Source organism: Corynebacterium capitovis DSM 44611 (assembly GCF_030440535.1).
Taxonomy (GTDB): domain Bacteria; phylum Actinomycetota; class Actinomycetes; order Mycobacteriales; family Mycobacteriaceae; genus Corynebacterium; species Corynebacterium capitovis.
This window is the reverse complement of record NZ_CP047117.1, coordinates 1,596,860-1,826,333: the sequence shown is the minus strand read 5'-3', so window position 1 is coordinate 1,826,333 and position 229,474 is coordinate 1,596,860. Positions and strand designations below refer to the sequence as shown.

Sequence of the window (229,474 nt, the reverse complement as noted above, 5' to 3'; positions counted from 1 at the left end):
TGCCCAGCACGTATTCCCCCAGGTTGTCGCGGGGGTCGTTCGAGTGGGGGGCGTTCGGCATGGGTAACAGCTTAACGTCTCACAAACCGAGCCACGAAAGGTCGAGGAGCTGGTAGCCGAGGTACGCGGTGGCGTCGATAAGAAAGTGCGCGAGGATCAGTGGCCATATCCGCCCGGTCTTATGAAACGCCCAGCCGAAGAGGATGCCCATAGCCACGTTGCCAATACCCGCCGATATCCCCTGGTAAAGATGGTACGTCCCGCGCAGCACCGCGGACGCGACGATGGAGGCGTTCCTGCTCCACCCCAGCTGGCTCAGGCGGCGGGTGAGCCAGAGGACGACCACGACCTCCTCACCGAAGGCGTTGGCCGCGGACCACAGCAAGAGGGTGGGTAGCTGCGCCGTATCGGTGGCGACGACAACCTCCTTCGTCCACCCGGCGTGCAACGCGGTGACGTAGAGGGCAAGCCCGGGAATGCCGATGAGGAGGGCCAGCCCCGCACCTTGCACCCAGTCTGTGGTGCCGGGCCGGGGAAGGCGGGCACCGAGCAAGTAGAGCGCTAGTGCTCCCCAACCGAACAGCGAAGCGGCGGATGCAACCTGGAGGGCGAGGTCGAGCCACGACACGCTGGACTCGGCGGAATTAAGGGTGACGCTTTGCTGGTTGAGGGGCGCGGGGGACGCCAGCGCGTCGAGTAGCCGCAGTACCGCTCGGATGCCGCTTGTGCCGAAGGTGACCGTCAAGACGATGAGAATTTCGGCCCTGAGGCGGGTCTGCTCTGTTGACGGCATGGGATAACTTTAAGGCATGACTCGCGTTGCCTACCTGGGACCAGCCGGAACGTTTACCGAGGAGGCTCTGTGGGCTTTCAACATCGCCGGGGCCGAGCCGGTGCCGGTGGGATCACCGGCGGAGGCGCTGAGCTCGATGCGCTCGGGGGAGGCGGACTTCGCGGTCGTGGCCGTGGAGAACTCCGTGGACGGTTCTGTGACGTCCACGTCCGATGCGCTCATCGAGGCTCCCGGGGTGCAAATCTATGCGGAACATGAACTCGAGATTGCGTTCGCGATCATGACCCGCCCCGGTGAATCGCTCGACGCGGCGACGCGTTTTGCCAGCCACCCCGTCGCGTATCGGCAGGTCAAAGGGTGGCTTGCTGTGAACGCTCCGCGCGCCACCTACGTCCCTGCCGCCTCGAACGCGGCGGGGGCTCAGATGGTCGCGGAAGGGGCGGCAGACGCTGCGGCCGCCCCGCGCCGGGCGGCGGGCCTCTTCGGACTCGAGGTGCACGCCGAGGGCGTGGCAGACGTCGCCGCGGCGCGAACGAGGTTCGTTCTCGCAGGGCCCGTCGGTGCACCGCCGGCGCCAACCGGCAACGACCGCACCTCTGTCGTGTTCCAGCTGCCCAACAAGCCGGGCACGCTGGTTGCCACACTGCACGAGTTTGCCAGCCGCGGAGTCGACCTGTGCCGGATCGAATCGCGCCCCACCCGCGAAACACACAACACCTACAATTTCTTTGTAGATCTCGTGGGACATATCGAGGACGAACCGCTTGCCGACGCTCTGCGGGCGGTGCACCGCAGGGCGTCGACACTCGTGTTTCTTGGCTCGTGGCCGCGCCACTCTGGCGAGCCGTACTCGGTCGACCACGCCCGTTTCGCCGCCGCCGCCGAGTGGGTGGCGCGAGCGCAGAAAGGACTGTAGATGCTCATTCTGCTCCGCCACGGACAGACTACGTCGAACGTGGCGCGTAAACTGGATACCGCGCTGCCGGGGGCGGAACTTACCGAGCTCGGCCGTGAGCAGGGCGTGGGGGCGGGGCGGGAGATTATGCGTTCCTACGACGTCACCCGCGTGGTTAGCTCCGAGGCATTACGCGCCCGGCAGACCGCGGAGGTTGCCTTCGGCGGGTCGTTTCCCGATATTCCTGCAGTGCCTGGTCTCCAGGAGTTGCACGCCGGGCGCTGGGAAATGATGAACTCGCTGGAAGCCCACGAGGCGTACTTCGCGGCGGTCAGCGGATTCTATCGACGCGATCTTTCGTCGATGATCGACGGCGGCGATTCCCTGGATACCTTTCTCACCCGCTACCGCGCGGCCATCGAGCCTTTCACCGAGCCAGGATCCAACACGGTCGTGGTGAGCCACGGGGGTGCGATTCGCGCTTTCGCGGCGAACGCCGCTGACGTTGACCCGTCTTTTGCGGAGCAGGCGTACTTACCCAACTGCACCTACGTCGTGCTTGATCCGGTCGGTGACTTCGGGTCCTGGCGGGTGGAAAAGTGGGGTGACTATGCGGTGCCGTGACGTCTCATTCGCGACAACCCTAACCCCACCCGAGCTCATGCAGCTCATCTTCCTCAAAACCGAAGTAGTGGCCAACTTCGTGGAAGACCGTGACTCGTATTTGCTCGCGTAACTCCTCGACGTCCGCGCTCGCCTCTTCGTGTGCCGCTTTGTAGACGAAGATGGTATCTGGGAGGTAACCGGTGTGGTTGGCCTGCTTTTCGGGCAGTGGGACTCCCTCAAACAGGCCGAGCAGCTCAGGATTGTCCTCAGCGCGGTCGCGCGCCAGAACGACGACGGTACTCAGCTGTCGTGCGAAAGCATCGGGGAGCTCATCGAGGGCATCATCGATGAACCCCTCGAATTCCTCGTCCGTGACGCTGACCACGAGCGTGCTCGCCTAGGGGGTCGGTGCCGGAACCGGCGTGGCGGTGGCGGACGCTGTGGCAGCCTGATCGCGCAAGGGTCGGCGCTCGGGTCGCTCCGGGGGCGGGTTGCCGTCGATACGCAGCACGTCCCGTCCGCTCGTAGCGGACCCGGTCAGCGTGGCAAAGGAGCCACCGTCGGAGTAAACGAGCGCGCAGTTGACACTGCGGGAGCCACCGTCCCAGCGGGCGGCGGGAAGCGTGGTCCAAAAAGGCTGGAGGGCAACAAGGTAGAGGTTGTTCTCGCCGCCGAGATAGTCCTGCGCCGCGGTGGTGCATATGTCGCCGAGGTACTTGTCCTGTTCTTCAACGGACGGGGTGTGGTCGGCGAAGACGGGTGCGAGGTTGACCGTGCTGGTGATCTCAAGCTGGTGTGGCTGCGCGCAGTCGACAGCGGCCACGGTGTTTGCCGCATCCGCCGTCGCGCACTGCCCGGGGTTGAGTACGCGGGCTTGGTCCTGGCTCGCCACCGTCCCGGTGGTCAGCGTGGGCGAACCGGAGGAATCTGTCACCTGAAGCCCGCATAGCATCGTGCGATCTCCGCGCGCCCACGCGTCCGCGGGAGGCAGGATGGAAGCGATGGAGTAGCGCCCGGCCTGGTCGTAGACCCCGTTGAGGTAGCGCAGTGTGGCGGCGCCACACAGTTCCTCCCGCAGTTGCGCTTGACGGGTTGAGTTCGGTGCTTCGGCGTCCGGCCCAAACTCGGATGAGGGGAAGGTTGCCAGATCCTCGCGGGCCGACACCTCGAAGCGGTGCTCGCTGTCGCAGCCGGCTTGCTCGAATCCGAAGATGGACCCATCACCACCCACCTGCCACGTCAGACATGAACCTTGATCGGCGGTGGTAAACGGCGCGGCTGGTTGGACACCATGCGCTGCGGTTGCCCCCGAGCTTGCCACTGTCGCCCCGTCACCGTGCTGAGCGCCCGAAAAAGCTGAGAAGGACGCAGTCCCCACGGCTCCAGCCAAGGCAGCGAGGAGGACGGAGCGAATGCCAGTCGTGGGTGAAACCATGTGATTTATTGTGCCCTACTCATGGCTGGCTACGCTCAACCCGGGTGGTGAGGCGGTAGCGATCGGTGCGGTACAACGAGGAGCACAATTCGACGTTGTGGTCGCCACTGCGGGCGTAGCGCAGGATGTGTAAGAGGGCAGCGCCCGCGGGGACGTCGAGAAGCGAGGCGTTCGTTTCCGACGCTTGAACTGCGGTAACGGTTTGATCAGCGGTGGTGATGCCAAGCCCGTAGTTGTGCTCGAGGAGGGTGTAGACCGAGTTGTAGACGTCGTGCTCAAGCAGATCCGGGACCAGAGTTGCGTTGTACCACGCGTCGTCGATCGCGTAGGGTTCGCCGTCGCCGCGACGGAGGCGTCGGAGGTGGATGTGGGGGACGGGGGAGTCCGTACCGCTTTCGTCTACGTCGTGGGTGCCGAAGAACTCCGCGACCTCGCGCGGTGGGACGGACCAGCCGGACAGCAAGATTTTCGACGACGCCGTGACCCGTTGGGCACGCATCTCATCCGAGAAGCTGGCGAGTTGCAAGTGGCTGATGAGGGGACTTGGTGCCACGTACGTTCCCTTGCCACGGATTCTCCGCAACCGACCCGCGGCGACGAGGTCGCCAATCGCGCGGCGCACGGTAATGCGGCTGACGCCGTAGGCTTCCTCGAGGGCGCGCTCCCCGGGCAGGAGGTCGCCGGGGGAGAGCTCCGTGTCACACATGTTTTCCAGGATGCGGCGCAGCTGCTCATGCTTGGGGGCGGGGCCGTCGGAGATGTGCATGTCCCCATTCTAACCCGCTGGTTATGACCAGCGAGTCCCCACGCCAGACCGAGCGCACGGGCTAGAGTGGGTAGGCGTGATTGATCTGAAATACCTCCGCGAGAACCCGGATGCGGTCCGGGAATCCCAGCGGGCTCGAGGCCATGACCCCAAGCTCGTAGACAGCCTCCTCGCCGCCGACGAGGTGCGGCGCAGCGCGATTCAGGCTGCCGATGACCTCCGGTCTGAGCAGAAGGCCTTTGGCAAGAGGATCGGCCACGCCACGCCCGAGGAGCGCCCCGCGTTGTTGGAAGGTTCCAATGAGCTCAAAGCGCGGGTGAGGGCGGCGGATGCCGCGCGAGCCGAGGCTGAAGCGGAGGTCGCGCGCCTCCTCAGCAGCATCCCCAACGTGATCCAGGGTGCGCCCGCCGGCGGGGAAGAGGATTTTGAGGTCATCGAGCACGTGGGAGAGATCCCCACCTTCGACTTCGAGGTCAAGGACCACCTCGAGCTCGGAGAGTCGCTTGGGCTGATCGACGTCAAACGTGGCACCAAGGTCGGTGGGGCCCGGTTCTACTACCTCGTCGGTGACGGTGCGTGGATGCAGCTCGGCATGCTCATGCTCGCCGCGCACAAAGCACGGGAGGCCGGTTTTACTGTGGTGATCCCCCCAGTGCTCGTGCGTCCCGAAATCATGCAGGGCACCGGCTTCCTCGACGAGCACGACGAGGAGATTTACTACCTCGAGCGCGACGAGCTCTACTTGGTGGGCACCTCCGAGGTCGCGCTCGCCGGGTACCACCGTGATGAGATTATCGATCTGTCAGAAGGCCCCTTGCTCTACGCCGGGTGGTCGTCGTGTTTCCGTCGGGAAGCGGGTTCCTACGGCAAGGACACGCGCGGGATTTTGCGCGTCCACCAGTTCGACAAGTTGGAAATGTTCGTCTACTGCCGCCCCGAGGAGGCCGAGGACATGCACCGACGCCTCCTCGCGCTGGAGAAGGAGATGCTCGCTGCGGTCGAGGTGCCCTACCGGGTCATCGACATTGCGGCCGGCGACCTGGGCACGCCGGCGGCGCGCAAGTTCGACACCGAGGCGTGGGTTCCCTCCCAAAACACGTACCGCGAGCTGACGTCGACATCGAACTGTACGACGTTCCAGGGGCGTCGATTAGCGACGCGCTACCGCGACGCCGAGGGAAAGACACACACCGTAGCCACATTAAACGGCACCCTGGCCACCACGCGTTGGCTCGTTGCCATCCTGGAAAACAACCAGCGGGCTGACGGGTCCGTCGTCGTCCCCGCCGCATTACGCCCCTGGGTGGGCAAGGAGGTCCTCGTCCCATGACCGGTGCCCGTGACCGCTCCCCGGAAAAAACTTTGGAGAACCTCTTTGTCGTCGAGCCTGGCTATCGCGCTGAAGCAGATCATGCACAGGAAATCGACGACCGTTTTTACCAACGCATGGTGGCGTTCATCAAACGAGTCTTCCGGGCGCAGGGTACGAAGGCAATCGTGCTCGGCCTTGAGAACCTGCCTCGCGAGGGCGGCGCTGTTATAGCGATCAACCACACCGGCTGGTTCGACTTCATTTTCGCTGGAATGGGCCCGCACTTGACGGGGAAGCGGCTGGTCCGCTTCATGGCGAAGAAAGAGGTCTTTCACGTGCCCGTCATTGGTTGGTTGATGCGTAGCATGCGTCACGTCCCGGTCGATCGCGCGGCTGGGGCGGACAGCATCGACAGTGCCGTGGAGTGGATCGACAACGGCAGCCTCGTGGGAATCTTCCCCGAGGGAACAATCTCCCGTGCTTTCGAACTTTCTGACTTTAAGACCGGCGCCGCCCGCATCGCGCAGCGCTCCAACGGCCTGCTCATCCCGTGTGCGATCTGGGGGTCGCAGCGGATCTGGACCAAGGACCTGCCGCGCCGCCTGGGCCGGACCCACACCCCAGTCATCGTCAGCTACGGTCCACCCGTTGATCAAAGCGGCACCCCGGAGGAGGTCACGGCGCGTTTGAAAGAAGCGATGGGCTCGCTCCTCAGTGCCGCCCAAACGGAGTACGCGGAGCGCTTCGGGCCTTTCCCCGCCGGGGAGCGGTGGATGCCCGCGTCCTTGGGCGGGTCTGCCCCTACTACGGAGGAAGCTCAGAAGATGTACGAGCAAGAGAAAGCGGCGCGGGCAGCGAAGAGGGTCGGGAAGGCCGGAAAGGCTTAACAACAATGGCACCGCGGCTCATCGTGAGTGATATCGACGGGACCTTTCTCAATTCACATGGCCGTGTCACGCCGCGCCTGCGGGACACGGTCATGCGCGCCGTGCGCCAGGGTGCCCACTTCGGTTTGGCCACCGGCCGCCCTCACCGATGGCTGATGCCCGTGCTGGACCAGCTTCCCATCTCGCCGGTCTGCGTGTGCGCGAATGGGGCGGTGGTCTATGACCCGTCTGCGGACGTTGTTCTGCAGGCTTTCGAGCTGGGTGCGACGCCGATGGCGGAAATCGTCGAGATCGTGGACGACACGCTGCGGTCACTACACGTCCCCTTCGGCTACGGGGTGGAGCGCGTGGGGCAGTCAGCCTTAGACCCCGAGAACGAGGTTTTCTTGGTCACGCCCGCGTACAACCCGGACGCTTGGGATTCTCGCTTTGGCATCGTTCCCATCGACGAGTTGCTTGCAGAGCCCGCGGCGAAACTCCTCGTGCGATGCCCGGCCCTCAATTCCGCCGAGATGTTCGATCTCATCGCCCCATCCATCGACCCAGACGTTGCCCACGTGACGTACTCAATGGACGAGGGCCTGCTTGAGTTCTCCAGCCCGGGGGTGAATAAAGCGACCGGGGTTTCCATCTTGGCGGCGCGCTACGGTCTGGATAGCGCCGACGTTCTCACGTTCGGTGACATGCCTAACGACGCCGAGATGCTCGCCTGGTCGGGCCTCGGGGTGGCAATGGGTAACGCGGCACCCGTCGTGCAAGATGCTGCGGATTTCGTCACGCACACTAACGACGAGCACGGCGTGGCCGCCGTGCTCGAGCGCTGGTTCTAGCGAAGTCGTAGACAGATCTGTCTATCGTCGAAAAGCGGTGAGCCTTGGGGCCGCCGAGTCGTCCTGAGTAATCACCGTTGTCGCTGCCCTGAGACTATTCGCGGAATATTCGCGCGCGGGTGGTGCGCCCGGGCATTATCGAAACAACGGTGATGGGTGCGGCCTCGGCGGCAGGGATCGGGGCCTCGCTTATCGACGCCCCCGTCGATCTCGGCGCCCGCATCACCTGGAAAAGCAAGGCGGACCCGGCCGAGCGCGGGCGCCTCATATCCGGCTGGTCGAGCGCGGTGGAGCGCTCGTACAACCAGAGCCAGCTGCTACTTGACGTCGACTGAGACTTCCCCGGAGTTCTCGTTGAACGTGACGGTGCCGCCTTCGAAATCGACGGACGTGTGTCCGCCTTCCGCCGAGTAGGGCTGCGAGGTGGGCAAACCGAGCGGGCCCGCGTCGAGACCCTGCTGCAACCACGCATCCGCGATGCGACCCGCCAGGCTAAAGACCTCTCCGTTCGCGTCACGCACGCCGATGCCGTTGTTGTAAAACGCGTACTGCGCGGTGCCGACTGTGCCGGTCGTAGCAACCAGCTTTCCCAGCAGGGGTTGGAGCTCACTCCACGCGTTGGTGGCTTCGGAGTTGCCCAGGAACTGCAGGATTGGGTTGATGTACGGGGTGATCGTGGCCAGGCTCAGTCCGGGAATGAGCTGCAACCCAGCTACGTCCGAGGAGATGCCGTCGATGACCCCGTACTCCTTGGCGAGGAGGATGAGCGTGCCCGCGATGGTTCCGGCGGCGGCCGCAATGGCTTGAGGGTCACCCTTGGCCAGACCGTCGAGGGACACGGTATTGCTGTTGATCAGTTTGTTCAGATCGCTCACCGTGACTTTGGTGGTACCGCTGGGCGCGGATACCGTGCCCGACTGCGTATTGGTATTCGCGTTAGTAGCGGGGGCGGAAGAAGTCGTCCCTCCGTTTTTGCCACTGCGCAGTGCGTCATACTTCGCCTTGGCGATGGTGCGGATGTCACCCATCCGGTTGTAGAGGTAATCGCCCGGGCAGGTGTTGTAGTGGAAGTCGCGGTGCGCGTTGATGTTCGGGAAGACCGCACCCTGTCCTGCGGAATAACGGCTCCCGGGGTACGTGAAGTCGGCGTAGTGGTAGCTGGACCCGGTCGGGTCGAAACCGGAGACGGCGGCCTTCCAGCCAATGATGTTGCCCATCGCCTGGATCGCGGCGTTGGTGGGAGCAGCGGACTGGTAGTCACCCAACATGGACACGCCCCAGGTGTTTTCGTTGAAGCCACCAACGTGCGCCCCCTCGACGGCCTTGTCCAGACCACCGTAGCGTCCCTCGTAGATGTTTCCGTACTTGTCCACAAGCGCGTTGTACCCGATGTCGCCCCAGCCGAGGGTATTGGCGTGGTATGCCCAGATGGCGCGGACGATACCGGGGGCTTCGGCAGCGGTGTAGTTGTTGGAACCAGCAGTGTGGTGCACCGTCGCCGCCGTGACGGAATCGTCGTACGTCGGGCTGTCGTTGTACCCGGCGCCCCACTGCGCGCGGGAAATAACGTTGGGCATCCCCTGGGCATAGGTGTCAGCGACGGGGGCGATGTCACCCTGAGCGGTTCCCTCTCCACCGTCGATAAACACGGCTTCGATATCGCTGGCCGTGGTGGCTGCCGTGGAGTCGGTACGGCCGCCGGCAAGCAGGTCGATATTGCCGGTCGACACCTGGACCTTCGTCGTCGGTTCCACGTAGATCGGCTCGGTGCCGGCCTTCGCGCCCAGGGTGGTGTTATTGGCCGCGTCCATGGGGAACCATTCGGACCACGTGCCGTCTGCGCTCTGGGAGCGAACGTAAGCCACGACGTCTCGGTCCCCCGTCCACGTCAGGGCGAAGACCGAGAAGGGCTCGCTGCGGGTGAACTCCTTGACTACGTGCTCGGTGCTGCCGTCTCCCTGAGTGGCCACGGCGGCATCGGCAACGGTGACGTCAGCACCGGCGGCGAGGGACTCGCTGGAGCTGGTAACCCGCATGTCACCCGCGCCAATCGACTCGCCAATCGACTGGGTCTGGAGGATGTGCTGGCCGCCGAACGCCGCAGCGGCGACGAGAGTGAGCGAGGTGACCGTCGCCGTGATGGCGGATCGGACCGGGTGGCTCCCGCCAACTGGCCGGGAGAGTCGTCTACGTTGGTGCACAGTGGGGCTCCTGTTGCGTATGTGGTAATAGCTAGCCACTGGGCAGTCTAGAGCAAGATGGGACGTCAGGGAAGAAATGGGGCCAATGGTGCGCCGGGCGGGTCGCAGGGTGCGGGTGTGTCGAGCGCGGGGGCGTCGATAAGCGAATGTGCCAAGATAGGCCCTATGGATTACGACCTCATCGTTGTGGGCTCCGGGTTTTTTGGACTCACCGTTGCCGAACAGACCGCGTGCGAACTGGGCAAACGCGTGCTGGTGGTGGAAAAGCGCGAGCACATCGGCGGCAACGCTTACTCGGAGAAAGAACCGACCACGGGCATTGAGGTGCACAAGTATGGCGCGCACCTGTTCCATACTTCTAACGAGCGCGTCTGGAACTACGTCAACCGCTTCACCAGCTTCACCGGGTACCAACACCGCGTTTTCGCGATGCACAACGGCACCGCCTACCAATTCCCCATGGGCCTGGGCTTGATCAACCAGTTCTTCGGCCGCTACTACTCGCCGGACGAGGCACAGGCCCTCATCGAGGAGCAGCGCGAGGGCCGCGACCCGGCGGAGGCGACGAACCTAGAGGAGCGTGGCATCGCGCTCATCGGCAAGCCGCTCTACGAGGCCTTCGTCAAGCACTACACCGCCAAGCAGTGGCAGACCGACCCCACCGATCTCCCCCCGGAGATCATTTCGCGCTTGCCCGTGCGCTACACCTTCAACAACCGCTACTTCAACGACACCTATGAGGGCCTACCCGTTGACGGCTACGCGGCGTGGTTGGGGAACATGGCGGCGCACGAGCTCATCGACGTCCAGCTCAACACGGACTGGTTCGACGTGCGTGACAATTACAAAGGAATCCCCGTCGTCTACACCGGTCCCCTCGACCGCTACTTCAACTACTCCGAGGGGCGCCTCGGCTGGCGGACCCTCGACTTCCAACAGGAAGTCCTGGACACCGGCGACTTTCAGGGCACCCCCGTGATGAACTACAACGACGCCGACGTGCCCTACACCCGCATCCACGAGTTCCGCCACTTCCACCCGGAGCGCAGCGAGTACCCGGAGGACAAGACGGTCATCGTCAAGGAGTACTCCCGCTTCGCCGGCGAGGACGACGAGGTCTACTACCCGATCAACACGCCCGAGGACCGCGAGAAGCTGCTCGCTTATCGACGCCTCGCCGCCGCCGAATCCCGCGACAAGGGCGTCCTGTTCGGCGGGCGCCTGGGCACCTACCAGTACCTGGACATGCACATGGCCATCGGCGCTGCGCTGTCACTGTTCGACAACCACCTGCGCCCCCACTTCGTCGACGGCAAGCCGATCAACCAGGAGCGCGGGCACTAGGGCAGGTCTCATACTGGGGGAGGTGAGCGGGTCGTATGTCGCGCTTCCAGACGCTCACCGATTCCTAAATCGACTCGATTGCTGACCTGTTACCCAAAAACCCACCGGAAGGCCAATACAGCGACTATAGGTGGTAGATGCGAGACAAACGGTGATCGTGCCAGAGGCTGCCGTTGTTCCACGTGGTGCCACGTGGTGCCACGTGGTGCATTGTCATGGCGAGGTACAACTAGGGCCTTCGGCCTACCTATCTTTGGCGGCTGAGCCCTGTTCGAGGGCGTGCAGCGTATCGAGCAGGGCGCGGCTGTAAAAGGAGCGGGGAAACTCGTCTTCATCTCTGCAAGCAGCATGTCTTCCCAGAGGCGCGAGACGGCGGCGTCGGGGAAAAGGCGGCTCGCTTACGGGGAAAGAACTGTGGTGTAGCTGTACAGGTGCGGCTCATCTGGGTCCTATGCGTCCCCGCGCTGAGCCCGCAGGTCGGAGAGCAGATTCTCACGGGCGATGCTATGGCCGTCTCCGCGGAACGCCTGTTCCGAGCCCAGGTGGACCGTGGTGACGGACTTCACCCGATCAACGCGCTCCAAGTAGCGTTCGTAGCGCCGGGGGAGGTCCGCCTCCCGTGTTGCGGCGCGGGCCGTCCAGGCCCCGGTCGCTCGGGCGCTGGTAGCCGGGGTCGGTGAGCGGGTCGTCGTAAAGCTCGGGCTTGGGCGCCCCGCCCTGCGTGCCCATGATGAGCAGGACCGCGCCGCCCACGGCCGCCGCGATGCCCGCGAAGACCGCGGTGGGGCCGTCGAGGAACGCGAAACAGGCGACGGCCACGACGACGAGCGCGCCTCCGGCGACGAAATTCGGTGCGGGGTCTCTCATGCCACCCAGGGTAGGCGCCGCAAAGCCGCGTCGAGGTGAAGGTTCACGGCCGGCGCGCACTACTGTCTAAAAACGTAGGAAGGTACGCGAACCCGAAAGAGAGATCTGTGAACGCCGAATCAGCAGTCGAGGTGCTGCAGCGCATTCTCATGCCCCGCAAGGGCGAACCGCACGACGTCCGGATGCTCTACCTGATCGAGGCGGAGCAGAACAAGCAGCGCTTGAGCTGGCCGGACCGCACCCGGCTGAGCATCCCGGCCGGCGCCGAGGTGTCCTTCCAGACCTACTTCAACGCCTTCCCGGCTGCGTACTGGCGCCGCTGGTCCCAGCTCGACCGGGTCATCCTCTCCCTCGACGTCGAGGGGGAGGCCACCATTTCGGTCTACCGCTCCAAGCACGACGGCGTGCGCATCTCCGTGGTCAACGTCGAGGCGCGTGACGAGCACGTGGAGATCCCCCTCGAGCTGCGCAACTTCGAGGACGGCGGGTGGCTGTGGTTCGACATCGCCGCGGAGACGGAGGTTGCTATCACCAACGCCGCGTGGTGCGCGGCCCAGCCCCCGCAGGCGCAGACGCTTCCCGACGGTACCCAGGTCGGGCCCTTCCCCAAGAAGGTCGCGGTGGGCATTCCCACCTTCAACCGCCCGCGCGACGCCGTCAACGCGCTTCGCGCCCTTGCAGAAGACGCTACTGTCCTCGAGGCGATTACCGACGTGCTTATGCCCGATCAGGGCACCCAGCACCCGGCGGACGAGCCCGACTTCGAGGAGGCGGAGCGCCAACTCGACGGGCGGCTCCGAATCTACCCGCAGGGCAACCTCGGCGGCTCCGGCGGGTACGCCCGCATCATGTACGAAGCGCTGGAATCCACCGAGGCGCCGTACATCCTGTACATGGACGACGACATCGCCATTGAGCCCGACTCGATCCTGCGCGCCGTCCAGGCTGCCCGCTACGCAACGTCCCCGGTTCTGATCGGCGGACAGATGCTCAACCTGCAGGATCGCGCCCAGCTGCGAACCACGGGCGAGGCGGTCGACCGGCGCACGTTCATGTGGGGTGCGGCGGAACACGCTGTCTACGACCACGACTTTGCGCGCTACCCCCTCGGGTACACCGGCACCGACAAGGAGGAGCTCGATCCGAGCGCAACCACCTCGCGGGCCCTGCACCGCCGCGTCGACGTGGACTACAACGGCTGGTGGATGAACTTGTTCCCCCGCGTCGTCGCCGAGCAGTGCGGCCTGCCCCTGCCCTTGTTCATTAAGTGGGACGACACCGAATACGCGCTGCGCGCTAAGGCTGCGGGCTTCCCGACGGTCACCTGGCCCGGCATCGCCATCTGGCACATGGCCTGGGCCGACAAGGACGACGCGATCGACTGGCAGGCCTACTTCCACACCCGCAACCGACTCATCGTCGCCGCCCTCTACCACGAGGGGCACGGGCCCGAGGCCATCCTGAACAACATGCTGAAATCGACCTACAAGCACCTCGCGTGCATGGAGTATTCGACGATGGCCGTTCAAATCGAAGCCTTCAAAGACTTCCTGTCCGGGCCTGACCAGCTCTTCGACGTTCTCGAAACAAGCCTGCCACGCATCCAGGAGATCCGGAGGAACTACTCGGACGCCGTCATCGTGGGATCCGCGGCGGAGCTACCCCCCGCGACGGGTGCGCCGGGGGTGCCGACGAAAAAAGTGGGCGGCAGGCTGGCAAAGGTGAGGAAGATCCCCTGGGCCCTCAAAGCCCTGCGCCACCAACTCAGCACCGAGGACCGCTCGCATTGGGGGGCGCCGCAACTCAACCTCACCGCCGACGAGGCGCGCTGGTACACTCTTGCACGCCTCGACTCCGCCACCGTCTCCACCGCCGGTGGCACGGGGGTGGCGTTCCGCAAACGCAACAAGCAGCTTGGCGGCGACCTCGTCGACGAAACAAAGGATCTTCACGACGCCATCCGCCACCGCTGGCCGGAGCTCACCCGCGCCTACCGCGCCGCGGTTCCGGAGCTGACCAGCCGCACCAACTGGGGAAAGGTATTCGATGAGCAAGCGTGAAGTTGAGATTCTGCTTGCGGTCCAGAATGCGCTCTACACCCCCGCGGTCGTCACAACGGCGCGGACGCTGAGCCATTTTGGGGAGCACGACCTAGGTTGGCTGGCGGTGGCGGGTGTCGGCGGGATCGTCGATAAGACAAGGCGGCGCGAGTGGGCGACCCTTGGGGTGGCCACGTTTAGCGCTCACGCTGCCTCGGTGGTGATCAAGCGCATAGTGCGGCGTGCGCGCCCACACGACAAGCGCCTGCACATCGGCGTGAAAACGCCCTCCCAGCTGTCGTTTCCCTCCTCCCACGCGACGAACACGGCGGCCGCGTCCGTCATCATCTCGCGCATGACCGGCTCGCCGTGGCCGCTGCTCGGAGTTCCGATCATGATGGTTTCGCGTATGGTGCTTGGCGTGCATTACCCGACGGATACCCTCGCGGGTGCTGCCCTCGGCGCCGGAGTTGCCGGTGTCGCTAGCTACGTGGAGAAGGAGACCCGGTGAGCCACCCGCACCATTCAGCGCAGGAACCGCTCCTCAAATCCGAGCCCCACACAGAGGGCGTCGACGTCCCCCGCACGAAGACGCCGCCGAAGAACCTGCCCGACGCAATGATCAAGGGTCTGCGGCCGAAGCAGTGGGTCAAGAACGTCCTCGTCCTCGCCGCACCCCTCGCTGCGGGTATGGATGCGCTTAACGGGCGCACGCTTGCCGACGTCGCGCTCGCCTTCGTCGTGTTCTGTTTCGGCGCGTCTGCGATCTACCTTGTCAACGACGCCCGGGACATCGAGTCGGACCGGCAGCACCCGACGAAGCGGTTCCGCCCCATCGCCTCCGGCATGCTCCCGCTGAACCTGGCCTACGGCATGGCGGCGGTCCTGATCGTCGCCGCCATTGCCCTCTCCCTGCTGGCCACGGATGGCGTGGCGTTGGCCAGCGTCATAGGCATCTATATTGCGCTGCAGCTGGGCTACTGCTTCGGGTGGAAGCACATCCCGGTCATCGATATTGCTCTGGTGTCCTCCGGGTTCATGCTCCGCACGATGGCCGGTGGCGTCGCCGCCGACATCCAGCTGTCCCAGTGGTTCCTCCTCGTAGCAGCATTTGGGTCGCTCTTCATGGCCTCCGGGAAGCGCTATGCCGAGCTCAAGCTGGCGGAGGAAACCGGAGCGAAAATCCGCAAGGCCCTGGAAGGCTACACGGCCACCTACCTGCGCTTCGTGTGGACCCTTTCGGCCACGGCCGTGGTCATGTCTTACGCGCTGTGGGGGTTCCAGCTCTCCTCGGCCGTCGCTGGGCCGGCTGCGATATGGTACCAGGTTTCGATGGTCCCCTTCGTCATCGCGATTCTCCGCTACGCGGCTAAGGTCGACGGCGGCCACGGTGGCGCGCCCGACGAGATCGCCCTGGAAGACCGCGTGCTCCAACTCCTCGCGCTGGCGTGGATGTTCTGCATTGCCATGGCGGTCTACGTGATGCCCTCGTTGTCCGGTTAAGCTAACCGAGTGACTAAAAACGCCCGCTTCTCGCTGTACGCCTCCGCAGCCGTGGCGGGCGTTTTCGCACTTTGGGGAGGATGGCAGCGTCGCTGGATGAGCGACGATGGCCTGATCGTGCTGCGCACGGTGCGCAACGTGCTGGCGGGCGACGGCCCGGTCTTCAACGCGGGCGAGCGCGTGGAAGCGAATACGTCCACCCTGTGGCAGTACCTAATCACTGTTGTCGGATGGGTCTCGGGCGCGCGCCTAGAGTACGTCGCCCTCGCCCTCGCGCTCTTCTTGACCGTGGCGGCGGTTGTCCTATCGACGCTGAGCGCGGGACGCTTCTGGGGAGGCGCCGTCCTTCCCTTCGGTGCCATTATTTACCTCGCGCTCCCACCGGCGCGCGACTTCGCCACGTCCGGCCTTGAATGGGGGCTTTCGCTCTTTTGGCTTGCCGCGTGGTGGGCGCTCCTCGTCGCATGGTCGCGGCCGTTCGAGGACCGCCCCGTCACCGCGCGTCGCAGGCACGGCCGACCCTCACGTGAGGTCGCCTACCTGCTTGCTTTCTGGTCTGGCCTCTCCTGGCTCGTTCGCCCAGAGCTCGCCCTGTACGGCGCGGCAACGATCGTTGTGCTGCTCACCTCGAGCCTCCTCGCGCCCCGAGACCTGCGGAAAGCCGGCCTCATCCTTCTGTCGGGCCTGCCGCTGCCCGCTGCTTATGAAGTTTTCCGCATGGGGTACTACGGTCTGCTTACCCCGCACACGGCGGTGGCGAAGTCGGCCGCGGAGGCTGAGTGGGGCCGTGGGTTTGCGTACGCGTGGAATTTCCTGAGCCCGTATGCCCTGTGGGCGCCCTTGCTTGTCGCCGCGGTTCTGGGTGTGCGGTTCTTTGCCCAGGCCAATGGGCGAGAGCTGGGGCGTCCGCTTGTTGTTGTGCTCCTCGCGGTGGGCTGCGCGCTGGCGCACACCTTGTATGTCATTCGGGTCGGTGGTGACTTTATGCATGGGCGGATGTTGCTCCTGCCGCTTTTTGCTCTCCTATTGCCTGTGGCCGCCGTTCCCGCCCGGCGGATCACCGCCGTGGCTGTGATTGCCCTCGCATTGTGGGCGGCAGTCGTGATTGAACGCGGGCACCCCTTGCCCGGTAATACTCGAGAGCTCACCGCGGAGGAGCTCAACATCGTGGACGAGCGCGAGTTCTGGACTATGGCAACTAACCGCACACCGGGGCACCCGCCGCTCGTGGCGCAGGATTTCCTGGGCTCCAAACTGATGGATAACTGGGTGGATAAGGAGGCGGACGCCCGCGCCAGCAATGCCGGACAGATGATGCTAGCCCGCATCTCTGAGGACCCGGAGACGTACGGGTGGTTCACCGTCCCGCGGAAGTCGGATGGCTCGGACCTGAGCCAGCTGGCTGCCACCGCGTACCTTATCAACCTCGGGATGACGGGGGAGAACGCTTCGCTTGAAACGCGCGTGCTTGACACGGTAGGCCTGGCCACGCCTCTGGCGGCACGCATGCCACGTGAAGAGGGGGGGCGCGTGGGCCACGACAAGTCGCTGGCGGTGGAGTGGCAGGTAGCGGACAGCGCCACCGACCTGAGCCAGCTCCCGTCGTGGGTTGACCGCGAGAAAGCGATGCAGGCCCGCGCGGCGCTGCGCAGCCCCGACATCGCCGCGCTCATCTCCACGTACCGCGATCCTCTGACGTTGAAACGTTTCGGCGAGAACATGCGATACGCACTTACAGAAGGCCGCACGCTAACGCTTGACGACGACCCCGCGACCTACCTCGACGCCTCCACGCTGGAGCGCATTGAGGCGGGAGAAGACGTGGGGTGGAGCGCCGGCAGGTAGCGGTTTGTGCAACAATTTGATAACTTCTGGTTAATTCTCGCCTGGTAAAAGACTTTAGGGGGACTTGTGAACACACGATCTTCGATGCGACGCGCCCTTGTGGCGCTGTTTGTCATGCTCGCCACGGCCCTTGGTTTGCTCGCGGCTCCGCAGCAGGCAATAGCGGCGAACCGGGATGTGCTGCGTCCTGATAACAGCGGCACATGCGAGTGGGATGCAGCTGGCTACTGGGTGCAGCGCTGCGACGTATGGTCGGAAGCGACGGGGCGCAACATCCCGGTGCAGATCGTTGCGGCCACCAACGGCGGTAACGCTGGCCTGTACATGCTCGACGGGTTGCGCGCCACCGAGCAGAGCAACGCATGGTTGGTCGACGTCAACGCCGCTCAGATTTACGAAGACTCCAACATCACCCTCGTGATGCCGGTGGGTGGCGCCTCGTCCTTCTACGCCGACTGGGAAGCGCCCGCGACCTACGACTTCAACAACCCGGTCGTTTACAAGTGGGAGACCTTCCTCACTTCGGAGCTGCCCGCCTACCTCGAGCAGAACTTCGGTGTGTCGCGTAGCAACAACTCCATCCTCGGCCTGTCGATGGGCGGCACCGCGGCGATGAACCTCGCGGCGAAGCACCCGGACCAGTTCCGCCAGGTGATGTCCTTCTCCGGTTACCTAGCCACGACGCTTCCCGGCTCCCAGACCGCCTTCCGCGCGGCGCTTCTCGACGGTGGCATGTACAATCTGAACGCGATGTACGGCCCCCTCCTGAGCCCGCGGCGCTTTGAGAACGACCCATTCCTCAACATGGATGGCCTGCGCAACAGCGACGTCTACATCTCGGCGGGTGCAGCGGTGCCGGGCCCACAGGACGCGGACTACCTGCCTGAGCACGTCGCATCCGGTGTGGCGCTTGAGAGCTACGCTAACTTCATCACCCGCCTGTGGGGCCTGAAGGCTCGCGCCTCGGGGATCAACTTCACCGAGGTCTACACTCCGACCGGGATTCACAACTGGGAGCAGTTCGGCAGCCAGCTCGAAGAGACCAAAGGCCGCGTTCTTGATGTCATGGGCGCCTGGTAACGGGGGCAGCCGGGTGACAGGTGCGAAAGCTCCGCTCGCGGTCGTCTCCGGCGCTACGTCGGGGATCGGCGCGGCGACGGCGCGCGCGCTGGCCACGAGCTTTCGCGTGATCGGAACGACCCGAGACCCGGCGACTGTTACCGATCCTATTCCGGGGGTCGACTACGTCGCGCTGGATCTGGGGGATCCGGTATCAATCCGCCGATGCGCCGAGGAAATCCTGTGCCGTGGAGTGCCCGAGGTTGTGATCAATAACGCGGGTGAGTCGCAGTCCGGCCCGTTTGAAGAGCTGCCGCGCGACGCTATCGAGCGCCTCTTCCAGGTCAATGTCATCGGCCACGTGGATCTCACGCAACGACTCCTTCCAGCAATGCGCCAAGCCGGGCGGGGGCGAATCGTCATGGTCGGTTCGATGCTGGGCAGCTTCCCGCTGGCGTACCGCTCGAGCTACGTGGCGTCCAAGGCGGCGATCAAGGGGTTCGCGCTGGCGGCTCGCCGCGAGCTGAAACCCTTTAACATCGGGGTCTCCGTTGTTGAGCCGGGGGCCATCGCCACCGGTTTATCGGCTCGCCGCACTAAATACGTCGATAAGAGAGGGCCCTACGCCCGCGAGTTCGACCGCATGCTGACCAAACTTGACGCGAATGAGCGTAACGGAATCAGCGCCGAGCGCGTCGCGCGGGAGATTGTGAAGCCGGTGCAGGCGAAGTGGCCGAAGCCGCACTACGCCTGCGGTTCACTAGCTGGGGTGGCCTTCCCTCTGTCTCGCCTCGTCCCGCTGCAGGTCATGCTGGACGTGATTGCCCGTAAACACGATCTCTAGATTTACGGCGTGGCTCCCAGTAAAGTCTAAAGCGAAACTTAACCTTTAGGAATCGTAACGTTACGCATGTGACCGTCGATACGGCTACCGTACGTGTGTTTAGAAGCGCACCACAGCATTCCGCACCGACCGATTCATCATCAGGAGAAGGCAGAAACCAATGCGAGTTCCCCGTCTCGGACACCCGACCGCCCGCCGTGCCTGGATCGCGGCCGCCGCTATCCCCACGGCCTTTGTCGCTGGCCTGACGTCAGTCCCCGCTGTAGCGCAAAGCAGCTTTGGCGGGTTTTCTGATAACATCCGCCCCTCGGACCCGCCGGTGCGCACGCCAGTGGAGACAGAGTCGAACCCGCAGATTGCCGGCCTTCCCGAGGGCGTGTCCGTGGAGCGCGTCGATTGGTTGAGCAGCCGCCGCGTCGCGGTGTTCATCCGCTCCGCTGCCATGCCCGAGCAGTTGATGCAGGTGCAGATTCTCCTCGCGCGGGATTGGCACTCCAAGCCGACAGCGACCTTCCCCGAGGTGTGGGCCCTCGACGGCCTGCGTGCGCGCGACGACGAAAACGGCTGGACGATTGAGACGAACATCGAGCAGTTCTACGCGGACAAGAATGTCAACGTCATCCTCCCGGTGGGCGGGGAGTCCTCCTTCTACTCCGACTGGCAGCGCCCTGACAACGGGAAGAACTACAAGTGGGAGACCTTCCTCACCCGCGAGCTCATCCCGGTGCTGCAGAACAAATTCCGCTCTAACAACACCCGCGCGGTGGTCGGCCTGTCCATGGGCGGCACCGCCGCCGTGAACCTGGCGGAGCGCAACCCCGGGCTGTTCACCTTCGTCGGATCCCTCTCTGGTTACCTGGACACGACGACTCCCGGTATGCCGCAGGCAATTCAGGCGGCACAGTTGGACGCCGGCGGATACCACTCCGAGGCGATGTGGGGACAGCCGGGCTCGCAGGATTGGATCGACCACGATCCGAAGTATGGCGTAGAGAGCCTGAAGAACATGACGGTCTACGTCTCCTCCGGTTCTGGGCGTGACGACTTCGGCTCGCCGGACTCCGTCGCCCAGGCGGCGGCGAGCCCGGCCGGTGTGGGCTTGGAGGTCATTTCGCGTATGTCCACGCAGACCTTCGTCGATTATGCCAACCGCGCGGGTGTTAATCCCATCGTTCAATTCCGCCCTTCCGGCGTCCACGCATGGCCGTACTGGCAGTTCGAGATGACGCAGGCGTGGCCGTACATTGCCAACGCGTTCAAGCTCTCCGGTGCCGACCGTGGCAGCGACTGCTTGCCCATCGGTGCGATTGCCGACGTGACCAAGGGCGGCATCATCGGCACCTGCGTTAATAACGAGTACGACGTGGCCGGTGGCAAGGCCGAGGACTTCCGTGGTGGCCAGGCCTACTGGTCCCCGTCCACCGGAGCGCACGCGCTCTTTGGTGCGATTTTGGCGAAGTACAATGCGCTGGGCAGTGCGGGCGGATGGCTCGGCTTCCCCCGCACCGGGGAGACGGCAACTCCTGATGGGATCGGCCGTTTCGTTCACTTCGAACGCGGTTCGATCTACTGGACGCCGGGCACGGGTGCGATCGCTATCCCGGCGGACATGGTCACCAAGTGGGGCACCAACGGTTGGGAGGCGGGCCACCTGAAGTACCCCGTGGCCGAAGCTGAGGCGATCGGCCAGGGCCTCGTACAGAAGTTCCAGGGCGGGTACCTGACGCGCAACCCGAACGGCACCAATAACTACGTGCACGGCGCCATCGCCGCGAAGTACGGCGAGTTGGGTACGGCGAAATCCGCCCTTGGCTACCCGAGGGGCGAGGAGATCGCAATTAACGGCGGGTTCTTCCAAGAGTTCGAGCACGGCAACATTTACTTCTCTCCGGCCACGGGCGCGCACGTGATCTACTACGGCGGAATCTTCAACAAGTGGGGCGAGGACCGATGGGAGCAGGGCCACCTCGGTTGGCCCACCTCGGACCAGACGGCCGCTACGGGCAACGCGCAGATCACCTTCCAGAACGGCACGATCCGGTCGGTCAACGGAAAGGCTGAGGAGGTTCGTTAAGTATGAAGCGAGCAGCATGCGCCGCGGCGCTCGTGGTCGCGGCTGCCGGTCTTGCGGCCTGTGGCGGAGAGACAGTCGACAGCTCCGATGTCACGTCCACGTCCTCCGCACCATCCGCGGTGACGTCCTCGGTGACGTCCTCGGTGACGTCGACAAGCTCGGTGCCGACGACGACGGCGACGCACACGGCCACCGCAACCGCTGCGACGTCGTCCCCTGCTGCGGACGCGCCGGCCCGAGAAGTGACCTCGGCTCCTAACGAGCTGTCGTACCTCTCAGACAAGGAGCGGGCCTACCTCACGGAGGTCAGGGATAAAGGAGTCAACGTCGACGGAATTGAAGACCAGCTCACAGCAACGGGTTATAGCATCTGCGGGGGTACGACCGTCACACGCGACGCAGTAGCGGGACAGCTGGGAGAGCAGGGTCGCACCACCATGGACGCGGCCGCAGCAGCCTCGCTTATCGACGCCACTGCGCGCGCCCACCTGTGCTAAGGAGATAGATGCGCAAGTCGCTTCTGGTAGGCGCAGTCATCGTCATCATCGCTGTCATCGGCGTCGGTATCGCCCAGTGGCAGCGGGGGCAGGCCCCTTTGCCGGGTGGTGAACCGCCCATCTCGCTGCCGTCGGAAATTCTGCCTCCGAGCGAACCGGACTGGTGCCCGGCCGTCGAGGTCGTCTCCATTCCCGGGACGTGGGAGTCGGCGGCCAACGATGACCCGTTTAACCCGCAGGCGAACCCGTTGTCTTTCATGCTCTCGATCACGGGCCCGCTACAGCAGCAGTACCCGATCGACCGCGTGCGGGTCTGGACGACCCCGTACACGGCCCAATTCCGCAACATCCAGACCAAAGCCGGCCGCGCTGAGATGACCTATGACGATTCGCGCGCCGAGGGTCTGGCTCGCGCGAATGCCGAGCTGAAGTACGTGGCAGACACCTGCAAGAGCACGAAGTTCATTGTCGCGGGATTCTCGCAGGGTGCTGTGATCGCAGGCGACATCGCGAACCAGATCGGCACCCGCCAGAACGCGGTGACACCGGAGCGCCTGCTCGGGGCTGTCATCATTGCCGACGGCCGCCGTGAGACCGGCGTGGGCATCAACCCCGGGGTGGCGGTCGCGGGCGTGGGCGCGGAAATCGCGTTGCAGCCCCTCAACGGCGTTGTTCAGGCCGTCACGCCGGGTGCGACGATGACGGGTGCTCGGCCGGGTGGGTTCGGAGAGGTGGCGGACCGCGCGTACGAGATCTGTGCGCCGAACGATTCCGTCTGCGATGCCCCCCAGGATGTCGGTACCCTCGTGGCGCGTGCCGGTGACCTCCTCCTGGCCAACGGAAACCATGCCCAGTACGCAACAAATCCGGGTGTCATTGAGGGGACAACTGCCAGCGACTGGACAGTGCAATGGGCGCGCAGCGTCATCGAGGCCCGATAGGCCCCTGGTAGAATTTTCCACTCACAAAGTTTCTCTACTTAAGGAGTTCTATGGATCTCAACGTCATTATCCAGCGCTTCATCGACGACGACGGCAACATCGCGCTGCCCCACAACTTCACCATTCCGGCACTCGCCGAAATGCTGCACTTCATGGGCGCCCAGATGGGACAGCTGGATGAGACGAACATCCGCTACTGGGACTACTCTTCCAGCGCAGAGGGTGAGCAGGTCGTCTACACGCGCAGGGAGGTCAACACGCGCGTTAAGGCAGTCGCGGCCCGCTTGATGCAGGTCGGGCAGCCGGGCGACCGCGTGGCCGTCCTCGCCCCGAACTCTCCCGAGTACCTGTTTTCCTTCATGGGTGCAATGTATGCCGGCCAGGTGCCCATCCCGTTGTACGACCCGAATGAGCCGGGCCACGGAGACCACCTCCGTGCCGTCATGGGGGACTCCGGCGCGACGACCGTCCTGACCAATAAGGCCGGGGCGCCCGCGGTGCGGAGTTTCTTCGCCGACCTGCCATCATCCCAGCGGCCCCGCATCATCGCCGTGGACTCCCTGCCGGATTCTCTCGCCGATTCCTGGGTCCCCCTGGAAACCCCGGAGGGCACGGATACGGCAAACGAAACCGCGTTCCTGCAATACACCTCGGGTTCGACGCGCATGCCGGCTGGCGTGGTGCTGACCAACGAATCCGTCGTGACAAACGTCATCCAGATATACACCGCGGCGCAGCTGGAGTACCCGCTGCGAGGTGCGCTGTGGCTGCCGCTGCACCACGACATGGGCATCATCGTAGCGATGCTGTTGGTGGTCATCGGCAACGAGATTGAATTGATGGCGCCGCGCGACTTCGTCCAGCAGCCGAAGCGGTACGTCAAGCAATTGTCCCGTCGCGCCGACGACCCAGACGACATCCACGTCTACTCCGTGATGCCGAACTTCGCGCTGGATCTAGCGGCCCGCTACGCCAACATCACGGACGAGGACAACATCGACCTCTCCGCCGTCGAGGGACTTATCATCGGCTCGGAGTCGGTGACGAAGACCGGCGTGGACACCTTTGTTGAGGTCTTAGGCCCTTACGGTTTCCGCCGCGAGGCCATCCGCCCCGGTTACGGTCTCGCCGAGGCCACCCTCATCGTGGCGCTGGAGCAATCCCCCGAGCGCCCCAAGTTCACGGCATTCGACCGCGAGGAGCTGGCGCAGGGGCGCGCCGTCGAGTCCGAGAACGGCCTCCCCGTGGCGGCTGTCGGCCAGCCGGTCCGATGGATGGACTTTGCGGTGGTGGACCCAGAGACCAAAAACGAGGTTCCGGACGGGGTAGTCGGCGAGCTGTGGGTTCACGGTGCCAACGTCGCCAGGGGTTACCTCGACCGGGAGGAAGAAACGCGCGAGTCCTTCGCGAACACGATCGGGCAGACGATTCAGGAGGGCTTGCCCAAGGACAACTGGCTGGCCACCGGTGACCTGGGGGCGTACGTCAACGGGCACGTGTACATCACCGGAAGGGTGAAAGACCTCGTCGTCGTCGCCGGGCGCAACCACTACCCGCAGGACATCGAGGCCACGGTGCAGGATGCGACAGCTCACGTCCGCCCCGATTCCGTGGCGGCCTTCGCTGTCCCCGGGGAGGACGTGGAGCGGCTCATCATCTTCGCCGAGCGCGCTGACGGGATGCCGGAGGACGGGGACAAGGCCGCGGAGGACGCGATCCGCGCAGCCGTCACCAACACCCACGGCGTGGCGCCGCACGTCATCGAGTTCTACCCGCATGGCGGCGTTGCGCGGTCCTCCTCGGGCAAGATCGCCCGCCGCGTGAACATGAAGAACTTCCTCGAACGCGACAACCGCTAACGCCGAGCCGGCCGGGAACGATACTTTGGATTGCTATGAATGAAAACGAGCTAAGCGAATGGCTGAGGAAATGGGTGGCCGACACGACCGGTGTGGAAATCGGCGAGGTCGACCCGGCGAAGCCGCTCGAATTGTTCGGCTTGTCTTCCCGCGACGCAGTCGTCCTCTCCGGCGAGCTGGAGAGCCTCCTCGGACGTCGCATCGACCCGTCCGTTGCCTACCAATACCCCACGATTGAGGCCATTGCGTCTGCGCTGACGGCCCCGGAGCCCGGGCCGAGGGCGGTGTGGCGTCGACACGCATCTGCGTCCCCTGCAACTCATGACATCGCAATCATCGGTTCTGCCGGCCGCTTTCCTGGGGCGAAGAACAACGATGAATTTTGGCAATTGCTTATCGACGGCACCGTGGCCATCGGCCCCCTGCCCCCCGGTCGCTGGTCCGAATACGACGGTGACGACGTAATCCGGGAGCGACTGTCTCGGACCAACGTCGACGGCGGGTACCTCGCCGACATCGAGTCTTTCGATAACGAGTTTTTCGGTCTGTCGCCGCTTGAAGCGGTTAATATGGACCCGCAGCAGCGCATCATGCTGGAGCTGGCGTGGGAGGCGCTGGAAAACGCGCACATTCCCGCTAACTCGCTGCGCGGGGAGTCGGTGGGCGTGTTCGTCGGCTCCTCGAACAACGACTACGGCATGCTGCTGGCGGGCGACCCCTCGCAGGCCCACCCCTACGCATTAACGGGGGCGGCCAGCTCGATTATCCCGAACCGCATCTCCTATGCGTTCGACTTCCGCGGCCCCTCGCTGAGCGTCGACACCGCCTGCTCTGCGTCGCTCGTATCCGTACACCACGCCGTGCGTGCCCTGCGCGACGGTGAAGCTGACGTTGCCCTCGCCGGCGGTGTGAACGTCATGGCCAGCCCCTTTGGCTCGCTCATGTTCGCGGAGCTGGGGGTCATTTCGCCCACGAGCAAGATCCACGCGTTCTCGAACGACGCCGATGGCATTGTGCGCTCCGAAGCCGCCGGTCTCCTCGTACTGAAGCGGGTGGAAGATGCGATGGCGGATGGGGACACCATTCTTGCCGTTATCAAGGGGTCCGCGACCAACTCGGACGGCCATTCCAATGGCCTCACCGCGCCGAACCCGGATGCGCAGATTGATGTGCTGGAGCGGGCCTACGCCGACGCCGACGTTGACCCGACGCAGGTCGACCTCGTCGAAGCCCACGGCACGGGCACGCTGCTGGGCGACCCGATTGAGGCCAACGCCCTCGGAGCGGTGCTCGGGGCGGGACGAGACAATGCCACCCCGCTGTTGCTCGGCTCGGCGAAGTCCACCGTGGGGCACTCTGAATCCGCGGCGGGCGTGGTCGGGGTGATCAAGGTGCTCGAGGCGCTCAAGCACGACACGATCCCCGCCTCCGCAAACTACGTCGCGCCAAACGAGCACGTTGACTTCGACGCCGCCCACGTCGAGGTTGTGGACGATCCCCGCGAATGGCCGCGTTATTCGGGCCGTCGCATCGCGGGCGTGTCCGGGTTCGGCTTCGGCGGAACAAACGCGCACCTCGTCCTAGCGGATTTCGACGCATCCGAATACGACGCCGCGCCGGCCCCTACTCCCGGGGAGTTGACGGGCGGCTCCGCCGTTGCGCTGCCGGTATCGGGCCACGTGCCCTCCCGCCGGCGTGCCGCGGCCGAAACGCTCGCCTCCTTCCTCCGTGGCCGTCCCGATTCCGATCTCGTGCCGGTTGCCCGCTCGCTGGCTAAGCACAACCACGGCCGCTCCACCGCCGTGGTCCTAGCGGAGAACGTCGAACAGGCGGTCGCTCGCTTGGAACGCGTCGCCGAGGGCAAGGTGGCCCCCGGCATCGCTGTGGCTGATGCGCCCGACGCCCGCGGGCCGGTGTTCGTCTACTCCGGTTTTGGCTCCCAACACCGCCTCATGGCGAAGGAGCTCCTCCGCGTTTCCCCACTCTTCGCCAGCCGGATGGAAGAGCTCGACCAGTACGTCCAGTTCGAGGCCGGGTGGTCGATGCTCGACCTCATCCGCGACGACGAGCAAACGTACGACACCCAGACGGGGCAGGTCACCATCACCGCGATCCAGATCGCGCAGACGGACCTTCTTGCATCGCTGGGCATCACGCCCGCCGCCACGATGGGAATGTCGATGGGGGAGATGGGCGCGGCCTACGGCGCCGGCGGGATCAGCGCACGCGATGCGATCATGATCGCCTGCCACCGTGCCCGCCTGATGAGCGAGGGGGAAGAGTTCGTCGCCGGCACTGACGCTGAGGGTGCGATGGCGGTTGTGGAGCTGGGCCGAGAGGAGCTCGCTGACTTCATCGCCGAGCATCCGGAGGCGCAGGGTGCGGAGCCGGCCGTCTATTCAGGCCCGGGAATGACCACCATCGGCGGCCCCGCCGCGGCGGTCGACATCATCGTGGCCGAGCTGGAAAAGCAGGAAAAGTTTGCCCGCAAGCTCAACGTTCGCGGGGCGGGTCACACGAGCATGCTCGACCCGATCATGGGCGAACTCGGTGCGGAACTCGCTGGCCTCGAACCGCAGCCATTGCGCGTCCCCCTGTTCAGCTCGGTCGACCGGGGGGTGGTCTACCAGCCGGGGCAGATCGTCCATAACGCCGACTACTTCCTGCGCATGACCCGCCAGCCCGTCTACTTCCAAGACGCCACCGAAGCGGCGTTCGCCACGGGGCACACCACCATGGTGGAGATCACCCCGAACCCGGTCGCGCTGATGGGGGTGATGAACACGGCGTTCGCCCTGGGCAAGCCCGACGCGCAGCTCCTCTTCACCACGAAGCGCAAGGTTGACGAGGTCGAGTCACTGGTGGACCTCGCCGCCAAGCTGTACGTCCGTGGCACGCAGGTCGATTTCACCGGCTTCTACGGGCCCGGGAAGGTCATCGAAGCTCCGTCCACCCCGTTCAAGCGCTCGAGATTGTGGACGGACGCGCGCCCGTCGTCGGCGCCCACTGCTTTGCTGGGCTCGAAGGTGTCGCTGCCCGACGGTACCGTCGCCTACTCGGCACGCGCGGACCAGGTTTTCAGCCCGCACCAAGTGCTGGAGGCCGTGGCCTCGGATGTCGCGCCGGGCTCCCGGGTCGTCGCAACGCAGGAACACGCAAGCCTGCCCGCCGACGGTGAGATCACGGTCGTTGCTGCGACCTCGCTCGGCGGCGCATCCATCACGGTGTATGCGGGCCGCGAACTCCTCGTCGAAGGCTTTGCTACCGCGCTCGAGCTGGACGGGCCGAGCCAGGCTGAGCGGGAAGAGCAGGATGAGAAAGACTCCCCAGCTCCGCTTCTCGCCGGTGCCCTCGATGAGCAGGACAAGGCCTCACGCTGGGACCCCGAGACCGAGACCGTGGAGCAGCGCCTCCGCGCGATCGTCTCCGATTCGATGGGCTACGACGTCGCGGACCTGCCCGATGAGCTGCCGCTTCTCGACCTCGGCCTCGATTCTCTGATGGGGATGCGGATTAAAAACCGCGTGGAGAACGACTTCCAGATCCCCCCGCTTCAGGTCCAGGCAATTCGCGACGCCTCTGTGGCCGAGGTCATCCGCATCGTCGAGGATGCCGTCGCCGGACGCGAGGATGCGCCGCAGCCGCTGCCCTACAATTCGGAGACGAGGGACCCGGCTGCCGCTGCGACACCGTCACGTGGTGTGGGCGTTGCCCCCCGCGACGCGGCGGAGCGGGTGGTGTTTGGCACGTGGGCCAAATACGCCGGCGCCGCTGCTGCGGGTGTGACCTCTCCGCTTGACAGCATCACGCCGGAACAGGCGGAGGGCATCGCCACCCACCTGCAGGAACGCTCTGGCGTCGATATCTCCGCGCAGGACGTGTTAAACGCCGAGACGCTGGAACCCCTGGCCAATCTGGTCCGCGAGGGGCTGGAGACGCCCGTTGATGGCAACATTCGCGTGTTCCGGGAGCGGCAAGAGGGCGTCGACAAGCCGAGTGTCTTTGTCTTCCACCCTGCTGGCGGGTCGAGCTCCGTCTACCAGCCGCTCGCGCGGCGCTTGGCGGACGACGTGCCTGTGTACGGTGTCGAGCGACTCGAGGGGAGCCTGGAGGAGAGGGCGCGCGCGTACGTCGATGACATCGAGCGGTTGTCTGCCGGACGCCCCGTTGTTCTTGCCGGTTGGTCCTTTGGCGGCGCGTTGGCCTACGAAGTCGCGCGGTTGCTCGGTGATGGCAAGGTGGCGTTCATCGCCCTGCTGGACACCACTCGGCCGTCCCATCCTGCCCCCGACACGCCGGAGGAGACGAGGCGGCGGTGGGAGCGCTACGAGGCGTTTGCGAAGGACACGTACGGGCTCGACTTCCCGGTGCCCTACGACCTGCTGGAATCTGCGGGTGAGGACGCCGTCTTGAGTGTGCTCGCGGAGTTCCTCGCCACCACTGACGCCTCCGAGCACGGCCTGGCCGCGGGTGTGCTTGAGCACCAGCGCGCGTCGTTTGTGGACAACCGGATCCTGAACAATCTGGATTTCGCGCGGTGGGTGGACGTCCATGCGCCCGTGCTGCTCTTCCGTTCCGAGCGGATGCATGACGGCGCCATCATCCTCGAGCCCGCGTACGCGGACATTGACGAGGACGGCGGCTGGGGCGCTATCGTGGACGATTTGGAGATCGTTCACCTGCCGGGGGATCACCTCGCGGTGGTGGACGAGCCTGCGGTGGGGATCGTGGGTACTCGGATGAACGAATGGATTGACAATGTCGACAGCCTCTAAGCTCGCTGATCTGCGCGCCCGGCTGGAAAAGGCTCAGGACCCGGGGTCGGAGCGCGCCCGCAAGCGCCGCGACGACGCCGGCCAGACCACCCCGCGCGAGCGCATCAACGCCCTCCTCGACGAAGGGACCTTCGTAGAGATTGGCGCCCTGGCCCGCACGCCGGGCGACCCGGATGCGGTCTATTCCGACGGAGTGGTCACCGGGTACGGGCGCATAGACGGCCGACCCGTGGCCATCTATGCCCACGACAAGACCGTCTACGGCGGTTCCGTGGGTGTCACGTTCGGACGCAAGGTGACCGAGGTGATGGACATGGCGATCAAGATCGGGTGCCCCGTCATCGGTATCCAGGACTCCGGCGGCGCCCGCATCCAGGACGCAGTGACCTCGCTGGCGATGTACTCGGAGATCGCGCGCCGCCAGCTGCCCATTTCGGGCCGCTCTCCGCAGATTTCCATCATGCTGGGCAAGTCCGCGGGTGGCGCGGTGTACGCGCCGGTGACCACCGACTTCGTTGTGGCCGTTGACGGCCAGAGCGAGATGTACGTGACTGGTCCGAACGTGATCCGCGAGGTGACGGGCGAGGACATCTCCTCCGCAGAGCTCGGGGGCGCGCGGATCCAGGAGCAGTCGGGCAACGTCCAAGCGGTAGTGGCGACGGAGGAGGAGGCGTTTGAGTACGTGCGCGATCTCCTCGCCCACCTGCCTATCTCGACGTTCGACGAGGCCCCCGTTGCGTGGGCACCTGCGGACGAGGACTTGGACGATACCGAGCTCGATGCGTTCATGCCCGATGACACCAATGCGGGTTACGACATGCGTGATCTTCTCTCCCAGCTCGGCGACGACGACGAGCTCATCGAGATCCAGGCCAACTACGCCGAGAACTTGATCTGCGCGTTTGGGCGCATCGACGGCAAGACGGTCGGGTTCGTAGCCAATAACCCGATGCACTACGCGGGGTGTATTGACGCCGATGCCGCCGACAAGGGCGCCCGCTTCATCCGAACCTGCGACGCTTACAACATCCCGCTTGTCTTCGTCGTGGACACGCCCGGCTACCTTCCGGGCGTCGAACAGGAGCGCCAGGGCTTAATCCACCGCGGCGCGAAGTTCGCCTTCGCGGTGGTGGAGGCCACCGTGCCGAAGGTCTCCCTCATCGTCCGCAAGGCCTATGGCGGTGCGTACGCCGTGATGGGTTCGAAGAACCTCTCCGGGGATATCAACCTGGCCTGGCCGACGGCCCAGATCGCCGTGATGGGCTCGGCCGCGGCCGTGGTGATGATCCAGGGCAAGCAGCTCGCCGCGATCGAGGACCCGGTTCAGCGCGAGGCGATGAAGAAGATGTTTATGGACTTCTACGACGAGAACATGACCTCGCCGTATGTTGCGGCTGAGCGGGGTTACATCGACGCGCTCATCGAGCCATCGCGCACCCGCATCGCTTTACGACGTGCCCTGCGCCAGCTGTCCACCAAGAGCGAGCAGGAGATTCCGAAGAAGCACAGCATCGCGCCGTTGTAACGCGCGGGCGGGTGCCCACCGATGTAGTGGAGAGTACTAGCTTCACCCGCCTTGACCAGAAAGGTTTTTGCGTATGCTTTCCAGCGTCCTCGATATCACCGGCGAAATCTTCAACTACATCGTGTGGTTCTTCGGCGGCCTGTTTTCCCGGGATCCGCTCTACAGCTGGGGATCGAGCTTCCCGCGCTAAGTTAGCGGCCCGCCGCTGGGGCGAATCCCTCACTGGGGTTCGCCCCTTTTTCCTGCCCCGAACCGGGTTCGCTCTTAGCGACGGGAAAGCGCCACCCGAGCTACTCCGCGCCACCCGAGCATGAGCAGCGCTGACATTGACGACGCCACGACAATGAAGGACCAGTGGGGCAGCTTGTCGCGGTACAAGCTCCAAATGACCAAGCCGACGACGAGGGTGATGAGCCAGGTGAGCCAGCCGCGGTCGCGCCGGAAGACGAGCCAGGCGAGGGCGACGCCCGCGGCGAAGGGGAGGAAGGTCTCAACCCAACCCGAGAGGCTGAAGGGCAGCTCCTCGGAGCGGTGCGCGGCGCGGGCGAGGAGGGCGAAGGCAGCCATCGCCGTGAAGTCGGCGGCGATGGCGTAACTTTTCTTGATCATGCCTCGACCTTAGAACACGAGCTGGACATGGGGCCCTAACTGTCGCCCTAACTGTCGCCCTAACTGTCGTAGGAGGGCCGCCCTAGAAGAAATCCCTGCCCTGCGTAGCGCACCCCGTAGACGACCCAGCCGCAGGTTGTAATCAGCGCGAAGGACACAAGGCGGTAGATGAGGGCGGCGGCGGTGGCGTCGACAAGCGTCATGCCCGCGGCGACGAGCGTGCCCGCTGCTGCGGCCTCGACCGTTCCGAGCCCTCCCGGGGTGACCTGAGCAGTGCCGGCGAGCTTGGTCATGAGGTAGGCCAGGGTGACCCCCGCCACCGTTGTGTGGTCGGGCGCGGGGGACAAGCCGGGCGGGCTGCTCGTAACTGCCCACACCGCGAGATAGAGTGTGACAACGTCAATGAGAAGGTTCAGCAGCGAACCTGTCGCGGCTAGGACGTAGGTGTACGCGGGCGGGCGGATGGCCGCTACTTGGTCGACGAGCTTAAGCAGGCTGCCGCGGAAGCGCGCGGGGGCGCGGGAAGCCAGCGAGCGCAGCGGGCCCGGGTGAAGGGCTGCCCACAGCACTGCCCCTGCGGAGCCAAGGGCGATGGCCAGCGAGGTAAGGAGGGACCACACGGACAGGTGGGCGCCCAAGAACACGATCGACGCTACCCCGACTACCACGAGCCACACCGTCGACAGCGCACCGGAGATGACGATGAACCAGCCGCATAGGCCGGGGGAGGCTCCCCACGACCTGTGGACGCGGAAGGTGAGCCACGCGGCGATCGCGGGACCACCAGGGATCGTCGTCGACCAGGCATTCGAGGACAGCGTCAGGGCCAGGCACGGCCCGATCCCGACGATCCGCCCCTCTGCGTTCATCAGCACCTGCATGACACTGGCCATGGCTAGGATCGCCAACAGCGCCGTCGCCACAGACGCGAGAACCGGGCCGGGCGCGGCCGAAAGCAGGGCGCGCCAGGCTCCCCCGAGGAAAGGCAGCTTCTCCCGAAAAAGGAGCAGAGCCACGCACAGGGCGATTAGCGGGGCGAGCCACCTCACCCAGGAGCGCCCTTGCTGCTTAATCAAACTCACTCAATCTCGCGGGGTTTCTGCCGCTGAAGGCGCCTCATGAGCTCGTCAAAGGGGATGAGCTCCGAGTCCTCGGCGACGGTGATGCCGGAGCGAATGTGCCGCGCGTCGGGGACGGCGTCGGCGATTGAGATCTCTCCCGTCCGCGGGTGGGTCTCCGGCGGGGGAGCCACGCTGGGCTCGGAGGTGTCTCCGAGGTGGCGCGAGATCCGCGTCACCCAGCGAGGCGCCCACCAGTTGTCCTCGCGGAGCAGGTGCATGACCGCGGGGACGAGGAGGAGACGGATGATCGTGGCGTCGAGGGCGAGCGAGAAAATCATGCCGAAGGCGATGTACTTCATCATCACGATGTCGCTCATGGCAAACGCAGCTGCGACGACGATCATGATGGCCGCGGCGGCTGTGATGATCCCGCCGGTGTGCGCCGTGCCGTACTTAATTGCCTCGTCGGTTGTCGCGTTCTTCTCCCGCGCCTCGACCATCCGGGAGACGAGGAAGACCTCGTAATCCGTGGAAAGGCCGTACAAAATGGCGACGATGAGCACGAGCACGGGGCTCATGAGTGGCCCGGGCGTGAAGTTGAGCGCCCCGGCCCCCAGCCCGTCGACGAACATGGCGGTGAGGAATCCCAGCGTCGCGCCGATGCCCAGCACGTTCATGATGACCGCCTTGGCCGGCAGAATCAGCGAGCCAAACAGCAAGGCCATGAGGATGAAGGTGGCGACCACCATGTAGAGCGCCATCCACGGCAGCTTTGCCAGCAGGGCCTCGATCGATTCGACCTCCATCGCGGGGGTGCCGGAGACGTAGAGTTCGACGCCCTCGGGGGCTGTGATCGCGCGCATTTGCTTGACGACGTCAGCCCCGCCGTCGCGGTCCGCCAGCGGCGCCGAAAGGATTGTCGTGCCGTTGTGCGTCGGGTGGGACGGGGCGAGAGGCGAGGCGAGGCCCTGGATCTGGCGCGCCTGCACGACGACGTCGACAAGCTGGCTGTTGTCGGCCCCCGTGACGACGAGCTTGACTGGATCGGTGCGGAAAGCGGGGAACGTCTCGTTGAACTCGTCTTGGGCTTGGCGGGTTGCTTGGGTCGGCGGGAGGTAAGACTCGTTGATACCGCCAAAGGTAATGCCGATGATCGGTACAGTCAGCCCGATGAGCAGCACAGACATGCCGGTGACGACGAGACGGGAGTGCGTGATGGACCACTGCGGGATCTTGTACCACGTGCTGGTGGAGGTATCAGCGGTGCCCGGGCGGCGCCGGCGGACCGACCACCTGTCGATGTTGCGGCCCAGCAGGCCGAACAACGACGGGAGCATGGACACCGAGATCAGCGCGGCGAGGACGACGGCGCTGATGGCGCCGTACGCGACCGACTTGAGGAATGCCTGGGGGAACATGAGCAGGCCGGAGAGGGCGACGCCCACCATAAGCGCGGAGAAAAACACCGTCTTGCCGGCCGTGGCGGTGGTTGTGGCCACGGCCTGCTCCACGTCGCGGCCCTTAGCTAGCTCCTCGCGGAAGCGCGAGACCATGAACAGGCCGTAGTCGATGGCCAGCCCGAGGCCGAGCAGCGTGACCACCGATTGTGAAAAGACGTTGACCTGCTGGAACAGAGCCAAAACGGAGAGCGCGGACAGGGAACCGAGGACGGAGAGGAGGCCGACGATGATCGGCATGCCCGCGGCGATCACCCCTCCGAAGACGAAAAGCAAGATCACGGCTACGAAGACCAGGCCAATGCGCTCGGCCCGCGTGATGTCGTTGGCCATTCCGTCGTCTAGGGCATCGGCGACGGCGGTGGAGCCCGCGATCTGGACGGTGGCGCCGTCGGCAAGCGAAAGCTCGTTCAGGGCGGGCTCGATGACGCGGTAGTCCTTCAGGGTTTGCTCGCCGTCGCCCTTTAAGCTGATGGCCGCAAAAGCGCGGGTGCCGTCCTCGCTCACCAGTTGTTTGTTGGGGTTGGCGAAGTAACTGGTGATGTGGTCGATCTGCGCGGGGAAGCGCTGCTGCAGCGCGGAGATCTGCCGGTTCGCCTCGTCGAAGACCGGGCCTTGGGTAACCCCGTCTGGGTCGCTGACTAGGACGATGACGTCGCCTGAGTCGTCTCGTCCAAAGGTCTCCTCCTCGATCCTCGAGGCGGTAGTCGAGTCCGCGCCCGGGTCCTCCCATCCCTCCTGGGACAAGCGGTCCGCCAGCTTGGAACCGAACAGGACCTCCGCCAGGAGGATGACGGCCACAACGACCAAGGGGATGATCCTGCGGAACCGGTAGGCAAAGCGCCCCCACTTGTAGAACAACGGGGCCTCCTAGCGGCTGTCGCGGGTGTTGTGCAGAAGCGCGGAGAGCGGGCGGAACGGCTGGAGCCACGCTCCTTCCTCCGGCAGCTGATCCAGGTTGACCCGCGGGAGAGGCTCGCGGAACACGCCGGGGATGTCCTCGAGGTCGACGAACGTGATGTCCTTCGCCGTCACAGCCCAGGAGGCGTGTTCGTGGAAACCGAGCACGGTGACGGGAACGCCCGCCGCGACAAGCTCCTGAATAGGCTCGAGGAAGTTCTGTCCGTCGGCGGAGGCGACGACGACGCCGCGCAGGACGCCCTCGCTGAAGCGACGGTCGATGTGGGCGAGCATGTCCTTATCGACGTCCGAGTCCTCGTCTGTCTTCGGCTTGGCGAACACGGCAAAACCGACGTTGCGCAGAGCCTCGACCCAGGGGCGGACGACGTCAGCGCCCTGGGCGGAGATGTTGGTGAAAACGGTCGCCTCGGGTTCGACGCGCACACCCAGCTGCGCGGACCGCTCAGCGGCGCGCTCGATGAGCCATCGCCCGATGGCGTCGAATCGCGGGCGATAGACAGCGGTGGGCCGCCCGCCCAGGATGGCGCCAAGACCCATATCAAGGTTGGGCGCGTCCCACACAAGGAGAACACTTTCGGGCCCCGGCGCCGCGCCGGGCGAGTAGGGGTGAGTCATCTCGTGTAAGTCATTCATGGCTACTTCTTTTCCCAGAGGTATTCGCGGATAACATGGTCTTTGTCTAGGCCCTTGCCCTCAAACTTCGTAATGACCTGGCGGTCTGTCAACATGGGAGCCTCGGGCCAAGGCCATCCTTTGTACTCGAGGTGAGGCTCGGCGGTGACGAGCTCGTCGATCCACGCGGCGTAGTCGGAGTGGTCCGTGGCCACGTGGAGGACGCCACCGCGCTTCAGGCGGGAGGCGATGAGGTTGAGCGTGCCCGTCTGAATGATGCGGCGCTTGTGGTGGCGGGCTTTGGGCCACGGGTCGGGGAAGAAGATGCGCACCCCGTCGAGAGAGTCGGGCGCGATCATGCGGGCTAGGACCTCCACGCCGTCGCCGCGTACCATCCGAATATTGTTGATATCCTGGCGAACCACCGCGCCCAGCAGCTTGGCCAGGCCGGGCTTGTACAGCTCAACGGCGATAATGTTCGTGTCCTTCTCGAGCGGTGCCATCGCCGCGGTGGACGTGCCCGTACCGGAACCGATTTCCACGATGGTGGGGTGGCCAGAGCGCCCGAACCAGCTATTCACGTCGATGCACTCGTCGCCGAGCACGCGCCCGAGGCGGGGCCAGTGCTCGTTGAACAGCGCCTCTTGGTTGTCGGTGAGGGTGCCGCGGCGAAATGACACCGAGCCGAGGCGCGGGTAATCCAACCCGGTATCGAAGGTGGTGTGTGGGGGCCGGCCCGCCGGGAGCTCCCCTATCCCCGCTCGCGCATGTTCAGAAAAATCAGGACTATTCATTACGTCAATTGTCCACATGACGTGGGTGAACGCAAGTTTCTTGGGGGAAACTCCGGCCGGTGCACGGCCCCCGAGGCGCGCACCCCTATCTGGGGGTGGCAATCGGTCACGAGCCGCATCCTCCTTGTTGACTTACATTCCCTCGGTCGTCGTCGCAGCGTACGGGGTGAATGGCGCGGGCGTACGCAGGGTGTATCACCCCCTCTAGGGGGTGCGTGACGGCGGGGCGGAGGCGCGAAAACCGTGCCTTTCGTCACTTGATATAACCGAAGGGGGTCTGCCGTTTTCCCTCTTCGTCCAGATAGGATACGTATTCGATAATCTAAAAGGCGACAGATTTTATCTTTCACGAGCCTGCTGGAAATAACCGGTTGGGGACGAACGGGTACAGGAGAGACATGACCACCGCAGTCAAGGGTATGGCGCAGGCCGCGCCGACAGACAATGAACAGCTCATTGCATGGATTAACGAGGCTGTCGAGTTGTTCCAACCCGATCGCGTGGTTTTCGCCGACGGATCCCAGGAGGAGTGGGACCGGCTAGCCGCTGATCTGGTGGCAAAGGGCACGCTGATTAAGCTCAACGAGGAAAAGCGCCCCAACTCCTACCTCGCGCACTCCAACCCCTCAGACGTGGCGCGGGTGGAGTCTCGCACTTTCATCTCCACGCAGCGCCAAGAGGACGCCGGCCCGACGAACAACTGGGTCGCCCCCGATGAGCTGAAGGCCGAGATGCGTAAGCACTTCGAGGGCGCGATGAAGGGTCGCACGATGTACGTCGTGCCGTTTTGCATGGGCCCCATCTCGGACCCGGACCCGAAACTCGGCGTGCAGCTGACCGACTCGGAATACGTGGTGATGTCCATGCGCATCATGACGCGCATGGGTTCCGAGGCCCTGGCGAAGATCACCGGCGACAACTTCGTGCGCTGCATGCACTCGGTGGGTGCGCCGCTTGAGGCGGGCCAGGAAGACGTCGCCTGGCCGTGCAACGACACGAAGTACATCTCTCAGTTCCCCGAAACGAAGGAGATTTGGTCCTACGGTTCCGGGTACGGCGGGAACGCCATCTTGGCCAAGAAGTGCTACGCGCTGCGCATTGCCTCGGTGATGGCTCGCGAAGAGGGCTGGATGGCGGAGCACATGCTCATCCTCAAACTGATCTCGCCGGAGGGCAAGGCCTACCACATCGCCGGGGCGTTCCCATCCGCATGCGGCAAGACGAACCTGGCCATGATTACCCCCACGCTTCCCGGTTGGACCGCCGAGGTCGTGGGCGACGACATCGCGTGGATGCATCTTCACGACGACGGCCTGTACGCCGTCAACCCCGAAAACGGCTTCTTCGGTGTGGCGCCGGGGACGAACTACGCGTCCAACCCCATCGCAATGCGGACGATGGAGCCCGGTAACGCCCTGTTCACCAACGTCGCCCTCACCGACGATGGCGACGTGTGGTGGGAGGGTATGGACGGCGACACGCCGGCCCACCTCATCGACTGGCAGGGCGAGGACTGGGCGCCGGAGTCGGGACGCAAGGCCGCGCACCCGAACTCGCGCTACTGCGTGCCGATCGAGCAGTGCCCGACCGCGGCACCTGAGTTCAACGACCCGAAGGGTGTGAAGATCGACGCGATCCTCTTCGGCGGTCGCCGGCCGGACACTGTTCCGCTGGTCACCCAGGCTTTCGACTGGGAGCACGGCACGATGATTGGCGCGATGCTTTCCTCGGGCCAGACCGCGGCATCGCACGAAGCAACCGTCGGCGCGCTGCGTCATGACCCGATGGCCATGTTGCCGTTCATGGGTTACGCGGTGGGCGATTACTTCCGCCACTGGATCGACATGGGCATCAAGGGCGGCGACCGCATGCCTTCGATCTTCCTGGTCAACTGGTTCCGTCGCGGTGAGGACGGGCGCTTCCTGTGGCCGGGCTTCGGGGAGAACTCCCGCGTCTTGAAGTGGATCGTCGACCGGATCGAGGGTCGCGTGGGTGCGCACGACACCGTCGCCGGGCACACTGCGCGCCCCGAGGACCTTGACCTCACCGGTTTGGACACGCCTGCCGAAGACGTGCGCGAGGCACTCAGCGCAGATCCGGAGCTGTGGTCCCGCGATCTCGCGGACGCCCGCGCGTACTTGAACAGCTTGGGGGAGCGCATCCCCGAGGAAATCTTTGCGCAGCTCGACCGCCTGGGTGAACGTATCGAGGCAGCGCGCAGCTAGCTCTCACGCGCGGAGGACGACCACCAGGTTCGAAACCGCGAACTCCCGCAGGACCGGCACCCGCGTGAGCCACCAGGCCCACGCGGGGTGGTAACGGGGAAACGCGGTGACCATCAGCCCGGTTTCCTTGGCCCACGCGAGGCCGTCGGACGCGGAGACGTCGAAAAGCGAGGTGCCCCAGACGTTTTTCGGCTCGCGTCCGTGCTTCCTCGCGTATCGACGCCGCGCGAACTCCCCGCCCACGTAGTGAGGCCACAGGCCGGTTTCATGCCCTCCGAACGGGCCCAGCCACACGGTGTAGGACACCACGACAAGCCCGCCCGGTTTGGCCACGCGGATCATTTCGGCCCCCATCTTTCGCCAATCGGGGATGTGTTCTGCGACGTTAGAGGAGTAGACCACGTCGAAGGAGTCGTTAGCGAAGGGCAATGCGGTGCCATCTCCGCGGACCGCGCCATAGCCACTCAGCCCGGCTACCGACAGTTCCGAGACGCTGGGTTCAAGCCCGACGTACCACGCGCCGTGACGGGCGAACTCGTCAGCGAAGTAGCCGGGCCCGCCCCCGACATCGAGAACGCGCGCTCCCCGCAGGGAGGCTGGGGTGAGGTCGCGCGAGAGGGCGTCGAGAAGAGATGCCGTGTCTGCGGCAAGACCCCCGTAGAACACCGCCGGGCGGTACTGCTCGTAGGGGAAAGAGCGCAGCAGGCGCAGCGAGCGGCGGAGCGTGGCCATGCGGCGGGTACGGTACATGATCTATGAAGATACTTTTGCTCTGCTGGCGCGATACGACCCACCCGCAGGGCGGGGGCTCCGAACGCTACCTGGAGCGCGTGGGGGAGTATGTGGCGGCGCAGGGCCACGAGGTGGTGTACCGCAGCGCATCGCACACGGATGCGCCGCGCCGGACCAAGCGGGCGGGGATGGTGTGCGAGCGCGCTGGGGGAAAGTATGGTGTGTACCTTCTCGCGCCGCTGGCGGTGCTGCGCCACAGGCCGGACGTGATCGTTGATACCCAGAACGGGGTGCCTTTTTTTGCGCGCCTCTACGCGGGGCTGGTGGGGGCGAGAACAATTCTTCTGACGCACCACTGTCACAAGGAGCAATGGCCGGTCGCGGGCCCAATCATCGGCCGGCTGGGTTGGTTCCTCGAGTCGCGCGTGGCGCCGCGGGTGTACCGCGGCGCACCGTACGTCACCGTGTCGGAGGCGTCGAAGGCGGACCTAGTAGCGCTTGGTGTCCGCCCGGACGACATCACCATCATTGAAAATGGGGTCGATCCGGTCCCCGATGCGCTGCCTGAGTTGCCGCCCGACGATTTCACGCACGTTGCCACCCTCTCGCGCTTGGTGCCCCACAAACGCATTGAGCAGGCGATCGACGCGGTCGCTGATCTAGACGGCGTCGTCCTCGACGTCCTCGGCGGGGGGTGGTGGGAGGACAAGCTCCGGGAATACGCTGCCCCGCTGGGGGACAAGGTCATTTTCCACGGCCACGTCAACGACGCGTACAAGCACGCCGTCCTCGCCCGCGCCTGTCTGCACCTCATGCCCAGCCAGAAGGAGGGGTGGGGTATTGCGGTGATCGAGGCCGCCCAGCACGCGGTTCCAACCATCGGCTACGCCAGCGCCGGAGGCCTGCGCGATTCTATTGAGGACGGCGTTACCGGCAGGCTCGTTCGAGACGAAGCCGAATTCCGAGAGGCGACGAGGGCACTGCTTGCCGACGCCACCGCGCGCTCCATCCTCGGAGCGGAGGCGCAACGGCGTGCGTCCCGTTTCTCCTGGGAAGAAACGGGACGACGGTTTAGCGAGCAGCTGTCCTAGGCGCGAGCCTTAGAGAGAGCCCCCCCGTAGGCGGTTGAGCATCGCGGCCTCGACGAGGATGGGAACGAAGTCGTCCACCGCCGCCCGCCTGCGGTGCGTGGCCAGCTCGTTGTGGAACGTGTCGCTGATCTTCTTGGCGCTGTAGCGGTCCGACCAGTTACTGATGAGGTCCTCGCGGATGTTGCGCAGGGCACGTTCGCGAATGATGCTGAAATCGATCTTGTTCTTGTTCTTGGTGTTTGTCATTGTGTTCTCCAGTCTCAGCGGGCGAGCCGCTCGTTGGTTTCCGCCTCTGCGAGCACCGGAATGAAGTCGGTGACGGTGGCGGCCTTGACGTGCCGGGCGACGACCTCGTTGAAGATCGTTTCCACCTCGTCGGCGGGATAGGTTCCGCGCCACTTGGAGACGAGGTCGCGACGCACGTTGTCCAAAGCGTGGTCAGTAATTGCGTGTGTCATGGTTGCGCACCTCCTTAGGTAACCTCGTGTTCATCTGGCGTTAACTTTAGAGGCTAAGGGGCGTTCCGCACAAGCTCCCTTAAGGTGGGAACGGGCCATTAATTGATAATCGCCAACTAAATCGCTTAAACGCGCAGCTTAGAGCGTCTATAACAATTCGATAACGATGCGAATATGGGCGTGAAAAGCCACAAAGCCAGGAGGGATACACCGACTACCGGCAGGCCGCGAGCAGGCGCGCCGGTCTCCCATACGGTTAAATCAGGGTAAACGACAACCCCAACGCCCACACCGCGAAGCGCCTCCACGTCGCGATCATGAACGGCCCGCGACGCCGCCTCCCACCGGGGTGACGGGGGGTCGACGACGGTGGCGTCGACACGCAGCTGCCCGGACTCGACGACGTTCATGACCTTGGGGGCGGGGTCCACAACGACGACCCCGTCCGTGCGGCGGGCGAGGGAGGGGCGGTCAACGAAGAAGACGTCGCGACCCGCGTCGTCGACCGCTGGGACCTGCACAGAAACGGGGCGCAGGGCGGAGACGGCGAGCGGGGCGTCGGGGACCTGGAGCAGCGCGCAGGCCAGCGCGGCGCCAGCCACCCGCGAGGACAGCGCCCCTGCCGCGGACACCATCGCCGGGATGGCCAGCATGACCCACTTGTGCCCATCGCGCAGCAACCCCCCGCCAGGAAGGCCCTGCACCGCCCACGCCAACGCGCCGGACCAAGAGAGGATGGCCAGCGCGAAACCGAGAGCGGCGAGGGCGTGGAGGCGACGCGGAACTGCCCGCCACCCGAGGGCGAGCAGGGCGAACAAAACGACTCCGAACAGGGCGAATCCCGCTGCGCGAGAGGGCGGGACGGCGTCGGCATTCCAGATCCCGCCGAGGCCGAGCAGCGCCCCCAATGTCCCCACGCTCACCTCGGCGCGGGGGCCAAAGGCCGCTGCGGATGCCTCCGAGGCGGTGCCACCGCCCGCTAGAGCGCCCGCGACCACCCAGGGCAGACACAGTAGCGCGGCCACGATCACCTGTGCCCACGACCGCGAGAACAGCAGCGAAGCTATCGCCCCAGTCGGCGTGAGCGACGCTGCCCACCGGGCAGCCCACGAACCCGATACAGCGATCCAGGGGAGCAACCACGCTGCGATAACGAGAGACCATTGGCCCTGCAGTAGGCGCTCCACGACGAAGGGGTTCCACACCGCCACCGTCATCGCGGCGGCGCGACCAAACGCCGACTCTGACGCGCGCCACCCCGCCCACGCTGCGCACGCAGCGGCGGACACCACGAGAAGGCGCACCGCAAGAACCGGAAAGGGGACCAACCCCAGCAGAGCATCCTGGGGGACATTACGCGCCGGGAGGTCCCCGAAACCGAGCGCGGCGCGGGTGAGAGCCATGTCCGGCAGCACCATCATGTCGCGCAGCGCGAACGCCTCGCCCGGCAGAAAGAAGGGCCACGTCAGCGCCAGGACGACAACGAGCCCCCAGGCTCTAGCGGCGCGCAAAGGCGACCGCCAAGCCAACAAGCGTCAGGACCGCGACAAAGCGCGTCCCCCAGGCCAGCACCTGCAGGACGCGAAGGATGGCAACCTCGTCCCGCGCCGCGTCGAGGGCCTCTACCCGCGATTGCTCGGACAGGCGGAAAAAGCCCTCTGCGAGGCCACCGGCGACCGTCCACGTCTCGTCGAGGACACGCCCGGTGCGCCGCTCAAGGTCGAAGATGCGCTCGGCGTGGTAATCGCCGTCGTCGATAACCGCGCGGTACTTGTACGTCTCCAACCCCCCAACGCTTCCCATCCCGGCGTAATCCAGCGGGACCGCCGACAAGGAGAACGGGTCGGAATACGGGTAGCTGCGCCGTTCCGGGCGGTAGGGGAAGAAGTAGGTCAACCCTCCGCGGTCGCGAACCGGGAACGCGCTGGAACGGTTCGCGGTGTAGGAATCGCGGTACTCGTTGCCGTCGAGAAGAATGCGCGTGTCCACGGTGACCTCTTTGCGGCTTTGGCCCGGCCCGAGGATAGTCTCGCGGGTGAGCTCGACGGGCCCGTCGTAGGTTACGGACTCGGTGCCAGACGTGGGGAGTGTGCGCTGGGCTGCGATGATGAAGGGCGCGGGAAGGTTGAGGAGGAAGCAGAGCAGGAGGACCGCACCTGCCCGCTTGACTCCTACAATGAACACATCAGAAACAATAACGTACTGCCGGAACTCGAGGGCCTGCGCGCTGTCGCGGCGCTGGGCATCCTTGTCACGCACGTTTCTTTCCAGACGGGCACGTACTCGCCCATCCTCGAGCGCTTCGACTACTTCGTCGCCGTGTTCTACGCCCTCTCGGCGTTTCTGCTCGCGCGCGGCACGCCCCGGCCGGGCTACTACTCGCGCCGCTTAGCGCGTATCGCCCCCGCGTACGCCGTGTGCGTGTGCGTTGTGGCCCTTACGCTGCCAGAGCTTTCGCTTCTCGACGCCCCCACGTTCCTGGCGAACCTCTTCCTCCTTCAGATTTACGTCCCAGACGGGCTCATCGCCGGCCTAACGCAGATGTGGTCTTTGTGCGTTGAGGTGGCGTTTTACCTGGTTCTCCCGCTCTACCTCAGAGTGCCCGCGCGGTCGCGGTGGGTCCTCCTGGCGGTGCTGGTGCCGCTGTCGTGCGCGTGGCCCTGGCTGGTCGATTCCGTCACCTGGGTCAATATGCAGATCTGGCCCCCCACGTACGTCCCCTGGTTTGCCGTTGGCCTTGCCGCGGCGGAGTTGGAGCGCCGCGGCGCGGTGTGGCGCTGGCCACGATGGCCCGTCGCGGCGCTGTTCGTGCCACTGGCCTGGCTGGGTGGCGTGGCCGGACCCGTCGGACTTACGCACCCCAGCCCCCTCGAGCTCAACGTGCGCGTCCTCATCGGATCGGCGTTTGCGGCCGTGCTGGTGGTGCCGTTCGCGCTGGGCCCGCGCGCTGACGGGGTGCTGGCGTCCCGTGCGATGACGCACCTCGGCCGGTGGTCCTACTCGATCTTCCTGTGGCACGTGGCGGTGCTGTCCTTCGCCTTCCCGGTACTGGGCATCCCCGTCTTCTCGGGGGGATTTTTCGCGGTGCTGGTCTTTACGGCCGCGGCGAGCATCGCCGTCGCGTACGTGTCCTACGAGTTTGTCGAGGTCCCCGGCGCGCGGCTGCTCCGCCGCCTGCTGGATCGGGGCACGGCCTACTCGTCTGGGAACGCGAGCGCCGCCACCGCCGCGCACCCCGCGACCAGCATGAGCGCGGACCCGCCGGCGTAGTTCTCCCCGGGCCAGGGCGCGCGGGCGAGCCACAGCCCCATGAAGACGGCGAGGCCCCCGGACAAAGCCCAGCTGGGGATCAGTGTGTACCGGCGTACCGCCCACACCGCGGTGGCCGCCAGTGCTCCGGGGGCCAGTGCGGGGGCTAGTGCGGGGGTCAGGCCCACCGCTACCGCCGCGACGATGGGCGAGGCCATCACGCGGGAAGCACCCGCGAGCTCGGGGGAATGTGGAGGTGCGGGGGGCTGACGCCGCCACGCAGCCCACACGCACACCGCCAGCGCCAACGCGGAGACCGCGCCGCCGCACGCTAAGCTGAGCCGGTACGGGCGGTCGCCGGCAAAGGTCATCGTGAACGTTCCGCTGAGGCCGGCGGGGACGCGGAATGCCTGGGCGCCGGCGTCGATAAGCTCGGGCTCGAGCTCGACGCCTCCGATGTGTGCGCGGAGGCCCTCGTTGTAGGCGCGGGTGGTCACGATCGTGCGCTCCTCGTCCCGCGCCTCCAGGGTGCCGCCGAAGCTTTTCCAGCGCGCGTCGGGCACGTCGGTGCTGGATATGAGGAGGGTCTCGGCGTCGGTGAGGATCTCGTGGGTGCCCGCCTGAAGGGACACCGAGCCCTCGACCCGTTCGCCGTCGACGGTGGCGGGGTGGCTGAAACGCCAGGTGGCCGCCTCCGCCGTGGTGAAGCGGCGCTGAAGAATGTCCGTGGCCGGGAACATCCGCTGGAAGAAGTACGTGTCGGCGGTGCCGGGCACCTCGACGATGCGGTGCGCCCCCGTCTCCAGGTCCGTGATTCCCACGCGCTGCGTGAGGGTGATGCGCACTGTCGGCCCGCCCACCGAAATGGTGCGCGGCTCGCCCCCGACGAGGGAGACATCCTCCACGGAATCGCCCGAGCTCACGCTCATCGTCGTGTCCTCTGTAGCGGTGATCGTCACCCGTCCGTCGGTGACGCTGGATTCGATCCACCCCCGGGTATCGCCGGGTGCGGGCCACCACGCGGTGTCGGCGAGCCCGTCGAAAGCGGCGGTGAGCGACGCCGCAGGATGTGCGCCGCCGAAGGCGGTCGCATCGGCGGCGGAGCTCGATGCCCGCGTGGACCCGTCCTGCGTCACGCCGACGCGGGTGCCAGCCGAGGGGTAATCCTTCAGGCGGTTGCGTACGTCGGCGCCCTCGGTTTCATCGTGCAGCTGGGCGGAAAGCGGGGAGTCGAGCGTGCCGTAGTTGCGGGCGGCCAGCGCTGGGGTGTCGGTGACGATGTCCGCATCACCGGAGCCAACGCGCGCCGGGAAGTAGCCCAACTCCCGGTAGAGCAGGGGCAGCACCTCGCCTCCACCGTCGACACGCACTGGCTCGTCGCTGGTGATCATCATGCCGCGGTTCACGTCGCGGGCGTAGATATCAACGTCGCCGAAATTGACGGTCGGCTCGCCGAGGTCGGGGGTGGTGGGGTCGGACGCCAGGTCGTGTCGCACCACCACGACGCCGACCCCGATAGAGCGCAACGCCTCCCAATCCAGCGCCGCGACCTGGCCGTCGAGGCCGCGGATCGCCTCCGGGTTCACAAGCGGAACCGCGTCGCGCACCGCGAAGGGCACGTGGCTGACGGCCTGGATCGGCTCGTCCCGGGTCCACCCCCACGTCTGACGGGCGAACGACGCCGCCGGGACGACCAGCGTGCGCGTCTGCGCGGCGTTGGCGTCGAGCCACTGACCTGCGGCGATCCAGTCGGGAGAAACCTCGGTCCACGTCCCCTCCGGCAGCAGGCGTAATGACCACGCCGGGGCGAGGGAGACAACGACCACGAGCAGCGCGCCAACAAGGGCGGGGGTGCGTCCGCGCCTTCGCAGCTTCTCGACGGCCCAGCCAGCGCCCAGGCACAGGGGAAGCCGGACCGCCGGATCCAATTTGTGCAGGTTGCGAAAGGGGGCGAGGGGGCCGTCGAGAAGCGAGGTGGCAAAGTGCGCCCCGCAGAGGACGAGGAACCCGGTGCTGAGCAGAACCACGCAGAAGGTGCGCCCCGGCATGTCGCGGCGCGCGAGGCCGGCGAACCCGAGGGCGGCAACGAAGGAGGTGGCCAGGATGAAGACGGGTTCAGAAACGAGCACGAAGCCGGCGGCGCGTTCCGTGTCAACGAAGGGCGACCAACTCGTCGTGCCGCGCAGCACCTCGGCGGGGTTGAGCCAGTGGGTGGTAACGAAGGCGGACTCGATGAACTCCGTGAACGGGGGCGAATACCGGCCCACGACGAGCAGCGGTCCGATCCACCACGCGCTGACCAGGACAGTCCCGCCGCACCACGCGGCGAGGCGCGCCCAGGAACGGCGCGTGAGCAGGAGGACAAACGCGGGGACGCAGGCCAAGATCGTCGCCGTGGCGTTGACGGCGCCCATCAGCGCGATGGGGATGAGCGAGGCCGCGACCTGCGGCGTGCGCTGCATCAACGGGATGAGCGTCCACGGGACGAGCGCCACCGGCCACGCCTCGGAGGAGATGGCGGTGAGCGTGGTCAGGATGCGGGGGCTGAGGGCGTAGAGCGCCGCTGCGGTCATCGCGGGGCCGCCGGGGCCGATGCCCATGCGGCGCGCGAGGATGAGCATGCCGGAAAAGGCCAGGCCCATGAGCAGGGTCCACCACAGCCGCTGCGTGACCCAGTCCGGGAGCGGGAGCAGGAAGAACGGGCCCTGGGGGAAGAAATAACCGTAGGCCTGGTTTTGAATTTGACCCAGCGTGAAGCGGTCGGTGTACGCGCTTGCCGCCTGGGCCAGGAAGCCAGCCGGGTTCTGCGTCAGGTCAAACTTGGTGTCGGCGCTGACACGCCCCGGGGATTGGAGGAACGCAAGCGTGGCAAGCACCACCCACCCGACCCAGTGGGCGGCCGACCCGCTGGCAGCCCAGCGGCGGGCGGGCACGGGCGGTACAGGCACGAGCGGTTACTGGCGGGAACCGTACTCCGGGCCGCCCAGCACGGCCTGGTCGGCGGGTACGGCGTTGCCGGAGGGCACGGTGTTCTGCCCCGAGAACGACGCCACGCCCAAGATCCCCACAGTACCCAGCACGATACCCACGACAATGCTGGCCAGCAGCGGGGACACCGCGCGGCGCAGCTGCGCCCGGCTTTCGATTGGCATGGGCAAAAGTGTAGCAGCGAGCAATCCGCGCGGCCTCTATCTGGGCAGTTGGGGCGTTGTCCACTACCTTTAGATGAGTGACTACCCTCAAGTCTTCTTCCTCCTCCACGGGCGGCCGCGGCATGAGCGCCGGAAAGGTCGTCGCGGGTGCGGTGCTGGGCCTGCTCGCGGTCGTCCTCGCGATCTACCTCGCGGACGTGGCCTTGAACCGCGGAAGCGTGCCGCGGGGGACGTCGGTAGGCGGGGTGTCGATTGGCGGGATGGTCCCGGATGAGGCAGTGAGCACGCTCGAGCGCGAGCTGGGTAGCACCGCCAGCTCACCCGTAACCGTCACAGCGGGGACGAAGACCGCGACGGTCGTGCCCGCCCAGGCAGGCTTGGGCATTGACTGGCGCGCGACCGTCGACAAGGCGGGCGAGGAATCGCTCAACCCCTTCACCCGCCTCGCAGGGCTCCTGCGCTCCCACGAGGTAGATATCGTCTCCACCGTCGATGAGACTGCGCTTAGCCCCCAGCTTGAGCGGCTGCAGGCTGAGCTTTTCAGCTCGCCTATCGACGGCTCCGTGACCATCGCCAACGGCTCCCCCCAGGTGACCGACCCGGTGCTCGGGCAGCAGGTGTCCGTGGCCTCGCTGAAAGATGAGCTGACGGCGGGCTGGCTCAACCCCAGCGGGGTGAAGGTGGAACCGGAGGACGTCGAACCGGCAATCAATAAGGACGCCATGGACGCCGCGTTGAGCGGGCCGGTGAAGGCTGCGCTGTCCGGGCCGCTGACGTTGCGGGGGCGGGGCGCGGAGGCCGTCATCGCGAAGGAGCAGATTGGTGATGTGGTTCAGTTCCCCAACGTAGACGGCCACATCACGCCACGCGTGGACCACGCGCGGGCCCAGGAGCTCTTCGCGGAGCAGCTGAGCGGCACCGAGACACAGATGCAGAATGCTCGTGTGCTCTCCGGTGGCGGGGTTCAGCCGAGCGTGGATGGGTCCGTCGTCGACTGGGATAAGGCGTTGGCCGACCTCGATGCGCGTGTCCTCGGCACCGCCGAGCGGGCGTGGGACGCCGAGTACAAGGCCGTTCCCGCTGCCTATACAACGGAGCAGGCGCGAAGCGCCACCTTCAACGACGTCGTCGGCACGTTCACCACCGGCGGCTTCAGCTCCGCGTCGGGCACCAACATCCGGCTGGTTGCCAACACGGTCAACGGCGCGATCGTCAACCCTGGTGAGACCTTCTCCCTGAACGGCTACACCGGGCCCCGCGGCACCGCGCAAGGTTACATCGAATCCGGCATCATCCTGGACGGCCATTCCGATACCGCGGTGGGCGGCGGCATTTCGCAGTTTGCCACCACGCTTTACAACGCTTCGTACTTCGCCGGCATGATCGACGTGGCGCACACCGCGCATTCCTATTACATCTCCCGCTACCCGGCCGGGCGCGAAGCCACGGTGTACGAAGGTGCCATCGACCTACAGTTCCGCAACGATTCTCCTTACCCGGTCAGGATTGTCGCCAGCGCGGACAGCTCACAGGTCACCGTCAATCTCATGGGCGTGAAGACGTACAGCGTCGAGTCCATCAACGGGGGCCGCTGGGCCCAAACCGAGCCGCGCTCGCAGACCCTGTCGGGTTCAACCTGCTCGCCCTCCGGTGGGGCACCAGGCTTCACGACGTCCGATACCCGCGTCATCTCCGACCTCGCGGGCAACGTCATCTCCCGGGAAACTCAGACGACCGTCTACGACCCGCAGCCGATCATTCGCTGCAGCTAGCCTGGGGCCATGAATGCACCCGACACCCTCCAAGACCTCGCTGCGCGAGTCCGCTTCTCCCTCGCTGAGCTTCCCCATCTGACGGGCAAGCGCCTCGCCGCCCACCCTGGTGATCACCCCAACTCGGTGGCGTGGCTGCTGTGGCACACCGGCCGCGAACTCGACATCCAGCTCGCGGTGCTTTCCGGCGGGCAGGAGGTATGGGTTTCGCAGGGTTTCAGGAATCAAGTCGCGCTTGGCGAGCTCGGTGACAGCATGGGCTACGGGCACACCCCCGAGCAGGCCCACGCGGTGCACGTCTGCGACGCGGACGTCCTGCTTAACTACGTGTCAGCCTCTTTGGACGCCGTCTCCTCCTACATCGGCGCGGTGGGCGAAGACGCCTGGGACGACACCGTGGATATCTTCGACGGAGAACCCGTCTCACGCCAGGTGCGGGTGACCTCGACCCTCCTCGACGCCCTGGAGCACCTCGCGCAGGTGCACTACGTGGCGGGTATGCCGGCGGTTTAGGTGCCCGTGGGCCGCAACCGCGATTCTGGATACCCCGCGGGAACGCGCCGCGAACGGTTCGGAAGAGGACTGGGCGCCTGCTGACGTGCTGAGCACCGACGGCACCGCGATACCCGCAGCCGAGGGCCAGCTGGTGATCTACAACCGCGCGCCGAACAGGATGGGGGACACAGTGGAGTACAACGAACGCTGGGGCATGCTGCGCGGACCGGAAGATGAGAGCCAGGTAGCGGTCATCGCCGAGGAAGAAGTCCACGTCATCCCTGCCGTGTGGGCCTCGCTATTCGACGCCAAGGCTTTCGCTCCTGGGCTTTCACGTCCCGCACGCGCTTGTGGTCGAATAGGCCCGCCTCGGCACGAAACCGGGGAGCGGCAAAGCAAAAAGCCCTGCACAAGCGGAACACTGTTCCAACCGTACAGGGCCATCTGGCACACATGCCGCGACTGATGACATTGGAGCCGGCGACGAGAATCGAACTCGCACTCTCAGCTTGGGAAGCTGATGTTCTACCACTAAACTACGCCGGCAGCGCGTTTTACTGTAGCACTCGGCTGCCGAGAGATAAAAAACGCACCTCCCGTACACTGATCGACGTGCTTCTCTCTGATCATGACATCCGCGATGCAGTCGATTCCGCCCGGCTCGGTATTGATCCGTACGATGCGGGGTTGGTGCAGCCGTCGTCAGTTGATGTGCGCATGGATAAGTTCTTCCGGGTTTTCAACAACTCGAAGTACACCCACATCGATCCGAAGCTCGAGATGGAGGACCTCACTACTCTCGTTGAGGTCCCCGAGGGAGAGGCGTTTGTCCTGCACCCGGGCGAGTTCGTGCTCGGATCAACGCTGGAGAAGTTCACCCTGCCCGCAGATCTGGCGGGCCGGTTGGAGGGGAAGAGCTCGCTGGGCAGGCTTGGGCTTTTGACCCACTCCACGGCGGGGTTCATCGACCCCGGGTTTTCGGGTTACATCACGTTGGAGCTGTCGAACGTCGCGAACCTGCCGATCACCCTGTGGCCGGGGATGAAGGTGGGGCAGTTGGCGCTGTTCCGCATGACCTCGCCCGCCGAGGTGCCGTACGGTTCCGGAGCGCTCGGATCGAAATACCAGGGGCAGAGGGGACCGACGCCGTCTAAGGCGTATTTGAACTTTCGTTAGCCGCCGCTGAGCACCTGCACTCCCGGCGTGTCATGATGGAGCGCATGCGTATGACGGTTATCGGCACCGGTTACCTCGGTGCAACGCACGCCGCCTGCATGGCCGAGCTTGGCCATGAGGTGCTGGGTGTGGACGTGGACGAAAGCAAGATCTCCCGCCTGTCTAGCGGGGAGGTGCCGTTTTTCGAGCCGGGGTTGCCCGAGGTCCTCGAGCGCAATATCCAGGCCGGCCGGCTCGATTTTACGACGGATTACGCACGCGCAGCCGACTTCGCCACGGTTCATTTCATCGGGGTGGGCACCCCCCAGCAGCGCGGGTCTTACGCGGCTGACACGCGCTATGTCGAGGCCGTCATCGACGATCTGGTGCCCCAGCTCACCGGCGATCACGTCATCTTCGGCAAGTCGACGGTCCCTGTTGGCACTGCCGCGGCCCTCCAGGAGCGTGCCGACGCTTTGTCTAAACCGGACACGACCGTCGAGATTGCCTGGAACCCCGAGTTCCTGCGCGAGGGTTACGCGGTAAAGGACACCATCGAGCCGGACCGCATCGTCCTGGGCACGTGCGGGGTGGATTCCCGTGCGGAAGCGATCGCCCGCGAAATCTATGCCATCCCGCTGGCGCGTGAAACACCCTTCCTCGTGACGAATCTCCAGACCGCCGAGCTGGTCAAGGTGTCGGCCAACGCGTTCTTGGCCACGAAGATCTCCTTCATCAACGCCGTCAGCGAGGTCTGCGAGATCGTCGGCGCGGACGTCACCCAACTTGCCGACGCCATCGGCCACGACGACCGCATCGGCCGCAAGTTCCTGGGCGCAGGCCTCGGCTTCGGCGGCGGTTGCCTGCCCAAGGACATCCGGGCGTTTATGGCGCGCGCCGGTGAGCTCGGCGCCGACCAGGCCCTGGCCTTCCTCCGTGAGGTCGACGCGATCAACATGCGCCGCCGCCAGCGCGTCGTCGACCTTGCGCGCGAAGAACTCGGCTCTCTCATCGGCCGCCGCATCACCGTCCTGGGCGCCGCGTTCAAGCCCAATTCCGACGACGTCCGCGATTCGCCTGCCCTTGCCGTTGCAGGCCAGCTCTCCCTCGCGGGTGCCGCCGTGCGCGTCTACGACCCCGAGGCCATGGACAACGCCCGCCGCGTCTTCCCGACCCTCGACTACGCCACCTCCCTCGACGACGCCCTCACCGGCGCTGAACTCGTCATCCTCGCCACCGAGTGGCAACAGTTCCGTGAGATGGATCCCGCCCATGCCGGCGAGCTCGTGCAGGATCGCTTGCTTATCGACGGCCGCAACGTGCTCACCACCGAGGCGTGGCAGGCCGCGGGGTGGAGGCTCCGCGCCCTGGGCCGGGGATAATCCCCTTTGCGTTCCCTGCGTTCTTACCCGTTAATGCGCCCCGCGCCCGGCCCTCGCCGCCGTGGGTGTCTCCGTGCGCAGTCCCGCAATTTCTATGATTGTGGGTTTCCCCTGCGGGCGTCGTGGCAAAACGGTGGGCGCGCGCCACAGCCGTGCTGTTATCCACAGTCTACGTCCTCTGAGCTCTCACGCCTTGACACGTCGGGGTTGAGGCCGACGGCGCGGAGGCCAGCGGCCACCTGCGTATAGCTCGGACCAAGCCGCGACCTCTCAAGGTTGCGCAGCAAAGGGCGGAAGGCTTGCGACGGGGCGGTGGTGCGACTTCAAAGCTGAGTCTAGAACTCCTTGCGGGCTCACATTCTTCCCGACGATGAAGGGGGTTCCCCGCGCTAGCGGGGAGGAGCCCCCTGTTGCTTCGGTGCAGGGGAACCTGTGGGTATTGGCGCGGGAAACAGCTCGAATATCGGTCACGGAGGCTACCACGGCGTACCGGATGAGGTTGGCCCAAGCGGGTGAGGTAGCGCCGTGACGAGAAAACGGCCGGGGAGAAAGCCGCGAACCCAAAGTGAGGGGCCGAAAAGACGTGCCCTACTTCCCAGGATCGACCGGCGGGTACTTCTTCTTCGCGGCCTCGGACAGCCCAGTGGGGTTGCCATTTTCGTCGTAGACATAGAAACCTTGGCCGGACTCTTTTCCGATGTTGCCCTTGTCGATGAATTCTTGCTTCAGGCGTCGGCTGAACTCGGCGGCAAGCGGGTCGCCCGTTGCTGCGCGATTCTTCGTGATCTCGTAGGCCACGCCCAATCCGGTGTTGTCCTGCGCGAGGAACGGACTGAGCTGTTCGGACCCCGCGATCATGGCGGCGACCTCATCCAGCGTTTCAATATCAGCGACTCCCTTGACCCACATGTCGCGCGCTTGGTCGACCCAGGTGGAGTAGAAGGAGTTGATGATGTACTTCGCGTGCTCGCGGTGCAGCCGGATGGGGCGCATGCCCATCGTCTGCGCAAACTCGATCACCTGTTCTACGATTTCCGGGTTCGTATCTCGAGTCGGCATAACCTCGACGACGTTGGCGATGTGGATATTGTTCGCAAAGTGGTAGGCCAAGAACTTCTCGGGCCGCCCGGTTGCGTCCTTGAAGTCGCTGGGCAGCAGAGTCGAGGTGTTTGTGAGAAGGACGGTCTTCTCCGGCAAGAACCTGGCCAGGCGTGTGTAGGTGTCCCGCTTGATCTCTAGGTTCTCGGGCACGGCCTCGATAACGTAGTCGGCGTCTCTGGCTGCGTCCTCGAGGGTCGTCGTGAAAGTGATGGCAGCAGCGGCGGCCGCGGCCGTGTCTTCGGAAACTCCCTCAAGATCGCGGGTGTAGTTGCCGGCGATCGTTTGTACCCGTCTCTTCGCGGCTTCGATGGCGTCGTCATTGATGTCGTAGGAGGTGACATCGTGGCCGTAAAAGGCGAGGCGGTAGGCAATTTGGGCACCGAGGTTACCGGCGCCCAGCACAGAAACAGTCTTGGTCTTTGTCATGCCCAGAGCGTACCCCTAGTGCTGGTGGTAGTCGCTGAGGAAGTTGCCCAGCCGTTCGATCGCATTCTCCAGCTGTGACGCCCACGGCAGGGTGACCACGCGGAAGTGGTCGGGGGTGGGGTAGTTGAAGCCCGTGCCCTGAACCATAAGTATCTTCTCGGATTTGAGCAGGTCCAGCATGAAGCGTTCGTCGTCGTGGATGTTGTACATCTGGGTGTCGATCTTGGGGAAGGCGTAGAGTGCCCCCTTCGGCTCGACGACGGACACGCCGGGGATCTCGCGCAGCTTGTTCACGGCGACGTCGCGCTGCTCCAGCAGCCGCCCGCCCGCACCGGTGAGCTGGTAGATCGATTGCCGGCCACCGAGGGCGACCTGGATGGCGTGCTGGCCCGGAACGTTGGCGCACAACCGCGTGCCGGAGAGCAGATCAAGGCCCTCGATGAAGCCCTTGGCGCGGCGGCGCGGCCCGGTGATGATCATCCACCCGGCGCGGTACCCCGCGACGCGGTACGCCTTGGACAACCCGTTAAAGGTGACGGTGAGCAGGTCGGGGCCGACTTCGGCCATGGAGATGTGGTGGGCTCCGTCGTAAAGAATGCGGTCGTAGATCTCGTCGGCGAAGACGATCAGCTCGTGCTCGCGCGCAATGGCCGCGATGCCCTCGAGGGTTTCGCGCGAGTACACCGCCCCGGTCGGGTTGTTCGGGTTGATCACCACGATGGCCTTGGTGCGTGGCGAAACCTTGGCCCGGATGTCTTCGAGCGAGGGGTTCCAGTTGTCTTCCTCGTCGCACACGTAGTGCACGGGGGTGCCACCCGCGAGGGTGGACGCGGCCGTCCAGAGCGGGTAATCGGGTGTGGGGATAAGGATCTCATCGCCGTCGTTGAGCAGGGCCTGCGTGGCCATCGAGATCAGCTCGGACACGCCGTTGCCCAGGTAGACGTCGTCGATGTCGAAGGGGGGGAAGGCCTCGATCTCCTCGTACCGGGTGACCACGGCGCGGCGCGCGGGGATGATGCCCTTGGACGTGGAGTACCCCTGGGAGGTGGGCAGCGCCGCGATCATGTCGCGCATGATCACGTCGGGGGCGTCGAAGCCGAAGATCGCCGGATTGCCCGTGTTGAGCTTCAGGATCGTGTGCCCATCGCGCTCCATGTCCTCGGCGGTGGCGCTCACGGGCCCGCGAATGTCGTAAAAGACGTTCTTCAGCTTGTCCGCCTGGTCAAAGTGGCGGTGCTTCTTCACTCCCGGGGCCACGCTTTTCGACGTCTCCAGCTCCGCTTGCTTTTTACTCATGGAGCAAGTCTAGCCACTACCGTTTCCTGAACCGGCTCATAGTTTGCTGAGCGACGTCGAGCGCATCGGACTTCAATTGCTCCAATTGGTGCTGGCGCTGGACGCGAAGGAGAGCCGCTTGCTGCGCGTTCGCGGCCTCGATTTCAAGCTGCTTCGCCTTGACCAGCTGGCGGCGGTGGCGCTCCAGCTGGCGCAGGCTGGGGGCGTACCAAGAATTCGGGCCGACCTTCATGACGTATAGCAGGATGAATAACGTGGGGATAAGCAGCAGGAGAAGGGCGGGGGCTCCACTGCCGGATACCGCGGTAAGCAGCGATGTGGCACCCACCGCGCCGATGGATCCGAGCCAGAACACGCCGGCCCGGATGTGCTGGCCCGAGCGGCGTGCAGCGGCGATTTCCGGCGCCGTGTACACGGCGACGTTCCCGGTGCTCGGCGCCGGCACCGCACCCACGCCGGTCGGGTTCTGGGGCAGGTCCGCGAAGACCTCCGCGAGGTCGGAGTGGAACTGAGCCGCGGCGATCCGGGAGCACCGCTGGTCGAACTCGTCCATTGTGATCCTGCCCTCGCCGAGCGCGCGGCTCAGGGCAGTCGTCGCTTCAGATCGCTCGGCATCGCTGATGCGGAAGTTCCCGTACGAGGTGCTCACACCCGCTAGCTTAGCGCGCGACGGCTAGTCGTCTCCGGCGAACTGGGACTGGTTGAGCTGCCAGTACGCACCCTCCTTGGCCAGCAGCTCCCGGTGCGTTCCCTGTTCGACGATGCGCCCAGCCTCCATGACGAGGATGAGGTCCGCGTCGCGGATCGTGGACAACCGGTGGGCGATGACGAAGGACGTGCGGTCTGAGCGCAGCGCCTTCATCGCATCCTGGACGAGGACCTCCGTGCGGGTGTCTACGGAAGACGTGGCTTCGTCGAGGATGAGGATGGCCGGCCGCGACAGAAAGGCGCGGGCAATCGTGATCAGCTGGCGCTCCCCGGCCGAGACGGAGCCGCCGTCTTGGTCGACCACGGTGTCGTAGCCGTCGGGAAGCGAGTGCACGAAGCGGTCCACGTAGGTGGCCTTGGCGGCGGCGAGGATCTCCTCGTCGGTGGCGTCGAGCCGGCCGTAGCGAATGTTGTCCCAGATCGTGCCCTTGAATAGGACCGCGTCCTGCAGGACCATGCCGATGTTTCCTCGCAGCTCGGCGCGGGAGAGCGAGCGCGTGTCCACGCCGTCGATGCGGATCACCCCGTCGTCGATGTCGTAGAAGCGCATGAGCAGGTTGACAAGGGTGGTCTTGCCCGCGCCTGTCGGGCCGACAATCGCCGCGGTCTGGCCGGGAGCCACCCGCAGGGACAAGTCCTGGATGAGGGGCTCGTCGGTGTAGGAGAAGGATACGTGGTCGAACTCGACGAGCCCGGAGGTGGGCGTGTCGAGCGTGGCCGTGGCGGCGTCCGGGTGTTCTTCCTCCGCGTCGAGGAATTCGAAGACGCGCTCCGCGGAAGCGACACCAGACTGGATCATCTGCGCCATGCCAGCGAGCTCACCGAGCGGTTGGTTGAACTGGCGCGAGTACTGGATGAACGCGGTGGCGTCGCCAAGCGTCATGTGCCCTGATGCGACCTTAAGCCCACCGAACACCGCGATCACCACGTAGGAAAGGTAGGAGACGAACTGCATGATCGGCTGCATCGAGTTGGCCAGGAACTGCGCGGACCGCGAGGAGGTGTAGAGGGCCTCGTTGCGCGCGTCGAACTCCTCGCGCAGTGCGTCCGTCCGGCCGAAGATGAGCGCAACCTCGTGGCCGGTGAAGGACTCCTCTACGTGCCCGTTGAGCTCGCCCGTGGACTTCCACTGCGCGGTGAACTGGCGCTGGCTGCGGGAGCCGATCACGGCGACCAAAAGCCCGGTCAGCGGCAGCGCGAGCAGCGCCACAAGAGCGAGCTGCCACGAGATCCAGAACATCATTGCCACAATCCCGAGCAGCATCAAGAGGGAATTGAACAACTGGGACAGCGCCTGCTGCAGGGCCTGCTGGATGTTGTCCACGTCGTTGGTGGTGCGCGACATGACGTCGCCACGCTGGCGCGAATCGAAGTAGTTCAGCGGCAGCCTGTTGAGCTTCGCCTCCACGTCCTGTCGCAGCCGGAAGACAGACGACATGGTGATCCTGTTGAGCACCGCGCCTTGCAGCCACATCAACAGACTCGAAAAGACGTAGAGTGCGACTACCGCGAGGATGAACGTGCGCAGACGGTCGAAGTCGATGCCTTCACCGGGGCGCAGGTCCATGGCCTGGGCCATGTCCGCGAATCGGTCTTGCCCCGCCGCGCGCAACCCGTCGATCGCCTGTTCCTTGCTCACGCCGGCGGGCAGCATTGTGGACACAGCTCCGGAGAAGATCACGTCCGTCGCGTGGCCTAGGACGCGGGGCGCGTAGACGGAGAGGAGGACGGACGCCGCGTTCATAACCAACACGGCGGCTAGGCTCAGCTTGTACGGGGCGAGTAAGCCAATCAGGCGCTTCGCCGAGGGCCAAAACGCTTTGACCTTCCGCGGTGCCCTGCCGCCGAAGTCGTCTCCAGCCATCTTCTCTTCGTACGCGGCCAGCTGCTCGTTGGTTAAGTGCTCGCTCATGCGTTCACCTCCCGTTGAGACTCGCAGATCTCGCGGTAGGTTTCGCTTCCGCTCAACAGCTCCTCGTGAGTGCCACGTGCGACGATCCGCCCGGCGTCCAAGACGAGGATCTGGTCGGCATGGCTTATCGACGCCACACGCTGCGCCACCAGCACGACCGTGGCCGAGCGGGTGTACTCGGTCATCGCCTCGCGCACCCTGGCGTCCGTCGTCGCGTCGAGCGCGGAGAAGGAATCGTCGAAGAGGTAGACCGCGGGGTGCGCCACAAACATCCGGGCGATGCTGAGGCGTTGACGTTGGCCCCCGGAGACGTTCGTGCCACCCTGGGCGATGGGCATGTCGAGGTCCTCGACGAAGGCGGCCTGGGCGACGCGGAGGGCATCCCACAGTTCCTCATCCGTGGCACCGGGGCGGCCCATCCGCAGGTTTGAGGCGACGGTGCCGCTAAACAAGTACGCCTTCTGCGGCACGAGTGAGACGCGCGAGACGATATCGGGGCGTGACATGGTGGTCACGCTGGTGCCGTCGAGAAGAACTGCCCCGGAAGTCGCGTCCCGCAGGCGAGGGATGAGGGAGAGCAGCGTCGACTTACCCGATCCGGTTGACCCGATGATCGCCGTAGTCGTGCCGGGCGTCGCGGTGAAAGAAATATCGTGGAGGACGGGTTCGGCCGCGCCGGGGTAAGTGTAGGACACCGAGTCGAAGGTGACAACACCATCCGCTGCCGCGGGCGTCACCGTGGTAGCGGGCTCGGGGATACTGGGCGTGTGCTGGAGAAGCTCCGCGATGCGGCGAGCGCAGACGATGGCGCGGGGCAGCATCATCATCATGAACGTGCCCATCATGACGGCCACGAGTATCTGCATGAGGTACTGCATGAACGCGGTTAGCGAGCCGACTTCCACCAGGCCCGCGTCGACGCGGTGCCCGCCGAACCACAACACGGCGGCCGTGGCCACGTTGAGGATCAGCATGATGACCGGGAAGAGGAGAACGAAGACGCGGCCGATGTTGCGAGAAACACGGGTGATGTCGCTGTTGGCGTCGGTGAACCGCTTGCTTTCAAACTCCTCCCGTCCGAAGGCGCGCACGACTCGGATCCCGGCGATGTGCTCACGCAGCACGCCGTTGATCGTGTCCAGCCGGTCCTGCATCTTTTTAAACATGGGCATGAGCAGGGAAATGAGAACGCCCACCACGACGGCGAGGACCGCGACGGCGGCGACGACAAGCCAGGACATTCCGGGGTCCTGGCGCAGCGCCATGATCACACCGCCGATCGCCATGATGGGGGCGGCGACCATGAAGCTGAGAAACAGGATGAACACCATCTGGACTTGCTGCACGTCGTTGGTGCCGCGGGTGACCAGGGTGGGTGCGCCGAAGTGCGCGAGGTCTTCGGCGGAGAAACTGCTCACCTTCGTGTACACCAAGCGGCGCACGTCTCTGCCGACGCCCATCGCGGCGCGGGCAGAGAGCCACACGGCGCCCACCGCCGCGATGACTTGGACGAAGGCGACGGCGAGCATGACCCCGCCTGTTCGCCAGATGTAGGGGACGTCGGCCTGGGCGACACCGGTGTCAATGATGTTTGCGTTGAGGTCGGGCAGGTACAGCGTGGCGATCGTCGTGATGAGCTGCAAGACGATGACCGCAACGATCACACCCGTATACGGCCTCGACGCACGGGTGAGGATTCTGAGGAGATCCACGGTGCGGGCCCTTTCTTCGTGATGGGACCACGCAAGCGTATACCTAGCCGACGGGGGGCGTCTGAATGTCAGCCCTGCACCTGCAGCGCTACGGCACCTGCGGCACGGTGCGGGCCCGCTCGACCATGTCCTCCCACTCGACGATCTTCTTGCGCTCGCGCGGCAGGCGGCTGCACTCGGCGCCGAGGGCACGCTCGGCTTCGTCCAAGCGGTACCAGCCGTCCCACGTGGTGTAGGCGATATTGCGCTCCTCCAGCAGGCCGATGATCGCGTCCGCGTCGGTGTGCTTCGGGGTGTTCAGCTTGCCGGCGTCAGCGTCGGCGATCAGCATGTCGGTCGTTTCTTTCGCATCCGACTTGGTGTTGCCGATCAAGCCGACCGGGCCGCGCTTGATCCAGCCGGTGACGTAGAGGGAGTCTTCAAAACCCTCCTCACCGAGCACGTGGCCGCCGTCGTTGGGGATGACGTTGCGCTCGAGGTCGAAGGGCACTCCCTCAACGGGCTCGGAGCGGTATCCGATGGCGTGGTAGACCTGCTGCACCGGCCAATCGGTAAACGACCCGGTCCCGCGGACGCCGCCCTCGCCGTCGAACTCCTGGCGCTCGGTGCGGATTCCGACGATCGCGTCGCCCTCGGTGAGCACCTCGACCGGCTCCTCAAAGAAGTGGATGTGGATCTTGTGCGGGCTGTCGTCGGGCTCGCGCATAGCGTACTGCTCGAGGACCTGGCAGTTCAGGTCGATGGACTTGTCCGCGCGGCGTAGGTCCTCCGAGGCCTGGTCGTAATCGATGTCTTCGGGGTCGACGAGCACCTGGATGGTGTCGGACTCGTCGAGCTCGCGCAACTCCTTGGGGGTGAACTTCGCGTTGGCGGGGCCGCGTCGGCCGAACATGTGCACCACCTTGGCGCGGTTGGCGCGCAGCGAGTCGTGTACGTTGTCGGGGATTTCGGTGACAAGAAGCTCGTCGCCGGTCTTGGCCAGGATGCGGGAGATGTCGAGGGCGACGTTGCCCACGCCAATGACAGCGACCTCGCGCGCCTGCAGGTTCCAGGACCGCTCGAAGCGTGGGTTGCCGTCGTAGAAGCCGACGAACTCGCCTGCGCCGATGGACGTGTCTCCACCAGGGATGAGCAGCTCGCGGTCGCGCACAGCACCGGTAGAGATGACGATCGCGTCATAGTAATCGCGCAACTCCTCAATGGTCACGTCCTTACCCACCTCGATGTTGCCCAGCAGGCGCAGGTGAGGCTTATCCAGCACGCGGTGAAGGGAGGTGACGATTCCCTTGATGCGGGGGTGGTCCGGCGCGACCCCGTAGCGGATGAGGCCGAATGGCGCCGGCATCTGCTCGAAGAGGTCGACGTGGATGTCGTGATCTTCGTTGCGAATGAGCAGGTCGGAGGCGTAAATGCCGGCGGGGCCAGCGCCAATCACAGCGACGCGCAGACTCATGTGCGGGTAATCCTTTCCACGGTAATTCGTATGTAGTGGGCCATCATAGCCCATAGACCGCTCGGTCTGTAAAGGGGGCGGTTTCTCCAGCTTTGCCCACCCCGGCCCTCACGGGGCGTTGGCCCTCGCTCACTTTCACAATATATTCACCGCTATACGGGCAGGTCAAAGAGCGTGATGAGAGTCACGGCGTTGTGGCGGACCAAGGTGTCCGGCAGACTTACGTGGCAACACCGAACCGCGTCCTTTCTAGACCGATCGGTACGAAACGTTGAGACAGGAGCTTTCATGGTCGCCCAAACCACGGCAACCCGCCGGACCCGAGAGGTGAAGGCGCGCGCCGCAAAGCCCGAGGGGCAGTGGCTTATCGACGGCACCACGCCGCTGAACCACGACGAGGAACTCAAGCAGCTCGAACCCGTGATGCAGGTCAAGCAGCGCGTCATTGACATCTACTCCAAGCAGGGTTTCGCATCCATTCCTCCGGAGGACCTCGCACCGCGCTTTAAGTGGCTGGGAATGTACACGCAGCGCAAGCAGAACCTCGGCGGGGAGTTCACCGGCCAGGACAACTCCGTGCTGCAGGACGAGTACTTCATGATGCGTATTCGCTTCGACGGCGGGCGCTGCACCTCCGCGCAGGCGCGCGTTGTCGGTGAGATCTCGCGCGATTACGCTCGCTCGACGGTCGACCTCACCGACCGGCAGAACATCCAGCTGCACTGGGTCCGAATCGAGGACGTCCCGACGATCTGGGACAAGCTCGACTCCGTCGGCCTCAACACCTGGGACGCCTGCGGCGACGTGCCGCGCGTCGTGCTCGGTTCTCCCGTCGCGGGGATCGCCAAAGACGAGATCATCGACGCCACGCCGGCGATCGAGGAAATCCAGCACATCCACACCAACGAGGAGTTCCAAAACCTCCCGCGCAAGTTCAAATCCGCGATCTCTGGCAACTCCCGCCAGGACGTGGTCCACGAGATCAACGACATCGCCTTCATCGGCGTCGTCCACCCCGAGCTGGGCCCGGGTTTCGAGTGCTTCGTCGGCGGCGGCCTGTCCACCAACCCTATGCTGGCGCAATCGCTCGGCGCGTTTGTCACCCTTGAACAGGTCCCCGAGGTGTGGGCCAACGTGGTGCGCATCTTCCGCGACTACGGCTACCGCCGACTGCGCAACCGCGCCCGCCTGAAGTTCCTCGTCGCGCAGTGGGGCATCGAGAAGTTCCGGCAGGTCCTGGAGGAGCAATACCTGGGCTATTCGCTTCCCGACGGCCCCCGCGCCCCCAGCAACCTCGTCGACAGGGACCACATCGGGGTCCACGAGCAAAAAGACGGACGCTTCTACATCGGGGTCAAGCCGACGCTGGGCCACATGTCCGGCGAGCAGCTCATCGCGGTTTCAAACCTCGTCGAGTCTTACGGGATCACCCGGTTGCGGTTCACCCCGTTTAAGGAGCTGCTTTTCCTGGACGTGGAGCCGGAGGACGTCGAGAAGCTGCAGGCCGACCTCGAAGGAATGGGCCTGTACTCTCAGCCGAGCGAGTTTCGCCGCGGGCTCCTGTCGTGCACAGGGCTGGAGTACTGCAAGCTCGCGCACGTGACCACGAAGTCCCGGGCCATCGAATTGGCCGACGAGCTGGAGGAGCAGTTCGGGGACCTCGACTCTCCAATCACGATTTCGCTCAACGGCTGCCCCAACGCCTGCGCCCGCCACCACGTCTCGGACATCGGGCTCAAGGGCCAGATGGTGGTCAACGACCAGGGTGAAAAGGTAGAAGGCTTCCAGGTCCACCTGGGCGGCACGATCGGAGAGGGCGCCAACTTCGGCCGCAAGCTGCGGGGGCACAAAGTCCTGTCCACCGAGCTGACGGAATACGTCACGCGGGTGGTGCACAACTACGTGGACAAGCGCGCGGACGGCGAGACCTTCCGCGCCTGGCTGCGGCGCGCGGACGAGGCGGACCTGCTGTGAGTCTGCGCCGTGCCCCCAACCCCAGCAGGAATTTCCCCACCTACTGCCCCTACTGCGCGGGGGAGGAGCTGTACCCGGACGAGGTGACGGACTTCGGGTGGAAGTGCGGCGAGTGTTTGCGCGTCTTCGAGGTGAAGTTCCACGGCCAAGACGATCCCGTGACGCCGCCGGCCCGAGCGAAATCGACGCAGGAGGCACTCCAGGACTCGTTGGCCAGGCACGGACACGCTGCGGTCCTACGTGAAGTGGGTCAGACTGGACAAGACCTACGAGAGGGAAAGAAGAATGCTTAACTTATTAAACGGAGCGGGAAACTACCGGGACCCCGAAGTCTCCCCCGAAGGCCCCACCGAAACACGGCCGCTGTCGGAGGCACAGCGGGAGAGCAACGCGCGACTCGTCGACACCTACGCGGCCGAGCTGTACGAGGCCCCAGCCGAGGAGATTCTCGCCTGGGCTCACGAGCACGTCCACGGCCCGCTGGTTGTCACCCTCTCGATGGAAAACACCGTCTTGGCGGAGCTCGCGCACCGGCACCTGCCGGACGCAGACTTCCTTTTCCTCGATACCGAATACCACTTCCCCGAAACGATGGAGGTGGCCGACCAGGTCGAACACCGCTACCCGCGCCACCGGCTGGTCCGTGCGAAGGCCGTCCTCCCTCGCCCCGAGCAGGATCGCGTCTACGGGCCCGGGCTGTACCGGTCGAACCCAACCGCCTGCTGCAGGATGCGCAAAGTCGAGCCGCTCGCGGTGTCCCTCTCCCCGTACATCGGGTGGGTCACTGGTCTGCGCCGCGCCGACGGACCCACGCGTGCTGAGGCTCCCGCTCTGTCCCTGGACCACACCGGGCGGCTCAAGATTTCGCCGCTGATCACGTGGACGCTTGAGGAAACCGAGGAGTTCATAAACGACAACGACCTTATTATCCACCCGCTGACCAGGCAGGGCTACCCGTCGATCGGGTGCGCCACCTGCACCCTCCCGGTGGCGGAGGGGCAGGACCCGCGCGCCGGGCGGTGGGCGTTTTCCGCCAAGACCGAATGCGGCTTGCACGAGTAGGGCACGAGCAGAGGAGATACATGACTATCGCAACGAACCGGCAGATCTCGCCCCACCTGAAGGATCTGGAGGACGAATCCATCCACATTCTGCGCGAGGTGGCGGGGCAGTTCGACAAGATCGGGCTGCTTTTCTCCGGCGGCAAGGACTCGTGCGTGGTGCTCGAGCTCGCGCGGCGCGCCTTCTTTCCGGCGGCGATGCCTCTCGAATTGCTCCACGTGGACACCGGCCACAACTTTCCGGAGGTGATCGAGTTCCGCGATCGGATCGTCGAAGACTACGGTGTGCGCCTGCGCGTTGCCGCAGTGCAGGACTGGATCGACCGGGGCGACCTAGTGGAGCGGCCCGACGGCACCCGGAACCCCTTGCAAACGGTTCCGCTCGTGGACACCATCGCTGAGGTCGGTTACGACGCCGTCCTCGGCGGCGCACGACGTGACGAGGAGAGGGCCCGGGCGAAGGAACGCGTGTTCTCCGTGCGGGATGCCTTCGGCGGGTGGGATCCCCGCCGCCAGCGTCCCGAGCTGTGGGACCTGTACAACGGTGAGAAGCTGCCGGGGGAGAACATCCGGGTGTTCCCTATCTCCAACTGGACCGAGGCCGACGTGTGGGAGTACATCGGCGCCCGCGGCATCGAGCTTCCCGGCATCTACTTCGCCCACGACCGCGAGGTGTTCAACCGCGGCGGAATGTGGCTCACGGCCGGCGAGTGGGGAGGCCCGCGCGACGGCGAAGAACTCGTGGTCAAGCGCGTGCGCTACCGCACGGTGGGGGATATGTCCTGCACCGGGGCGGTTGAATCTACCGCCGAGACGATCGACGAGGTACTCGCCGAAATTGCCAGCTCCACTCTGACCGAGCGCGGCGCAACCCGCGCGGACGACCGACTCAGCGAGTCCTCGATGGAGGACCGCAAGAAAGAGGGGTACTTCTGATGACCGCCACGTGTCCCGCCGCGAGTGACGTCCTCGCGCAGCGTCAGACCCTCCGCCTGTGCACCGCTGGTTCCGTCGATGACGGTAAGTCCACCTTCGTCGGACGCCTCCTGCACGACACGAAGTCGGTGCTCGCCGACCAGCTCGCCTCCGTCGAGCGCACCTCCGCCGACCGCGGTTTCGACGGGCTCGACCTATCCCTGCTCGTCGACGGCCTGCGCGCCGAGCGCGAACAGGGCATCACTATCGACGTCGCCTACCGCTACTTCGCCACCGACAAGCGCACGTTCATCCTCGCGGACACGCCGGGCCACGTGCAATACACGCGCAACACGGTGACGGGCATGTCCACGTCGCAAGTGGTTGTGCTTCTTGTCGACGTCCGGCACGGCGTGGTCGAACAAACCATCCGCCACCTCACCGTGGCCGCGCTACTCGGCGTGAAAACCGTCATCCTCGGAGTGAACAAGATCGACCTCGTCGGGTACTCCGAGGAGGTCTTCTCCCGCATCCGCGAGGTGTTTGAGACCAAGGCCGCGGAGCTCGGCATCGCGGAGCCGCACGTCGTGCCCATGTCGGCCCTCAAAGGTGACAACGTGGTGGAACGCTCGGCGAACACCGAGTGGTACACCGGCCCCACCGTCCTGGAGCTGCTTGAATCCATCCCCGTTAACTCGGGGCGGGCGCTCGACCTCGGCTTCCGCTTCAACATCCAGTACGTCCTGCGCGAGCACACCAGCGACTACCGGGGTTACGCGGGCCGCGTGAACGCAGGGGCCATCAGCGTCGGCGACGCGGTCACCGCCGGCGGGCGCCAGACGACGGTACAGCACATCGACACCGCTGACGGAGAGCTCGACCAGGCGCGCGCCGGCGACTCGGTGGTGTTGCGCCTTGCGGATGAGATCGACCTCGTCCGAGGTGACCTCATCTCCGCGGGGTCCCAGCCCCAGCTCACTCGGGAATTCACGGCAACCGTCGTGGGGCTGACGGAGAAGGAGATCACGGCAGGACAAACCGTCAAGCTGCGCCTGGGCACAGCACTGGTGCGCGCCCGCGTTGCCAGCGTCGATGCGGTGCTCGACATTGATTCCCCGGCCGGTGATCTCGCGAACCCCGCGTCTTTCGGGCTCAACGACATCGCGGTAGTAACGGTGCAGTCCGCCCAGGACCTGCCAGTAGAGGCGTACGCCGCCCGCGGGGCAGTGGGCTCCTTCCTGCTCATCGACCACGCCAGCGGGAACACACTCGCCGCCGGCCTGGTGGGAAACCGGTTGAGGTAACCCGATGGCTGCCCGGACCGCTGTGCTCATCACCCTGTCTCACGGCTCGCGCCATTCGGCTGCCAGCGACGGGGTCCAGCGTCTCACCGAGGCAGCCGGCGGGGTGCTGGGAGTCCCTGCGGTGGCCGCGCACCTCGAATTCACCACCCCCGACCTCACAGGGGCGGCAGCCACTGCGGCGCGGGCGGGCCACACCCGCGCCGTGGTGGTGCCTCTCCTGTTCACGAAGGCATTCCACGCCACGACAGACGTTCCCGCCGCGGTCGCCGCGGCGCGGGAGAATACCGGTGTGGAACTCATCCTCGCGGACGGGATTGGCCAGGGCGATGACGTCGTCAAGCTCCTTGCTGCGAAGCTGCGCAGTGACGCGCCTGACGGGGCCCACGTCGTCCTGTACCCGGTGGGAACCTCCAATGCGCGAGCGGCGGGGGCGACCACCGAGTTTGGCGCGCGGCTCGCCGCGGCGAGCGGACGCGGGGTCACCGTTGTCCCGGCGACGGGGCGCGGAGAGGCCACGGGCAACGACGGCCTAGCCTCCGTCGCTGCGTCGTACCCGCGGGTGCACGTGCTCCCTCTTTTCGTGACGGATGGGCTGCTTCTCGATAGAGCCCGTCGAGCCGTCGCCGGCATCCAGGACGCCACGGGCGCCCGCATTACCCAATCAGCACCTCTCACGACAGGCCTAGCGGGCATCATCGCGGCCCGGTATCGAGGTGCTCTCCACGAGAACACGAGGTCACAATAATGTACAAGCTTCACACTCTTATCTTCATCGCGCTCGCGGGGTTAGCGGCTCAGCTTGTCGACGGCGGCCTCGGCATGGGCTTCGGCGTGACCTCTACCACGATCATTGTCTTGCTGGCGGGCCTAGGTCCCGCCCAGGCATCGGCGGTGGTGCACACGGCTGAGCTGGGCACCACGCTAGCCTCCGGCCTGTCCCACTGGCGCTTTGGGAACGTGGACTGGAAGACGGTGGCGCGCATCGCCATCCCCGGCGCCGTTGGCTCCTTCACGGGGGCGACGGTCCTGTCCAACCTGTCCACCGAGTGGGCGAAACCCGCGATGGGTCTCATCCTCTCCCTCATCGGGCTCAACCTCATGATTCGCTTTTCCCGCGGCCGGGCCCGGCGGACCAATCCGGCGCCTCACTCCCCGGTGTTTCTTAGCGGCCTCGGTGTGTTCGGCGGGTTTGTCGACGCCACCGGAGGCGGCGGCTGGGGCCCCGTGACCACCTCAACGCTGATGTCCGCTGGGCGTTCGGAACCGCGCCGGATCGTCGGCACGGTCAACACCGCGGAGTTTTTCGTCACCTTCGCGGCCACGGTCGGCTTCGCCATCGGCATGTGGGAGGACCTCGTGGCCAATCTGGCTGCCGTCGTCGCGTTGCTCATCGGCGGTGTCATCGCCGCACCTCTCGCGGCGTGGCTGATCAGCCGCATTAACCCAATTTTGCTCGGCGGGATCGTGGGCACCCTCATTCTCATGCTCAACCTTCCCACCGTGTTGAAGGCGGTAGGCGTGACCGACCACCTCTGGATCGCCCGCGCGGCTGTGCTCGTTATCGGGCTGGCGCTCTCCGCGCGCGGCGTCGCCCGGGCGCGGGCGAACTCCCTGGCGGCGTCCGAAAAGGAAGGGCACAGCGCGGCCCTGGACCCCGAGGTGGAGGACGCGGGGGTGTCCGCGGGGCGGTAGTTACGGCACCCGGTGAGTCCACTCCCGGGTGCCGAATTTCTCCTCCACCAAACGCTCGCCGGCGGCGATGTCGTCGGCGCTAAGCTCCCCGGTCACGGAGGGGTACCGGGAGGTAAACGACGCGATCAGCGCGTCGATGACCTGCTCACGGGGAACCCCCGTTTGGCGCCTCAGGGGGTCAACCCGCTTCTTCGCGGAGCGCAATCCCTTGTCCGCCAGCTTAACTTTCCCAATGCGCAGGACTTCGGCCATCTTGTCGGCGTCGATGTCGTAGCTCATGGTCGTGTGGTGTAGCACCGCGCCGGGCACGCGCTTTTGCGCCGCTCCGCCGATCTTGCCGCCGTCCGAGGTGATGTCGTTGATGGGCACGTACCATGCGTTGACGCCGAGCGATTTCAGGCCGGCTAGCACCCACGAATCCAGATAGGCGTAGCTCTCCGCGTAACTTAAGCCCCTCACAATGTCTTCGGGGAGGTACATCGAGTAGGTGACGCAGTTGCCGCCCTCCATGAACATCGCGCCACCGCCCGACATGCGCCGGACCGGCACGATCCCGTGGCGCTCCAGGCCGTCCGGGTCGATCTCGTTGCGGAATGACTGGTACGAACCGAACACGACGGCTCTGTCCTCCCACTCCCAAAACCGGAGCAGTGGCCCGCGGGCGCCGGAGCGCACCTCACCCAGGAGGTATTGATCGAGGGCGACGTTGACGGGTGAGGGCAGGACGGGGGAGTGAATGATGGTCCAGGTGTAGTCGGTCAAATCGCGGGCGTCGAGAAGAGCTCGGCGCGTGGCCACTGCGACGTCGCGCGGGCTGAAGCCGTGGAGGTTGACGCCCTCGAGGCCGGCGAGTTCGCGCGTGACGCGAGCTTCGAGGCTGTCGGTGTCCTCGGTGATGGACGCGCCCGTGAGCGAGCGGTTGATTGCGTCGTAGGCGCTCTCCGGTTCGAGGAAGAAATCCCCAGAAATCGTCGCGGACGTGACGACCTTCCCGTCCTCTTCCACGTCGGCCACGACGAGTTTGCCGCCGGCCACTTTAATCTCGAAATGGTGTGCCTTCACGCATGTAACCTTAGCCTGCACACTCGTTTCCGAAACCGACTCACAGAAAGGTGGTTGCCAGGGGTGAAGGTGCTCTCCATCGCACCCTCGAACGTGTTTTCACATCGTCGCTTGGAGCACTTGCCGTGCTCGGCGCGGCGATCGTACCCGTAGCGCACGCTCAAGAAGGGGTGAATGGAAGCTCCGCCGTCGTCCAAGGCTCCTCCCAGTACCCGCTCGACGCTATCGCCACAGGGGACAGAGCTCCCGATCCTTATGCCCTTGAGGGTGCATTCCACTGTTCCTCACCAGAGGCGAATCCCGAGGCGCGCAAGACCGTCCTTCTCGTGCATGGATTCGGATTCGATGCGTCCGCCTCATTTTCGTGGGGGTACATTCCGCAGCTCACCAACGAAGGCTTCGACGTCTGCTGGGTGACGCTGCCCCACAGCGGGCGGGGTGACATGACCGAGTCAGGCATGTACGTGGCCCACGCGGTGAAACTTGCCCACCAGCGCCTCGGCCGCAACATCGCCGTGGTCGGGCACAGCGGTGGACCGCCCATTGCTCGGTGGGGCTTGAGGTACGACGCCGAAGCGGCCTCGCTTGTCGACGATGTCATCTCCGTAGCCGGAGCAAACCACGGGGTTGCGCTCGTCGAGCCGGCGTGTCAGGTGACGGGTAGGTGCCCGGTTTCGGTGTGGCAATACCACCCGAACTCGGACTTCATGCAGGCTCTCAATGCTAAGCCACTGCCTGTAAATGTGTCTGTGACCAGCATCTATGCAAACTCGGATTACGGGATCCAACCAGCTAAGGCGGCCAGTTCTATCGACGGCGCGGCAAACTTCGCCGTCCAAGACCTCTGCCCCAATCAGGTTCCTGGCCACGTGGGGATCCTCGCGAACAACACGGCCTACAGGTTGCTCCTCGACGCCTTAGAAAACCCCGGTCCGGCCGATCCTAACCGGCTGGAGGGTTTCTCCTGCACCGAGCACGTCGCGCCCGGTATCGACCCTGCCGCGCTCCCAAACGCCATCCCCGCTTTCGGAGAATACGTGGCCGCTCTCGGCGAGCCCCTATACAGCTCGCAGCCACCCCTCCCGTCCTATGCTCAAGCGGACGTGGCCAACCACGCGGAACCGGGTGAGCTGACGGAAGGCTCAGCGGGCCGTCTTGCGGACTCGAGCAGCACCTTCACCGGTGCATACCACGGCGCGGCGTCGAGCGGTTCTGTGTAGCGCCGGGCAGGTTTACTTGGAGAACTCCACCACAATCGCCTTGTTGAAGGCCGGCAGGTCATCGGGAGTGCGCGAGGAGACGAAGCCGTTATCCACCACAACTTCCTCGTCCACCCAGGTTGCGCCCGCGTTGCGTAGGTCCGTCTTGAGCGACTTATACGACGTCAGGGTAACGCCCTCGATGACGTCAGCCTCGGTGAGGATCCAGCCACCGTGGCAAATCACGCCCACCGGCTTGCCTGCCGCGCGGACCGCCTTGACCAGCGCCACGGCATCCTCGTCCGTGCGGATCGTATCGGCGTTGGAGGTGCCCCCGGGGAGCACAATAGCGTCGTAATCCGAAGCGTTGGCGGCGCTTGTGGTGCCGTCAACTTCCACGGTCGTACCGTTTTTCCCTTCGATTGTCCCGGCTTCAGTAGAGAGCACAACCGCGGTCGCGCCGGCGGCTTCGACCGCCTCACGGGGCGAGGTGAGCTCGGAATCCTCAAAGCCGTTCGTAGCGATGATCGCGATGTTCTTGCCACTTAGGTCAGACATGTGTGTTCCTTTCGTCGTTCGTCGGCGGGCCGTCTGGGCCCACATGAAGCCAGGGTAGGGACGAACGGCGAGAGCCGCTACCGGTCCTTGCGCCCGCCCTTCTTCACCGCCCGAGTCTCACCGGGTGCCTGAGGGTCGTCGCGGAGGGGCGCCTCGTCTGCCGAGGGTGCCCGAGTCGACCCCAGCGTTTGTTTCGGCTCTGCCTGACCCTTTGTGGTGCGGCGCAGCCCCATCGTCTGCAGCTGTTTACGCATGGCCAAAAGCGCCTCGCGCGAGTCCAAAGTTTGACTTTGCTGGGTGACCATTTTGATGTCGTCGGGTGTGATTTCACCGGCGCGCAGCGAAGTCATTTCTGCCCAATACCCCAGCCACACGGCGATGACGGCAGCCACCGGCACTGCGAGGAACGCCCCGACGATTCCGAAGAGCGTGCCGCCCACGGTGACAGAGAGCAACACGATGGCGGCGTGCAGGCCCATTGCGCGGGACTGCAGGATCGGCGAGAGGATGTTTCCTTCGAGTTGCTGAACTGCGACAACGAGCAGGAGGGCGAGCAGCGCGTTGACCAATCCGTTGGACACTAGCGCGACGATGACGGACAGGGCGCCCGCTGTGAACGCCCCGATGATGGGGATGAAACCGCCAAAGAAAGTCAACACGGCCAGTACAGGCCAGAGCGGGACGCCAAGAAGCAACAGACCCCCTCCGATGAAGACGGCGTCGACGGCTGAGACGATCGCCTGGGCGCGAATGAATCCCGCCAACGTGTTCCAGGAGCGCATCAGTACTTCGGTCAGGTGCCACCCCGCCTTCACACCGACGTACTTGCGCAGCCAGGGAAGGAAACGATCGCCGTCTTTGAGGAAAAAGAAGGTGAGAATGAGGGTGAGTACGAGGGTTGTTCCCGCGGAGGCAACCACGCCGATTCCAGACAGCACCCCGGAGGCGATGTTCGACGCCTGCCCGCGCACGACGTTGACGGCCTGCTGCAATGTCTCCTGCACCCGGGAGCTGTCGATGATCCCTATGTCAAAGCGCTGCTCGGCCCAGGACACGATATCGGTGATGCCCTTTTGCGCCTGGGAGATTAATTCTCCGCTCTGGCTGCCGACGATCGGGGCCATAAGGCCGAACACCGCCCCGATGAGGGCGAGGAAACCGATCAGGACGACGGCGACTGCAAGCGCGGAGGGGAACTTCCACTTCCGGAGCGTCCGTACGACGGGCCATAGGACGGTACACACGATGAGGGCGAGCAGAGCCGGCAGAAGGCCAATCCACACGAATTTGAGCAAATAAAGCGCCAGTGCCGCACCGGCAACGATCAAAATGAATCGCAGTGACCACGCAGCGGCTGAGCGCCCGTCAGCGGCGAGGATCTCACCGCGGTCGAGAGGCTGCCCGGACAGGTCCTGGGCAGCCTCAGCAGGGGTGGGGAACGTCTCCGGCTGGCTTACTACAGTGTCGAGGGCGCCGACAAAATCTGGGCCTTCGTTGGCGGCGGGCGTGGCCCTACCCCCGTTGCGTTGATTCTCTGGTGTGTTCACCCTTGCGTATTGTGCCAGAACGGGGGGAGCGCTGCCTCACCATCTGGTCGCTATCGCCTCGCCGCGGTTGTAGTGTGATCCTAATCATATTTTGCCGCAAAAGGACCCGGCTCTCCGGGCCCGGAAAGGCCACCACCATGACCGTCTTCCCTAACCCCGGCTCGGACGGCTCCGAAGTCACGTTCCGCGCCCGCTACGACAACTACATCGGCGGCGAGTGGGTCGCTCCCGTCGACGGGGAGTACGTCGACAATGTCACCCCTGTCACGGGAGAGGTGTTCTGTCAGGTCGCCCGCGGCAAGGCCGGGGACGTCGAGAAGGCTCTCGATGCGGCGCATAAGGCTGCCCCAGCGTTTGGGCGCACGTCCCCCGCCGAGCGTGCCCTGCTGCTGAACCGTATCGCGGACCGTATGGAGGAAAACCTCGAGCGCCTCGCGGTGGCGGAGACCTGGGAAAACGGTAAGGCCGTACGCGAGACGCTGGCCGCGGATATCCCGCTCGCCGTTGACCACTTCCGCTACTTCGCGGGCGCCATCCGGGCGCAAGAGGGCAGGTTGTCTCAGATCGACGAGAACACCGTGGCGTACCACTTCCACGAACCCCTCGGCGTAGTAGGGCAGATCATCCCGTGGAACTTCCCGCTGCTTATGGCCGCGTGGAAGCTGGCCCCAGCGCTGGCCGCCGGCAACACGGTGGTGCTCAAGCCCGCTGAGCAAACACCGGCCTCCATCCTCTACCTCATGGATCTCCTCGGGGATCTCATTCCGGCCGGGGTCATCAACATCGTCAACGGCTACGGTGACGAGGCCGGCGCGGCGCTTTCCAGCTCGGACCGGATTGCCAAGATCGCCTTCACGGGGTCGACCGAAGTGGGCAAGATCATCAACAAGTCCGCCGCCGACAAGGTCATCCCCGTCACGCTCGAGCTGGGCGGCAAGTCTCCCGCCCTCTACTTCCCCGACATCATGGAACGCGACGATGCGTTCCGCGCCAAGGCGATCGAGGGCTTCGCCATGTTCGCCCTGAACCAGGGCGAGGTCTGCACCTGCCCGTCCCGCGCGTTGGTGCACGAGTCCATTGCCGACGAGTTCCTCGCGCTCGGCGTCGAGCGCGTCAAACGCATCAAGGTGGGAAACCCCTTGGACACGGACGTTCAAATGGGTGCCCAGGCTTCCCAGGAGCAGATGGACAAAATTACCGGTTACCTGGAGCTGGGCCCGAAGGAGGGGGCGGAGACCCTCACGGGTGGTCACGTGAACTCCATTAGCGGTTTGGAAAACGGCTTCTACATCGAACCGACGGTGTTTAAGGGATCGAACGACATGACGATCTTCCAGGAGGAGATCTTTGGCCCGGTTCTGTCGGTGACCACGTTCAAGGACTTCGATGAAGCAATCCGAATCGCGAACGATACCGTTTACGGTCTCGGCGCGGGAGTATGGTCGCGCAACGGCAACATCGCCTACCGGGCGGGCCGCGCCATTGAGGCTGGCCGCGTGTGGGTAAACCAGTACCACTCCTACCCGGCGCACGCCGCGTTCGGTGGCTACAAGCACTCCGGCATCGGGCGCGAGAATCACCTGATGATGCTGAGCCACTACCAGAACACGAAGAACCTCCTCGTGTCCTACGCGGAGGAGGAAACGGGTCTCTTCTAGGCCGCTAGCGCGCACCCGCTTATCGACGCCCACCCGCCCGCCACAACAGCGGGCGGTTTTTGCGCCTCTCAGCAGGGAAAACGAAAAACCGAGAGGTACCGTGGAACAACTTTTCCGTATCACCCGTTACAGAAGGTGAGCGCGACAGACTCAATCCTGGCGGCGGTCCGTGTATAGTGGTCGGCAGGAGTTGAGCCTTAAGCAATCAACTTGACTACGAACCGGTCTTCAACAGGAGGAATCACAACATGGCACGTGCCGTAGGTATCGATCTTGGAACGACGAACTCGGTCGTTTCCGTCCTCGAGGGCGGGGACCCGATTGTTATCGCCAACGCGGAAGGTTCCCGCACGACCCCGTCAATCGTCGCCTTCGCCAAGAACGGCGAAGTCCTCGTCGGTCAGTCCGCGAAGAACCAGGCAGTGACCAACGTCGACCGCACCATCCGCTCCGTCAAGCGCCATATGGGCGAGGATTGGACCGTCAACATCGACGGCAAGGAGTACACCCCCCAGGAGATCTCCGCGCGTACGCTGATGAAGCTCAAGCGCGACGCGGAAGCGTACCTTGGTGAGGACATTTCCGACGCCGTTATCACGGTCCCCGCCTACTTCGAGGACGCGCAGCGCCAGGCCACCAAGGAAGCCGGACAGATCGCCGGGCTGAACGTCCTGCGCATCGTCAACGAGCCGACGGCCGCCGCGCTTGCTTACGGCCTGGAGAAGTCTGACAAGGAACAGACCATCCTCGTCTTCGACTTGGGCGGCGGTACCTTCGACGTCTCGCTGCTTGAGATCGGCGACGGCGTCGTCGAGGTGCTGGCTACCGCTGGTGACAACGAGCTGGGTGGCGATGACTGGGATCAGCGGATCGTCGACTGGCTCGTCGATAAGTTCAAGGCTCAAAATGGCATCGACCTGACCAAGGACAAGATGGCCATGCAGCGCCTGCGTGAGGCTGCCGAGAAGGCGAAGATCGAGCTGTCCGCCGCGCAGCAGGCCTCCATCAACCTGCCCTACATCACCGTGGATGCGGACAAGAACCCCCTGTTCTTGGATGAGACGCTGACGCGCACCGAGTTCCAGAAGATCACTTCTGACCTGCTCGACCGCACGAAGGCACCGTTTAACCAGGTAATCAAGGACGCCGGCATGTCCGTTGGTGACATCAACCAGGTCGTGCTCGTTGGCGGATCCACCCGTATGCCCGCCGTGTCCGACCTGGTCAAGGAGCTCACCGGCGGCCAGGAGCCGAACAAGGGCGTCAACCCCGACGAGGTTGTCGCGCTCGGCGCCGCACTCCAGGCCGGCGTGCTGCGCGGCGACGTCAAGGACGTGCTTCTTCTCGACGTCACCCCGCTGTCCCTCGGCATCGAGACCAAGGGTGGCGTGATGACGAAGCTGATCGAGCGCAACACGACGATCCCGACGAAGCGCTCCGAGACCTTCACCACCGCAGAGGACAACCAGCCCTCCGTGCAGATCCAGGTTTTCCAGGGCGAGCGTGAGATGGCCTCCGCCAACAAGCTGCTCGGCTCCTTCGAGCTGGCCGGCATCGCTCCGGCCCCGCGCGGTGTTCCGCAGATCGAGGTCACCTTCGACATCGACGCCAACGGCATCGTCTCCGTCTCGGCTAAGGACAAGGCCACCGGCAAAGAGAACACGATCAAGATCCAGGAGGGCTCTGGCCTCTCCCAGGAGGAGATCGATCGGATGATCAAGGATGCGGAGCAGCACGCCGACGAGGACAAGAAGCGCCGCGAGGAGCAGGAAACCCGCAACAACGCGGAGTCCCTCGCCTACCAGACGCGCAAGTTCATCGACGAGAACTCCGACAAGCTGGCGGAGGATCTCAAGACCCGCGTGGGTGAAGCCATTGACGCCGTCGAGGAGGCGCTCAAGGGCGAGGACCTAGACGCTGTGAAGGCTGCCGTCGAGAAGCTGTCCACCGAGTCCCAGGAGCTGGGTAAGGCCCTCTATGAGGCGGAGGCGAACTCGGGCGCAACCCAGGCAGACGCGCCGGCCGACGACAACGTCGTGGACGCCGAGGTTGTCGACGACGAAGACACCGACAAGAAGTAAGGGCGGTACGAACGATGAGCAACCCTAACCCCCAGATGCCCAACGACCCGGGCGCGCCCGAAAACACGGACACCGAGTACGTCTCTCCGGACAAGGCGGAGGCCCTGGCCGACGAGGCCGCCGAGTCCGAGGCGCTGCAGGACGAGGACCCCCTCAGACCGACCGCCGAGGAGGAGGCCGCCGCCGGCCTCACCGGGGACGTGGATGCGGACGTGGCCCAAGATTTGGACCGGGATTTGGCTCAAGACGTAGCCGGGGACGCGGCACCCGCGGAAGAGGCACCGGATAGCGCGGCGCTGCTCGTGGAGCGCACCGAGGACCTGCAGCGAGTCAGCGCAGAGTACGCCAACTACCGGCGGCGCACCGAACGCGAGCGTGGCAGCATCGCGGAGCAGGCCAAGACCACGGTTCTGGTCAACCTGCTTCCCCTGCTCGACGACCTCGACCTCGCCGAGCAGCACGGGGATCTGGCTGAGGGCCCGTTGAAGGTGTTCGAAGGGAAGTTCCGTTCTCTTCTTTCCGGCCAGGGTGTGCACGCCTTCGGCGAGGAAGGCGAAGCATTTGACCCCGAGATCCACGAGGCGGTCCAGGACTTGTCGTCTGGGGACGACAAGGTCGTGGGCACGGTCCTGCGCAAGGGATACCGTGTGGGAGAGCGGCTGGTACGCAACGCGATGGTAATCATCGCGGACCCAGCCGGAGCCAGCGAAACAGCGGGCGAATAGCGCGTGTTCCCGTGACCGGTGCCGGGGAAGGGATGCCTACTCTCGGCGATCCTTTCCCCGGCGCTGTCTTTGGGCACCACAATTTTTCCCAAAACAACTCAACAACCATTTCCACGCGAAAGGAGGGGTGGAGCTCATGGCCATGCAGCAAGAGTGGGTCAATAAGGACTACTACGGTGACCTCGGTGTGTCCTCCGGTGCCAGCACGTCGGATATCAAGAAGGCTTACCGCAAGCTGGCCCGGGAAAATCACCCGGACTCAAACCCCGGCGACAAGGCGGCCGAGGAGAAGTTCAAGCGGGTTGCCGAAGCGTACGACGTAATCGGTGACGAGGCGAAGCGCAAGGAGTACGACGAGCTCAAGGCCATGATCAGCTCCGGCGGCTACGGCCGCTTCGGGGGGACAGGAGGCTCGGGTTTCCCGGGCGGGTTTCGTACGACCACGACGGAGTCGGACTTCGACCTCGGAGACATCTTCGGGCGCGCCTCTGGTGGACAAACTGCAGACGGCGGCCTTGGTGATATCTTCGGTAGCTTCTTTAACCGCGGCGGCGGTGCTGGCAGGAACGCTCGGCCGTCGCGGGGGTCCGACGTCGAAACGGAAATAACTCTCGAGTTCCGCGAGGCAGCGAAGGGCACAACGATCCCGGTCGAACTCACCGGCGACGCGCCGTGCACCACCTGCCACGGCTCGGGCTCCAAATCCGGGCGCACCACCCCGTGCGACGAGTGCTCGGGCTCGGGTTACGTGCGCGAGAAGAGCGGCGCGTTCGGAATGGCGCGGCCGTGCGCGAAGTGCGGGGGAACGGGTTCGATTGTGGAGGACCCCTGTGACACGTGCTCGGGCACCGGGACGGTCCGCCGCACCCGCTCGATTACGGTGCGTATCCCCGCCGGAGTTATCGACGGCCAACGCGTGCGCCTAGCTGGCCAGGGAGAAGCGGGCCCAAATGGCACCCCGTCAGGGGACTTGTTCGTGGTGGTCCACGTCCGTCCAGACAAGGTGTTCACCCGTACCGGCGATGACCTCGAAGTCACCGTGCCTGTCTCCTTCGGCGAGCTCGTCCTCGGCGGAACAGTAACCGTTCCCACTCTCGACGGCCGCGTCAAGGTGAAAGTGCCCGCGGGCACCCCGAGCGGACGGACGCTGCGTGTGAAAGGCCGGGGCGTGCCGAAGCGCTCCGGGTCGGCTGGGGACCTTCTAGTCACGGTCGAGGTCCGGATCCCCGCCGACCTCGACGCGACGGCCACCAGCGCCCTGCGCACCTACGCGCAGGCCGAAAAGGATGCCGGTTTCAACCCGCGCGCCGGGTGGGCCGGAATGGAATAGGAAGGGGCGGCACTATGGCCGCGGACGATTCATCGCCCACCAAGCCGGAATACCAGGAATACCAGGAGTATTACGTCATCTCCGTCGCCGCGGAGCTGACGGGAATGCACGCCCAGACCCTGCGCACCTACGATCGGCTCGGGCTGGTCAGCCCGGCGCGTACGTCGGGCGGCGGGCGGAGATACTCAGGGCGAGACATCAAAAAGCTGCGACGCATCCAGCGACTGTCCCAGGAAGAGGGCGTCAACCTCGCGGGGATCAAGACGATCATGGAGCTGACCGGGCAGATCGAAGAGCTGCAAGCCCAGCTAGAAGCAGCCCGTGAGCACAACGAAGCGCTACAGCGCCGCCTCGACTCTTCCTCACACAGAGCCGGTGCCCTAGTTCACGTGCCCCGCTCGACCGCTGTGGTGGCGTGGGACCCAGCGATCAGGCGGCGCCGCAACGGTTCCTAGCTCGCCGGCTTACTTGAAGGTGATCGACGCGGCTGCGTCGATGTGGCGCAGGTTGGCGCGAGCCAGCTCCACCATCCGGCCGACGCCGCCGTCGAGGATCGACTTCACGCCCGCGGTGGTGAAGCCCTTCATCATGTCCCACGTCACGTGGGGCGGCAGGGAGAGCGCGTCGGGGTCGGTCACGATGTCCACCAACGCGGGGCCGTCGTGATCCAGGGCGCGGCGGAGGGCGTCGCGCAGGTCATCGGGGTCTTCAACGCGGAAAGCGGTGATACCAACAGCTTCTGCGATGGACGCAAAGTTCACCCCGGCGTGGTCCGTTTCGTAGTCGGGGAACCCCGCGGCCAGCATCTCCAGCTTCACCATACCGAGCGAGGAGTTGTTGAACACGACCGTCTTCACAGGTAGGTTGTGCAGCTTAACGGTGAGCAGCTCGCCCATGAGCATGCCCAGCCCGCCGTCGCCCGACCACGAGATAACCTGACGGTCCGGGAACGCGGCCTGCACGCCGATCGCCTGGGGCAAGGCGTTGGCCATCGTGCCGTGGAGGAAGCTTGCCAGCTCGTCGCGCTTCCCGTTCGGGGTGAGGTAGCGCGAGGACCAGACGTTGCACATGCCGGTATCGACGGTGAAGTAGGCATCATCGGCGGCCAGCTCGTCGAGGACCGAGGCGGCGAACTCGGGGTGGATGGGGGTGCGGGACTCCGTGGCCGGGGTGGTGTACTTCGCAACGACATCTTCCAGCAGCTCCGCGTGCCGCTTTAGCATGGAATCAAGGAAGGAACGGTCCGTCTTTTCCTCTACGTGAGGAAGGATGTTCTCCAGCACACTCTTGACGTCGCCGATAACGGGGTACGTCACCGTCGTGCGTCGACCAATGTGGGAGCCCTCGATGTCGATCTGTGCCACATTGGCGTGGGGTAGCCAGTCCTCGTAGGGGAAATCGGTGCCGACCATGATGAAAAGGTCCGCCTTTTGCGACGCTTCGTAGCATGCGCCGTAGCCGAGGAGGCCGCACATCCCGACGTCGTAAGGGTTCTCGTGCTCGATGTACATCTTGCCCCGGAAGGAGTGGCCGATCGGCGACTTGATCTTCTCGGCAAGTGCGAAGACCTCCTGGCGCGCCTCGCGGGCGCCGTACCCGCAGAACAACGTGACCGTTTCTGCGGCGTTGATGGCCTCCACGAGGCGGGCAGCCTCGCTGGGGTCGGGGAAAACCCGCTTCCGCTCGCCACGTGCGTACGAGGATTTCGCGGACGGGACCTCGCTTGCGGGCGTGTCGGCAAAAATGTCACCCGAGGCCACGAGGACGGAGACTCCCTCCCCGGCCAGCGTCGACTGGATAGCGTTGTGGAGAATGCGCGCTCCCTGTTCGGGGGAGTTGACAACCTCGCAATAACCGGAGCATTCCTGGAAAATCTGCTCGGGGTGCGTTTCCTGGAAGTACGACGACCCGATCTGCAGCGACGGAATGTGGGAGGCGATGGCGAGGACCTTCGCCCCGTTCCGGTTGGCTTCATACAGTCCCTGGATAAGGTGGGTGTTGCCGGGGCCGCACGATGCGGCGCACACGGCAAGCTCGCCCGAGGCAATCGAATCGGCCCCTGCAGCGAAAGCCGCGGCCTCCTCATTGCGCACGTGGATCCACTCGATACTGCTGTTGTGTACGGCGTCAGAAACCGGGTTGAGCGAGTCGCCGACGAGGCCGTAGATTCGCTTCACCCCCAGCTCTTCGAGCTTGTTGACCAACTGTTGTGCGAAAGTGACAGACACGGTTTTCCTCCATTGACAAGCATTGACAAGCATTGACAAGCGCATGTGGCCGACCGCCCCAATGGTACGTAAGAAGAGCGGTTCACTCCGGGGGATGTGCGAGAGCGGACAGGAAGTCGGGATCTGTGAAGTACGAGGAGTGCCCGCCTTCGATACCCGTGACGACGGTCGCCCCGAACGCCTCCGCCGAAGGCGAAAAGCCGTGCACCCCGAAGCGGTCGCGGCGCAGGTACATGATCGGGTCGGCGTCGGCGTCGGCGACGAAAACCCGGGGCGACCGTCCGATTAAACGCATGTCCTCGACGGATGGGACGGGAACACCGGGTGAGCCGAGGAGCCAGACATCATCCGCGATGAGCCCGGGCCCGGCGGCGGCTCGCGCGGCCACCACCGTGCCGTAACTGTGGGCGACCACTGACCTGCGCGCATGGGGAAAGCGCTCATCCACCGCTACCTGGAACGCCGCCAGGCAGTCTCCACCCCGCCGAGCCGCGCCCGGATCGATGCCGTCTCCCACGTCCCGTGGCGGGACGTACCCTTGCCAGACCACAACCGCCCCGCCGGTCGCGCGGGCGATGCGCTGGGCCTTCTCCAGCTCCCCGGCGAGCTGGTCTGGGTGGCCGGTGGAAACGCCGGCCACCATCGTGATCACCTGGGAGGGCGCCACGGTGTCCCCGACAAGGACGCTGGTCCGCCCCCCGCCTGCTTCTAGGATCAGCCCCCCGGCGTCACCGACAGCGAGCGCGGTCGAGGCGGGAACCGTGGTGAGGTTGCGCTCGTGGATCCGTTCCAAAGACTCAAGGGGATGGTTCACAAGCGGATCGAAGTCGTCGTCCTCGTCACCGCGTAGCAATGCGAGGAGCGCTTGAGCTGCGGCGTTGTCGAGCAGCCAGGCCATCATGTTGAGCCACTGGATGAGCTCGATGTGGTCGTTTCGGATCACGTCGCGGGCCATGGAATCTAGCCACCGCTGCGTGCGGTGCGCGGTGGCCAGAATTACCTCGGCCTGACGTGCCAGCGATTCGGCGGCGAGGAACTGGTCACTGAACCGTTCCAACAACGCGAGTCCCGCGTCGGCGCTCGCGCCGGCGAATCCCGTGCGGGCAATGAGCGACACCGCGCCGCGGGTGTCGGCGGCACGGTGCGCCGTGAGATGCGAGGCAGTCTGCACGAGGGCCACGGCGGCCGCCAGCTCCGCAGCTTTCAGCGGCGGCGCGTACGCGACGGGGGCAGTCACGTCAGCCCTCCCCGCAACCGCTCACTTGTCGACGCATCGATGTGGACCACCTCGTCTGCGAAGTCGGCCACCGCGGCGGTGTGGGTATGGGCGGCGGCCGTCGTTGCGTCGATAAGCGATGCCCACGAAGCCTGCACCTTGGCCAGCGCCGTCGCCACCTGGCTGGGGCTGAGGTGCGCAACTGGGAGGGGCGGCCAGGGAGGGATAGCGGTGCGTGCGACGCGGGCCGTGCGCTCGGTGAGGGTGAGGCTGTCGTCCATGCGGACATCGTGGCGGGGTGAGCACTGTGGGACAAGGGGGTGGGCGGTTGAGATGTGGATAACTGGGCCGCGGGCGTCGGTTTTCCACATACTCTGGGTGTTATGAACATCGCGCTATTGCAAATCACAACGTCCGGTGATAAAAGGGCTAATTTAGCTCTCGTTTCCGAGCGAGTGCGCGAGGCGGCCGCCGCCGGAGCCACGTTGATCGTGGCGCCCGAGGCGTGCAGCCAGGCGTTTGGCTGCGGCAGGCTCGATACGCAGGCGGAGGACCTTGACGGGCCGTTTGCCACCGCGCTGCGCCAGCTCGCCGACGATCTCGGGGTCACCATCGTCGCCGGCATGTTCCGGCTGGCGGATAAAAACGGTGGGTTGAATCGCGTGTACAACACCGCGCTGATAACGGGCGGCGGCGTGCACAAGGGCTACAACAAGATCCACACCTACGACGCCTTCGATTACCGCGAGTCCGACACCGTCAAGCCCGGCAACGCGTTGGTCACCTTCGTTCACGGCGACGCGGTGGTCGGCGTGGCCACCTGCTTCGACATTCGCTACCCCGAGCAGTTCAAGGACCTCGCGCGCCGCGGGGCGGACGTCGTTGTCGTGCCGACGAGCTGGGCGGATGGGGCGGGAAAGAAAGAACAGTGGCGCGCGCTGACGGTGGCGCGCGCACTCGACGCGGGCCTGTTTATTGCGGCGGCGGGCCAAGCGCGCCCCGGCGGCGACACAGAGGCCGGGAAGGACTCCGGCCCCACCGGAATCGGCCACTCCGTCATCGTCGGGCCCCTCGGGACGCGGATCGCGGAGGGCGGCTATGGGGAAGAAATCGTGTACGCGAGCATCTCGCTTGACGACGTCCGCGCGGCCCGGCGCGTCCTGCCCCTCCTCGGGAACTAATTCAGGGCATGTCGAGCTTTTCCGATACTGTCACTGGGTAAATACCCCTTGTATCCGTACATGACCGCAATCACCTAGACGCTCGCTGAGCTGTCGCAAGTATGACAACAGAAATAAGGAGCACGCCCGGCGATGGATTTCACCCCGTATACCCTGCTTCTCGATGCCGGATGGATATCCGTCCTGCTCATCATCGGAAACGCGTTGCGCAATCGGCTGAAAGTCCTCCAGGCGCTTCTCCTGCCGGCGCCCATTACGGCCGGGTTGCTCGGCCTCCTGCTCGGCCCCGAGGTCCTCGGTGTGATCAACTGGTCGGACCAGGTGGGAACGTACACGACGATTCTCATTGCCGTCGTGTTCGCCTCCATGGCCTACTCGATGGAGCTTGGCGGCTCCGTCGCCTCCGGAGCGCGCAACATGTGGGCCTACTCCACGGCGATGTTCATGGGGCAGTGGGGCCTGTTCGTGCTGCTGGGGCTCTACATCTTCGCGCCGATGTTCGGCACCGAGCCGTGGTTCGGGATGATGCTGCCGGTCGGTTTTGTGGGCGGGTTTGGCACCGCAGCAGCCGTGGGGTCATCGCTGGGCGAAATCGGGATCGCTGAGGCGTCGTCAATCGGCTTCACCGCGGCGACCGTGGGCACGCTCGTCGCGATTGTCGGCGGCGTGATCGTTGCGAACTGGGGTATACGCACGGGCAAGGCGACGGAGATGCAAGGAGATCTTCCCGATGACCTGCGCACCGGTTACATCGTCAACGAGGGCGACCGCCCGTCGATTGGCAAAGCGACCACGAACCCCTCGTCCATCGAGCCGCTCGCCCTGCACGGTGGCGTGATCATCTTTACGGTGCTCGTCGCCGACCTCCTCAACGACCTGATCAAGAGCCAGTGGCCCAGCGTGTCCATTCCGCTGTTCGCTTTATCCTTTGTCATCGGTCTGATCGGCCGTGGCGCTTTCCGCGCGGTGAAGCGCCCGAACTACCTGGATAAGGGCACCATTTCGACGATCTCGGGCGCTGCCACCGATTACATGATCGCCTTCGGCATCGCCTCGATCGTCCCCGCCGCCCTCGCAGGATACTGGCAAGCGCTGCTTCTGCTCTTCGTCCTGGGCACCGTCTTCTGCGTGGCGTGGATGCTGTGGGCCGGCCCGCTGTTCTTTGGCACAAACTGGATTGAGCGCGGCATCTTCGGTTGGGGTTGGGCCACCGCCGCCGTGGCGACGGGTATCGCCTTGCTTAAGATGGTCGACCCGAAACTTAAGTCTGGCACGCTCAACGAGTACGGCGTTGCCTACGTTGGATTCGCGCCCTTCGAGATTGGGATGACCATCCTCGCGCCGATTGCCGTCATCGCCGGTGTGACGATGGGCTTTGGGTGGGCAGCCACCGCCGTCGCCGTGGTCGTCGTGGTTCTCTCCTTCACGTTGAAGTGGGTCCCCGTGGAAAAGAAACGGGCGGCACCCGCCCAAAAATAGTTTGCCTTGAGTGGAACAGACTCAACTTCCCGGGCGTTACGTCTGATGTAGCGATCAATCAGGAAGAAAGGACGGATGCGCTTCATGGCATCGTTTAATCCCACCACGAAGACTCAAGAGGCTTTGCAGCAAGCGCTGCAAAAGGCGTCGGCGAGCGGCAATCCCGACATCCGCCCTGCCCACCTGCTTGAGGCGATTCTGACACAAGACGACGGCATCGCCGCCCCGGTACTCAAAGCCACCGGCGTCGACCCAACCACGGTCGCCCGCGAAGCGGGGGAGCTCGTCGATGGGTTGCCCAAGGCGGAGGGCCAGAACATGGCCAACCCCAATTTCAACCGCGATGCTCTCAACGCGCTTAACACGGCGCAGGAGCTGGCCAGCGAGCTGGGTGATGAGTATGTCTCCACCGAGGTGCTACTCGCGGCCATCGCGCGGGGCAGTGACCCGGCCGCCGAGCTGTTGAAGAAGCGCGGTGCCACCTACGACGTGATCAAAGGCGTTTTCCCCTCCGTGCGCGGGAATAAGAAGGTGACCTCGCAGGATCCGGAGGGGCAGTTCCAGGCCCTTGAGAAGTACTCCACCGACCTGACGGCACGCGCCCGGGAAGGAAAGATCGACCCGGTCATCGGCCGCGACGCGGAGATTCGCCGCGTGGTCCAGGTTCTGAGCCGAAGGACGAAGAACAACCCCGTCCTGATTGGTGAGCCGGGCGTCGGTAAGACCGCGATCGTGGAAGGGCTCGCCCGCCGCATTGTCGCGGGCGACGTGCCTGAGTCCTTGAAGGGCAAGACACTCATTTCCTTGGATCTCGGTTCGATGGTCGCAGGAGCGAAGTTCCGCGGAGAGTTCGAGGAGCGGCTCAAGGCGGTGCTGGATGAGATCGCGTCGTCGGACGGCGAGATCATCACCTTCATTGACGAGTTGCACACTATCGTCGGTGCCGGCGCGACGGGCGAGGGATCGATGGATGCCGGCAACATGATCAAGCCGATGCTGGCTCGAGGCGAGCTGCGCCTTGTCGGTGCGACGACGTTGGATGAGTACCGCAAGTACATCGAAAAGGACGCGGCGCTCGAGCGCCGGTTCCAGCAGGTCTACGTGGGCGAGCCGACGGTGGAGGACACCATCGGCATTCTCCGTGGCTTGAAGGAACGCTACGAGGTGCACCACGGTGTGCGCATCCAGGACTCCGCGCTCGTGGCCGCCGCTGAGCTGTCCAACCGCTACATCACCAACCGCTTCCTGCCGGACAAGGCCATCGACTTGGTCGACGAAGCCGGGTCCCGCCTGCGCATGGAAATCGATTCCTCGCCGCAGGAGATCGACGAGCTCGAGCGTGTCGTGCGCCGCCTCGAGATTGAGGAGATCGCCTTGGAGAAGGAGTCCGACGAGGCGTCCCGCGAGCGTCTGGGGGCGCTGCGGCAGGAGCTTGCGGACCAGCGCGAGAAGCTGGGCGAGCTCAAGGCCCGGTGGGCGAACGAGAAGAGTGAAATCGACCGCGTCCAGGCCGCGAAGGAGGAGCTGGAGAAGCTGCGCAACGAGTCTGAGATCGCGGAGCGCGAGGGCGATTACGCGAAGGTGTCGGAGCTGCGGTACGGGCGGATTCCCGAGCTGGAACAGGAGGTGGCGGCCGCGGAGGCGTCGACAAGCGATGCGACGCGCACGATGCTGACGGAGGAGGTCACGCCCGACGTGATCGCCGAGGTCGTCTCGAGCTGGACGGGCATCCCGGCCGGGAAGATGATGCAGGGAGAGACCGAGAAGCTGCTCAACATGGAGTCGGTCTTGGGCGGGCGCGTCGTGGGGCAGCGCGAGGCCGTGGTCGCAGTGTCCGACGCGGTGCGCCGCTCCCGCGCCGGGGTGGCGGACCCGAACCGGCCGATCGGTTCCTTCCTCTTCCTCGGCCCGACGGGCGTGGGCAAGACCGAGTTGGCGAAGGCGCTCGCGGAGTTCCTCTTCGATGACGAGGCGGCGATGGTGCGCATCGACATGTCGGAGTACGGCGAGAAGCACTCCGTGGCGCGCCTAGTCGGTGCGCCCCCCGGGTACGTCGGCTACGACGCGGGTGGTCAGCTCACCGAGGCAGTACGCCGTCGCCCGTACTCGCTCGTGCTTTTCGACGAGGTGGAGAAAGCTCACCAGGACGTCTTTGACGTGCTGCTTCAGGTTCTCGACGAGGGCCGGTTGACGGACGGCCAGGGCCGCACCGTAGATTTCCGCAACACGGTGATCATCCTCACCTCGAACCTGGGCGCTGGCGGTACGCGCGAGCAGATCTTGGACGCGGTGAAGGTGCACTTCAAGCCGGAGTTCATCAACCGCCTCGACGACGTCGTGGTCTTCGAGTCGCTCACGCCGGAGCAGCTGGTCGGCATCGTCGACATTCAGCTGGGCACGCTGGCGGAGCGCCTGTCTGCTCGCCGGCTGACCCTGCACGTGTCCGACGCCGCGAAAGCGTGGCTGGCGGAGCGCGGGTACGACCCGGCTTACGGCGCGCGTCCGCTGCGCCGCGTCATCCAGCAGGCGATCGGCGACCGCCTCGCCCGCGAGCTGCTGGCCGGTTACGTCCGCGACGGTGACACGGTCAACGTCGACGTCGCCGAGGGTGGGGATGGCCTGAGCGTTGACGCGGCCTGAGTAGGTGGTTAGACCGGGGAAATAAGTGAGGGTGGGCAGGGACGTATCCCGACGTCTAAGGAGGAGTCCATGCCCACCCCACCCTCACTGCGCGCGGCTGTTGTCGAGGAGTTCGGTCCGGTCGTCTCGGTCCACGACCTCGACGTGCCCAAACCCGGGCCGTTTCAGGCCCTTGTCACACTCCGCGCCACCGAGGGGACTGGCCCGTCAAACCGCAGCTGCCATTTGTTCCGGGCCACGAGAGCGGACAACGCGTGCTCACTGGAGGAGATCATCGATGTCTTCGAAAGGATGCGGGCCGGTGGCGTCGACGGGCGGATGGCAATCAAATACTGACCACGTTCCCGTCACGGTCTACAGTCTGAAAGTATGCAGCCGACGACGACGATTATTACCCGCGTGGCGGTGCCCGGGGTAGATAATGAGCGGCTCGCCGCTCATCAGCTGGGGGATGACAAGTTCGTAGTCGCGAGTGTGCCGTTCGTGGACACGACGTTGGCACTGGGAGACATCGTGGAATGCGTCCGCGTGGACGGCCAGTTCCACGTGGACCGAGTCCTGGTCCGCGGAGGCGCTTCCACGGTGCGGATCCTGCCTGGTGAGGAGCTGCCCACTGACATCGCTTCGACCCTGCTCGCCTTCGGGTGCCAGGTAGAAATGGGCCCGGGCGGCATGCTCGCCGCGAGCATCGGCGCCGATTGTCCGCGCGAGGGCATCACGGAATGGCTCGACGGGTTGGAGGACGACGGCGTCATCCAGCAAGCTCCGGGGTACACGGCGTAGGCCCGGCACGAGCGGAACGCAGCCCTTACACTGGGGCGCATGAGCGTCTTCGTCTCCCCGCATGAGCTGCACGACCGACTCCATTCCGGCGAGAAACAGTCCATCATCGCTGTGCTGTGGGAGCCGAAAGAGGGCAAAGCGTGGTCGGCGTTCCAGTCGGAGCACATTCCCACCGCGATGTACTGCGACCCTTCCTCGACGCTGGCGGGGCTGCCCAGCCGCGAAACCGGGCGCAATCCGATGCCCCAGCTCGACGTCCTTAGCCGCGCGGTTCGCGAGTGGGGTCTCGCTGAGGATCACCCGGTCTACATCTACGACACCGGCGCGGGCCTCTACGCCGCCCGCGCGTGGTGGACGCTGCGCTGGCTTGGTTTCGGGGACGTCTTCATCGTCGATGGCGGGTTCCGCGCCTGGGATGCCGCTGGGTTCGAGACGGTGGCGGGCCCAGGCAACATTGCCGTGGGGGCCGCCGCTCCACTAAAACCAGGAAGCCTCCCCTCGGCAGACGCCGCGCACGTGAGGGATTTCAACGGCCTTCTTATCGACGCCCGAGAGCCGAACCGCTACAACGGCCTAAGGGAACGGTTCGACCTGAAAGCCGGGCACATCCCGGGTGCCGTCAACCTTCCCGCCTACGACCTGTTCGCTCCCGGTGAGAGGACGGTGCGCGACGTCGATGACATCCGGGACCGCTTCGCCGAGGCGGGGTGGTCGCACAACATCGGGCCAGAGGACGCCGTGGTCTACTCAGGGTCGGGCAACCACTCGTCCCTTCTCCTCGCCGTGGCTGAGCACGCGGGGTTGCCCGTTGTCTCGCACTACGTTGCGGGATGGTCGCAGTGGTGCGGCGACCGGGAAAACCCCGTGGCCCGCCACGTATAACTGCCGCCCGGGGCGGTAAAGTCAACGGGTGATGGCCTACGTACTCATCCTCCTCAGCCTCCTCGCCCTGGCCGGCGCGGTGGCGTTGTGGCGCTCGGATCCGTCGCCCGCGCCGAGCCCGCTCAAGGCACCCGCGAGCCAGCCCGAGCCCGAACCCGCTGCGGAAGCCCTGCCAGAACCTGCCCCCGAGGCGGACCCCAAACCCGATCCCGAGCCGGAACCCGAGGCCGGACCCGAGCCGGAAACGCAGGACGAAACCGACTCGGAGCCCGAGCGCGAGCCAGTGAGCCGACCGGCGCCGCGGCCGCACCGGAAGTCGGGGCTGCAGCTGCCGGGGGCGTCGAGAAGAGAGCGCCGTGCCTGGGCTGAGCGCCACAACTTCGACTTCACAAAGCAGGATGACCTGCTGGCGGGGGAGTGGGAACGCGGTGCAGCAGCCGGGGGAGAAGCGCCGAAAGACATCGCGTCCGGCAGCATATACGGCCACGACACGCACGTCATGGATCTTGGTGGAGTGACAGTCATGGCCATGCGCACGGGCGCGGCGAGCGACGTGGTCGTCGATATGCGGCGCGTGGGATTTACCTCGGATTCCTCCTCCGACTTAGTTGAGGTAGAAGAGGTGGGTGACTTCACCGTTCACGCGACCGAGGCCGGCCCCGCGCAGCGTTTCCTCGACGTGCGGGTTCGCACGGCGTTGGACCAGATGCCTGCCGCTGTGGCCGCGGTGTGGTGTGAGACGGAGTGGGTGCTCGCGCAGGCGAGTAGGGACACGGTCCCCGGGGACTGGGACGCGATGCTCGCGCCGTTGGGTCTTATCGCCGACGCCGCGCGGGTTCTGCCCCCGCAAACCTGGCGCCCGGTCGAGGCCGAGTACGCCACGCGCGAGATGGGGCGACCGCTGGTGGTGGCGGGGGGCGTCGAAAAGAGGGACGAGCCCACGCCAATCGTGCAGCGCCCCGAGGAGCCCTTGGAAATGCCCACCCGGGCGACGGGCGGGATGCTGGGTACTGTCGATCACCGCGCCGTGGGCAGCGATGAGGTCGAGGCGATTGCCGACGGTTTGTCCGCCCCCCTCGATGCCGGGGACCTCACGCGGGTTCGCCGGGACCAGTCACCGCCGTCCATTTTCGATGACTAATCTCGTAGACCATGAGCACTGTTAACGTGGCCGATCGCGCCGAGCTGGCAGACCTTGTCAAGGACCTCGCCGTGGAGCACGGCACAGTCACCCTGTCCTCGGGGAAGGAAGCGGATTACTACGTGGACCTACGCCGGGCGACCCTGCACCACCGCGCGGCGCCGCTCATCGGCACCCTGCTTCGGGAGCTCACTGCTGATTGGGACTTTGACGCCGTGGGAGGGTTGACCCTGGGGGCGGATCCCGTAGCCTCCGCCGTCATGCACGCGTCTGGGCGTGACATTGACGCGTTTGTCGTGCGGAAGGAAGCGAAAAAGCACGGCATGCAGCGGCGGGTGGAGGGGCCCAGCATCGCGGGGAAGAAGGTGCTCGTGGTCGAAGATACGACGACGACTGGGTCTTCGCCCTTGACGGCCGTGGAGGCGTGTCGCGCGGAGGGGGCGGAGGTCGTGGGCGTCGCCACCGTCGTCGACCGCGCCACTGGTGCGGATGCGGTGCTTCGCGAGGCGGGCTTGGAGTACCGCTTCCTGCTCGGTTTGGAGGATCTTGGACTCGCCTGACAAGGGGCCGACCGAATGGGGCGAGGGGCGCCACGGGGTCGGACCGTGGGAGGGGCCTCCGCCCAAAGGGCCGCAGTTTGACCCAGTGTTGCTCGCGGAGGGCGATCGCCGCAACGTCGTCGACGCCTACCGCTACTGGTCACTCGATGCCATCAACGCGGACCTCGACACCCGCCGGCATCCGTTCCACGTGGCTATCGAGAACTTCGAGAACGACATGAACATCGGCACCGTCGTCCGCACGGCCAACGCGTTTTTGGCGCAGGAGGTCCACATCGTGGGCCGGCGGCGTTGGAACAGGCGCGGGGCGATGGTGACGGACCGCTACCAGCACCTCCGCCACCATGAGACCGTGGCTGATCTTTTGAGCTGGGCGCGCGATCACGACGTGGCGGTCGTCGCCATCGATAACGTCCCGGGTTCCGTGCCACTGGAGACCGCCGAGCTGCCCGAACGCTGCCTTCTCCTCTTTGGTCAGGAGGGACCCGGCGTCACCGACGCCGCGCGCAGCGGTGCGGAGATGACGTGTTCCATCGCCCAGTTCGGGTCGACCCGGTCGATAAATGCGGGGGTGGCGGCGGGTATTGCTATGCACGCTTGGATCAGGCAGCACGCAGACCTGAAACAATCCTGGTGAGTCTGGCAATATCTAACTCGATCAACCTACTTGCTTCGAGGAAAAGGGGCGCCCGTGCTGGAAACCTGGCCGCATCGTGCGGATTTGGCGGAAGCAGCCATCACCGAGCGCCACGCGTCTCGGCTGTGGGGCCTGCCGCGGACAAACCTGGCCACGGTGGCGTGGCCACCGAGCTGGCGGGAGTCAACCTTTTGGCACTGGCACTACTGGTGGCAGGCGCATTACCTCGACTGCCAGATTGACGCCGCTGTGCGCCGGCGCACCCCGCAGCGACGACGCCGAATCAATGACACGCTCCGAGGGATCTGCCTGCGCAGCCGGGGAAACGTGACCGCAAACCGGTATTACGATGACAAGGCGTGGCTGGCGCTGGCTTGGAACCGGGCGCTGAGCGTGGACGGCGTCGACTACACAAAGCAGCTTTCGGCTCTCGAGTTCGACATTCTGGCAGGACTTGACCCGGTGACCGGGGTGTTGCCTTGGAGGAAAAACGAGACGTTCTACAACGTGCCCGCCAACGGTCCGGCGGCGATCCTCTTCGCCCGCACGGGACGCCTGGACAAGGCGCGGGAGGTCACGGATTGGATCTACGACAACCTCGTGGCCGACACCGGACTCATCCAGGACGGTCTGCGCATGCGCATGCACGGCCCCGAAGCGGTGAACAAGATCTACACGTACAACCAGGGCACGGTCCTCGGTGCGAGTGTGGAGATCGCGTTGGCGCTGCGTCACGACGTCGGGCTCGGCCACCGCGACCCGGTTGACTCCTTCGACCACTCCGACCGCGCCGATGCCTCGGTGTTCTACGTCACCCACATCCGCGCCCTCGTCGAGTCGATCGCGCTCCACTTGGCTACCCCCCAGGGCGTGCTGTTGTGCCCGCCCCACGAGACGCGCGACGGCGACGGAGCCCTGTTCAAGGGCATTCTGGCCCGTTACCTCGCCGACGTCGCGGTGCGCTTGCCCGAAGACAGCCGGGAGAACATCGCCACCAAAAGGGTCGCCTCTCGGATGGTGATTGCATCGGCGGAGTCTCTGTGGGAGCACAGGCTGGAGGTCGACGGCCTTCCCGTCTTCGCTTCCGAGTGGACGCAGGACGCGCGGTTGCCTCACAACTACGGTCTCGGGCCGTCGTCGATTAGCGAGGCCGTCGGCCTGCTTCGTATCGACGAGCGGGACCTCTCCGTGCAGCTGTCGGGCTGGATGTTGCTCGAGGCGGCGGCGAAAGTGGCGGCTGCGCAGGCGCGGTAATAAAGGCATACTGGGGGAGGTACCCGATATAAAAACCGGAGGAGTATAGCAATGCCAATTGCCACCCCAGAGGTCTACAGCGCCATGTTCGATCGTGCGAAAGAGGGCGGGTTCGCGTTCCCGGCCATCAACTGCACGTCGTCTGAGACGATCAACGCCGCGATCAAGGGTTTTGCCGAGGCTGAGTCCGACGGCATCATTCAGTTTTCTACCGGTGGCGCCGAGTTCGGCTCCGGTCTCGGTGTGAAGAACAAGGTCGCCGGGGCCCAGGCGCTGGCGGCGTTCGCGCACGAGATCGCCAAGAACTACGACGTCAACATCGCGCTGCACACCGACCACTGCCAGAAGGAAGTGCTGGACGAGTACGTGCGCCCGCTCCTCGCGATCTCCCAGGAGCGGGTGGACCGTGGCGAGCTGCCCCTGTTCCAGTCGCACATGTGGGACGGTTCCGCGATTCCGATCGACGAGAACCTGGAGATCGCACAGGAGCTGCTGGAAAAGGCCCACCGGGCGAACGTCATCCTCGAGGTCGAGATCGGTGTTGTCGGTGGCGAGGAAGACGGAGTGGAGGCGCGCGCAGGCGCAAATCTTTACACCACGGCCAAGGACTTTGAGAAGACTATCGACGCCATCGGTACCGGCGAGAAGGGGCGCTACCTCCTGGCAGCGACCTTCGGTAACGTCCACGGCGTGTACAAGCCGGGTAACGTCAAGCTGCGCCCCGAGGTCTTGGAGGAGGGCCAGCAGGTCGCGACCGCCAAGCTCGGCTTGGACGCCGGTTCCAAGCCCTTCGACTTCGTCTTCCACGGCGGGTCTGGTTCGGAGAAGGAAAAGATCGAGCAGGCCCTCAGCTACGGCGTTGTGAAGATGAACGTGGACACCGACACCCAGTACGCGTTCACGCGCCCGATCGTCACCCACATGTTCCAAAACTACGACGGTGTGCTCAAAATCGACGGCGAAGTGGGCAACAAGAAGGTCTACGACCCCCGCTCGTACATGAAGAAGGCCGAGCAGGGCATGTCCGAACGCGTCATCGAGGCGTGCCACGACCTCCACTCTGTGGGTAAGTCGCTGTCTAAGTAAGGCCCTCGCTTCTGGGCCTAGCGTTAGGCTCTCGCCCCTTCGCCCGCGGATTGCGGTGGGCGTGGGGGCGCCACTGTGATTGCGGCCACGCCCGTGGTCAACGGCACGGCGAGGACCAGCGCAATTGCCCCTGTCACGGAGCGCAGGATCTCGGTTGCCATGATGTCGGACGTGAGGACCTGGCCGATGGGCCGGTCCGAGAGGGTGAGCAGAAGTAGGGTGGGCAAGGCCACCCCCGTGTAGCTGAGTACCAGGGTGTACACGATCGACGCGATGTGGTCGTGGCCCACCCTCATCGCAGAGACAAACACTTGCCATGGGGACGCCTGTGGCCGGGTTTCGTAAAGCTCGTTGACGGTCGAGGCTTGGCCGATCGTCACATCGACTAGGACGCCGAGGGCGCCGATGATCATGCCGGCGAGCATAAGGCCGCTGATGTCGACGCTCGGGAGGTACAGCAGGATGCTGAGGTTGTGCTCGTCGCCGAGCCCGCGTATCGATGTCGATGCTACCGCCGCGTGAGACAGCCACCCGGACAGCCCCACCGCCAACAGAGTGCCTCCCATCGCAGAGGCCGTCTTCCAATTGACGCCGTGCACGAGGAACTGCACGGCGAGCAGGACGGCGGCGCTCGTGGTCAGCGCAAGGCTTACCGCGTCCCCGCCGCGGATCAAGGCGGGCAGGAGGAAGACGAGGACAACGCCCAGGGTCGCTGCCAACCCGATCAGCGAGAGGGCGCCGCGGAGCCCTCCGACGAGGACGATGAGTGCCAGTGCCACGAGGCACCACACCCACATTGCGCGGTCGCGCTGGAAATCCTGGAACGTGTAGATAGCTGCCCCGTCGCTTCCGGAACTGTCGGTCCGAGCGAGGACAATCCGCTCGCCCTGGGCGAGGTGCGGGTTTCCCGCCACGTCGGGGTAGGTGACCAAGAGCGCTTGCTTGCCTGCATCCGGCCCCTCGTTGATATCAACGACGGCCAGCGTGCAGTCCCCGCCGGTGAGGGCGACAGGTGGGGTGGTGATGACTTTGCCTTGCTCGGTTGTTGAGCAGGGGCCGGATCGGGTGGAGGCCACGGTGGCGTCGACAAGCGGTCCGTTCATCGCTGTCTGAGCCTGGAATGAGTCGCTGACCTCGGGGAGCGGGCCACGCGGCCACTGCGCAACGAGGCCGGCCACAGTGGCACACGCGGTGAGTAGAAGCGCTACCGCAAGAACTTTTTGCGGTAGCGTCCACGATGTGGCGGTCGGGCGCGGTGGCGTGCTGTGGCGTCCCATGTATCAAGGTCCTCCGGCGTCTCACTCGGATGGCGCGAAGCGCGTCCTGCGCCCCGGTGGCATCGTACGGCACCGCTGCGCGAGCTCCCCTATATTGGAGGGTTTCCCGGGGTAGGGGTGGGGGTCCGACGGACGGGCTATGGTTGCGGTATGGCCAAAGAACGCATGGGGACTCGGGACAGGCTGAAGGTCATCGACGATTCGATCCTGGCGCGGCTGCGACGCGTTCGAAAGAGGTTGCTGCCCATCACCCAGATCGCGATCGCGGCCGGGTTTGCGTTCTGGATCGCGTCCCACGTTTTCGCGCACACGCGTCCCTTTTTCGCCCCGATTTCCGTGGTGATTGTCATCGGTATGACCGGGGGAGAGCGGATCAACAAGGCGGTGGACATCTCCCTGGGATGCGTCCTCGGGGTGCTTGTGGGGGATCTACTCTTCGCCAGGTTGGGGTCAGGTGGGTGGCAGATCTCGGTCGTCGTGGCGGGATCGCTGCTGATCGCGTCCTTCTTCTCGAAGTCGCAACTGGTAAACAACCAGGTGGCGATCGGTTCGATCCTCATCGCGACCATCCTGCCGCCGGGCGGGGAGGTCACGGGCATCGACAGGACCGTCGACGCCTTCATCGGCTCGGCGGTCGCCTTGCTCACCCTAGCGCTCATTCCCCAGTGGCCGGTTGCCCGGGCGCGCGCGGAGATCGGCCGGGTGCTCGGTTTGGTGTCATCGGTTCTCGATGACGTCGCCGACGGGCTCCGCACAGGAGAAGAGGGCAAGATCGAGGACGCGCTCGAGGCGATCCGCGGTACGCAAGATGACATCGACAAAATGTCCAGCGCAGTGCGCTCGGGCAAAGAGTCGGCCACGCTCTCGCCTTTGCTCTGGAGCTCGAGGCGCTACCTCTCCTCCCTGGCGCGCGTCATTCCTCCGACAGACCAGGCGGTCCGCACCACACGGGTCCTCGCGCGCCGGGCGCATGTTCTGTGTGAGGACAACGACTCCGTAAGCGAAAAGCAGATCGAGGTGATCGACGAGCTCGCGCGCGTCTGCCTCGAGCTATCGGAGATCTTCGACGGCGATTTGCGCAACACCCAAGCCACTGCGATCCCCAAAGCCGTCAGCGAGCTGCGCGTTCTCGGCCAACAGGTGGGCCTCAACGCGCTCGAACCCGATGCCGTCTTGTCGGCGTACGCCATCTTGGCCCAGTCTCGGTCTCTTGTGGTCGACCTCCTCCAGGTGTGTGGAATGTCCCGTGAGTCTGCCGTCGCGGTTCTCGTTCCGACATCGACCACCCCCAAATATCCGTCGGAGATCTATCTCAAAGACAAAGAGAACACCCCCCGGCCCGACGAGGGCTAGGGGGCTGATTAAGCGGCCGTCTTAGCGACGCTCAGTGCGGTCCGCATCGAAGCCGCGGGTCTCGTCGACGACGTTGCCCTCGGTCTCAATGCGCTCCTTGCGAAGGTCCTCGGACACGTGCTCGGTGTCGCGGATCGTTTCCTTATCCAGGGACACCTTCTCCACCGGGACGGACTCCTTGGAGACGTTGACGCGCTCCTCGTGCAGGGTGATCGCTGCTTCGTCGTCGCCCAGGCGGCCGTCGTAGTTGGCGCGCTCAGCGCCGGAAATCGGCTCGCGGGTCACGCGGACCTCTTCGCGCTCTACCGGAACCTCGACGGTCTGGTTCTCGGTCACGACGTACTTGCGCAAGCGAACCTGGCCAGCCTCGACGCGCTCCTTATCGACGTTGAGCTGCTCCTCGGAGCGGACAATCTCGTCGTTGTCGCCCACGGTGCCACGGCGGTCAGCCTCGTAGCCGGCGCCCGCGAACCCTGCGCCAGCCGCAGCGCCGCGGCCCGCGCCGTAGGAGGTGACATCCTGGGCGGACTCAAGGCCGTAGTGGCGGTAGAACGCCTGCTGGTCCTCGGTGGTGAGATGGCCGCTCTCGTCCAAGTTCGGGGCATCCTTGATGCGATCCTTCGGGAAAGCGAGGTGCAGCTCGCCGTCGCGCAGGCTGTGTCCGCGCAACGGAACAATGGAGTCGCCGCCACCGAACAGCCCGTGGCTGACAGAGACGAAGTCCGGCTGGCCGGTGGTGTCGTTGACGTAAACGTCCTGAACACTACCTACCTTGTCGCCATTAACGTCGAAAGCGGTGGCATTGGCAAGATCGTCAATCCGGTTGTAGTCGGTCATGGTGTCTGAATTCCCCTTCTGTTGGGTGGCTTGCTAACTTTTATCTATCCCGCCGTGGCGGGGTGTTCGCCAGCTCGTTGCCGGCAACACCATCGACGCTATGGGCGTCCCCGCGCTTTTGCATGGACAGCCGTTCAAGAACTCGTCTTAATTAAATCTTTGTGGTTCCGTAACCCCGGTTTCGGTAAAAGCGGTCGCGCCCCATCGACGACCTGCGCGAATCGGGGTGGAGCGGGGGTGGTGGCGAACGCCCCCCAGGGGGTCGACGTGCCCAGAAATGCATCCTTGTGGGCGAGTGTGAAATAAATCACACCCGTCGCTAGTCGAGAAGCTTGACGCTCTGCAGGTCCCGCAAATGACGGTAGAAGGTCGCGGTGTCCACCGGGTGTTTCCGCGAGACGCCGTCGACGGTCACCGCAATGTTCCGGCCCCCCGTCTGCACAGCCCGGCCGGACACCATGCTGGCGGGATCGCCGACGCCGCCGGGCACCGAGGCCCTCCGCCTAAGAAATTCACCCCCGGGCAGTCGGCGGAGGGCTTCCAAGCGGCGCGGCGATAAACGCCCGGGCTGGCCCTCGGCGAGTGCGGGGGTGACCAGGCGCACCGCGGCGATACCCGGAGCCGTGTTGGTCGGCACGAGACGGGCCCCGAACGCGCCGTGAAATCGAGCGCTCTTGCGTGAGCCGTCCCGATAAAGCAGGACGGACGAATCGACGACGATCTCACCGACGAACTCCTCGGTCCCCACCGCGTGCGTTATCGTTGCGGACCCAGCCACCACCTCCCCCCTGTCCGAACGAATGCAGGGGGAGGGAGCCACGGGGGCCTCGAGCGCGGCGGCGAGGAGGTCGCTGCGGCTCAGACCCGCCAGCCCCCAGACGGTCGCCGCGGCGGACGCGGGGTCCTCGGGCACGTACGCCACCTCGGCCCAGAGGTAATCCCGGCGCATCATGCGCGACAGCACCGCGCCCAGCGCGGCGTCAGAACCCGAGACCACGACGCGCAGCCTCTCCCGGGGGCGCTGCGGGGCGAGCCGCGGCTCGCCGAGGTGATCCACGCTGGGGGAGGCCTGGATCTCAGCGAGGGAGGGCGTGTCGTCCTCCGGAAGCAGTTCGGCGGCGATCTCATCAAGGAAACGCAGGTCGCCCCGCCCCGGGATGGCGGGGAGGGGGACGGTCGCGGTGGCGTCGATACGCGTGGGCGAGCCGCACGCACAGTGAATAAGACGCATGAGGTTCACGCTACAATAGCCGTGCTCAACCGCTCCTCCTACGCAGGATGCCCATCTTTAAGGAGAAAATATGTCCGCCATTGTCATCGTCGGAGCCCAGTGGGGCGACGAGGGTAAAGGTAAGGCCACGGACATTCTCGGTGGCAAGGTCGACTACGTGGTCAAGCCCAATGGCGGTAACAACGCGGGCCACACCGTGGTTGTCGGCGGCGAGAAGTACGAGCTCAAGCTCCTTCCTGCCGGTGTGCTTTCTGAAAACGCCACCCCGATCCTGGGCAACGGAGTGGTGATCAACTTGCAGGCGCTGTTCGAGGAGATCGACGGGTTGGAGGCGCGCGGCGCGAACGCTTCCCGCCTGCGCATTTCAGGCAACGCCCACCTCGTCGCGCCGTACCACCAGACGCTCGACCGCGTGCAGGAGCGCTTCCTAGGCAAACGTGCGATCGGCACGACTGGGCGCGGGATCGGCCCGACCTACGCGGATAAGGTCGCCCGCGTCGGTCTACGGGTGCAGGACATTTTCGACGAGTCGATCCTGCGCCAGAAGATCGAGTCCGCCCTCGACGTGAAAAACCAGATGCTGGTGAAGATGTACAACCGCAAGGCCATCGAGGCCGACGCGATCATGGACTACTTCATCGGTTACGCCGATCGGCTCAAGCCGATGGTGATCGACGCGGAGTACACGCTGAATGAAGCGCTCGACGAAGGCAAGAGCGTTCTCCTCGAGGGTGGCCAGGCCACGATGCTCGACGTCGACCACGGTACGTACCCCTTTGTCACGTCCTCCAACCCCACTGCGGGCGGGGCGTGCGTTGGCTCCGGCATCGGCCCGACCCGCATCACCGCCAGCCTGGGGATCATCAAGGCCTACACCACGCGCGTGGGGGCGGGTCCCTTCCCCACGGAGCTGTTCGACAAGTGGGGCGACTACCTGCAGACCGTTGGCGGTGAGGTGGGCGTCAACACTGGCCGCAAACGTCGCTGCGGCTGGTACGACTCGGTCATCGCGCGCTACGCCACTCGCGTCAACGGATTTACCGATTACTTCCTGACCAAACTCGACGTCCTGACGGGTATCGGGGAGATCCCCATCTGCGTGGCCTACGACGTCGACGGCACGCGCCACGACGAGATGCCCCTGACGCAAACGCAGTTCCACCACGCCGAGCCGATCTTCGAGACCATGCCCGCCTGGGAGGAAGACATCACCGAGGTCAAGGACTTCGAGGACCTGCCCCAGAAGGCCAAGGATTACGTCCTGCGCCTCGAGGAGCTCTCCGGGGCACCCATGTCCTACATCGGTGTCGGCCCCGGCCGTGACCAGACGATTGTGCGGGGCGACGTCCTCGCGCGGTAGCGTATCGACGCCCACCGCTTCCCCCCTCCCAGCCCCGCACCACAGGAGAACTTATGGCCGCGCCAGACAGAAACCAGGTCCTGATACTGGGTGGAGGCGCCCTTGCGCACAAGCTGGCCGCCTCCTTCCGTGACCTCGGCGTCGCCCCCCACGTGGGGAGCCTCGAGGGCGGGGTCCCCGCACACCTCGCCTACGCCCCGCCCGCACTCACGGTGGTGTGCGAGCCGGCCTCCCCCGAGCAGCTCAGCGAGCTGGAAGACGCCACCGGGTCGTTCATCGTCCCCTCCGTCGAGGCCTGCGCAATGACCCGCAACCGCGAAGGCGTGCGGCGCACCGCCGCCGAGCAGCTCGGGCTGCCCACCTTGGACTACGAATTCGCCGGGTCCTTCGAGGAGCTGCAAAACGTGGCCGAAGTGGTGGGCTACCCCTGCGTGGTCAAGCCCGGCACATCCACCGGGGGCCGGGGCCAAACCGTCGTGACGGGGTCCGATGACCTCGCCGAGGCGTGGGAGAAGGCCTACGACCCGAGCCGGGACGGCCGGGTTGGCGTCGAGAAGTATGTGGCCTTTGACTACGAGTGCACGATCCTGGCCGCCCGCTCGATCGACCCGCAGACGGGCCAGCTGGCGACGTGGTTTTGCGAACCGACCGGCACCCGGCACGAAGGGGGGCGACTTGTGGAGGCGTGGCAGCCCGCAGCCTTAAGCGAGGCCGCCATGGACAACGCGCGATCCATCGCCGCGCGGATCATGGGTGCCATCGCGGCGCGCGGGCTCTACGCCATCGACCTCTTCGTCAGTGGCGACGACGTCTACTTCTCCCAGGTCTGCCCCCGTCCCTGCCTCGATGGCATGCTGACCGCGGTCACTCAGCGCGTGGGGCAGTTCGACCTGCACGCGCGCGCCGTGCTCGGCCTTCCCATCGATGTCACCTTGGTCACCCCGGGTGCGGCGCGCGTGGTCGAAGGCACCAGCGCCACGCCCGAGGAGCTCGCCGCCGCCATGTCCGTTGAGGAGACGTCGGCACAGGTGCTTGACGACGTCATATGCGTCCTCAGCACCGGTGAAACCGTCGACGAGGCCCGCGCTCGGGCCGAAGCGGGCGCGGCCGCGCTGGGGTAGGTGCGCGCTCCCCCCATCTTTCCGATCCCCCGTGCGAGCAGCGTCGCGCCGCTAAACTGAATTCTGTTTGCACGGTCAAACTATGGACACTACCGCCGTGCTTGCCTGCCAGGTTGCCCGGTGAGCGCCGGGTCAGCCCGCGATTTGGATCGGACGGAAGGAAAGGTGGATCGATGACAGCTCCGCAGTCACTACTCGTTACCCTCGCAAACCGAAACTTTGACGGTATTGACCTCGACGGATTGGCCGCCACACTGAACCTGCGGGTGGCCCGGGTCGGTGAGGGCAGCGACGTGGCAGAGGTCTACAGCCGGGACCTGTTGGCGGAGGGCCCCGCCCTCGTCGAGGGCACCGGTGACCTGAGTTTTGATAGCGAGCTCGCCGCCACCCTCGGCACACCCGTGCTGGTCGTCGCCGACGACGCCTCGCGCGAAGAGCTGGTTCGCGCGCGCGTGGAGGAGGCGGGCGCCACGCTCATCAAGGTCGTCACCGCCGACGAGCTCGACGGGGACCTCAGCATCCCAAGCGACGTGAAGCCGGTCATGTCCCCCCTGGTCTTCGAGTCGTGGCTGCTCACCCGCGCGCGCGAGAACCGTGCCCACATCGTCTTGCCCGAGGGGGAGGACGATCGCATTCTCCAGGCCGCCGCCCAGCTGCTCGAACGCGGTGTGGTCCAGCTGACCATCCTGGGGGACTCGGACGACATCACCCGCCGCGCAGGGGAACTTGGCGTCGACATCTCCCGCGCGACCCTCGTCAACCACCTCGAGTCCGAGCTGCTTGAGGAATTTGCCCAGGAGTTCGCGGAGCTGCGCAAAGCTAAGGGCATCACGCTGGATCAGGCGCGCGAGACCATGCGCGACATCTCCTACTTCGGCACGATGATGGTGCACAAGGGCCTTGCCGACGGCATGGTGTCGGGCGCCAACCACACCACGGCGCACACCATCAAACCGTCCTTCCAGATCATCAAGACCGCGCCCGGCGCTAGCGTCGTGTCTTCGATCTTCCTCATGGTGATGCGCGGCCGCGTGTGGGCCTTCGGAGACTGCGCGGTCAACCCGAACCCGACGGCGCAGCAGCTGGGGGAGATCGCGGTGGTGTCCGCAAAGACGGCAGCGCAGTTCGGCATCGACCCGAAGGTGGCCATGCTGTCGTACTCCACCGGGACCTCCGGGACCGGCCCCGATGTGGACAGGGCTGTTGCCGCTGTCGCCGCTGCCCGGGAGCTCGACCCGGAGCTCGCGGTCGACGGGCCGCTGCAGTTTGATGCCGCGTGCGATCCGGGCGTCGGTAAGAAAAAGGCCCCCGACTCGCCCGTCGCGGGCCACGGAAACGTGTTTATCTTCCCGGACCTCGACGCCGGCAACATCGGGTACAAGATCGCCCAGCGGACGGGCGGCGCGCTCGCCGTGGGCCCCGTGCTGCAGGGTCTGAACAAACCGGTCAACGACCTGTCGCGGGGAGCGACGGTCCCGGACATCGTGAACACTGTCGCGATCACCGCAATTCAGGCTGGGGGAGCGGACTAGATGTATTCGCTGGTTATTAACTCGGGTTCCTCGTCCGTCAAGTTTCAAATCGTCGACCCGGCATCCGATGCCGCCTCCGAGCCCTTCGTCTCCGGGCTGGTGGAGCAGATCGGCGAGCCCGCTGGGCGCATCACCATCAAGCACGGAGGGGAGAAAGACACTTTCGAGCTGCCGGTGCCGAACCACACGGTGGGGTTGCAGAAGGCCTTTGCGATGCTGGACGACAAGGGCATCGGCCCTGGCCAGTTAGACATCACCGCCGTTGGCCACCGCGTGGTGCACGGGGGCATGGTGTTCTCGGAACCCGAGCTCATCTCCGACCCCGTCGTGGAGAAAATCCGGGAGCTCATTCCGCTGGCTCCGCTGCACAACCCCGCCAACATCGACGGCATCGAGGTTGCCCGCGAGCTCCTGCCGGATATTCCCCACGTCGCGGTGTTCGATACCGGGTTCTTCCGCCACCTTCCGCCCGCCGCCGCGGTGTACGCGATCAACGCGGAGGTGGCCAGCCAGAACCAGATCCGCCGGTACGGCTTCCACGGAACGAGCCACGAGTTCGTCTCCTCCCAGGTCCCCGGCATCATCGGCCGGGAGCCGGAGCACACCCGGCAGATCGTTTTGCACTTGGGCAACGGGGCGTCGTGTTCCGCGGTGGAAAACGGGCGCCCGATCGATACGTCGATGGGCCTGACGCCGCTGGCGGGCCTGGTCATGGGCACGCGCTGCGGTGACATTGACCCGGGCATTATCTTCCACCTCGTGCGGCAGGGCGGGCTGGATATCGATGAGATCGACAACCTGCTCAACCGTCGTTCCGGTGTGAAGGGCCTGTCGGGCGTCAACGACTTCCGCGAGCTGCGCGCCATGATCGACAACGAGGACAAAGACGCCTTCATGGCCTACAACGTCTACATCCACCAGCTGCGGCGCTATATCGGCTCCTACATGATCGCGCTGGGACGGGTGGATGCCATCACGTTCACCGCGGGCGTGGGTGAAAACGACCGTTTCGTGCGCTGGGACGCGCTGGAGAACCTGGAGATGTACGGCATCAAGCTCGACGCGGAGCGCAACGCCGCGCCGAACGACGGGCCCCGCATCATCTCCGCGGATGACTCCGCCGTCAAGGTGCTGGTTGTTCCCACCAACGAGGAGCTGGCGATCGCGCAGAAGGCGGCGCGGGTGGCGCAACGCCAAGGGGCGCGCGCCTAGAACCAGGTGGCGGGCCGCACCTTGTTCGCCATGTCCACCAGCGCGTAGCGGTGGCGGGCGTAGGGGGCGACGCGGGCCTGCTCTCGCAGCGTAATGGCCAGGCCGCGGCGCAGTCCGCGGACGCTGAACTCGAACTCGAACAGGGGGTGGCTCGAGGCCGCTTTTGTCACCCCGGCATCGCGCAGGAAGGTCAGCCCGGCGCGCAGGACGTAGACCTTGATCTGCAGGAAGCGGGGTTCGGTGCTGGGGATCTCCTCCAACCGCCGCGCCGCTCGCCTGATGCGCGATTCCGTGAGCTCGGCGGAAACAAGGTCCAAGATCGTGGTCAGGCGCGCCATGCGCTGGTGCCGGGATGACTGCGGGACGCGGTCGAGGGCGGCGACGGCCAGCTCCACCTCGTGTTCGGCCATGAGCAGGCGCGCGAGCCCGAACGCAGCGGACACCGTGGTGGGGTTGGTCAACCACACCAGCGAATACAGTGCGAGCGCGTTGTAGCCCAACACGGCCGGTGAGGTGCCAATCACCTCCCACTCGGGCGTGATGATGCCCCGTTCCTCCCAGGCCTCGAACACCGAGTCGGGCAGCTCGCCCAGGTTGCTGCGTATTCCGGTGGTCGCCCGCGCGAGCGCGTCGTCGAGGATTTTGACGCGCCGGGGACCGGACTGCTGCAACAACAACTCATCGATGGCCGCGATGGCGAGCTTCGGTGCGGATTCACCCGGCACCATGCGAAGCACTCGCACGAAATCGCGTTTCGCCTCCACGAACTCGCCGAGCAGCGTGTTAGTCACCCCGGAGTACCAGGAGTGGCGCCAGTTGCCGCTCAGGCGGTCGGAGAGAGAGGACAGCCACGTGCGCGCCTGGTACGTCAAGCCCATGTCCAGCATGGACCGGACCACGCCGAAGGGGATCTCGGTGGACTGTTCGTACTGCGGGGTCCGCATCGCTTGGCGTAGATTCTCCAGCGTCTCCTGAGGCTCCTGATACGACGAACCCTGAATCATCGACGCGCCCACGTCTGAACGGTCGATCAGCGGCGCGGGCAGCGCGGCGACGACTTCCTGGGGGGTGATTTCGACGGTGCGCGAGATGCCGTCGATAAGCTGATCCGTGCGAAAGACGAGGTGCTTCGTGCCGAACGTCGTGCGCTGCGGCGAGAAGAGGGAGTGCTGCGCAGGGTAGGTCTTGCCGTCGCGGATTGCGAGGCATTCACGCAGCACGCCGAGCAGCTGCGCCTCCAGCTCCACGATCGAACCGAAGCGCTGCTCGGGGTCGGGGTTGCAGCAGCGCATGATGAAGCGGTAGAGCGAGAGGAACCGGCGAAACGTCGGTTCGTGGGTCGGCGAGGGAATGCTCGCACCGGGCAGGCGCACGATCAGCGAGGCCAGGGTCCGTCCGATGGTGTAAATATCGCTTCTTATCGACGGCCCCTGCGACGCTACCTCCGGCGCCTGAAACCCCTTCGTGCCGTAGATGTAACCGAACGCCCCGATGCCGGAGACCGCCCCGAGGTCGATGAGCTTGACCTGGTCCTCGGTGACGATGATGTTATCGGGCTTGAGGTCGTTGTAGACCACCCCCCGCGAGTGCAGGTAGTCCAAAGCGGGCAGGACCTCGAGGATGTACGCCATCGCGATGTCGACGGGCAGGAGCCGGTTGGGCAGCATGCTGCGGCGCTGTCGTAGGGAAGGCCCGCCGACGTACTCCATGACGATGAACCCACCGGGAACGCGGGGGTCGTCGACGAAGTTGAAAATCTTCACAATCTCCGGGTGGGTGATGTCCGCCAGAAACTCCCGCTCGGCTGCCGCTGCCGCCGCCTCGTCGCTGGTCTTGGTGGATTGCAGCCCCTTGAGCACCACCACGCGCCCGGCCACGTGGTGATCGTTGGCCAGGTAGATCCAACCCAAACCCCCGTGCGCGATGACGCCCATGATTTCGTACTGGCTGGCCAGGATGTCACCGGGGTGAAGCTGGGGGAGGGGGGTGCCGTGCTCGGCGTGGACCTCCCCCGGGTCGATCAGCGCGTCGCGCGGGTTGACGGGCGGGACCCAGGGCAGCTCCACCATGCCGTCGGCAACCAGGCGCGCCTGGCGCTTCGCCCCCCGCAGCTCGCGGAAGGTATCCAGGGCCCGCCGGCGGGATCGTTGGGCGGTGTTTTCCTGCGCGCTGCGCCCCTCACCGTCGCGCAGCTTGTCAAGGTCGCGCAGCAGCTCCGCGATGTCCCCCAGCTCGGCATAGTCCTCGCCAGCGGAGGGTTCCTCCTCGTCGTCGTCATCGGCGAAGGGGTCGAAGGCGACGGCCTCCGTCGCGGGCTCGGCGCCGGGTTCGGGGTTCTCGGCGGGAGCGTCGGATGGGTGGTCCTGATCCGTCATTGGGGCTTTTCCTCCTCGGTGCGGTAGCGGGGCTCCGGCGGGACGGGGCTGGCCAGGGTGCCCGAGAGCCAGGAGTTGTACAGCCGCGCCCACGTGCCGTCGTGACGCACGCGCTCGAGCGTGGCGTTGACCTGACGGACCAGCCCGTCGTTGCCCTTGGTCACCCCGATGGCGTAGCTTTGCGAGCCGTAGGATTCACCGACCACGTCCAGGTGGGGGTCCTGGGCGGACAGCCCGGCGAGGATGACGTCGTCGGCGAGGATCGCGTCCGCCTGGTACTGCTGCGTCGCCATGAGGCAGTCGGTCCACGTGCGGGTGCGCAGGATCGGGCTGTCGGGGGCGAGTGTGCGGGCCAGCTCCACGACGTTCGAGCCGTCGACGGCGCACAGGGTGTGCCCGGCGGTGCTCGCGATGTCGGAGATCTCTTCTCCCATCGGGGTGAGCAGGCGGATGCTACTGCTCAAGTAGGGAACCGAAAAATCGACCAGCTCGGAGCGCTCCGGAGTGATGGACATCGTGCGCACGACGATGTCCACGTCGCCGGCTTCTAGCGCACTGACCCGCTTGCTCGAGTCGACGAAACGGAAGTCGACCTTACTCGCGTCACCGAAAATATCGAGCGCGATCTGCTTGGCCAGGTCGACCTCGAAGCCGCGCAGCTCACCGGCGGCGGCATCGCGGTATGACAGGAGGTATTGGTACTGGTCGACGCCGACGATGATGCGGCCCCGTCGCACGATGTCCGGGACCCGCTTTTCGGCGTCTCCTGTGCCCGCTGTGGCCCCGCTATCCGGCCGAAGCGAGCCCTCCCACGACGAGGCATCATTGAAATCCCGCTCGGGAGCAACGCCCGCCGCGTCGAGCTCCGCGCCGGGCGGGAGGGGCAAGCCGGAGTACGCGAGGGGAGGGTCCGACGGCGCGGTCGGTGCGGGCGCGGCCGTACACCCGGAGACGAGGGCGGCCAGGAGGAGGCAGGCGCCGGAGGCTGGGTGAGCGCGCCTCATCACAGGTACTCCCCGAGTCGGCGGCGGATCCCCAGCCAGATGGCGGCGATCGACCCGATGCTGAGCGCGAGAACCGTGCCGGACACCGCGCGTGTGGCGTCGAGGGAGGCGTTGACGTATTCGCGCTTATCGGCGCGGGACTGCTGGACCAGCTCATTGAACACGGAGTCCAGCTGGGCGTAGGAGCGGGCGGTGGAGTCGTGACCGGGGTCGGTGCTGGTCAGGATGTCAATCGCGCTGTCGAAGCTGCCCTCATCGAGCGCCGTGACGAGCTCGGCGTGGGAGTGTGACCAGCGGCCTAGGGCCGTGCGCCCCGACTGGATGAGGTAGGGGTCGGAGTTTTCCTCCGCCGCGTCGAGGGCGCTGCTCACCGCGCTGTAGGTGGCGGAAAAGGTCGACGTCTCGGTGTCGGCCGGCTGCCGGCGCAGCAGCGCGAAGATCTCGTTGGTCCGCGCTTCCTGCGCGTCGATGCGCGCGGTGGTCAGCTGCTCCCAGGGCGTTGACGCGCGCTCAAAACCCATCACCCCGGACCTCCACGCCGCGTAGTTGGCCGCCCCAACCCAGGAAATCGAGACGAGCATCAACGCCGTCGCAACCAAAAACCCCTTGTTCAGACGGCGCCGGAACACGCGCCACAAGTACCACTGGGCGGCGAGCAAGAAAACAAGGGCCGCGACCAGGCCGGATAGGGGAATCCACTGCGGCGAGGACAAACGGGCCATCTCCGCGGTGACCTGATCGCGGGTGAGCTTGAACAGCTGGGAGGCGTTGTCAAGCAGGCGCTCCCTCATGATGCCCGAGGCCTCGGACATGTAACCCGTGCCCACGGGATTGCCCATCCGTTGGTTCGTCTTCGCGCGTTCCATGACCCCCGCGTAGATGGGGATGTCGCGCTGGATTTGGGTGACCAACGCGCGAATGTCCTCGCGGTCGCTGCCCGTGTCGACAGTGCCTTCCAGCACCTCGTTGGCGGCGACAACCGCTCGGTCCAGCGAGGCGCGGTAGAGGTCGACGTCTTCCTCCGGAACCGCGCCCGCGGAGACGAACCCAGTGGCGGAGACCGTGTCGGCCTGGGAGAGCGAGGTGTACAAAACGTGGGCCGAGTTGCTCATCGGTTCCGTCGAGTTCACAAGCACGTCCAACGACTGCTGGCGCAGCGCCATCGACTGGCTCATCGACCACCCAGCGGCGAAGAGCGACAGGGAGAGCACGATCATCATCGCGATGAGCTGGCCGGGGGTGGTGGTGGTGAAGTCACACACCCGGCGCAGCCAGCGCAGTGGCTCGGAGAAGGTGTCCTTAACGGTGCGGGTGCGCACGTTGTCGGGGCGGGATTCGAGCTCGTCGAGCCAGGCATCGTCGGTGTCATCCGCGAGCGCGGGCAGGGGCGCGGCGCGGATGTCGCTGCGGGCCGTCGCCTCGGTCCTAGCCTCGGTCATTGCCCTAGAATATCCCGCCGAACGTCCGGGTGTGCCTATTGTGGGGGCTATGTTAGGCGACGGCAACGGGTGGGTCGAGGGCCCCGACGGCACGAAGATGTGGGGCAAGTTCGGTGCGGCTGGCCTGTTCTTGCAGGCCGGGGACCTCATTCTTCTGCAGCATCGCTCCCTGTGGACAGCGCAGGGAGGCACGTGGGGCTTGCCGGGCGGGGCGCGGGACTCCCACGAGACCGTCGCCGAGGCCGCGCTGCGCGAGGCCGTCGAGGAATGCACTCTCGATACCAGCCTCGTCGAGGTGTGCGACGAGCTCGTAACCGCGGGCCCCTTCGCCTCCGGGTGGACGTATACAACCGTCATCGCGGTCACCTCGACGGGCCGCCCGATCCCCGTCGAGGCCAACGAGGAAAGCAAGGAGCTGCGCTGGGTCCCCGTCGCGCAGCTGCGCGACCTCCCGTTGCACCCGGGTTTCGACGCCTCTTTGGACACCCTCCTCGCCCGCACCGGACGCACAGCATGATCGACGTCCGTGAGCTGAGCAAAACATACGGGCGCGCCCGCGCGGTGGACAACCTCACGTTCACGGTCGAGCCGGGCGCGGTGACGGGTTTCCTTGGCCCCAACGGCGCAGGAAAATCAACCACGATGCGCATCATCGTGGGCCTCGACGCGCCGACCTCGGGCAGCGCTCTTATCGACGGCCTCAGGTACCGCGACCTCCCCCACCCGGCCCGCACCGTCGGCGCGGTCCTCGACGCCACAGCAGCCCACCCCGGCCGCACCGCTTACAACACGCTCCTGTGGCAGGCGCACGCGGCGGGGATACCGCGCGCCCGCGTGGACGAGGTCCTCGACCTCGTGGGACTCAGCTACGCCGCCGGCAAGCGCGTCGGTGGTTTCTCCCTCGGCATGCATCAGCGCCTCGGCATCGCCTCCGCCCTGCTGGGAGACCCCTCGGTCCTCGTCCTCGACGAGCCGATCAACGGCCTCGACCCGGAGGGAATCCGCTGGGTGCGCACGCTCCTGCGGGAGTTGGCCAGCGAGGGCCGCACCGTCCTCGTCTCGTCGCACGCGCTCGCGGAGATGGCGCAGACCGCGCAGCGGCTCGTGGTGATCGACCGGGGTCGGCTCGTCGCCGATACTTCGGTTGACCAGTTCGTGGACGCGTATGCGTCGACAAGCGTGTATGTCCGCGCGGCCGCCCCCGACCTCCTCGCCTCCGCGCTGGACGCGGAGGGCATCGCGTACGCCCGCGCGGGCGCTGGGTTTAGCATCCGGGGCCGCACGGCGGAGGAGATCGGGGCGGTGGCCTTCGCCCACCGCGTCCAGCTTGCCGAGCTCAGCGAGCACCACGCGTCCCTCGAGGACGCCTACCTTCACTCCACCGAGGACGACCGTGCTTAACCTCACTCGCTCCGAACTGACCAAACTGCGCACCACGGCCGCCCCGTGGTGGACCTCCGGCCTGATCATTGCCGCCGGAGCCCTTGTCGGGTTCGCCTTTGGTGGTGGCCAGGGCTTCTGGATGCCCGCCTCCACGATCATCCTGTCTGTCGGGCTGGCGATATCCCCGCTCGTCATCGTTCAATCCGCCATGGCTGTAGCCACCGAATACCGCTACGGCATCCCCAGCGTGACCTACCGGATCACCCCTGCGCGGTGGAAAGTCGCGCTGGTCAAACTCGTTGCGTCCGCGGTCCTCTCCGCCGGGTGCGCGTTCCTCGCCGAAGCACTCGCTTTTTCGCTTGCCGACGCACCACGTGCCGACCTAGGGCGACTCCCCCTCGTGGCCGCAGCGGTCACCCTCCTCACACAGGGTGTGGCCTGGCTGCTGCGCAACACCGCCGGGGCGGTCACCACGGTCCTTGCCCTGCAGTTCGTCCTTGAGGCCGTCGTGCGCATGACCCCGGGCGAGGGGATTGACAGGTACACGCCCTTCTTTAACGTCTCTACCTTCCTATTCAACGGCAGCTGGTCCTCCTTGGGCATTGTCACCGCGTGGGCTGCCGTGGCATGGGTCGCGGGGGTCGTGCTTTTAGAGCTGCGCGACGCCTGAGCCGGGGTGGACACCCCACGTCTACTGCAGTGCGGACGTCAGTTTCATGACGTTGTCCACGTACTTCCGGTACCAGGGTCGCCGGTTCCACCGCGCGAGGGTGAGCTCGCGGGAGACGCTCATGTATGTGGTGGCGAGGTCGGCGAGGTCGGTGAGGAGCGGGCCGCGCGCCACGAAGAGCGAGTTTTCGTAGTTCAGGGTGAAAGATCGCATGTCCATGTTGGAGGACCCGATCACGGCGACGCTGGAGACGAGGCCGGGGTCCGCGAGGGCGAACTTCGTGTGCAAGACGTAGGGGGCGGGGAACTCCCAGATGTGCACGCCGGCGTCGAGAAGCTGCTCGTAGTAGGCGGATTGTGCGTGCTCGACCATGAACTGGTCTGCCTTTTCCCCGACGAGGAGGTCGACGCGGACGCCGCGGTAGCACGCGGTTGTGATGGCGTCGAGGAGGGTGTCGTCGGGGACGAAGTAGGGCGAGCAGAGAATGAGGCGCTGCCGGGCATGGTGCATGATCGTGGTGAACATGCGGAGGTTCGGTTCGGTCTGATAGCCGGGCCCGGAGGGGACGAGCTGGACGATGTTGACGTCGGGGGCGTCGAGGTCGGCGGCAGGGGTTGGCGGGTGGAGCTCGATGAGCTCGTCGGACTCGGTGTACCAGTCCACGGCAAACATGTACTCAAGCGAGGTGACAATCGGCCCCTCGAGCTCGACGAAGGCGTCGATCCACTGGCGGTGCGCGCGGAGGTGGCGGCGTAGGAGGTAGCCGCGGTCGATGAGGTTGAGGCTGCCCAGGTAGCCAACGCGGCCGTCGATGACCACAACCTTGCGGTGGTTGCGCAGGTCGGGGCGCCGCCACCGGAGGCGCAACGGGTCTACGGGGAGCATGAGGTGCCAGTGCACGCCGATCTCGTCCAGGTGCTTCTTCATCTTTCGGAAACCGGGGTACTTACGGGACCCGATGTGATCGAGCAAGAGGCGGACGTGTACACCGCGCTTGACGGCGCGCTCCATCGCGTCGAAGACGGGAGCGGTGGTGGTATCCCAGGCCACGGCGTAAATCTCGATGTCGACGTAGTGCTGCGCGGTGTCGATGAGATCGGCGATGCGCGCTATGGCGAGGTCGTAGTCCGACCAGAGCCGCGGCGCGTGAGCGTAGACCGCGGGGAACCCGGTGAGGGTGCGGTGCAGGCGCACCATGGCCTCCACCTCGTCGGACTCGATCGCGCCCGCGGGGTAGTCGGGGATCTCGGCGTGGACGTTAGCCAGCGCGTCGTTGGCGTCCTGCTGGATGCGGTGGCGGCGGCGCGACATCCACGCCGAGCCCATGAGCAGGTAGAGGGGCAAGCCGATGACGGGCACGAGCAGGATGAGCAGCAGCCACGCGTTCGCGCTGGATGGGCGCCGATTGGCGGGGACGACGCCGATCATGACGAACTTGATGCCGTATTCGAGCACCATGAAGGCGAATTGCCAGAGCGAAATGTCGAGGGCGAGGCTCATCGGACGTCGTCAAGCGTGAGGTCCGTCGTGTCATAGTCGGCGATCACGGGCGCGTGATCGCTGGCCCCCTTCCCGCGCCGCTCGGCGGTGTCGACCCACGCGTGTGCTAATCGACGCCCCATGGTCGCCGTGACCAGTTGGAAGTCGATCAGCATGCCCTCGTTCTTCTGGAAGCGCAGGGACTTGTAATCCCAGAATGAGTAGGGGTCGTCGTGGGTGACCTGGGTGAGCCCGGCTTCGAGAAGCATCTGGAAGGCGGCGCGCTCGGGCTCGGTGACGTGGGTCTTTCCCTCGAACCATGCGATGTCCCAGACGTCCTCGTCACGGGGGGCGATGTTGTAGTCACCGCAATAGACCTGCGGGGCGTTCGGGTCGACCTGATCCGCGAGGGAGTAGAGGAACTGGAGCTTGTAGTTGTAGTGCGCGTCGGTGATGCTGCGGCCGTTGGGGACGTACAGGCTCCACACGTCCACTCCGCCGCAGGTGGCGCCGACTGCGCGGGCTTCGACGGTGGGGTCACCGGTTTTGGCGAAGGAGGGCTGCATGTCGAAGTGGTCGCGGACGTTGTCGAGGCCGACGCGGCTGGCGATGGCCACGCCGTTCCACTGGGAGTAGCCGACGTGGGCGACGTCATAACCCAGGGCGGCGAAGGTGGAGTAGGGGAACTTGTCGTCCTGGACCTTTGTTTCCTGCATGGCGAGCACGTCGATGTTCTCGCGTTCGAGGAAGGCGGCGACGCGCTCGGCCCGGCTGCGGACCGAGTTCACGTTCCAGGTGGCGATGCGCATGGATACACCCTAACCCAAGCGGGCGTAGCGGTGCCGGTGGTGCTCTGTGAAACCGATTTTCGTGTACATCCCGATCGCGGCGTCGTTGGAGGCGAGGGTTTGTAGGTAGGCACCGGCGGCGCCTTCCGCTTTGCCCCAGGCGAGGAGGCTGCGGGTCAGTTCGGTGCCGAGGCCGCGGCGCCGGTAGTCAGGGTGGACCTCGACGGCGGAGTAACCCAACCAGAGGCGCCCGTCGTGGGAGGTGGTCAGCGTCGCGCGGGTGATAGCGGCGGTCCGGTCGTCCTCGACGAGGCGGGCGAAGGCGATGCGCCCGTCGATGCTCTTCGCCAGCGCGAGGACGGCCTCGGCGGGGAGGTCGAGGCCGCGGTAGTGGTACATCGACAGCCACGCATCATCGGGGGCGTCGTCGATGCGGAAGCGCGGGCTGGGGTCTGCGAGGTCGGTGAGTGGGTGGGTCATGACCAGGATGTCTTCGCCCACCGTCCAGTGCTCGTCCAGCACCGTGAGCGCGGGTTTGCCGATGCGTTCGGGGATGAGCAACTGGACGGGCTGTCCCCGCTCGGCGTAGAAGCGCTTCAAAGCGTCGAGGGGGACGGGAGTAAACCCGGCGCTGTGTCCGATCGGAACGGCGGAGTTGGAGCGCTCCGCGATGTCTGCGCCCGAGCGGGCGAGCCAGCCGTCGATAAGCTGCTGCTCGTGCCCGGGAAACGCCTTGGCGGTGGCCGTTTCGATGGCGCGGATGTCCGAGTTCCGCACGGTGCGCGGGGACAGCTTCTTGAGGACGTGCACGTCCCCCACCTCAATCGCGTCCTTCGAAGAGGGCAGCCCGCCAACCTTCTGGGGCCGGAGGACCAGCGGGTCGACCGAGACGACGTGGCCGATGATGTCGCTGGCTTGTTCGCCGCGGACACGCCGGGCGACGACTCTGTCGCCGGGCCGGATCTCCTCCGAGCGGAAGAACCCGGGCATCCTAGTGCCCGAACGGGTCTTCGTCGACACCCGGGAGCCAGGTCAGGCCCGGCTCGGTCCACCCGTTCGCTTTGATGGCGCGCTTCGCTTCGCGCTTGTACCGCCCGATGAGGACGTCGGTGTAGACAAAGCCGTCGAGGTGGCCGACCTCGTGCTGCAAGCAGCGGGCGAAGAACCCCTCGCCCTCAACCTCGACGGGCTCGCCGTTTTCGTCGAGGCCGGTGACCTTGGCCCAGCTCGCGCGGCCGGTTGGCCAGCCTTCACCGGGAACGGAGAGGCATCCCTCGTCGTCCTCGCCGTCGTCGCGGGGCATGGTTTTGGGGATCTCGCTGGTCTCGAGCACCGGGTTGATCACGGTGCCGCGGCGCATGGTCTCCCCGTCGGGGCAGTGGTAGACGAACAATCGCAGCGGAACGCCCACCTGGTTTGCGGCAAGTCCGACACCGTGCGCGGCGTCCATCGTCTCGTGCATGTCGGCGATGAGCTCACGCAGCTCCTCCACGGGCTGCTCAACCAGCTTGGTGGGGGTGTGGAGGACCGGGTCGCCGTGGATCACGATGGGTCGAATTGTCATGCCTAGTATATTAGGCATGCTCTCCCCGGACGATTTAGCGGTGCTCGATTTCGAGGCCTCTGCGCCCCGCGGCCTCGGCGCGAAAGAGGAGGCGATCCGCACGCAGCTGGGGCTCACCCCCGTGCGGTACTACCAGCGGTTGAACGTCCTGCTCGACTCGCCCGATGCGCTCGCGCAGCGCCCCCAGCTCATTCGCAGGTTGCAACGGCTTCGCGACGCCCACGTACCACCTATCGACTAATGTTACGGATGTGACTGATGTGAACAATGAGCACGATAACCACGCTAACGAGGAGTACAGCGGCTCCCACCGCGTCGCTGAAGATTCCCAGGCCGCCGGCAGCACCGCCGTGGCTGCGGGTGGGTTGCCCAAGCGCGGCCTGGCGATGGTGCTCATCGCCGTCGCCGCCATCCTCCTGCTCTGGGGCCTCTACGCCTTGACCGCGGACAAGGGCGGTGAGACGACCGCGCAGAGCAGCGCGACTACGGCCGCCACCGCCCCCGGGTCGGCGAGCGCAAGCGGGAACGCGCAGTCGTCCAGTGCTTCCGCGACGGCGACGAGCCCCGCGCCGGCCACCGCGCCCGCCACCACGCCTGCACAGGCGCCCGCGCAGGCCACCGGAGAGGGCCTGACCGGGGGCCTGACCGGGGGCCTGACTAGGGCGAACGCGCAGGTGCTGGTGTACAACAACTCCGCCGTACCGGCCCGCGCCAGCGAGACCGCCCGCGAGCTGAGCACGCAGTACACCGTAGCCAACCAGTCCGCCGACGCCGCGGCAATGAACCTGCCGGAACAGCAGTACGGCGTCTTCGACACGACCTACGTGTTCTACAACCCCTCGGTCGCGGGTGCCGGAGAGGTCGCGGCGGACGTCGCGAAGCACGTGGGCGGAACCGCGCGCGCGGTGACCGACCTGCCCGCGGGGGCGTCTCTGCCCGGCGCCGCAACGGCGAATGGAAACGCCGTGACGGTGGTCCTGGCGGGTTAAACTTTCGCGCATGGACCAGTTCCGCGACTTCAACCGCTCCCCCGCGCCGACATTGGGCGTCGAGTGGGAGGTCGGCATCGTCGACCCGACAACGCGGGACCTCGTTCCGCGCGCGGGCGAGGTGATCGCCGAGGTCGCGGGCCGCCACCCCGACCTGCACCTGGAACGAGAGTTCCTGCAAAACACCGTTGAGTTGGTCACGCCGGTGTGCCGCAACGCCGGAGAGGCGGTGCGCTATCTCACCGACGTAACGGGCAAGGTCCGGGAGGTCGTGGAGGAGGAAGGCCTGCGGTTGTGGGCCAGCGGCGGCCACCCGTTTTCGGATTTCCGCACCCAGCCGCTCAGCCCCAAGGAGACCTACCGGGAGATCATCAACCGGACCCAATATTGGGGGCAGCAAATGCTGCTGTGGGGAGTGCACTGCCACGTGGGCATCCGGCACGAGGACCGGGTGTGGCCCATCATCAACGCGGTGATGACCAAATATCCGCACCTGTTGGCCATCAGTGCCTCCAGCCCGGGCTGGGAGGGGTTGGATACGGGGTACGCGTCGAATAGAACGATGCTCTACCAGCAACTTCCCACGGCGGGTATGCCCTACCAGTTTGCCAGCTGGGACGACTGGGTCCAGTTCATGACGGACCAGCGCACCTCGGGCGTGATCAACCACACGGGCAGCATGCACTTCGACGTCCGCCCCGCCGCGAAGTGGGGCACCATCGAGGTGCGGATTTCGGACGCGACGAGCAACCTGCGCGAGCTCGCGGCCCTCGTCGCGTTGACCCACTGCCTCGTTGTGCACTTCGACCGCATGATCGACCGCGGCGAGGACCTACCCTCCCTCCAGCCGTGGCACGTCGCCGAGAACAAGTGGCGCGGCGCGCGCTACGGGCTCGAGGCCCTTGTCATCGTCTCGCGGGAGACGGAGGAGCGGTGGGTGACAGAAGAGCTCGCCCAGCTTGTCGACGACCTCGCGCCCGTGGCCGACGAGCTCGGCTGCGCAGAGGAGCTCGCGCTCGTCCTCGAAATCCTCGAGTGTGGCGCCGGCTACCAGCGCCAGCGCCGCCTGTTCCAGAAGACGGGGGACTGGCGCGACGTCGTCGACGCCACCTGCCACGACCTCGTCGACCTCACCTGGGAGAAGAGCTAGGACCCCCACGCCGGCGGGTCGGTGCGCTGCGGGTAGTACGGCGCGGGGCGCTCGTTGACCGTGATGGCGTCGTCGCCGCCGTAGAGACCCTCGCGCCGCGCGACGCGGGAGAGGCGCTGCGCTGTCACCGGATTGGTCATCAGGGCGAACACGACCAAGAGCAGGAGGATTCCCGCGTCGCCACGCTGGTGGACGCCGAAGTCGGGGTGGGAGACGAGGCGGATGAGGGTGCCCGCTACGAGTAGCACCAGGCCGGTGGTCTGGGGTTTCGTGATCGCGTGGATGCGCGCCATCGTGGAGGGGAAGCGGACCACTCCGACGGCGGCGGAAAACACCATGAACGCGCCGGGGAGGATGAGCAGAAGCGAGATGATGTCGGCGAGCAGATGAATATTCATTGGGAACCGTCCCTCTTTCTAAAGCGCGCAACAGACAGGGTAGAGATGAACCCGAGTAGGGCGATGACCATCATGACGTCGACAACCGTGGTATCCAGCGTCCAGGCGATGTAGAGGGCGAGGACGCACTGCAGCGAGGCGGTGATCCCGTCGCTGCTGATCACGCGGTCGAGCGAGTCGGGGCCGACGATGAGGCGCCAGCAGAGAATGAAAAACCCCACGGTGAGGAAGACCGCGGCGATGCCGAGGAAGGCGGTGTAGTAGGTCGGGTCCACGTTTACCTCTTACTTTCGTAAATCGCGATCATCTGTCGCTCCAGCTTGGCCACGGCCTTCCTCTCCCGCTCGCGGTCGGCCTCGGTCTCACCGTCGAGGACGTGGATAGTCCACTCGCGGTTGGCGATGTCGATGTCCGTGACGGAACCACCGGGTTGGAGGTTATATGCGCACGCGGCGAGGTAGAACACGAGCTCGCTTTGGACGCGCATGGGCACCCGCAGGATCGCGTTGCGCGGGGGCCGCTGGGGTCGCAGCGCAAGCCACGCCACCTTGGCCGAGGACGTGAGCAGGTCACCGGCCCACTCGACGATGAAGCGCAGCAACCTGCCCACGCGCACCTTGTTGCCGGTCCGCGGCACCGGGGGGAGCGGCAGGGCGAGGACAATCAGAGAACCCAGCAGGGCGCCGCCGATGATGTTCGCCCACGACACCTCCCCCTGTAGCAGGCACCACATGAGCGTCAGCCACAGGACGAAGGAGCCGCGAAAACGGTGTGAGAAACCGCGCATTACCGGTCCCCCTCGTTGAGTGTGCGGGTGGGCTCGTCGTAACCAGGCTTGAGCACCGCGTCCCGGTAGACCGCGCTGTCGCTGGCGGATTCGGCAGCGCGGTCGGTGATAGCGGAGATTGGCCCCGCGAGCACGGTGATGGCCAGGGAGGCGGCCACTAGGGTTGAGGTGGACAGGAGCATGCCCACGGGCAGGGTGCCGACGTCATCGCGCTCTGCCACTGGGACGGTCTCGTGGACGTCGGAAAGCGCGGACGGCCGCGCGAGCGCGAACTCTCCCTCGGGCGCGTCGGCGCGGTCCCGGAGGAACCCCTTCGACCAGACGAGGACCATGACGTAGAGGGTGAGAAGCGAGGTGACCACCGCACCGGCGATGAGGACCCAGCTCAGCCAGGAACCCTCGTTCGCGCCGGCCTCTAGCAGCATGATCTTGCCCAGGAAGCCAGAGAACGGCGGGATGCCACCCAAGTTGAGCGCGGGGATGAAGTAGAGCACGGCGATCGCGGGGGCGGTGTAGAGCAGGGAGCCGAGGCGGCGCATTTGGGAAGTCCCGGCTTGTCGCTCGATGAGCCCGATGACCAAGAAGAGGGACGTCTGCACCAAAATGTGGTGCACGGCGTAGAAGATCGCGCCGGACATCCCGTCCACCGTGCCCAACGCTACGCCGAAGATCATGTACCCGATGTGGCTGACCAGCGTGAACGAGACGAGTCGCTTGATTTCCGTCTGGGCGAGGGCGCCAAGGATGCCCACGATCATGGTGGCCAGCGCCACCCACATCAACAGGGTGTCCAGCGCGCCGTCGGTGAAAATAGTCAGGCGCATCCGGATGATGGAATACACGCCCACCTTGGTTAGCAGCCCGGCGAACACCGCCGTGACCAGGGACGCCGCGGTGGGGTAGGAGTCCGGCAGCCACGCGTCGAGGGGGAAGACGGCGGCCTTGATGCCGAAGGCGACGAGCAGGGTGGCGAAGATCGCGGCGCGGGTGCCGGCCGGGATGCCCTCCATCCGCATCCCGATCTGCGCCATGTTCATCGTGCCCACCGAGGCGTACACCAGCGCCAGGGCGATGATGAAGATCATCGAGGAGGCGAGAGACACCATTACGTAGCTGATCCCGGAGCGCACGCGCGCGGGGGAGGCCCCCAGGGTGAGCAGGATGTAGGAGGCGACGAGGAAGATCTCGAACCCGACGTAGAGGTTGAACAGGTCCCCGGCCACGAACGCTAGGTTCACGCCCATGGACAGCAGCATGTAGGTGGGCAGGAAGACGGCGACCGGGTCGTCATCGTCGCCGTCGCGAAGTCCCTGCGAGATGCCGTACCACATGACGGCGAAGAGCACGATGGCGGACACAAGCAGCACGATCCCGGAGAGCCGGTCCACCACCAGCGTGATGCCCACGGGCGCGTCCCAGCCTCCCAGCTGCACGGTTTGGATTCCGCACACGTCCGCGATGAGCAGCAGCGTGCCGGCGGAAGCCGCGAGGGCGAGGAGGACAACGAAGGCCACGGTGCGCTGGAAGGTCACCGCCTTGCCCGCCACGAGGATGACGGCGGCGGCGATGGCGGGCCCGATGACCATCAGCGGGATGAGGTAGGGCGCGGCGGGCAGGGCCCAGTGCGCGTACGCGATGAGCTGGCTAGTCATGGGGCGCCTCCATCGCGCTGTCCGGAGAGTCGCGGAACGTGCGGGGGCTGACACTGTCGCGTATCGCCTGTGCGCGCTCGGCCTCAGTCGGGCCGGGCTCCTCGCTGTCCACGGACGTGTTCGCGGGCCGCGAGGCGACCGCCACGTCTTCCTCGTCGCGTTCGATGACGTCGACGGTGCGGTAGCGGTACTGCCTGTAGGCCAGGGCCAGCATAAACGCCACCATCGCCATGGAGATCACGATGGCGGTAAGCACCATCCCCTGCGCCAGCGGGTCGGCGATGTGATCCCCGTATAGCGTGCTCTCGCGTTCTAGCACGGGCGGAGAGCCCGCCTGCCCGCCGGCCTGCAGAAGCAGCAAGTTGGCACCGTTGCCCAGCAGCAGCACACCGAGGATCATCCTGGTCATCGACTTGTCCAGCATGAGGTACACCCCGCACGTCACGAGCACGCCCGCGCCGATAAGTAAGAACAGGTTCGCTTCCATCTAGGTGGCCCCTTCGCTTCTCGACGCCCTGCGCGCCGCCTTCTCCTTCAACTTCTGCGCCCTGTCGCGCGCGCGTTCCTTGCGGGCGTCTTCCTCGCTGTCGATGTGCGCGCCGACCGAGGTGAGGATGTGCATGCTCAGCCCTATGACGATGAGGTAGACGCCGGCGTCGAAAAGAAGGGCCGAGGTGATGGTGACCGGGCCGATGAGGGGAAGGTCCGGCTCAATGTACCCCGTGGTCAGGGGCGGGTACCCCAGCAGCATCGGGGCGAGTGCCGTGGCCGCCGAGACGAATAGGCCCGTGCCCAGGATTTTCGCCGGGTCGATGGGCAGGGCGACCTCGATTTCCTGGCGGCCTCCGGCGAGGTAGCGCAGAGAGAACGCCAGCGCCGCGACGAGCCCGCCGGCGAAGCCGCCACCGGGCGCGTTGTGCCCGCCGAAGAAGAAGTAGAGGGACAGCATCATCATCGAGGGGAAGAGAATGCGCGTGGCCACGTCCACCATGAGCGAGCGGTTCTGCGCGGTTTCGGACTGCGTCCCGGCCGCCAGCCATCGCGGCGCGGTGGACAGCAGCACGGGGCGGCGCGACTCTCTGTCGAAGGAGCCCGTGCCGAAGATCAGGCTGGCCACGCCGGTCGCCGCGATGACCAGCACGGATATCTCGCCCAGGGTGTCCCCCGCGCGCAGGTCGACGAGCAGCACGTTGACGGCGTTGCGCCCGTGCCCAATGTGATAGGCCAGATCAGGCATCACCGCTGAGATGGGCTGGGTGCTGCGCGCGGAGATGGCGGTCATGGCCACCACGACCACGGAGACACCCACGCCGATGGACAGCCACGCCCGCAAGCGGTTGTCGCCTTGACGCGGGGTGTCCGTGGGCATCTTGCGCAGTACCAGCATGAACACGACCATGACGATCGTCTCCACCAGCGCCTGCGTCAGAGCCAAGTCGGGTGCGCCGTGCAGGGCGAACAGTAGTGCTAGGGAGAACCCGGTCAGGCCGACCAGAATCACGCCGGAGAGCCGGTTGCGCTGCACGGTGGCCGCGACGGCGATGAAGCACATAAATACCACGGTCGTGCCCTGCCAGGGGCTGTCCCACAGGATCATGCGGATCGAGTTGCTCGGGCCCAGCACGAGCGCCGCCAGCGGGAGGAACGCGAGCACGAAGAAAATGACAGCGAGGTTGCCCGTGAGCGAACCGCGCTGCGTCGAGGCGGTCAGGCGCAGCGACACCTTGCTCAACGTGATAATGATCGCGTCCCACACCGCGTCCGCGCTGCCCAGCGCGGGTTGTTCAAATTGCGCCCTGGCCACGACGGCGCGCTGCCAGAACATGATCGCGCCCGCACCCACGATCACCACCGTGAGGATCAGCGGGACGGTAATCCCGTGCCACAGCTCGAGCTGATGGGCCTCATCCTCCGGGAAACGCACGTTGAGGTACTCGTTGAACGGCAGCGACAGCCACACCGGGACCAGACCAAACACCACGGTCGCCGCGGTGAGGACTGCCGGTGGAAGCCACAGTGGCACGCTCACGCGGTGCATGTTATCGACGGCCTCAGACACGCCACCCTTATCAGCGAACGCCCCGTGCAGGAAGTAGAGCGAATAGGCCATGGTGAGCACGGATCCGACGACGAGGCCGATCAACGTCAGCCCACCCGGCATACCCACCAGCAGCTGCTCGTGCAGCACCGCGTCCAGCGCCGCCTCTTTGGCCACGAAACCCAGCAGGGGCGGGATTCCGGCCATTGACGCCGCTGAAATCACCGCGCACGCAGCAAGCACCGGTTGGCGCCTTCCGAGCCCGGACAGCTCCCTGATGTCGCGGGTGCCCGTGGTGTGGTCGATGGCGCCGACGATCATGAACAGCGCCGCCTTGAACAAGGAGTGCCCGAACGTCAACGCGAGCCCCGCCAGCGTCGCCTCCCGCGAGCCGATGCCGATGACGGCCGTGATAAACCCCAGCTGGGAGACCGTTCCATATGCCAGGATGAGCTTCAGATCGGTCTGCTTCAGCGCCATCCACCCGCCGAGCAACATGGTGAAGATTCCGGTGCCCAGCACCACGATGTGCCACGTCGTGACTGGTGCGAGGTCGGGCGCTAGCCTGGCCACCAGGTAGATGCCCGCCTTCACCATCGCCGCCGAGTGGAGGTAGGCCGACACGGGCGTCGGCGCCGCCATCGCACCGGGCAGCCAGAAGTGCCACGGGGCCTGGGCGGACTTGGTCAGAGCTCCCAGCATGATCAACACTATCGCTACGGAGATGGCGGGGGTGTCCGAGATACTGTCAGCCGAGGCGAAGCCTGGTAGCTCGGACAGATTCCACACCCCGGTCACGCGTCCCAGGAGCACGATGCCCACCAGCATGGCTAGGCCCCCGAAGGTGGTGATGAGGAGTGCCTGGAGCGCGGCGCGTCGGGACGCTTGTTTCTCGCCGTAGTACCCCACGAGTAGGAAAGAAAGGACCGAGGTCAGCTCCCAAAAGACGTACATGAGCAGGAGGCTGTCCGCGATGACCAGCCCGTACATGGCCGTGGTGAATGCCGTGAGCTCTGCGGCGAAGATAGCCAGCCGTCGCGGGTTGGTGTCAAAGTACCCCCAGCAGTAGAACAGCACAAGCGCACCCACGCCCAGCACAATGAGGCTGAACAAACCCGCCAGCCCATCCAGGCGAAACGCCAGGTCCAAATGGGCGCTGGGCATCCACTCATACGTCGCGCGGACTTCCGCCCCGTGAGCAAACGCGCCGTTATAAAACAGCGACGCCACCCACACGAACCCTGTCAGCGGCACCAGAGCCACCACGGCGAAACCGACCCGCCCCCACGCGCGCAGCAAAAAGGGAGCCAGGGCGGAGGCGGCTATCAGCGCCGCGAGTAAAAGGAGCACGTAATCTGGCCCTTCCTAAATATCGCGTGAGGGCAACGCGGACTACTTTACGCTAGAGATTGCCATAAATGCGCTGGGCTCCCGACGACAACGCCGCCGCCACCGACTGCGCTGGCGTCGAGCCAAACCCGATCGCCCAGCTCTCGCGGCTCTGAATTGCCTGGTGGCGGACCCGAACACAGGTCAGGGTCGCCTCGTGCAGCTCAATTTGGTGGAACGACGCGACCTCGACGTAGCGGCCGTGCTCCGCCAGCAGTTCGCTCACCGCCGCGACAGGCCCGGTTGCGGTAACCTCGCACTCCTCCGTATGGGGCGCTTCCAGCTTCGACGACTTCGTCACCGTCGCGCGGAACGCCATCTTCGCCCAGCACGACTTCTCGACGCCCACCAGCGCAACCTGCAACGTCGGCGCTGGGGCATACGTCGCCATGAACAAGCCCCAGTCCATACCGGTGGCTTCCTCATGCAGGGGGCGGGGAAGTTTGAACGACGTTCGGTAGCGCTCTTGCAGGGGGTCGCGGGTCTGAGTAACAACAGCGGCGTGCATGGTCATAGCAATCCTTCGTGTGGGAGGGGGTGGATGACCGGTCCGTCGAGTTTCTGGGATGTCCTACCGACTACTACCCCGCCCACAGAACCGGCTACATGAGGCCGGGGTGCGTAGCCCGCCGTACTAGGGCTACGTGAAGGGGTGCTAGTGTCATGCCGGTCACATTATCTGGGAGGGGACCGTCCCGCAACCGTTGTGGATAATTTTCTTCCTCGGCCCGGGTTATCCACAGGTTTTGGCTGGGTGTGCTGGCTTTTTTCGGGTGTCTGCGTTTTTCTCAGTGCATGGGGAGGGACGAAGAACTCAAATTAGTTTCCGAGGCGGTGCGCGGGCGGCGATGCGCCGTCGTCACGGGGCCTGCTGCCGCCCGGGTGCGGGGGCTGGGCACCCGTCGGTGGGTGACAAGCGTCGACCTAGTGCTGCGGGGACGCACAAACGCCAAGGCGGGGCGCCCGGGGAAGTCGGTGCGTGTCCGCAGCTACTCGTTGCCAGATGAATTCGTAGAAGTTATCGACGGCATCCCCGTGACCAGCTTGATCCTCACACTCCTGGACACCTACCGCTACTACGGCCGCGTCGACTGCCTCGTAACCCTCGAGGACGCTCGCCGCAAACAACCCAGCCTGACCCAGGAACACCTGCTCTGGCTCGCGTCCACCCTGGGCCCGGCACACGGAATACGCGGCCTGCGAGACCTGATCACCTACTCGACGCATCTCACAGAGAGCGTTTTCGAAACATGCGCCCGCGACAAAGTAATCCGTGCCCGCATCCCGGGCGTGCGCACGGTCGTCCCGCAGGCGCGGGTGAACTACATTTCTCTCGACGGCACACCCCGCGCCGGGCGCGTCGACCTGCTAATCAACGACATCATCGTCATCGAATGCGACGGGCGCCAGTACCACACCCGGGAGATCGAACCTGAGGAGCGGCACCGCGAAAAACAGCTCTTCAACCAGGGATACTTTGTCATCCGGATCGGGTGGCGGGACCTGGACCGACTTCCCCAGCTCGTTGAGCAGGCGCTCCGACGCATCGAGCACGCCGGCGCAGCGATCTCGGGGGCGCGGGGGAAGACTGTTCGGAGGAAGTAGAGCAACGCGCGTGAATCCTGCGTGCTGCTCTTCTTTCGCGCCCCGGAAGTAGAGCAACGTGCGTTTTCACGCTGTTTTTGGCCTGGTTTGTGCGTGTTGCTCTACTTTGGCGTTTCGGGCGCAGGCGAGAAGTAGAGCAACGTGCGTGAATCCTGCGTGCTGCTCTTCTTTCGCGCCCCGGAAGTAGAGCAACGTGCGTTTTCACACTGTTTTTGGCCTGGTTCGGGCGCAGGCGAGAAGTAGAGCAACGCGCGTGAATCCTGCGTGTTGCTCTTCTTTGGCGTCTCGGAAGTAGAGCAACGTGCGTTTTCACGCTGTTTTTGGCCTGGTTTGTGCGTGTTGCTCTACTTTGGCGTCTCGGGCGCAGGCGAGAAGTAGAGCAACGCGCCTGAATCCTGCGTGCTGCTCTTCTTTGACGCCCGGACGCAGGCGAGAAGCGACAAATCAGCGGCCCAGCCGGGTCAGGAATAACGCTTCGGCGACGGAAATGCGCTCGATCTCGGCGGGGTTGACGGATTCGTCGACGCCGTGGATGCCGGCGCGGGGTTCCTCGACGCCGAACAGGGCGATTTCCGCGGAGGGGAACTGCTCGTGGAGTGTCGTGGTGAGGGGGATGGAACCGCCGGATCCGATGTGGGAGACGGAGTCGGTGGTGTAGGCCTCGCGGAGGCACTGGGCGAGCAGGGTGGCGGCGGGGCGTTCGGCATCGGAGGCGAAGGGTTTGTTTACGCCGGCGATGTCGACGTCGACTTTGGCGCCCCAGGGGGTGTGGGCGAGGATGTGGTCGCGCAGCTTGTCGGCAACAAATGCGGCGTCCATGCCTGCGGGAACGCGGAGGTTGAACTGTGCGCAAGCGCGGGGGTTGACGGCGTTGACGGCCTCGGCGACGGGGGTGGAGGTGAAGCCGATCATGGTGATGGCCGGGCGGGCCCAGACCATGTCGGCGGGTTCGTCCTCGACGGTGCCGAGGAGTTGGACGCCTTCGAGGACTCCGGCGTCCTCGCGGAACTGCTCGCGCGGGTAGGGCTCTCCCTCCCACTTGTCCAGGGCGGGGACGCCGTCGATGGTGGTGCGCCCGTGTTCGTCGAAAAGCGAGTTGGCAATGCGGACGAGGGCGTGGGCGGCGTCGGGCGCGGCGCCTCCGAAGTTGCCGGAGTGGACGGCGCCTTCGAGCGTCTCGACGCTCACCGTGACCTGCGCCCCGCCGCGCAGGTGGGTGGTCAGCGTCGGCACACCGTCGGCGACGTTGCCGGTGTCGGCGATGAGGATGACATCGGCGCTAAACAGGGAGGGCTGTTGCTCGATGAGCAGCGAGAGCCCGTCGAGGCCGCCGAGCTCCTCGGAGCCCTCAACGACGACTTTCAGGCCGAGGGGGGTGCCGCCGAGTTCGCGGACGAGGCGCAGGGCCTCGAGGTGCATGGCGATGTTGCCTTTGCAGTCCGCGGCGCCGCGCCCGTACCAGCGGCCGTCGCGTTCGGTAAGGGTGAACGGGTCGCTGGTCCAGGCGGCGGGGTCGCCGGCGGGGACGACGTCGTAGTGTGCGTAGAGCAGCACGGTCGGGGCACCGGCGTCGGGCTCTTTCACGCCGATGATCGTGTCAGCATTATCGACGGTCGCGTGCCGGGTGACGTCCAACCCGAGCTCCTCTAACGCGGCGACGGTCCAGGCACAGGCGGCTTCGTGCTGGTCAGCAAGCGAAGGAACCGAGTGCGGGGAGTTGAAGGACACGAGCGCGGAGAGGTCGGCGAAGATGCGGTCGCGCTGGGGGGTCGGCAAAGTAGTCATGATTCCGAACGTACCGCACCGCTGGCATACAATTCCTATGTCCAAATACTTACAGCTAGGAAGGCCTTCTCATGCGCGAGCTGACGCTGCGCGGTGTCATTATCGGCGGGCTGATCACTTTGGTGTTCACCGCGGCAAACGTCTACTTGGGCCTCAAGGTGGGCCTGACGTTCGCAACGTCGATTCCGGCGGCCGTTATCTCCATGGCGCTGCTGCGCCGCTTCACGGATCACAATATCCGGGAGAACAATATTGTGCAGACGATCGCGTCGGCGGCGGGAACGCTCTCGGCGATCATCTTCGTCCTGCCAGGTCTGGTGATGGTGGGGTACTGGACGGGCTTCCCGTTCTGGGTCACCTCCTTGGTGTGTGCGCTGGGCGGCACGCTGGGCGTGATGTACTCCATCCCGCTGCGCCGCGCGCTGGTGACGGGTTCGGACCTGCCCTACCCGGAGGGCGTGGCCGCAGCGGAGGTGCTGCGGGTTGGCGACGCCGTGGAGCACGCCGACAATAGCGAGAATGAGAAAGGCCTGCGCGTCATCCTCGTGGGCGCGCTTACCTCGGCGGCGTTCTCGCTGCTGGCTGCGATGAAGGCGGTGGCGAGTGAAGTCACCGCCTTTTTCCGTGTCGGTACGGGTGCGACGATGCTGGGCGGGTCCTTGTCGCTGGCGCTGATCGGCGTGGGTCACCTGGTGGGGTTGACGGTGGGCGTGGCGATGCTCACCGGCCTGGCCATCTCCTTCTTCGTGCTCCTGCCCATCTTCACGGCGGGCGATATCACCCCGGGCGTGGAGCTCTCCGAGCTGGTCACCAGCGTATTTAAGTCCGACATCCGCTTCGTCGGCGTCGGGGCGATGGCGATTGCGGCGCTGTGGACGCTGGTCAAGATCGCTCGCCCGATCTGGACGGGGATTGGGGCGTCGTTGGCGTCGTCAAGAAAGCGCCATGCGGGCGCCGAGGTCGACGTGACGGAGCGTGACATCCCGTTCCCCGTGGTCGCGGGCGTGATCGCGGCCTCGATGCTGCCGATCGGCTTCCTGCTGTGGGACTTCGTGCGCGGTACGGATATCCACGAGCACGCGCTCGGCCTGACGGTCCTGTCCGTCGTGTTTATCCTGGTCATCGGGCTGCTGGTGGCGTCGGTGTGCGGGTATATGGCGGGTCTGGTGGGCGCGTCGAACTCGCCGATTTCCTCGGTGGGCATCATCGCGGTGCTGGCGTGCTCCCTGTTGGTCGCGGCGTTCATGTCGAATAGTGGCGCGAACTCCGCCTCGCTCGTCGCGTATACCTTGTTCACGGCGGCGATCGTCTTCGGCATCGCAACGATTTCAAACGACAACCTGCAGGATCTCAAGACCGGCCAGCTCGTCGGCGCGACGCCGTGGAAGCAGCAGGTGGCGCTGATTATCGGCGTGGTGTTCGGGTCGCTGGTCATCCCGCCGATTCTGCAGCTCATGCTCACGGCCTTCGGCTTCCAAGGCATGCCGGGCGCGGGCGATGGCGCGCTCGCGGCCCCGCAGGCGGCGCTCATGTCGGCGGTGGCCAACGGAATCTTCTCCGACTCGCTGAACTGGAACCTGATCTTCCTCGGCGCGGGCATCGGGGCCGTCATTATTCTTATCGACGAAATCCTCACCCGCACCACCTCACACCTGGCTCTTCCCCCGCTTGCCGTGGGCATGGGCATGTACCTGCCGGTGTCGCTGACCCTGATCATTCCGCTGGGTGCGATCGCGGGTTACTTCTACAACCGGTGGGCCCGGAAGCAGGCGAAACCGGAGTTCGCAGAGCGGATGGGTACCCTCGCGGCGACGGGCCTGATTGTCGGCGAGTCGCTGTTCGGTGTGGTCAACGCTGGCATCATCGCGGCCTCCGGCGGCGAGACGCCGCTGGCGATCTTCGAGGAGAGTGGGTGGACAACCGCGCTGGGCCTTGTTCTGTTCGTCGCAGCGATCGCGGGCATCTACAAGATTACGTCGCGCGCGTCGTTGCACTCAATCGGGCAGAGTGCTAGAAATGGTTCTTAGCACTTAGGGTCATTGAGTGCTAAGAACCTAAGCGGGTGAGGCTGACACCACTCATCAGCCGTGCCGTCGCGGGCGCCTGCTTAGCAGACGGCCGTTCTGCCGCGCAGGCGGGGCGGTGGAGTGTCGTCGCTCGACATGAACTCTCTATCTACGGAGGAGCAACAAACTCACATGGCAAAGATGATCGCATTCGACGAGGAAGCGCGCCGCAGCCTGGAAAATGGCCTGAACACGCTCGCTGATGCCGTCAAGGTCACGCTCGGCCCGAAGGGTCGCAACGTGGTCTTGGAGAAGTCCTGGGGCGCCCCGACGATCACGAATGACGGTGTCACCATCGCCAAGGAGATCGAACTCGAGGACCCCTACGAGAAGATCGGCGCTGAGCTGGTCAAGGAAGTAGCCAAGAAGACTGACGACGTCGCCGGCGACGGCACCACCACCGCAACCGTGCTGGCCCAGGCGCTCGTGCGCGAGGGCCTGCGCAACGTTGCGGCGGGTTCCAACCCGATGGGCATCAAGCGCGGTATTCAGGCCGCCACCGAGAAGGTCTCCGCCTACCTGCTGGACAACGCGAAGGAAGTGACCACGCAGGAGGAGATCGCCTCCACCGCCGGCATTTCCGCCTCCGACCCGGAGATCGGCGCCAGGATCGCCGAGGCCATGTACGCGGTGGGCAACGGCTCCGTGAACAAGGACTCCGTCATCACCGTCGAGGAGTCCAACACCTTCGGCGTTGACCTCGAGGTCACCGAGGGCATGCGCTTTGACAAGGGCTTCATCTCCGCATACTTCGCCACCGACATGGAGCGCGGCGAGGCCGTCCTGGAGGACCCGTACATCCTCCTGGTCTCCTCCAAGATCTCCAACGTCAAGGAGCTCGTCCCCGTCCTGGAGCAGGTCATGCAGTCCGGCAAGCCGCTGCTGATCATCGCCGAGGACGTCGAGGGCGAGGCCCTGTCCACCCTCGTGGTGAACAAGATCCGCGGCACCTTCAAGTCTGTCGCCGTCAAGGCCCCGGGCTTCGGCGACCGCCGCAAGGCGATGCTGCAGGACCTGGCCATCCTCACCGGTGGCCAGGTGATCTCCGAGGAGGTCGGCCTCTCCCTGGAGACCGCCGGCATTGAGCTGCTCGGCCAGGCCCGCAAGGTTGTGGTGACCAAGGACGAGACCACCATCGTTCAGGGCGCCGGCGACCAGGCTCAGATCGACGGCCGTGTCAAGCAGATCCGCGCTGAGATCGAGAACTCCGACTCCGACTACGACCGCGAGAAGCTGCAGGAGCGCCTGGCCAAGCTGGCCGGTGGCGTCGCGGTGATCAAGGTTGGCGCTGCCACCGAGGTCGAGCTCAAGGAGCGCAAGCTGCGCATCGAGGACGCCGTGCGCAACGCCAAGGCTGCCGTTGAGGAGGGCATCGTCGCCGGCGGCGGCGTCGCCCTGCTGCAGGCCGCGAAGGAGCTTGAGGGCGACCTCGGCCTGACCGGTGACGAGGCCACGGGCGTCAAGATCGTCCGCGAGGCCCTGTCCTCCCCGCTCAAGCAGATCGCCCTCAACGCTGGCCTCGAGCCGGGCGTTGTCGCCGACAAGGTCGCCCACCTCTCCGACGGCGAGGGCCTCAACGCCGCGACCGGCGAGTACGTCGACATGATGGCCGCGGGCATCAACGACCCGGCCAAGGTCACCCGCTCTGCTCTGCAGAACGCTGCGTCCATCGCGGCCCTCTTCCTCACCACGGAGGCCGTGGTTGCCGACAAGCCCGAGCCCGCCGCCCCGGCAGGCGCTGGCATGGACCCTGAGTCCATGGGCATGATGTAAGAGCATCTCGCTTAGCGACGAGGGCGCGCACCCACAAGGGTGCGCGCCCTTTTGGTTCTGCACGTGTGGGGTCTAGCGCGGGTCCTTTTCGCACCCGACGCCGTCGCCATCTTTGTCTAGGTGGCTCCCATAACCATCTTGACCTGCGTAAATCGGACCTTCGATCGCATTCCATACAGCGGTGCAGTTGGCGTAGGACGCCGAGGTTGTTTGCGCGCGCTGCGGGGCCGTTGCCGGAGCGGGTGCCGGTACTAGGGCTGCGGGTCGGGTATCTTGCTGCACTTCTTGCGGCTCAACGGTGCTCTGTTGCGTAGAGGCGATTCGTGCTCGTTCTGCTTCTTCTGCTGCGGCCCGCACTTTGAAAAGCGCGCGAAGAGAAACCCCAGTAGGCTTGCGGTGCCGGTCATTTTCGGCTGCCCCCTACTGCATCCCCCTTTGTCCCCCCTTGTCACAGTCCCGAAAGGACCCCGCAATGATCTTGAAATCACTCCACGACATGGGCCTGCGTTCCGAGCACGCCTACACCGCCGGTTTCGCGTCTATCGCTTTGTCTTTCTCCTCGTGGGCACTGTCCCAGTTTAAGTCGGACAACTCCCGGTCCCAGTCCGATCGCTGGGGCATCTTCGTGGGCCAGTGGGCACCGACTTTCATGACCGTTGGCATCGCCCTAGCTCAATACGAGCAGGCGCATGGTGACGTGAAGTAGACAACACCCCGGGTGTGACGCGGCTAGAGTAGCTGCAATCGACCAGCCCGCCCTCGGCTTGCCCGAGGGTGGGCTGGTTCCTTTCCAGCCCAGGTTTACCCCACATATGCCTTCAGCCAGTCCCGCTGCATCTCGTAGCTGTTCGCCACTGACGTGTTGTGGTTTGAATCCGCGACCTCGGCGTATTGCACCGACACACCCCGCGAGGCCCACGTCTTCACGTTCGACTTGATGGATTCGCGGTTGACGGTGGTGTCCTCCGTGCCGGCCACGATGTAGACGGGGCCCTGCGGTGTCATGAGTTCGAGGCGTTGTTCATCGAGCTGGTCTTGCATGTGCTTCGTGCTCGCCTGGGATAAGAACAGTTCGCCGCCGGAGGTGTCGTGTACTTCGTCCCCGAGCTCTGGCAGGGTCAGCTCCTCGGCCTTGCGCACGAGCTCGGCTCCGCGCTCGCTGAGGAACTCGCTCGCGTCCACGTCCTCAAACGCGTTCTGCGCGCCTGCGATGACGAGAGGGAAGAAGCGCACGGCGCGGCCTTTGAGCATCTTTGCGACGTCCACCGGGCGTATCCCCATGCGGCGCAAGTTCTTGTTCACCAGCTCCGTGTCACCGGGCGCGATGGAGATGGTGGCGGCGAGGCCCTCGGCGGGGGAGTCGGACGCTGCGAGGGAGGCGTAGCCACCCTGGCTGAAGCCGGTGTTCACCCAGGTGCCGTCGGTGGAGAACTGGGCCGTTGTTTCCTCGACAAGACGGGTGATGGAGGAGGCGAGCGAACCCCGGTGCATATACGTCGCGGGCACCCCATCGACACCCAGGCCCTCGTAGTCGGGCTGGGTGATGATGAATCCGTCATCCAGCCAGCGTTGTAGGTACGCGGTCCAGTGGGGGATGTAGCGCTCGATCGGGTCGCCTGCGGTGTGCAGGGAGGGGGCGCTGCCGGTGGATAGGCCCGTCGTGCCGTGGGCCCAGCTGAGGATGGCGCCGTCGCTGCGGGGGGTGTCGGGCACGGTGACCAGGCCCGTCATCGGGACGTCACCTCGTGCACCGGGGGCTACGTACCGCACCCGATAGGTCGCCGCCCCGCGCGGAGCGGCGGGGACCGTGTCGCTGGGAACTTCGAACCACTCGGTGTCGGTGTTCATGAGTACTCCTTCATTGCGGGAAGCGTGGGTTGCTCCGCACCATGATAGTTTGAGCTCCAAAAGTGCGAGCGCCGAGCCGGTTCACCCCCGGAAAGGGGTGCTTTTTTGGCTCCTCACAAGAAAGCGCGGTTTACCTACTAGCGCGCTGGCCGAGATTCGTGTTTCGGGCGATGGGGTCAAATTAAACTTTCGTTCACCTCACCCCGGGAGATGGGGCAGGTCGTTACGATTAAGCCAATACTCATGTTCACCAAATGTTGACTTGCCAGCATTCCACCACCCTGCAGCCGGCGTGGGAAGTGACTCCGGAACGGTTGACGCATCGTATGCGTGTGGCACAATGTGTCTTGCGACGCCCCAGCGGGTGTCAAGTCAAGTCACAGAGGCCAGTCAGACTGGCACCTACTCCGTAAAGGGATTGAACATGGACATCGCAACCATCAAGTTGCACCTGGACAACTTCGTCAACACCTGGGAAGGCTGGGGGAACATCCTCAAGGGCCTCAACGAACTGATCTACCCCGGCTACTTCCGTGATTTCGTGGGGCTGAGCTCCAAGATCGATGACACCGGAGTCAAGCTCATCAACACCTCCAGCCAGAACCTGAGCAGCCTCAGCTCGGTGACGAAGTAAACCCCACCCCAATCTAGGAGATCAGCTATGGATACCCTCGCCGCACTCGTCCAGACTGTCAACGCATCCTCCGTGGTCAACACGGCCTCGTCCGGCTTCATGAATATTTCCGAGGTCCTCGGCATGCTGGGCAACACCCCGCATGATCAAACCATCTTCGGTTTCGCGGACCCCTTCCTCAACATTGCCAAGGGCGTTTCTAAGCTCCTGGGCCTGCTGAAGTAAGACCCCCTAAAAAGCCCCCGAGCTTCTCCGCCCCCGCCCCCCGGGGGGCGGAGTTTTTTTATGGGTCGGTTGTCAGTAGGCTCACGAAAACGGTTTGTCAGGGTGCCGCCGGCACCGTCCGTTGAGAGCCGAAAGGAAACGACCATGTCCTCCACACTGTCCTCCGCCCCCAGCATCCTTCTAAAGCTTTTCGGCGGGGTCACGACCGCTCTCGAGCCCTTCTTGGACATCGCCGGCGGCGTTTCCACCTTGCTCGGGCTGTTCGTCTAAGCACGCCGGTCCGACTCCATCCCTTTCTGGGGCGGAGGTGTGCCGCATTTCTTGTAGAAATTATGTAGGCTCACAAAAATGAACATCACCTCTTCTCGCGTCGTCGCCGCGGCTGCTGCGGCACTGGTTATCCTCGCCCCCGCACCTCCCGCCGCGCAGGCGGAGGAGCCGGGCACGCTCGTCAACATTGGAGACTCCATCGCGTCCGATCCCGTCGTGACCGATTGGCTGCCCTACGCGCGGAGGATTCCTACGGCGGCGAGTGAGGCGTCGCCAATCGGCTGCCCGACGGGCCCGAACACGTACGGCAAACAGGTTGCCGCGGGCTTGGGGCTGGTGGAACTCGATTACTCGTGCACCGGCATGGCCGCCACGAAGCCGGAGAACGAGGACTTGGCGGAGACGGCGGATACCGCGATCGCGGACGGCGCGCTGAGCGCAAACACCCGCCGCGTGCTGGTGACCATCGGCGCGAACGATGCCTACGACGCGAGATACAACCCGGCAGCGTGGAACGTGGAGGCGTTTGTGCAGGCGGCGGCGGTATCGGTCGAGAAGATTAAGGCTGCTGCCCCCAACGCGCGGGTGCAGATTATCGGGTATCCCACGATCGCGGACGGCGATGACGTGTGCCCGATCCACGTCATCCCCAGCCAGTTTGTAGCCTCGCCCGCGGTGTCGATTCCGCAGGTGCGCGCGGCGGAGAACATCGCTCAGGACATGCAGAAGCAGCTAGCGCAGCGCACCGGCGTGGAGTTTGTGGACATGAAGCCGTCCACGGTGGCAAATGGGATGTGCGCACCCGACGGGCAGCGGCAGTTCGCCGGCGTGATCGACACGACGGGGCCGGGCAACAACCTGCCGTTCCACGCCAACGCCGCGGGGCACGCGCATATCGCGGAGGTTATTCTGCGCAGCTGAGGCTGCGTCCGCCCAGCGCACGGGGTAGGTGGGCGGTAGAGTTGCGCGTATGGCTGACCAGAACGCTGACGACATGCCGATGCTCGACCTCGCCCAGATCGAGGGCTACTGGGTCGACGATTCTGACGAGGACGACCCGGTCCTCCTCCAGGCCGACGGCACGCCCATTGAGACGTGGCGCGAGAACTACCCCTACGACGAACGCATGAGCCGCGACGAGTATGAAAAGGTCAAGCGCGCGCTGCAGATCGAGTTGCTGAAGTGGCAGAACTGGACCAAAGAAACCGGCCAGCGCCACATCATTCTCTTTGAGGGGCGCGACGCCGCGGGCAAGGGCGGCAGCATCAAGCGTTTCAACGAGCATCTCAATCCGCGTGGGGCTCGTACGGTGGCGCTGGAGAAGCCGTCGCCAAGAGAAAGCACGTCCTGGTACTTCCAGCGCTACATCGAGCACTTCCCTGCGGCTGGGGAGATCGTGTTCTTTGACCGCTCCTGGTACAACCGCTCCGGCGTCGAGCGCGTCATGGGCTTTTGCACCGAGTCGCAGCACGCCGAGTTCCTCCGCGAGGTGCCCATGCTGGAGAACATGATCCTCGGCTCCGGCATCTCGCTGACGAAGTTCTGGTTCTCCGTCACCCAAAAAGAGCAGCGCACCCGCTTTGCCATCCGCCAGGTCGACCCGGTGCGGCAGTGGAAGCTCTCGCCGATGGACCTGGCCAGCCTGGACAAGTGGGACGACTACACGCGCGCCAAGGAGGAGCAGTTCCGCTACACGGATACTGACGAGTCCCCCTGGATCACCATCAAGTCCAACGACAAGAAGCGCGCCCGCGTCAACGCGATGCGCTACATCCTGAGCAAGTTCGAGTACACGAACAAGGACCACGAGGTCGTCGGCGAGCCGGACCCGCAGATTGTCAAGCGTGGACGCGACCAGATCGGTGATTAAGACCGAAACGCGCGGCGAGGTCACCCTGATCACCCTCGACCGGCACGAAAAGCGCAACGCGCTTTCCACGTCCTTGACGCGCTCGCTTATCGACGCCATTACAACCGCCTCCGAAACCTCCCGCGCCATCGTTCTCACCGGCACCGGAACCGCCTTCTGCTCAGGTGCGGACCTCGACGAGGACAAACAGGGCGGCGACTTCTTCGAGGTGCTGACCGACCTTCTGAACCTGGTCCGTCGCGTGCCCGTGCCCGTCATCGCGTATGTGAACGGCCCGGCGATCGGTGCGGGCATGATGCTGGCGATGGTCTGCGACATCCGCGTGGCTGCCGAGCCTGCCGTGTTTGGCTTGCCGGTGGGGGACATGGCCATTGGTGTGGAGGGCGAGATTGTTCAGCTCCTCGCTACTCTTGTCGGGGGCGGGAGAGCGAGATCCATGCTCCTGGCCGGGACGTCCTTGGCCAGCGAAGACTCCGTGGCCTGCGGCATGTGCGTGCCCGGTGAGTTCTCTGACGCCCTGGCTTTGGCGTCCCGGTGCGCCGCCAAGGCTCCGCTGACGCTGCGCAATGTGAAAGCCGAGTTCGCTCCGGACCTGTTCAGCGTGGAGGAGCGTGACTCCTTCCGAGCTGCCGCGTATGCGTCCGAGGACATTGTGGAGGGGGCGCGGGCCAGGCGGGAGAAGCGGGCGCCGCGGTTTGTGGGGCGGTAAATTCTATTCCAGGGGGGCGACATCTGCTAGCAAAATCCCACCTGAGCGAGATCGTGAACAGGCCATTTTCTTTATCTGGGACGTGTCAACTAAGATTGGTTTAGGTTCCAGGCGAAAACCTAGAGGACGCATAGTCTTCTGTTGACAATCCTGCAGATTCCTGGCAGCGTAATGGCCTAGTTGGGCTGTTGTCCAAGTGTTAAAGGCCAGGCAGGGTGTCGAAGTGTGGTGGCCTCGGACATCTACGTCACGGAAGGTCTCATGCCCATGTTCGCTCCTGCGTCATATCGTTCCCGCGCCTGGGGGTGTCGGCAAGTAGCGTTTCTCTTGTCGTTTCTTGTCGCCCTCGCGCTCGTTGCGGTTCCTTCCAATCCTCCCGCCAGCCAGGCCCAGGCAACGGTCCCCTCCGCCAGCTCCTGGAACATGACGGACTGCTCCTACCGCAGCGGCGATCTGGCCAAGCCCTACGCGGGAAATACATGTTGGCTTAGCTTTACCCAGGCCGAGCTGACCAGTGGTTCAGTGGTGACCAAGACGATTGGCCCGTACACGCTGAAGATGAAGTTGTCCGTGGTCAACTACGGTGGAGACAAAGGCACGTTCATTACCCAGTCCGACCGCGTGACAACGGACTCCGCTTTCGGAGATGCCGCAACCAGTCAACGCGTGTTTTCACGCAACTCTGGGGACGCTAAAACCCCGATCATCGTGAAATCGACGGCAAACCCGAACCGGACGAGATATCTCGAGCTGCTCGCGGAGGATATCAGCCTGACCAAAAAAGGCCAGGAACAGGACTTCGGAATGGTCTTTGCGGACGGTGAGGCGACGGCGCAAAACGGGTCCGTTGGAGAACTGCTTTCTATCCTTTCCGATGGTAGCAACGGGCCTTATTCGCGCATCACCCCGAGCGGTTACCAGGACGCATGTACCGGAAACTACAAAAATGACACAGTCTTTGGCCCCGGTAATGTGGTTAAACCGATCGAATGGCCGGATGCGGTAGCGGGGCCGAAGAGCTTCGCCTGCCGCATTCCTGGTGCGATCCACGACCCACCGGAGCGCCCCGGCACGTGGGTTTATGAGACGCGCAACCCGACGCAAGTCCGCGTGGGCTTAGGCGGGTACTCAAGCTCTGTCCAAGCGTTCGTCATGGGCATCAACATGTCCCGCGTTGCGTTGCCACAGCAGCCCGTCAAGGTGGACAACCAAGACCTGGAAAACGCCGCGACCCGCCAGAAGACTACGTTCGACCCAGCGGGCATGTCCGTCTACCTGCGCCAGGGCACCGTGGACACGCCGATTCCTGTCACCGAGGGGAACACGGCAGGGGTTATTCGTGCGGGCTCGCCCGGCGCGTATACCGATTCCGTCGTCTACCGTTCTGCCGCCGCGGGTGATCAGAAGGCACTGGCCCTCGACCGCTACATCCCCATGTGGACCTGTACGCTCACCGACGGTGGTGGATCCGGTACATCCCACACCTTTACCAGCGGATCAGAGCCTTCTGAACTCCCCGTGAAGGTCAATAACAACAAATCCGAAGGTTGGAGCGAAGTCGTTGTCACCGACCCGAGTGGACGCTCGCCCAGTTGTTCCGTGGAATGGAAAAGCCGCTTTTCGCCTGCCCAGCTGCAGCTGAACAAAACGGTTGACGGCAGCGCCCAGAACTTCTCCGCCCTCCAGCTGCGCTCCTTCGATCTGCAGTATTCGTGTACGGACATCACGGTGTCCGATACGCGATTCAGCACTGCGTATCCCACGGTTGCGTTGACCAAGACTGTCACCCTTCAGCGTGGCCAGAGCAGCACTGTTAACACCCTGCCCCTCGGTGCACAGTGCACCGTCACGGAAACGACCGCGTCGAACGCTCCGCCTCCGGGAAGCAACCTTGACCTCCAATGGAACCCCTCGTCCACCCCGACTTCGGCGCCGTCCAATCCGAATCAAGGCAATAATTCCTACACGGTCAGGGTAGGCACGACTAACAAGGTCAACGCGTATAACCGCTACGACTATGCCACGGGCTCGCTGACTATAAGTAAGGAAACCGTAGGCGCGCCTGTCGACGACGGTTTCAACCTTTCCCCCTACAAGTTCGAGCTCATCTGCTCAGCCACTAACCTCGGCAGGCAGGAGGTGTCGCTCACGCTGACACGCACGGGAACGTCTGTCGGTGGAAGCGTGCGCGTCGATAATGTGCCCGTCGGCCAAGACTGTGCCGTGCGCCCCCTAACTGACCTGACCGAGCAGCAGAAAGAACAGGTGCGTTTCGACGGCCGCGTGGTCACGTTCGGCGGCGTGACCGTGCAGCCGGACGCTAACGCCTACCACTTCACACTGCCCGCGAGGCAGGGAGCGACAGGTGAGCTGCACTTCCGCACAAGCTACTCGTACAACCTGCGTGACATCACTCTGACCAAGGCTTACGACGGCACCGCCGCGAACAGCGCGGATCTGGCCGGCCTGACGTTTAACGTCAATTACAAGTGCACCACGCCCGCCAACAGGGCCCTCACCGGGGCGGTGACCGTCACCACGGCTACTGCGGCCACGATCAAGGACATCCCCGTCGGGTCCGCTTGCTACATGTGGGAGGACACCCCGGCGGATACCACGAACACCCGATTTGTGGGCGCTCGGTTCCAGGCGTCGGATAACGCGGATAGCGCCACGGTGGTGCAAAACTCTCATGGGCAGACGACAAAGCTGCTCACTGTCCGTGCGACGTCGGGAAGCGATAGGAACTCGGCGCTTCTAACGAACACCTTCGACTACCGCCTGGGTACCGTCTCGGTGCAGAAGATCGTGAACAGTGGCGGTGTCGTGGGTACGCTGCCGTCGACGTTCACGATGCGCTACAACTGCGGTACCCGGAATGTGGGCAACAGTGCTATCTCGCTGCAAGGAACCTTCACCGTCACAGGGGGAGGCTCGACCACGCTGACCTCGACGAACGCTGCGGTCAACGACCAGGGCGGGGCGATGGGTGTGCCCTACGGCAACACCTGCAAGTTCGAGGAAGACCAGCCGACACTGCCGGGTGGTGTGCGCTGGTCCAGCAACGTCCAAAGTGCGTCGGTGGTGGTGTCGAGCGCGACGAACTCGGCGACGGTGACCAATACGTTCACGCCAGTCGGCGACGGCCTGACCGTCACCCAGCACATGGGCGGTGAGACGTACCTCATGCCGTCAGACGAGTTGAGCTATTCCCTGTCGTGTACAACCCCAACGGGTGCGATCGTGGCAGAGACGGTGACGCCGACTAATGACAAGGAATTCAACGTCCCTGCCACAACTCTGCCCAAGGGTAGCCAGTGCACGATCGTTGAGACCTCCACCGAAACCAGTACCCGCACGAACTCGAACGGTGATCCGTTCAAGATTTCTCGCGCGATGACCGTCACCTACTCTGATGGCACGAACGGCACGACGGCGGTACCTCTCGGCGGGGTTTTTACCATCGGCGACCACTCAACGCTGAGCCTAACCGCGACCTACAACTACCTGAACTCCACGATCAAGGTCACAAAAAACGTGGTCTTCGACGCCACCGAGGACCTGATCTCGGAACAGCGTAAGCAGGTCCAGCGTGACCGCGAATACCCGGCCACGTTGTCGTGTATTCTTCCCGACGGCTCCCCGGGCGTCTCTCTCAAAGGAACCATTAAGCGCGGCGAGGTAATTACCCAGGACAACGTACCTGAGGGATCCACCTGTTCTGTCAGCGAGGACGACACGACAACTGCCGTCGGTATCACCTTGACGAAGAGCATCTTGGTCAATGATAAGGAGCAAGCTACCGGTAACTCAGCAGCTACCTTTGTGGCTCGCGAAGGCGAGGATGCGGTTGAGCTGGTCAACACCTTCACCCGTCGCATAACGTCGATGACCGTGCAGAAGGTCGCTGTCATGCCCGGCAACGTGCGCGAGCAGTACGCAGCCAGCAAACAAAACCTGCAGGACGCGCTCTACAAGCACAACTTCACCCTGGACTGCCGCGACCCCGAGACAGGCGATACCGCCGTCCTGTCCACGACGACGATGCAGATCAAGGGCGAGGAAAGTGTAAATTTCCCGCGGGTCCCGGTGGGGGCCGACTGCACAATCACCGGTGACCACTTCGGCTCGCTCAAGCTGACCATGACGGAAGACGGAACGGGTGACACCCTCAACGCCTTCCTGCGTCCGCAGAGCGTGGACTGGGTGGTTGACCGCACAGGTGGAAACAGCGTGTTTGACCAGGCTCTGAAGGGAGAGAAGACGACCTCCCCGGCTGTCTTGACGGTGGACGACGCTGCGGCCAACCACGTCGTGTTGACGAACCACTACGGATACGAGATGGCACCCGTAGCCCTGCAAAAAACAACAACCGGACGCACCGAGGATCTAAAGTTGATCGGCGAGGACACTCGCTTCAACTTCGCGGTGCAGTGCAAGGCGATTGGGTACCAAACGAGCTCGCTGAGCGACGGCAGGTACACCATTCCCTCTGCCCTCGGCAAGAGTGACTTCGCGTCCTCGTCCAGCGACGATAATTCAACGTGGACCTACACATCGAAAAACGTGCCAGTGCCCGCGGGTTCGCTGTGCCGCATGCAGGAGCTTCTGCCTACAAGCAGCCCGCAAGAGTTGCAAATAACGGGCAACCCCTCGGTTGCGGAGGTCCGCGCCCCCGATCCGGGTACGACTGACCCACAAGTGTTCTCTTTCACCAACACTGTGACGCGCCGGACGACCCCCGTGCGCTTGGTGCTTCGCGAGGACGGTTACCTCAATGGTGCCTCGGCCGCCGGGTACACCGCCAAAATTACGTGCAAGACGGGTGGGGCAGGAACGATTGAGAAGACCTTCCCCCGCAGCGAGGTAACCACGGGCTCTCTGCCCACGAGCAACGGTGCTCCGAGTAGCGACGGCATTGTCAACCTGCCCGTCGGCACGGATTGCACCATTTCCTACGGCGACAGTCCCGCGCTCGCCGCCCGCGGCGAGGTCGAGGTGACCGCCGGAAACCGCCGGCCATTTATGCGCTTCGCACGCTGGGAGAATAATAATTACTACGGTGGCACATCCACGCTTTCGGATACCCCTCCCTCCAGCGTGGCTGACAAGACGTACACCTACGACTTCAAGGTCGCTCCGGACGCCCCCTCCACAGCGGATACGCTGGTCATCGGCGCATCGTTCTTCCACCCGCGCGCGACCTATGATGTTGCCTTCACAAAGAAGTCCGAGGGCGAAGCAGGCGAAGGAAAGACCTTTACTTTCGACGCCAACTGTGGATCCAAAAACGACGAATTCACCCTCACCGCGGGCAAGACCCACAAGATCCAGGGCGTACCCGTCGGCTCCTCGTGCGCGGTCACAGAAACCGATGACGGCAACGACAAGGTCAACCCCGTTATGAGCGTGACTGATACCGGCGCGTTCATCGATGCCAAGGTCAACGCCGCCAACGACGGCGATAATTCCGTGTCGTTCACGGTGCTCCCGACGACCAAGGACGACACGTCCCGCAGCGGTGACAAGTGGTCGCTGACGGCACTGAACCGGTTCCCCGGTATGAAGGTGGAAAAGAAGATCGCCGGCACGCCCGTTAGCGCCGTGACCGGGGCGGTTATCGACCGCGCCATTCTTCCCGACAACGCCGCCTACATGGACATCACCTACACGGTAACCAATAACGGTGCGTTTGACGTCTCGAACATCGCTCTGAAAGAGGAATCCCTCATCGGTCGCACGGTCAGTGCAGCGCCGAGCGGAGCGACCCCCCAGGCGTTGGTTGGTGGCAACGCGGAACGAATCGCGTTGGTCGCAGACAGCGGCGTTGTGATCGGGCCGGACGGCCTGATCCCATCCAGCGCGTGCTCTGTCGTCGGAGCGTCGCTGAAGCCGTCGGAAAGTGTTTCGTGCACGGTCCGCGTTGATATTTCCAACGAGCCGAAGGACAAGACGTTCTCCTACTCGGGCACGGTCGAAGCCACGGCCACGGCCAATGGAGCCAGCGTACAGGGCGGGGTAGAGGCTGACGCCAAATACGGCGCCCTACGCCTGACCGGCATCATCGGGGCTCTGCTGCCGGATACCGGCCAGCAGACCCTGGTTCTGCTCCTCCTGCTGGGCCTACTCATCTTCGGCTACGGCGCGTGGCGATACCTGAGGCGAGACGACGAGGTTGATCCTGAGCACGCAGCGGAAGGAGGTCGCCATGAAATGCGCTAAACGCCGCCGTTACCTCCGCAGGCTGTTCGGAGCGTCGTAACGCAACAACGGCGGTCTCCGACAGACCTGTGAACACAAGTCCACCACGCTCGCTTAACCCAGTGGAATGGGGTGCGGTGAGCCCCGACCACACAATTTGAATCCCACTTGAATTCTTCGGAAGGAAGAAATCACCATGTCTCGCATTTCGCACAAGACCCTGGCGCTCGTCGCCACGGCGACCATCGCGGCGGCCTCCCCGCTCGCTCTCATGCCGGCCGTGGCCCAGGAGACCACCACAACAACGAGACCGGCACCGACATCTGGCATTGACCTGAACGCCAAGGCCACCCTGACCATCGAAAAGCGTATCGGTGAGGTCGGCTCCACGCAGAACGCGCCGAGTGGCTTTGAGTTCAAGGTCGAGATGATCAAGCTCGCCAGCCCGCTGAACACTGCTGAGGGGTGGACCGAGGCACAGAGCATTATCGCCGGTCGGGCTACGGCTACGGTAGAGGAGGAGCAGACTGTCACCACCGACAACGATGGAATCGTCTCGGCCTCGATCCCGGTCGGTCTTTACCGCATCACAGAGGTGCAAAACGGCTCCTACACCGTCGCCGCGCCGTTCTTTGTTACCGTCCCGCTGATCGAGGAAGACGGCACAGTCAACTACAACCCGACGATCTCCCCAAAGAACCAGGAACTCAAGCCCACGAAGTCCGCCGTGGACACTAACGTCGGCGTTGGCGACAACATCACCTACACCATCAAGGCCCCCGTGCCGGCCGGCGACGCCCTAAGGGACGGTACGCGGACGATCTCACAGTTCCGCATTGAGGATCCGTTGGTTTCCGAGCTGCAGTACGTGGCCGATTCCGCCCAGGTCACGCTCACGGGTGTTACCAATGGCGCCGAAGCGACCCTCGCCGCCGGTGACTACACCGTCACGTCTGGCCAAGATAACAAGCTCGCCATCGAGTTCACCGGGCAGGGCCGCGCCAAACTTGCCAGCCTGCGCGCGGACAATCCCGGCCTGACGGCCCAGGTTGTCTTCGACGCGAAGGTCCTGCGCCTCCCCGCCAACGGGCAGCTGAACAACCAGGCCAACGTCTACATTCCGAACGCGACGGATCCGGTGAAGACGACGCCGGAGGACTCGAGCCAGCAGGGCGGTGACAACACATCCACTTCAACCCAGTACGTGGACGTCGAGGTGCGCAAGACCTTGGATAGTGTTGACAGTGCAGCTGCCGCCGGCGCACAGTTCAACATCGTCGGCTGCACCAAAGCCAGCAATAACCGCTACACCATCAAAGAGAACTCCACCCCGCTGGTGGGAACCAACCAGGCCGGCACGGAGAAGGTAACGGGCCCGATCACGGCCGTGGCGGCGAATAGTGTTTCCACTGCTGCCGGCTTCGGCATGCAGTTCACCCGCGGTCAGGAGTACTGTGCGGTGGAGACCAAGGCCCCGGCCGGGTACCTCCTCAACCCGGATCCGACCCCGCTGGCCCTGACCCCCGGAGGCACAAGCACCGCCCGCCCGATCTACACCGCGACGGTGAACGACGTCAAGGACAACATCTTCGGCAGGCTGCCTGCAACGGGTACTACCACGATGCTGGCCATGCTCGCCATCGGCCTGGTGCTCTTCGGTGGTGGCGCCGCCTACCAGCTGCGTCGCAAGAACGCCTAAAAGACACCAGTTCGCGGAAAGGACGCCCCAATGATCCCACGTGGAAGACGACGCGGTGCGGCCGCGGCGGTCGCGTTGCTTGCGCTCGCCGCACCGGCCGCGGTGCCCGCCGCAGCGCCTACGGCGTACGCGCAGGCGGCCGGCACGATCGCAGTCGACCTCGTGGAATCTGTTGGGGCGGACTGGTTCGCGGAGATCGGTGACCGTGAGGTGGTCCTGCGCCACATCGAGGGCATCGATCCCACTACCGCAGCAGGCCAGGAGCAGCTCGGGCAGCTCGACATCCCCGCGCTCGTGCGCGGCGGAACGGAGTTTCCCGAAATTGCCCGGGCGGCAACTTCGGGCGGCAAGGCGCAGTTCACCGGGATCGCCCAAGGCGTCTACCTTGTCGAAGCTACCGACAACCCGGAAACCCGCGACGCCAGGGTTTCCTACTCGCCTGCAGTCGTCGTCGTGGTCTCCGGGTCTCTTTCGCGCACCGTCGCGCCAAAGGCACAGGTTCTCGGTGTGGCAGTCAATTCGCAGACTGCATGCAACTCGCCGAGCTGGTTCGATGCGGCCGCGCCGGGCACCTACTTGGAATACACTTACGCATTCAACGCCCCGAATCCGAGCACCGACGGAACCATTTCCACCTTTGAAGTGTTCATCGAGTTTTCGCGCGGGCACACGGTGCAGTGGCATAGCGATCCCGTCGTGGTCCGTGCGGCGCAGGATGCCGGCGCGGAGGCGCCCAGTTTCGAGACAGCCGGGGACACGCACACCGTTGCGGTGCGCGCCCCGTGGTGGCAGGCACTCCTCCCCGGCACCCGAGAAACCACCACGGTGGTCAAGCTCACTCGACCCATGCTCACACTTATTCGTGCGGGGGAGACAGCCGAGTTGAACCAGGAGACCGATTACACTGTCGATGTCGTCGGCAACGAACGCGCCACTTTCACACTCACCCCGGCCGGGCGCGAGGCACTGACGAAGGCGCGCCTGACCGACCCCAGTACTCGCCTCGAGGTCCGTATCCCGGCTGAGGCCAACGCAGCCGGGCCCTGGGGAACGGTGAGCAGGGGAGAGGTTCTGGGCACGCTGGAGTCTACCGCGCGGCTGCGCACCGACGGCATGGATGCGTTGCGCACCCCGGTCGACGTTTCAAGCACCAGCCACGTCAACGTGGTCAGCCGGAAAGCGTGTTTTACCGCCGATGACGGAGGTAGCGGTGATGGAGGTAACGGCGGGCCCGGTGGTTCGGGCGGGTCCACGGGTGCGCCAGGAGGCTCCGGGGTACCCGGCAGCGCCGGTAGGTCAGGTTCTTCGGGTGCGGAGGCCCCGGACGGATCGGGTCAACCCGGCAGCGGCCAGGGAGGGCAGAAATCCGGGCAGCGCGCCGGGCTGGCGTCGACAGGTGCGGGCGTAATCGGGATCACCGCAATAGCGGTTTTGCTTATCGCGTTGGGGCTGGTTTTACGCCGGCGCGACCGTAAGGAAGAAGCTAGCTCACTGTGACAGTCACACTGAAAGACTCTGGCTCGTCCTCAGCGCCGAAGAAGCCGCGGCGCGGCAACACGCTCTCGCTGATCGTATTGTTGCTGGGGGCGGCGTTAATGCTCTACCCGGTTGCCTCGACGCTGTCGAACCACTACAAGCTCATCCGTCAGAATGAGGAGTATGCGGGCGCGGTGGCGTCGTTAAGCGATGAAGCCAAAGCCGAGCAACTGCGCAATGCGCACGACTACAACGACTGGCTCTTGGCGGCGGGTACGCACGCGCGCCCGCCGGTGGAAGGCGACGACGGCTACGACTACTACATGACACAGCTGACGCTGCCCGAAAGCTTCCAGATCATGGCGCGCATCCGCATCCCCGCCATCGACGTCGACCTGCCCATCTACCACACCACCCTGCCGAAAGTCCTGTACGAAGGCGCCGGCCACATGTACGGCTCAACCCTGCCCGTCGGCGGCGACGGCACCAACTCCGTCATCTCCGCCCACACCGGCATGGTCAACGCCGCGATGTTCGACCAGCTCCCCATGCTGCGTGAAGGCGATGACATCTACATCGACGTGATGGGCGAGCGCCTGCGCTACCAGATGACCGGGCGTGAGGTGGTCAAACCGGAGGCGTACGACCGCGTCACCTACGAACCCGGCAAGGACAAAATCACCCTCATCACCTGCACCCCGTACGGCATCAACACCGACCGGTTGCTCGTCCACGCGCAGCGCGTGCCGCTCGACCCCGACGCGCCCGAACCTGAGGTTTCCGGGTGGGGCTGGTCCTGGTGGATGATTGCGGTGTGCGTGCTGGTGCTCGGGGTTTTGCTGGTGATCCTGGTGCGGGCGTTACGGCGGCGATTTAAATCTGCGGGCTCCAGTTCCGGGAAAGAAGTAGAGTAACGCGGGTTTTGTCGTGCCCCCGGGGGTTGGATTTGTGCGTTGCTCTACTTTGCCTCTCCTTCCGACAACACATACGACCAAAACCCGATTGCGCATCTAACAGACCGCTTGGTATGCTCCTGCTAAACAATTCGGTCCAAGAGAAAGAGAAGCGTGTGGCACTAAAATTGCGTACCAGCGCGGTAATTGCGGCGGTCCTGGCGTTGCTCACTGTATTCCTGGCGGCGTGTTCGTCGACGTCGGATAGCGGGCAGAACTCGACCCGCACCCTGGATCAGATCAAAGAGGACGGCACGATCCGGCTAGGCGTGTTTTCAGATAAGGCGCCGTTTGGTTACATCGACGCGAACGGTGAGTACGCGGGATACGACATCGAGTACGGCAAGCGTCTCGCGCAGGACCTTGGTGTGAAGGTGGAGTGGGTGCCGGTTGAGGCTGCGTCGCGAGTCGAGTTCGTGGACACGGGCAAGGTGGACGCGATTTTGGCCAACTTCACGGTGACGGATGAGCGCAAGCAGAAAGTGGACTTCGCTAACCCGTACATGAAGGTCTCGCTGGGTGTTGTCACGCCTGACGCCGCGCCAATCACGGATGTCGCAGGCCTGTCCGGCAAGAACGTCATCGTGGTGAAGGGTACGACCGCCGAGTCCTACCTGGAAAAGAACCACCCCGAGGTCACACTGCAGAAGTACGAGCAGTACACGGAAGCGACCAACGCACTTCTCGACGGCCGAGGCGACGCCTGGGTCACAGACAACACCGAGGCCCTGGCGTGGGCGGCGAACTCGCCGGGCTACCACGCGACGATCACCTCGCTCGGTGACGTCGATACGATTGCTGCCGCCGTGAAGAAGGGCAACACAACGCTTCTGGATTGGCTCAACGAGGAACTGGTCTCCCTGGGCAAGGAGAACTTCTTCCACAACGACTACGAGAAGACCCTGAAGCCGGTCTACGGCGACCAGGTTCCCGCCGACGAGCTGGTGGTGGAGGGCGGCCAGCTCTAGGCCATGGATGCTTCGATTGTCGTCGAAAACATCCCGGTCTATGCCAAAGCGGCACTTATCACGCTGAGGATTGCCGCTTTCGGCATTGCCGCCGCGATTGCTATCGGGCTGGTGGGCGCCGTAATCAAGTACTTCCACATTCCGGTGCTGCGCCAGATCGTGCAGGCCTACATTGAGCTATCCCGCAACACCCCGCTCCTGGTGCAGCTGTTCTTTCTCTACTTCGGTCTGCCCAAGCTGGGTGTTGTGCTCAGTTCTGAGACCTGCGCGGTCATCGGCTTGGCATTTCTGGGGGGCGGGTACATGGCGGAGGCGATCCGGACCGGGTTGGAAGCGGTCGCAGGTATCCAGCTGCGCTCCTCGCTAAGCCTGGGGTTGACGCGCCTACAAGCGATGCGGCACGTGATCGTTCCGCAGGCGACCGCGATCGCCCTGCCGGCGGTCGCCGCGAACATGATCTTTCTGGTCAAGGAAACATCCGTGGTCGGGGTCGTCGCGGTGCCGGAACTGGTGTTTACTGCGAAGGAGCAGATCGGCCAGGCGTACCAGACCCAGGAGGCCTTGCTCCTGCTTGTCGTGTTCTACCTGGTCATCCTCCTGCCCCTGTCACTTATTGCCGGATACGCGGAGAGGAAGGTGCGCGCCCGTGTCTTCGGACCTCAGCATTCTTCTTGACGGCAACAACTTCCCCCGCCTCCTCGCTGGCCTGTGGGTGTCCGTGCAAATTGCGCTGGCCTCGATGGGTTTGTCGGTCGTGTTGGGAACGGGGCTCGGCCTGGTCATGGCGTCGAGAAGTAAAATTGTGCGTTTTTTCACTCAGCTCTACCTGCAGTTTGTGCGCATCATGCCGCAATTGGTGCTGCTCTTTCTCGTGTACTTTGACCTCACGCGCGGGTTTGGCATCAACCTCAATGCGAAGCTCGCCGCGGTCATTGTGTTCACGATCTGGGGCACCGCGGAGATGGGTGACCTCGTGCGCGCCTCGATCGACGCTATTCCGCGCCACCAGTACCGCAGTGCCGCGGCCCTCGGTCTTGAGGGCCGCGACCTGTACCGTTACGTCATCCTTCCGCAGGCGGTGCGCGGGCTCGTGCCCCTGACCATCAACCTGACCAACCGCATGATCATGACTACCTCGCTCGTTGCCCTGATCGGCGTAGTTGAGGTGCTCAAAGTCGCCCAGCAGATCATCGACGCCAACCGCTTCACCTACCCCAACGCCGCCCTGTGGATCTACGCCGTTGTCTTCCTGCTGTACTTCCTCGTCTGTTTCCCGATCTCCTGGGCCTCGCGCAAACTCGAACAAAGGTGGAACCCCGCATGACGCAACCGCTCATCTCACTTCATGGCGTGAACAAGTACTACGGCGACTATCACGCCCTCCGGGACATCGACCTCAACGTCGCCCCCGGCGAAGTCATCGCGATCATCGGCCCATCAGGCTGCGGCAAGTCCACGCTCCTGCAAACGATCAACGGCCTGGAGCCGATCCAGGGCGGCACGATCAACGTTGATGGCCACGTCGTGGGCAAGGCGAAGGGCAAAGACGTGCGCACGACCGTGGGCATGGTCTTCCAGTCTTACGAGCTCTTCCCGCACCTCAACGTCATGGACAACCTGCTGCTCGGACCCAAAGTCGTGCAGCACGCAAACCTCGACGAGGCTCGCTCGCGGGCGCTGGCTCTTCTCGAGCGCGTCGGGTTGGCGTCGAAAAGCGAAGCCAAGCCCCACGAACTCTCTGGCGGGCAGAAACAGCGCGTAGCCATCGTGCGCGCGCTCATGATGCGGCCTAAGGCATTGCTTCTCGACGAAATCACAGCGTCCCTGGACCCCGAGATCGTGCGCGAGGTCCTCGACGTGGTCGCCGGGCTCGCCCGCGATGGCATGACGATGCTTGTCGTGACCCATGAAATGTCCTTCGCCCGCGCTGTAGCGGACCGCGTCGTGTTCATGGACGCCGGCGAAATCGTCGAGACCGGCGCCCCCGATGCCTTCTTCGAGCGCCCCGCCAGCGAGCGCGCGCGGAAGTTCTTGGATCTGCTCGTGTTCTGAGGCCGGGCAGGCGGGGGCGAGAAGGAGCCATTCTGATCGCCCCGAAGTCCCTCAGGCTGGAAGCCGGTGACGATGGCCACGCGCTCCAACCCCGGCGGCAGCAGTGCCGCGGGGGCGTGATCTGCGGAGGCAACGGGCAGAGTCAGACCGTTTAGTCACGTGAGCGGCCGGTCACACGGGTTCGATCGGATTGCCTTGCCACAAAGTGCCCCCCGGCACTTGGTCGCCGCGCATCAGTAAAGAGCCGGGTCTCACCGTCGCACCCGCACCGACTGTCGAGGCTGGCAGTGCCACTGAATGCGCCGCAAGCGTCGCCCCGGACCCGATGGTGACCGCATCGAGGCTCATAACCCGGTCCTGGAACAGGTGTGTTTGCACCACCGTGCCTGGTCCGACGTTCGCTCCTTCGCCCACTGTGCACAAATCGGTTTCCGGGAACCAGTAGGAGTCCACCCACGCCCCGCGGCCCACCTTCACGCCCAGCGCGCGCAACGCCATGTTCATTTCACCCGTGCCGTAGGCGTGGGAAAAGAACCACGGCGCGGCGACGAGCTCTACAAACTGATCTTGTAGCTCGTTAAGCCAGACAAACCAGCTGAAGAGAGGGTGCTCGCCCGGCACGTGCCGGCCCACGCACACCCACTTGGCTACGCACGCCATCGCCACGGCACCCGCCCCGCAGGCCATAAAGAGCAGCCCGCCGAGCGCGTAGGCCCAGAACCCCAGGTTAAGTAGCGCATAGTGCACGCCTACGAGGAACGCTGCGGCCAGCATCGCGTTGCCCATCGGGGCGAGGAGGCGCATGGTCTCGATGACGCCGCGCTTGCGCTTGACGCTTGCCGACGGCGCGTACGTCAGCGCCTCACCACCAGGTGCCTCGACCTCGACGCGCCGCATCCGCTCCGGCGGGGAGCCCCACCAGTTCGACCCCGCCTTGGACTTCCTCGGGGCCGAGGACAGCACCGCGACCAGCGAATTCTTCGCCAGCTTGCGCCCGGGCCCGGCAATCCCCGAATTGCCGACGAAAGAGCGCTTACCCACCGTCGTCTCACCGGTACGCATCCAGCCGTGGCCCAGTTCGTAGGTGCCCACCAGTGTGTCGTCGGCAAGGAAGGCGCCATCCTTCACGGTGGTGAGCCGTGGCACCAGCACTGCGGTGGATATTTCCACGTCGCGGCCCACCGTCGCGCCGAGCGAGCGCAGCCACGTCGGGGTCAGGGCGCCGGCGTAGAGGGGGAAGAGGCGCGTGCGGGCGTCGTCAAGCAACCGCGTGACCGTCCACAACCTCCACCCCTGCGCGGAGCGCACGGGGGCGACCCCCGGGTGGATTCCGCGCGAGAGCACGCGCACACCGCACCAGGTAAACACGATCAGCGCACCGAGGTAGACCAAGCCGCCAAGCGGCGCGAAGAGTAGCGCGCCGATGGCCGGGTGACCCCTGGTCAACCGGATCAGGCCGAGGACGATGGCGACGCCCACCGTCGCCGCAGCCACCGGCATGACCGCCAGCGCGAGCGAGGTGAGGCCGTACATCCCCACCCAGAGGCGGCGCGGCTTCGGTCGCTGCTCCGGGAAACGGTGCTTGGAGCGGCCCACCTTGCGCGCGGGCGAACCAGCCCAACGCGCCCCCTTCTTCACGGGCTTGTCACCGGTGACCGTCGAGCCGGCCTCAATGTGGGCGTGAGCGTGGATGTCCGTGCCGGGCAGGAGCGTGGAACGCGCACCCACGCGGGCTTCCGGGCCGATCGCGATGGAGCCGACGCGCAGCACGTCACCGTCGATCCAATACCCGGACAGGTCTACTTCCGGTTCGATGGCCACGCCTTTGCCCAAGGTGAGCAGGCCGGTCGTCGGAGGCAGCGTATGCATGTCCACGCCGCGGCCCACCTTCGCCCCGAGTAGGCGCGCGAAGTACGCCACCCATGTCGAACCGGAGATGTTCAGCGCGCCGGACGCGTGCACCCAGCGCTCCGCGGCCCACAGCCGCAGGTGGGTGACGCCGCCTCGGGGGTAGTTACCCGGGCGGATGCGCCCGCGAATCAACCGCGCCCCAAGCGCACCGACGTGCAGCCGCCCCAGCGGGGTGCACAACACCACAAACAGTACGGCCAGGACCGTCCAGTCCAGCTGGAGCAGGCCCAGCGCGGTGGCCAGGATCGCCCACCACGTGACGTAGGTGGCGGCATGCAGCGTCATGGCGGGGACCTGAATGAGCGTCTGCGCCAGGCGGGTGCCCGCACCCACTGGCCGGACAGCGCGCGCGGCGGCGGGGGAGGGGGCCTGGACGAGGGTGTCCACGAACTCCGCGAGTGCGCCGAGGCGGGGGTGGTCGTAGAGGTCGCGTACGGCGAACGTCGGCACCCGCTCGCGTATGCGCGCCACTAGGGTGGCCGCGGCGAGGGATGTGCCCCCGGCCTCGAAAAAGTCGGCGTCGCGGGACTCGGCGGGCACTCCTAGAACGTCGACCCAGGTCGCGGCGAGCCAGGACTCGGTGGGGCCGAAATCCTCCCCCAGCGTCGCCGCGGGCAGCGGCCAGGGCAAGGCCTTCTTGTCCACCTTGCCGGAGGTGCGGATGGGGAGCTCCTCCATGACGTGGATGCGTGGCACGAGGGCGGCGGGCATCGTCTCCGCCAGGCGCTCGCGCGCGGCGGCGACGTCCCAGGACTCCCCGGGGTTGTCCAGCGAGACGTAGCCCACCAGCACCTTGTCCCCGGCGCCGGTGGTCTGCACCGCCACGGCGGAGTTGTACACGCCGGGCAAGGCGGCCACGTTGGCCTCGACTTCGCCCAGCTCGATGCGGCGGCCGCCGATCTTCACCTGGTCATCGGCGCGGCCGATGAATGCCAGCCCGTCATCGGTGAGGCGCACGTGGTCGCCCGTGCGGTAGGCGCGCTGCCACCCCGCGGCCGGCGCGTACTTCTCGCGGTCTTTGTCCTCGTCCACGTAGCGAGCAAGGCCGACGCCGCCGATGATGAGCTCACCGTCCTCGGCGACTGCCAGGTCCCACCCGTCGAGCGGCCAGCCGATGGTGACGGGCTGGCCCAGCGACAGGCGCGCGGCCGAGGCGACGACGGTCGCCTCCGTCGGGCCGTAGGTATTCCACATTTCGCGGTCGGGGGTGGCCAGGCGCTCGACGAGCTCTTGCGAGCATGCCTCGCCGCCGACGATGAGCAGGCGCACGTTGTCGAGGGCTTCGGCGGGCCAGAGCCCGGCGAGCGTGGGCACGGTGGAGACGACGGTGATGTCGCGGCGGATCAGCCAGGGGCCTAAGTCTTGACCGGAGCGCACGAGCGAGCGCGGCGCCGGCACGAGGCAGGCGCCGTGCGCCCAGGCCAGCCACATCTCCTCGCACGAGGCGTCGAAGGCGACGGACAGCCCGGCCAGAACCCGGTCTTCTGTGCCGAGGGGGTCGTCCTGGCAGAACAGGCGTGCTTCAGCGTCGACAAACGCCGCCGCCGAACGGTGCGTCACCGCCACCCCCTTCGGGGTGCCGGTGGAACCGGAGGTGAAAATGATCCAGCAGTCGTCGTCGGGGGTCGGCAGCTCGGTCTCCCCGTCGCGGCGGGGTGCCAGCGGGCGGAACCCGTCGTCGGTGAAGATGCCGTCAATGCCGGCCTCCCCGAACACGAGCTCGGCGCGCTCGTCGGGGTCGTCCGCGTCAACGGGGACGTAGGCGCATCCGGCCCACATCGTGGCGAGGATGGCGATGTAGAGGTCGCGGGTTCCCGAGGACATCCGCACCCCGATCCGGTCCCCGCGGCGCATCCCCCCGGAGTGCAGTCTCTCGGCGGTCTCGCGCACCTGCTCGAGCAGCTCGGAGTAGGTCACCACCGTGCCGTCGTCGATGGCGGCGGCGGTGGGGTGGGCGTGTGCTGTGGTGGTGAGGACGTCGATAAGCGTGCGCGGCGTGGGCGCGAGGTGGCCGCGCAGAAGCTGGCTGTCGGGCGGCATCGCTAATCCTGCAGGACGGCCTGGGACAGCTTCTTCAGGCTCTTGAGCTGCTTCTGCGACGACGCGTCAAGCGCGCGCTCCTCGGCCGCAGTCACGCCTGCGGCGAGCTCGGCCTGGGCCTTGCTGCCCTTCTTGGTCGCAGTGACGATCTGCCGGCGCCGGTCGTTCGGGTCGCGATCGCGCTGCACCCAGCCGTGCACCTCCAGGGAGTCGATCAGGCGCACCATGTCGCTCGCGTCGATGGACAGCAGCTCCGAGAGCTGGCGCTGCGAGCACGGTTGCGCGGTAACGCAGGTCAGAATCCAGTACTCACGCATGGTCGAGCTGTGCTCGGCGAGTGCGCGCTCGACCTCGTCACGGGTGTGCCGACGGACCCGCTCGATCTGAAACGACGGCGATTTCTTCAGCGCGCTAGGAACCTCGAGGGGAGTAGTCATGGGCCAATCATAAGCATGGGGCTACGCCATTATTTATTTGGCACCATGCTTTCCGGCGCCCACCTATCGCCGCGGTAGATCAGCGTCCACCCAGGCGAGAGTCCCGCCCTCGACGTTGATCGCGTTGTCCCAGCCGCGCGCCTTTTCCAGGTACTCGCACGCCTGGGCGGAGCGTCCGCCGGAACGGCAGATGACGTAGATGTCACGGTCCGGGTCGATCTCGCCCGCGCGCTCGACGAACTCGCTTAGCGGCATGTTCACCGCACCCTCGGCGTGGACCTCGGCGTATTCCTCCGGCTCGCGGACGTCGATAAGTTGCGCGTCGCGCGGAACTTCCGTGACCTGTACAGATTTCATGCTCCCCATGGTACAGTGGGCCACAACATTAAAGTTGCCATTGAGACTTGAGCTTCACGACCCCCGAGGAGATGAGACCATGAAGCGCGCACCCATCCTCGCCGTCGCGCTCGTCGGCGTTCTCGCTGGCGCCCCCGCGGCCCACGCCGAGAACGCCGCGACCGAGGTCACCACGCCGGCGTCCGCCCCAATCGAGCAACCCTTTGGAGCCTCCGACGTCAACCCCGACTCCGAACACCCCGTCGCCGCCGGTTACCTCTCCCTTCCCAGCGTCGCCTCCCTTGGCGGGCAGACCTACTTCCTCAACGCCGACGGTGGCACATATGTCAGCGACGTTGCCCGCGTCACCGTCACACCGACCGAGGACGAGGTGAAGATCTCCCGGGAGCTCGTTGCCCAGCACAGTGCCGAGCTCGCGCAGCAGGCGCTGTCCGAGGCCAAGGCCGGCGGCACGCAGGAGTTCGCGGCGCCGGCTCCCACCACTGAGGCGCCGGCTCCCACGACTGAGGTGGCCGTTGCTGCGGCGCCGCGCGGGATGGCCGCCCAGACCGGCGACAACTCCCTTGCCCGCGGGCTTGTCGCCTTCGTGCTCGCCTCCGCCGCGGGCGCGGCGGTCTTCTTCTACGGGCGCCGCCACCTGATCTAGGTTGGGCGGCGAAGGCGCTCGCAGGCCCCGGTATGTGTACTGGTGGCGTCGATTAGCGGCGCTTGCTCTCCTTGCCGTGGCGGTCGCGGCGGTCGTGCGCGCGTGCGCTCGCGAGGAAAGCCCGAGCGAGACCGCCCTGACCAGGGAAATTACGCCCTCCGAGCTGGAGGTCGCCCCGAGCCAACCGGTGGACATGTCCATCCCCGCGATCGGGCTGACCGCGCCGTTTGATACCGTGGACTGTCGAGTCCGCGACGGCGCCCTCGACCCCGCCACCCTAGACAAAGCCTGCGCGTATACCGCCCCCGACCGGCCCTACCAGCTGCCCGGCAGCGACTCCAGCGATATCGTCGTCATCGCCGGCCACGCTTCGACCGGCCGGTCCGCCGTCTTTGACCTTCTGTACGACGGCTCCACCAACCACCACACCATCTCCACCGGCGACGCCCTCTACCTCAGAACACAAAGCTCGGGGAAGGCGTGGCTGCTCTACCGCGCCACCGACCTGCACGACCCTGTGAAGCAGGCGCTGGCGGACGACCCCTCCGTGTGGGGCAGCGGTCCGATGCCGGGCAGGCTGCTGACCGTTAGCTGCATTCAGCCGGCTACCCCGCTTTCCGAGTCGGTGCGCAACGTCGTGATCGGGTGGCAGTTCGAGTCCGTGGTGGCGCATCCTCCGGCTTCCGCCCCGACCCGGTCACCCTGAACCTGCGCCACAGTGGGCGATGTCCGGCTACGTTGACCCGCCCGGGGTGGGGCGGAACGGGCCCTAGTTCTCCGTCTTGGCTTCCTTCTCCGCCTCGAGGCCCTCGCGGGAGTTATCGCCGCTCTTGGCAAAGTTATCCAGGGACTCCTGCAGGATGCGCTCGGCTTCCTCGCGGTTGCCCCAGCCCGAGCCGGTTACTTCTTTGTTCGGCTCGAGGTCCTTGTAGTGGGTGAAGAAGTGCTCGATTTCACCCTTCGTGAAGTCGTCGACGTCATCGATGTCCTGGAAGGAGTCGTAGCGCACGTCGTCGAGGACACAGAGCAGCTTGTCGTCGCCGCCGGCCTCGTCGGTCATCTTGAACACGCCGATCGGGCGGGCGATGACGGTCACGCCGGGGAAGACGGGCTCGGGGGTGATCACGAGGGCGTCGAGGGGGTCACCGTCGTCCGCGAGGGAGTTGTCGATGAAGCCGTAATCCGCCGGGTAGGCCATCGGGGTGAACAGGTAGCGGTCGAGGAAGACCTTGCCGGTCTCGTGGTCGACCTCGTACTTGTTACGTGAGCCCTTCGGGATTTCGATGATGACCTCAATAGCCATGGCTGCTCCTTTTTGCGTCGACGAAAATAATCGTACCCATCATACGTGGGCTAGGGTGAAGACCCGATGAAACTATGGACATGGGCGGTGGGAGCCCTCGCTACCGCAGCGGTCGCCGGGGTCGCCGCCTTCGGCGTCACCGCGCAACGAGAACTCGGCGCCCTCCAGCACGCGCCCGCCTTCGCGCTTCCCGCGCCCTCGCCAGTCCTCGAGCCCGCGAGCCCCAAGATTGTCGACGCCACCGCGCGCTTGTCCACCCTCACGTCCCTAGCGGCGAACCCCGCGTTGGGCACCTTCCACGGCCGAATCTCCTCGGCGGATACCGGAGAGGTCATCTTCGACACGTCGTCGGCGGAGCCGCTGCGCCCTGCGTCGACGACGAAGCTGCTCACGGCCTCCGCGGCGCTTTACGAGCTGGGCTCGAAAGACACCATCACCACCAACGTCTACTGCGGGGAGCACGAGGGCGACGTCGTGATCAAGGCGGCGGGGGACGTGTGGATGACAAACGAGAGCCTTGACAGCCTGGCCGGCCAGATCGGCAGTGCGTCTGCGGTGTACGTGGATGTCAGCGCGTGGCCGTCGGAAAGCACGATGCCCGGTTGGAACCCCGACGACATTGACGGCGGTTACGTCGCGCCGCTCGAGCCCATCATGCTCTACGGCGCACGGATCGGCGCGACGGAGGGCGACGTGCCGCGCTCGCATACGCCGGCGCTGGACGTGGCGCAGGCCCTGGCGGACCGGCTGGGCGCCGGTACCGTCGGGTTTACCCAGGTCCCTGCGGGGGCGCAGCACCTAGCCAGCATCCACTCGCCCGATTTGGCCGAGCGGATGCGGGAAATGATGAAGGATTCGGACAACGTCATGGCCGAGGCCATCGGCCGAGAGGTGGCCGCGCGCCGCGGGCAGAGCAGCCCGCAGGCGACGATGGACGTGCTCAGCGAGCATGGGTACGACCTGAGCAACGTGACGCTTTCCGATAGCTCGGGCCTGTCCACCAACAACCTCATCCCGCCACGATTGCTGGATCAGCTTCTTCTCGACGCCGCCCGCACAACCGACCTCCGCCCCCTCCTCGAGACTCTGCCCGTCGCCGCCGCCGACGGCACCCTAGCCACGCGCTACGACGGGCTCGACGGCCGCGGCTGGGTGCGCGCGAAGACCGGCACCCTGGACAACACGAACGCTCTGGCCGGCACGGTGACAAGCACCGTCGGCAACGTCTACACCTTCGCGTTCATCTCCAACGGTTCGGACATCGACGAGGCGCGCCGGGCACTGGACGAGCTCGCGTCCGCCCTGCGCGACTTCTAGCCGTGGAACCCTTCTGGCCGCGCCGCAGCCCGCACTTCCTCGCCTGCCGACGCGCCGTGCGCCCCCACACCCGCCCCGCCACCATCGGCCTGTCCGGGGGAGCGGATTCACTTGCCCTCGTCGCGGCGGCCGCGGCGGAAGGCAAGAACGTGCGGGCAATCGTCATCGATCACGGGTTGCAGCGCCGCTCCGCCGAGGTGGCCGAGCGGGCCGCAGCGCAGGCGCGCTCGCTCGGGGTTCCGGCGCAGGTGGTGCGCGTCGCCGTCGGCCCGGGCAACGTCGAGGCGGCGGCACGGGAGGCGCGCTACGGCGCGCTGCTCGCCGGAGGCGGTGACGTGTGGGTGGCGCATACCGCCGATGACCAGGCCGAAACCCTGCTGCTCGGCGCCCTGCGCGGCAACCCCGCCGGGATGGCGCCGCGCGAGGGCCGCATCGTGCGCCCCTTTCTGGGCATTCGCCGCACGGACACCGAGGGCGCCTGCGCGGAGCTTGGGATCGAGCCCTGGCAGGACCCCATGAACGCCGACCCCGCTTATCGGCGCGTCGCCGTCCGCCAGGACATCATCCCCCGGTTATCGGCACTACTCGGGGGCGATGCGGTGCCCGCGCTGGCGCGTACTGCGGGCAGGTTCGCGCAGGACAGACAGCTGTTGGAGGAGGTGGCCGACTGCTCGCCAACCAACGACTGCGCGCAACTCGCCCGGGACCCGCAGCCCGTTCGGCTGCGGCGCATCGCGGCCTGGTTGCACGACCAGGGGGTGCGGGTGGGTGGCGCGCAGTTGGAGGACGTCGACAAGCTTGCTGCTGCGTGGCACGGACAAGGGCCGGTGAGCGTGGGCGGGGGAGAGGTTGCGCGGGTGGCAGGGCGGCTGGTGTACACGCCCCGGTGAGGTTGTTTCGCGCCGCGCGAAAGTGGCAAGATAAGGGGGTTACGCGATAGCCGCGGGCGTGAGAAAGGGCACGTATGACCACACTGCACGACACCAAGAACTACGACGTCCCGCCGAACCGCTACGGCGAAGATGTAGAAGCGATCCTCATCACGGAGGAGATGCTGCAACAACGCGTGCGCGAGCTGGCGGACCTGGTCTCCGACACGTACCGCGACGCCGAGGATGAACTCATCCTCGTGTGCGTGCTCAAGGGCGCGGTGTTCTTCCTCACCGACTTCGCGCGCGCCCTGACCATCCCCTCCCAGATGGAGTTCATGGCAGTGTCCTCCTACGGCAGCTCCACCACCAGTTCGGGAGTGGTACGCATCTTGAAGGACCTGGACAAAGACATCCAGGGCCGCGACGTGCTGATCGTGGAGGACATCATCGACTCCGGGCTCACGCTGTCGTGGCTGATGAAGAACCTGAAGGGCCGCCAGCCGAAGTCGCTGAACGTCGTTACACTGCTGCGCAAGCCCGAGGTGCAAACGGCTGACGTCGACCTGCTGGACATCGGCTTCGACATCCCCAACGAGTTTGTCATCGGCTACGGCCTAGACTATGCGGAACGCTACCGCGACCTGCCGTACGTGGGTACCTTGCACCCGCGTGTCTACGCGGGCCAGTAGCAGCAACCGAGACCACAGGACTGTATGAACAACACGAAAATCCTGCGGTGGGGCCTCATCGGCGCCATCGCCCTCATCGTTCTCTACCTGTTCACTTTGATCGGGGACGAGACCCGCGCCTACCAGAGCGTGGATACCTCCGTGGCCCTGCAGCAGCTGCAGGACGGCAACGCGAAGGACGTGCAGATCGACGACCGCGAGCAGCGGGTGCGCATTGACCTGCGCGAGCCGATTAGCGTCGATGAGCGAGAAGGCATCACCGCCGTCATCACCCAGTACCCAGCGCGCACAACGCCCGAGGTTTTCGACGCCGTCCGTGCCTCCGGGGCCGACAGCTACACCACGAAGGTCACCCAGGACTCCTTCCTCGGCTCTTTGCTGAGCTTCATGCTGCCGATGGTCCTCATCTTCGGCCTGCTGTCCTTCTTCATGTACCGCATGCAGGCGGGAGGGGGAATGTTCGGCATCGGCGGCTCGCGGGCCAAGCAGCTGACCAAGGACAACCCCACTAACACCTTCGCCGACGTCGCCGGTGCGGACGAGGCCGTCGACGAGCTGCAGGAGGTGGTCGACTTCCTGCAGGACCCCGGCGCGTACGAGAAGCTCGGCGCCAAGATCCCCCGCGGCGTCCTGCTCTACGGCCCGCCCGGTACGGGCAAGACCCTGCTGGCCCGCGCGGTCGCGGGGGAGGCCGGGGTGGCGTTTTTCTCCATCTCGGGCTCGGACTTCGTGGAGATGTTCGTGGGCGTCGGTGCCTCCCGCGTGCGCGACCTGTTTAAGCAGGCGCGCGACAACGCCCCCTGCATCATCTTTGTCGACGAGATCGACGCCGTTGGCCGGCAGCGCGGCGCCGGCGTGGGTGGCGGGCACGATGAACGCGAGCAGACCCTCAACCAGCTGCTCGTCGAGATGGACGGCTTCGGTGACCGCGAGGGCGTCATCCTCATCGCGGCTACCAACCGCCCGGACATCCTGGACCCCGCCCTCCTGCGCCCCGGCCGCTTCGACCGCCAGATCCCGGTGACCAACCCGGACCTCGCCGGCCGCCAGCAGATCCTCAAGGTCCACGCGAAGAACAAGCCGCTGGGCCCCGACGCCGATCTCGATGCCCTGGCCAAGCGCACCGCCGGCATGTCCGGCGCCGACCTGGCCAACGTGCTCAACGAGGCCGCTTTGCTCACGGCGCGCATCGGGGGCAATGTCATCACGGCAGACGCGCTGGAGGAGGCGACCGACCGCGTAATTGGCGGGCCGCGCCGCAGCTCCAAGATCATCTCCGAGAAGGAGAAGAAGGTCACCGCCTACCACGAGGGTGGGCACACCCTTGCTGCCTGGGCGCTGAAAGACATCGAGCGCGTGTACAAGGTGACTATCCTTGCCCGCGGTCGCACCGGCGGCCACGCCATGACGGCGCAGGAAGACGACAAGGGCATGTACAACCGGGACGAGCTCTTCGCCCGGCTCGTGTTCGCCATGGGCGGGCGCGCCGCCGAAGAGCTCGTCTTCGGCGAGCCCACCACGGGGGCGAGCTCCGATATTGAGCAGGCGACGAAGATCGCCCGCTCAATGGTCACCGAATACGGAATGTCCAGCGTGTTGGGCACCGTGAAGTACGGCACGGAAGACGGCGACCCCTTCCTGGGCCGCGGGTCAAACGGGTCGCTGGATTACTCCCCGGCGGTGGCGGAGAGCATCGACCGAGAAGTCCACGAGCTCATCGATACCGCCCACCAGCGGGCCTACCGCATCCTCTCGGACAACCGTGACTACCTTGACGCTCTGGCAGAGAAGCTGTTGGAGAAGGAGACGCTGCGCCGCCCCGACCTGGAGGACATTTTCAGCGGCATTGAGCCGCAGCCCTCTGCGTTGCCGCCGGTGGACGGCCGCTTCACCACCCAACCGGGCCGCGTGCCCGTGAAGACCCCTGTGGAGCTCGCGGAAGAGCGGGGTGAAGAGCCGCCGCACAAGATTTCCCTGCTGGAGCTGTCCCGCGAGGCGAGGAGGCGGCGGATGAGCGAGCGAAAAAAGAGTGCCGCGGCTCAGGGCGGTTCCACCCGCTGGAAGCCGAATGCCACGCCCGCCGCAGAGATACCAACGTACGACGGACCGACCCCGCCCCCCGGTTGGACCTACACCGGGGGTGGACACGCGGCACCGCAGCCGCACGAACCCCAGGAGCAAGAGCACCCCGGCGTGCGCAACTACGGCCAGCCCGAGGAACTCATCGGCTTCCGCCTGCCCGACAACGAGCAGCCCACCCGCCGGGACAGTGAGACCGGGGAGACCGGGGAGACCGGGGAGACCGGGGAGACCGGGGAGACCGGGGAGACCGGGGAGACCACGGAGTTCCCCAAGGTTGACGCCGCTGACGTGGCCAAACCGCAGAGCGAGGCGCCCGAGACGACCGAGCTGCCGCGGCACAGGAGGGGCGATGAGTGACGTCGACATCCCCCGCGCTGAGGCCGCAGTCCGCGAGCTCCTCATCGCGATCGGGGAGGACCCAGAGCGTGAGGGGTTGGCGGAAACGCCGGCCCGCGTGGCCCGGGCGTACGCCGAGATGTTCGCCGGCCTGCACGTCGAGCCGACCGAGGTCCTGGCCAAGACGTTCGCCGAAAACCACGAGGAGCTCGTCCTCGTTCGCGACATCCCGATCTATTCCACCTGCGAGCACCACCTCGTGCCCTTCTACGGAACGGCCCACATCGGCTACATTCCGGGCCCCGACGGGAAGGTGACCGGCCTGTCCAAGCTGGCCCGGCTGGCGGATTTGTACGCCAAGCGGCCTCAGGTGCAGGAAAGGCTGACGTCGCAGATCGCCGACGCGCTCGTCGATAAGCTGGGTGCCCAAGCGGTCATCGTCGTTATCGAATGCGAGCACTTGTGCATGGCCATGCGGGGAATCCGCAAGCCGGGCGCGATAACCACGACGTCGGCGGTGCGAGGCGGGTTCAAGCGCAACGCGGCCTCGCGCGCCGAAGTGCTCAGTCTGATCAGGAGTTAGAAAGCCATGACCCTTCCCGTCGTCGCCGACCGCACAGTGGTGATGGGCATTGTCAACGTCACCGAGGACTCGTTTTCCGACGGCGGACGCTGGCTCGACCCCGACACCGCCGTCGCGCACGCGCTCGAGCTCGTCCGCCTCGGCGCGGACATCATCGACGTCGGCGCCGAGTCCACCCGCCCGGGAGCGACCCGCGTTCCCGCAGACGTGGAGGAGCAGCGCATCCGCCCCGTGATCCGTGCGCTGAGCGCGGAGGGGATCGCGACGTCCGTGGACACGATGCGCGCCTCCACCGCACGCGCGGCCGCCGAGGAGGGCGTCCGCCTCATCAACGACGTCTCCGGGGGACTGGCGGACCCGCAGATGTACCACGCGATGGCGGAGACCGGCCTGCCGGTCTGCCTCATGCACTGGCGCACCGAGGCCTTCGTCAACGCGTCGGGCGCTGCCGACCACGGCGGTGACGTCGTGCGCGACGTGCGCGAGACCCTTCTCCGGCTGGCCGGGGCCGCGGAAGAGGCCGGGGTGGCGCGCGAGCTCATCACCGTCGACCCCGGCTTGGGCTTCGCCAAAACTGCCGCCGACAACTGGGCGCTGCTCGGAGCACTGGATGAGCTCTGCGCCGGGGAGTTCCCTGTCCTCGTGGGGGCCTCCCGCAAACGCTTCCTCACCGAGGTGCGCGCCGCCCGCGGCCTGGAGCATTCGCCTCTCGACGCCGACGCGGCCACCGCCGCCGTCACCGCCCTCGCCGCGCGCGCCGGTGCCTGGTGCGTGCGGGTGCACGACGTCGCCTCCTCCCGCGACGCCGCCGACGTCGCCGCGGCGTGGAAGAAGCACTCCCGTGGCTGACCGCATCGAGCTCACCGGCCTGCGCGTCTACGCGCGTCACGGCGTGCTGCCGCACGAGACGGAGCGCGGCCAGGCGTTCACGCTGGACATCGTGTGCTGGCTGGACTTCGCCCCCGCCGCCGCGGGGGACGACCTCAACCTGACGGTGAACTACGCCGAGCTCGCCCAGCTTGCCTATGACATCGCCGCGGGCACCCCGCGCCAGCTCATCGAGACCGTGGCCACCGAGATCGCCGACGCCGCCCTCGCCCGCTATTCCGCCCTCCACGCCGTCGAGGTCACCCTGCACAAGCCCCACGCGCCGATCCCGCTGGTGTTTGACGACGTCGCCGTCGTCGCCCGCCGCTCCCGCACGACGAGGGCCTAGACCATGCGCGCCGTGCTGTCTACCGGTTCGAACATTGGTGACGCGCGCGCCCATCTGCGCAGCGTCGTCGACGCTTTCGCCGGGCACGTGGTGGCGGCCAGCTCGATCTACGCCACGGCCCCGTGGGGAGGGGTGGAGCAGCCGGACTTTTTGAACCAAGTCCTTCTTATCGACGTCCCCTGCTCGCCCCACGAGCTCCTCGCAAGGTGCCAGCGCCTCGAGCGGGAAGCGCGGCGCGTCCGAGACGTGCGGTGGGGGCCGCGCACCCTGGATGTCGACATCATCTCAATCGACGGCGTCACCTCCGCCGACCCCGAGCTGACCCTGCCCCACCCGCGGGCGCGGGAGCGCGCGTTTGTCCTGATCCCGTGGCTGGAGGTTGAGCCGGACGCCGCGCTGGAGGGGGAAGCGGTGGCTGGAATCGTCGAGAAGCTTGGTGCCCAAGGGGTGAGGAGGCTATGACGCGCACTCCACTTGCGGGCCTGGCGGGGCTGGGCGGGTTCTGCGCGGCGGCGGCCTTCATCCTCATCCGCAGGTTCTACGGGGCGATCGCCGGTATCGACGTGACGCTGTCCCTGCCCCTGTGGATCGTTGCGGCCGTGTGCCTCTTTAGCGCGTACATGGTGCGCAAGCGGCGCGAGGAGGGCAAGGTCGGGCTCGACCGATCCCAGCTCAACCCGCTTATGGCGGCGAACTTCATGCTCATGGGCAAGGCGAGCGCGTGGTCAGGGGCGGTGTGCGGCGGTGTCTTCGCCGGGGTGCTCGTGTACGTCGCGCCGCGGGTCTCAGCGCTGCTCGCGGCTGAGGCCGATCTGCCCGGGGCGGTGTCGGGTACCTTCGGGGGTCTCGCGTTGGCCGTGGCGGGGGTGGTGTTGGAGCGTTCCTGCGAGGTGTCGCCACCGTCTGAGGGGGAGGCCGTTCAGTAGGGTAGTGGGCATGAGTGCCGAGAATCCGTCGCGGGATAACGCAAACGTCTGGATCGTGGTGCCCTTCGTGCTGGCGCTCGCGGGCACCGTTGTCATGTTGTTTACGAACTCGGCAAACGTACTGAAGGTCTCCCTCGTCCTCGCGCTGTGGGCGGCTGCCGCGGGGATCATCATGACAGCCCGCCTCCGCCGCGACCGCGACTCCGCGGAGCGCGAGCTGGCCAGCCGCGACGAATTGCACCGCGCGAAGCTCGACGCGGCGGCGGCGCGGGAGGAGGCCGACCGCGCCGCGGCGTCGAGCGTCGATGTCGAGGTGCTGCGGGAGATCCAATCCCAGCTCGCGGCCCTGCGCGCGCAGCTCGAGGAGATGTCCGGGCGACCCCTGGCTTACGAGCCCGCCGCCCTGCGCGCGGAGGCTCGACGGATTGCGGAGATCCCCGCGCCCGAGCCCGCACGGGAGCCCGAAACGACACGTGCACAGGAGCCCGCGCCGAAACCCGAACCGGCACCCGAAGCTGCACCGGCACCGGCCCCGTCCCCCGCACCTTCGCCCGGGTCCGCTCCGACGACCCGGATTCAGCGCGTCCGCGACACCCCTCGGGACGCGCCTCCAGCCGCGCCCGGACCGCGCCGCCCGGCAGGCGCTCCGTCGTCCGACGCAGTCGCGGGCAGGGTCGGGTCCACCCGCACGTCGCGCGCCCCGGAGAACAACCCGTTGTCGCAGCTCATCAGCGAGCGGCGAGCCGGGGAACAAAGCGGCACCCACCGCACACCCGAGTCCGCCCCTCAGCCCGAGCCCGCCCCGGCAGAAGAGCCGCGCGGGGGCCGCCGCCGCCGCGACGAGCGCGGCCGCGCCTCGCTGTCCGTCGCCGAGTTGCTCGCCCGCAGCAAGCAGGAAAAGTAATGCCGCAGCGTACCGGCCCGCGCCTTCGCGTCGGGTTCATCGGTTGTTCCCACTTCGCGGACGCGCTCGCCCGCGCCGGCCACCACGCCCGGGAGCTGCGGGACCCCGCGGAGGCCCGAGAGGTCGACGTCGTTGTCCTCGACGGGGACGAGGCGGAGTGGGTGCGCGGGATCGTCGAGAAGCTTGTCCCGCATCTCGCGGCCCGTCAGATGCTCGTGCACACCTGCCTCGAGGAAGGGGTGCAGCTGCTTGACGACGCCGAGCTCGCCGGCGCCATCGTCATGGCAGCGCATTCGCTTGACGGGGCGTTGTGGGCAACCGACGCCGCCGACGAGGTGGGGCAGGCCGTGGTAGACCTGCTTGTTGCCGAGGCCGGGGGGACGAGCGTGAGCCTGGATCGCGAACAGCGACTCGCGGCGGCCGCGGGCAAACGCCTGGAGGCCCTAGCGAGCGTGGCGAGCATCGACGCTGCGGAGCTGGCCTCCCGGGCCGGTGTTCAATCCTGGGAGCCGGTGCTTCCCGCCAGGCGCTCGCCCGCCGACCTCGAAAGGCTCTGGGCCGCGATCGGCGACCCAGGCGCGGCGCGGTTGTTTGCCCAGCTCGAGAGGCGCGGGGCGGAGCTGCGCGGGGATGCCGAAATTGAACTGTGGGCGATAGCGAAGGAGAATCAGCGTGGCTAGTGAACTGGCTTTTAAACCAGGTCAAGCGGTCGTGGTGACGGACGCCGAGCTTCTGGCCACCTACGGGCGGGCTTTGCGCAAGATAGGCAAATCCGTGGTCGTCGTGCCGCTTGGAGCGGGGTTGCACGGCGGGCACATCCAGCTCATCCGCGCGGCGCGCTCGATGCTCGGCGCTGTCGTCTTTGTCACCTACTCAGGCGAGGACGTGCCCGAGGAGTTCGCCCGCGAGAAGGTCGACGTCGTCTACCACGGCTCGTTCCGCGGAGCCCACGTGCACACCGGCCTGGAGCACCTGGAGGACCCCGGTGAAATCGCCACCGACGTCGCCACCATCCTCGCCGCCGCCAACGCAACCCACGCCACGGACCTCGTGCTCGGTGAGAAGGACTTCGAGCTCCTCGTCGCGGTGCAGCGCGCGCTCAGTGCGCTGCGCATGGAGGTCAAGCTGCACAGCGTGCCGACGGTACGCACCCCGGACGGGCTCGCGCTTTCCCTGCGCAATTCCGCCGTTCCCGTGGCGCTGCGCGACACGGCCATCGCCCTGCCCGCCGCACTGACGGCCGGGGCCCACGCAGCCGAGCAAGGAGCTGACGCGGTCCTCGATGCAGCACGCCGGGTTCTGGGCGCGGCCGGCATCGAGCCCGAGTACGTAGCCCTCCGCTCCCTCTCCTTCGAGGCCGTCGAGTCCGGTGACGCGCGCCTGCTCGGGGCAGTCAACCTCGGCGGGGTGCGCCTGACCGACAACGTGGGAGTTCCCCTCGGCGTCGGCTTCCGGAACCTCACCGCCTGACCGCGCCCGAGGTCGAGTTCGCCCCGCCACCCCCGCCCGACTACCCTTGAGCGGCGTGACTACCCAGAGCCAGGACATCAGCGAGCAGCAGAAATTCCGCCGCGCGAAGCGCCAGAAGCTTATCGATGACGGCCGCGGCGCCTACCCAGTGTCCGTCGAACGCACGTCGTCGCTGAAGGACCTGCGCGCCTCCTACGTTGTTGTCGCCGACGGGGAGGAGGCGGCGCCGGCCGCGGGTGTGACTGCGCTTTCTGCTGGCGAGGAGACCCAGGACACCGTCACCGTCGCAGGGCGCATCATGTTCAAACGCGACACCGGCAAGCTCTGCTTCGCCACGCTGCAGGAGGGTGACGGTACTCAGCTCCAGGTCATGCTCTCGCTCGCTGAGGTGGGCGCCGACGCCCTTGCCAGCTGGAAAGACGATGTCGACCTCGGTGACATCGTGTCGGTGACGGGGCGCGTCATCGCGTCGAAACGCGGTGAGCTCTCCGTCCTGGCGGCGTCCTGGCAGATGGCGTCGAAGGCCCTGCGCCCGCTGCCGGTCGCGTTTGCGGAGATGAACGAGGAGCAGCGGGTGCGGCGCCGCTACACGGACCTCATCATGCGCGAGGCCGCCCGAGACAACGCGATGACGCGCATCAAGGTCATGGCCGCCGTGCGGGAGTTCCTCACCGGACTGGACTTCGTCGAGGTGGAGACCCCGATGTTGCAAACGCTTCACGGCGGCGCCGCGGCGCGCCCCTTCGTGACGCATTCCAACGCCCTCGATATCGACCTCTACCTGCGCATCGCGCCCGAGTTGTACCTCAAGCGCTGCGTTGTTGGCGGCATCGAGCGCGTCTTTGAAATCAACCGCAACTTCCGCAACGAGGGCGTCGATTCCTCGCACTCGCCCGAGTTCACCATGTTGGAGACCTACCAGGCGTGGGGCACCTACAAGGACTGCGCCGAGACGACCAAAGCGCTTGTGCAGTTCGTCGCCACCAAAGTCTTCGGGTCTACGCAGGTCACGCTTTCCGACGGCACCTCGTACGACCTCGGCGGCGAGTGGAAGGTCCTCGAGATGTACCCCTCACTCAACGAGGCGCTGGCCCGCAAGTTCCCCGGTTCCCCGGAGGTCACGGTTGAGTCGAGCGTCGAGGAGCTGAAGGCAATCGCCCAGACGATCGACCTGAAGGTCCCCGAAGGGGAGGGCTGGCTCCATGGCAAGCTCGTCGAAGAAATCTGGGAGCACCTGTGCTCTGACCAGCTTTATGAGCCGACGTTTGTGACGAACTTCCCCGTCGAGACCTCCCCGCTGACCCGCGATCACCGCGAGAAGCCCGGTGTGACCGAGAAGTGGGACCTCTACGTGCGCGGGTTCGAGCTGGCGACGGGATACTCGGAGCTCGTTGACCCAGTGATCCAGCGGGAGCGTTTCGCCGATCAGGCCCGCCTGGCCGCAAGCGGTGACGACGAGGCGATGGTGCTCGACGAGGACTTCCTCGAAGCGATGGAACAGGGTATGCCGCCGACAGCCGGCACCGGCATGGGCATTGACCGCTTGTTGATGGCCCTGACCGGCCTGGGCATCCGCGAAACGGTGCTGTTCCCGCTGGTCAAGCCGGAGGCCACGTAAACCCCGCGCGCTCGGCTCCTTCGTGTTACCTTAACTCACAGATAACTTCCACCAACATATAAGGAGCTGCTCTGTGAGCACGAAGTTCACCGGGCCCTACGGCGAGGCCTACGACAAGGACGGCCTTCCCATCTCGGGTTTCCCCAACGCGAACCCCTCCGAGTCCCCCTACGCCGGCGGCCAGTACTCGTACCCCACGGCGAACCCCGCCGGCCAGTACCCCAGTCAAGCCGGGGCTCCGGCCGCGCACCCGGGTGTCCAGCCCGCCTACCCCGCCTACCCCGCCTACCCCGCCTACCCCTCTGCGCCGAAGAGCAAGATCGTCGCAGCCCTGTTGTTCTTCTTCCTGGGAGGGCTCGGTTTTGGGAATTTCTATCTGCACCAGAACGGCCGCGGCGTGGCAAAGCTGGTGTTGAGCGGCCTTGGCCTGTTGACCTCGTTGATTCTCATCGGGTTCGTGTTCTTCTTCATCGTGGGCGTGTGGTCGCTAGTGGAGACCGTTCTCGTCTTGGTCGGGGCAGGCGGCTACGACCGTGACGGTCGTGGTGTTCCCCTTGACTAGCTCCGGTTAACTCCGGCTGGTCCCGGCTCATGCCGCGTTCTCGGGTGGCGCGGGACACCCGCCACCCCCGGTATCGGGAGATGCCACTCAGAGTATTGCCATCGAGTTAAGCAGTTTCTATCATGGAGCTTGTTACCAACCACAGGGTTGTTACCCGCCGTGACGCGGCGGGGCAAGACCTGGGGCCGGCGCGTGTTCGCCGTCGCCCCAGGTCTTTTTTGTTGCAACCCGCACAAGGAAAGAAGGAGTGACAATGGCCACGACCAAGCCCAGCCTGCGCGATCAGGCTGAGGAGATCCTCGCGGGCATCGGCGGCGCGGGCAATATCGCGTCGATGACGCACTGCGCGACACGGCTTCGCTTCGAGCTAAACGACGCCTCCCGCGCCGACAAGGAGCGTATCGAGGCGGTTCCCAAAGTGATGGGGGCGGTCCCGCAGGGCGGGAACCACTACCAGGTCATCATCGGCGGCGACGTCGCCACCGTGTACAACGAGATGAACAACCTGCCTGAGATGAAAAACCGCGACGAGCGGTCTAACGAGGACGTCAAGGCGGAACAGCGCGCGAAGGCGAAGGGCAGGGTCCCCTGGGTCGACGCCTTCTTCGAGTACCTCTCGGACTCCTTCCGCCCGATCCTCGGCGTCCTGCTCGGTGCATCGCTCGTTATCGCCTTCGCGGCCGTGATGGAGGCCTTCGGCGTCACCGACTTCCACGCCGACGTGAAGACCCCGGGCTGGCAGTTCGTGGACGCGATGTGGCGCTCGGTGTTCTACTTCCTGCCGATCATGGTGGCCTACAACGCGGGCAAGAAACTCAACATCGACCCGTGGGTGCCGGCGGCGATCATGCTGGCCCTGTTCACTCCGAACTTCACCTCACTCGCCGAACACCCGGATGCGGTGACGTCGCAAAACGCGGTGCTCGGCACCGAGGTCACGCACGTCACGGTGATGGGGCTGCCGCTCTACCTGCCGGATTATGGCGGAAACGTGTTCGTGCCGCTGATCATGACGGCGGTTGCAGCTCTGGTGTACAAGCTGTTCCAGAAGATCATCCCGCCTGCGGTGCACATGGTCTTCGTGCCCTTCCTCACCCTCATTGTGATGATTCCGTTGACCGCGATGCTCATTGGCCCGCTCGGGTACGCGCTCGGCGCGTGGATCGGCGCCGGCCTGGCGTGGCTGAACAGCAACGCCCCGTTCGTCTTCGCCATCCTGATCCCGATGCTCTACCCGTTCCTGGTTCCGCTTGGCCTGCACTGGCCGCTTAACGCCCTGATGCTGGTCAACATCCAGACGCTCGGCTACGACTTCATCCAGGGACCGATGGGTGCGTGGAACTTCGCGTGCTTCGGCGCTACCGCCGCCGTGTTTGCCCTCTCCCTGCGCGACCGGGACCCGATCATGCGCCAGACGTCCGGTTCGGCGCTCGCCGCGGGCCTCTTCGGTGGTATTTCCGAGCCCTCGCTCTACGGTATTCACCTGCGCTTTAAGAGGATCTACCCGCGCATGCTCGTGGGCTGCTTCGCCGGTGGCCTGACCATCGCCATCCTGGGCAACCCGTTTGACGGCGTGAAGACGGGCGCGTTCGTCTTCACCTCGCTGCTGACCATCCCGGTCTTCAGCCCGGTGTGGGTCTACATCATCGCCATCGCCGTGGCCTTCTTCACCGCCTTCTTCATCATCCTGTTCACGGACTATCGCACGCCGGAAGAAAAGGCCGAGGCACGTGCTCGCGCAGCGGCCGCCCGCGATGCCAGCGAGGACGTGGAAGCCGAGATCGTGGAGGACACGGTCACCGACACCGACGACCCGGTGCTCACTCCGGCGCACTCCACCGGCACGACGGCCGTTGCCACCAAGCCCGTCTCAACTGCCACGACGACCCAGGTTCTCGCCCCCGTCGCAGGCCAGGTCATCGCGATGGAGGCGATCAACGACGCGGCCTTCGCTTCCGGGGCGCTGGGTAAAGCGGTCGGGGTGACCCCGGTGGAGTCGACGATCGTCGCCCCCGTTTCGGGAACCATCATCTCGGTGGCGCGCACCGGCCACGCCTACGGCATCAAGACGCAGGACGGGGTGGAGATCCTCGTGCACATCGGTGTTGACACGGTTCAGCTCAAGGGCGAGGGCTTCACTCCTCGCGTCGAGAAGAAGCAGGTCGTTGAGGCGGGCACCCCGCTTGCCGACGTCAACTTTGAGGCCGTCACCGCAGCCGGGTACGACCCGACGGTCATCACCACGGTGGTCAACTCCAAGCTCCTCTCGGCGGTCGAGGATATCGCCCCGGGTGAGGTCCACGCCGGGCAGCCCATTTTGGGCGTGACCAAGTAACCCGAGCACGTAGACTCACCCGGTGTGATGCAGATCCTGCGCGTGTTCAACAACAACGTCGTTCTCGCCCGTGACGGCGAGGGCGGGGAGGTTGTTGTCACCGGGCGCGGGATCGGTTTCCAGGCCCGGCAGGGCGACGAGGTCGATGCCGCGAAGGTGCAGCGCGTGTTCCGCCCCACGGAGGGGCGCGACCCCGACCATTCCGCCCAGATGATCGCCGGGCTTCCCGCCGAGAACGTCCTCGCTGTCGCCGAGGCTCTCGACGCCGTTGGCGCGCCGGCCACAATCAGGCAGCGGCTGTCGTTCATCGCCGCCATCGCGGACCACGTCACCTTGGCCGCGCAGCGCGCACGCGAGGGAAAAGTGCTGGAATATCCGCTGCGGGCAGAGGTGCTCACCCTTTACCCGGATGAATACGCGCTGGGGGAGAAGCTCCTCGCCGAGCTCAACAAGACCCTCAAGGACCCGCTCCCGCAGACGGAAGCAGTGGCGCTGGCCATGCACATCGTCAACGCGGGCTTCGCGGGCGGGGACCTGAGCTACACCTACCGCATGACGGGGGTGATTCAACAGATGATCGACATCGTGGCCGCGGAGCTGGGGGTGGCGCTTGATTCGTCGTCGATAAGCGTGGCCCGCTTCATCACGCACGTCCGCTACCTTTTCGTCCGCTTGAGCCGCGGCGAGCAACTCAACCACGACCGTTCTGTATTGGCCAAGCAGCTGCTTGCCGAGTATCCCCGTGAAATGTTGTGCGCGCGGAAGGTAGCGTCGGTAGTAGAACTTCGCTTCGACTCTGAATTAACAACAGATGAAATTGCCTACCTTGGCCTCCACATCGTCAGGCTGGGGGAGACCGAAAGGAACCATGATGACTGACCGTCTTGTCCTCTACGGCATCGGCGTCTCCGCTGGAACGGCTCACGGGCCGGTTGCCGTGGTCACCCCCGCCGTCGGCATCGACGAGCACGAACCCGCATCCGTCGACCCGGAGGCCGACGGGCAGCGCGTCCGCGAAGCGTTAGCGGCAGTGTCGGAGGGGCTTACGGCGCGCGCGGCCCACGCGAACTCCGAAACCTCGCGCGCCGTGCTGGTTGCGACGGCGACGCTGGCGAAGGACCGCGGGTTGATCAAGGGTGTTGACCGGGAGTTGAAGAAGGGTGCCGGCGTCACTAAGGCGATCCACGACGCCGTGGAGGTCTACGCCGCCAAACTGCGCAAACTCGGCGGGTACATGGCTGATCGCGTGACCGACCTCTACGACATCCGGGACCGCGCGACCGCCCGCGTGCGCGGTCTGCCCGAGCCGGGGGTGCCCGACTTCGACGAGCCCTCGATCCTCGTCGCCCAGGACCTCGCCCCCGCCGAAACCGCCACCCTTGACCCGCAGCGCGTGCTCGGCGTGGTGACCGAGGCCGGGGGCGCGACGTCCCACACCGCGATCCTCGCCGCGCAGCTGGGCATCCCCGCCGCGGTGCAGGTCAAGGGCATTGCAGCCGCTGTTGTCGACGCCCCCACGCTCGCCCTCGACGGTGGTGTTGGGGAGGTCATTGTCGCGCCGAGCGAGGCCGACGTCACCGAGCTCAACGAGCGTTCCCGCCGCCGGGCCGCCGCGCTGGCAGGCTCCTCCGGTGAGGGTGCGACCCGTGACGGGTACAAGGTGAAGCTGCTGGCCAACATCGGCACCGCCGAGGACGCCGCGAAGGCGGCCGCTTTCGACCTCGAGGGCTCGGGGCTGTTCCGCACCGAGTTCCTCTTCCTCGACCGTGACGCGGCCCCGAGCATCGAGGAGCAGACGGAGACGTACACGCAGGTCCTGCGGTCCTTCGGCACCCGCCGCGTCGTCGCGCGCACCCTCGACGCCGGCGCCGATAAGCCACTGTCCTTTGCCAACCTCGGCCCGGAGGAGAACCCAGCGCTCGGCCGCCGCGGCCTGCGCCTTTCGCAGCAGCGCGAGGATCTTCTCGACGGCCAGCTGACCGCCCTGGCCAACGCCCGCGCCGCCGTGGAGGGTTCTAACCTGTGGGTCATGGCGCCGATGGTCGCCACCGTGGACGAGGCGCGCTGGTTCGCCGAGCGAGCCCGCGCCCACGGCTTGCCACAGGTCGGTGTGATGGTGGAAACACCGGCCGCGGCGCTGCGCTCCACCCAAGTTCTCAGCGTGGTGGACTTCGCCTCCATCGGCACGAATGACCTGTCGCAGTACACCATGGCCGCCGACCGCCTCCAAGGAGAGCTGGCCGGTTTGCTCTCGCCGTGGCAGCCCGCCGTATTGTCGATGATCCGGGAGACCTGCCGCGGCGGCGAGGCCACCGGCAAACCCATCGGAGTGTGCGGTGAGGCGGGCGGCGACCCGCTCATGGCCCTCGTCCTTGTCGGCCTCGGCGTCGCCTCCCTCTCCATGGCGCCCACCAAGGTGAACGCTGTTCGCGCGGCATTGCGGATGCACGACCGCGACACCTGCCGTCAGATGGCCAACTACGCCGTCGATGCCTGGTCCGCCGAGGAAGCCCGCGCCGCGGCGTTGAAGCTGGCCGATCCGGTTCTGCGCGACCTTCTCTGAGCCGTGACGCACCCACCAGTGCACGGCATTGACGTGGACCCGCAGGGCCGCTGCGTGCACTGGCATTCGCCTGTCGACGTCGTGGCGAACCGCTGCGCGACCTGCGGAAAGTTCTACGCGTGCCACCTGTGCCACGAGCAGCTGGCGGACCACGCTTTCGGGCGAGCTGCCTCAGCTGACCTCTGCGTCATGTGCGGGGCCTGCGGTGCGGTCATGACGGGCCTCGAGTACGGCACCTCCCACAGTGCAGCCAACGGCGCGGCGTGCCCCCGCTGCGGGCACGGTTTCAACCCCGGCTGCGCCTCTCACGCCTCGATTTACTTTCTTTTCCCCTGAAAAAGCGGGAGGGGTAAGGTTAGCGTGCCCCCGCTCTGACAACGACCCGGAGCGGACGACGGACGGAGAGGCCCCGGTGAACCGACTGCGAGTGATTCCCTGCATCGTCATTGCGCTCATGACGTGCTGGCACCTTTTCGATGTGGGCTCTCTGCCCCAGCACCTCGTGCCGAGCTACCACATCGACACGGATGTCTACCGCGAGGGCGGCCGGGCTGTCCTGTCGGGCGCGCCACTGTATCAAGGTAGTTTCGCCTTACGCTTCGGGACTACCCTTCCCTTCACCTACCCGCCGTTCGCCGCGCTCGTCTTTGCCGTGTTTGCGCTGGTCCCGCTCACGGTGGCTTCCACCCTGGTCATTGTCGCCAGCGTCGCCGCGGCGTGGCTGTGCACCTACCTTCTCCTGCGCCGCATCATTCCCGGCGACGACGTCATGACGTGGAGCGTGTGGGCCACGGCCGCGTTGCTGCTCACCGAGCCTATCTACCAAAACCTCGGTTTCGGGCAGGTCAACGTTTTTCTCGCTGCCCTCGTCATCGTTGACGTCTTCGTCCTCGCCGCGCGCCCGCGGTGGGCCGGAAGCCTAGTCGGGGTGGCCATGGCCATCAAGCTCACGCCGGCGGTGTTCCTCGCCGTGTTCTTTGTGCGCCGGAAGTTCCGGGCCATGTTTACTGCGCTGGCCTCCTTTGTCCTCTGCGGTCTGCTCGCGTTCGTGATCCTGCCCCGCGATTCCCGCGAGTACTGGACCTCAACGCTGTCGGACTCCGGCCGGATTGGCAACCTGAGCTACGCCGCCAACCAGTCGCTTCAGGCGTTCCTGTTGCGCGTTCTTCCCGACGCCCCCCACGCCCTGTGGATCGCCGGCGTCGTAGTGATCATCGCCGTGCTGTGGGTGGTGATGGAGCGCGTTGCGCGGCGCACGGATAACGACGTGGTGTTGGTCCTTCTGGCGTCCTCCGCCGCGCTGCTGTGCTCCCCGGTATCGTGGTCGCACCATTTCGTCTGGCTCAGCTTGGCAGCCGTCGTGCTCACCGCGCTGCGGCGCTGGGTGATCGCCGGGGTGACCTGGGTGATCTTGATGGCTTGTGGTCACTGGTGGGTGCCCCCGCACCACAGTCCGACGGATCACTGGAACGGGTGGCAACAGATCGTGGGCAATGACTTGTTCTACCTAACGGTGTTCCTTATCGCCTACGCCGGCTGGTGGGCCTTTAGGGGCACGCGTGAAAGGGGCCGTTCGCTAAGGGTGAACACGCCCTCCTAGCTGCTCAAACACCGCATTTTTGCCGCGTCGTTTGAAAAGCGTGGAAGCCACGTCGGGCCCGCGCGTTATGGTGGTTGGAAACTTTTTAGCGAACGTGAGAGAAGGGCAACCACATGTTCGAGCGGTTTACTGACCGGGCTCGTCGCGTCATCGTCCTGGCGCAGGAAGAAGCGCGCGCGCTTAATCACAACTACATGGGCACGGAGCACATCTTGCTCGGCCTGATTAAGGAAGGCGAGGGCGTTGCAGCCAAGGCCCTCGAGTCGATGGGGATCAACCTGGACGACGTGCGCCGCGAAGTCGAGGAGATTATCGGCCACGGCAGCCAGCCCGTGACCGGTCACATCCCGTTCACCCCGCGCGCGAAGAAGGTCCTTGAGCTTTCGTTGCGCGAGGGCCTGCAGATGGGCCACAAGTACATTGGCACCGAGTTCCTCCTGCTCGGTCTGATCCGCGAGGGTGACGGTGTCGCCGCCCAGGTGCTGATCAAGCTGGGTGCGGATCTGCCGCGCGTGCGCCAGCAGGTTATCCAGCTCCTCTCGGGATACGAGGGCGGCGACGAACAAAACCCGGAGGCCCCCCAGCAGGGTGGCGGCTTTGCCGGCGCCGGAGCCGGCCCGATTGGCGGTGGCTCCCGCGGCGGGCAGCAGGGTGAGCGCTCTAACTCGCTGGTGCTTGACCAGTTCGGTCGGAACCTGACCCAGGCCGCGCGCGAAGGCAAACTCGACCCGGTGGTGGGCCGGGAGAAGGAAATCGAGCGCGTCATGCAGGTTCTGTCGCGCCGGACCAAGAACAACCCGGTTCTCATCGGTGAGCCCGGCGTGGGCAAGACCGCGGTCGTGGAGGGCTTGGCTCTCGACATTGCCAACGGCAAGGTCCCGGAGACGCTGAAGGATAAGCAGGTCTACTCGCTGGATCTGGGTTCCCTCGTGGCAGGTTCGCGCTACCGCGGTGACTTCGAGGAGCGCCTGAAGAAGGTGCTCAAGGAGATCAACCAGCGCGGCGACATCATCCTGTTCATCGACGAGATTCACACCCTCGTTGGGGCGGGTGCCGCGGAAGGCGCGATCGACGCCGCTTCGCTACTCAAGCCGAAGCTGGCCCGCGGCGAGCTGCAGACCATCGGCGCGACGACGCTTGACGAATACCGCAAGCACATCGAAAAGGACGCCGCTTTAGAGCGACGTTTCCAGCCGGTTCAGGTCGACGAGCCCTCGGTCGAGGACACCATCACCATCCTCAAGGGCCTGCGCGACCGTTACGAGGCGCACCACCGCGTGTCCTACACCGATAGCGCGCTCGTCGCCGCGGCGAACCTGTCGGACCGCTACATCAATGACCGTTTCCTGCCGGACAAGGCCGTCGATCTTCTCGACGAAGCCGGCGCCCGTATGCGGATCAAGCGCATGACCGCCCCGGCGGGCCTGCGCGAGGTCGATGAGCGCATCGCTGAAGTTCGCCGCGAGAAGGAAGCAGCCATCGACGCGCAGGACTTCGAGAAGGCGGCGGGCCTGCGGGATACCGAGCGCAAGCTGGGCGAGGAACGCGCGGAGAAGGAGCAGAAGTGGCGCTCCGGTGACCTCGAGGAGATCTCCGAGGTGGGCGAAGAGCAGATCGCGGAAGTGCTGGCCAACTGGACCGGCATTCCGGTGTTCAAGCTCACCGAGTCCGAGTCTTCCCGCCTGCTCAACATGGAAGACGAGCTGCACAAGCGCATCATCGGCCAGGACGAGGCCGTCCGCGCGGTGTCGCGTTCGATCCGGCGCACCCGCGCTGGCCTGAAGGACCCGAAGCGACCCTCCGGTTCCTTCATCTTCGCGGGCCCCTCGGGCGTCGGTAAGACCGAGCTGTCGAAGGCGCTGGCGGAGTTCCTCTTTGGCGATGAAGACTCCCTGATCCAGGTCGACATGGGTGAGTTCCACGACCGCTTCACGGCGTCGCGACTCTTTGGTGCCCCTCCCGGGTACGTCGGTTACGAGGAGGGCGGTCAGCTCACGGAGAAGGTGCGCCGCAAGCCGTTCTCGGTCGTCCTTTTCGACGAGATCGAGAAAGCGCACAAGGAGATCTACAACACCCTGCTCCAGGTGCTGGAAGAAGGGCACGTCACCGACGGGCAGGGCCGTGTGGTGGACTTCAAGAACACGGTGCTGATCTTCACGTCGAACCTCGGCACCGGTGACATCTCGAAGGCCGTTGGCCTCGGCTTCTCGGGTAGCACCGCCACCGACGCTGATGCCCAGTACGCGCGGATGAAGAACAAGGTTCAAGACGAGCTGAAGAAGCACTTCCGGCCCGAGTTCCTCAACCGCATCGACGAGATCGTCGTCTTCCGCCAGCTCACGCAGGACGAGATCGTGGAGATGGTCAACCTCATGATCGGTCGCGTGGACAAGAACCTCGCGGCACAAGACATGGGCATCGAGCTGAGCGACAAGGCGAAGAACCTGCTCGCACTGCGCGGTTTCGACCCGGTCCTGGGCGCTCGCCCGCTGCGTCGCACGATTCAGCGCGAGATCGAGGACGTCTTGTCCGAGAAGATTCTGTTTGGCGAGATCGGTGCCGGGGAGATCGTCTCGGTCGACGTTGAGAACTGGGATGGTGACGTGGAGGCGGCTCGAACGAGCCGCGGCAAGGTCGCCGAGGAGGCAACGTTCACCTTCGCCTCTCGGCCGCGGCCCATCCCCGCGGGCACCTTCGATGCCGATGCCGGCGAGGGGGAAGTCCGCGATATCCAGCCCGAGCCGCAGGTCGTCCCGGACGTGCCCCGGCAGCAATCGCCCGGTGAGGACAGCGAAGGGCCCGCGGCCGCAGGACAGCCCGTCTAAGCCGGGTTAGAATTGGCCGCAGTTCGATCCGGCGGGCACGCCGTTGAAGCGGTCAACGACCCACGTCATGGAGGGAACGAGTTCTGTGAGAACTCCGGCGACGTGGTTACCCCCCAGCTTGATGCCGGGGGTGAGGGCAGGCAAGCCCTCGTCCAGCATCGTCGTGGTTGCTCCCGCCGCGCAATAGTCGCGGGCGAGCTGCCTTGCTTGTTCGCTCGGAACAAGGTCGTCGCTGCCCGCGGTGGAGACCATGATGGGGGACGTGGGGGTGCGCCGGCCGAGTTTCTGAGATTCGAAGTAGGCGGCGATGTCGGGGCGGCTGAACACGATGTCGGAGAGGGATTGGCCCGATGTCGTCAGTGATGCGGTGTTGGTCAGGCCCCAGCGGAGGACGTCATCGGGTATGCACGAGTTGGCGGTGGCCGCCACGAGTTCGCGACCGCGAGGGTTGACGTTTTCGTCGACTACTTGTGCCAGTTCCGGGTAGCGCGCCGCCCAGCCGTTGATGGCGTAGCCGAGGACCGCCACGATCGAGGAGTTCTCCACGCCTGTCATGGTGGCCAGGAGGTCCGCTGGTGGGGCGCCTGCGAATGTGCCCTTGACGTTGAGCTCCGGGGCGTAGGTTGGCTGCAGCTCCGCAGCTGCCGCCGACGCGCCACCGCCCTGTGAGTAGCCGTAGAAGGCGACAGGGTCGCCGGCCGAAACGACTGCGCGTGCGGCGTCAAGGACCGCGTGGCCTTCCTCGTCGTGGAGGACGTAGGTGTGGGCTCCCGGGGTACCCAGCCCGATGTAATCCACGACGACGACGCGCATGCCCAACGCTGCCGCGGCTTCGTAGGCGTGCAGCTCGTAATTGATGCCCGCGGCCGGGCCGGGCAGGCCAACCTGCGCCGCAAACCCCGGTCCACGCGACGGTGCACACGCGTCAGAGGAGCCGCGGGTCCCGGGGGCGAACACAACCGTCGGAGTTGGCCCGGGCCCCGCCCACTGCGTCGCCGGTTGAATGACGAAACCGGAAGTGGCGACGGGATCGCCGGTGACCGTCGTAGAGGTGTACAAGATCCGTTCGGCGTAACCGGGGAAATCCGGGCCCAGGATGTTCAAAAGGTGAGGTGCCGCCTGGGAGCGCAGCAGGGTGCCGGGGGAGCCGAGGTCGGGGACCGGGTCATCGTAGAAGGGGTCATAGCCCGCGAGCAGGCTTCCGGCGGGGGTGGTCGCGGCGTGTTCAATTCCGCTGCTCAGGCTATCTACGGAACTCTGCGCGGAGGCGGGGGCCGGAGCGACAAAGGTGGCGGCGGCTGCCACAGACACCGCCGCGTGAGTGATGTATTTCATAACCGACATGCAGCGCACTCTAATGTATGTACCCGCACCAAATAGTGTTTTCGCGCAATAGTTTTCCCCTAATCACCTCTCCGGCGAGCACGGTATCGGAGCGTCTACGCTATGCCCATGGGCTTTTTGTTTCGCAGTCGGAAAAAGGTCGGCAAAAACTCGTGGATCAACGTGTCGAAGTCGGGCGCGTCCATGTCTACCAAGCTGGGTCCGGTGACCGTGAACTCCCGCGGCGGGGTGTGGATGAACCTGCCCGGTGGGTTTACCTACCGCGGCAAGTGGAAGTAGCCGCTTTCGTCCTGCGCGGCGAGGTTGTCGTCGAGAAGCGAGTACAGCGCGCGCGAGAGCTGGGCGGCGTCGGGCCACACCGCATTGATGACAAGCGGGGAGACGGGTTCGGATGAGTCACGCAGCACTTTCATGATCTTGCCCCGCACCTGGCGATCGGTGCCGGCAAACTTCTGGCGGGGGCGGCCGGCGAGCTGCTCTGCGGTCGGTTCGGGCCGCCCCGCCGCGACCCAGGCGCAGCTGCGTTCGAGGGGGCAGGACTCGCAGCGCGGGGAGGTTGCGACGCACACCAGCGCGCCGAGTTCCATCAGACCCGCGGAAAACGTCGGGCCGTCGGTGGGCGGGAGGAGCGTGGCAACGTCGACGAGCTCGCGTTTGCGCGGCCGCGCGAGGAACTGCCCGTCGACGGCGCGCGCGTAGATCCGCCGCACGTTCGTGTCCACCACCGCCACATTCCGCCCGAACGCGAAGCACGACACAGCCCTGGCGGTGTAGTCGCCGATACCGGGCAGGGCGAGGAGATCATCCACCTCCGAGGGCACGCGGCCATCATGCTTCTCGACGATCACCCGCGCGCACTCCACAAGTCGCAGCGCCCTGCGCGGGTACCCCAGCGTCCCCCAAGCGCGCAGCACCGCGTCGGTCGGGGCGGCGGCGAATGACGCCGGGTCCGGCCACTTCCCGATCCATTCCTCCCACACGGGCGCGACGCGGGCAACGGGAGTCTGGTGGCTCATCACTTCGGACAGCAGGATGCCCCACGGGGTTGTGCCGGGCCGGCGCCACGGCAGGTCGCGGGCGTTGTCCCGGAAAAAGCGGATCACATCGGCGGGTTCAATCACAATGAGTGACACAATAGTTGCCATGACCACTGTGACATCACCCCTCGCCGTGTGGACCCAGCTCCTCGAGGGCAACCAGCGTTTCGCCGATGACTCGGTGGTGCGGCCCAATTCGGACCGCAATCGTCGAGAAGAACTGCGTGGCGGGCAGGCCCCCGTCGCGGCGGTCCTCGGGTGTTCGGACTCGCGCGTGCCGGTGGAGATGCTCTTCGATGCCGGGCTGGGCGACATCTTCGTCATCCGCACCGCGGGGGCCTGCGTGGATGCGACCGTGTCTGGATCCCTCGATTTCGCGGTGGAGACCCTCGGTGTGAAGCTGGTCATCGTGCTGAGCCACGAGGCCTGCGGCGCGGTTGGCGCTGCGGTCACAGCCGTGGAGGACGCCGTGGTGCCTGTGGGGTTGCAGCGGGTGTTCGTCGAAAAGATCGCCCCCAGCGTGATCGAGGCTCAGGCGCATGGCGCCGAGGGCCGCGCCGGGGTGGAAAAGGAGCACGCACGGATCACGGCTGAGCACCTCATCGACCGCGTTCCCGCGGTCCGCGACGGACTTGACGCTGGGACGCTGGGCGTCGTCGCCGCTCGATACCGACTAGAAGACGGCCGCGTCGAGCCCGTTTTGGAGCGTTTCGCCCGCTAAAATTGCTCGCGTGACGTACCGCCGCCCTCCGCAGAAGCCGACCACCCCGAGGCCCCTGCCGCCCGAGATCTACCGCCGCCGCCGCTTTGCGGCCTTCGGGATTGTGCTGGTCCTCCTCGCCCTCCTCATCTGGGGTTTGACGGCGTGGGCGCGCTCGGGGTCATCCGATCAGGGCAGCGATACGACAACGGTGGTGCCTGACACCGTCGTCACCGAACCGACCGTCACGGTGTCAGAGGAAACGACGACGGCGAGCGCGACAACGACGGGGTCCACACCATCGACGACCACTTCAGCGAACGCTGCGGCGGGCAAGAACTCCTGCGCTTTAGAGGATCTGAAGATCTCCGCTCGGACGAGCGAGCCGAGTTACGACGCACACAAGCAGCCCGACTTCTTTATGACGGTGGAAAACCCAACAGCCGTCGACTGCGTCATCGATCTCACGGCCAACCAGCTCCGCTTTGAGGTCTACAACATGGCCACGAACCAGCGAGTGTGGTCGGATACGGACTGCCACGCCGCCGTCCTCACTGGGTCGGAGACATTCGCGCCGGGCAAGCCCCGCGAGTTCGAGGCCGTGTGGTCCCGAAACGACTCCCAGCCCGGCCGCTGTACGAACCGCCAGGCCGTGCCCGCGGGTTCGTACTACCTCCACGCGGTGATCGGCAACCGGGCTTCGGACCCCGCCGACTTCGCGCTGCGATAAGGCGCTCTAGCTCAGCCGGCGCAGGCCGTCGTAAATGTGCCGCGCCCACAAGGGCGAGACGCGCTCGGCGGCCACGATATCCTCGGGCTCGGCGCGAATGAGCGAGGGCAACTCCGCGAACTCCGCGACGATGTGGTCCATGAGGAAGCGTTGCACGCGGGGGATGCGCGAGAGCGCGCGGTACCCGCGCGGGACGACCCCCTCCATGAAGTTCTCCTCCGTGGCCGGCAGGCCCAGAACCCGAGCCAGGGAAGGGGAGTTGAGTAGCTCGGAATCTGGCAGCGCGGCCAGTGCGGCGAGGGTGTCGGCCACGCGGTCATCGTCGGGCACCGCATCCGCGACAATGTAATCTCGAACAAGCAGGTCAAGGTCGTCGGCCGCCCCGCGCAGCTCCGTCAGCTGGAGCGTGAGCTGGCGCGCGTCCACCCCCAGCTCCACGATGTTTTCGTCCATGTCGTTGGCGGCACGCTCCATCATGATCTGACGCTGCAGCACGTTCAACACGTCACCCACCGTGGCGTAATTGTTCATCTCGGCCACGAATAACCGCTGGTTGGCCATGTCTAGCCGGGTGCGGTAGCGCTCCACCGTCGACAAGGCCTGGTTCGCGCGTTGGAGCAAAACGGCGGGCTGCTCCAGCGGGTGGCGCTGGCCTTGCGCGTAGAGGGTGAGGGTGCTCATGGACGCCGAGACAGACACCACCGGCAGGCCCGTCTGCAGCGCCGTGCGCTCGGCGGCGCGGTGGCGGGTGCCCGATTCCACGGTGGGGTACGACGGGGACGGCACGAGTTGCACGTTCGCGCGAGTAATCCGGGCAGCGTCCGAGGAGAGGACGACCGCACCGTCCATCTTGCTCAGCTCCCTCAGCATGGTGGGCTGAAAGGGGATGTCGAAGGTGATCCCGCCGTCGCAGATGTCGTCGAGTTCGGCGGTGTCACCGATCACGACGAGCCCGCCAGTGCGCCCACTCTTAATGCGCTCCAGCCCGTCGCGGAGGGCAGTGCCAGGGGCCAGAGTCTGCAACGTCTCGCGCAGGTCTGCCGGCCCACCTTCACCTGGTGTGGCGGATTCCGTCATGGGGCCATCTTAACCGCGGGTACTCAGGCACCTCCGGCGACCAGCGCGATCGCCTCGCGCAGCGTGCGGGGCCGCTCGATGCGCATCCCGCCCACGGCGACCGGCTCCCCAGCGGGAACAATCGCGCGCTCGTACCCCAGCCGAGCTGCCTCCTGCAGCCTCCTGGCCAGGTTGGGAACCTGCCGCAACTCTCCAGCCAGGCCCACCTCCCCCACCACAACGGTTTTCTCTGGCAGGGGCCGCTCGTGCAGGCTCGACCAGGTGGCAAGCGCGACAGGCAAGTCCATGGCGGTTTCTGAGATGCGCATGCCCCCCACTGTGGCGACGTACGCGTCCTTGTCGTTGGTCCGCTCACCGCAGCGCGCCTGCAATACGGCCAGGACCATGGGGACCCGGTTGAAGTCCAGGCCCGTGACCACGCGGCGCGGGCTCTTATTCACCGGATCGACGGTGAGAGACTGCACCTCCGCCAGGATGGGGCGTACCCCGTCCATCGCCACGGTGACGGCGGAGCCATCGGGGGTCTGGCCACGGTGGGAGAGAAACAACGCCGAGGGGTCGGGCACCTCACGGATGCCCTCGGACGTCTGCTCGAAGCAACCGACCTCGTCCGTCGCGCCGAACCGATTCTTGATGCCGCGCAGCAGGCGCAGGCTTGACTGCCTGTCGCCCTCAAAGTTCAACACGACGTCGACGAGGTGCTCCAGCACCCGCGGCCCGGCCACGTTGCCGTCTTTGGTTACGTGCCCGACCAGGAAAACCGGAATGTTGGAGGTTTTTGCCAAGGTGGTCAGCGCTGCGGTGACGGCGCGGGATTGCGCCACCCCGCCCGGCACGCCCTCAACCCCCGCCGCGATCATTGTCTGCACAGAGTCCACCACCAGCAGGGAGGGCTTGACCTGCTGGACGTGGCCGAACACGACGTCGAGGTTGGACTCCGCGGCGAGGTAAAGGGTCTGGTGGAGCGCCCCAGTGCGCTCGGCACGCGCGCGAACCTGCCCTGCGGATTCCTCCGCGGTGACGTAGAGGGCGGTGCGTGCGTCCACTTGGGACCAGCGCGAGGCAACCTCCAGCAGCAAGGTGGACTTGCCAACCCCGGGTTCTCCCGCCATCAGCACGACCGAACCGGGCACGACGCCGGAGCCGAGGACACGGTCGAGCTCCCCGATCCCAGAGGGCATGGTGCGCCCCGCTGCTGCGTCGACCTCCGTGATCGGGCTTGCCGGTGAGGCGGGCGTGAGCGCTACCAGACGCGTGGCACCGGGCGGCGCCGGCGCCGCGGCGGTGAGCGGAGTTTCCTCCTGCAAAGTGCCCCATGACCCGCACTCTGGGCAGCGGCCCAGCCACTTCGGGGAGGAGTAACCGCACTCGGAGCAGGTATGCACGACGCGTTGCTTTTTCGCCATGCGCATACTCTAAGTGACGGGCCAGACACGGCCCGGTGCGCGCAAAAAACCCGCCACAGGCGAGAGCCCGGGGCGGGTGCCGTCGAAAAGCTTAGTGCGACTCGGCGACTGCCTCAGCCTGGTTGTCCGACCGTGCCGACTGGCCGGAGGGCAGCATCGGCGCGGAGACGGGGGCCTGAACCTCGAGCTTGCCGTCGTCGAAGGTCAGGGCGACGGGGGCGGTGCCCCCGTAAGCGAAACTGCGATTATCGACGGTCGTTGCAACGTACTGGATGCAGTCGTTGGGCGCCTTCGGCAGGCTTTCAATGGAATCCGCGGAGTCGGCGACCAGGGTGCACTGCGCGGGGATCTCCGAGGTCGCGCCCAGGGCCACGGGGGCGCCGGAGACGGTTGCGTTGAGCAGGCGGTGCGGGGTGCGGGAGTTGTTCTGGTTGAAAGCCGTGAACTTCAGCGCAGCGGTTCCGTCTTCCTGCACAATGACGGTGACGTCCTGCGCGGAGACGTCTGTGGCCGTGCCCGAGGCGCTTGCCCCGTCAACCGCGGCAACCTGGTCGGAGGTCTGGGTGATCTGGCCGGCGGAGCAGCCCGCGAGGAGCAGGGCGGTCAGGGCGGTCACAGTGGCGGCGGAGACGGCAGTCGCCGGCTTGAGGGACAACACGTGAGAGTCCTCCATAAGTATCTTCACGGGGCACGTAACGGAGCGCTAAACAGGCGTCGCTATGTGGGCTTTTTGGCTTTCTGCGAACAACCTTAGCCCCGCCCCCCTCGTTTTCCCAGTTTCACGCGGTGAGGCCGGGCATTCTCACACTTTCCCAGCACTCTAGGCGGGCCAATGGGGGTCAATCGGGGGTGGCCGGGCTCGGCGGGCCGGGTGTGAGGACCCGGTGCTAAGGTAGTGGGGCTACAGCACGGGCACCAAGGAGAGTTGATGGATTTTAAAGTCGGAGAAGTTGTTGTCTACCCGCACCACGGCGCGGCACGCATCGCCGACATTGAGCAACGCGAGATCGGCGGGGAGGCACTCGACTTCCTCGTCCTCTCGATTCTCCAGTCCGATCTGGAGGTGCGCGTGCCCGTGAAGAACGCCGAATTGGTCGGTGTGCGCGACGTCGTCAATGAGGACGGGCTGCAGAAGGTCTTCTCCGTGCTGCGTGAAACAGACGTGGAAGAGGCCGGGAACTGGTCGCGGCGCTACAAGGCAAACCAGGAGAGGCTCGCCTCGGGTGATATCAACAAGGTCGCCGAAGTTGTCCGCGACCTGTGGCGGCGGGACCAGGGCAAAGGCCTGTCCGCGGGGGAGAAGCGCATGCTAGGCAAGGCGCGCCAGATCCTCGTCGGCGAGCTCGCTCTGGCGCAGCCGGTGGACGAGAAGAAGGCCGACGAGATGGAGTCCGGCATCGCTGAGATCATTGAGCGCCAGGTGGCCGCGGGCATCTCGTTCGCACCGGAGTCCGAGCCGGAAGACGACATCGATCTGGACGATCTGAGCTTCGATGATGCCGATGACGCCGACGATGATGCCGACGGCCTGACCTAGGGGGCCGGGCGTGTCGCGCCGCGTCGTTGCGCTTGTCGCCGCCGCCGGGCAGGGGACCCGATTGGGGGCCTCGGTGCCCAAGGCGTTTGTCCCGCTGCGCGGGCGGAGCCTGCTGGAGCGCTCCGTCACCGCCATGGAGACCTCCGAAATCGTCGACGACATCGTCGTGTTGGTCAGCCCCGAGATGGATGACTTCGCGCGCTCGTGCCTTGCGGGCCACGAGGTGACCTTCGCCCACGGTGGCAAGGAGCGGGCAGACTCGGTGTTCAACGGCCTGCGGGCTATTCCTTACGACGACGCCGTGGTCCTCATCCACGACGCGGCCCGCGCGCTGACTCCCCCCGGCATGATCGCCCGCGTCACCCGCGCCGTGCTCGCAGGTAGCGACGCCGTCGTCCCGGTGGTCCCCGTGGCGGACACGGTCAAGGTCGTGGACGGGCCGCGCGTGGTATCGACACCAGAGCGGGCAGCGCTTCGCGCTGTTCAAACCCCGCAGGGTTTCGACCTGCGCACGCTGCGCGCCGCAAACGAGGCCTACTTTCGCACCGCGCCGAGTTTCACCGCCACCGATGACGCCAGTGTGATGGAATGGTTCGGCGTGGACGTAACCACGGTGCAGGGTGACCCGATGGCGTTTAAAGTCACAACCCCCATCGACCTGCGCCTGGCCACGAGCATCACCGACGAGGCAGAACCGACGATTTTCGACGTCCCCTCCACACGCCCCGCCCCCGACGAAAGGTAGACGCCCCCATGCCCGCCAACCTGCGCATCGGCAACGCCTTTGACGCCCACCGCATCGAGGCCGCTAAGCCGTGCTGGATCGCGGGAATCCTCCACAGTGACGTCGGCGGCTGTGAGGGGCACTCCGACGGCGACGTCGTCACCCACGCCGTCGTCGACGCAGTCCTTTCCGCCGCCGGCCTCGGGGACCTCGGTTCCTTCGTCGGCGTTGGCCGCCCCGAGTACGAGGGCGTGACGGGGGCACGGCTGCTCGCCGAGCTCAGGGAGCTTATCGACGCCCACCGCGTCACCGTCATCAACGTCTCAGTCCAGCTCATCGCCCAGACCCCCCGCATGGGCCCTGTGCGCGAGGAGGCGGAGCGGGTCTTGTCGCAGGCCCTCGGCGCGCCGGTGTCGGTGTCCGCGACCACTACCGACCACATGGGATTTACCGGATCCGGGGAGGGGCGCGCGGCCATCGCCACCGCACTGGTTGAACTGCCAGGACAGTTAGACTAGACCGCGTGAGTTCCCAGCAGCGCATCTTTGACACCGCCTCCCGCAGCTTCCGGGAGTTCACCCCCCTCGAACCGGGCCGGGTGTCCATGTACGTGTGTGGTGCGACCCCGCAGGCGGCCCCCCACATCGGGCACCTGCGTTCGGGCGTGGCCTTCGACATCGTGCGCCGCTGGTTCACCGCCCTGGGTTACGACGTCGCGTTCGTCCGCAACGTCACCGACATCGACGACAAGATCCTGGCCAAAGCCGCAGAGCATGACCGGCCCTGGTGGGAGTGGGTGTCGACGCACGAGCGGGAGTTTTCCCGCGCCTACGCAACGCTCGGCGTGCTGCCTCCCTCCGTGGAGCCACGGGCCACGGGCCACGTGACCCAGATGGTGGAGTACATGCGCCGCCTGATCGACGCCGGGTTTGCCTACCCCTCAGACGGGTCAGTGTATTTCGATGTCAACGCGTGGGTCGCTGCCTCCGGTACCGATTACGGCTCGCTGTCCGGGAACCGCCCGGCGGATATGGAGCAGGGCGAGGGGGCGTCGACAAGCAAGCGCTCCGCTTTGGACTTCGCCTTGTGGAAGGCGGCGAAACCCGGCGAGCCGAGCTGGCCCACGCCGTGGGGGGACGGGCGGCCCGGCTGGCACCTTGAATGCTCCGCGATGGCCACGTGGTACCTCGGCGGCACCTTCGATATCCACGGTGGCGGGTTGGACCTGCAGTTCCCGCACCACGAGAACGAGCAGGCGCAATCCCATGCCGCCGGGGACGGGTTCGCCCGGTACTGGATGCACAACCACTGGGTCACCATGGCGGGGGAGAAGATGTCCAAATCCCTCGGCAACGTGTTAAGCATCGACACCATGCTGGACGCGGTAAGGCCGGTGGAGCTGCGTTACTACCTTGGTTCCGCGCATTACCGCAGCGTGTTGGAGTACTCCCCCGAAGCCGTGCAGGAGGCAGCCGCGGGGTACCGGCGCATTGAGGAGTTCGTCCTGCGGGTGGGAGCGCTGGGCACAGCACCGGCCAAAACCACCTGGACTGGCGCTTTCCAGGGCGCTATGGAGGAGGACTTTGCGGTGCCGCGCGCGCTGGCGGAGATTCACAATTCGGTGCGCGAAGGCAATAAGCTCCTGGCAGCGGGCAAACACGCCGAGGCGGGAGAGATCGCGGGGCAGGTCCGCGCAATGGCGGATGTCCTGGGCATCGACCCCGTGGCCTGGGTGGAGTCCGGCCCGGGCGCAGAACGGTCCGCTGAAACTATGCAGCACGCCCTCGGTGTCCTCGTCGGCGCCGAGCTGGAGCGGCGGACAAAGGCACGGGCGAACAAAGACTGGGCGGTGGCGGATGACGTACGCGATCGGCTCGCGGCGGCGGGCATCGCAGTGACCGACACGCCCGACGGGCCCACGTGGTCCCTGAGCTAAAGAACAACGCAACCGAAAACGCAAGGAATCGATCACACATGGCAAAGCCCTACCAGCGTCCCGATGTCCAAAAGACCAGCAAGAAGGGTGCCGCCAAGGGATCCGGTGGCCAGCGTCGCCGCGGGCTGAAGGGCAAGGGGGCGACCCCGAAGGCAGAAGATCGCGTCTACCACGCCGCCCACAAGCGCAAGTTGCAGCGGGAGCGCCGGGCGGCGGGGCGGCACGAGCGCGAGAGCATCGATCTCGTGGTGGGGCGCAACCCGGTTGTGGAGTGCCTGCTGGCCAAGGTTCCGGCCGACGCGCTCTACGTCGCCCAAGGCACCGGGCACGACGACCGGCTCAGCGAGGCCGTCACCCTGGCCACCGCGCAGGGAATCACCGTGCAGGAGGTTCCCCGCACCGACCTGGACAACATGACCGGCAACGGCCTGCACCAGGGCGTCGGGCTTCGCATTCGGCCCTACGTCTACGCAGACGTCTTCGACCTCATCGGGGCGGTGCGCGACCGCGGTCAGACCGGCATGTTTGTCATGCTGGACAACATCACCGATCCGCGCAACCTCGGCGCGGTAATCCGCTCCACCGCGGCGTTTGGCGGGCATGGGGTGATCATCCCCGAGCGTCGCTCTGCCCAGGTCACCGGCGTGGCGTGGCGGACCTCGGCAGGAACCGCGGCGCGCCTGCCCGTGGCGAAGGCGACGAACCTCACGCGCACGATCAAGGAGTTTAAGGACAACGGCTACATGGTCGTCGGCCTTGACGCGGGTGGCGAACACACCCTGGACACCTTCGACGGCGCGACTGACCCAGTTGTCATCGTCGTCGGTTCCGAGGGCAAGGGCATCTCCCGCCTGGTGAGGGAAAACTGCGACGTCATCATGTCCATCCCGACGGAGGGCTGGGTCGAGTCTCTGAACGCCTCCGTGGCGGCCGGAGTCACCTTGGCTGAGTTCGCCCGCCAGCGCCGCGCAGCGAAGGCTTAGAGCCCAAAGAACGTAGCGACGAGCTCCGCGCCCACCACCTTGTCCGTCCCGGGGCCCAGGCTGGGGTCGAGTGTGTTCGGGGCTGGCACGACGTGGCCCATTCCTTCGACGCTCCACAACTCGACCGGGGCCGCGCCTCCTGTCCAGCGGTCGACGCGCACGCCGTCTCGGGCCTGCGAGGTTTCATGGCGCGGCGCGCCGTTGAGCGAGGCGAAGTAGGCCGCGGAATCGAGCGCAGAGCGCGTCATGCCGCGGTTTCGGCCGCCGATCCCGGCCTCGCCACCGGCGTAGGGAACGATGGGGTCGGCGGTGCCCTGCACCGCGAGGACGGGGGTGGGAACCCACGCCGCCGGGCCGCAGATGGCGTTGCCTTCGGCCGGCGCAGAGGCGCCGAACAGGGCGACGCCGTGGAGGGACGCGGGGGCGTCGAAAAGCATGCGAATGAGCATCTGCCCGCCGTTGGAAAATCCGCAGCCGATCACGCGGGAGACGTCGTAGCGTGACACGAGCTCGGTGAGGAAACCGACGTCGTCGATACCCAGCGTGCGGGCGCTCTCGGCTAAGCCGACGCGTAGGTCGTTGAAGTGGTGTCCGACGCCGTTGGGGTAGACGACGGTGCAGTTCCGCGCGGCGAATGCGTCGAAGGTGCGCGCGGTGAAGTGGCGGGCCACGGTGGCGGATTGCTGGGAGCCGTGGAGGAAGAGAAGGAGGGTCTCGGCCCGCCCCTGCGCGACCTCCACCCAGGTTCGTTCGCGCCCGCCGTGGATCATGGAGCGCTTCGTCAGTGTCACCCGCTACACCCTAGAGCCGGCCTCTTTGGGTGCTCCGTTCGGTGCCACGATCCGGCGGCCCCTCGCCCGCGCGACGAACCAACAGACGAGGTAAATGGCGAAGGAGATGAACGAAACCGTGACGCTCACCGGCAACCCCGGGGCGAGGGAGAGCAGGAGGCCACCGACGGCCGCCGTTTCCGCGACAACCACGGACAACACAACCGCGCGCAGCGGGTTGGCGGACAGCGCCACCGCGCTCGCGCCGGGCGCGATAAGCAGCGACATGACCAGCAGGGAGCCGACAACCTGCACGGCTTGCGCGGCCGTCAGCCCGAGCAGGACGGCGAAGACCGCAGCGAGCCAGCGCACGCGCACGCCCCTCGCGGCGGCCATCTCGGGGTCAAGAGACGCGAACATGAGCGGGCGCCACAACAGGACGAGCGTTGCAGCGACGAGGACGGCCACGGCCGCGAGCGACGTGATCCCGGAGGTAGACACGCCGACAATTTGGCCGGTGAGCAGCGCGAGCGCCTTGGTCGAGTTCCCGGGGTAGAGGTGTAAGCACAGCACAGAGATGCCCATGCCGAAGCTCATGACCACGCCGATGGCGGCGTCGTTGCCGCCGCGCAAGCCGAGCAGCGCAAGCGCGATCGCGGCAGCGACCGAACCGGCGATGGCACCCCACTCGATCGAGACGCCGAACAGCAGCGCAGCGGCCGCGCCCATCAGCGCCAGCTCGGAGGTAGCGTGCACACCAAACGACATTCTTCGGATGACAACCAGCGGCGCGATCATCCCCGACAGCAGCCCCAGCAGCGCCGAGGCGATGAGCGAGGAGGTGACGAAGTCGAAGGTGAGCAGGTAGGCGGTTTGCTCAACGGCGGTGTGGAGCGCGCCCATCAGATCACCACCGTCTTTCCACGGACGGTCACGACGTCGACAGTCGTGCCGTAGAGATCGGAGAGCACGTCCGACCTCATGACGTCGCCACACGTGCCGAGCACGTGGCCCCGCGGGCCCAGGTAGAGAATCCGGTCCACGACGTCAGCCACCGGGTCGATGGAGTGCGTCACGATGAGCACGGACGCGCCGCACTCCGAGATCCGTTTCACGGTGTCCCGCTGGCGCGCCACGTCGAGAGACAAAAACGGCTCGTCGGCGAGCAGGACCTCGGGCTGGTTTGCAAAGGCCTGCGCTTGCCGGACGAGCTGCTGCTGACCCCCTGAGAGGGTGCCCACTCGCTGGTCCGCGAGGTGCTCGGCACCAACGTAGGCAAGCAGCTTCTCGACGTCCTCCCGCCGCGCCCGGCGACCCTTCACGATCCCGTGCGCCAACGACAAGGACACGAGGTCCCGTACTCGGCAGGGGACGTCCGGGAACATGCGTTGTTGGGGAATGAACCCAACTCGCCCCGACACCTCGACACGGCCGCTGGTGAGGCGGCGCGTTCCCAGAATGGTGTGCAGCAGGGTGGATTTGCCGGCCCCGTTTGGGCCGAGGATGGCGACTATCTCGCCGGGGCCGAGCTCGAGGTTGAGGTCGCTGAAAAGGGGGGTGACGGCGGCGTCGATGAGACGTGCGGTCACCGCACCGCCTCACCGATCTCGCGAACAACCCGCTCGAAGTATTCCAGGAACTTCTGTCCGTCCTGCGGCGTTTCGCACACCTCCACCACGGGCACGTTGTTGGCCTTGGCCTCGGCCACGAGGCGGTCGCTCACGCCGTTGGGGCTCTGCGGATTGGAGATGAGCACGTCGATCTCGCCGTTGCGCAGCTTGTCCACGAACTCGGCGACGGCGGCGTTCGAAGGCTCGGACTCGTCCAGGGTTGCGTCGCGGAATGACTCGGGCGTGACGTCCTCGAGCGCGGACTCGTCGACGATAGCGTCCGCGATCGGGTGGGTTTGGGCAACGCGGGCGCTGGGCAGAGTGGCCACGGCGGCGGCGATGGACTCCAGGCGGGCGTCGAGCGTGGCCGTATCCGCGGCGAGTCCCCGCTCGCTGGCCTTCTCGGCGAGTGTGTCACCCACCTCGCCGACAGCCTTGGTGGAATACCAGATGTGCTCGGTCCCCTCGTGGTCGTGCTCAGATTCGGACTCGTGGTTGTGCCCAGATTCGGACTCGTGGTCGTGCTCCGCTTCGGTCAGGGGAAGCGCTGACACCACGTTGCCGGCGTCAGCGGCGGTGTAGACCCGCGCGTCGTAAGCACCGCCGTTGGCCACAACAAGTCCCGCCGAGGTGACCTTCGCTAGGTCAGAGGCGGCCGGTTCGAAGTCATGGGGATCGGTAGAGGGATTAGAGATGACCGCCGGGATCTCCTTGCCCAGCACGACACTCGCCACATCGGCCCACACCTGGGTGGTAGCCACTACGTTGGTGGTTTCAGTGTCGGTGGGGATGCCCGATGCCGTGCCGGACGCCGTGCCGGACGCCGTGCTCGTGGTGTCGGATCCGCCAGAGCAGGCAGAGAGGGTCAACGCAGTGGCCGATGCAACGGTCAGGGCGCACGTGTGAAGCAATGAGCGAGTAAGCATGGATACCATCGAACCACTATTAGAAACTGCTTTCAATTAGAGCCCAGCCAGCGCCCACTTCCGCAGGTGAGGTGTCTCACAGCTAGCATGCTAGGCATGGCACGACGCAAGGACCCACCGGCGCCCCCGCCCACGTTGGCTTCGGTGGCGGCGGTGTTGGGGGTCTCGCGCACGACGGTTTCCAATGCCTATAACCGGCCCGACCAATTGTCTGTTGAGCTGCGCGAGCGCATTCTCGCCGCCGCCAAGGAGATCGGTTACTCGGGGCCGAACCCGACCGCGCGCTCCTTGCGCACGTCGCGGGCCGGGGCCGTCGGCGTCATCTTGACAGAGGCGCTGTCCTACGCCTTCGAAGACCAGGCGTCTGTGGCGTTTCTCGCCGGGCTGAGCAAGCAAACCCGCTACTCGCTGACGCTCATCCCCGCCGCCGGTCACGAGGGAGACAACGACCTGGTCACCAGCGCGATTGTGGACGGCTTTGTGGTCTACTCCGTGCCGGGGGGCGACCCCCACCTCGCCGCGGCCCGCGCGCGTGGCCTTCCCCTTGTGGTGTGCGACCAGCCGACGGGGCTCCACGACGTGCCCTTCGTGGGCATTGACGACTTCCACGCCATCCAACCCACCGCCCGCGCATTGGTGGAGGCAGGCCACCGGCGCATCGGGATCCTGACAAAGCGCCTCTTCAGCGCCCCCCACAACGGATTCGTCCCCGAGAGCCGCGTTCCCGGCTCCGACATGCATGTTCAGCGCGCCCGCGTAAAGGGAGCGCTGGAGATCTTCCACGCAGCCGGCATCGCCGAGGTGCCCATAGTCAACCGTCACCTCAACGACCTCGCCTCCGCCGCCGACGGCGCCCGCGAGCTCATCGGCGCCCACCCGGAGCTCACCGCGGTGCTGTGCACGACGGACTCCATGGCCCTCGGCGTGTTCGACGCTTATGGTTCGCGCGTGCCAGCAGATCTCTCGGTCACGGGCTTCGACGGCATCGCCGCCGCCCGCCACCTCGGCCTGACCACAGTGGATCAACCCAACACGCGCAAGGGCAGCGAGGTCGGGGCCATGCTGAGCTCGCTTATCGACGCCACCGCGCCCGCCCCCCGCATCATCCTGGACACCGAGTTCATTCCGGGGCGTACCGTCGTCGCTCCCGCGCGAGGTCGCTGAGGAAGGCAGCCATGTCCTCGACCCTCGCCACGCGCAGGGGCGCGACGGTGGGCTTCGGCCCAACTTTGATCCCCACATCCCGCGGCCCCAGTGCGGAAAGCGCCGACTCGTCGGTCGTGTCGTCCCCGGCGAAGAGAGTGGCGTCGAAGCCCTGTTTGAAGCGCGCCAGCCAGCTGCCCTTGGTCACATCCACCGCCGAGAACTCAACGACGTTGCGCCCTTCCGTCACCGGGCGGCCCCCGGTATCAATCCGCGCCGCCCGCGCCAACAGTGCCTCGGCGGCGGCGCTATCCCGCTCCGCCAGGGGCGCGACGTGGAGGACGCGCTGGTACGGCTTGACCTCTACGTAGGCGGGCGGCTGCGCGAGTTCCTCCAGGACGTCCTGGATTCGGTCGAGGTAAGCGGTGTCGCCCTCGCTGAGGGTCACCGCACCCTGCGTTGGCTCGGCGCCGTGGGACCCGACCAGGACAACGGGATCGCCCAGCGGAAAGACCCGACGCAGCCCATCCAGGTGGCGCCCGGACAGCACCGCGACCGTCGTACTCGGTGTCTCGCTCAGCACCGTCAGTGCCCGCAGCGCCGTCGGGTGCGTCCGCACGGCGTAGGGATCGGTGGCAAGCTCGGCGAGCGTGCCGTCGAAGTCAAGGCAGACGAGGAGCGATTCCGCCGCCGCGAGCCTGCGCAGGGCGTCGTTCCTCGTTGTCACAGCGACATCACCCGCAGGGAAGGCCGGTTTATGTCATCCCCGACTTTGGTCAGGGTCGCCTCGGTATCCGACAACCGCACAACGTCGAACTCGCTGCCCTCGTTGAGCATCGCCACGAGCTCGTCGTGGACGTAGCGGGAACCGCCGGCGCAATCGCCCGGGTCCCCCGCGCTGACGTCGCTGAGCTGGAGGACGTCGTCGTGCGTCGCGACGTGGGCCGAGAGCGCCGTGCAGGCCGTGTGCGCTGTGAGAGTGTCCGCGTCGAACGCGAGGGCGGCCTTTCCCGCGGCGTCGGCGGGGAGCTCACCCGGCTGCACGGGGTCGGTGTGAATCGACACAATCTGCCACGTCGGCCCGGCCATACCGGCAACATCGCTATCGTCGTCGGCACCCCCGGAGCAGCCAGTCACACCCGCTAGCCCGAACGCGACGAGGGGAGCGATCCATCCCTTGCTTAGAGCTCGTCCAGAAAGCATGCTGCCCAGCGTGCCACATCGTGCTGGGCCACCCAGCGGTGCATGGCCCGCATCCGGGCCGGGTCGCCCGCAACCGCGTCGATAATTGCCTGCTCGATGGAGGAAACATCGAAGGGGTTGCATAGGTAAGCGTCGCGTAGTTCCGCGGCCGCCCCCGCGAATTCCGACAACACCAGAGCACCGTCGCCATCCGGGTGGCACGACACGTATTCCTTTGCCACTAGGTTCATCCCATCTTTGAACGGGGTGACCAGCATGACGTCGGCGGCCGTGTACAAGGCACCCAGGTCGCGCTTCGGCACGGCGCGGTGCAGGTAGTGCACCACCGGGCTCCCCACCCGCCCGAACCGGCCGTTGATCCTCCCGACAGCCTCTTCGACCTCGCGCCGCGTTTGCTTGTACTGGTCAATCCTCTCGCGCGAGGGAATGGCCAGTTGCACCACGGCGACGTCGCTAAGTAGGCCCTTCTCCAGTAGATTTTCCACCGCGAGGAGCCTGTGCAGGATCCCCTTGGTGTAGTCCAGCCGGTCCACCCCCAGCATCATCGTCACGGGGTTCCCCAGGGAGGCACGCAGCTTCTCGACGTCCCCCTGGCCGCCCCGGGGGATCGCCGCCGGGTCGATCGAGATGGGAAACGCCCCCGTCCGCGGCCCCGCGTCCCCCACCAGCGCGCGGTAGTTGCGCTCGTCCTCCGCGCGTTGAAAACCAACGAGGTCGGCACCCGCGAACCCCTCCATCACCTCGTTGCGCCACGGCAGTTGGCGGAACAGGTCAGGCGAGGGGAACGGGATGTGCAAGAAAAACCCGACGGTGAGGTCGGGTCGGAGGCGGCGAAGGATCCCGGGCACGAGCTGCAGCTGGTAGTCCTGCACCCACACCACGGCGTTTCGAGCCGCGGCCGCAGCCGTCGCGTGGGCGAAGCGCTCGTTGACATCCCGGTAGGCCTCCCACCAGAGGTTGTCATAGCGGGGGGCGACGATCAGGTCATGGTAGAGGGGCCACAGGGTCGAGTTGGCCATCCCCTCATAAAAGTTCTGGAAGTCGCATTCGTCGAGGTAGACCGGATGCAGGTCGATTCCCTCGGATGTGAAGGGCTCGATACGCGCACCCGCCTCACCCGGCCACCCCACCCAGCTTCCCGAACGAGCGCGCAGAACCGGGGCCAGCGCGGCGACGAGGCCACCGGGGGAGGTGCCCCAACCTGTATCCGTGCGGTCTACCGGCAATCGGTTTGCCACGACGACAAAGTCGCTAACCCCCGACACCGCTGTGCCTAGGCTTCCTCGGTGGAGGTGGTCTTCCTCGCGGTCTTGCGGACAGCCTTCGTGGCGGTCTTCTTCGCCGCCTTCTTGGTCGTCTTCTTCGCAGTGGACTTCGTGGTCGATTTTGCAGTCGACTTTGGAGTTGACTTGGTGGCCTTCTTGGTGGTCTTGCGCGTCGACTTCTTCGTCGTCTTCGTCGCGGCGGCCTTTTCCTCCGCCGCGGCCTCCTGTTCCTCTGCGTACTTCTTGTACACGAAGCCCGCGGGCTCAACACCGAGCATGGACATCAGCGTCACGCCGTCGAAGAAGTCCTCGGCGTAGGTTGCCACGATCCGCCGCGCTCCCGAGGCGGTCTGCTCCTCAACCGCGTGCACCGCTTCCGGGGACGGGCGGGAATCGGTGATCTTGGGTGGCACTGAGGCATCTCCTTCTCTAGGTGCTTCTAGGCAGACAGGGCGCAATTCTACGCCATTGGCCTCCCTATTGGCCCGCCGGGCCGGACCACCCGCGCACCGGGCCACCCACGCGCCGCGCGCGGCGTGAACGGGTGGCTTGTTCGGCGCGGCGGATCTGTTCAAAGGTCACCCGCCCGGCACGGCGGAAGGCGGTGTAGGGGTTGAAGGTCTGCGGGCGGCGCAGTCGCCGAGCCACCCATTCGCCGAAGACGACCCCGCCGGCGAGCCCAAGGCAGGTGCCGACGGCCAACGACAGATTGGTCATGCCCACCACCATCTGTTCATTGATGATGGCGTACATGCCCCGGTAGATGCCGGACCCAGGCAAGAACGGGGTGACGCCCGCGACCGCGGTGATGACCGGGTTGATGGAGTAGCGGCGGGCGATCAAGCCTCCCGCGAGGCCGACGATTGTCGCGCACGCTGCCGTCGCCAAGAGCCGGCCCGTGCCGAGCGGGAGGAGGAAGACGTAATACATGGACGACCCGGCGAGCGCGGTCGCCGCTGAGACGAACACCGCGGGGAGCTCGGCGAAGCAGGTCACGGCGAACGCAGCGGATGCGACCGTCCCGCCCACGACGCGGACGAGGGCCGAACTGTACGTCGGTGCGGCGGGCATGGTTTCCAGGGGTGGCAACCCCGCCCCGAAAAACTCTGAGACGCTAATTCCCGTTGCCACCCCGGAGACGATGCCTCCGGTAAACAGCAGCGTTTGGAAGAAGCGGGCGGAGGCGGTTACCGGGGAGCCCGTGATGCCGTCGAGAAGCGACTGCACCAAGGTCAATCCCGCCAAAAGGACGACGATGCCGGTGGCGATGACCTGGCTCGGCGTGATGCGCAGCCCCAGGTCGGTGGAGAAGTGATAAAACAGCGTCGCCGGGACCGTCGCCAGAAAACCGCCGATCACGCAGTGGAAGAAGTACGGCAGGTCGTTGCGGGAGAGCACCTTGTTGATGCCCATGATGATAAAGGCCGTCAGCCCACCGAGGGCCGACATGAAGATGCCGCCGCCCAACAAAATGGCCACCGCCGCGCCCATCACCGTCCACCCGGCCATGAAACGCAGGTTCCGGTGGGGGATGCGTTCGCGCTCGATGGTGTCCAGGATGTGCTCGGCTCTCTCCGGGGGAGTGGCGCCCGAGCGGATGGAGCGGATGAGCCTGTCGACTTCCTGGAGCTTGTGGTAGTTCTCCGAGAAATCGTCGACCACGCGGAACACATTGACGGGCTGGCGCCGCTCGATACCGATGATCGTGTGGATCGTCATCGTGTTGACCGTGATGTCAATGTGGCAATAGTGGAGCCCGTACGACGAGGTCACGGTGTGGATCTGGGCCCGCGCATCGGAGCTCGTGGTCCCGTTCGTGATGAGAATCGAACCAATTCGCGCAGCAATGTTCATCACCGCGGCGACCTGGGCGGCATCGGTGAGGTCAATGGGCGCCAACACGGACGGCGGCGGGGAGGTGCGTACCTCGTCGATCGTCGCGACGCCGTGTGCGGTGTTCCGGAACAAACTACGCAGAGCGCTCAACCGCTGTGTCACACCGCACACACTAATGACCCCGAGCGATTGGCGGCGAGCCGGGGGTGCATGTGTAGAATCTGGCCTACTGCTGGAGTGGCGCAATCGGTAGCGCAACGCACTTGTAATGCGTAGGTTGCGAGTTCAAGTCTCGTCTCCAGCTCTCTTTATGATGGGGCACAATCGCCGGGGTCCTCAACGCGTCGCCGGAAAAGTCGTGGAACACCCGTCCAAAAACGGGGACGCACCTTGCAGCGGGCGCACAGGTACTCGCCAGGGTCGTGGAGTTAACTGTCAAGAGATGATTCTTGAGAAGGAGAACCCACATGGCTGAGAGCAACCAGGGCGTCAAGGTGCTCGTCGTCGATGACGAGCCAAATATCGTTGAACTGCTAACCGTTTCGTTGAAGTTCCAAGGCTTCGACGTTGAAAGCGCCGGATCCGGCCAGGATGCGCTGAAACTGGCCCGGGAGTTCCGCCCGAGCGCCTACATTCTCGACGTCATGATGCCGGGCATGGATGGCTTCGAGCTGCTGGCCAAACTGCGCGGGGAGGGGTTGGACGGGCCCGTCCTCTTCCTCACGGCGAAGGATGCCGTAGAAGACCGCATCCACGGCCTCACCATCGGTGCTGATGACTACGTGACTAAGCCGTTCTCGCTGGAAGAGGTCATCACTCGCCTGCGTGTCATCCTGCGCCGCGGCAACATCACCGACGATTCTGGCGAGGATGCCACGCTGCGTTACGCGGACCTCACGCTGAACGACGACACGCACGAGGTGACCAAGGCGGACGAGATCATCGATCTGTCGCCCACTGAATTCAACCTGCTGCGCTACCTCATGCTCAACGCCGAGGTGGTGCTGTCCAAGGCGAAGATCCTGGACAACGTGTGGCACTACGACTTTGGCGGCGACGGCAACGTCGTCGAGTCCTACATCTCCTACTTGCGTCGGAAGGTGGACACCGGCGACGTTCCCCTAATTCACACCGTGCGTGGCGTTGGTTACGTGCTGCGTACGCCACGTCAGTAGCGCCCCCGCATGTTTACGCGCATTCCGCCGGTTAAGGCGGCGGATCGCTTGCCCCTGCAGAAAAGCCTGCTCGGTGTCGTTCTCATCGTGTCCCTGCTGGGATTGGCGCTGAGCTTCGCCTCCGTCTACGTCTTGATGCGCGGGCTGCTGTACCAGCGTGCCGACGAACAGCTGCGGGAGGGGCTCGGGTCCTGGGCGGGTCAGGCCGCACCCTGGCCGACGACGGGAGCGCCCAGCGAGTTCACGCAGGCGATCTACCTGCCCCAGTGGGACCAGCTCATCGGTTCTACCGCTGATACGCAACCCGACTACAGCCAGATCACCGGCACCGACCCGCAAACGATTACGTCGACGAGCTCCGACCCGGTGCACTACTATCGCGCGATGGCCCGCACTAATGCGGACGGGTCCGTGCAGTTCGTCGCGAAATCCCTGGATTCGGAGCGCCGCATCCTCACCTCCCTGGCCATCACCGAGACAGCGACCGGGTTGCTCGTGCTCGTCTTCATCGGTTTCGCCGGGAACTGGTCGGTGCGCCGGGCGCTGACGCCGCTGCGCGAGGTGGAGAACACGGCGCTCGCAATTGCCGACGGCGACATGTCCCGCCGAGTCCCCGCCTGGCCGCGGGAGACCGAGGTGGGCAAGCTCTCCTACGCGGTGAACACCATGGTCTCTCAACTGCAGGAATCCGTGGAGGAGTCCCGGGCGAAGGAAGAGCAAATGCGGCGTTTTGTGGGCGACGCGTCGCATGAGCTGCGCACCCCCCTGACGAGCATTCGTGGCTACGCCGAGCTCTACCACTCCGGGATGGCCGCGGACGCCGACATGGTGTTGGACAAAATCGACCAAGAATCAGGAAGGATGAAACTGCTGGTCGAAGACCTCTTAGCGCTGACCCGGGCAGAGGGAACCACGTTAAATCGGCGCGACGTGGACATGCTGGAGCTGTGCAGCTCTGCTGCGGATTCCGCCCGGGCCGCGTTTCCGGGCCGCGTCATCTCCGTCTCGAACGAGACCTGGGCCGTTCCCACAGTAAAGGGCGACCCAGACCGGCTGCACCAGGTCGTGCTGAACCTCATCGTCAACGCGTTCAAGCACGCCGGCGCCGAGGCGGAGGTGACGGTTACGTTGCGCGAAAACCTTGACAAGGTGTTTATCGATGTCGCCGACAACGGCTGCGGAATGAAAAAGAAAGACGCCGAGCACATCTTCGAACGCTTCTACCGCGCCGACGCGTCCCGCAACCGCGCCAGCGGCGGGGGCTCGGGCCTGGGCCTAGCCATTACGAAGTCGCTCGTGGAGCAGCACGGCGGCGCGATCTCCGTAGCCACGGCGCCAGGGGAAGGCTCCACGTTCACGATTTCGCTGCCCGTGGCGTGACGTCCTTTCCGCCCGAACTCGGATGCCTGCGCCCGCCGGGGTGAGGGAACGCTCCGGGCAGCGCGGGACTAGCGCCGCCCGGCCTCGTCCGTGCCCAATTTCCTGCGCAGCAGCTCGGCGGCCTCGTCCATCTTGGCCGCGTCCGTCTGGTCCGCGCGGGTGACATTAGCCAGGTTGTACCCGGACATGTCGTTGGCGGGGAAGACGTGAATGTGGGCGTGGGGTACTTCGAAGCCCGCGATGAGGTAACCGGCCCGCTGCGCCTGGAAAACGTCGATAATCGCGTGCCCAATTTCCTGGGCGAGGGAGTTCATGTGCGTCCACAGCGCGGGTGAGAGGTCCGTCCACTTATCCACCTCCTCGACAGGCACGATAAGGGTATGGCCGTAGGCGATCGGCTCGATGGAGAGGAAGGCGGCCACGGTCTCGTCGCGGTAGACGAAGCGCCCCGGGAGCTCGCCCTCGAGGATCCTGGTGAATACGGTGCTCATACGCCCCCAGGCTACCGGTAAGTTTGGGGCCATGCGCATCCTTGTCATCGGCTCGGGCGGCCGTGAACATGCCCTGGTGAAAGGTCTGGCCGGCAACGAGGTGCATGTCGCGCCGGGCAACGCCGGAATGGACGGGTTGGCACAAAGGCACCCTGTTGAGGTGGGCTCGCCAGAGTCGATCGTCTCGCTGGCCCGCGAGATAGGCGTGGAGCTCGTCGTCATCGGCCCCGAAGTTCCCCTCGTCGCGGGTGCTACGGATGCGCTGCGTGAGGAAGGCATTCCGGTCTTCGGCCCGTCGCGGGCGGCGGCCGCGCTTGAGGGCTCAAAGGCCTTCGCGAAGGAAATTATGGCGGCCGCGGGCGTGCGCACGGCGTCGTCGACGAGCGTGCGCACCGCCGAGGAGATCGACGCCGCGCTTGACCAGTACGGCCCGGCCTTTGTGGTCAAGGACGATGGATTGGCCGGTGGGAAGGGCGTGGTGGTCACCCGGGACCGCTCGGAAGCCGAGGCCCACGCCCGGGCCGTCATCGCCGCCGGCAATCCCGTGCTCTTCGAGTCCTTCCTCGAAGGCCCCGAAGTTTCGCTTTTCTGCCTCGTGGACGGGGCGACGGTCGTGCCGCTTCTGCCTGCCCAGGACCACAAGCGTGCCTATGACGACGATGCCGGCCCCAACACGGGGGGCATGGGCGCCTACACTCCGCTGCCGTGGTTGCCGGAGGGCGCCGTCGAGCGCATGGTCGAGGAGATCGTCGAACCGGTGGCCCGCGAGATGGTCGCCCGTGGCATCCCCTACCAGGGGCTGCTCTATCTCGGTGCCGCGTGGGGCCCCGAGGGCCCCGCTGTTGTGGAGTTCAACGCCCGCTTCGGGGACCCAGAGACCCAGCCCGTACTGTCGCTGCTCGCATCCCCGCTTGTCGACGCCTTATCAGCCGTGGCCTCCGGCACCCTGTCCCAGCTCCCGCCCCTGAAATGGGAAGAGGGTTACGCGGCCACCGTTGTCATCGCCGCCGAGGGCTACCCGACGGCACCCCGTACGGGTGACGCGATCGCAGGGGAGAACCTCGCAGACCCGAACAGGGTTCTCCACGCCGGCACGGACACGAAAGACGGTGTCCTTGTCTCCTCCGGCGGGCGCGTGCTCAACGTCCTAGGGAAGGGTGCCACACTGGCGGAAGCTACCGCCAACGCCTACGCCGAAGCCGAAAAGATCACCCTTCAGGGGTCGTTCTACCGCCGGGATATCGCGAGGAAGGCCATTGAGGGGCTGATTCAACCGGTGCGTTAACTATCGCCCGCGCGTGCGACCCAGCGTGCGATAATGAGCGGCGTGGCCGCGAAACCGATGAACGCTAACGTCCTGTCCAACCGCTACGCTTCGCCCGAGATGGCAACGCTGTGGAGCCCAGAGAACAAGGTCCGTGTGGAGCGCCAGCTCTGGATCGCCGTCATGAAGGCCCAGCAGGGTTTGGGCGTGGACATTCCGGGCGAGGCCATTGCCGCCTACGAATCGGTCGTCGGGCAGGTCGACTTGTCCAGTATCGCCGAGCGCGAAAAGGTCACCCGCCACGACGTGAAGGCGCGCATCGAGGAGTTCAACGCGCTGGCGGGGTACGAGCATATCCACAAAGGGATGACCAGCCGTGACCTGACGGAAAACGTCGAGCAGCTGCAGATCGTCCGCGCCCTCGAGCTAACGCGCGACAAGGCGATCGCCCTGCTCAAGGCGGTGGGCAACCGGGCGGGGGAGTACCGCTCGCTGGTCATGGCGGGCCGCTCCCACAACGTGGCCGCGCAGGCGACGACGCTGGGCAAGCGGTTTGCGTCCGCGGCGGAGGAGATTCTCGTCGCCCTCGAGCGCATCGAAAACCTCCTCGGCCGGTACCCCCTGCGCGGCATCAAGGGCCCGATGGGCACCGCCCAGGACATGCTCGACCTCCTGGGTGGCGACGAGTCGAAGCTCGCCCAGCTAGAAACCCTCATATCGCAGCACCTTGGCTTTTCCCGCACCTTCGACTCCGTCGGGCAGGTCTACCCGCGCAGCCTCGACTTCGACGCGCTCTCCGCCCTAGTCCAGCTGGGTGCCGGGCCGTCCTCGCTGGCCACGACGATCCGCCTCATGGCCGGCAACGAGACAGTGACGGAGGGCTTCAAGGAGGGGCAGGTCGGCTCCTCCGCCATGCCCCACAAGATGAACGCGCGTTCGTGCGAGCGCGTCGGCGGGCTACAAGTTATCCTCCGCGGTTACCTCACCATGGTCGCCGACCTCGCCGGACAGCAGTGGAACGAGGGAGACGTGTTCTGCTCGGTGGTGCGCCGCGTGGCCCTGCCGGATGCTTTCTTCGCCATCGACGGGCAGCTGGAGACCTTCCTCACCGTCCTGCACGAGTTCGGCGCCTTCCCTGCGATGATCAACCGGGAGCTCGACCGCTACCTGCCTTTCCTGGCAACAACCCGCATCCTCATGGCGGCCGTGCGCGCCGGGGTGGGCCGCGAAACCGCCCACGAGGTGATCAAGGAACACGCGGTGTCCATGGCGCTGGACATGCGCGAAATGGGAGCTGCGCAGAACCTCATCGAGCGACTCGCCGCCGACGAGCGCCTCCCGCTCGACAGCGCCGCTCTCAACGCCGCGCTCGCCGACCGCCACGCCTTCATCGGCGCAGCTGAGTCCCAGGTCGACCGCGTTCTCGCCCGCATCCAGCAGCTTGTCGACGCCCACCCCGGCGCCGCCTCGTACACACCGGGCGACATCCTCTAGGACGCCCTCCACGTGAGGGTCTGCGCGGGCAGATCGGTGCTGTGGGGGCTTGGCGTCGTGCTGAGGCGTACCGCCGTGCCCACGATTCCCGGGTCGTGCTCGCCGCGCCAGGTGACCACGGCGGTGGTGTACTCGTGCCCGGTGCGGATGTCCCCGGTGTAGGACGGGGGCTCATTATCGGTGTCGAGCCCGCAGTAGCGCGCGTCGCCCGCGTCCACGTAGTTGGCATTCTGGCCGGAGGCGTCGACAGGGGAGAGCTGTGGCATGTCCACGGTGACGTCGGCCCCGCCGTCCTGCGGACCACCGGCCACCGCAGTGAGCGTCACGGTGAAACAGGAATAGCTCTTGACTGGATCGGGGTCGTAGCCCGGTGCGAGGTCGATCGAGGGCGGGTCCTGCCCGACGTTGACCTCCACCTCCTGCGGGGTCAGTGTCGTGGGGGCGTTCACGCTCACGTCCCAGTAAACGGGGACTCCGGTATCGAAGCTGGTCGTTACCACGCGCGCCGTCTGCCCGAATGCGAGCTCAGTGCCATCGGCGGTCGCCTCCTGGGCGGCCTCGGCCGGGTCCCCGAGATTGTGCCCAGCTGAGGAGCAGCCGGTGAGGGACAAGCCGGCAAGGCTGAACGCCGCTGCGAGGACGAAGGCGGGCCGGGGCCGTCGGGGTGAAACCATGGGCGTTACTTTAGCCGTCGTGAAGCGGGAAGCTGGGACCTCGGGCCTGCGATGAGGCCGGGTATAGACTGAAGCGCATGCGCCCAGAGCTTTCTGACTATCGGCACCTCTCAGGTGGCAAGGTCCGCGAAATCTACGAGGTTGATTCAAAGCATCTTCTGATGGTGGTCAGCGACCGTATCTCCGCATTTGATTTTGTCCTCGAGCCAGAAATTCCAGATAAGGGTCGCGTGCTGACCGCCACCTCCATGTTTTTCTTCGACCTGCTGGACGGCGTCCCCAATCACCTCGCGGGCCCGATCGACGACGAGCGGATCCCCGAGGAAGTCCTCGGCCGGGCACTGGTGGTCAAGCGCCTCGAGATGATCCCCTTCGAATGCGTCGCCCGCGGCTACCTCACGGGCTCGGGCAAGAAGGAATACGACGCCGTGGGTAGCGTGTGCGGGATCCCGCTGCCGGAGGGACTGGTGGAGGCGTCCAAGCTACCCGCGCCAATTTTCACGCCGGCGACCAAAGCGGAGCTCGGTGACCATGATGAAAACGTCACCTTCGGCGCCGTCGCGCACTCCGTGGGCAGCGACCTCGCGCACCGCCTGAAGGAGGCGACGCTGGACATCTACACCCGCGCCGCAGATTATGCCGAGACGAAGGGCATTCTCCTCGCCGACACCAAGTTCGAGTTCGGCCTCGATTCCAGCGGCGATCTCGTGCTTGCCGACGAAGTCCTCACCCCGGACTCCTCCCGCTACTGGCCCGCCGACTCCTACACGGAGGGCAGGGTCCAGCCCAGCTTCGACAAGCAGTACGTGCGCAACTGGCTCACTGGGCCGCGCTCCGGGTGGTCGCCGGAGTCCAACGTCGAACCGCCGGAGTTGCCGGGGTCGGTGGTCGAGGCGACCCGCGACCGCTACGTGGAAGCCTACGAGCGCCTGAGCGGGAAGAAGTTCGGCGACTGGCCGGGTGTCATGGCCTAAACGCTAAATGACTGTCATTTTCGACTGGCGTACACTCGTCGGTCATGACTAAACAGACCGGCATTGAACCCCCTCGGGCCGCGAAACACCCGGTGGTGCGGGCATTCCACGGCCGCACCTTCACCGACGACTACGAGTGGCTGCGGGACAAAGACGCCCCCGAGACAATCGCGTACTTGGAGGCGGAAAACGCGTACACACAGGCGCGGACCGAGCACCTGAGCGACCTGTCCGACGCGGTCTTCGGCGAGATCACATCCCGCGTTAAGGAAACGGACATGTCCGTCCCCCAGCGCCACGGCGAGTGGTGGTACTACGGCCGCACCATCGAGGGGAAAGAGTACGGGCTGAGCTGCCGCGTGCCCGCCGATCCCGCGGACCCCTGGACCCCTCCGGTGGTTCCCGAGGACGGTACGGCGCTGCCCGAGGAGCAGATTCTTCTCGACGCCAACGAGCTCGCCGAGGGGTGCGAGTTCTTCTCCCTTGGGGCGTCGAGCGTGACCACCTCGGGACGGTTGTTGGCGTATTCGACCGACACGCAGGGTGACGAACGCTTCTCGCTGCGGATCAAAGATCTCGACACGGGGGAGCTCCTCCCCGACCAGCTGGACGACGTCTTCTACGGTGCGACGTGGGCGGGGGAGGACTACGTGTTCTACGTTCGCGTCGACGAGGCGTGGCGGGCGTACCAGGTCTGGCGTCACCGCGTCGGCACCCCGGCGGTTGACGACGTGCTGGTCTACGAAGAGACAGATGAGCACTTCAATGTCGCCATCGGCTCGGACCGAGCGGAGAAGTACCTCTACATCGCCTCGTCTTCCAAGCTGACGAGCGAATGGAGGGTAGCGCCCCTCGGTGACCCCACCGCCGAGTTCACCGTTCTCTGGGAGCGGGAGCAGGGCGTGGAGTACGACGTCGAGTATGCCGAGGTGGGGGCAACCGGGCAGTGGCTGGTCACGCACAACGCGACGGGGCCGAACTTTGAGGTGGGCAGGTGTGACGTCGACAAGCTCGTGCCCCTGCGGGACCTTGAGGTCCTCGTCGCCCACGATTACGCCGTGCGCATCGAGGGCGTTGACTCCTACCGCGACTTCGTCTTCTGCGCCTACCGCTCGGAAGCCATTCCGCGGCTCTCAGTGGCCTCGCTTGCCGACGGGTCCTTCGGGCCGTGGCGGGAGCTCGAGTTCGCCGAAGAGCTGTACTCGGTCAGTCTGGGCGGGAACCCGGAATGGGATGCCCCGGTGGTGCGCGTGTCCTACACCTCCTACATCCACCCGGCTCAGCTGTTCGACTTCGAGGTGGCGACTGCAAAGCTCACATTGCTCAAGGAGCAAGAGGTGCAGGGCGGGTATGACCCAGCCGAGTACACCGCCACGCGGATGTGGGCCACCGCGCCAGACGGGACCCAGGTGCCCATGTCGGTTGTGCACCGCGCCGACCTTGACATCACGGACATCACGCGGCCGAAACCCGCGCTGCTCTACGGCTACGGGTCCTACGAAATGTCCATGGATCCCGGCTTCTCGGTCTCCCGGCTCAGCCTGCTGGACCGCGGCATGGTGTGGGTGTGCGCCCACGTGCGTGGCGGGGGAGAGATGGGCCGGCAGTGGTACGACCACGGCAAGGGGCTGCACAAGGTCAACACGTTTACTGACTTCATCGCCTGTGCCGACGCGCTGTTTGAGGCGGGCCTGACAACACCCGAGCAGCTCGTCGCCGAGGGTGGCTCCGCAGGCGGACTGCTCATGGGGGCGGTGGCGAACATGGCACCGGAGAAGTTCGCCGGAATAGAGGCTGTGGTTCCCTTCGTCGACCCCCTGACATCCGTCCTCATGCCGGAGCTTCCGCTGACCGTCACGGAGTGGGAGGAATGGGGCGACCCGTACCACGACCCCGAGGTGTACGACTACATGGCGGGCTACGCCCCCTACGACAACGTCTCGGCCCAGAAATACCCCGACATCTTGGCCGTGACCAGCCTCAATGACACCCGCGTGCTGTACGTGGAGCCCGCGAAGTGGGTGGCCAAGCTCCGCGAGATGGCCACCGGTGGCGAGATTCTTCTCAAGACCGAGATGCAGGCCGGCCACGGTGGTGTGTCCGGCCGCTATGCCAGCTGGAGGCAAACCGCCTTCGAGTATGCCTGGTTGCTGGCGAAAAGCGGCGCCGCCTAGCGGGTGCGGACCTCGCGTTCGAGGCGCTCGGCCAGCATGGTCAAGCCCGCGACGCGAGTCTGTTCGACGACCTCCTCGGGCTCGCCGTCGAAGTCGTATTTCACGGCCTCAACGTCGCCACGGAAGTAGACCGCAATCCACACGGTCCCCGGGGGATGCCCTTCCTGGGGGTCGGGTCCGCCGGAGCCGGTGACCGCCACGGAGGCGTCGGCGCCTAGCAGGTGAGCGACCCCCGCGGCCATGGCGGTTGCCGCCTCCTCGGTGATGACGGGGTGGCCTTCCGGCACGCCGAGCACGTCGTACTTCACCCGGGATTCGTAGGCGACAACCCCGCCTGCGAACCACTCAGCTGAGAAGGGCGCGGCACCTAAAGCGCTGCAGATGGAGCCGCCGGTTAAGGATTCCGCGGCGGCAAGATGCCAGCCGCAGTCCAAGGCGGCGCGTCCGGCGCGAACCGACAGGTCGTCGGCATCTGGTGAGGGCATGTAGTACCTCCGGTGGGACTAGTAGTTTGCAGGAGCGTCCGAGGCCGGGAAGGACTCGTCGCCCTGCTCGTCCGCGAGGTCTTCGTCGCTTAGCGGCTGGTCCTTATCGCCGGGGGTCGGGTTATCCGCGCCTGCGGCCGCCGTGCCGTCGGTGATCTTCTCGTCGTTGCTTTCGCGGGAGTTTTCCTCGTTGCGAGCCATTGTGATCTCCTCCTAGAACAAATAAGTGATCGTGTATCGTTCCTCAATCGTACACGCCGGCCCCGGCACCTGGCCCCCGTTTTCCACCCAGCGGGGGGCCGGCCCCTGTGGGATAATCCGGGGTATGCCCGGCTTGGTCCTCGTCTCCATCTCATCGATCTTTAGCCAGACGCTTGACGACGTCACCGCGCTGATCACGGACCTCGACGGCGAGCACATTCCCGTTTCCCTCTTGATCGCGCCGCACATCGACAAAAAGTGGCACCTCGCCAAGGATGCGAAGACACGGGAGTGGTTCCGCGCCCAGGACGAGGCAGGCAGGCCGCTCATTCTCAACGGTTTCGATCAGCCTGCGCAGGGGCGTCGCGCCGAGTTCGCCACGCTGGGGGAGCACGAGGCGCGCCTGCGCCTCAGAGGGGCCACGCGCCAGATGGCGTCGCTCGGCTTCGAGCCTCGGATCTTCGCTCCACCGCGGTGGCGCCTGTCCGAGGGCACCCTCGCGGTCGTCCCCGAGTTCGGCTTCGAGCTCGTCGCCTCTACTCGCGGTCTCCATGTGGTGGGGTCGGGGGAGTTCCACCAGTGCCGCAACCTCTCCTTCGGCGAGGGGTTTGGTGCGGCCCGGTGGTGGCGCAGCGCCATCATCCGCGCCGCGGAGCGGGGAGCGGAAAAGGGAAATACGATCCGGCTGTCGGTGTCGGGGCGAGAGCTGGCCGATAATAAGGTGCGCCGCGATTTCCTGCGCGCCGCGGCCGGAGCGTTGTCCACAGGCGCACGGCCGACGGATTACGAGGCGTTTCTCCCGTCCTCGCGCGCTTCCGTCGACGCCTAGGGCCGCTTTCTCGCTCGCCGGAGCCGTCGGGGGCGTCTGGGCCGTCCTATATACTTGGCGTGTCTATAGCCCGGGAGCGAAGAAGGAATCTGATGGCTCGAGTTGTTGTCCACGTCATGCCCAAAGCTGAGATCTTGGACCCCCAGGGCCAAGCGGTGCACCGGGCGTTAACCCGCATCGGTGTGCAGGGAGTGACGGACGTCCGCCAAGGCAAGCGTTTCGAAATCGAGGTGGATGATTCGCTCAGCGAGGATGAGCTGCACCGCGTGGCCGAGACCCTGCTGGCCAACACGGTTATCGAGGACTTCGAGGTTATCCGATGACGGCGACAACCGGGGCAGCCTCCGGGGCGACGATCGGGGTGATCACGTTCCCCGGCACTCTTGACGACGTTGACGCGCTGCGGGCCGTGCGCCTCGCGGGGGCGCAACCCCGCCAGCTGTGGCACGCGGATAGCACCCTCGACGGCGTGGACGCTGTCGTGGTGCCCGGCGGCTTCTCTTACGGCGACTACCTGCGCTCCGGGGCCATCGCTGCTCAGGCGCCGATCATGCGCGCGGTCGTCGAGGCGGCCCGCGGAGGCATGCCCGTGCTGGGGATCTGCAACGGCTTTCAAATACTCACCGAGGCCGGCCTGTTGCCGGGCGCGTTGACCCGCAACGAGGGCCTCAACTTCCACTGCGTCGACACTGACCTTGAGGTGGTCACTACGCAGACCGCCTGGACGAGCCACTTTGAACCGGGGGCGACCATCCGTGTCCCCGCAAAGCACGGTGAGGGCCGCTTTCAGGCGGCGCCGGAGACGATAGAGAAGCTGGAGAAGGAGGGGCGCGTGGTGTTCCGCTACACCGATAACTTCAACGGCTCCCTGAACTCAATCGCCGGCGTGTGCAACGACACCGGCCGCGTTGTCGGGTTGATGCCCCACCCAGAGCACGCGATCGAGCTGCTCACCGGGCCGTCGAACGACGGACTCGGCTTGTTCCTGTCCGCTATGTCCACGATTGGAGCCTAAGGCGAGATGTACGTCCGCAATGACACGGTGAGCAACGCCGAGGCAACCCCCGACCTCGCCCAGCCCTACGCTGAGCTGGGGTTGAAGGACGATGAGTACGAGCGCATCCGGGACATTCTGGGCCGCCGCCCCACTGACGCGGAGCTCACCGTCTACTCGGTGATGTGGTCGGAGCACTGCTCCTACAAGTCCTCCAAGGTGCATCTGCGCTACTTCGGGGAGACCATGACGGAGGAGATGGGCGCGAAGCTACTCGCTGGGATCGGGGAGAACGCGGGTGTCGTCGATATCGGCGGCGGGGACGCCGTGACCTTCCGTGTCGAATCCCACAACCACCCCTCCTACGTCGAGCCCTACCAGGGGGCGGCGACCGGTGTGGGTGGGATCGTTCGGGACATCATGGCGATGGGCGCGCGACCGATTGCCGTCATGGACCAGTTACGCTTCGGCCCGGCGGATGCCGAGGACACGAAGCGCATCCTGCCGGGTGTCGTGCACGGCATCGGTGGCTACGGCAATTCGCTCGGCCTGCCCAACATCGGCGGGGAGACGGTTTTCGACGTCGCATATGCCGGAAACCCGCTGGTCAACGCGCTGTGCGTGGGGACGCTCAAGGTGGAGGACCTCAAGCTGGCGTTTGCCTCCGGCACGGGCAACAAGGTCATGCTCTTCGGCTCGCGCACGGGTCTCGACGGCATCGGTGGCGTCTCGGTGCTTGGCTCCGCCTCCTTCGAGGAGGGAGAGGAGCGGAAGTTGCCCGCGGTGCAGGTCGGTGACCCCTTCGCCGAGAAGGTCCTGATCGAGTGCTGCCTCGAGCTCTACGCCGCGGGCGTGGTCGTGGGGATCCAGGACCTCGGCGGTGGCGGACTTGCGTGCGCGACGTCGGAGCTCGCGGCCGCCGGGGATGGCGGCATGCGCGTCAACCTCGATAACGTGCCGCTGCGCGCCGAGAACATGTCCGCCGCAGAAATCCTCGCCTCGGAATCCCAGGAGCGCATGTGCGCTGTCGTTGCGCCGGACAACGTGGAGCGCTTCTACGAGATCTGCGCGAAGTGGGAGGTCACCGCCGCCGAGATCGGCGAGGTGACGGCTGAAGAAGACCGCTACGTGGTGGTTCACAACGGCGACGTCGTGATCGACGCCCCGCCGTCGACAATCGACGAAGGCCCTGTCTACGAGCGCCCGTTCGCCCGCCCGGACTGGATGGATGAGATCCAGGGCGGGGGGAGCGTCGAAAAGAAGGCCGGCCTGGGCGAAACCTGGCTGCGCATGGTGGCCTCGCCCGCGCTGTGCTCGCGTGACTTCATCACTGCCCAGTACGACCGCTACGTGCGAGGCAACACCGTTCAGGCGCAGTACGCGGATGCGGGGGTGTTGCGCATCAACGAGGAAACGCACCGGGGTGTCGCCGTGTCCGCGGACGCCTCCGGGCGCTACACCTACCTCGACCCGAACCGGGGCGCGCGCCTCGCGCTCGCGGAGGCCTACCGCAACGTCGCCATCACGGGCGCCCGCCCCGTCGCGGTCACCAACTGCCTCAACTTTGGGTCGCCGGAAAACCCCGACGTCATGTGGCAGTTCCGCGAGGCGGTGCACGGTCTTGCCGACGGCGCCCGCGAGCTGGGCATCCCCGTCTCGGGCGGTAACGTGTCCTTCTACAACCAGACCGGCGGCACCCCGATCCTGCCCACTCCGGTGGTGGGGGTGCTCGGCGTGGTCGACGACGTGCGAGGCACGATCCGCAACCGGATCGGAGTCGGCGACGAGGAATACAAACTGGTCCTCCTCGGCGCGACGGGCGACGAGTTCGGCGGATCGGTCTGGCAAGACATCTCGGGCGCCGGCCTGGCCGGCCTTCCCCCGCAGGTCGACCTCGCCAATGAGCAGCGGCTGGCCGACTTCTTCGCGGGCAACGAGGCAATCAACGCCGCCCACGACCTGTCCGAGGGAGGGTTGTCGCAGGCGCTGTTCGAGATTCTGCGCGACTCCGGCAAAGGCGCGGACATCGACCTCACCGCCGTGCACGAGGATGCGTTCACGGCACTGTTTTCGGAGTCCGCGTCCCGCGTGCTCGTCGCTGTCACCGCCGACAGACTCGACGGAGTCATCGAGCGCGCCGCGGAGCTGGACATCCCCGTCGCGGCGCTCGGGTCCACGAACGATTCTGGGCTCATCACCCTCGGCGGGGAGAGTGTCTCGCTCGCCGACCTAACTCAGGCGTGGGAGGCGACGCTGCCGGGCCTGTTCGGTCACGCCACCGCTCCCAACTCGGCCGTCTAGGACGTCAGCCGGCGCGCCGGGGCCGGCTGGACCAGCGGCTCCGGTGCGTAGCGAGAACGCAGGTCTTTGAGGGTCTGGGTGTGCTTCCACAGCCGCTTGTCCTCCTCCGTCACCGGGGTGAACTGGCGCGCGGCGAGCGGCTGGCCGTCGATGTCAACGCCGACGTAGGTGAACGTGGCGTGGATCGCGTTCTTCAACGCGTCGCGCCCGCCGCGCGGGTTGCCGGAGCGGACGTGGACGACCACGTGAATCGAGCGGGCATCGGTGCGCGTAATGCGGGCGTCCACCTCGACAAGGTCACCGATCGAGATCGGCTGGTAAAAGCGAATGCCACCCGCGTAGACGGCGACGGTGCGCTCACCCGTCCATTCCATGGTGCAGGCCACACCGGCCTCGTCGATCCACTCCATAGCGGTACCACCGTGCACCTTGCCGCCCCAGTTGATGTCGGTCGGTTTCGCCAGAAAGCGGTGGACGACGCACGGTGCCGTCGAATCGTCGGTGTAGCTCTGGGTCAGCATCTCCCGTTCGATTTCTTTGCGCAGCTCCACGCGAGACAGGGCAGCTTCTCGAACTTGGGTCTCCCATTCCGTCTTGGGAACGAATTCCGGCACTGGCATCGGGCGGCTGGTGGCGGGGTCCTTGGCCACGAAGACGACGAGGCAGTCGCAGGCCCGAGTGAACACGCCCTCGCGTGGATCGGCCGACAGAACCTCGTTGACGATGTGCATGGAGGATCTGCCGGTCATGGCGATGTGGGAGCGCACCTCGACCATGTGCCCAGAGGGGATGGGCCGGGTGAAATGGATGTGCCCTACGTAGGCGGTCACACAGTAGGTGGCGGACCACTGTACCGCGCAGGCGTAGGCGGCTTTATCGATCCATTCCAAAACCCTGCCACCAGACACGCCCTGCGCACCGGCGAGGATGACGTCTGTGGGAGCGGCAAGGAAGCGGAGCGTGACGGAGGAAGACTTTTCAGTCGGTACGGGAGTCGTCGGCATGACCACCCAGCTTAATATGGATCGCATGGCGCGAAAGAATGATCCGGCGCAGACGAGGGCCGCGGTCGAGGCCGTGCGGCCCTGGCTCGAATCCGGCGCGACACCAGAGCCGTCGAGAAGCGAACTTGCCGACGCCTGCCGGCGCACCGCGCGTACCCTCGCCGAGGAGCTTCCGGGCAATTCGGTGGAGCTGCGAGTCCCGCCCTTCGTCGCTGTGCAGTGCGTGGAAGGGCCGCGGCACACGCGGGGAACCCCGCCGAACGTGGTCGAATGCGACCCCCGCACGTGGCTGTTGCTCGCCACGGGCCTGCTCACCTTCGAGGACGCGGTGGGGTCGGGCGCGGTTTCCGCGTCGGGGTCGCGGGCGGCGGATGTCGCGGCGGGGTTGCCGGTGATTGCCGTCTAAGGTCGTTGGTCCATTAAGATGGCGGAAGTGCAAACCTTCAATGCAGTGGGCACTAGCGGCGTCGGCGTGAGCTCGGCCGAGCGCGAGGATGAGCCGCGCGAGGAATGTGGCGTCTTCGGGGTGTGGGCGCCGGGGGAGGACGTGTCCAAACTGACGTACTTCGGCCTTTTCGCCCTGCAGCACCGCGGGCAGGAGGGTGCCGGCATCGCGGTGGGTGACCGCAAGAACATTGTCGTGTTCAAGGACACGGGACTCGTCTCCCAGGTGTTTGACCAGTCGATCCTCGACGCGTTGCAGGGCGACGTGGCCATCGGGCACACGCGCTATTCCACCGCCGGAGGCAATAGCTGGGAAAACGTGCAGCCGATGTTCCGCACCTCGCCGAATGGCACGGACGTGGCGCTCGCCCACAACGGCAACCTGATCAACTACGCAGAGTTGCAGGCAGAGGCAATAGAACGCGGACTCGTTCCCGCCTCCGGCGTGGAGGGGCAGGGGTCATCCTCCGACACGGCCGTCGTGTCAGCGCTGCTCACCGATGCGATTCGAGAGGGCACCTCGCTTCTCGACGCCGCCCGCGGCCTCCTCCCACGCATCAAGGGTGCATTCTGCTTCATGATCACGGACGGCCACACCCTCTACGCGGCGCGGGACCCGCACGGCGTGCGCCCCCTGGCGCTGGGTCGGTTAGAGCGCGGCTGGGTCGTGGCCTCGGAGACGTGCGCGCTCGACATCGTCGGAGCTACCTTCGTGCGCGATATCGAGCCTGGTGAGCTCATCGCCATCGACGAGTCGGGGGTCCACGCCGAGCGCTTCGCCGACACCCCGCGTGCGCATTGCGTTTTCGAATACGTCTACGTGGCGCGCCCCGATTCCGTTATCGAGGGTCGCTCGGTCCACGCCACGCGCATTGACATCGGCAAACGCCTGTCACGTGTGTGCCCGGTGGAGGGCGACCTCGTGATGCCGGTTCCGGAGTCGGGCACTCCCGCCGCGATCGGTTACGCCGAGGCGTCGGGCATCCCCTTTAAGCAAGGGTTGATGAAAAACGCCTACGTCGGGCGCACCTTCATCCAGCCTTCGGACACGCTGCGGCAGCTCGGGTTGCGCCTCAAACTCAACCCCGTGCGCGAGATCATCGAGGGCAAAAAGCTCATCGTCGTAGACGACTCTATCGTGCGCGGCAATACGCAGCGTAAGCTCATCCGCCTCCTACGCGAGGCGGGGGCAGCCGAGGTCCACGTGCGCATTGCCTCCCCGCCTGTCAAATGGCCGTGTTTCTACGGTATCGACTTTGCCAGCCCGGGTGAGCTGATCGCGAACAATGGCGTGGGCGGCGACGAGGAAGCGGTCGTCGAGTCCATTCGCACGATGATCGGGGCCGACTCACTGGCCTACGTCTCCACCGAGGACATGATCGCTTCCACCCAGCAGGACCCGCGTTCCCTGTGCGCGGCCTGCTTCACCGGTAAGTACCCACTCGGACTTCCGGAATCCAATGCGAACGCCGACCTCGTCCGACGACTCCAGAAAGGCCAGTACTGAGCCCATGACATTCTCGAAGCCCACGGAGGGACGTTCCGCTAACCAGGCCAGCGAGCGGGGGGTGTCCTACGAAGCCGCGGGCGTGTCGATCGAGGCGGGTGACCGCGCCGTCGAGCTCTTCGCGCCCTTGGCAAAAAGGGCCAGCCGCCCGGAGGTACGCGGTGGCCTCGGCGGTTTTGCTGGTCTTTTCGCTCTGGGCAAGTACCGTGAGCCGCTTCTCGCCGCGGGCTCTGATGGCGTCGGCACCAAGTTGGCCGTCGCCCGGGCGATGGACAAGCATGACACGATCGGCATCGATCTCGTCGCCATGTGCGTCGACGACCTCGTCGTGTGCGGAGCGGAGCCACTGTTTTTGCAGGACTACATCGCGGTGGGCAAGGTCGTACCCGAAAAGGTCGCCGAGATCGTGTCCGGCATCGCGGAGGGGTGCGTCCAAGCGGGTTGCGCGTTGCTGGGCGGGGAGACCGCCGAGCACCCCGGCGTGATGGATCCAGATGATTACGACGTCTCCGCAACGGCGGTTGGCGTCGTCGAGGCAGACGAGCTGCTCGGCCCCGATAGGGTGCGTTCCGGCGACATCATCATCGGGATGGCGTCTTCCGGCCTGCATTCCAACGGGTTCTCCCTCGCCCGCCACGTCCTCCTTGAACGCGCGGGGCTTCCCCTCGACGGGCACATGGAGGAGCTGGGGCGCACGCTGGGCGAGGAGCTACTCGAACCCACCCGCATTTACGCCCTCGATTGTCTCGCGCTTGCCAACGAATGCGAAGTCCGCACGTTCTGCCACGTTACCGGTGGCGGGCTGGCGGGCAACATGCAGCGAGTCATCCCCGAGGGTATGGTCGCGCAGATGCACCGGGGCTCGTGGACCCCGCCGGAGATCTTCCGCACCATCCGCGCCGTGGGCCAGGTCCCGGAGGCCGAGATGGACAAGACCTTCAACATGGGCGTCGGCATGGTCGCGGTGGTCGCGCCCGAGGACCGTGACCGGGCACTGGCGATCCTCGCGGCTCGGCACGTCGATAGCTGGGTGCTTGGTGAGGTTCGCGACGCCTCTGCAGGTGAATCAGAGCGCGCCGTCCTCACGGGAGCGTACCCCCTGTACTGAATGACCTGACTGCCTGCGCCACGCGCGAAACGCACCCTAGCCTCGCGGCCGGGTGCGTTGCGAGGTCACTCTAGCGTCGGCTGTCCCAGTTGGCGTAATCGCCGTATTGGTCGTCGACGTCTTGGTCGTCATCCTCCCACGACCTCGACGGGGTCTGTCCAGCGAGCTCCTTTTGCAGCGAATCAAGGTCCATGTCTGGAGTGTGGTACTTGAGTTGGCGTGCAACCTTGGTCTGCTTTGCTTTGGCGCGTCCGCGGCCCATGCGAAGACCCCCTTGAGGTGGTTTTTCGGGGCGGCCCAGTTTAATGGGCGGCCACTATAAATCGTTTCTGAATTGTCCTGCCAGACATAATAGCCTGACGGGGCCAGAAATTCCGCACCGCTCCCTCACCTGGGCAGATAAGAGATCGTTGGAGCTACTGCGAGCCGCGAAGCTTTTCGACGGCCCTCCGCCCGGCCTTCTCTCCTTCGTCCGCCGGCAGCGAATCGGGATCGACTCGGGCCGCGACTTCCCCCTCCGCCACGATTGTCACGTCAGCCCCGTTTAGTGCTGAGCGTTTGATAAGCGCAAGCGCGATCGGGCCATAGTCCGCGTCGTGCACCACAGTGCCGAGCCGGCCCACCTTTCGTCCGCCGGCCACCACGATGTCTGCGCCCGGAACGGGATCGACCGGCGCGGAACCATCGAGCTGCAGAAGAACCAGCAACCTCGGGGAGCGCCCGAGGTTTTCCACCCGCGCCACCGTCTCCTGCCCCCGGTAACATCCCTTATCAAGGTGGACGGCCCCGGCGCGCTCACCCCTCGCAATGAAACGGGGAACTTCGTGGGGAATCGACTTATCGTCGAGGTCCACACCGAGCTCAGGCTCACCTGCGCGAACGCGCTGATCCGTAAACATCATAAGTCCCGCATACGCGCCTCCCGACGCGGTGAAAGCCTCCGCGGCTTGGCGGAGCGCGGAGCGCTCGACGCACACGTCGTAGCGGTGGCCCGAGGGCCAGGAATCCACGTGCCGGACAAACCGCGTGCTCGCAGCCCCGCTCACGGCGCGCAGCGCGTCAGGATCTGGGGTGGGGGAGAATACGGTGAGAATGCCGACGTCCGCCACGTCAATCTGGACCTTGGACCAAAACACCATCGTGCGCAAGAACTCGACGAGCGATTCGGCCTGGTCAGACGGGCAATCCAGGTAGAACGTCGAACCGTCGAAGTACACGTCGACGTGGTGGAGGATGTGGCCCTGGATATCGAGGTCGAGGGCTGCGGAGGAGTAGGGCGCGGGGAGGTCGACAAGCTTCTGCGAAAGCAGATTGTTCAAGAACGCGGGCGCGTCGGTTCCACCGACGAGGATGACACCGCGGTGGGAGCGGTCCACCATAACCGGCGTGGTCTCGGCCAACCGCTGTTCCCCGAGCGGGTCGCCGTAGTGCCACGCCACCCCCGCGGCGTCAAGGGGTGAGGTCGCGGCGTCGGGCAGCTCGGCGGCGCCCGGAAGAGAAAGGAGGGGGGAACGGTACGCGGCACTCACGGGTTCAAGTGTACGTGCATAATGGTCGAATATGGGTCACCCTCTCCTCCCGCCCCAGCCAGTGATCTACCTCGTGGAACCGTATGGCGGGTCGATGAGACGGCAAAACGCCACGATGCCGCACGTGTTTTGGGACGACGCCGTGGTGACCCGGGGCGACGGGGTGTTTGAGACGCTGCTGGTGCGCGGCGAGCGCGCGGTCAACGTCGACCGGCACCTCGCGAGGTTCCGGCGCTCCGCCGCGGCGCTGGATCTGCCGGCCCCTCTGGAGCAGCAGTGGTTGAGGGCCACAGAGGCCGCGATCGCGGATTATTACCGAGAAGGGGCGAGCGGTGACGCCGCGTGCACGTGGACGCTTACCCGCGGCCGGGAGACCACGCGCATCCCCACCGCGTGGGTCACCGTTCGCCCGGCGGACCCTGAGCAGGAGCGCCAGCGGCGCGACGGCGTTGAGGTGATGACGGCCCCGCGCGGGTACACAGTCGACCGCGAACACCCAGCGCCGTGGTTAGAGTTCGAAGCGAAAACCCTGAACTACGCCTCCGCGATGGCAGCCAGGCGGTGGGCGAGGGCGCAGGGCTTCGACGATGTCATCTACATTGACCCGCGCACCCGCCGCGTGTTGGAGGGGACGACGTCGACGGTGATCGTCGTGAAGAAGGGCCGTCGCCTCCGCACCCCCGCCGCCGGAGTAGACATACTCCCCGGCACGACGCAGCGCGCGGTGTTCGACTACGCCGAACACAACGGGTGGAAGTGCAAGGAAAAGGACCTCTACGTCGACGACCTCTTCTCCGCGGAGTCGGTGTGGCTAGTCAGCTCCGTGCGTCGCGGTGTGAGGGTCACCAGCGTCGATAGACGGCGGCTCGCGGTGCCGGACAACGAGCGCGAGGTGGCCCAGCTCATCGAGGCCGCCCTGGACCTCTAGCCCGCTACGCGGGTGAGCTCGGCGGACATGTACGGTACGAGGGCGCCGTCTACCACTCGCTCGTCCACCCAGCCCAGGTTGTTGTTCGGCATGAGGCCGTAGAGGCGCTTGCCGGGGCCGTGGCGCTCAGGGCCGGCGGCTGTGGCGATGGTGGAAGCGCTCTCCAACTGCCAGGCGCGCTCGCTGAGAGGTTCGCCGTAGAGGATTTCTACCAACCCCCGCGAGTTAGTAAGCGTCACCTCGATTTCGTCCTTCGGAGAGATCCGCCAAAAGCCCACCTCCCGTTGGTCGGCACCGGTGGGGTTGCCATCCGTGTCGATGCGCCACGTGCGGGATTCGACGCGCAGGTAGTTTTCCCCGTCGTGGGAGAAGATTAGCTGCTGACCAAACGCCCATTCGCCATCGACATCGTTCGCCTGCCCCGTGCCGGACCACACGCCGACGAGGGGGAGGAGAGCCAGAAGGCCGTCGTGAAGCGAGGGCCCGTGCCGGAGGTTCGCGGTGTCGTCTTCGAGCGGAAATTCCTCAAATCCGAGGCCAGGAATATTGCGGTGCGCGGTATTTTTCGCCTGCTCAGCGGCGCGCGCAACGGCTGCGTTCCCGTCCAGATTCGGTGTCGGTTCGGCCGGGGTTCCAGGGGCGGGAATGTCAGTTGAGTCGTTCATGAGGGCCAGACTACCGGCGCCGAGCACGCGCCTGAATCAGCCCTGCGTGGCGGTGACGGGAGCGAGGGGAGTGAGGTCGTCCGCACCCAGCGTGACATTGATCCGGTCCCGGGAGAATTCAATCGATCCCCCGGAAACTTGAACGAGCCCCGCGGGGCCGCCTAAGGGGAGGTCGCGTGTGTCGCGCTCGAGTGTGAAGGCGGACAGGACGGCGTCCTCTGCGCCCGCGGGGGCGTCGAGAAGAATGCTGGGCTTCATCACGAAGGTGGGGCCCTCCATCCTAAGCGTGACCACAACTGTCGACGGCGCGCTCGTACCTGGGACCGTGCCGGTCAGGTGGGCTTCGCTGGCAGGTCCGCCGGCGGGCGAGATGTCGTACGGGTTCGAGATGTCTAAGTCCGTCATACCAAGAAGCTCGCCAAAGGCGACCCCGTCGAGCCGGATGGTGCGTCGCACCGCGAGGGCCTCATCACCGGTGAAATCGGCGCGCAGGATATGGGCTGGCGTCGTGGAAATCTCGAATGCCTCGGCGGTTGCGTTGACGACACCAAGGCCTTCAACGGGCGCGTCGAGGGTGGACACGCTGACGCGCGGCACAGTTCCCGTCAGCAGGGCGAGGCTGAAGGGGAACCCCGCCACGTAAGCGTCTGGCGGGTACGCCAGCGCGTCTCCCACGTACGCGCTGCGGGAGATCTTGCCCTCGATTCGTGAGGCCAGCACCGTGTCGGCCAGGAGGAGGGCGATTAAGACGCCGAGAACTACCGCGGTTGTCACGGTGAGTGCTTTGCCCGGTCGGTCTCTCCACCGGCCACCGCGACGGCCCCCGTAGTGGCCCCCGTGGTGGCCCCCGTGGTGGCCCAAGGTCATGTTCACCGCTCCATTTGTACCGTAACCTGAGCCTATGACTATCACCGATCACCTAGATGCCGAAAGTGCAATGCAGCTTCTCGACGCCACCGAGCGCAACGATAAGGTCGCCCCCTTTTCCGAGGCTTTCCTGCGCGGCGTGCGCGAGCCCGCGCTAGGCCACGTCCACGACGTGCGCGAGGAAGGGGGGAAGCTTGTTGGCATCGCCGCGCTGGCTCCTGACGGTTCGGCGGAGATCGCTGTTCACCCGAACACTCGACGCCGGGGCCATGGGCGAGCTCTCGCCGAGGCCGTTTTGGCGCGCGTGCCAAAGGCACAGCTGTGGGCGCATGGGAATCTCCCCGCAGCACAGGCGCTGGCGGAGAGCCTCGGCCTAGCAAGCACGCGCGAGCTCCTCGTCATGGGAATCGAGGGGACAACTCTCGACGCGGCCGCTAACCCCGCCATCCCCTCTGGTTTTGAGGCCCTGAATTACCCGCAGGCCGTCGAGCGTTTCGGCACCCAGAACACCGAACGGGCGTGGCTGACTGCGAATAACGAGGCCTTTTCCTGGCACCCCGAACAAGGAGGGTGGGATGTGGCGCGGCTTCACCAGGGAATGGACACCGACTGGTTCGACCCGTCCGGGGTGTGGTTTCTCTATGACGGCGACCAGCTTGCGGGCTTCCACTGGACGAAGCGTCACCCGGGCGACGTCGGCGAGGTGTATGTCATTGGCTTAGCGACCGCCTACCGGGGCAAGGGTCTGGGCGCGCCGCTGCTCAGCCTTGGGCTGAAGCATCTTGTCGACGCCGCGTCGTGCCAAGTCATTCTCTACGTCGAAGCGGATAACGCGCCGGCCGTCCGCCGCTACACGGAGATGGGGTTTCGCGTGCGGGAACAGCACGTTGTATACGCCCGATGAGGTAACTAGCAGGACACTCGCAGCGAAGAATTAAAATTCACCGATTGTTTACCAAAACTACAACCGCGGGTTTACCCCCAGGCCGTACCTTTGCGGTGTGAGTAATCGGACAAGCGAACATCTGTGCCTGTCGTGTGCTTTCTGTAGCCACGCGCCGGCCACGCTGGCCGCCGTTACTCGGACCATCTGAATTCACACCGGAAAGGTATCCCGTGATTCGCAACTTTAAGCGCACCGCTGTCGCCCTCGGCATCGTGGCTGTTTCCTCCGCCACCCTGGCCGCCTGCGGCGGGTCGGAGGACGGCTCCTCCTCGTCCAGCTCCTCCGCGTCCAAGAGCACCGGTTCCTCCAGCAGCGCCAGCTCCTCCGAGCTGACCGGCCAGACCGGCCAGCTGGTCGCCGAAGGCGCAACCTCCCAGCAGAACGCGATGGACTACTTCGCCTCCCGGTACTCCGAGGAGGTTCCGGGTGCCAACCTGGCCTACAACGCCACCGGTTCGGGCAACGGCGTTAAGAACTTCATTGCCAACCAGGCTGCGTTCGCTGGTTCCGACTCTGCGCTGAAGGACGAAGAGGCCACCCAGGCTGCCGCTCGCTGCGGTGGCAACGAGGCATGGAACCTCCCCTTCGTGATCGGTCCGGTCGCCATCGCCTACAACCTCGACGGTGTGGACAACCTGAACCTGACCGTGGACAACGTGGTCGAGATCTTCCAGGGCAAGATCAAGAAGTGGAATGATCCGGCCATCGCCGCCGCCAACCCGGGCGTGAGCCTGCCGGACGAGGACATCTCCGTGATCTACCGCTCGGACGAGTCCGGCACCTCCGATAACTTCCAGAAGTTCCTCGCCGCCGCCTCCGACGGCAAGTGGGAGGGCTCCGGCAAGGCGTTCCCCAGCGCTGTCGGTGCGGGCGCCAACGGTTCCACCGGTGTCTCTGAGCAGGTCAACTCCACCCCGGGCGCCATCACCTACGTCGAGGCGGGCTTCGCCGAGCACAAGGCGAAGATCGACTTCGGCAACGGCCCGGTCGAGCTCAACGCCGACACTGTCGGTAACGCCATCAACGGCATGACCTTCAAGACCGAGGGCCACAACATGGTCGTCGACTCCGCGGCTCTCTTCGCCAACGACGCCGCTAACACCTACCCGCTGGTGCTGACCACTTACGAAATTGTCTGCTCCAAGGGCTACGACGAGACCACCCGCAACATGGTGAAGGACTTCCTCACAGTGGCTCTGGACTCCCAGGACAGCGAGCTCGAGGACGCGGGCTTTATCCCCGTGACCGGTGCACACGCCGATCGCCTGCGTGAAGCTATTAAGGCGATTAGCTAAGTGAATTCCCGTTCCGCGTAGCGCGGAATCGATTGCCCCCCGAATAGCTGCTGCATTGGGGGGCAATCCCATGTACTGGTGAGTTCCGGTGGGCTCCATCGTTCACCAGCAGTAATGGCGGGCATCGCCCCCGCTTCCGTCCACGTCACCAAAAGGACTAGTGAACATGGCTCATAACCAAACGCCGGGCGCCGAAGGGGCCCATCGGGCCCCGCATGACGTGTCCTCCCCCAATCCGATTGAGACCGGTGCGTCCACCGGAACTCCCGTGCTCACCCCGACGCTGCCCCACGGGGACCAGCCCGGAACAGCCGGTTCGGCATCCGGGGCAACGGGGGTCAAGCGCCCTGGGGACCGCGTCTTCGAGTTTTTTTCCACCGCCTCCGCGACGCTCATCACCGTTCTCATTGCGGCAATCGGCCTGTTCCTTTTGATTCAGGCCACTCCTCCCCTCGTGCGCAATGACGGCGGGATTCTCGGCTTCTTCACGTACACGGGCCAGTGGCAGACCGCGAACCTCGAGGCGATGAAGTTCGGCATCCCGAACCTCTTCTTCGTGACGTTGACGGTCTCCCTCATCGCGCTTCTCCTCGCAATGCCGGTTGCCCTCGGCATTGCACTTTTCCTCTCCAACTACGCGCCGAAGCAGCTCGTCCGCCCGCTGGGTACTCTCGTCGACCTGCTCGCGGCAGTCCCGTCGATCGTTTACGGGCTCTGGGGCGCGCAGATCCTCGGCCCGTTCCTGGGCAAGTTCTATGAGTGGGTGAATTCGTGGGGCAACGGTTTCTTCCTGTTCGCCCACTACCAAAACTCCCCGTCCTTCGCGACGGGTCGCAACATGCTCACCGGCGGCATCGTCTTGGCCATCATGATCCTGCCCGTCATCGCGGCGACCGCGCGAGAGATCTTCGTGCAAACCCCGGTCGGGCAGATCGAGTCCGCCCTGGCTCTCGGCGCCACGCGCTGGGAAGTGATCCGGATGACGGTGATCCCCTTCGGCCTCTCCGGCTACATCGCCGGTTCCATGCTGGGCCTCGGCCGTGCCCTCGGTGAGACGATGGCGCTGTTCATGGTCATTTCCCCGGCGCCGAATTTCCGTGCCTCGCTTTTCGACGGCGGCTCCACATTTGCGACCGCCATCGCGAACGCCTCCGCGGAGTTCAACAACCCGACCAGCGCGGGTGCCTATATCGCCGCGGGCCTCGTGCTGTTCATCCTGACCTTTATCGTCAACTCGATCGCCCGGGCGATCGTCAACAAGAAGTAGGGGAGGAGCGCACATTATGAGTACCGCAGTTCCCAACGGCGACGCCACGACCACGACCGCTTCATCAGCCTCGTCCGCCGTGGACCGGCCCGCCGAAACGGGTGACAACAGCCCGTTCACCCATATCTCCAGCAGCCGCAAGACAACCAACTCGGTTATGGGGGTCTTGATGTGGGTGTGCATGCTGATCGCCCTCATCCCGCTGCTCTGGCTTCTCTTCACCGTTATCGGGCGGGGTTGGAGCGCCGTCCTGGATCCGAACTGGTGGACCTCCGACATGGTCGGCGTCCGCGCGCGCGGAGAGGGCGGCGGCGCGGCTCACGCCATTGCCGGCACCCTGATGCAAACCCTCGTCGCATCCCTCATCTCCATCCCGATCGGAATTTTCACCGCCATTTACCTGGTGGAATACTCCAACGGCAACCGCCTCGGCAAGGTCACCACCTTCATGGTGGACATCTTGTCCGGTGTTCCCTCCATTGTTGCCGCGCTGTTCATCTACGCGCTGTGGATCACCATCTTGGGTCAGCAGCGTTCGGGTTTTGCCGTATCCCTCGCGCTCATCTTGCTCATGGTTCCCATCGTGGTGCGCAACACCGAGGAGATGCTGCGCGTCGTGCCGATGGACCTGCGTGAAGCCTCCTACGCACTGGGTGTGCCCAAGTGGAAGACGATCGCTCGTATCGTCTTGCCCACGGCCCTTTCGGGTATCGTCACGGGCGTCATGCTCGCGGTCGCACGCGTGATGGGCGAGTCGGCGCCGGTGCTGATCCTGGTCGGTTCCACCCCGGCCCTGAATTGGCTGAGTATGTTCGGCCAGCCGCAGTCCTCCCTGCCCCTGTTCATGCTGGACATGTGGAAGACCGGAGCCTCCGGCCCGGCCCTCGACCGCCTATGGGGAGCCGCGCTGACCCTGGTCATTCTGGTCATCACTCTGAACCTGCTGGCGCGCCTCGTCGCTTCGCGGTTCTCCGTGAAGAAGTAAAACGACACCGCCCACCCCCGCTCAAACGTCAGAGGAGTACAACCGATGTCCAAGCTCGAACTTAACGACGTCAATATCTACTACGGCGACTTCCACGCCGTGCAGAACGTCAACATGAAAATCCCGGCGCAGGCCGTGACGGCCTTTATCGGCCCGTCCGGTTGCGGTAAGTCGACCGTGCTGCGCACCCTCAACCGCATGCACGAGGTCATCCCCAACGCGACCGTCAAGGGCGAAATTCTTCTCGACGGGCACGACATCTACGGCCCGAAGGTCGACCCCGTGTCTGTCCGCAACACCATTGGCATGGTGTTCCAGAAGGCGAACCCGTTCCCGACCATGTCCATCGAGGACAACGTCGTCGCGGGCCTGGCCCTGTCCGGTGAGCGCGACAGGAAGAAACTCAAGGAAGTGGCGGAAGAATCCCTCCGTGGCGCAAACCTCTGGGAGGAAGTCAAGGACCGCCTAGACAAGCCGGGCGGCGGTCTGTCGGGCGGCCAGCAGCAGCGTCTGTGCATCGCTCGTGCTATTGCGGTGCGCCCCGAAGTGCTGCTCATGGACGAGCCCTGCTCGGCGCTGGACCCGATTTCGACGCTCGCCGTTGAGGATCTCATTCACGAGCTGAAAAACCAGTACACCATCGTGATCGTGACCCATAACATGCAGCAGGCGGCGCGCGTGTCCGACAAGACCGCGTTCTTCTCCCTGGAGGCCACGGGCAAGCCGGGCCACCTCGTCGAGTTCAATGACACGACGACCATCTTCGAGAACCCCGAAAAGAAGGAAACCGAGGACTACATCGCTGGCCGCTTCGGTTAAACCGGGGCCAACGACCTAAGAGGAGCGCCCCCTCGAAATCTACGACTATCCTCTACGCCCTGCCAATCATTGCTGTTGTCATCGTCGTACTCGGGCTCGTCCTGGATATCGACGCGCTGTGGTGGCTGCCCCTGCTCGTGCTCGTCGCCGTCTTCGGCGGCGGTGCCGTCGTGAACGCGCGAAACAAAGAGAAAGGTCGCAGCTAGACCCCCGGCGCAGCCGGGGCTTCTCTTAGTTGCCGGCGAAACGACGCTCGATCGCGGCGATCCTCTCATCGAGCTCGAAGGCATCACCCGCTCGCTGTTTTTCCAGGTACGCATCGGGCTTGAGCCCGGTGATGAGGAACACCGTGCGGGCGGCGACGTTGACGCAGTGGTCCGCGTAGCGCTCGTAATAGCGGCACAGCAGCGCGAGATCGACCGCCTCGCGGGCACTGTGGGGCCATTCTTGGCGCGTGAGGACGTTGAGAAGATAGTTCTTGATGGCGTCCACGTCATCGTCATCGTCGCGCAGCCGAATTGCCACCTCGGCGTCCGGGGTCGTGAGGAGCTCGTGCGTCTTGCTGCCCATTTCGTCCGCGAGACGGGCGAGTTCGCGCACGAGGTTAACTAGGGGTTCGGGCACGACCGGGGTGGGATGGCGCATCCGGGCGGTGTTGGCGATGTGCATCGCAAGCGCCCCCATACGCTCGAAGTCCTCGACGATGTAGATCGAGGACACGACCTGCCGCAGGTCCGAGGCGACGGGGCTTTCCAACGCAAGGAGCTTCATGCTTCGGTCCTCGCACCGCTGGCGGGTCTCCTCCAGCTCGTCGGCGCTGGAGAGCGCCTCCTCGGCCTTTTCGAGGGACTGGTTGAGCAGCGCGTAGGATGCCTTCGCCATCACCGCGCGGAGCGTGTCGCACATGTTCAGCAGATCCTGTGAGAACGCCTCGAGGTGTTCGCGGTATACGGCACGCACTGGGCGGATCTTACCGTCTTCAATCATGGGGTTCTCCTCCGTCTGCGCCGTTGGGGCGCGACCCGCGGCGTGTCAGCCGCCGTTGCTGTCTATTTCCGCTCCCACTGGAACGGTGTCGTCTTCGGGGTCGTCGAGCCACCCATCGGGCAGCGCCACTTTGGCCGACGAGCCTTGTCGCCCCCGGGCGTCATCGGCGTGCTCGGCGCGGGAATGTAACGCAAAGAGGGGCTCGAGTAGCGCGTGGAGTTGAGACAGGGTCTCCACCCGCGCAAGATCGCGGCGCAACTCGCCACCAACGGGGAACCCGCGCAGGTACCAGCCGGTGTGTTTGCGCAGGTCCCGACACGCGTGCTTTTCGCCGTCGTGAAGCGATAGGAGCTCAGCGTGACGGTAAAGAACGCGGGCGACATCTCCGAGGGTGGGTTCGGCTGGGACGTCCTCCCCGCGCAGCTTGGCGCCGATCTGGGCGAAGAGCCACGGCCGTCCGAGACACCCGCGTCCTACCTCGACACCGTGGCAACCGGTTTGCTCCATCATCGCAGAGGCGTCCGAGGCGGCGAAGATGTCGCCGTTGCCAATTACTGGGATATCGGTGCCGTCCATGTGGTCGACAAGGCGGGAGATTTCATCCCACCGCGCGCTGCCAGAATACCGCTGGTCCGCTGTGCGGGAGTGAAGGGCGACGGCTGCTGCGCCCTCGTTGGCGGCGATGCGGCCGGCGTCGAGGTGGGTGTGGTGTTCGTCGTCAATCCCCACCCTGAACTTGACCGTGATGGGTACTCCGGAGCCCTCTGCGGCGCGAACGGCCGCGGACACGATGTTGGCGTACAGGCGGCGCTTGTACGGGATGGCGGAGCCGCCACCGCGGCGGGTCACTTTGGGCACCGGGCAACCGAAGTTCATGTCAACGTGGTCGGCGATGTCTTCCTCGACGATCATGCGGACTGCCTCGTAGGTGTACTTCGGGTCGACCGTGTACAACTGCATCGAGCGGGGCTTTTCGACGTCAGCGAACGCCGTCATATGCAGGGTCTTCTCGTTGCGTTCGACGAGGGCGCGCGCGGTAATCATCTCGCACACGTAAAGACCCGAACTCGTTCCCGTGAGCTGTTGTTCAATCTCGCGGCACAACACGCGAAACGGCATGTTTGTGACCCCTGCCATGGGCGCGAGGACGACGGGGGAGTCGAGTTCGAACTCCCCGATCCGCAGAGCGGACGGCGTCGCAGTTGAATGAGCAAGTGTCGCAGTCATAGCCCTTGTTAGTTTACGCCCACGGACAGCAGATTCACGTGTCGTGACGTGGTCGGCCAGCAGGGGTGGGGTGGGGAGGCGCGGCTTACGGCATTACCGTGTGTGCCTGCAGCGTTGCGTATCCGGGGGTAGCACCGGGCGGGGTAGTGGAAATATGCGTATGGCTGTTGTAGGTAAATCGGAATAAGCTGAAACTGTTATCCCCTACCTAAGGAGTGATTCTGTCCATGACTGATCGCATCGCCAACGACTCGTTGCGCGGACGTGTAATGACGGCCGAAGAGGCTGCCCAGTTCATTGCCCACGGAGACAAGGTCGGCATTTCCGGCTTCACCGGAGCCGGTTACCCCAAGGCGATGCCCGCGGCGATCGCTGAAAAGGCCAAGGAAGCCCACGGGAGAGGTGAGGACTTCAGCATCGACCTCTTCACGGGGGCGTCGACGGCGCCCGAGTGTGACGGGGTTTTGGCCGAAGCCAACGCCCTGCGCTATCGCATGCCCTACCAGTCGGACCCGCAGATGCGGAACAAGATCAACGCCGGTGAGCTCAAGTTCCAGGACATCCACCTATCCCACTCGGGAATGATGGTGGAGGAAGGCTTCTTCGGGCAGCTCGATGTTGCCATCGTCGAGGCCGTGCGGATCACCGAGGAAGGCAACATCGTCCCGTCCTCCTCCGTGGGCAACTCCGTGGAGTTCCTCAACGCGGCCCAGCGGATCATTATCGAGGTCAACGAGTGGCAGTCCGCCGAGCTCGAGGGGATGCACGACATTTGGACGGTTCCGCCGCTGCCGAATCGCGTGCCCATCCCCATTACGAAGGCCGGGGACCGGATCGGCACGACCTACGTCGAGATTGACCCGGAAAAGGTCGTCGCAGTGGTCTTGACGAATGACCCCGATCGCAACGCCCCCTTCAAGGCCCTCGACGCAGTGTCTGAGCAGATCGCGGGGAACTTCCTCGACTTCCTCGAGACGGAGGTGAAGTTCGGCCGCCTTACCTACGACGGCTACGTTATGCAGTCCGGTGTGGGCAACGTTCCTAACGCCGTGATGGCCGGGCTGATGGACTCCAAGTTCGAGAACATTCAGGCGTACACGGAGGTTATCCAGGATGGGATGGTCAATCTTATCGACGCGGGCAAGATGACCGTGGCCTCTGCCACCTCGTTCTCCCTCTCGCCTGAATACGCGGAGAAGATGAACAACGAGGCGTCGCGCTACCGCAACTCGATCATCCTGCGCCCGCAGTCCATCTCCAACCACCCCGAGGTGATTCGCCGCACGGGCCTGATCGCCTCCAACGGAATGATTGAGGCGGACATCTACGGCAATGCGAACTCCACCCACATCAACGGCACCCGCCTGATGAACGCCCTGGGCGGGTCCGGCGACTTCACCCGCAACGCCTACATCTCCTCCTTCATTTCCCCGTCGGTGGCCAAGGACGGGGCGATCTCCGCGATCGTCCCCTTCGTCTCCCACGTCGACCACACCGAGCACGACGCGATGGTCTTTGTCACGGAGTACGGTGTCGCCGACCTGCGCGGCCTGGCGCCGCGAGAACGCGTGCAGAAGATGATCTCCATCGCCCACCCGACCTTCCGCCCCCTCCTCGAGGAATACGTCGAGCAGGCCTCGAAGTCCAAGTACCAGGCCACCCCGCACGATCTGCGCCACGCCTTCGACTTCCACCTGCGGATGGACGAGACGGGGACGATGCAAAAGGAGAGCTAGCCACCGGCGAGCCTCCCCGCACCCGATTTTTGGCGCGGGGAGCCCACCCGTTAGGATGGGCTCCACGGGCCTTTAGCTCAGTTGGTAGAGCTACGGACTTTTAATCCGCAGGTCCCGGGTTCGAGCCCCGGAGGGCCCACATTGCACCCCTGTTCGCGATTGCAGCGAGTAGGGGTTTTTGTTTTGCAGCATGCGCCTTTCCAGATCCCGGGGAGGGTTGCTGTGTTGCCCCTGTACTGCAGGTTTGTCCGCTCTGGGAACGCTGGTTTATGATTACCGGGCTGCCTGAGAACGCACGTTCTCGGATGAGCGGGCCCCCATCGTCTAGTGGCCTAGGACTCCGCCCTTTCACGGCGGCAACACGGGTTCGAATCCCGTTGGGGGTACGCGAGCTAAGCGCTCTGCACTATGAATATGGCCCTGTGGCGCAGTTGGTTAGCGCGCCGCCCTGTCACGGCGGAGGTCGCGGGTTCAAGTCCCGTCAGGGTCGCTTCACGGCGGCACACAACCCCGCGCAGGTGGAACGACGGTTCTGCCCGCGCGGGGTTGTTTCGTTTTCCCGCAGCCGTGCGGGAGGCGCTTTCTTGCACTGAAACACCCCGCCGGCCCATTCGGACAAAACGGCGCTCTAGCTGGCGATTTGTGCCCGCATTACAAGTCTGTGTACATTAACTATTCGTGCCGCACGGCACACCGACTAAGTAAATATGGCCCTGTGGCGCAGTTGGTTAGCGCGCCGCCCTGTCACGGCGGAGGTCGCGGGTTCAAGTCCCGTCAGGGTCGCGGAATCGCCTCGTAGCGGTTCTGGCCAGATAGCTCAGTCGGTAGAGCACACGCCTGAAAAGTGTGGGGTCGCCAGTTCGATCCTGGCTCTGGCCAC

Annotated in this window: 212 protein-coding genes and 7 tRNA genes (1 of these 219 only partly in view); 137 read left to right on the top strand and 82 right to left on the bottom strand. The window is 65.6% G+C overall.

All coding sequences use genetic code 11. The features are described from left to right. On the bottom strand, positions 1–61 hold the 5' portion of the coding sequence (locus CAPI_RS08895) for an LCP family protein (RefSeq protein ID WP_026157231.1). Its footprint begins 1,163 nt before the window's first position; only the first 61 of its 1,224 coding nucleotides appear in the window; it begins with the start codon at positions 59–61; the stop codon falls past the left edge of the window. Positions 62–79: 18 nt separating this feature from the next. Beyond that, complete coding sequence (locus CAPI_RS08890; RefSeq protein ID WP_018018298.1) at positions 80–793, bottom strand: CPBP family intramembrane glutamic endopeptidase; 714 nt, start codon at positions 791–793, stop codon at positions 80–82. A 16-nt stretch (positions 794–809) separates the two neighbouring features. Between CAPI_RS08890 and pheA the strand changes: the two genes are divergently transcribed. Together pheA and CAPI_RS08880 are read left to right on the top strand one after the other, a co-directional pair. After that, positions 810–1,709, top strand: a complete 900-nt coding sequence (gene pheA / locus CAPI_RS08885) for a prephenate dehydratase (protein ID WP_018018297.1) — start codon at positions 810–812, stop codon at positions 1,707–1,709. After that, positions 1,710–2,312 carry a histidine phosphatase family protein gene (locus CAPI_RS08880; protein ID WP_018018296.1) on the top strand — a complete coding sequence of 201 codons (603 nt, stop codon included), beginning with the start codon at positions 1,710–1,712 and terminating at the stop codon, positions 2,310–2,312. Between the two features lie 19 nt (positions 2,313–2,331). Here the strand turns inward: CAPI_RS08880 and CAPI_RS08875 are convergent, their stop codons facing one another. Genes CAPI_RS08875 through CAPI_RS08865 form a run of 3 tightly spaced genes read right to left on the bottom strand, consistent with a single transcriptional unit; the run spans position 2,332 to position 4,495 of the window. Then, entirely contained in the window at positions 2,332–2,679 is a 348-nt protein-coding gene (locus tag CAPI_RS08875) for a metallopeptidase family protein (RefSeq protein ID WP_018018295.1), read from the bottom strand. A 12-nt stretch (positions 2,680–2,691) separates the two neighbouring features. Continuing rightward, the gene (locus CAPI_RS08870) at positions 2,692–3,729 is read right to left on the bottom strand and encodes a septum formation family protein (RefSeq protein ID WP_040356985.1); all 1,038 of its coding nucleotides are present in this window, start codon (positions 3,727–3,729) and stop codon (positions 2,692–2,694) included. 19 nt (positions 3,730–3,748) lie between these two features. Further along, a complete protein-coding gene (locus tag CAPI_RS08865) occupies positions 3,749–4,495 on the bottom strand; it encodes a GntR family transcriptional regulator (RefSeq protein WP_018018293.1) in 747 nt (248 codons plus the stop codon). Positions 4,496–4,571: 76 nt separating this feature from the next. Here CAPI_RS08865 and serS point away from each other — a divergent pair, with 76 nt between their 5' ends. The 4 genes from serS (at position 4,572) to CAPI_RS08845 (ending at position 7,859) form a co-directional block, all read left to right on the top strand. Then, entirely contained in the window at positions 4,572–5,825 is a 1,254-nt protein-coding gene (serS, locus tag CAPI_RS08860) for a serine--tRNA ligase (RefSeq protein ID WP_018018292.1), read from the top strand. Next, positions 5,822–6,694: a lysophospholipid acyltransferase family protein gene (locus tag CAPI_RS08855; protein WP_018018291.1), complete on the top strand. Its 873-nt coding sequence runs from the start codon at positions 5,822–5,824 to the stop codon at positions 6,692–6,694. Before serS ends, CAPI_RS08855 begins: the two co-directional genes overlap by 4 nt. Positions 6,695–6,699: 5 nt before the next feature. Next, positions 6,700–7,524, top strand: a complete 825-nt coding sequence (locus tag CAPI_RS08850) for a Cof-type HAD-IIB family hydrolase (RefSeq protein ID WP_018018290.1) — start codon at positions 6,700–6,702, stop codon at positions 7,522–7,524. 119 nt (positions 7,525–7,643) lie between these two features. Next, positions 7,644–7,859, top strand: a complete 216-nt coding sequence (locus CAPI_RS08845) for a hypothetical protein (RefSeq protein ID WP_018018289.1) — start codon at positions 7,644–7,646, stop codon at positions 7,857–7,859. Here CAPI_RS08845 and CAPI_RS08840 read toward each other — a convergent pair. After that, on the bottom strand, positions 7,842–9,725 hold the full coding sequence (locus tag CAPI_RS08840; RefSeq protein ID WP_018018288.1) for an N-acetylmuramoyl-L-alanine amidase: 1,884 nt from the start codon (positions 9,723–9,725) through the stop codon (positions 7,842–7,844). The two genes, CAPI_RS08845 and CAPI_RS08840, sit on opposite strands and share 18 nt — an antisense overlap. Positions 9,726–9,890: 165 nt before the next feature. Here CAPI_RS08840 and glf point away from each other — a divergent pair, with 165 nt between their 5' ends. After that, complete coding sequence (glf, locus tag CAPI_RS08835) at positions 9,891–11,069, top strand: UDP-galactopyranose mutase (protein WP_018018287.1); 1,179 nt, start codon at positions 9,891–9,893, stop codon at positions 11,067–11,069. 449 nt (positions 11,070–11,518) lie between these two features. On the opposite strand, the gene CAPI_RS08830 is transcribed toward glf, so the two are convergent. Beyond that, on the bottom strand, positions 11,519–11,653 hold the full coding sequence (locus CAPI_RS08830) for a hypothetical protein (protein ID WP_281163800.1): 135 nt from the start codon (positions 11,651–11,653) through the stop codon (positions 11,519–11,521). Then, entirely contained in the window at positions 11,640–11,936 is a 297-nt protein-coding gene (locus CAPI_RS08825) for a hypothetical protein (protein WP_018018285.1), read from the bottom strand. Before CAPI_RS08825 ends, CAPI_RS08830 begins: the two co-directional genes overlap by 14 nt. Before the next feature lie 149 nt (positions 11,937–12,085). Between CAPI_RS08825 and CAPI_RS08820 the strand changes: the two genes are divergently transcribed. The 12 genes from CAPI_RS08820 to CAPI_RS08765 all read left to right on the top strand — a co-directional run bounded on the left by CAPI_RS08820 (position 12,086) and on the right by CAPI_RS08765 (position 30,897). Beyond that, entirely contained in the window at positions 12,086–13,996 is a 1,911-nt protein-coding gene (locus tag CAPI_RS08820; protein WP_051059755.1) for a glycosyltransferase, read from the top strand. Beyond that, positions 13,983–14,486, top strand: a complete 504-nt coding sequence (locus CAPI_RS08815; RefSeq protein WP_018018283.1) for a phosphatase PAP2 family protein — start codon at positions 13,983–13,985, stop codon at positions 14,484–14,486. The genes CAPI_RS08820 and CAPI_RS08815 overlap by 14 nt, the downstream gene beginning before the upstream one ends. Next, positions 14,483–15,478 (top strand): decaprenyl-phosphate phosphoribosyltransferase, encoded by a 996-nt coding sequence (locus CAPI_RS08810; protein WP_018018282.1) that lies wholly within the window; start codon positions 14,483–14,485, stop codon positions 15,476–15,478. Before CAPI_RS08815 ends, CAPI_RS08810 begins: the two co-directional genes overlap by 4 nt. 9 nt (positions 15,479–15,487) lie before the next feature. Then, positions 15,488–17,323, top strand: coding sequence for an arabinofuranosyltransferase AftB family protein (locus tag CAPI_RS08805; RefSeq protein ID WP_040356981.1), 1,836 nt, complete (start codon positions 15,488–15,490; stop codon positions 17,321–17,323). An 84-nt stretch (positions 17,324–17,407) separates the two neighbouring features. Continuing rightward, positions 17,408–18,403, top strand: a complete 996-nt coding sequence (locus tag CAPI_RS08800) for an alpha/beta hydrolase (RefSeq protein WP_018018280.1) — start codon at positions 17,408–17,410, stop codon at positions 18,401–18,403. Beyond that, positions 18,384–19,226, top strand: coding sequence for an SDR family oxidoreductase (locus CAPI_RS08795; protein ID WP_051059751.1), 843 nt, complete (start codon positions 18,384–18,386; stop codon positions 19,224–19,226). The genes CAPI_RS08800 and CAPI_RS08795 overlap by 20 nt, the downstream gene beginning before the upstream one ends. A 160-nt stretch (positions 19,227–19,386) precedes the next feature. Further along, entirely contained in the window at positions 19,387–21,300 is a 1,914-nt protein-coding gene (locus CAPI_RS08790; RefSeq protein WP_018018278.1) for an alpha/beta hydrolase-fold protein, read from the top strand. A gap of 2 nt (positions 21,301–21,302) precedes the next feature. Further along, positions 21,303–21,797 carry a hypothetical protein gene (locus CAPI_RS08785; RefSeq protein ID WP_018018277.1) on the top strand — a complete coding sequence of 165 codons (495 nt, stop codon included), beginning with the start codon at positions 21,303–21,305 and terminating at the stop codon, positions 21,795–21,797. Positions 21,798–21,805: 8 nt separating this feature from the next. Then, a complete protein-coding gene (locus CAPI_RS08780) occupies positions 21,806–22,738 on the top strand; it encodes a cutinase family protein (RefSeq protein ID WP_018018276.1) in 933 nt (310 codons plus the stop codon). Between the two features lie 50 nt (positions 22,739–22,788). After that, entirely contained in the window at positions 22,789–24,597 is a 1,809-nt protein-coding gene (locus tag CAPI_RS08775; RefSeq protein WP_018018275.1) for a FadD32-like long-chain-fatty-acid--AMP ligase, read from the top strand. Positions 24,598–24,632: 35 nt separating this feature from the next. Beyond that, complete coding sequence (locus tag CAPI_RS08770) at positions 24,633–29,372, top strand: type I polyketide synthase (protein WP_026157228.1); 4,740 nt, start codon at positions 24,633–24,635, stop codon at positions 29,370–29,372. Continuing rightward, entirely contained in the window at positions 29,356–30,897 is a 1,542-nt protein-coding gene (locus tag CAPI_RS08765; protein WP_018018273.1) for an acyl-CoA carboxylase subunit beta, read from the top strand. Before CAPI_RS08770 ends, CAPI_RS08765 begins: the two co-directional genes overlap by 17 nt. Before the next feature lie 264 nt (positions 30,898–31,161). On the opposite strand, the gene CAPI_RS08760 is transcribed toward CAPI_RS08765, so the two are convergent. From CAPI_RS08760 to trmB, 5 genes are read right to left on the bottom strand one after another with little or no spacing between them, the layout of a single operon-like run. Continuing rightward, on the bottom strand, positions 31,162–31,506 hold the full coding sequence (locus tag CAPI_RS08760; RefSeq protein ID WP_018018271.1) for a DUF3054 domain-containing protein: 345 nt from the start codon (positions 31,504–31,506) through the stop codon (positions 31,162–31,164). A 59-nt stretch (positions 31,507–31,565) separates the two neighbouring features. After that, positions 31,566–32,588 carry a lysylphosphatidylglycerol synthase transmembrane domain-containing protein gene (locus CAPI_RS08755; RefSeq protein WP_018018270.1) on the bottom strand — a complete coding sequence of 341 codons (1,023 nt, stop codon included), beginning with the start codon at positions 32,586–32,588 and terminating at the stop codon, positions 31,566–31,568. Next, positions 32,585–34,885, bottom strand: a complete 2,301-nt coding sequence (locus CAPI_RS08750; RefSeq protein ID WP_018018269.1) for an MMPL family transporter — start codon at positions 34,883–34,885, stop codon at positions 32,585–32,587. The genes CAPI_RS08755 and CAPI_RS08750 overlap by 4 nt, the downstream gene beginning before the upstream one ends. A gap of 9 nt (positions 34,886–34,894) precedes the next feature. Continuing rightward, positions 34,895–35,578, bottom strand: a complete 684-nt coding sequence (locus tag CAPI_RS08745; protein ID WP_018018268.1) for an NYN domain-containing protein — start codon at positions 35,576–35,578, stop codon at positions 34,895–34,897. A 2-nt stretch (positions 35,579–35,580) separates the two neighbouring features. Continuing rightward, positions 35,581–36,351 carry a tRNA (guanosine(46)-N7)-methyltransferase TrmB gene (gene trmB, locus CAPI_RS08740; protein WP_026157226.1) on the bottom strand — a complete coding sequence of 257 codons (771 nt, stop codon included), beginning with the start codon at positions 36,349–36,351 and terminating at the stop codon, positions 35,581–35,583. A gap of 398 nt (positions 36,352–36,749) precedes the next feature. Here trmB and CAPI_RS08735 point away from each other — a divergent pair, with 398 nt between their 5' ends. After that, complete coding sequence (locus tag CAPI_RS08735; RefSeq protein WP_018018266.1) at positions 36,750–38,576, top strand: phosphoenolpyruvate carboxykinase (GTP); 1,827 nt, start codon at positions 36,750–36,752, stop codon at positions 38,574–38,576. A 3-nt stretch (positions 38,577–38,579) separates the two neighbouring features. Here the strand turns inward: CAPI_RS08735 and CAPI_RS08730 are convergent, their stop codons facing one another. Then, the gene (locus tag CAPI_RS08730; protein ID WP_018018265.1) at positions 38,580–39,326 is read right to left on the bottom strand and encodes a class I SAM-dependent methyltransferase; all 747 of its coding nucleotides are present in this window, start codon (positions 39,324–39,326) and stop codon (positions 38,580–38,582) included. 5 nt (positions 39,327–39,331) lie between these two features. Between CAPI_RS08730 and CAPI_RS08725 the strand changes: the two genes are divergently transcribed. After that, positions 39,332–40,399, top strand: a complete 1,068-nt coding sequence (locus CAPI_RS08725; RefSeq protein ID WP_018018264.1) for a glycosyltransferase family 4 protein — start codon at positions 39,332–39,334, stop codon at positions 40,397–40,399. 9 nt (positions 40,400–40,408) lie between these two features. Here the strand turns inward: CAPI_RS08725 and CAPI_RS08720 are convergent, their stop codons facing one another. From CAPI_RS08720 to CAPI_RS08705, 4 genes are all read right to left on the bottom strand, one after another. Beyond that, positions 40,409–40,645 carry a three-helix bundle dimerization domain-containing protein gene (locus tag CAPI_RS08720; protein ID WP_018018263.1) on the bottom strand — a complete coding sequence of 79 codons (237 nt, stop codon included), beginning with the start codon at positions 40,643–40,645 and terminating at the stop codon, positions 40,409–40,411. 14 nt (positions 40,646–40,659) lie between these two features. Further along, a complete protein-coding gene (locus tag CAPI_RS08715; RefSeq protein WP_018018262.1) occupies positions 40,660–40,857 on the bottom strand; it encodes a three-helix bundle dimerization domain-containing protein in 198 nt (65 codons plus the stop codon). 125 nt (positions 40,858–40,982) lie between these two features. Continuing rightward, complete coding sequence (locus CAPI_RS08710; protein ID WP_018018261.1) at positions 40,983–42,368, bottom strand: MmpA family trehalose lipid delivery protein; 1,386 nt, start codon at positions 42,366–42,368, stop codon at positions 40,983–40,985. Further along, positions 42,355–43,116: a porin PorA family protein gene (locus tag CAPI_RS08705; protein ID WP_245531664.1), complete on the bottom strand. Its 762-nt coding sequence runs from the start codon at positions 43,114–43,116 to the stop codon at positions 42,355–42,357. The genes CAPI_RS08710 and CAPI_RS08705 overlap by 14 nt, the downstream gene beginning before the upstream one ends. On the opposite strand from CAPI_RS08705, the gene CAPI_RS08700 reads away from it, so the two are divergent. Continuing rightward, positions 43,042–44,127, top strand: coding sequence for an acyltransferase family protein (locus tag CAPI_RS08700; RefSeq protein WP_211205617.1), 1,086 nt, complete (start codon positions 43,042–43,044; stop codon positions 44,125–44,127). The genes CAPI_RS08705 and CAPI_RS08700 overlap by 75 nt on opposite strands. Here the strand turns inward: CAPI_RS08700 and CAPI_RS08695 are convergent. Both CAPI_RS08695 and CAPI_RS08690 read right to left on the bottom strand, forming a co-directional pair. Continuing rightward, positions 44,052–47,054, bottom strand: a complete 3,003-nt coding sequence (locus CAPI_RS08695) for an alpha-(1->3)-arabinofuranosyltransferase domain-containing protein (protein ID WP_245531663.1) — start codon at positions 47,052–47,054, stop codon at positions 44,052–44,054. The two genes, CAPI_RS08700 and CAPI_RS08695, sit on opposite strands and share 76 nt — an antisense overlap. Positions 47,055–47,060: 6 nt before the next feature. Continuing rightward, positions 47,061–47,258 carry a DUF2613 domain-containing protein gene (locus tag CAPI_RS08690; RefSeq protein WP_018018257.1) on the bottom strand — a complete coding sequence of 66 codons (198 nt, stop codon included), beginning with the start codon at positions 47,256–47,258 and terminating at the stop codon, positions 47,061–47,063. A gap of 122 nt (positions 47,259–47,380) precedes the next feature. Between CAPI_RS08690 and CAPI_RS08685 the strand changes: the two genes are divergently transcribed. The 3 genes from CAPI_RS08685 to CAPI_RS08675 all read left to right on the top strand — a co-directional run bounded on the left by CAPI_RS08685 (position 47,381) and on the right by CAPI_RS08675 (position 49,991). Beyond that, positions 47,381–49,030, top strand: a complete 1,650-nt coding sequence (locus CAPI_RS08685) for a VanW family protein (protein WP_040356978.1) — start codon at positions 47,381–47,383, stop codon at positions 49,028–49,030. A 9-nt stretch (positions 49,031–49,039) separates the two neighbouring features. Further along, on the top strand, positions 49,040–49,543 hold the full coding sequence (locus tag CAPI_RS08680) for a DinB family protein (RefSeq protein WP_018018255.1): 504 nt from the start codon (positions 49,040–49,042) through the stop codon (positions 49,541–49,543). An 85-nt stretch (positions 49,544–49,628) separates the two neighbouring features. Further along, on the top strand, positions 49,629–49,991 hold the full coding sequence (locus CAPI_RS08675; protein WP_018018254.1) for a hypothetical protein: 363 nt from the start codon (positions 49,629–49,631) through the stop codon (positions 49,989–49,991). A gap of 6 nt (positions 49,992–49,997) precedes the next feature. Here CAPI_RS08675 and CAPI_RS08670 read toward each other — a convergent pair. After that, a tRNA-Gly gene (locus CAPI_RS08670) sits at positions 49,998–50,071 on the bottom strand. A 66-nt stretch (positions 50,072–50,137) separates the two neighbouring features. On the opposite strand from CAPI_RS08670, the gene dcd reads away from it, so the two are divergent. Continuing rightward, positions 50,138–50,701: a dCTP deaminase gene (dcd, locus tag CAPI_RS08665; protein WP_026157224.1), complete on the top strand. Its 564-nt coding sequence runs from the start codon at positions 50,138–50,140 to the stop codon at positions 50,699–50,701. A gap of 44 nt (positions 50,702–50,745) precedes the next feature. Continuing rightward, complete coding sequence (locus CAPI_RS08660) at positions 50,746–52,062, top strand: UDP-glucose dehydrogenase family protein (protein ID WP_040356976.1); 1,317 nt, start codon at positions 50,746–50,748, stop codon at positions 52,060–52,062. A gap of 588 nt (positions 52,063–52,650) precedes the next feature. On the opposite strand, the gene CAPI_RS08655 is transcribed toward CAPI_RS08660, so the two are convergent. The 6 genes from CAPI_RS08655 to CAPI_RS08630 all read right to left on the bottom strand — a co-directional run bounded on the left by CAPI_RS08655 (position 52,651) and on the right by CAPI_RS08630 (position 60,670). Next, a complete protein-coding gene (locus CAPI_RS08655; RefSeq protein ID WP_018018252.1) occupies positions 52,651–53,589 on the bottom strand; it encodes a 3-hydroxyacyl-CoA dehydrogenase in 939 nt (312 codons plus the stop codon). A gap of 15 nt (positions 53,590–53,604) precedes the next feature. Continuing rightward, the gene (locus CAPI_RS08650; RefSeq protein ID WP_018018251.1) at positions 53,605–54,885 is read right to left on the bottom strand and encodes a pyridoxal phosphate-dependent aminotransferase; all 1,281 of its coding nucleotides are present in this window, start codon (positions 54,883–54,885) and stop codon (positions 53,605–53,607) included. 16 nt (positions 54,886–54,901) lie between these two features. Next, positions 54,902–55,534: a DUF1707 SHOCT-like domain-containing protein gene (locus tag CAPI_RS08645; protein ID WP_018018250.1), complete on the bottom strand. Its 633-nt coding sequence runs from the start codon at positions 55,532–55,534 to the stop codon at positions 54,902–54,904. 24 nt (positions 55,535–55,558) lie between these two features. Beyond that, positions 55,559–57,505 carry an ABC transporter ATP-binding protein gene (locus CAPI_RS08640; protein ID WP_018018249.1) on the bottom strand — a complete coding sequence of 649 codons (1,947 nt, stop codon included), beginning with the start codon at positions 57,503–57,505 and terminating at the stop codon, positions 55,559–55,561. After that, the gene (locus tag CAPI_RS08635) at positions 57,502–59,217 is read right to left on the bottom strand and encodes an ABC transporter ATP-binding protein (protein ID WP_018018248.1); all 1,716 of its coding nucleotides are present in this window, start codon (positions 59,215–59,217) and stop codon (positions 57,502–57,504) included. Before CAPI_RS08635 ends, CAPI_RS08640 begins: the two co-directional genes overlap by 4 nt. Positions 59,218–59,305: 88 nt before the next feature. Further along, the gene (locus CAPI_RS08630; protein ID WP_018018247.1) at positions 59,306–60,670 is read right to left on the bottom strand and encodes an FAD-dependent oxidoreductase; all 1,365 of its coding nucleotides are present in this window, start codon (positions 60,668–60,670) and stop codon (positions 59,306–59,308) included. A 288-nt stretch (positions 60,671–60,958) separates the two neighbouring features. Between CAPI_RS08630 and CAPI_RS08625 the strand changes: the two genes are divergently transcribed. The 7 genes from CAPI_RS08625 to CAPI_RS08595 are packed head-to-tail and all read left to right on the top strand — an operon-like array spanning position 60,959 to position 67,616. Further along, positions 60,959–62,644: a nitrite/sulfite reductase gene (locus CAPI_RS08625; protein ID WP_018018246.1), complete on the top strand. Its 1,686-nt coding sequence runs from the start codon at positions 60,959–60,961 to the stop codon at positions 62,642–62,644. Then, the gene (locus CAPI_RS08620) at positions 62,641–62,937 is read left to right on the top strand and encodes a hypothetical protein (RefSeq protein WP_018018245.1); all 297 of its coding nucleotides are present in this window, start codon (positions 62,641–62,643) and stop codon (positions 62,935–62,937) included. Before CAPI_RS08625 ends, CAPI_RS08620 begins: the two co-directional genes overlap by 4 nt. Further along, positions 62,930–63,706, top strand: a complete 777-nt coding sequence (locus tag CAPI_RS08615; protein WP_018018244.1) for a phosphoadenylyl-sulfate reductase — start codon at positions 62,930–62,932, stop codon at positions 63,704–63,706. Before CAPI_RS08620 ends, CAPI_RS08615 begins: the two co-directional genes overlap by 8 nt. Positions 63,707–63,726: 20 nt before the next feature. Beyond that, a complete protein-coding gene (gene cysD, locus CAPI_RS08610; RefSeq protein ID WP_018018243.1) occupies positions 63,727–64,641 on the top strand; it encodes a sulfate adenylyltransferase subunit CysD in 915 nt (304 codons plus the stop codon). Then, positions 64,641–65,924, top strand: a complete 1,284-nt coding sequence (locus CAPI_RS08605) for a sulfate adenylyltransferase subunit 1 (protein WP_018018242.1) — start codon at positions 64,641–64,643, stop codon at positions 65,922–65,924. The genes cysD and CAPI_RS08605 overlap by 1 nt, the downstream gene beginning before the upstream one ends. A 4-nt stretch (positions 65,925–65,928) precedes the next feature. Further along, positions 65,929–66,669 carry a sirohydrochlorin chelatase gene (locus CAPI_RS08600; RefSeq protein ID WP_018018241.1) on the top strand — a complete coding sequence of 247 codons (741 nt, stop codon included), beginning with the start codon at positions 65,929–65,931 and terminating at the stop codon, positions 66,667–66,669. Next, a complete protein-coding gene (locus CAPI_RS08595; RefSeq protein WP_018018240.1) occupies positions 66,669–67,616 on the top strand; it encodes a sulfite exporter TauE/SafE family protein in 948 nt (315 codons plus the stop codon). The genes CAPI_RS08600 and CAPI_RS08595 overlap by 1 nt, the downstream gene beginning before the upstream one ends. On the opposite strand, the gene lplB is transcribed toward CAPI_RS08595, so the two are convergent. After that, entirely contained in the window at positions 67,617–68,678 is a 1,062-nt protein-coding gene (gene lplB / locus CAPI_RS08590) for a lipoate-protein ligase small subunit (protein ID WP_018018239.1), read from the bottom strand. A gap of 170 nt (positions 68,679–68,848) precedes the next feature. Here lplB and CAPI_RS08585 point away from each other — a divergent pair, with 170 nt between their 5' ends. Further along, positions 68,849–69,898, top strand: a complete 1,050-nt coding sequence (locus tag CAPI_RS08585; protein WP_245531662.1) for an esterase/lipase family protein — start codon at positions 68,849–68,851, stop codon at positions 69,896–69,898. 12 nt (positions 69,899–69,910) lie between these two features. Here the strand turns inward: CAPI_RS08585 and CAPI_RS08580 are convergent, their stop codons facing one another. Next, on the bottom strand, positions 69,911–70,435 hold the full coding sequence (locus CAPI_RS08580; protein ID WP_018018237.1) for a type 1 glutamine amidotransferase domain-containing protein: 525 nt from the start codon (positions 70,433–70,435) through the stop codon (positions 69,911–69,913). Positions 70,436–70,512: 77 nt separating this feature from the next. Then, positions 70,513–71,982, bottom strand: coding sequence for an AI-2E family transporter (locus CAPI_RS08575; RefSeq protein WP_018018236.1), 1,470 nt, complete (start codon positions 71,980–71,982; stop codon positions 70,513–70,515). A 137-nt stretch (positions 71,983–72,119) separates the two neighbouring features. Here CAPI_RS08575 and exaC point away from each other — a divergent pair, with 137 nt between their 5' ends. The 5 genes from exaC (at position 72,120) to CAPI_RS08550 (ending at position 78,231) form a co-directional block, all read left to right on the top strand. Further along, positions 72,120–73,640 carry an acetaldehyde dehydrogenase ExaC gene (exaC, locus tag CAPI_RS08570; protein ID WP_018018235.1) on the top strand — a complete coding sequence of 507 codons (1,521 nt, stop codon included), beginning with the start codon at positions 72,120–72,122 and terminating at the stop codon, positions 73,638–73,640. A 248-nt stretch (positions 73,641–73,888) separates the two neighbouring features. Next, the gene (gene dnaK, locus CAPI_RS08565) at positions 73,889–75,721 is read left to right on the top strand and encodes a molecular chaperone DnaK (RefSeq protein WP_018018234.1); all 1,833 of its coding nucleotides are present in this window, start codon (positions 73,889–73,891) and stop codon (positions 75,719–75,721) included. A gap of 14 nt (positions 75,722–75,735) precedes the next feature. Continuing rightward, entirely contained in the window at positions 75,736–76,446 is a 711-nt protein-coding gene (grpE, locus tag CAPI_RS08560; RefSeq protein WP_018018233.1) for a nucleotide exchange factor GrpE, read from the top strand. Positions 76,447–76,582: 136 nt separating this feature from the next. Then, positions 76,583–77,776, top strand: coding sequence for a molecular chaperone DnaJ (gene dnaJ / locus CAPI_RS08555; protein WP_040357013.1), 1,194 nt, complete (start codon positions 76,583–76,585; stop codon positions 77,774–77,776). 14 nt (positions 77,777–77,790) lie between these two features. Further along, the gene (locus CAPI_RS08550) at positions 77,791–78,231 is read left to right on the top strand and encodes a heat shock protein transcriptional repressor HspR (protein ID WP_018018231.1); all 441 of its coding nucleotides are present in this window, start codon (positions 77,791–77,793) and stop codon (positions 78,229–78,231) included. Between the two features lie 9 nt (positions 78,232–78,240). On the opposite strand, the gene CAPI_RS08545 is transcribed toward CAPI_RS08550, so the two are convergent. From CAPI_RS08545 to CAPI_RS08535, 3 genes are all read right to left on the bottom strand, one after another. Next, the gene (locus CAPI_RS08545; RefSeq protein WP_018018230.1) at positions 78,241–80,004 is read right to left on the bottom strand and encodes a pyruvate dehydrogenase; all 1,764 of its coding nucleotides are present in this window, start codon (positions 80,002–80,004) and stop codon (positions 78,241–78,243) included. An 82-nt stretch (positions 80,005–80,086) separates the two neighbouring features. Next, positions 80,087–81,241, bottom strand: a complete 1,155-nt coding sequence (locus CAPI_RS08540; RefSeq protein WP_018018229.1) for an alpha/beta hydrolase — start codon at positions 81,239–81,241, stop codon at positions 80,087–80,089. Further along, positions 81,238–81,591, bottom strand: coding sequence for a hypothetical protein (locus CAPI_RS08535; RefSeq protein WP_040356971.1), 354 nt, complete (start codon positions 81,589–81,591; stop codon positions 81,238–81,240). The genes CAPI_RS08540 and CAPI_RS08535 overlap by 4 nt, the downstream gene beginning before the upstream one ends. Positions 81,592–81,603: 12 nt before the next feature. Here CAPI_RS08535 and CAPI_RS08530 point away from each other — a divergent pair, with 12 nt between their 5' ends. The 11 genes from CAPI_RS08530 to fbaA all read left to right on the top strand — a co-directional run bounded on the left by CAPI_RS08530 (position 81,604) and on the right by fbaA (position 92,863). Further along, positions 81,604–82,401, top strand: a complete 798-nt coding sequence (locus CAPI_RS08530) for a carbon-nitrogen hydrolase family protein (RefSeq protein ID WP_026157218.1) — start codon at positions 81,604–81,606, stop codon at positions 82,399–82,401. A gap of 132 nt (positions 82,402–82,533) precedes the next feature. After that, on the top strand, positions 82,534–83,880 hold the full coding sequence (locus CAPI_RS08525) for a sodium/glutamate symporter (protein ID WP_018018226.1): 1,347 nt from the start codon (positions 82,534–82,536) through the stop codon (positions 83,878–83,880). An 84-nt stretch (positions 83,881–83,964) separates the two neighbouring features. Continuing rightward, a complete protein-coding gene (gene clpB, locus CAPI_RS08520) occupies positions 83,965–86,520 on the top strand; it encodes an ATP-dependent chaperone ClpB (RefSeq protein WP_026157217.1) in 2,556 nt (851 codons plus the stop codon). Positions 86,521–86,589: 69 nt separating this feature from the next. Then, complete coding sequence (locus CAPI_RS08515) at positions 86,590–86,856, top strand: hypothetical protein (RefSeq protein ID WP_026157216.1); 267 nt, start codon at positions 86,590–86,592, stop codon at positions 86,854–86,856. A 33-nt stretch (positions 86,857–86,889) separates the two neighbouring features. After that, complete coding sequence (locus CAPI_RS08510) at positions 86,890–87,303, top strand: DUF4265 domain-containing protein (RefSeq protein ID WP_018018224.1); 414 nt, start codon at positions 86,890–86,892, stop codon at positions 87,301–87,303. A 39-nt stretch (positions 87,304–87,342) separates the two neighbouring features. Continuing rightward, positions 87,343–88,185: a sulfurtransferase gene (locus CAPI_RS08505; protein WP_018018223.1), complete on the top strand. Its 843-nt coding sequence runs from the start codon at positions 87,343–87,345 to the stop codon at positions 88,183–88,185. A gap of 31 nt (positions 88,186–88,216) precedes the next feature. Beyond that, positions 88,217–89,326 carry a TtfA family protein gene (locus CAPI_RS08500; RefSeq protein ID WP_018018222.1) on the top strand — a complete coding sequence of 370 codons (1,110 nt, stop codon included), beginning with the start codon at positions 88,217–88,219 and terminating at the stop codon, positions 89,324–89,326. An 11-nt stretch (positions 89,327–89,337) separates the two neighbouring features. After that, complete coding sequence (gene pyrE / locus CAPI_RS08495; protein WP_040356969.1) at positions 89,338–89,886, top strand: orotate phosphoribosyltransferase; 549 nt, start codon at positions 89,338–89,340, stop codon at positions 89,884–89,886. Beyond that, on the top strand, positions 89,873–90,523 hold the full coding sequence (locus tag CAPI_RS08490) for a TrmH family RNA methyltransferase (RefSeq protein ID WP_040356967.1): 651 nt from the start codon (positions 89,873–89,875) through the stop codon (positions 90,521–90,523). Before pyrE ends, CAPI_RS08490 begins: the two co-directional genes overlap by 14 nt. 54 nt (positions 90,524–90,577) lie before the next feature. Continuing rightward, positions 90,578–91,777, top strand: coding sequence for a glycoside hydrolase family 76 protein (locus tag CAPI_RS08485; protein WP_018018219.1), 1,200 nt, complete (start codon positions 90,578–90,580; stop codon positions 91,775–91,777). Between the two features lie 51 nt (positions 91,778–91,828). Next, the gene (gene fbaA / locus CAPI_RS08480; RefSeq protein WP_018018218.1) at positions 91,829–92,863 is read left to right on the top strand and encodes a class II fructose-bisphosphate aldolase; all 1,035 of its coding nucleotides are present in this window, start codon (positions 91,829–91,831) and stop codon (positions 92,861–92,863) included. Between the two features lie 23 nt (positions 92,864–92,886). Here the strand turns inward: fbaA and CAPI_RS08475 are convergent, their stop codons facing one another. Beyond that, the gene (locus tag CAPI_RS08475; RefSeq protein WP_051059750.1) at positions 92,887–94,140 is read right to left on the bottom strand and encodes a YibE/F family protein; all 1,254 of its coding nucleotides are present in this window, start codon (positions 94,138–94,140) and stop codon (positions 92,887–92,889) included. Positions 94,141–94,290: 150 nt separating this feature from the next. Here CAPI_RS08475 and CAPI_RS08470 point away from each other — a divergent pair, with 150 nt between their 5' ends. Next, positions 94,291–95,493, top strand: coding sequence for an FUSC family protein (locus CAPI_RS08470; protein ID WP_018018216.1), 1,203 nt, complete (start codon positions 94,291–94,293; stop codon positions 95,491–95,493). Between the two features lie 21 nt (positions 95,494–95,514). On the opposite strand, the gene CAPI_RS08465 is transcribed toward CAPI_RS08470, so the two are convergent. Together CAPI_RS08465 and CAPI_RS08460 are read right to left on the bottom strand one after the other, a co-directional pair. Continuing rightward, entirely contained in the window at positions 95,515–96,330 is an 816-nt protein-coding gene (locus CAPI_RS08465; RefSeq protein ID WP_018018215.1) for a PRC and DUF2382 domain-containing protein, read from the bottom strand. A gap of 319 nt (positions 96,331–96,649) precedes the next feature. Beyond that, entirely contained in the window at positions 96,650–97,561 is a 912-nt protein-coding gene (locus CAPI_RS08460; protein WP_018018214.1) for a hypothetical protein, read from the bottom strand. A 70-nt stretch (positions 97,562–97,631) separates the two neighbouring features. Between CAPI_RS08460 and CAPI_RS08455 the strand changes: the two genes are divergently transcribed. The 4 genes from CAPI_RS08455 to CAPI_RS08440 all read left to right on the top strand — a co-directional run bounded on the left by CAPI_RS08455 (position 97,632) and on the right by CAPI_RS08440 (position 102,786). Further along, entirely contained in the window at positions 97,632–98,921 is a 1,290-nt protein-coding gene (locus CAPI_RS08455; protein ID WP_018018213.1) for an adenylosuccinate synthase, read from the top strand. Positions 98,922–98,974: 53 nt separating this feature from the next. After that, complete coding sequence (locus CAPI_RS08450; protein WP_018018212.1) at positions 98,975–100,042, top strand: ATP-grasp domain-containing protein; 1,068 nt, start codon at positions 98,975–98,977, stop codon at positions 100,040–100,042. A 173-nt stretch (positions 100,043–100,215) separates the two neighbouring features. Continuing rightward, entirely contained in the window at positions 100,216–101,574 is a 1,359-nt protein-coding gene (pta, locus tag CAPI_RS08445; protein ID WP_018018211.1) for a phosphate acetyltransferase, read from the top strand. Next, positions 101,575–102,786 carry an acetate kinase gene (locus tag CAPI_RS08440; RefSeq protein ID WP_018018210.1) on the top strand — a complete coding sequence of 404 codons (1,212 nt, stop codon included), beginning with the start codon at positions 101,575–101,577 and terminating at the stop codon, positions 102,784–102,786. On the opposite strand, the gene CAPI_RS08435 is transcribed toward CAPI_RS08440, so the two are convergent. Genes CAPI_RS08435 through CAPI_RS08425 form a run of 3 tightly spaced genes read right to left on the bottom strand, consistent with a single transcriptional unit; the run spans position 102,783 to position 107,604 of the window. Continuing rightward, complete coding sequence (locus CAPI_RS08435; RefSeq protein ID WP_018018209.1) at positions 102,783–105,161, bottom strand: serine/threonine protein kinase; 2,379 nt, start codon at positions 105,159–105,161, stop codon at positions 102,783–102,785. The two genes, CAPI_RS08440 and CAPI_RS08435, sit on opposite strands and share 4 nt — an antisense overlap. Then, the gene (locus tag CAPI_RS08430) at positions 105,158–106,165 is read right to left on the bottom strand and encodes a glutamate ABC transporter substrate-binding protein (protein ID WP_018018208.1); all 1,008 of its coding nucleotides are present in this window, start codon (positions 106,163–106,165) and stop codon (positions 105,158–105,160) included. The genes CAPI_RS08435 and CAPI_RS08430 overlap by 4 nt, the downstream gene beginning before the upstream one ends. Next, positions 106,165–107,604: a GlnX family signal transduction membrane protein gene (locus CAPI_RS08425; RefSeq protein WP_018018207.1), complete on the bottom strand. Its 1,440-nt coding sequence runs from the start codon at positions 107,602–107,604 to the stop codon at positions 106,165–106,167. Before CAPI_RS08425 ends, CAPI_RS08430 begins: the two co-directional genes overlap by 1 nt. A 49-nt stretch (positions 107,605–107,653) precedes the next feature. Here CAPI_RS08425 and CAPI_RS08420 point away from each other — a divergent pair, with 49 nt between their 5' ends. The 3 genes from CAPI_RS08420 to CAPI_RS08410 are packed head-to-tail and all read left to right on the top strand — an operon-like array spanning position 107,654 to position 109,657. After that, positions 107,654–108,121: an NUDIX domain-containing protein gene (locus tag CAPI_RS08420; protein ID WP_040357011.1), complete on the top strand. Its 468-nt coding sequence runs from the start codon at positions 107,654–107,656 to the stop codon at positions 108,119–108,121. Then, entirely contained in the window at positions 108,118–109,005 is an 888-nt protein-coding gene (locus CAPI_RS08415) for an ABC transporter ATP-binding protein (RefSeq protein WP_018018205.1), read from the top strand. The genes CAPI_RS08420 and CAPI_RS08415 overlap by 4 nt, the downstream gene beginning before the upstream one ends. Beyond that, on the top strand, positions 108,998–109,657 hold the full coding sequence (locus CAPI_RS08410; protein ID WP_018018204.1) for an ABC transporter permease: 660 nt from the start codon (positions 108,998–109,000) through the stop codon (positions 109,655–109,657). The genes CAPI_RS08415 and CAPI_RS08410 overlap by 8 nt, the downstream gene beginning before the upstream one ends. A 21-nt stretch (positions 109,658–109,678) precedes the next feature. Here CAPI_RS08410 and cls read toward each other — a convergent pair whose 3' ends face one another. Genes cls through CAPI_RS08390 form a run of 4 tightly spaced genes read right to left on the bottom strand, consistent with a single transcriptional unit; the run spans position 109,679 to position 113,488 of the window. Further along, on the bottom strand, positions 109,679–111,157 hold the full coding sequence (gene cls / locus CAPI_RS08405) for a cardiolipin synthase (RefSeq protein ID WP_018018203.1): 1,479 nt from the start codon (positions 111,155–111,157) through the stop codon (positions 109,679–109,681). Then, positions 111,154–111,945 carry an exodeoxyribonuclease III gene (locus CAPI_RS08400; protein WP_018018202.1) on the bottom strand — a complete coding sequence of 264 codons (792 nt, stop codon included), beginning with the start codon at positions 111,943–111,945 and terminating at the stop codon, positions 111,154–111,156. The genes cls and CAPI_RS08400 overlap by 4 nt, the downstream gene beginning before the upstream one ends. Positions 111,946–111,954: 9 nt before the next feature. After that, entirely contained in the window at positions 111,955–112,914 is a 960-nt protein-coding gene (locus CAPI_RS08395) for an N-acetylglutamate synthase, CG3035 family (protein ID WP_018018201.1), read from the bottom strand. A 1-nt stretch (position 112,915) separates the two neighbouring features. Beyond that, the gene (locus tag CAPI_RS08390) at positions 112,916–113,488 is read right to left on the bottom strand and encodes a peptide deformylase (protein WP_018018200.1); all 573 of its coding nucleotides are present in this window, start codon (positions 113,486–113,488) and stop codon (positions 112,916–112,918) included. Positions 113,489–113,504: 16 nt separating this feature from the next. On the opposite strand from CAPI_RS08390, the gene CAPI_RS08385 reads away from it, so the two are divergent. From CAPI_RS08385 to CAPI_RS08375, 3 genes are read left to right on the top strand one after another with little or no spacing between them, the layout of a single operon-like run. Continuing rightward, a complete protein-coding gene (locus tag CAPI_RS08385) occupies positions 113,505–113,729 on the top strand; it encodes a DUF3263 domain-containing protein (protein WP_018018199.1) in 225 nt (74 codons plus the stop codon). Between the two features lie 10 nt (positions 113,730–113,739). Beyond that, on the top strand, positions 113,740–114,477 hold the full coding sequence (locus CAPI_RS08380) for a LytR C-terminal domain-containing protein (protein ID WP_018018198.1): 738 nt from the start codon (positions 113,740–113,742) through the stop codon (positions 114,475–114,477). A gap of 10 nt (positions 114,478–114,487) precedes the next feature. Continuing rightward, positions 114,488–115,627 (top strand): glutamate--cysteine ligase, encoded by a 1,140-nt coding sequence (locus CAPI_RS08375; protein ID WP_018018197.1) that lies wholly within the window; start codon positions 114,488–114,490, stop codon positions 115,625–115,627. On the opposite strand, the gene CAPI_RS08370 is transcribed toward CAPI_RS08375, so the two are convergent. From CAPI_RS08370 to CAPI_RS08340, 7 genes are read right to left on the bottom strand one after another with little or no spacing between them, the layout of a single operon-like run. Beyond that, complete coding sequence (locus CAPI_RS08370) at positions 115,624–116,025, bottom strand: monovalent cation/H(+) antiporter subunit G (RefSeq protein WP_018018196.1); 402 nt, start codon at positions 116,023–116,025, stop codon at positions 115,624–115,626. The genes CAPI_RS08375 and CAPI_RS08370 overlap by 4 nt on opposite strands. Next, complete coding sequence (locus CAPI_RS08365) at positions 116,022–116,300, bottom strand: monovalent cation/H+ antiporter complex subunit F (RefSeq protein ID WP_018018195.1); 279 nt, start codon at positions 116,298–116,300, stop codon at positions 116,022–116,024. The genes CAPI_RS08370 and CAPI_RS08365 overlap by 4 nt, the downstream gene beginning before the upstream one ends. A 2-nt stretch (positions 116,301–116,302) precedes the next feature. Beyond that, a complete protein-coding gene (locus tag CAPI_RS08360) occupies positions 116,303–116,812 on the bottom strand; it encodes a Na+/H+ antiporter subunit E (protein WP_018018194.1) in 510 nt (169 codons plus the stop codon). Continuing rightward, positions 116,812–118,464 carry a Na+/H+ antiporter subunit D gene (locus CAPI_RS08355; RefSeq protein WP_018018193.1) on the bottom strand — a complete coding sequence of 551 codons (1,653 nt, stop codon included), beginning with the start codon at positions 118,462–118,464 and terminating at the stop codon, positions 116,812–116,814. The genes CAPI_RS08360 and CAPI_RS08355 overlap by 1 nt, the downstream gene beginning before the upstream one ends. Then, a complete protein-coding gene (locus tag CAPI_RS08350; RefSeq protein ID WP_018018192.1) occupies positions 118,457–118,951 on the bottom strand; it encodes a Na(+)/H(+) antiporter subunit C in 495 nt (164 codons plus the stop codon). Before CAPI_RS08350 ends, CAPI_RS08355 begins: the two co-directional genes overlap by 8 nt. Beyond that, positions 118,952–121,852 (bottom strand): Na+/H+ antiporter subunit A, encoded by a 2,901-nt coding sequence (locus CAPI_RS08345; protein WP_018018191.1) that lies wholly within the window; start codon positions 121,850–121,852, stop codon positions 118,952–118,954. 52 nt (positions 121,853–121,904) lie between these two features. Further along, positions 121,905–122,405 carry a hypothetical protein gene (locus CAPI_RS08340; RefSeq protein ID WP_018018190.1) on the bottom strand — a complete coding sequence of 167 codons (501 nt, stop codon included), beginning with the start codon at positions 122,403–122,405 and terminating at the stop codon, positions 121,905–121,907. Positions 122,406–122,686: 281 nt separating this feature from the next. Here CAPI_RS08340 and CAPI_RS08335 point away from each other — a divergent pair, with 281 nt between their 5' ends. Continuing rightward, on the top strand, positions 122,687–123,496 hold the full coding sequence (locus CAPI_RS08335; RefSeq protein ID WP_156806955.1) for a putative endonuclease domain-containing protein: 810 nt from the start codon (positions 122,687–122,689) through the stop codon (positions 123,494–123,496). A 444-nt stretch (positions 123,497–123,940) separates the two neighbouring features. On the opposite strand, the gene CAPI_RS08330 is transcribed toward CAPI_RS08335, so the two are convergent. Continuing rightward, complete coding sequence (locus CAPI_RS08330) at positions 123,941–125,281, bottom strand: dipeptidase (RefSeq protein ID WP_018018188.1); 1,341 nt, start codon at positions 125,279–125,281, stop codon at positions 123,941–123,943. Between the two features lie 71 nt (positions 125,282–125,352). Between CAPI_RS08330 and CAPI_RS08325 the strand changes: the two genes are divergently transcribed. Both CAPI_RS08325 and groL read left to right on the top strand, forming a co-directional pair. Further along, on the top strand, positions 125,353–127,308 hold the full coding sequence (locus tag CAPI_RS08325; protein WP_018018187.1) for an OPT family oligopeptide transporter: 1,956 nt from the start codon (positions 125,353–125,355) through the stop codon (positions 127,306–127,308). A gap of 171 nt (positions 127,309–127,479) precedes the next feature. Then, on the top strand, positions 127,480–129,120 hold the full coding sequence (groL, locus tag CAPI_RS08320; protein WP_018018186.1) for a chaperonin GroEL: 1,641 nt from the start codon (positions 127,480–127,482) through the stop codon (positions 129,118–129,120). Positions 129,121–129,192: 72 nt separating this feature from the next. Here the strand turns inward: groL and CAPI_RS08315 are convergent, their stop codons facing one another. Further along, positions 129,193–129,402, bottom strand: a complete 210-nt coding sequence (locus tag CAPI_RS08315) for an excalibur calcium-binding domain-containing protein (protein ID WP_245531661.1) — start codon at positions 129,400–129,402, stop codon at positions 129,193–129,195. A gap of 190 nt (positions 129,403–129,592) precedes the next feature. On the opposite strand from CAPI_RS08315, the gene CAPI_RS08310 reads away from it, so the two are divergent. Next, a complete protein-coding gene (locus CAPI_RS08310; RefSeq protein ID WP_018018185.1) occupies positions 129,593–129,826 on the top strand; it encodes a hypothetical protein in 234 nt (77 codons plus the stop codon). 95 nt (positions 129,827–129,921) lie between these two features. Here the strand turns inward: CAPI_RS08310 and CAPI_RS08305 are convergent, their stop codons facing one another. Next, a complete protein-coding gene (locus tag CAPI_RS08305) occupies positions 129,922–130,968 on the bottom strand; it encodes a lipase family protein (protein WP_018018184.1) in 1,047 nt (348 codons plus the stop codon). 424 nt (positions 130,969–131,392) lie between these two features. Between CAPI_RS08305 and CAPI_RS08300 the strand changes: the two genes are divergently transcribed. The 14 genes from CAPI_RS08300 to CAPI_RS08235 all read left to right on the top strand — a co-directional run bounded on the left by CAPI_RS08300 (position 131,393) and on the right by CAPI_RS08235 (position 148,025). Continuing rightward, entirely contained in the window at positions 131,393–131,602 is a 210-nt protein-coding gene (locus CAPI_RS08300; RefSeq protein WP_018018183.1) for a hypothetical protein, read from the top strand. A 27-nt stretch (positions 131,603–131,629) separates the two neighbouring features. Then, positions 131,630–131,827 (top strand): hypothetical protein, encoded by a 198-nt coding sequence (locus CAPI_RS08295; RefSeq protein WP_018018182.1) that lies wholly within the window; start codon positions 131,630–131,632, stop codon positions 131,825–131,827. 144 nt (positions 131,828–131,971) lie between these two features. Continuing rightward, the gene (locus tag CAPI_RS08290) at positions 131,972–132,097 is read left to right on the top strand and encodes a hypothetical protein (RefSeq protein ID WP_018018181.1); all 126 of its coding nucleotides are present in this window, start codon (positions 131,972–131,974) and stop codon (positions 132,095–132,097) included. Between the two features lie 78 nt (positions 132,098–132,175). After that, the gene (locus CAPI_RS08285) at positions 132,176–133,018 is read left to right on the top strand and encodes a GDSL-type esterase/lipase family protein (RefSeq protein ID WP_018018180.1); all 843 of its coding nucleotides are present in this window, start codon (positions 132,176–132,178) and stop codon (positions 133,016–133,018) included. A 49-nt stretch (positions 133,019–133,067) separates the two neighbouring features. After that, entirely contained in the window at positions 133,068–133,967 is a 900-nt protein-coding gene (gene ppk2, locus CAPI_RS08280) for a polyphosphate kinase 2 (RefSeq protein WP_018018179.1), read from the top strand. Further along, positions 133,942–134,676 carry an enoyl-CoA hydratase-related protein gene (locus tag CAPI_RS08275; RefSeq protein WP_018018178.1) on the top strand — a complete coding sequence of 245 codons (735 nt, stop codon included), beginning with the start codon at positions 133,942–133,944 and terminating at the stop codon, positions 134,674–134,676. Before ppk2 ends, CAPI_RS08275 begins: the two co-directional genes overlap by 26 nt. Positions 134,677–135,003: 327 nt before the next feature. Beyond that, the gene (locus tag CAPI_RS08270; protein WP_156806950.1) at positions 135,004–140,898 is read left to right on the top strand and encodes a DUF5979 domain-containing protein; all 5,895 of its coding nucleotides are present in this window, start codon (positions 135,004–135,006) and stop codon (positions 140,896–140,898) included. A 175-nt stretch (positions 140,899–141,073) separates the two neighbouring features. Further along, positions 141,074–142,576, top strand: coding sequence for a SpaH/EbpB family LPXTG-anchored major pilin (locus CAPI_RS08265; RefSeq protein ID WP_018018176.1), 1,503 nt, complete (start codon positions 141,074–141,076; stop codon positions 142,574–142,576). 30 nt (positions 142,577–142,606) lie between these two features. Further along, positions 142,607–144,073 (top strand): hypothetical protein, encoded by a 1,467-nt coding sequence (locus CAPI_RS08260; protein ID WP_018018175.1) that lies wholly within the window; start codon positions 142,607–142,609, stop codon positions 144,071–144,073. Beyond that, positions 144,070–144,966, top strand: a complete 897-nt coding sequence (locus CAPI_RS08255) for a class C sortase (RefSeq protein WP_018018174.1) — start codon at positions 144,070–144,072, stop codon at positions 144,964–144,966. Before CAPI_RS08260 ends, CAPI_RS08255 begins: the two co-directional genes overlap by 4 nt. 155 nt (positions 144,967–145,121) lie before the next feature. Next, on the top strand, positions 145,122–145,973 hold the full coding sequence (locus CAPI_RS08250) for a cysteine ABC transporter substrate-binding protein (protein WP_018018173.1): 852 nt from the start codon (positions 145,122–145,124) through the stop codon (positions 145,971–145,973). Between the two features lie 3 nt (positions 145,974–145,976). Beyond that, positions 145,977–146,648, top strand: coding sequence for an amino acid ABC transporter permease (locus CAPI_RS08245; RefSeq protein ID WP_018018172.1), 672 nt, complete (start codon positions 145,977–145,979; stop codon positions 146,646–146,648). Continuing rightward, the gene (locus tag CAPI_RS08240) at positions 146,620–147,297 is read left to right on the top strand and encodes an amino acid ABC transporter permease (RefSeq protein ID WP_018018171.1); all 678 of its coding nucleotides are present in this window, start codon (positions 146,620–146,622) and stop codon (positions 147,295–147,297) included. Before CAPI_RS08245 ends, CAPI_RS08240 begins: the two co-directional genes overlap by 29 nt. Further along, complete coding sequence (locus tag CAPI_RS08235; RefSeq protein ID WP_018018170.1) at positions 147,294–148,025, top strand: amino acid ABC transporter ATP-binding protein; 732 nt, start codon at positions 147,294–147,296, stop codon at positions 148,023–148,025. Before CAPI_RS08240 ends, CAPI_RS08235 begins: the two co-directional genes overlap by 4 nt. Positions 148,026–148,196: 171 nt before the next feature. Here CAPI_RS08235 and CAPI_RS08230 read toward each other — a convergent pair whose 3' ends face one another. From CAPI_RS08230 to CAPI_RS08220, 3 genes are all read right to left on the bottom strand, one after another. Continuing rightward, on the bottom strand, positions 148,197–151,976 hold the full coding sequence (locus tag CAPI_RS08230) for a Pls/PosA family non-ribosomal peptide synthetase (protein ID WP_018018169.1): 3,780 nt from the start codon (positions 151,974–151,976) through the stop codon (positions 148,197–148,199). A gap of 2 nt (positions 151,977–151,978) precedes the next feature. Beyond that, entirely contained in the window at positions 151,979–152,413 is a 435-nt protein-coding gene (locus CAPI_RS08225) for a MarR family winged helix-turn-helix transcriptional regulator (RefSeq protein WP_018018168.1), read from the bottom strand. A 63-nt stretch (positions 152,414–152,476) separates the two neighbouring features. Beyond that, positions 152,477–152,770 carry a rhodanese-like domain-containing protein gene (locus CAPI_RS08220; protein WP_018018167.1) on the bottom strand — a complete coding sequence of 98 codons (294 nt, stop codon included), beginning with the start codon at positions 152,768–152,770 and terminating at the stop codon, positions 152,477–152,479. A 79-nt stretch (positions 152,771–152,849) separates the two neighbouring features. Here CAPI_RS08220 and CAPI_RS08215 point away from each other — a divergent pair, with 79 nt between their 5' ends. Together CAPI_RS08215 and CAPI_RS08210 are read left to right on the top strand one after the other, a co-directional pair. Further along, positions 152,850–153,416 (top strand): hypothetical protein, encoded by a 567-nt coding sequence (locus CAPI_RS08215; protein WP_018018166.1) that lies wholly within the window; start codon positions 152,850–152,852, stop codon positions 153,414–153,416. A gap of 76 nt (positions 153,417–153,492) precedes the next feature. Then, on the top strand, positions 153,493–154,122 hold the full coding sequence (locus tag CAPI_RS08210; protein WP_018018165.1) for a sortase family protein: 630 nt from the start codon (positions 153,493–153,495) through the stop codon (positions 154,120–154,122). A gap of 63 nt (positions 154,123–154,185) precedes the next feature. On the opposite strand, the gene CAPI_RS08205 is transcribed toward CAPI_RS08210, so the two are convergent. After that, positions 154,186–154,719: an inorganic diphosphatase gene (locus CAPI_RS08205; protein WP_018018164.1), complete on the bottom strand. Its 534-nt coding sequence runs from the start codon at positions 154,717–154,719 to the stop codon at positions 154,186–154,188. Positions 154,720–154,785: 66 nt separating this feature from the next. Here CAPI_RS08205 and dacB point away from each other — a divergent pair, with 66 nt between their 5' ends. The 20 genes from dacB (at position 154,786) to CAPI_RS08105 (ending at position 176,617) form a co-directional block, all read left to right on the top strand. Continuing rightward, on the top strand, positions 154,786–156,036 hold the full coding sequence (dacB, locus tag CAPI_RS08200; protein ID WP_018018163.1) for a D-alanyl-D-alanine carboxypeptidase/D-alanyl-D-alanine endopeptidase: 1,251 nt from the start codon (positions 154,786–154,788) through the stop codon (positions 156,034–156,036). 2 nt (positions 156,037–156,038) lie between these two features. Further along, a complete protein-coding gene (gene tilS / locus CAPI_RS08195; protein WP_018018162.1) occupies positions 156,039–156,926 on the top strand; it encodes a tRNA lysidine(34) synthetase TilS in 888 nt (295 codons plus the stop codon). A gap of 74 nt (positions 156,927–157,000) precedes the next feature. Next, entirely contained in the window at positions 157,001–157,597 is a 597-nt protein-coding gene (hpt, locus tag CAPI_RS08190) for a hypoxanthine phosphoribosyltransferase (protein WP_018018161.1), read from the top strand. A 24-nt stretch (positions 157,598–157,621) separates the two neighbouring features. Beyond that, positions 157,622–160,036, top strand: a complete 2,415-nt coding sequence (ftsH, locus tag CAPI_RS08185; protein WP_018018160.1) for an ATP-dependent zinc metalloprotease FtsH — start codon at positions 157,622–157,624, stop codon at positions 160,034–160,036. Then, entirely contained in the window at positions 160,029–160,598 is a 570-nt protein-coding gene (gene folE, locus CAPI_RS08180; protein WP_018018159.1) for a GTP cyclohydrolase I FolE, read from the top strand. The genes ftsH and folE overlap by 8 nt, the downstream gene beginning before the upstream one ends. A 6-nt stretch (positions 160,599–160,604) precedes the next feature. Continuing rightward, positions 160,605–161,447, top strand: coding sequence for a dihydropteroate synthase (gene folP / locus CAPI_RS08175; RefSeq protein ID WP_018018158.1), 843 nt, complete (start codon positions 160,605–160,607; stop codon positions 161,445–161,447). Next, positions 161,440–161,814, top strand: a complete 375-nt coding sequence (gene folB, locus CAPI_RS08170; protein WP_018018157.1) for a dihydroneopterin aldolase — start codon at positions 161,440–161,442, stop codon at positions 161,812–161,814. Before folP ends, folB begins: the two co-directional genes overlap by 8 nt. 3 nt (positions 161,815–161,817) lie before the next feature. Continuing rightward, positions 161,818–162,276, top strand: coding sequence for a 2-amino-4-hydroxy-6-hydroxymethyldihydropteridine diphosphokinase (gene folK / locus CAPI_RS08165; RefSeq protein WP_018018156.1), 459 nt, complete (start codon positions 161,818–161,820; stop codon positions 162,274–162,276). Continuing rightward, positions 162,273–162,740, top strand: coding sequence for a DUF3180 domain-containing protein (locus tag CAPI_RS08160; protein WP_018018155.1), 468 nt, complete (start codon positions 162,273–162,275; stop codon positions 162,738–162,740). The genes folK and CAPI_RS08160 overlap by 4 nt, the downstream gene beginning before the upstream one ends. A gap of 10 nt (positions 162,741–162,750) precedes the next feature. Next, complete coding sequence (locus CAPI_RS08155) at positions 162,751–163,644, top strand: DUF6779 domain-containing protein (protein ID WP_018018154.1); 894 nt, start codon at positions 162,751–162,753, stop codon at positions 163,642–163,644. Next, positions 163,644–164,324 (top strand): 6PGD fold domain-containing protein, encoded by a 681-nt coding sequence (locus CAPI_RS08150; protein ID WP_018018153.1) that lies wholly within the window; start codon positions 163,644–163,646, stop codon positions 164,322–164,324. The genes CAPI_RS08155 and CAPI_RS08150 overlap by 1 nt, the downstream gene beginning before the upstream one ends. A gap of 4 nt (positions 164,325–164,328) precedes the next feature. Next, positions 164,329–165,114, top strand: coding sequence for a pantoate--beta-alanine ligase (locus CAPI_RS08145; RefSeq protein ID WP_026157209.1), 786 nt, complete (start codon positions 164,329–164,331; stop codon positions 165,112–165,114). 55 nt (positions 165,115–165,169) lie between these two features. Continuing rightward, entirely contained in the window at positions 165,170–166,732 is a 1,563-nt protein-coding gene (gene lysS, locus CAPI_RS08140; RefSeq protein ID WP_018018151.1) for a lysine--tRNA ligase, read from the top strand. 73 nt (positions 166,733–166,805) lie between these two features. Next, positions 166,806–167,294 carry an NINE protein gene (locus CAPI_RS08135; RefSeq protein ID WP_018018150.1) on the top strand — a complete coding sequence of 163 codons (489 nt, stop codon included), beginning with the start codon at positions 166,806–166,808 and terminating at the stop codon, positions 167,292–167,294. Between the two features lie 253 nt (positions 167,295–167,547). Beyond that, positions 167,548–169,629 carry a glucose PTS transporter subunit IIA gene (locus CAPI_RS08130; protein WP_018018149.1) on the top strand — a complete coding sequence of 694 codons (2,082 nt, stop codon included), beginning with the start codon at positions 167,548–167,550 and terminating at the stop codon, positions 169,627–169,629. Between the two features lie 27 nt (positions 169,630–169,656). Next, positions 169,657–170,508: a PRD domain-containing protein gene (locus CAPI_RS08125; protein WP_018018148.1), complete on the top strand. Its 852-nt coding sequence runs from the start codon at positions 169,657–169,659 to the stop codon at positions 170,506–170,508. Beyond that, positions 170,501–172,192 carry a phosphoenolpyruvate--protein phosphotransferase gene (ptsP, locus tag CAPI_RS08120; RefSeq protein ID WP_018018147.1) on the top strand — a complete coding sequence of 564 codons (1,692 nt, stop codon included), beginning with the start codon at positions 170,501–170,503 and terminating at the stop codon, positions 172,190–172,192. The genes CAPI_RS08125 and ptsP overlap by 8 nt, the downstream gene beginning before the upstream one ends. A 3-nt stretch (positions 172,193–172,195) precedes the next feature. Beyond that, a complete protein-coding gene (locus tag CAPI_RS08115) occupies positions 172,196–172,528 on the top strand; it encodes a CHY zinc finger protein (RefSeq protein WP_245531660.1) in 333 nt (110 codons plus the stop codon). Positions 172,529–172,604: 76 nt separating this feature from the next. Next, positions 172,605–173,792, top strand: coding sequence for a glycosyltransferase 87 family protein (locus CAPI_RS08110; RefSeq protein WP_018018145.1), 1,188 nt, complete (start codon positions 172,605–172,607; stop codon positions 173,790–173,792). A gap of 113 nt (positions 173,793–173,905) precedes the next feature. Then, on the top strand, positions 173,906–176,617 hold the full coding sequence (locus CAPI_RS08105) for an ATP-dependent Clp protease ATP-binding subunit (RefSeq protein WP_018018144.1): 2,712 nt from the start codon (positions 173,906–173,908) through the stop codon (positions 176,615–176,617). Between the two features lie 6 nt (positions 176,618–176,623). Here CAPI_RS08105 and CAPI_RS08100 read toward each other — a convergent pair whose 3' ends face one another. Beyond that, the gene (locus CAPI_RS08100) at positions 176,624–177,961 is read right to left on the bottom strand and encodes a lipase family protein (RefSeq protein ID WP_018018143.1); all 1,338 of its coding nucleotides are present in this window, start codon (positions 177,959–177,961) and stop codon (positions 176,624–176,626) included. Between the two features lie 108 nt (positions 177,962–178,069). On the opposite strand from CAPI_RS08100, the gene CAPI_RS08095 reads away from it, so the two are divergent. Beyond that, the gene (locus CAPI_RS08095; RefSeq protein ID WP_083893966.1) at positions 178,070–178,240 is read left to right on the top strand and encodes a DUF4236 domain-containing protein; all 171 of its coding nucleotides are present in this window, start codon (positions 178,070–178,072) and stop codon (positions 178,238–178,240) included. Here CAPI_RS08095 and CAPI_RS08090 read toward each other — a convergent pair. Next, a complete protein-coding gene (locus CAPI_RS08090) occupies positions 178,219–179,106 on the bottom strand; it encodes an HhH-GPD family protein (RefSeq protein WP_026157208.1) in 888 nt (295 codons plus the stop codon). The genes CAPI_RS08095 and CAPI_RS08090 overlap by 22 nt on opposite strands. On the opposite strand from CAPI_RS08090, the gene CAPI_RS08085 reads away from it, so the two are divergent. Together CAPI_RS08085 and CAPI_RS08080 are read left to right on the top strand one after the other, a co-directional pair. Continuing rightward, the gene (locus CAPI_RS08085) at positions 179,105–179,719 is read left to right on the top strand and encodes a carbonic anhydrase (RefSeq protein ID WP_018018140.1); all 615 of its coding nucleotides are present in this window, start codon (positions 179,105–179,107) and stop codon (positions 179,717–179,719) included. The genes CAPI_RS08090 and CAPI_RS08085 overlap by 2 nt on opposite strands. A 10-nt stretch (positions 179,720–179,729) precedes the next feature. Continuing rightward, complete coding sequence (locus tag CAPI_RS08080) at positions 179,730–180,428, top strand: hypothetical protein (RefSeq protein WP_018018139.1); 699 nt, start codon at positions 179,730–179,732, stop codon at positions 180,426–180,428. A 6-nt stretch (positions 180,429–180,434) separates the two neighbouring features. Here the strand turns inward: CAPI_RS08080 and disA are convergent, their stop codons facing one another. The 3 genes from disA to CAPI_RS08065 form a co-directional block, all read right to left on the bottom strand. Further along, positions 180,435–181,505, bottom strand: coding sequence for a DNA integrity scanning diadenylate cyclase DisA (disA, locus tag CAPI_RS08075; RefSeq protein WP_018018138.1), 1,071 nt, complete (start codon positions 181,503–181,505; stop codon positions 180,435–180,437). A gap of 23 nt (positions 181,506–181,528) precedes the next feature. Continuing rightward, the gene (radA, locus tag CAPI_RS08070; RefSeq protein WP_018018137.1) at positions 181,529–182,911 is read right to left on the bottom strand and encodes a DNA repair protein RadA; all 1,383 of its coding nucleotides are present in this window, start codon (positions 182,909–182,911) and stop codon (positions 181,529–181,531) included. 91 nt (positions 182,912–183,002) lie between these two features. Further along, positions 183,003–183,584, bottom strand: coding sequence for a hypothetical protein (locus tag CAPI_RS08065; RefSeq protein WP_018018136.1), 582 nt, complete (start codon positions 183,582–183,584; stop codon positions 183,003–183,005). Between the two features lie 255 nt (positions 183,585–183,839). Here CAPI_RS08065 and CAPI_RS08060 point away from each other — a divergent pair, with 255 nt between their 5' ends. The 5 genes from CAPI_RS08060 to rlmB are packed head-to-tail and all read left to right on the top strand — an operon-like array spanning position 183,840 to position 188,091. Next, a complete protein-coding gene (locus CAPI_RS08060; protein WP_018018135.1) occupies positions 183,840–184,448 on the top strand; it encodes a CarD family transcriptional regulator in 609 nt (202 codons plus the stop codon). Positions 184,449–184,458: 10 nt separating this feature from the next. Further along, complete coding sequence (gene ispD, locus CAPI_RS08055) at positions 184,459–185,193, top strand: 2-C-methyl-D-erythritol 4-phosphate cytidylyltransferase (RefSeq protein WP_018018134.1); 735 nt, start codon at positions 184,459–184,461, stop codon at positions 185,191–185,193. An 8-nt stretch (positions 185,194–185,201) separates the two neighbouring features. Beyond that, entirely contained in the window at positions 185,202–185,690 is a 489-nt protein-coding gene (gene ispF, locus CAPI_RS08050) for a 2-C-methyl-D-erythritol 2,4-cyclodiphosphate synthase (RefSeq protein WP_018018133.1), read from the top strand. Between the two features lie 5 nt (positions 185,691–185,695). After that, complete coding sequence (gene cysS / locus CAPI_RS08045) at positions 185,696–187,108, top strand: cysteine--tRNA ligase (RefSeq protein ID WP_018018132.1); 1,413 nt, start codon at positions 185,696–185,698, stop codon at positions 187,106–187,108. A gap of 38 nt (positions 187,109–187,146) precedes the next feature. Further along, entirely contained in the window at positions 187,147–188,091 is a 945-nt protein-coding gene (gene rlmB / locus CAPI_RS08040) for a 23S rRNA (guanosine(2251)-2'-O)-methyltransferase RlmB (RefSeq protein ID WP_018018131.1), read from the top strand. Here rlmB and CAPI_RS08035 read toward each other — a convergent pair. From CAPI_RS08035 to CAPI_RS08020, 4 genes are read right to left on the bottom strand one after another with little or no spacing between them, the layout of a single operon-like run. Continuing rightward, positions 188,088–188,882 (bottom strand): CE1 family esterase, encoded by a 795-nt coding sequence (locus CAPI_RS08035; protein WP_018018130.1) that lies wholly within the window; start codon positions 188,880–188,882, stop codon positions 188,088–188,090. The genes rlmB and CAPI_RS08035 overlap by 4 nt on opposite strands. Before the next feature lie 3 nt (positions 188,883–188,885). Beyond that, the gene (locus CAPI_RS08030; RefSeq protein WP_018018129.1) at positions 188,886–189,764 is read right to left on the bottom strand and encodes a metal ABC transporter permease; all 879 of its coding nucleotides are present in this window, start codon (positions 189,762–189,764) and stop codon (positions 188,886–188,888) included. Further along, positions 189,764–190,450 carry a metal ABC transporter ATP-binding protein gene (locus tag CAPI_RS08025; protein ID WP_018018128.1) on the bottom strand — a complete coding sequence of 229 codons (687 nt, stop codon included), beginning with the start codon at positions 190,448–190,450 and terminating at the stop codon, positions 189,764–189,766. The genes CAPI_RS08030 and CAPI_RS08025 overlap by 1 nt, the downstream gene beginning before the upstream one ends. After that, a complete protein-coding gene (locus CAPI_RS08020; protein ID WP_156806946.1) occupies positions 190,447–191,397 on the bottom strand; it encodes a metal ABC transporter solute-binding protein, Zn/Mn family in 951 nt (316 codons plus the stop codon). Before CAPI_RS08020 ends, CAPI_RS08025 begins: the two co-directional genes overlap by 4 nt. 96 nt (positions 191,398–191,493) lie before the next feature. On the opposite strand from CAPI_RS08020, the gene CAPI_RS08015 reads away from it, so the two are divergent. Continuing rightward, entirely contained in the window at positions 191,494–192,561 is a 1,068-nt protein-coding gene (locus CAPI_RS08015; RefSeq protein ID WP_156806944.1) for a LacI family DNA-binding transcriptional regulator, read from the top strand. On the opposite strand, the gene otsB is transcribed toward CAPI_RS08015, so the two are convergent. From otsB to thrE, 5 genes are all read right to left on the bottom strand, one after another. Further along, on the bottom strand, positions 192,518–193,267 hold the full coding sequence (otsB, locus tag CAPI_RS08010; protein WP_018018125.1) for a trehalose-phosphatase: 750 nt from the start codon (positions 193,265–193,267) through the stop codon (positions 192,518–192,520). The genes CAPI_RS08015 and otsB overlap by 44 nt on opposite strands. Further along, positions 193,264–193,743: a hypothetical protein gene (locus CAPI_RS08005; protein WP_083893961.1), complete on the bottom strand. Its 480-nt coding sequence runs from the start codon at positions 193,741–193,743 to the stop codon at positions 193,264–193,266. Before CAPI_RS08005 ends, otsB begins: the two co-directional genes overlap by 4 nt. After that, entirely contained in the window at positions 193,722–195,008 is a 1,287-nt protein-coding gene (locus tag CAPI_RS08000; RefSeq protein ID WP_018018123.1) for an alpha,alpha-trehalose-phosphate synthase (UDP-forming), read from the bottom strand. The genes CAPI_RS08005 and CAPI_RS08000 overlap by 22 nt, the downstream gene beginning before the upstream one ends. A gap of 8 nt (positions 195,009–195,016) precedes the next feature. After that, positions 195,017–195,421, bottom strand: a complete 405-nt coding sequence (locus CAPI_RS07995) for a hypothetical protein (RefSeq protein WP_018018122.1) — start codon at positions 195,419–195,421, stop codon at positions 195,017–195,019. 64 nt (positions 195,422–195,485) lie between these two features. Beyond that, positions 195,486–197,006, bottom strand: coding sequence for a threonine/serine exporter ThrE (gene thrE / locus CAPI_RS07990; protein WP_018018121.1), 1,521 nt, complete (start codon positions 197,004–197,006; stop codon positions 195,486–195,488). Positions 197,007–197,075: 69 nt separating this feature from the next. Between thrE and CAPI_RS07985 the strand changes: the two genes are divergently transcribed. The 3 genes from CAPI_RS07985 (at position 197,076) to CAPI_RS07975 (ending at position 199,399) form a co-directional block, all read left to right on the top strand. Further along, positions 197,076–197,148, top strand: a tRNA-Thr gene (locus CAPI_RS07985). A 163-nt stretch (positions 197,149–197,311) separates the two neighbouring features. Continuing rightward, positions 197,312–198,019: a response regulator transcription factor gene (locus CAPI_RS07980; RefSeq protein ID WP_018018120.1), complete on the top strand. Its 708-nt coding sequence runs from the start codon at positions 197,312–197,314 to the stop codon at positions 198,017–198,019. A gap of 9 nt (positions 198,020–198,028) precedes the next feature. After that, positions 198,029–199,399: a sensor histidine kinase gene (locus CAPI_RS07975; protein ID WP_018018119.1), complete on the top strand. Its 1,371-nt coding sequence runs from the start codon at positions 198,029–198,031 to the stop codon at positions 199,397–199,399. Between the two features lie 68 nt (positions 199,400–199,467). Here CAPI_RS07975 and CAPI_RS07970 read toward each other — a convergent pair whose 3' ends face one another. After that, positions 199,468–199,890 (bottom strand): HIT family protein, encoded by a 423-nt coding sequence (locus tag CAPI_RS07970; RefSeq protein WP_026157205.1) that lies wholly within the window; start codon positions 199,888–199,890, stop codon positions 199,468–199,470. Positions 199,891–199,921: 31 nt separating this feature from the next. On the opposite strand from CAPI_RS07970, the gene purD reads away from it, so the two are divergent. Both purD and purB read left to right on the top strand, forming a co-directional pair. After that, positions 199,922–201,175, top strand: coding sequence for a phosphoribosylamine--glycine ligase (gene purD, locus CAPI_RS07965; protein WP_018018117.1), 1,254 nt, complete (start codon positions 199,922–199,924; stop codon positions 201,173–201,175). Between the two features lie 33 nt (positions 201,176–201,208). Further along, positions 201,209–202,648 carry an adenylosuccinate lyase gene (purB, locus tag CAPI_RS07960; protein WP_026157204.1) on the top strand — a complete coding sequence of 480 codons (1,440 nt, stop codon included), beginning with the start codon at positions 201,209–201,211 and terminating at the stop codon, positions 202,646–202,648. Here the strand turns inward: purB and CAPI_RS07955 are convergent. Then, positions 202,645–203,322, bottom strand: a complete 678-nt coding sequence (locus CAPI_RS07955) for a hypothetical protein (RefSeq protein WP_018018115.1) — start codon at positions 203,320–203,322, stop codon at positions 202,645–202,647. The genes purB and CAPI_RS07955 overlap by 4 nt on opposite strands. Before the next feature lie 77 nt (positions 203,323–203,399). On the opposite strand from CAPI_RS07955, the gene CAPI_RS07950 reads away from it, so the two are divergent. Next, positions 203,400–204,296 (top strand): phosphoribosylaminoimidazolesuccinocarboxamide synthase, encoded by an 897-nt coding sequence (locus tag CAPI_RS07950; protein ID WP_018018114.1) that lies wholly within the window; start codon positions 203,400–203,402, stop codon positions 204,294–204,296. Between the two features lie 44 nt (positions 204,297–204,340). Further along, positions 204,341–206,470: a S9 family peptidase gene (locus CAPI_RS07945; protein ID WP_018018113.1), complete on the top strand. Its 2,130-nt coding sequence runs from the start codon at positions 204,341–204,343 to the stop codon at positions 206,468–206,470. Here the strand turns inward: CAPI_RS07945 and CAPI_RS07940 are convergent. After that, positions 206,467–206,955, bottom strand: a complete 489-nt coding sequence (locus CAPI_RS07940; protein ID WP_018018112.1) for a CinA family protein — start codon at positions 206,953–206,955, stop codon at positions 206,467–206,469. The genes CAPI_RS07945 and CAPI_RS07940 overlap by 4 nt on opposite strands. 18 nt (positions 206,956–206,973) lie before the next feature. Further along, positions 206,974–207,156: a hypothetical protein gene (locus CAPI_RS07935; RefSeq protein WP_018018111.1), complete on the bottom strand. Its 183-nt coding sequence runs from the start codon at positions 207,154–207,156 to the stop codon at positions 206,974–206,976. Between the two features lie 124 nt (positions 207,157–207,280). Here CAPI_RS07935 and CAPI_RS07930 point away from each other — a divergent pair, with 124 nt between their 5' ends. The 4 genes from CAPI_RS07930 to purL all read left to right on the top strand — a co-directional run bounded on the left by CAPI_RS07930 (position 207,281) and on the right by purL (position 211,280). Then, entirely contained in the window at positions 207,281–207,985 is a 705-nt protein-coding gene (locus CAPI_RS07930) for a DUF2334 domain-containing protein (RefSeq protein ID WP_018018110.1), read from the top strand. A gap of 92 nt (positions 207,986–208,077) precedes the next feature. Further along, complete coding sequence (gene purS / locus CAPI_RS07925) at positions 208,078–208,308, top strand: phosphoribosylformylglycinamidine synthase subunit PurS (RefSeq protein ID WP_018018109.1); 231 nt, start codon at positions 208,078–208,080, stop codon at positions 208,306–208,308. Beyond that, complete coding sequence (purQ, locus tag CAPI_RS07920) at positions 208,305–209,000, top strand: phosphoribosylformylglycinamidine synthase subunit PurQ (protein ID WP_018018108.1); 696 nt, start codon at positions 208,305–208,307, stop codon at positions 208,998–209,000. Before purS ends, purQ begins: the two co-directional genes overlap by 4 nt. Positions 209,001–209,006: 6 nt before the next feature. Beyond that, a complete protein-coding gene (purL, locus tag CAPI_RS07915; protein WP_018018107.1) occupies positions 209,007–211,280 on the top strand; it encodes a phosphoribosylformylglycinamidine synthase subunit PurL in 2,274 nt (757 codons plus the stop codon). Here purL and CAPI_RS07910 read toward each other — a convergent pair. Continuing rightward, positions 211,277–212,284 carry an acyl-CoA thioesterase gene (locus CAPI_RS07910; RefSeq protein WP_018018106.1) on the bottom strand — a complete coding sequence of 336 codons (1,008 nt, stop codon included), beginning with the start codon at positions 212,282–212,284 and terminating at the stop codon, positions 211,277–211,279. The genes purL and CAPI_RS07910 overlap by 4 nt on opposite strands. 25 nt (positions 212,285–212,309) lie before the next feature. On the opposite strand from CAPI_RS07910, the gene CAPI_RS07905 reads away from it, so the two are divergent. From CAPI_RS07905 to purM, 3 genes are read left to right on the top strand one after another with little or no spacing between them, the layout of a single operon-like run. Beyond that, positions 212,310–212,690, top strand: coding sequence for a sterol carrier family protein (locus tag CAPI_RS07905; RefSeq protein WP_026157202.1), 381 nt, complete (start codon positions 212,310–212,312; stop codon positions 212,688–212,690). Between the two features lie 18 nt (positions 212,691–212,708). After that, positions 212,709–214,235 (top strand): amidophosphoribosyltransferase, encoded by a 1,527-nt coding sequence (gene purF, locus CAPI_RS07900; RefSeq protein ID WP_018018104.1) that lies wholly within the window; start codon positions 212,709–212,711, stop codon positions 214,233–214,235. Between the two features lie 4 nt (positions 214,236–214,239). After that, entirely contained in the window at positions 214,240–215,343 is a 1,104-nt protein-coding gene (gene purM, locus CAPI_RS07895; RefSeq protein ID WP_018018103.1) for a phosphoribosylformylglycinamidine cyclo-ligase, read from the top strand. Between the two features lie 70 nt (positions 215,344–215,413). Here the strand turns inward: purM and CAPI_RS07890 are convergent, their stop codons facing one another. Together CAPI_RS07890 and ygfZ are read right to left on the bottom strand one after the other, a co-directional pair. Next, positions 215,414–215,605, bottom strand: a complete 192-nt coding sequence (locus tag CAPI_RS07890; RefSeq protein WP_018018102.1) for a DUF3073 domain-containing protein — start codon at positions 215,603–215,605, stop codon at positions 215,414–215,416. Between the two features lie 154 nt (positions 215,606–215,759). After that, entirely contained in the window at positions 215,760–216,872 is a 1,113-nt protein-coding gene (gene ygfZ, locus CAPI_RS07885) for a CAF17-like 4Fe-4S cluster assembly/insertion protein YgfZ (RefSeq protein WP_018018101.1), read from the bottom strand. 31 nt (positions 216,873–216,903) lie between these two features. On the opposite strand from ygfZ, the gene CAPI_RS07880 reads away from it, so the two are divergent. After that, a complete protein-coding gene (locus CAPI_RS07880; RefSeq protein ID WP_040356954.1) occupies positions 216,904–217,800 on the top strand; it encodes an aminodeoxychorismate lyase in 897 nt (298 codons plus the stop codon). Here CAPI_RS07880 and CAPI_RS07875 read toward each other — a convergent pair. Together CAPI_RS07875 and CAPI_RS07870 are read right to left on the bottom strand one after the other, a co-directional pair. Continuing rightward, positions 217,797–218,465, bottom strand: coding sequence for a heme-binding beta-barrel domain-containing protein (locus tag CAPI_RS07875; RefSeq protein WP_018018099.1), 669 nt, complete (start codon positions 218,463–218,465; stop codon positions 217,797–217,799). The two genes, CAPI_RS07880 and CAPI_RS07875, sit on opposite strands and share 4 nt — an antisense overlap. Positions 218,466–218,501: 36 nt before the next feature. Continuing rightward, positions 218,502–219,239: an LmeA family phospholipid-binding protein gene (locus CAPI_RS07870; protein ID WP_040356994.1), complete on the bottom strand. Its 738-nt coding sequence runs from the start codon at positions 219,237–219,239 to the stop codon at positions 218,502–218,504. Between the two features lie 127 nt (positions 219,240–219,366). On the opposite strand from CAPI_RS07870, the gene mshD reads away from it, so the two are divergent. The 5 genes from mshD to pstB all read left to right on the top strand — a co-directional run bounded on the left by mshD (position 219,367) and on the right by pstB (position 224,644). Next, positions 219,367–220,236, top strand: coding sequence for a mycothiol synthase (gene mshD, locus CAPI_RS07865; protein WP_026157199.1), 870 nt, complete (start codon positions 219,367–219,369; stop codon positions 220,234–220,236). A 212-nt stretch (positions 220,237–220,448) separates the two neighbouring features. Continuing rightward, positions 220,449–221,573 carry a phosphate ABC transporter substrate-binding protein PstS gene (pstS, locus tag CAPI_RS07860; RefSeq protein ID WP_018018096.1) on the top strand — a complete coding sequence of 375 codons (1,125 nt, stop codon included), beginning with the start codon at positions 220,449–220,451 and terminating at the stop codon, positions 221,571–221,573. Positions 221,574–221,739: 166 nt separating this feature from the next. Further along, positions 221,740–222,840 (top strand): phosphate ABC transporter permease subunit PstC, encoded by a 1,101-nt coding sequence (gene pstC, locus CAPI_RS07855; RefSeq protein ID WP_018018095.1) that lies wholly within the window; start codon positions 221,740–221,742, stop codon positions 222,838–222,840. A gap of 16 nt (positions 222,841–222,856) precedes the next feature. Beyond that, a complete protein-coding gene (gene pstA, locus CAPI_RS07850; protein ID WP_018018094.1) occupies positions 222,857–223,825 on the top strand; it encodes a phosphate ABC transporter permease PstA in 969 nt (322 codons plus the stop codon). 45 nt (positions 223,826–223,870) lie between these two features. Continuing rightward, entirely contained in the window at positions 223,871–224,644 is a 774-nt protein-coding gene (gene pstB, locus CAPI_RS07845) for a phosphate ABC transporter ATP-binding protein PstB (RefSeq protein WP_018018093.1), read from the top strand. A gap of 231 nt (positions 224,645–224,875) precedes the next feature. Here pstB and phoU read toward each other — a convergent pair whose 3' ends face one another. Together phoU and dusB are read right to left on the bottom strand one after the other, a co-directional pair. After that, positions 224,876–225,631: a phosphate signaling complex protein PhoU gene (phoU, locus tag CAPI_RS07840; protein ID WP_018018092.1), complete on the bottom strand. Its 756-nt coding sequence runs from the start codon at positions 225,629–225,631 to the stop codon at positions 224,876–224,878. Between the two features lie 45 nt (positions 225,632–225,676). Continuing rightward, positions 225,677–226,858, bottom strand: a complete 1,182-nt coding sequence (gene dusB / locus CAPI_RS07835; protein WP_018018091.1) for a tRNA dihydrouridine synthase DusB — start codon at positions 226,856–226,858, stop codon at positions 225,677–225,679. Between the two features lie 227 nt (positions 226,859–227,085). Here dusB and scpC point away from each other — a divergent pair, with 227 nt between their 5' ends. The 6 genes from scpC (at position 227,086) to CAPI_RS07805 (ending at position 229,473) form a co-directional block, all read left to right on the top strand. Next, a complete protein-coding gene (scpC, locus tag CAPI_RS07830) occupies positions 227,086–228,594 on the top strand; it encodes a succinyl-CoA:acetate CoA-transferase ScpC (protein WP_018018090.1) in 1,509 nt (502 codons plus the stop codon). Positions 228,595–228,660: 66 nt separating this feature from the next. Next, positions 228,661–228,733: transfer RNA gene (locus CAPI_RS07825), tRNA-Lys, on the top strand. 174 nt (positions 228,734–228,907) lie between these two features. Further along, positions 228,908–228,980: transfer RNA gene (locus CAPI_RS07820), tRNA-Glu, on the top strand. Positions 228,981–229,010: 30 nt separating this feature from the next. After that, positions 229,011–229,084, top strand: a tRNA-Asp gene (locus CAPI_RS07815). A 219-nt stretch (positions 229,085–229,303) separates the two neighbouring features. Next, positions 229,304–229,377 (top strand) — tRNA-Asp (locus CAPI_RS07810). Positions 229,378–229,400: 23 nt separating this feature from the next. Continuing rightward, positions 229,401–229,473 (top strand) — tRNA-Phe (locus tag CAPI_RS07805). Position 229,474 lies beyond the last annotated feature (1 nt).

Bases quoted from the DNA above. Each gene is read 5' to 3' on its own strand.
- CAPI_RS08325 (WP_018018187.1), top strand. From the start codon at position 125,353: ATGCGCGAGCTGACGCTGCGCGGTGTCATTATCGGCGGGCTGATCACT.
- CAPI_RS08475 (WP_051059750.1), bottom strand. From the start codon at position 94,140: ATGGGACGCCACAGCACGCCACCGCGCCCGACCGCCACATCGTGGACG.
- CAPI_RS07950 (WP_018018114.1), top strand. From the start codon at position 203,400: ATGCGCCCAGAGCTTTCTGACTATCGGCACCTCTCAGGTGGCAAGGTC.
- rlmB (WP_018018131.1), top strand. From the start codon at position 187,147: ATGGCAAAGCCCTACCAGCGTCCCGATGTCCAAAAGACCAGCAAGAAG.
- CAPI_RS08615 (WP_018018244.1), top strand. From the start codon at position 62,930: ATGCTTAACTTATTAAACGGAGCGGGAAACTACCGGGACCCCGAAGTC.
- purB (WP_026157204.1), top strand. From the start codon at position 201,209: ATGAGCGGCGTGGCCGCGAAACCGATGAACGCTAACGTCCTGTCCAAC.
- pstC (WP_018018095.1), top strand. From the start codon at position 221,740: ATGGCTCATAACCAAACGCCGGGCGCCGAAGGGGCCCATCGGGCCCCG.
- ftsH (WP_018018160.1), top strand. From the start codon at position 157,622: ATGAACAACACGAAAATCCTGCGGTGGGGCCTCATCGGCGCCATCGCC.
- CAPI_RS08765 (WP_018018273.1), top strand. From the start codon at position 29,356: ATGTCGACAGCCTCTAAGCTCGCTGATCTGCGCGCCCGGCTGGAAAAG.
- CAPI_RS08780 (WP_018018276.1), top strand. From the start codon at position 21,806: ATGCGCAAGTCGCTTCTGGTAGGCGCAGTCATCGTCATCATCGCTGTC.
- CAPI_RS08295 (WP_018018182.1), top strand. From the start codon at position 131,630: ATGGATACCCTCGCCGCACTCGTCCAGACTGTCAACGCATCCTCCGTG.
- CAPI_RS08215 (WP_018018166.1), top strand. From the start codon at position 152,850: ATGAAGCGCGCACCCATCCTCGCCGTCGCGCTCGTCGGCGTTCTCGCT.
- CAPI_RS08310 (WP_018018185.1), top strand. From the start codon at position 129,593: ATGATCTTGAAATCACTCCACGACATGGGCCTGCGTTCCGAGCACGCC.
- cls (WP_018018203.1), bottom strand. From the start codon at position 111,157: ATGAGCCTCGCCCTCGACATTTCGCTCTGGCAATTCGCCTTCATGGTG.
- CAPI_RS08130 (WP_018018149.1), top strand. From the start codon at position 167,548: ATGGCCACGACCAAGCCCAGCCTGCGCGATCAGGCTGAGGAGATCCTC.
- CAPI_RS08100 (WP_018018143.1), bottom strand. From the start codon at position 177,961: ATGTCGGTTATGAAATACATCACTCACGCGGCGGTGTCTGTGGCAGCC.
- purQ (WP_018018108.1), top strand. From the start codon at position 208,305: ATGACGGCGACAACCGGGGCAGCCTCCGGGGCGACGATCGGGGTGATC.
- CAPI_RS08375 (WP_018018197.1), top strand. From the start codon at position 114,488: ATGGACCAGTTCCGCGACTTCAACCGCTCCCCCGCGCCGACATTGGGC.
- CAPI_RS08505 (WP_018018223.1), top strand. From the start codon at position 87,343: ATGAGCGTCTTCGTCTCCCCGCATGAGCTGCACGACCGACTCCATTCC.
- CAPI_RS08870 (WP_040356985.1), bottom strand. From the start codon at position 3,729: ATGGTTTCACCCACGACTGGCATTCGCTCCGTCCTCCTCGCTGCCTTG.
- CAPI_RS08500 (WP_018018222.1), top strand. From the start codon at position 88,217: ATGGCCTACGTACTCATCCTCCTCAGCCTCCTCGCCCTGGCCGGCGCG.
- CAPI_RS08005 (WP_083893961.1), bottom strand. From the start codon at position 193,743: ATGCTTTCTGGACGAGCTCTAAGCAAGGGATGGATCGCTCCCCTCGTC.
- CAPI_RS08785 (WP_018018277.1), top strand. From the start codon at position 21,303: ATGAAGCGAGCAGCATGCGCCGCGGCGCTCGTGGTCGCGGCTGCCGGT.
- CAPI_RS07875 (WP_018018099.1), bottom strand. From the start codon at position 218,465: ATGAACGACTCAACTGACATTCCCGCCCCTGGAACCCCGGCCGAACCG.
- CAPI_RS08440 (WP_018018210.1), top strand. From the start codon at position 101,575: ATGTATTCGCTGGTTATTAACTCGGGTTCCTCGTCCGTCAAGTTTCAA.
- CAPI_RS07940 (WP_018018112.1), bottom strand. From the start codon at position 206,955: ATGCCCTCACCAGATGCCGACGACCTGTCGGTTCGCGCCGGACGCGCC.
- cysD (WP_018018243.1), top strand. From the start codon at position 63,727: ATGACTATCGCAACGAACCGGCAGATCTCGCCCCACCTGAAGGATCTG.
- scpC (WP_018018090.1), top strand. From the start codon at position 227,086: ATGACTGATCGCATCGCCAACGACTCGTTGCGCGGACGTGTAATGACG.
- CAPI_RS08525 (WP_018018226.1), top strand. From the start codon at position 82,534: ATGGATTTCACCCCGTATACCCTGCTTCTCGATGCCGGATGGATATCC.
- CAPI_RS07905 (WP_026157202.1), top strand. From the start codon at position 212,310: ATGGCGCGAAAGAATGATCCGGCGCAGACGAGGGCCGCGGTCGAGGCC.
- CAPI_RS08890 (WP_018018298.1), bottom strand. From the start codon at position 793: ATGCCGTCAACAGAGCAGACCCGCCTCAGGGCCGAAATTCTCATCGTC.
- CAPI_RS08105 (WP_018018144.1), top strand. From the start codon at position 173,906: ATGTTCGAGCGGTTTACTGACCGGGCTCGTCGCGTCATCGTCCTGGCG.
- CAPI_RS08015 (WP_156806944.1), top strand. From the start codon at position 191,494: ATGGCACGACGCAAGGACCCACCGGCGCCCCCGCCCACGTTGGCTTCG.
- fbaA (WP_018018218.1), top strand. From the start codon at position 91,829: ATGCCAATTGCCACCCCAGAGGTCTACAGCGCCATGTTCGATCGTGCG.
- CAPI_RS08630 (WP_018018247.1), bottom strand. From the start codon at position 60,670: ATGAGTCTGCGCGTCGCTGTGATTGGCGCTGGCCCCGCCGGCATTTAC.
- disA (WP_018018138.1), bottom strand. From the start codon at position 181,505: ATGACGGAATCCGCCACACCAGGTGAAGGTGGGCCGGCAGACCTGCGC.
- folK (WP_018018156.1), top strand. From the start codon at position 161,818: ATGCGCGCCGTGCTGTCTACCGGTTCGAACATTGGTGACGCGCGCGCC.
- CAPI_RS08865 (WP_018018293.1), bottom strand. From the start codon at position 4,495: ATGCACATCTCCGACGGCCCCGCCCCCAAGCATGAGCAGCTGCGCCGC.
- CAPI_RS08415 (WP_018018205.1), top strand. From the start codon at position 108,118: ATGATCGACGTCCGTGAGCTGAGCAAAACATACGGGCGCGCCCGCGCG.
- CAPI_RS07910 (WP_018018106.1), bottom strand. From the start codon at position 212,284: ATGCCGACGACTCCCGTACCGACTGAAAAGTCTTCCTCCGTCACGCTC.
- CAPI_RS08225 (WP_018018168.1), bottom strand. From the start codon at position 152,413: ATGACTACTCCCCTCGAGGTTCCTAGCGCGCTGAAGAAATCGCCGTCG.
- folP (WP_018018158.1), top strand. From the start codon at position 160,605: ATGACCCTTCCCGTCGTCGCCGACCGCACAGTGGTGATGGGCATTGTC.
- CAPI_RS08465 (WP_018018215.1), bottom strand. From the start codon at position 96,330: ATGACCGACTACAACCGGATTGACGATCTTGCCAATGCCACCGCTTTC.
- purS (WP_018018109.1), top strand. From the start codon at position 208,078: ATGGCTCGAGTTGTTGTCCACGTCATGCCCAAAGCTGAGATCTTGGAC.
- pyrE (WP_040356969.1), top strand. From the start codon at position 89,338: ATGAGCACTGTTAACGTGGCCGATCGCGCCGAGCTGGCAGACCTTGTC.
- CAPI_RS08800 (WP_018018280.1), top strand. From the start codon at position 17,408: ATGCGACGCGCCCTTGTGGCGCTGTTTGTCATGCTCGCCACGGCCCTT.
- pheA (WP_018018297.1), top strand. From the start codon at position 810: ATGACTCGCGTTGCCTACCTGGGACCAGCCGGAACGTTTACCGAGGAG.
- mshD (WP_026157199.1), top strand. From the start codon at position 219,367: ATGACTATCACCGATCACCTAGATGCCGAAAGTGCAATGCAGCTTCTC.
- CAPI_RS08460 (WP_018018214.1), bottom strand. From the start codon at position 97,561: ATGCGTCTTATTCACTGTGCGTGCGGCTCGCCCACGCGTATCGACGCC.
- CAPI_RS07945 (WP_018018113.1), top strand. From the start codon at position 204,341: ATGACTAAACAGACCGGCATTGAACCCCCTCGGGCCGCGAAACACCCG.
- CAPI_RS08385 (WP_018018199.1), top strand. From the start codon at position 113,505: ATGCTCTCCCCGGACGATTTAGCGGTGCTCGATTTCGAGGCCTCTGCG.
- CAPI_RS08655 (WP_018018252.1), bottom strand. From the start codon at position 53,589: ATGACAAAGACCAAGACTGTTTCTGTGCTGGGCGCCGGTAACCTCGGT.
- CAPI_RS08400 (WP_018018202.1), bottom strand. From the start codon at position 111,945: ATGCGCATCGCCACCTGGAACGTGAACTCGGTCCGCAGCCGGGCCGAG.
- CAPI_RS08230 (WP_018018169.1), bottom strand. From the start codon at position 151,976: ATGCCGCCCGACAGCCAGCTTCTGCGCGGCCACCTCGCGCCCACGCCG.
- CAPI_RS08510 (WP_018018224.1), top strand. From the start codon at position 86,890: ATGCAGCCGACGACGACGATTATTACCCGCGTGGCGGTGCCCGGGGTA.
- trmB (WP_026157226.1), bottom strand. From the start codon at position 36,351: ATGAATAGTCCTGATTTTTCTGAACATGCGCGAGCGGGGATAGGGGAG.
- CAPI_RS08260 (WP_018018175.1), top strand. From the start codon at position 142,607: ATGATCCCACGTGGAAGACGACGCGGTGCGGCCGCGGCGGTCGCGTTG.
- CAPI_RS08350 (WP_018018192.1), bottom strand. From the start codon at position 118,951: ATGGAAGCGAACCTGTTCTTACTTATCGGCGCGGGCGTGCTCGTGACG.
- CAPI_RS08435 (WP_018018209.1), bottom strand. From the start codon at position 105,161: ATGACGGATCAGGACCACCCATCCGACGCTCCCGCCGAGAACCCCGAA.
- phoU (WP_018018092.1), bottom strand. From the start codon at position 225,631: ATGATTGAAGACGGTAAGATCCGCCCAGTGCGTGCCGTATACCGCGAA.
- CAPI_RS08825 (WP_018018285.1), bottom strand. From the start codon at position 11,936: ATGAGAGACCCCGCACCGAATTTCGTCGCCGGAGGCGCGCTCGTCGTC.
- CAPI_RS07935 (WP_018018111.1), bottom strand. From the start codon at position 207,156: ATGGCTCGCAACGAGGAAAACTCCCGCGAAAGCAACGACGAGAAGATC.
- CAPI_RS08720 (WP_018018263.1), bottom strand. From the start codon at position 40,645: ATGACAAACACCAAGAACAAGAACAAGATCGATTTCAGCATCATTCGC.
- hpt (WP_018018161.1), top strand. From the start codon at position 157,001: ATGACCACACTGCACGACACCAAGAACTACGACGTCCCGCCGAACCGC.
- CAPI_RS08790 (WP_018018278.1), top strand. From the start codon at position 19,387: ATGCGAGTTCCCCGTCTCGGACACCCGACCGCCCGCCGTGCCTGGATC.
- CAPI_RS08455 (WP_018018213.1), top strand. From the start codon at position 97,632: ATGTCCGCCATTGTCATCGTCGGAGCCCAGTGGGGCGACGAGGGTAAA.
- CAPI_RS08390 (WP_018018200.1), bottom strand. From the start codon at position 113,488: ATGACAATTCGACCCATCGTGATCCACGGCGACCCGGTCCTCCACACC.
- purM (WP_018018103.1), top strand. From the start codon at position 214,240: ATGACATTCTCGAAGCCCACGGAGGGACGTTCCGCTAACCAGGCCAGC.
- CAPI_RS08450 (WP_018018212.1), top strand. From the start codon at position 98,975: ATGGCCGCGCCAGACAGAAACCAGGTCCTGATACTGGGTGGAGGCGCC.
- CAPI_RS08205 (WP_018018164.1), bottom strand. From the start codon at position 154,719: ATGGCTATTGAGGTCATCATCGAAATCCCGAAGGGCTCACGTAACAAG.
- CAPI_RS08085 (WP_018018140.1), top strand. From the start codon at position 179,105: ATGACCACTGTGACATCACCCCTCGCCGTGTGGACCCAGCTCCTCGAG.
- CAPI_RS08650 (WP_018018251.1), bottom strand. From the start codon at position 54,885: ATGAGTAAAAAGCAAGCGGAGCTGGAGACGTCGAAAAGCGTGGCCCCG.
- CAPI_RS08220 (WP_018018167.1), bottom strand. From the start codon at position 152,770: ATGAAATCTGTACAGGTCACGGAAGTTCCGCGCGACGCGCAACTTATC.
- CAPI_RS08715 (WP_018018262.1), bottom strand. From the start codon at position 40,857: ATGACACACGCAATTACTGACCACGCTTTGGACAACGTGCGTCGCGAC.
- dnaK (WP_018018234.1), top strand. From the start codon at position 73,889: ATGGCACGTGCCGTAGGTATCGATCTTGGAACGACGAACTCGGTCGTT.
- ispF (WP_018018133.1), top strand. From the start codon at position 185,202: ATGCCCGCCAACCTGCGCATCGGCAACGCCTTTGACGCCCACCGCATC.
- CAPI_RS08285 (WP_018018180.1), top strand. From the start codon at position 132,176: ATGAACATCACCTCTTCTCGCGTCGTCGCCGCGGCTGCTGCGGCACTG.
- CAPI_RS08550 (WP_018018231.1), top strand. From the start codon at position 77,791: ATGGCCGCGGACGATTCATCGCCCACCAAGCCGGAATACCAGGAATAC.
- CAPI_RS08090 (WP_026157208.1), bottom strand. From the start codon at position 179,106: ATGGCAACTATTGTGTCACTCATTGTGATTGAACCCGCCGATGTGATC.
- CAPI_RS08760 (WP_018018271.1), bottom strand. From the start codon at position 31,506: ATGATCAAGAAAAGTTACGCCATCGCCGCCGACTTCACGGCGATGGCT.
- dusB (WP_018018091.1), bottom strand. From the start codon at position 226,858: ATGACTGCGACACTTGCTCATTCAACTGCGACGCCGTCCGCTCTGCGG.
- CAPI_RS07880 (WP_040356954.1), top strand. From the start codon at position 216,904: ATGGGTCACCCTCTCCTCCCGCCCCAGCCAGTGATCTACCTCGTGGAA.
- CAPI_RS08680 (WP_018018255.1), top strand. From the start codon at position 49,040: ATGAATGCACCCGACACCCTCCAAGACCTCGCTGCGCGAGTCCGCTTC.
- CAPI_RS08850 (WP_018018290.1), top strand. From the start codon at position 6,700: ATGGCACCGCGGCTCATCGTGAGTGATATCGACGGGACCTTTCTCAAT.
- CAPI_RS08330 (WP_018018188.1), bottom strand. From the start codon at position 125,281: ATGACTACTTTGCCGACCCCCCAGCGCGACCGCATCTTCGCCGACCTC.
- CAPI_RS08735 (WP_018018266.1), top strand. From the start codon at position 36,750: ATGACCACCGCAGTCAAGGGTATGGCGCAGGCCGCGCCGACAGACAAT.
- CAPI_RS08745 (WP_018018268.1), bottom strand. From the start codon at position 35,578: ATGAATGACTTACACGAGATGACTCACCCCTACTCGCCCGGCGCGGCG.
- CAPI_RS08820 (WP_051059755.1), top strand. From the start codon at position 12,086: ATGCCCCGCAAGGGCGAACCGCACGACGTCCGGATGCTCTACCTGATC.
- CAPI_RS08600 (WP_018018241.1), top strand. From the start codon at position 65,929: ATGGCTGCCCGGACCGCTGTGCTCATCACCCTGTCTCACGGCTCGCGC.
- CAPI_RS08795 (WP_051059751.1), top strand. From the start codon at position 18,384: ATGTCATGGGCGCCTGGTAACGGGGGCAGCCGGGTGACAGGTGCGAAA.
- pstB (WP_018018093.1), top strand. From the start codon at position 223,871: ATGTCCAAGCTCGAACTTAACGACGTCAATATCTACTACGGCGACTTC.
- CAPI_RS07930 (WP_018018110.1), top strand. From the start codon at position 207,281: ATGCCCGGCTTGGTCCTCGTCTCCATCTCATCGATCTTTAGCCAGACG.
- CAPI_RS08395 (WP_018018201.1), bottom strand. From the start codon at position 112,914: ATGCCCGGGTTCTTCCGCTCGGAGGAGATCCGGCCCGGCGACAGAGTC.
- pstA (WP_018018094.1), top strand. From the start codon at position 222,857: ATGAGTACCGCAGTTCCCAACGGCGACGCCACGACCACGACCGCTTCA.
- CAPI_RS08150 (WP_018018153.1), top strand. From the start codon at position 163,644: ATGCCGCAGCGTACCGGCCCGCGCCTTCGCGTCGGGTTCATCGGTTGT.
- CAPI_RS08685 (WP_040356978.1), top strand. From the start codon at position 47,381: ATGAGCGCCGGAAAGGTCGTCGCGGGTGCGGTGCTGGGCCTGCTCGCG.
- CAPI_RS08060 (WP_018018135.1), top strand. From the start codon at position 183,840: ATGGATTTTAAAGTCGGAGAAGTTGTTGTCTACCCGCACCACGGCGCG.
- CAPI_RS08470 (WP_018018216.1), top strand. From the start codon at position 94,291: ATGGCCAAAGAACGCATGGGGACTCGGGACAGGCTGAAGGTCATCGAC.
- grpE (WP_018018233.1), top strand. From the start codon at position 75,736: ATGAGCAACCCTAACCCCCAGATGCCCAACGACCCGGGCGCGCCCGAA.
- CAPI_RS08625 (WP_018018246.1), top strand. From the start codon at position 60,959: ATGGTCGCCCAAACCACGGCAACCCGCCGGACCCGAGAGGTGAAGGCG.
- ptsP (WP_018018147.1), top strand. From the start codon at position 170,501: ATGACTGACCGTCTTGTCCTCTACGGCATCGGCGTCTCCGCTGGAACG.
- purF (WP_018018104.1), top strand. From the start codon at position 212,709: ATGGCGGAAGTGCAAACCTTCAATGCAGTGGGCACTAGCGGCGTCGGC.
- pta (WP_018018211.1), top strand. From the start codon at position 100,216: ATGACAGCTCCGCAGTCACTACTCGTTACCCTCGCAAACCGAAACTTT.
- CAPI_RS08880 (WP_018018296.1), top strand. From the start codon at position 1,710: ATGCTCATTCTGCTCCGCCACGGACAGACTACGTCGAACGTGGCGCGT.
- CAPI_RS08290 (WP_018018181.1), top strand. From the start codon at position 131,972: ATGTCCTCCACACTGTCCTCCGCCCCCAGCATCCTTCTAAAGCTTTTC.
- CAPI_RS07970 (WP_026157205.1), bottom strand. From the start codon at position 199,890: ATGAGCACCGTATTCACCAGGATCCTCGAGGGCGAGCTCCCGGGGCGC.
- CAPI_RS08340 (WP_018018190.1), bottom strand. From the start codon at position 122,405: ATGACCATGCACGCCGCTGTTGTTACTCAGACCCGCGACCCCCTGCAA.
- CAPI_RS08535 (WP_040356971.1), bottom strand. From the start codon at position 81,591: ATGTGGAAAACCGACGCCCGCGGCCCAGTTATCCACATCTCAACCGCC.
- CAPI_RS08420 (WP_040357011.1), top strand. From the start codon at position 107,654: ATGTTAGGCGACGGCAACGGGTGGGTCGAGGGCCCCGACGGCACGAAG.
- CAPI_RS08815 (WP_018018283.1), top strand. From the start codon at position 13,983: ATGAGCAAGCGTGAAGTTGAGATTCTGCTTGCGGTCCAGAATGCGCTC.
- CAPI_RS08530 (WP_026157218.1), top strand. From the start codon at position 81,604: ATGAACATCGCGCTATTGCAAATCACAACGTCCGGTGATAAAAGGGCT.
- CAPI_RS08355 (WP_018018193.1), bottom strand. From the start codon at position 118,464: ATGACTAGCCAGCTCATCGCGTACGCGCACTGGGCCCTGCCCGCCGCG.
- groL (WP_018018186.1), top strand. From the start codon at position 127,480: ATGGCAAAGATGATCGCATTCGACGAGGAAGCGCGCCGCAGCCTGGAA.
- CAPI_RS08430 (WP_018018208.1), bottom strand. From the start codon at position 106,165: ATGAGGCGCGCTCACCCAGCCTCCGGCGCCTGCCTCCTCCTGGCCGCC.
- CAPI_RS08730 (WP_018018265.1), bottom strand. From the start codon at position 39,326: ATGTACCGTACCCGCCGCATGGCCACGCTCCGCCGCTCGCTGCGCCTG.
- CAPI_RS07975 (WP_018018119.1), top strand. From the start codon at position 198,029: ATGTTTACGCGCATTCCGCCGGTTAAGGCGGCGGATCGCTTGCCCCTG.
- CAPI_RS08065 (WP_018018136.1), bottom strand. From the start codon at position 183,584: ATGGAGGACTCTCACGTGTTGTCCCTCAAGCCGGCGACTGCCGTCTCC.
- CAPI_RS08125 (WP_018018148.1), top strand. From the start codon at position 169,657: ATGCAGATCCTGCGCGTGTTCAACAACAACGTCGTTCTCGCCCGTGAC.
- CAPI_RS08725 (WP_018018264.1), top strand. From the start codon at position 39,332: ATGAAGATACTTTTGCTCTGCTGGCGCGATACGACCCACCCGCAGGGC.
- CAPI_RS07955 (WP_018018115.1), bottom strand. From the start codon at position 203,322: ATGGTTTCACCCCGACGGCCCCGGCCCGCCTTCGTCCTCGCAGCGGCG.
- CAPI_RS08300 (WP_018018183.1), top strand. From the start codon at position 131,393: ATGGACATCGCAACCATCAAGTTGCACCTGGACAACTTCGTCAACACC.
- CAPI_RS08855 (WP_018018291.1), top strand. From the start codon at position 5,822: ATGACCGGTGCCCGTGACCGCTCCCCGGAAAAAACTTTGGAGAACCTC.
- CAPI_RS08335 (WP_156806955.1), top strand. From the start codon at position 122,687: ATGGGGAGGGACGAAGAACTCAAATTAGTTTCCGAGGCGGTGCGCGGG.
- dacB (WP_018018163.1), top strand. From the start codon at position 154,786: ATGAAACTATGGACATGGGCGGTGGGAGCCCTCGCTACCGCAGCGGTC.
- CAPI_RS08160 (WP_018018155.1), top strand. From the start codon at position 162,273: ATGACGCGCACTCCACTTGCGGGCCTGGCGGGGCTGGGCGGGTTCTGC.
- CAPI_RS08030 (WP_018018129.1), bottom strand. From the start codon at position 189,764: ATGGGCGCGCTCCACACCGCCGTTGAGCAAACCGCCTACCTGCTCACC.
- folE (WP_018018159.1), top strand. From the start codon at position 160,029: ATGAGTGACGTCGACATCCCCCGCGCTGAGGCCGCAGTCCGCGAGCTC.
- CAPI_RS08605 (WP_018018242.1), top strand. From the start codon at position 64,641: ATGACCGCCACGTGTCCCGCCGCGAGTGACGTCCTCGCGCAGCGTCAG.
- CAPI_RS08515 (WP_026157216.1), top strand. From the start codon at position 86,590: ATGCCCACCCCACCCTCACTGCGCGCGGCTGTTGTCGAGGAGTTCGGT.
- glf (WP_018018287.1), top strand. From the start codon at position 9,891: ATGGATTACGACCTCATCGTTGTGGGCTCCGGGTTTTTTGGACTCACC.
- CAPI_RS07980 (WP_018018120.1), top strand. From the start codon at position 197,312: ATGGCTGAGAGCAACCAGGGCGTCAAGGTGCTCGTCGTCGATGACGAG.
- clpB (WP_026157217.1), top strand. From the start codon at position 83,965: ATGGCATCGTTTAATCCCACCACGAAGACTCAAGAGGCTTTGCAGCAA.
- ppk2 (WP_018018179.1), top strand. From the start codon at position 133,068: ATGGCTGACCAGAACGCTGACGACATGCCGATGCTCGACCTCGCCCAG.
- CAPI_RS08770 (WP_026157228.1), top strand. From the start codon at position 24,633: ATGAATGAAAACGAGCTAAGCGAATGGCTGAGGAAATGGGTGGCCGAC.
- CAPI_RS08245 (WP_018018172.1), top strand. From the start codon at position 145,977: ATGGATGCTTCGATTGTCGTCGAAAACATCCCGGTCTATGCCAAAGCG.
- CAPI_RS08690 (WP_018018257.1), bottom strand. From the start codon at position 47,258: ATGCCAATCGAAAGCCGGGCGCAGCTGCGCCGCGCGGTGTCCCCGCTG.
- CAPI_RS08660 (WP_040356976.1), top strand. From the start codon at position 50,746: ATGCGTATGACGGTTATCGGCACCGGTTACCTCGGTGCAACGCACGCC.
- dnaJ (WP_040357013.1), top strand. From the start codon at position 76,583: ATGGCCATGCAGCAAGAGTGGGTCAATAAGGACTACTACGGTGACCTC.
- radA (WP_018018137.1), bottom strand. From the start codon at position 182,911: ATGGCGAAAAAGCAACGCGTCGTGCATACCTGCTCCGAGTGCGGTTAC.
- CAPI_RS08640 (WP_018018249.1), bottom strand. From the start codon at position 57,505: ATGAGCGAGCACTTAACCAACGAGCAGCTGGCCGCGTACGAAGAGAAG.
- purL (WP_018018107.1), top strand. From the start codon at position 209,007: ATGTACGTCCGCAATGACACGGTGAGCAACGCCGAGGCAACCCCCGAC.
- CAPI_RS08425 (WP_018018207.1), bottom strand. From the start codon at position 107,604: ATGACCGAGGCTAGGACCGAGGCGACGGCCCGCAGCGACATCCGCGCC.
- purD (WP_018018117.1), top strand. From the start codon at position 199,922: ATGCGCATCCTTGTCATCGGCTCGGGCGGCCGTGAACATGCCCTGGTG.
- CAPI_RS08370 (WP_018018196.1), bottom strand. From the start codon at position 116,025: ATGAATATTCATCTGCTCGCCGACATCATCTCGCTTCTGCTCATCCTC.
- CAPI_RS08305 (WP_018018184.1), bottom strand. From the start codon at position 130,968: ATGAACACCGACACCGAGTGGTTCGAAGTTCCCAGCGACACGGTCCCC.
- CAPI_RS08235 (WP_018018170.1), top strand. From the start codon at position 147,294: ATGACGCAACCGCTCATCTCACTTCATGGCGTGAACAAGTACTACGGC.
- CAPI_RS08155 (WP_018018154.1), top strand. From the start codon at position 162,751: ATGAGTGCCGAGAATCCGTCGCGGGATAACGCAAACGTCTGGATCGTG.
- exaC (WP_018018235.1), top strand. From the start codon at position 72,120: ATGACCGTCTTCCCTAACCCCGGCTCGGACGGCTCCGAAGTCACGTTC.
- CAPI_RS08775 (WP_018018275.1), top strand. From the start codon at position 22,789: ATGGATCTCAACGTCATTATCCAGCGCTTCATCGACGACGACGGCAAC.
- CAPI_RS08095 (WP_083893966.1), top strand. From the start codon at position 178,070: ATGGGCTTTTTGTTTCGCAGTCGGAAAAAGGTCGGCAAAAACTCGTGG.
- CAPI_RS08580 (WP_018018237.1), bottom strand. From the start codon at position 70,435: ATGTCTGACCTAAGTGGCAAGAACATCGCGATCATCGCTACGAACGGC.
- CAPI_RS07890 (WP_018018102.1), bottom strand. From the start codon at position 215,605: ATGGGCCGCGGACGCGCCAAAGCAAAGCAGACCAAGGTTGCACGCCAA.
- CAPI_RS08020 (WP_156806946.1), bottom strand. From the start codon at position 191,397: ATGCTTACTCGCTCATTGCTTCACACGTGCGCCCTGACCGTTGCATCG.
- CAPI_RS08360 (WP_018018194.1), bottom strand. From the start codon at position 116,812: ATGCGCGGTTTCTCACACCGTTTTCGCGGCTCCTTCGTCCTGTGGCTG.
- CAPI_RS08265 (WP_018018176.1), top strand. From the start codon at position 141,074: ATGTCTCGCATTTCGCACAAGACCCTGGCGCTCGTCGCCACGGCGACC.
- CAPI_RS08595 (WP_018018240.1), top strand. From the start codon at position 66,669: ATGTACAAGCTTCACACTCTTATCTTCATCGCGCTCGCGGGGTTAGCG.